Origin of the sequence: Actinomadura kijaniata (genome assembly GCF_014138665.1) — a bacterium.
In the GTDB taxonomy this organism is placed as follows: domain Bacteria; phylum Actinomycetota; class Actinomycetes; order Streptosporangiales; family Streptosporangiaceae; genus Spirillospora; species Spirillospora kijaniata.
In genome coordinates, this window is the sequence record NZ_JACJIA010000001.1 from 1 (window position 1) to 227,660 (window position 227,660).

Below are 227,660 nucleotides of genomic sequence, written 5' to 3' on the forward strand. Positions count from 1 at the left end.
CTGCATGGGAGACTGTGTGGGAGAGTAGGACGCCGCCGGACTCATATTAGGAAAGGCCCCGCCGTTACCGGCGGGGCCTTTTCTCATTTCTGGGGTCTCTTCGTCGCCTGGCCTGCGCTCCGTCGCGTTGCGGTGGTCGAACCGTTGGTGGGCGTGGAGCCGCTGCTGCCCGACGAGCCCGCGTTCGCCGTGGTCAAGAACACCGACGGCACGGTCACCGTGGAGATCAACGAGTTCGTCCGGCCCAAGGAGCTGGAGAAGAAGCCGGGCCGGACCGGGTGCGGGCCGTGATCGACTACGTTCCCCGCGGCCGGAGCGGATGCCGCTGAGGCGCGACGGGGACTCGATGGGCTTCCGGGTCGACCCGAAGGACTTCGCGCCGGACGAGACCCTCGTCGTGCAGACGCACTCCGCCCGCGGCAACCCCCGCGAGGGGTACGGAGGCAGTGTCGGGGTCATCCGCGGACGTGTCGCGCCGTGTGTGCTGGTCCCGGTGGGTCTTCCCCTGCCGTAGCCGCATGGTTCCCGTCGCGGGAGCGGCCGGTCAGGGTGGGGGACGGTGGTTGTCCCAGGCCCAGGTGGCGATGCCCACGCGGTTGCGCACGTCCAGTTTCCGCTGGATGGCGGCGATGTGGTTCTTGACGGTGCCGGGGGCGAGGTGGAGGTCGGCGGCGATCTCGGCGTTGGTCCCGCCGTCGGCGACGCGTCGTGCGATCTCGATCTCGCGTGGTGTCAGGGGGGCGGCCGGGACACGGGTCGTCGTCGTGGGGCGGTGGGCGAGCCGGCGCAGGAGGCGGACGGTGACCTGGGGGCTGATGAGCGCGTCGCCCGCGACGGCGGCGCGCACGGCCTCGACCAGCAGGGCGGGGCCGGAGCGTTTGAGGAGGAAGCCGCACGCGCCGTCGCGCAGCGCCGCGTCGACGTACTCGTCCAGGTCGAAGGTGGTGACCACGACGACGCGGAGCGGGTCGGCGACGCCGGGTCCGGCCAGCGCGCGTGTCACCGCCAGGCCGTCGAGCACCGGCATCCGGATGTCGGCGAGAACGACGTCGGGCCGGTGCCGCCGGGCCAGCGCGACGGCGGCGGCTCCGTCCCCGGCCTCGGCCACCACCCGCATGTCCGGCTGGGCCTCCAGGATGAGCCGGAAGGCGCCGCGGACCTCCGCCTGGTCGTCGGCGAGCAGGATGTCGATCACGGGTTCGCCGTCCGGCCCGGCAGTACGGCGTGGACCCGCCAGCCGGGGCCGTGCGGTCCCGCGCTGAACGTTCCGCCCAGGGCCCGGACGCGTTCGGCGAGGCCGTGCAGGCCCAGTCCGCCCGCGCGCCGCGTGGAACGCCCCGGGGGCCCGGCGAGGTCGTTGGTGACGATGACCTCCAGCGCGGTGTCGGCCGTGCGGCGCACCGTCACGGTGACCGCGGTGGCGGCGGGCGCGTGCCGCCGGATGTTGGTGAGGGCCTCCACGACCACACGGTAGGCGGTGGTGGCGGCCTCGCGGGAGACCTCCAGGCCGGGATCGAGGACCAGGTCCACGTGGGCCGGTCCCGCCGCCGCGTACCGGGCGGTGAGCGAGGGCAGGTCGGCGAGGCCGGGCGGCGGCGCGAGGCCGTCCCGGCCGTCGGGGTGCAGGGCGTCGACGGCCTGGTCCATCGACGCCAGGGCGCGGAGACCGGCCTGCTCGATCCGGGCGAACAGGGCGGAGACCCGCTGTGGGTCACCGGCGACCACCTGTCCGGCCTGCGCCTGGGCGACGATGGCGCCGACGTCGTGGGCGACGAAGTCGTGCAGGTCGTGGGCGAGTGCCAGCCGCTGGTCGCGCCGTGCCATGGCGACCGCGCGCCGCCGCCGCGCCTCCAGCAGGCGCAGGTACGTTCCGCACCCCGCCGCCCCGGCCGGCCCGGCAGAGAAGATCGCGCAGGCGATCGCCGCCGTCGTCGGCGTGACGTCCAGGTCGGCCGCGATGAGCCTCAGCACCAGTGCCACGACCGCGACCCCGGCCGCCGCGCCCACCGCGGCCGCGATCCGCGGCGGCGCCCACCGGGCCGCTCCGCCGGCCAGGAACGTCAGGCCCGCCATCTCCGCGTAGCCGAGCGCGGGCACCGGCTCCGGCTGGCCGAACGCCAGGAACGCCAGGCTCACGCCCAGGGAGACGGCCGTCGCGACGCCCGCGCTCCACCGGGCTCCGGCGCCGTGGGCGGGGCGGGCCGACAGCATCGCGGCGGCCGCCGCCGTCGCGGTGGCGACGGCCGCCGGACCGTGGAACGGGGTGGCCGCGAGACCGGCCAGCGCCGTTCCCGTGGCCGGGGCGAGGAGTCCCGGGCGGCGCGGTCCGACTCGCATGGGCCCGATCCTAGGTGTCGCCGTACGCCGGGGACCCGTGCCGAACGGCACCTGTTGTGGAACGAGGCGAGGCCGAACGCCATCTGGTGGCGGGGCGCGCGCGCCGCCGAGCATCGATGCCATGCAGACGACGACGAAGCGGATCACGCCGGGCTGGGCCGTGTGGACGGCGCACGCGGCGGCACTGGCGCCCCTGCCCGCGGGGCTGTGGCGGATCGCCATGGCGGTGGGGATACCCGTGGGGTTCGACCGGGCCTGGCTCGACCGGGCGGGCATTCCGGGGCCGGGGTCGGTCTGGCCCATCGTGCTGAGCCTGGTGGCCGAGGGCTGCGCGCTCCTGGCGCTGGGGCTCATCCGGCCCTGGGGGGAGCGGGCGCCCCGGTGGCTCCCGCTCGTCGGGGGCAGGACGGTGCGGCCGTCCGCGGCCGTCGTCCCGGCGGCGGTCGCCGCGGCGCTGCTGACCGCGTTCGGCGTCGCCTTCGGTGTGAAGATCGTGCGGGTGCTCGCCGGTGCGGAGTCCGATCCGGCCTTCCCCGACGGCGCGGCGGCCGTGGTGATGAGCCTCGCCTACGTGCCCATACTGCTGTGGGGGCCGTTCCTCGCCGCGACGACGCTCGCCTACCACCGCCGGAGGCGCGCCGGCTCCGTCTGAACGCGCGCCGGGGCGGCGCGGCCCGGACTCCGTCCGACCCCGCGGGGCCCCGGGGGCGAGCCCGTCGGGTCCCCGCGGGCGGGGACCGGAGCGCCCGTCGCGCCGTCAGGTGATGTTGAAATGCAGGAGCCGGTGTCCCGCGATGACGTGGACCTCGGCGGCGAATCCCGAATCGTAGCTGGCCATCCACACCAGGAGCTCCTCCTGGATCGGGCCGGGGTCGCCCCACAGGCCGTAGAACCGCCGCTTGGTGGTGCAGATGGGGCGCAGGGTCCCGGTCAGCACCGCGTTCCAGACGGCCGCGGCGGATCCGGGGTTGTTCCCCTTCTGGTAGTCGCTGAGGGCGATGATGCCGTGCGGCCGCAGCAGGGTGCGCGACGCCTCGATGGCCGCCAGCAGGTCCTCGTAGGGCAGGATCCCGTTGAGGTGGACGAACCGGAAGCACTTGGCGTGCTGCTTGCGGAGCACCGCCCAGTCCGCCTCGTCGAACTCCGCGGTCACGCAGTTCTCGTTCTCCCGGCAGAAGCGTGTGGCGCCCATGTGGTCGGAGCCCAGCTCCATGATGTCGCCCTCACCGCAGCAGCTGTGGGACTCCCCCAGGAACCAGGCGGACAGCGCCTCATCGGTGGCCGCGCCCCTCGCTTCATCGACAGCTTGCATGGTTCCCACTCTCATTCACCTGCAGGGGTCGGGGCCGCCACCATCTCGGTCAGAGGTTTCGGCAGTTTCCTCGGGGGCTTGGTCCAGGGACCGTACAGGTAGCGCGCGGTTCCCACGAGCACCGTGTCCTCCGGGTCGTCGTTCACCTGCACGGGGAGGTTCAGTTTCCGGCACAGCCGCGCGGGCAGCCCCGGCAGCAGCGCGCCGCCCCCGGACAGGGTCAGCCCGTGGACCATCAGCTGGCTGATCAGGTCGGGCTTGCAGGAGTCGCGCAGGTCGACCAGCGCCTCGGTGATCTGGTCGGTGACCCGATCGGTCGCGGCGGTGACCTCCGCGGCGGCGACCGTGTAGATCGTCGGCCGTCCGGTGGCGACGTCCTGCCCGCAGATGTCGAACGGCGCGTACTTCCCCGCCTCGACCGCCAGGGCCTCCGCGCGCACCTTGACCGCCTCCGCGGTCTGCTCGCTCAGCACGAGCTGGTACTCCCGCAGGGCCCAGGCGACGATCGCCTGGTCGAAGCGCTGGCCGCCGACCGGGAAGGTCCGCTGGGCCCAGACCCTGCCCTTGGCGACGATCGCCATCTCGGTGGTGTGGCCGCCGAGGTTGGCCACCATCCGGGCCGCGATGCCGGCGTCGTCGCTGTGGTGGCCGAGCCCGGCCGCCAGGCTCTGGTCGACCAGCACGACCTTCCTGGCCCCGGCCTCGGCGACGACCTCCTCCATGACGCGCCGGTCCATCTGCGCCGCGCCCGAGGGGACGGCCACCGCCACGCACGGCTTGAACCGGAACGCGCGGCCGTGCGCGGCGTTCAGCAGCCACCGCACCAGCGCCACGGCGGGCTCGTACTCGGAGACCACGCCGTTCCAGAGCGGACGGACGAGCTCGGCGTCGCGCCACCCCATCTCGTAGCCGTGCAGCGCGTCGTCCCCGACCGCCAGGACCCGCCCGCTCCGCCGACTGACCATGACCACCGAAGGCGTGTTCACCTGCACACCGAGATCGGGCACGAAAACACGCGAATTAACGGCTCCCAGATCCAGGGCCGTGTCCGCGCGGGCGAACGCCGAAAGAAATTTCATATAAGATCCTCGGGTGATCTATTCATTTACATGCGGCAAAGTACCCGGCCCGGTATTCCACCGAACTCTGGTACCGGCAAAGAGATCGCTAATTCCCGGGGGTCGTTGGGCTAACGGTTTCTTCGGTGACGGTCAAGCGGTCGGCCGTCGCGGTCGCCGGACGGTCGGCGGGAAGCGCCGATCGCCCGTGTCCGCAGGCCCCGTCGTGTCCCGCTCCAAGTCTGCACAGAGATCGTCGAGAGGCAAGCGGCGCGCCGATCCCGCCGTGTCGCGCGTTCGTGGCGGCCGCCTCGGTGAAAAGTGCGGAGAAATCCGACCGGCTCCGGCGAACGCGGAGATGGCGACGCTTCCGGAATTTCCCGCCGAGTCGCACATCCGCCCGGCGCCGGTGCGCTGACGCGATTTTCGGTCCCGCCGAAACCGCGTCACGGGGTGAAGGGGGTGACAATCGCCATTGCGAGAACCGCAATCCATTAACGCCGACATGTTGTCGACTCGCGATGGCCGTGCCTTTTCGCATGGCGTTGTAACGGGCCGCGGCGGTCAGGATTGCGGCGACGGGAAACCGGCGACCGCCATTCCCGGGCGCACCGGGCCGGCCCTTCGGGGCGATCCGCGCTCCAACGGCGAGATGGCCGCCCTTGACCTCAACCGGAGTTGGGGTTGCACGCTGTTCTGACTGGTGGGGAGAGCGGAGGAGCGTGCGATGCGGGTGGTTCAGGCGGTCCGGTTCGGAGGTCCCGAGGTGCTGGAGCTGGCCGAGGCGCCGGATCCGGTGGCCGGGCCGGGGCAGGTGACGGTCGATGTCGAGGTCGCCGGAATGTCGTTCGTCGAAACACAGATGCGGCGCGGCACCGACCCCTGGCACCCCCGGCCGGAACTCCCGTACGTGCCGGGCAGCCTGGTGGCCGGTCGGGTGGCCTCGGTCGGGCCGGGGGTGGACCCGGCCTGGCTGGGACGGCGCGTCATCGCCGGAACGGGGGAGCACGGCGGTTTCGCCGAACGCGCGGTGGCCGCCGTCGAGGAGCTGTTCCCGGTCCCGGACGGGCTGGGGCTGCCGGAGGCGGTCGCGCTGCACAGCGACGGCAGCACCGCGCAGGGGCTGGTCGAAGGGGCGGGGATCCGTTCCGGGGAGTGGGTGCTGGTCGAGGCGGCGGCCGGTGGCGTCGGGAGCCTGCTGGTGCAGCTGGCGCGGGCGGCGGGCGCGCGGGTCGTCGGGGCCGCCCGCGGGACGCGCAAGCTCGACCTGGTCCGCGCGCTGGGCGCCGACGCCGTCGTGGACTACTCGGAGCCGGGGTGGACCGGCCGGGTGCTCGACGCGACCGGCGGGGCAGGGGTCGATGTGGTGTTCGACGGGGTCGGCGAGCCGATCGGGCCGGCCGCGTTCGAGGTGACCGCGCGCGGCGGGCGGTTCTCGGTGCACGGCGCCGCCGGCGGCCGGGCGACGGTGATCGACCCGGCGGAGGCGCGGCGCCGGGGCGTGGAGGTGATCGGCATCGAGCAGCTGTTCGGCTTCGGGGAGCACGCGGTGCGGTGGGCGGAGCGGATGATGGCGCGGGCGGAGGCGGGGGCCGTGCGGCCGGTCATCGGGCAGACGTTCCCCCTGGAACGCGCCGCCGACGCCCATGCCGCGATCGAGGACCGCACCGCCCTGGGCAAGACCCTCCTGCTGCTCTGAGGGCGCCCGTGCCTCATCCGGCCCCGTGCCTCATCCGGGCCCGTCCAGGGCCGGGGCGATCGTGGCGAAGGCGCGGTCGGTCAGCGCCATCCCGGCGGCGAGCGGCGGGTACAGGTCGGTCGCGGGGTCGAGTCCCAGGCGGCGCGCCAGTTCCGCCGCCAGGTCGTCGCGCCACTGCGCCTGGCGTTCCACGAAGCGCGCGCGCAGGGCGGGGGTCCGCAGGATCAGCCGGACCACCCCCAGCGCCTGGCCGGACCGGTCGACGCAGGTGGCCATGGAACTCCAGACGGCGTGCCGCAGCGCCACCGAGGGCGGTTCGGCGGCGGGACGGGCCGCCGGCTCCGCGCGGAGCGGGGAGTTCATCGGGCCCGGCGGCCTCGCCGAACTCCGCGGCGAACCCACCCGGGTGCGGCCGTCCGCCGCGGTGACCGACCCCGGGATCGGCCGGCGCCTGTGGGAGGTTTCAGAACGGCTGACCGACGTGCGCTTCGTCCTCCCCGCCCCCGTGTGAGCGCCCGTCGAGCAGGCCGAACTCGTGGGCGCGCAGGCCCGCCTGGAAGCGGGAGCCGGCGTCCAGCAGGGTCAGGATCTCGGCGACGCGGCGGCGGTAGGTGCGCAGCGACATGTCGAGGCGGCGGGCGGCCGTCTCGTCCTTGAGGCCCTCGGCGAGCAGGCGCAGGATGGCGCGGCTCTCCGCGGACAGTGCGGGCGGGCGGGTACGGCGGTGGTCGGCGAGGTCGGCGGCGGTGTCCCAGGCGGCCTCGTAGAGGGACGCGATGTTGCGGACCACGCCGGGGGAGCGGACGACCGTGTAGTCGCGCACGCCCCGCACGGGCGGTCCGGCGAGGACGGCCAGCCGCCGGTCGATGATGATCGTTTCGTGCGGGAGCGGGGCCTGGGTGATGCGGATGCGGGCGCCGCGCGCCAGGCCCTGGAGCAGCAGGCGTTCGGACTCCTCGTCGGCCAGCGCCCGCGGGGTGTAGAGCTTGCGGACGGTGATCCGGGCGGGGGTGGGCCGCGCCGCGAGCAGGCACGCGCGGAGGCTCGGCAGCGTCCAGGTGGCCGGGTCGGCGGCGGCGCAGGAGAACTCCCGGCGCGCGCCGGTGAGCAGGTGCCCCGCGCGTTCGGCGAGTTCCTCCTCGCCGCGCAGGACGACGTTCTCGTCGAGGCTCATGGCAGCAAGATGCCACGCCCTACTGCCCGGCGGACCCCGTCGGCAGGGTGGAGGCCATGACGACGAACGACGTGTACGGCGAATGGAAGCTCGGTGACCTGCGGGTCCGGCGGATGGGGTTCGGGGCGATGCGGCTGTTCGGGGCCGGGAGCCCCGAGGGCGCGGTGGAGGTCGTGCGGCGGGCCGTGGAGCTCGGCGCCGACCACATCGACACGGCCGCGTTCTACCACCAGGGGACGGTCTCGGCCAACGAGGCGATCCGCGCGGCGGGCCTCGGCGAGGACGTGGTGGTCGCGACGAAGGTCGGACCGTACCGGGGGCCGCGGGACGCGTTCCCGACCGGGGAGTTGGCGGCCGGGGACCTGCGCGGCGAGGTCGAACGCAACCTGCGCGAGCTGGGACGGGACCACCTGGACCTGGTGTACCTGCGGACGGGCGGCCTGGAGGAGCCGGACGGGCGGTCGATCGGGGAACGGTTCGCGGCGCTGGCGCGGATGCGGGAGGAGGGGCTCATCCGGAACCTGGGGGTGAGCCATGTGAGCGCCGCGCAGCTCGCCGAGGCGCGGGGGATCGCGCCGGTGGTGGCGGTGCAGAACCGGTTCGACATCACGATGGAGCGGGACGCGGCGCTGCTGGGGACGTGCGAGCGGGAGGGCGTCGCGTACGTGCCGTTCTTCCCGCTGGGCGGGTTCGGGCTGCCCGGCGACGCCCGCCTGCGCGAGGTGGCCGGACGGCACCGCGCGACGGTGGCGCAGGTGATGCTGGCGGCGCTGCTGGCGCTGTCCCCAGCGCTGCTGGCGATCCCGGGAACGGGGTCGCTCGCCCACCTGGAGGAGAACATGGGCGCGGCGTCGCTGCGCCTCGGCGCGGACGACCTGGCGCTGCTGCGCCGCTGAACCCGCCGCCTCCGATAACCCGTTGAGCGGCCCCGCCGGGCCGGGCCATGCTGTGCCGCACCCCAGCCGAACGGAGCCGCGCCATGGACGCCCCCGCACCCCTGACCGACGAGGAACTCGACGAGATCGAGGAGGCGGCCGCGGCCGCGACACCGGGCCCCTGGCACGTCCGCCAGCTCGACGACGCCCACGCCATGGGCCTGGTCGCGGTCGGCACCGTCCCCGACACCGGACGCGGCGAGCGCTGGCCGGACTTCGACCACGGGGAGATCGTGGCCGCCACCCTCGTCCAGGAGCCGCGCTACGTGGACGTGGCCGACGAGCGCTGGGACGAGAACGCCCGTTTCATCGCCAGGGCCCGCCGGGACGTCCCCCGCCTGGTCGCGGAGATCCGGCGCCTGCGCGGGCGGCCGGACGCGACCGGCCCGGCGCGCTAACCCGCCGGGTCCTCGCCCGCCGGGCCGGAGGATCCTGCCTCCTCCGCGCGGGGCAGTGCCAGGACGAAGCGCGCCCCGGGGCGACCGTCGCGGCGTTCGGTGACGTACAGCTCGCCGCCGTGGGCCTCGGCGATGTCGCGGGAGATCGCCAGGCCCAGGCCGGTGCCGCCGGCGTCGCGGTGGCGGCCCTCGGCCAGCCGCGCGAACCGTTCGAAGATCCGGTCGCGGTCCTCGGGCCGGACGCCGGTGCCGTCGTCGACGACCTCGACGAACGCGCGGTCGCCCTCGGCCAGGACGCGGACCGTGACCGCCGCGTCGGCGTGCCGGTCGGCGTTGTCGATCAGGTTGGTCAGCACCCGGGCCAGCTCGACCCGGGTGCCGCACGCCAGGACCGGGCCGGTCGCCTCGATCGTCACCCGGGCGCGGCGGGGGCGGCGCAGCACCTCCTGGTCGGTCAGCTCGTTCAGGTCCACCGGCTCGGCCGGGGGCCGGTGGTCGGACTCCAGCCGGGCCAGCGCCAGCAGATCGTCCATGATCGCCTGGAGGCGGTCGGCGTTCCGCAGCATCGCGGCCAGGGCGTCGGGCACGTCGGCGGCGCGCGGGTCGGCCAGCGCCAGTTCCAGCTCCATCCGCAGGCCGGTCAGCGGGCTGCGCAGCTCGTGGGAGACGTCGGAGACGAACGCGCGCTGCCGGGCGACCGCCTTCTCCAGCCGGTCCAGGGTGGCGTTGACGCTGCGGGCCAGCAGGTGGACCTCGTCGCGGCGGGGCGGCTCGGGCACCCGGCGCCGCAGGTCGGTGGCGGTGATCTCGTCCAGCTCGCGGCGGATCGCGGCCACCGGTTCCAGGGCGCGGCCCGCCGACCGCCAGGCGCCCAGCCCGACCAGCCCCGCGATCAGCGGGACGCCCAGCGCGAGCGCCAGCGCCAGCCCCGGGCGCGGCAGCCAGCCGGGCTCGTCCGCCACGGCGTAGACGACGCGCCGGTCCGCGCCGCCGCCGACGCGCAGGGCCACCACGCGGAAGCAGGGGCCGCCGGGCGCGTCGATGGCGCAGCCGGTGCCGTCGCGGCGGTCGTCGTCCGGGTCGGGCTCGGGGAAGTTCACCGCGGGACGCCCGCGCATCGCCGGAACGGCGGCGACCGCCCGGCGGCCCGGGTCCACCACCTGGAGCAGGTGCGACTCACCGGAGATGTCGCTGTCGAGCCGGCCCTCGCGGACCATCACCCCGACCCGGCGGCCCTCCCGCGCCAGGTCCCTCTCCAGGCCGTCGGCCTCGGACCGCCACACCAGCGCCAGCAGCGCCAGGTACAGCGGCACCAGCAGCACCAGGGTGATCAGCACGGCCCGGACGGTGATCCGCGCCCGGAGCCTCGGATCGCACAGCAGCCGACGCCGCGGACCATGCTGGTCGGCGGACCGGAGAGCCGCCGCGTCGATGACCACCTCGTCGAGTCCCTTCTGGGGGCCTTTGTCTGGAGAGTCTTGCCTGACCTGGGCAAACGGATCCGGAGGTGATCGGTAAAAGCTCGTCCACAGGCGGCCGGAACGGCGCCGCCGGACGGGTGTCGGCCAGGGAGGGTCGCCAAGGGTGGTCGAGCGGTTACGATGCGGTTGTCTCCCCGGGCGAGTGACGCGAGGTTGCCGGTGACGGACACGGCGGTGGTGCGGACGGCCGGGCGGCTGCCCGCCGAGGTGACCAGCTTCGTGGGACGGCGGCGCGAGCTGGCCGAGACCCGGCGGCTGCTGGAGGGCGCGCGGCTGGTGACGCTGCTGGGGCCCGGCGGCGTCGGCAAGACCCGGCTGGCGCGGGAGGCGCGGCGGTCGTTCCCCGGCGGCGTGTGCTTCGTGGACCTGGCCGCCGTGCGCGGCCCCGGCGTGCTCGCCCAGGCCGTCGCCGACGCCCTCGACCTGCGCGACCAGTCCACCCGGCCGCCGGTGGAGGTGCTGACCGGGCACGTCGCCGACCGGCGGCTGCTGCTGGTGTTCGACACCTGCGAGCACATGCTCGACGAGTGCGCGATCCTCGTGGAGGTGCTGCTGCGCGCCGGACCGGGGGTGCGGGTGCTGGCCACCAGCCGCCAGGCCCTGGACGTCCCCGGCGAGCACACCCTGCCGGTCGCGCCGCTGGGCGGCGAGGGCGGGACCGGGGAGGCGGTGACGCTGTTCGCCGAGCGCGCCGCCGCCGCGCTGCCCGGCTTCGCGGTCACCCCCCGACAACCGCCCCGACGTCGAGCGCCTGTGCCGCCGCCTGGACGGCATCCCCCTGGCCATCGAGCTGGCGGCGGTGCGGCTGCGGGCGCTGCCGCTGGACCACATCGTCGCGCGGCTCGGCGACCGGTTCCTGCTGACCGGCGAACGCCGCACCGGCCAGTCACGCCACCAGACGCTGCGCGACGCGATCGACTGGAGCCACGGGCTGTGCGCGCCCGCCGAACGCACGGCGTGGGCGCGGCTGTCGGTGTTCCCCGACGGCTGCGGCCTGGCCGCCGCCGAGGCGGTGTGCGCCGGGGACGACCTGCCCGCCGGACGGGTGGCCGACATCGTCGCCGGGCTGGTGGACAAGTCGGTCCTCACCCGCGCCGACAGGCGTTACCGGATGCTGGACACGCTGCGCGAGTACGGCGCGGGGCTGCTGGCGGAACGCGGCGAGACCGGGACGGCGCGGGCCCGGTTCCGCGACCACTACCTGGCCGCCGCCGGCCGGCTCGCCGCCGGCCTGTCCACCGCCGCGCAGCCGGAGTGGTTCGCCTGGACGGTCCGGGAGAGCCCCACGCTGCGCGTCCTGCTCGACCGGATGATCGACGAGGGGGACGCCGACGGGGCGCTGCGGCTGGTGGCGCGCCTGACACCGGTGTGGTTCGCGCTCGGGCGGCTGCGCGAGGCGCGGCTGTGGGGCGACCGGGCGCTGGCGACGGCCGGCGGCGACCCCGGCGCGCGCTTCCAGGTGCTGGTCCTCAACGCGCTCGTGGCGCTGCACCAGGACGACCGCGACGCCGAGCGCGCCCTGCTGGACCGCGCCGCCGCGGTCGCCTCCGGGCCCGCCGACGCCGCCTACCTCACCCAGCTGCGCGGCACCGACGAGCTGCTCGGCGGCGACGTCGTCGCGGCGGCCCGGCTGCTGGAGGAGGCCGTCGCGGGGCACCACGAGCACGGCAACCGCGACGTCATGGCGTTGAGCATCCGGCTGTACCTGGCGGGGGCGCGGCTGGTCGGCGGCGACCTGGCCGGGGCGCTGGCCACCGTCCAGGAGCTGGTGGACCTCTGCCGGGCGGCGGGGGAGCGGTGGTGCCTGTCCCACGCGCTGTGGACGCGCGGCGGCGTGCGGATGTTCCTGGGGGAGACGGCCGAGGCGGAGGCGGACCTGGCCGAGGGCCTGCGGCTGGCGGTGCCCCTGGACGCCCGCGTCGCCGTCATCTCCAACCTGGAGGCCCTCGCCATGGTCGCGGTCCGGACGGCGGAGTTCGGGCGCGCGGCCCGGCTGTTCGCCGCCGCCCATGTGCTGCGCGAGGCGCAGGGGCTGTCGGTGATGGCCGGGGCGTTCGAGGCCCTGCTGGAGGCGGACCTGGCGCAGGTGCGGCAGGAGCTCGGCGAGCGGGCGTTCGCCGACGCCTGGGCGGCCGGGCTCGCGATGACGGACGCCGAACGCGTCGCCTGCGCGCTGCGGGAGACCGCGCCGCGCGCGTCCGGGCCCACCCCCGCCGGACGCCTCACCCGCCGCGAACGGGAGATCGCCGAACTGGTCGCCGAGGGCCTGTCCAACCGGGAGATCGCCGCCCGCCTGGTGATCTCCAAGCGGACGGTCGACTCCCATCTGGAGCACATCCTGGGCAAGCTCGGTTTCACCTCCCGCACCCAGGTCGCCGCCTGGGTGATCCGGGACGGCTAGTCGAGGCCCCAGCGGGTGCGGATGGCCCGGTCCACGACGCCGAACAGCTGGTCGATCATGATGCCGATCACCAGGATCACGATCATGTAGGAGATCATGTCGGCGGTGTTGTTGAGCTCGCGGGCGTGCGACAGCAGCACGCCGAGCGAGGTGGTGTCGCCGATGATGACCAGCAGCTCGCCGGCCATCAGCGAGCGCCACGCGAACGCCCAGCCCTGCTTGAGGCCCGCCACGAACGACGGCAGCGACGCGGGCATGATCAGGTGCCGGTACAGGTTGATCCCGCGCAGGCCCATCACCTTGCCCGCGCGCAGCAGGATCGGCGGGGTGTAGTCGACGCCCGCGATCAGGCCGTTGGCGATCGACGGGGCCGCGCCCAGCACCACCACGAACAGGATCGCCTTCTCGCTGAGCTGGAACAGCAGGATCGCGAGGGGGAACCAGGCGATCGACGGCATCGTCTGCAGCCCGGTGATCAGCGAGCCGAACGCCCGCCGCAGCACCATGAACCGCGACACCAGCGCCCCGACCAGCACGCCGATCGCCACCGACACCGCGAACCCGACCAGGGCGCGCTGCATGGTCAGCCCGACCGCCGCCCAGAACGATCCGCTGGTGATCTGGTCGAAGAAGATCGGCAGGGTCTCGGCGGGGCCGGGCAGCACCCACGGGTCCTTCCACCCGCTCCACACCACCGCCTGCCAGAACAGCAGCGCGATCCCGATCGCGGCGAGCATCGGCCACGCCGCCGACCACACCCGCGTCAGCGGGGACGGTCGGGCGGTCGCCCCGGCCAGTTCCAGGGCGTCCAGGCCCGCCAGGGTGTCGGTGGGCTCGTTCTTGCGGACGTCAAGCGCCATGGCGGCCGACCTCCTCGCGCAGCCGGTCGGTGATCGTCGCCGCGAGCCGCGCGACCTCGGTCGAGTCGATGCGCCGGGGGCGCTCCATCGGCACGGGGAACTCCTCCACCACGCGGCCGGGACGGCTGGACAGCAGCACCACCCGGTCGCCGAGGCGCACCGCCTCGCGGACGTTGTGGGTCACGAACAGCACGGTCAGCCCGCGCTCCCGCCAGATCCGTTCGATCTCGTCGTGCAGCAGGTCGCGGGTCATCGCGTCGAGGGCGCCGAACGGCTCGTCCATCAGCAGGACGGTGCCGCGCTCGTCGCCCCCCTCGGCCACCGTCAGCGCCAGCGCGCGGGCCAGCGCCACGCGCTGCCGCATGCCGCCCGACAGCTGGTGGGGCCGCTTCTTGGCGAAGCCGCCCAGGTGGACCGACTCCAGCAGCTCGGCGGCGCGGGCGCGGCGCTCGGACCGGGGGACGCCGCGCGTCTTGAGGGCGAGCTCGATGTTGGCGGTGACGTTCAGCCAGGGGAACAGCGCCGGTTCCTGGAACATCAGCGCCACCCGCGAGCCGCCGACGTCGATCGTCCCGGCCGACGGCGCGTCTAGGTCGGCCACCAGGTTGAGCAGGGTGGACTTGCCGCAGCCGGACGCGCCGAGCAGGCAGACGAACTCGCCGGGCGCGACGTCGAGGGACACCTGGTCCAGGGCGAGCAGCGCGCCGCCCCCGGACCCGAACGCCTTGGAGACGCCCGCGAGCCGGACCGCGGCGGCGGTCCGGCCGGGGGCGGCCGTCCCCGTGGGGAGAGCCTGTGTCATTTGTCGCTGACCTGTGCCTTTCCGCTGGCTTTCAGCACCTCGTTGAGGGGGGAGAGGTCATAGATCCCGTTCAGGTCGGTCCTGGGCAGCAGGCCCACCTCCTCGGCGTGCCGGGCGCCCTCGGTCAGCGACGAGGCGACCGGGTCGGTGGTGAACTCGATCTCCCGGAACGCCGCGTCGAGGATCTCCGGCTTGAGCGGCTTGCCGGACAGGGCGGACAGCTGCTCGTTGACGGCCTTCTTCGCCTCGGGCTGGTTGGCGTTGATGAACTCGGTGGTCTCCACGACCGCCTGGAGCAGCTTCTTCACCTGCTCGGGGTTCCTCTTGGCGTAGTCCTGCCGCACGATCAGGTTGGTGATCACGAACTTGCCGTTCGGCCACAGCGACTTCTCGTTCAGCAGCCGCACGCCCTTGCTCTCCAGGATCAGCCGGGACGCGAACGGCTCGGGGACCCACGCGCCGTCGACGCTGCCCTGCGCGAACGTCTGGAGCGTCTGCGAGTTCTCCTGGGGGACGACCTTGACGTCGCCGGAGCCGTCCTTGTTGGCGGTCAGGCCGTTCTTCTTCAGCCAGTACCGCAGCGCCACGTCCTGGGTGTTGCCGAGCTGCGGGGTGGCGATCCGCCTGCCCTTCAGGTCCTGCGGCCCCTTGATGCCGGGCTTGACGATCAGGGAGACGCCGCCGGAGGCCGCGCCGGAGATGATGTGGACCGCCTTGCCGTGCGACTTGGACCAGGCGTTGATCGCCGGGTTGGGGCCGACGAACGTGGCGTCGACCGCGCCGGAGAACACCGCCTCGACGGCCGCCGGGCCAGCGTTGAACGACGACGCCTTCGGCGCCGCCCCCAGGTGCTTGGCGAAGATGCCCTTCTGGAGGCCGACCAGCGCGGTCGCGTGGGTGATGTTGGGGAAGTACCCGAGCCGCAGGGGCTGGGCGGCGCCGCCCTTCTCCCCGGAGCCGCCGCCACAGGCGCCGAGCGTCCCCGTCGCGGCCAGAACGGTCAGGGCGGCGGCGAGCATCCGCAGGTGAGGCCTTCGGCGCATTGTCGGTATTCCCTACTAATCAAGTCGTATTGATGTGACGAGTAGACAATGTAGGTAATTCGTTCGTCAAGTCGCTTGCCGGGAACGGGTTCGTAACGGCGGTCACACCGGCCGCGGGGCGGGGCGGCGTGCCCGCCCGGCGGCGGGCGCGCGGCCTTGGATAGGCTCAGGTGTCACCAGGCACTGAGCTGTGAGGAGATGCTGTGTCGTCCATCGAGGCCGTACTCGCCCGGGAGATCCTCGACTCCCGCGGTAACCCGACCGTCGAGGTCGAGGTGCTGCTCTCCGACGGAACCGAGGCGCGCGCCGCCGTTCCGTCCGGTGCCTCCACCGGCCAGTTCGAGGCCGTCGAGCTGCGCGACGGCGGGGATCGCTACAACGGCAAGGGTGTCACCGGGGCCGTCCGGGCCGTCAACGACACCGTCGACGAGAAGCTCGTCGGCTACCCCGCCTCCGAGCAGCGCCTGATCGACCAGCTGCTCATCGACCTGGACGGCACCCCCAACAAGGCCGAGCTCGGCGCCAACGCGATCCTCGGCGTCTCGCTGGCCGTCGCCAAGGCCGCCGCCGTCTCCGCCGACCTGCCGCTGTTCCGCTACGTGGGCGGGCCGAACGCGCACCTGCTGCCCGTCCCGCTGATGAACATCCTGAACGGCGGCGCGCACGCCGACACCAACGTCGACATCCAGGAGTTCATGATCGCGCCGATCGGCGCGGGCACGTTCTCCGAGGCGCTGCGCTGGGGCACCGAGGTCTACCACGCCCTCAAGTCGGTGCTGAAGGCCAAGGGCCTGGCCACCGGCCTGGGCGACGAGGGCGGCTTCGCCCCCGAGCTGCCCAGCAACCGCGACGCCCTCGACCTGATCCTGGAGGCCGTCCGCAAGGCGGGCTTCGCCCCCGGCCGCGACATCGCGCTGGCCATGGACGTGGCCGCGTCCGAGTTCCACGAGAGCGGCGTCTACGCGTTCGAGGGCGCCAAGAAGACCGCCGACGAGATGGCCGCCTACTACGGCGAGCTGCTCGCCAACTACCCGCTGGTCTCCATCGAGGACCCCCTCGACGAGGAGGACTGGGACGGCTGGAAGAGCCTGACCTCCGCCGTCGGGGACCGCGTCCAGCTCGTCGGCGACGACCTGTTCGTCACCAACCCCGAGCGGCTGGACCGCGGCGTCCGCGAGGGCATCGCCAACGCCCTGCTGGTCAAGGTGAACCAGATCGGCTCGCTCACCGAGACCCTCGACGCCGTCTCCCTCGCCCAGACCAACGGCTTCAAGTGCGTGATGAGCCACCGGTCCGGCGAGACCGAGGACACCACGATCGCCGACCTCGCCGTGGCGACCAACTGCGGCCAGATCAAGACCGGCGCCCCCGCGCGCAGCGACCGCGTCGCCAAGTACAACCAGCTGCTGCGCATCGAGGAGCAGCTCGACGACGCCGCCCGTTACGCCGGCGCGGCCGCGTTCCCCCGCTTCACCTGGGAGGGCTGAGCCGCCCGTGGCCCGGGACTCCGAGAACGCCGCCGCCCGCGACACCGCGGGCGGCGGCGAGCGCCGCGCCAACCCCGCGCTGACCAGCCGCGCCGCCATCCTGGCCGTGGTGGTCTGCGCCATCGCGCTGAGTCTGGCCTACCCCGTCCGGGAGTACATCGCCCAGCGCCAGGAGATCGCCGAGTTGCAGGCCGAGGAGCGCGAAGCCAGAAAACAGGTGGAACAACTCGCCCAACGCAAGCAGCAGTTGGGGGACAAGTCGTACATTGAGCGTGAGGCGAAACGGCGGCTCCACTACTGCATGCCCGGGGAGAAGTGCTACATCGTCCTGGACGGCGGCGGCGGCAACGGCCAGCAGGCCTCACCGGGCGGGCCGGCGAGCAGGCCGCCGTGGTACGAGACCCTGTGGCGGTCGGTGGAGACCGCCGACCGACCGCGCTGATCGCCCGTCCCGCCGCTCGCCGGGACGGCGGCGTTCAGGGGGCCCGGCGCCCGGCGGCGCGGAGCACGAGAACATTCAGGCGGCGCGCGGACCCGCGCCGCGAGTGGGGACGAACACATGATCAGCGAACGTGACCGGGCCGCCGTCGCGGCCCAGCTCGACCGCGAGCCGCGCGGCGTCCGCCGGGTGGCCCACCGCTGCCCGTGCGGCCTGCCCGCCGTGATCGAGACGGCGCCGCGGCTGCCCGACGGCACGCCCTTCCCGACGCTGTTCTACCTGACCTGCCCGAAGGCCGCCTCGGCGATCGGGACGCTGGAGGGCGGCGGGATCATGCGCGAGATGCAGGAGCGCCTCGCCGGCGACCCGGAGCTGCGGGCGGCCTACGAGGCGGCGCACGCCGACTACCTGGCCCGCCGCGACAAGGCCGCGGTCGAGGAGGGGATCGAACCGCTGCCCGCCGGGATGCAGAGCGCGGGCGGCATGCCCGAACGCGTCAAGTGCCTGCACGCCCTGGTCGGCCACGAGCTGGCGGTGCCGGGCGTGAACCCGTTCGGCCGGGAGGCCCTCGACCTGCTTCCCGAGTGGTGGCGGTCGGGCCCGTGCGTGTGCGTCCCCGACGACCCCGAGGAGACCCCGTGACCCGCGTAGCCGCCATCGACTGCGGAACCAACTCGGTCCGCCTCCTGATCGCCGACATCGAGGGCACGACCCTCACCGACGTCGAACGCCGCATGGAGATCGTCCGGCTGGGCCAGGACGTCGACAAGACCGGCCGCCTGGCCCCGGAGGCGCTGGACCGCACGTTCACCGCCATGCGCGGCTACGCGAGCCTGATCCGGGAGCACGACGCCGGGAAGGTCCGCGTCGTGGCGACCAGCGCGACCCGCGACGCGGCGAACCGCTCCGACTTCGTCAACGGCGTGGTGGACATCTTCGGCGTGGTGCCCGAGGTGGTCAGCGGTGACGAGGAGGCGCACCTGTCGTTCCTCGGCGCGACCCGCGAGCTGGCGTCGCTGCGCCCGGCCCGCCCCTACCTGGTGGTGGACATCGGCGGCGGCTCCACCGAGTTCGTCCTCGGCTCCTCCGACGTCGAGGCCGCGATCTCGGTCGACATCGGCTGCGTCCGCATGACCGAACGCCACCTCACCGACGGCGACCCGCCCACCCCCGACCAGATCACCGCCGCGGCCGCCGACATCGACGAGGCCCTGGCGCGGGTCCGCGCGAGGGTCCCGGTCGACGAGGCCCGGACCCTGGTGGGCCTGGCCGGGTCGGTCACGACCGTCGCCGGGATCGCCCTGGACCTGCCGGAGTACGACTCGACCCGGATCCACCTGTCGCGCATCACCGCGACCCAGGTCCACGAGGCGACCCGCGACCTCCTGCACGCGACCCGCGCGGAACGCGCCGCGATCGGCGTGATGCATCCGGGCCGGGTGGACGTGATCGGGGCGGGCGCGCTGATCCTGGACCGCGTCATGCGCGAGTACGGCTTCGGCGCGGTGGTGGTAAGCGAGCACGACATTCTGGACGGAATCGCCTGGTCCCTGGCCTAGTCGCCCCCCGGCGCGCGCGCCGTCCGTTCTTTTTCTCGCTGGTGGAGGCAACGGACCGGGAAAGCGTCGGTTGCTGAAGGGGCGGGTGGGAAACGTCTCCCGGCGGTCGAACCGATCGGGGGGAACGATGAGAGGTCTCGCGCTCGCCGCCGTCGCGGCGATGCTGCCGATGACGCTGATATCCGGAAACGCTCGCGCGGCCGACAGGGTCCGCGAGGAGACCATCGGCCCGGGCGCCTCCGCCGTCGAAGGCGGGGTGGTCGTCCTGGACAACGTCATCCGCGGGACGAGGCCGTGGAAACGGATGACCTTCCCGTTCGTCGTGCACGAGGCGCCCGATGCCAAGGGCTACTTCTTCGCCCGGCAGTTCGGCTTCGCCGGGGCGCGGCACGGCGGGCACGCCGGACTCCGGCCGCGGCCGGGCGGGAAGATGGCGGCGGTGTTCGCCGCGTCCGGCCCGGGGGTCACCGCCGTCGACACCAAGAACTGCAAGGCCGCCGCGGCCAGACCGGACACCGCCAAGAGCGACGCCACGCAGCCGGACGCCACGCAGCCGGACGCCACGCGGCCGGAGACCACCGAGACGGACGCCACCAAGACGGACGCCGCGCAGACCGAGGTCACCAAGACGGACGCCACCGAGAGCGGCGCGACCAAGACCGAGGTCACCAAGAGCGAAGGCACCCAGACGGAGACCACCCCGACCGAGACCGCCCAGACGGAGACCGCCCAGACCGACGCCGAGGCCGACTCCCGGCCGATCGACACCGACAAGGTCGTGGTCCCCGAGGACGGCGCCATCAAGGTGGGGCTGGGCAAGCACGGTCTCGTCGAGGTGCACCCCGGCGTCGTCCAGATCACCGAGGACGGCGCCATCAAGGTGGACCTGGCCGGTCTCGGTCTCGTCGAGGTGGACCCCGGCAAGGAGGAGGTCGTCACGGCGGGTCCCGTCCGGGTGGACCTGGGCGGGCTCCTGCGTTCCCTCCGGATGGACCCCGGCGGGGCGGACGCCGTCCGGGCGGGCCTCGCCGCGGCCGACGAGAGCGCCGGCCAGAGCGCCGACCAGGACGGCGTCACCTGCACCCTGGAGGGGCTCGAACTGAAGCGCGGGCACCGGTACGAGATCACCGTGGCCAGGGACGACGCGGCGGCGCCGGCCGCGCCGACGGAGCGGGCGGACCGGGCGGTCTGGCGCGCGACCGTGCGGGACGCCGACGAGCCCGCGGCGCAGGCCCGGGAGATCGGGGCGTGGAGCGTTCCGGCGTCCCACGGGGACCTGCGGGGGCGGATCGGCGGGTTCATCGCCTACGACGAGGGCGCCTCCCGGTGCGGGAGGCTCCCCTACGCCGACGTGACCTTCAGGGCGCCCAAGGTCGACGGGGGCACCGCCATCGCCGCCTCCAGCCGTTCCCACGGCGCCTGCGCGGACCGGGGCGGGTACTCCAGCTTCATCATCGGCGGCGACCACCGGCTCAAGGTCGGCGACCGGAAGCCGGCCGAGCGCCCGCGGTGGTTCGACGCCCGCCCGTCAGCGCTTGAGGAGCGAGAGCAGGGCCGGGATCAGAACGGCGTTGGGGTTCTGCTGCGGGACATACAGAACTGGATTGGCGTTGCTGAACTGCTGGATCCAGACACGGCCGTTCTCGAGGACCGCGCCGGAGATGGTGGACCAGCTGAGTGAGACGCGGTTGCCCCTGACCCCGCCCGGATGGACCGTGAGCCCCTGGGCGACGTCCACCGACTCGCCCGCCCGCACCCGGCTCGCCAGCTCGGCGACCAGGCGCTGTTCCGCGTGGTGGTGGCACAGGTCCACCAGCCGCTGCCACAGGCGTTCGGGGTCGGTGGTGTGGCCCGAGTCGTCGAGCACCACCTCGACCCTCGGGCCCCCGTGGAACGGATGGCGGCCCGCCTGGAAGATCCACTGGACGCCGGGCGGGCGGCCGTGGCCGCCGGGGACGTGGGCGGCCCAGTAGGCCACCCACTCCACGTGGGTCCAGGCCAGCGACGTGTGGCCGTAGGCGACCACCTGGTCGTCGGCGTGCAGGAGCAGGCCGCGGACCGACGCGTCGACGGCTCCGGGGAACGGCTGGCGGCGCTGGCCCCAGCCGTGGCCGTAGGGGGAGGGGCCGGGCTGCCGGCGCGGCGCGGACTCGGGGACGCGGGGCGGGGGGTTGAGGTGCTGGGTCCAGCCCTGGCCGTCCCACCAGCGCAGGCTGCCGCTGCCGTAGGGGTCGGGATACCAGCCGGGACGAGCCAAGGCGTGCCTCCGCAACACACGGTGGAGCCGGTCTTCCCACCCCCCGACCACCGGCCAGGGGCATGGTACCGAGGACGGGCGTCGGCTTCCGGACCTTGCCCGGTGCCCCGGGGGCCCGCGGTGCCCGCCGTCCCGGAACGCGGTGGCGGCCGCGTCCGCGACGTGGCGCGGCGGCCGCGGCGGGCCGGGCAGGCGCGGTCGGCCGAGGTCCGGGCTTTCCTCGCCCGCACCGGGAACGAGCCGCCGGAGGCGGTGGAGAGGGCGCGCGGCGCACCTCGGCGGCCGCCCGGACGAACAGGGACCTCTACCCCGGCCGATCCGGTGTTCCATCGGGCGGGTGACAGGATCGAGGCATGACGAACGCTCCCTTCGTGCCGCCCGGAACGGGGTGGCCGGGCGATCCGGCGGCCCCGGACACGCCCGTCGCGACCACGGCCGAGGAGGTCGCCGGGCTCGCCGCGTCCGCCCCCGGCCTGTCCGGGCTGTGCGCCCGCCAGTCGGTGTGCCGGGCCTGCGACCGGCTGGTCGCCTGGCGGGAGAAGGTGGCGGTGGAGCGCCGCCGCGCGTTCCTCGACGAGGAGTACTGGGGACGGCCCGTCGCCGGGTGGGGCGACCCCGAACCGAAGATCATGATCGTGGGGCTGGCCCCGGCCGCGCACGGCGGGAACCGCACCGGGCGGATCTTCACCGGGGACCGGTCGGGGGACTGGCTGTTCGCCTCGCTGCACCGGGTGGGCCTGGCCGCGCTGCCGACCAGCGTCCGGGCCGGGGACGGACAGCGGCTCATCGGCACCCGCATGGCCGCGACCGTGCGGTGCGCGCCGCCCGACAACAAGCCGACCCCCGGCGAACGCGACACCTGCCTGCCCTGGCTCGCCCGGGAGATCGCCGAGGTCGTCCCCAGCGTGCGGTGCTATGTGATGCTCGGCGGGTTCGCCTGGCAGGGGGTGTGGCCCGCGCTGCGGCGGGCGGGGTACGCGCTGCCCCGGCCCCGGCCGAAGTTCGGGCACGGCGTTGAGATCGAGATCACGCCGCCGGAACCGGTCACCGGTCCGGTCACGTTGCTGGGCTGCTACCACCCGAGCCAGCAGAACACCTTCACCGGCCGCGTGACCGAGGAGATGCTGGACGCCGTGTTCGCCCGCGCCCGGACGATCGCCGGGGCGGGCTGATCCGCACCCGGACCGGCGGCGGGCCAGGGCCAGGTCAAGCGGCCGGGCCGGGGCGGCCCGCCCCCGTGCCGGCCGCCCCGTCGCCCCGGCCGCTTGACGCCCCCGTCGGGCCCTGTCCCGCCGCCGTCTTCCGGTGTGCACTGGGTGAGATGCCGGAGAGGACCGAGTTGTTCGCGGGAAAGTGAGATTCTCCGTGGGCCGTCCGCCGCCCCCCTGCCGGGTGAGGGTCGCCGCTATGGGGGTAACGGTCCCGTTATGCCTCCTGAGCGAACCCCTGAGAACGCCAAGCACATCGTGATCGTGGGTGGTGGGTACGTCGGCATGTACACCGCCCTCCGCCTGCAGAAGAAGCTGCGCGGCGAGCTGAAGCGCGGCGAGGTCGCGATCACCGTCATCGACCCGCAGTCCTACATGACCTACCAGCCGTTCCTGCCGGAGGCCGCCGCCGGGAACCTGGAGCCCCGGCACGTGGTCGCGCCGCTGCGCAAGGTCCTGCACCGCTGCCGGATCCGCAACGGCTTCGTCACCCGCATCGACGACGCCCGCCGGTGCGTCACCTACTGCCCCGCCGGATCGGACGGCCAGATCCAGCAGGAGATCCACTACGACTTCCTGGTGGTCGCCGCCGGATCGGTGTCGCGGCTGCTGCCGATCCCCGGCCTCAGCGAGTGCGGCATCGGCTTCAAGACCGTCGAGGAGGCGATCTACCTGCGCAACCACGTGCTGCGCCAGCTCGACATCGCCGCCTCCAACGAGGACGAGAAGGTCCGCCGCCGCTCGCTGACGTTCGTGTTCGTCGGCGCGGGCTTCGCCGGGGTCGAGGCCCTGGCCGAGCTGGAGGACATGGCCCGCGACGCGCTGAAGTGGTACCCGACGCTCCGCGCCGAGGACATGCGCTGGGTGATGGTCGAGGCCACCGACCGGATCCTGCCCGAGGTCGGGCCGGAGATGGGCACCTGGACCGCCGAGGCGCTGCGCCGCCGCGGCATCGAGATCCGGACCGGGACGCTGCTGAAGTCCGCCGAGAACCACCGCGTCGTGCTCAGCGACGGCGAGGAGTTCGACACCGGGACGCTGGTGTGGACCGCGGGCGTCAAGGCCCACCCGGTCGTGCGCCGCAGCGACCTGCCCATCGACGACAAGGGACGCGTCATCGCCACCGCCGAGCTCACCGTCGAGGGGAGGGAACGCGTCTACGCCGCCGGCGACAACGCCCGCGTCCCCGACCTCACCGACACCGGCGACTACTGCGCCCCCAACGCCCAGCACGCCGTCCGCCAGGCCAAGCGGCTCGCCGACAACATCGTGGCCGACTACCGGGGCAAGCCCCGCAAGCCCTACGTGCACGCCTACGTCGGGTCGGTCGCCGGGCTCGGACTGCACAAGGGCGTGGCGAACGTCTACGGCGTGAAGTTGCGCGGGCTTCTCGCGTGGTTCATGCACCGCACCTACCATCTGTCCCGGATGCCGACGACGAACCGCAAGATGCGCGTCACGGCGGACTGGACGCTGGCGTTCCTGTTCCGCCGTGAGATCGTGTCGCTGGGGGAACTCGAACACCCCCGCGAGGAGTTCGAACTGGCAAGCAAGGGGGACTAGCGGAGCGTCGCCGCCGCCCCCGGACCGACCATGAAGGGGGTGTCCGCGCCCGGTGCACGATGGTGTCGCCTCCCGGCTCGCGCCGCTGCTCACCCGCGTCCTGCTCGGTGAGGAGAACGCCGCTCCGGCCGCCGCCGACGAGCTGCCGGTCCAGGTCCGCGCCTGGGACGGCAGCGTGGTCGGCCCCGCCGGGGCGCCCGCGTTCGTCATCCGGCACCGCCGCGCCCTGCGCCGCCTGCTGTGGAAGCCGGGCGAGATGGGCCTGGTCCGCGCCTACGTCGCGGGCGAGCTGGACATCGAGGGCGACATGTTCGCCGCGCTCGACGCGGTGCAGCGGATGATGCGCAGCGGCGACGAGCCGATCCGGCTGTCCAGCGACGACAAGCGCGAGATCGTCCGGACGGCCGTCATGCTCGGTGCGGTCGGCCCCGAGCCGAGGCCCCCGGCCGAGGAGTTCCCGACCGGCCGGGCCGACGGCGAGGTCACCGGCCCGCTCGACGCGTCGCCGGAGTTCTTCACCCGGATGCTGGGCCCGTCGATGGCGCACGGCACCGGCCTGTGGGACCAGGCCGTCGACCTGACGGACGCGCAGCGCGCCGCGCTGGAGGCCGCCGCCGAGCGCCTCGGCCTGTTCCCCGGCGCGCGGCTGCTGGACCTGAACGCCGGATGGGGCGCGTTCGCCCTGCACGCCGCGCGCGCCTGCGACGTGCGCGTCGTCGCCCTCACCCGCACCCACCGCCAGGCCGAGCACCTGCGCGAACGCGCCGCCGCCGCGGGCCTGGCCGACCGGATCGACCCGCGCGCCTGGGACCTGGACGCCGCGGGCGACGGCCCCTACGACGCCATTGTGGACCTGGCCGGGGTCGAGACCGCCGACCGCGACACCGCCCGCCTGTACGGGCTGCTGGCCCCGACCGGCCGGCTGCTGCTGCGGTTCCAGGCCCGCCGCCCCGGCCCCCACCAGATCAGGCGCACCTTCACCACCAGCTACATGTTCCCCGAGGACGGCGGGCTGCGGCCCCTCGGCGAGATCGTCTCCGACGTGGAGGCGGCCGGGCTGGAGGTCCGCACCGTCGGCGCGCTGCGCGAGCACCACGCCCGCACCCTGCGCTCCTGGGCCGCGAACCTGCAACGCCACTGGGCCGAGGCCGCCGAGCTCTCCGGGCCCGGCCACGCCCGGGTGTGGCTGCTGTACCTGGCGGCGTCGGCGCTGGCGTGCGAGAGTGGCCGGGTCGGCGTCCACGAGATCTGCGCCGTCCGCCGCGACCATGACGGCCGGGCGGGCGCGACGCTGGTCGAAGGGCGCGCGGTCGTCAGCCGTTGAACCGGCGTTCTTCCGGTTTCCGGAGGGAAAGGCCGGAAAAACGTCGACCGCGGGGGCCCGCGCGGTCCGGGAACCGCGGGCGGGCCGTGGCACGGGGCGGCACAAATGCGGTCTCAGTCGAATATCCGCTGCTTGAAGGGTCAATCGCTCCCGGTATGCTGTCGCCGCCCCTGTAGCCCAACGGCAGAGGCGAGCTCCCTAAAAGAGCTACGGGTGTCGGTTCGAATCCGACCAGGGGCACCGATCCGGCTGCGCGGCCGGAAGGTTCCGGCCGCGCAGCCGTTATCGAACGATCACATCGGGGAACGACCGCCGATCTCGGGTCGTCATAAACTTGACGCAGGTCCGGCCCTACGGAGGGAACCGATGGAGAGCAGGAACCCCGCGTTCCGGGGGAAGAACCTCGGGCAGCAGCAGCCCCCGCCCTACTCTGGGTACGGCACGCCCGAGATGTTGAACGAGACGTACCAGGCGCCCGCGTACGCGCCACCCGCGACCCGCCCGATGACCTATGACGACGTCGTCGTGCGCGGTTTCCTCAGCCTCGGCATGCTGGTCCTCACCGGCGCGCTGACCTGGCTCCTCGTCCCGACGCCGACGGCGCTGGTGATCGGCGGGGTGGCCTTCCTGCTGCAGCTCGGCCTCGGCCTCTACATCAGCTTCTCCGGCAAGGCCAACGCGCCGCTGGTGCTGACGTTCTCGGCCGTGTACGGCGTGGGCGTCGGCGCGATCAGCCACTACTTCAACGACCTCTACAACGGGGTCGTGTTCCAGGCGGTCATCGGCACCGCGCTGGCGTTCGGCGGCATGCTCGCGGTGTACGCGCTGCGGATCGTGCGGGTGCGGCCGAAGTTCGTGAAGTTCGTGGTCGCGGCGGGCTGGGCGCTGCTCGGCCTGATGCTGGTCAACCTGCTGGTGCAGGCCTTCGGCCCGGACACCGGCATCGGCATCCGCGACGCCTCCAACCCGCTGGCCTACGTGTTCAGCGTCGTCGCGATCCTCGTCGGATGCTTCTTCCTGCTGCTGGACTTCGACGAGATCGAGCGCGGCGTGAACGCGGGCGCGCCGGAGAAGTTCGCCTGGTACAGCGCCTTCGGGCTCACCCTGAGCCTGGTGTGGATCTACCTGGAGCTGCTGCGCTTCCTGTCGTACTTCAACCGGGAGTAGCGGCGCCCCGCCCATGGATCAGCCCCCTGCCGGCGGACCGGCAGGGGGCTGATCGCATGCGGGATCTCTTCGCCGGGGTCGCCAACGCGTAGCGGGGCGACGAGCGGGGACTGCCCTTGGCGGGATCCCGCGGGGAGTCTGGTGGGGAGCCTTCCGCGTGCCCGCGTCGGGGCGAGGGGGCTCCGGGTCGTTCAGTAGTGGCGGGCGCGGCGGGTGCGCTCGTGTTCGCGGACCAGCGCCGCCGCGTAGCCGTGCGACAGGCCGTGTTCGTCGGCCAGCCAGTTGCAGCGCTCCTCGCAGCGGAGGAACGACGGGCCGTTCTCGATGGTGGTGAACCACTCGGGGATGTCACGTCCTGTGACTTGTGGGATGCGAGCGAGCAACTTGTTGTGCGTGTCCGGCGAGTGGTTCAGGGACAAGGTGCACCTCCAGGTCGGCGGGGCTCTTGTGCCGACTCTGCAACACCTCCTCGGATGTGACAAGCCCCTAACGGGTACCTATCTATTACGTTACGTAGATCATTCCGAGCGGATCGATCGTTCTACCCCTCCGCGGACGGTTCGATGGAAAGGGAAATGGCCCGGTTCGTAGCGCATTGTCGCGCCAGTTCGCCGGGCCATTCGCGATGACGTTAAGTGATCAATGATTGATCGACTTTCCGGAGGTCAGCTCAGGCGCTCCAGCACCATCGCCATGCCCTGGCCGCCGCCGACGCACATGGTCTCCAGGCCGAACTGCTTGTCGTGGAACCGCAGGCTGTTGACCAGCGTGGAGGTGATGCGGGCGCCGGTCATGCCGAACGGGTGGCCGACCGCGATCGCGCCGCCGTTGACGTTCAGCCTGTCCAGGTCCACGCCCAGCTCCTCGGCCGAGGGGAGCACCTGCGCGGCGAACGCCTCGTTGATCTCGACCAGGTCGATGTCGTCGATGGTCATCCCGGCGCGGGCCAGGGCCTGCCGGGACGCCTCCACCGGGCCCAGCCCCATGATCTCGGGGGACAGGCCGGTGACGCCGGTGGACACGATCCGCGCCAGCGGGGTGATGCCCAGCTCGGCGGCCTTGGTGTCGCTCATGACGACCACGGCGGCGGCGCCGTCGTTCAGCGGGCAGCAGTTGCCCGCGGTGACGGTGCCGTCGGGCCGGAACACCGGCTGGAGCTGGGACACCTTCTCGTAGGTGGTGCCGGCGCGCGGGCCGTCGTCCTTGCTGACCACGGTGCCGTCGGGCAGCGTGACCGGGGTGATGTCCTTCTCCCAGAAGCCGTTGGCCAGGGCCTTCTCGGCGAGGTTCTGGGAGCGGACGCCGAACTCGTCCTGGGCCTGCCGGGAGACGCCCTTGATCTGGGCGACGTTCTCGGCGGTCTGGCCCATCGCGATGTAGATGTCGGGCAGCTTGCCGTCCTGGCGCGGGTCGTGCCAGGTGCTGCCGCCCTTGGCGGTCTCCTCGGTGCGGGCCTGCGCCTCGGCGAACCTGGGGTTCTGGGTGTCGGGCAGCCCGTCGCTGGACCCCTTGGCGAACCGGCTGACCATCTCCACGCCGGCCGAGACGATCACGTCGGCCTCGCCGGCCTTGATCGCGTGGAACGCCATCCGGGTGGTCTGCAGCGAGGACGAGCAGTACCGGGTGATCGTGGCGCCGGGAACGCCGTCCCAGCCGAGCAGCGTCGCCACGACGCGGCCCATGTTGTAGCCCTGCTCGCCGCCGGGCAGGCCACAGCCGAGCAGCAGGTCCTCGACCTGGCTCGGGTCGAGCTGCGGCACCTTGGCCATCGCGGCCTCGACCATCGTCGCGGTGAGGTCGTCGGGCCGCAGGTCCTTCAGCGAACCCTTGAAGGCGCGGCCGATCGGCGAACGCGCGGTGGCGACAATCACTGCCTCGGGCATTGCGGGTCTCCTGTCGTGCGACCTGATGCTGGGGCCTGCGGTGTTACCCGCCGGTCACTCGCAATCTAACGGGTGCCGCCCCCGCGCGTACACGCCGCCCCGGCAATGGGTTGACATCGCGTCCAATAGAGTGGTCCCGCTCCCGGGATGACCCTCGCCCCATGCGCCCGGGACACCGTCCGCACGATCATGGGATCCACGTCGTCCGGCCGAACGGGGGCCCGGACGGCACGCCCCGCCCCGCCCCGAACGACACGCCTACCCTCCCGGCCGGACGTCCCCCCGATCGAACGTCCTTCCGACCGGACGTCCGCGTGATGACGTCCGCGTCACGGCGTCCGCGTTGACGTCCGGGTCACGGCGTCCGCGTCACGGCGTCCGCGTCCTTGGGCCATGGCGTCGGCGGCATCGCGGTGCGGTGTCTGTGGGTGGCCTTCATCGTGCGGTTTCGTGGGGGGTTTCTTGTGGGGTGGGTCACTGGCCGTACATGCCGGGGGTCGTTCCCCGGGCGTCCCGGACCGCGTGCAGGACGCCGTCCTCGCCGCGCCAGACCCGCCAGCCGTCGGTGGAGCCGGTGTACCAGCCGGGCGGCGCGCCCGCGGAGCCGAGCCTGCGGCCGGTGGCCAGGTCGTAGGCGCACAGCGGGGCGACCGGGAAGAACCCGCGGTGCCCGTTGATCCTCAGCTCGGACGGGGTCACCGTGCAGAACGACCAGACGCGCAGCCCCTGCGGCCCGACCGGGGACGCGTCGGCCAGCCGGTAGGCGGCGCCCCGCCTGCCCTGGGACAGGAAGGCCAGGCTCGACAGGTCCGCCGGGAACGCCAGCAGCCAGGACGACGCGGGGGCCCTGTCGGCGGTGACGGTGGCGGTGGTGCGGCCGGTGCGGGGGTCGAGCTGCTCGAAGCCGCCGTAGGAGCCGCCGGGGGTGACCTGCCGGGTGACCAGCGCGACGGCGGGGCTGGCGCCGGGGTAGACGCGCAGCAGCCGCTTGCGGGTCCACACCAGCCTGCCGGTGGCGGGGTTCAGGCCGAAGAAGCCGAACGCCGACAGCGAGTCGCGGCCCTTGCCGCGCTGGTAGGGCGCGACGTACCCGACCAGCGGCCCGCCCGGCAGCGCGCCGAACGCCCAGCCGCCCGACAGGTTCACGCCGGAGCCGACGGCCCTCTCCACCGGGAACGTCCACAGCGTCCTTCCCGTCCGCAGGTCGCGGGCCTCCAGCGCCGGGTGCCGCGCCATCCGGAACGCCACCACGCGGGTCGGGTCGGACCACTCCACCTCGGCGATGCCGGGCATCCGCCACAGCTGCCTGCCGGTCGCGGCGTCCAGGACCGCGAACCGGGCGCTGCGGCGCGCGGTGAACTCCGACAGGCACACCTGCGTCCCGCAGCGGACCGGGCCGAACGTCGTGTCGACCGGGCGGGTCCAGCGTTCCGTGCCGGTGCGGGCGTCGCGCGCGACCAGGGTGGCCTTCCACCTGCCGGTCCGCCGCGGCTCCAGCGCGACCACGACCGGGCTGCCCGGCGTCCCGGCGACCGCCGGGGGCTGCACGCCCATGCCGGACAGCCGGCCCACCATCGTGGCGGGCCTGCTCCACAGGCGGCGGCCCTTGGCCAGGTCGAACACCGCCGTCTCCAGGTCGCCGTCCGGGCGCAGGCCGGTGACGGCGGTGACGCCCGACCCGGTGACGGGGCGGCTGACGGCGTTCACCCCGGTGCCCGTCCAGCCCTGGGCCGCCTCCGCGCCCCGGCCCGGCGCGCCCCCGGAGCAGCCCGCCGCGCCGAGCAGGACGGCGGACGCGGCCAGTGCCGGAACGGACGCGGAGAGTGATCGTCGGAGGGTGTGCGAGACCATGCGGGACTCCCGGGGAGGCGACGGGGACTGGTGACCGCTTGGAAGGACGTCGTGGCAGAACGTAACAGAGGAATCACGCAAACGGCGGGGGATCGCCGAAATCCCGCCCAGCCGGGTGGGGCCGGGCGGGACGGCTCAGGCGGCGGTCAGGTCGGGAGGGCCTTCCAGCGCGGTCTCCGGGGCGGCGACGCGGCGGCGGCGCAGCAACGCCGCCCACCGGCCGCGCGGGCCGCGTTCGCGCCCGGCGACGCGGGTGCCGACGACCTGGGTGCCCGGCTCCTCGGCGGCCTCGGCGGCGGCCAGGTACACCGGGAGGACGCCGGTGCCCCGGCCCCGGCGCGGCGCGGGCACCAGCTCGTCCATGTCGGGCTCCAGGCCCAGCGCCGCGGCCATCGCGGGCAGCACGGCCGCGGCGGCGGAGGCGTAGCCCCGCCCGGAGGGGTGGTAGCGGTCGGCGCTGAACATCTCGCGCGGGTCGGCCGCGAACTCGTGGCCCAGCAGGTCGCCCAGCGACACCGTCCGGCCGCCCCGCTCCACCACCGCGATCGTCTGCGCGGCGGCGAGCTGGCGGCTGGCCCGGCGGGCGATCCAGCGCAGCGGCTGCATCAGCGGCTTGACCGAGCCTAGGTCGGGGCAGGTGCCGACGACGACCTCGCAGCCCGCCGCGCGCAGCCGCGCCACGGCCTCGGCCAGGTGCCGCACCGACTCGGCGGGCGGGACCCGCGCGGTGACGTCGTTGCCCCCGATCATGATCACGGCGACGTCGGGCTCGGCCAGCAGCGCCCGCTCCACCTGCCAGGCCAGCGCCTCGGAGCGGGAGCCGGACTTGGCGACGTTGGTCAGCCACACCGGCCGGTCGGCCAGCGAGGACAGCCCCGCCGCCAGCAGCGCGGCCGGGGTCTCGTCGGCGGAGTGCACGCCCAGCCCGGCGGCCGTGGAGTCGCCCAGCATCGCGAACGCGAGCGGATCGCCGGGCAGGGACAGGCCGTAGAAGCCGTCGGCCACCGGGGGATCGCCGTTCGGCGTCGCCAGGATGATCTTCCGGGCGAGCCTGGCCTCCGCCAGCACCAGACCGAAGGTGAGTCCCCCCAGCGCGGTGATCCCGCCGCCCCCGTACGCCGCGGCCGTCGCGATGCGCCGCGCCGTGAAAGCTCTCAGCATCGTGCGTTGCCCCTTCGTGGCAGTGAGGTGCGGAACCCCGGGTTGCGACCCCCGTCCCCCTGTAGATGCCCGTGGGCACCGATCTCGGCTACCGTCAGGGACAAGAATCTATCCGAATCCGCATCCCCTCCCATGGGCGCACACCCCGCTGACACTGTGGTGAACGGCACGTCGCCCCGGGATCGACACCGGGATGCAGGACGCTGAAATCAGACAGCGCTGATATTCGACAAGGACGTCGCAGTGCAGGTACACGACTCGCTCGTCGAACTGATGGGCAACACCCCGCTGCTCCGGTTGCGCAAGGTGACCGGCGGCACGGGCGGGGCCCAGGTTCTGGCGAAGGTGGAGTACTTCAACCCGGGCGGTTCGGTGAAGGACCGCATCGCGGTCAGGATGGTCGACGCCGCCGAACGCGAGGGGTTGCTCAGGCCGGGTGGGACGATCGTGGAGCCGACCTCGGGCAACACGGGCGTCGGCCTGGCCATCGTGGCGCAGGAACGCGGCTACCGCTGCGTGTTCGTCTGCCCCGACAAGGTCGCCAAGGACAAGACCGACGTGCTGAAGGCCTACGGCGCGGAGGTGGTGATCTGCCCGACGGCCGTCGCGCCCGACCATCCCGAGTCCTACTACTCGGTGTCGGACCGGCTGGCCGCCGAGATCCCCGGCGCGTGGAAGCCCAACCAGTACGTCAACCCGAACAACCCGCTCTCCCACTACGAGACGACCGGCCCGGAGATCTGGGAGCAGACCGAGGGGAAGATCACGCACTTCGTGGCGGGGATCGGCACCGGCGGCACGATCAGCGGCACCGGCCGCTACCTCAAGGAGGTCTCCGGCGGCCGGGTGCAGATCGTCGGGGCCGACCCGGAGGGCTCGGTGTACTCGGGCGGCACCGGGCGGCCGTACCTGACCGAGGGCGTGGGCGAGGACATCTGGCCCGAGACCTACGACCGGGAGATCTGCGACCGCGTGATCGCGGTGTCGGACAAGGACTCGTTCACGATGACGCGGCGGCTGGCCCGCGAGGAGGCGCTGCTGGTCGGCGGGTCCTGCGGGATGGCGGTCGTGGCGGCGCTGCGGGTGGCGGCCGAGGCCCCCGACGACGCGGTGATCGTCGTGCTGCTGCCGGACGGCGGCCGCGGCTACCTGTCGAAGATCTTCAACGACGAGTGGATGCAGTCCTACGGCTTCCTGTCGGCCGCCGGCCAGGAGGAGCCCACCGTCGGCGAGGTGCTGACCCGCAAGGGCGGCACGCTGCCGGAGTTCGTGCACGCCCACCCGCACGAGAGCGTCGAGACCGCCATCTCGATCATGCGGGAGTACGAGGTGTCGCAGCTTCCGGTGATGAAGGAGGAGCCGCCGGTCATGGCGGCCGAGGTCGTCGGGTCCGTCGCCGAGCGCGACCTGCTGGAGATCCTGGTCAAGGACCGGGCGCTGCTGGGCGAGCCGCTGGAGCGGCACATGGCCCCGCCGCTGCCGACCGTCGGGTCCGGCGAGCCGGTCGGCAAGGCGGTGTCGGTGCTGGAGAAGTCCGGCGCGGCCGTGGTGCTGGTGGACGGCAAGCCCAAGGGCCTGATCACGCGGCAGGACGTGATCGCCTTCCTGGCGGGTGGGACGAACGCCTCCTGACCCCCGGCGGCCGCCGCCCCCGGACGACCGAGGCCCCGGAGACCCCCATGCGGGTCTCCGGGGCCTGGTCTTCCCCTGGGAACCGGATCGCGGCCCCGGCCAGGTGGGCGGCGTTTACCGGCCGGGCGGCCGCGATCCGGCGTCGGTCAGGAGCCGGTCTTGGCGAACCGGTCCTGGACGGGGTCGGCGCCACCCTGCGGCGGCACCTGGCGCGGCGCGTCGCTGTGGCCGGGCCACCAGGCCTTGTGGCCGAGCAGCGCGGTGATCGCCGGGACGAAGAACGTGGACATCACGAACGTCGACAGCAGGATCCCGATCGCCACGCCGAAGCCCATCTGGGCGAGCATCGACTGCGGCGACAGCACCAGCACCGCGAACGTCCCGGCCAGGATCACGCCCGCCGCGGCCACCGTGGGACCGGCGTGCATGATGCCGAGCGCCGCGCCGCGCCGCGGGTCGTGGCCCTCGCGGGCCTCCTCCCGCAGCCGGGCGATCATCAGGATGTTGTAGTCGGTGCCGATGGCCAGCACGAACAGGTACAGGATGATCGGTAGCTGGAACATCAGGCCGGGCCGGCCCTCGATGCCCTGGAACAGCAGCACCGTGGCGCCCAGCGTCGCGGCGAAGCCGAGCAGCACCGCCACCACCAGGTAGATCGGGGCGACCAGGGCGCGCAGCAGCAGCGCCAGGATGAGCCCGATCAGCGCCACCGCGACCGGCAGGATGACCGACAGGTCACGGTTGTTGACCTCGTTGATGTCGGCCCAGATCGCCGTCATGCCGCCGACCAGCACCTGGGTGCCCTGCGGGGCCTCCTTCTTGACGTAGTCGCGCAGCGGGCCCTTCACCAGCGAGATGGACTCGTTGGAGCTGGGGTTCTCCTTCAGCGCGACCTTGTACATCGCGACGGTGCCGGACTTGCTCACCTGCGGCGGCTGGACCTGGCCGATGCCGGGGGCCTGCTGGAGCTTCTGCCCGTAGGAGGCCAGCGTGCCCTTGTCGAGCGGCTGCCCGGACTTGACGTAGACCTCGGTCGGGGTGAGCGCGCCGGCCGGGAAGGAGCCGCGGAAGTCCTTCATGGCCTGGGCGGCCTCGGTGTTCTGGGGGGCGCTGGCGTTGAAGTCGTAGTCGGCCTTGAAGCCGAGCGCGGCTCCGGCCAGGCCGACCAGCACCACGCCCGAGGCGAGGGCGGCGACGGCGGGACGGCGGCCCACCCCGTTGCCGATCTTGGCCCAGAGGCCGGGCTTGGGCTCCTTCTTCCACGCCTTGGACGGCCAGAAGATCGCCGGGCCGAGCAGCGAGACCAGCGCCGGCACCAGGGTCAGGGAGGTGATCAGCATCACGCCGACCGCGATGGCCAGCTGCGGGCCCAGCCCGCCGAACGCCTTGAACGCCGCCAGCAGCAGCACCAGGAACGCCACGATGACCGCGCCCGCGGCGGAGGCGATGGCCTCGCCCACCCGCTCCACGCTGGTGATCATCGCGGTCTTCTTGTCCTCGCCCATCCGCAGCCGCTCGCGGTAGCGGAACAGCAGGAACAGGATGTAGTCGGTGCCGATGCCGTACAGCACCACGACGATGATCTCGTTGAAGCTCTCGTCGAAGCTGAGGCCGAAGGCGTTACCGATGATCGCGGTCACCGCGCCCGACACCATCGACACCAGCGAGACCACGAGGATCGGCAGCAGCGCGGCCAGCGGCGCGCGGAAGATGATGCCCAGCAGCACCACGATCAGCACGATGGTGGCGATGCCGATCATCGCCATGGTCTTCTTGTCGGACTCCTCGTTGTCCACGTTGGAGGCCATGTCACCGCCGACCTTGGCGGCCAGCGGGCTGCCGCGGAGCTGCGCGGTGGACTCGGTGCGCATGGTCTTGACGGCCTTCTTGGCCTGCTCCATGGCCTTGGCGTCGCGGAAGTCGGAGGGCAGCCCCGCCACCACCAGGCCGACCTTGGCGCCCGGCTGCGGCGGCATCGCCTGCACGCCCTTGACCCCCGGGATCTGCTTGGCCTGCAACGCCTGCGCGAGCTGCTGGATCTTCTGCCCGTCGGCCGGCTGGAGGGCCCCGCCGTCGGTGCGTTTGATCACGACCATCGCGGGGCTGGTCTCCTTGTCCGCGCTGGGGAACTCCCGCTCGGACAACTTGGCAGCCTGGACGGCCTCGTACTTGTCGGGCAGGAACTCCGCCTGGTCCGACTTCGTTTTGAGTTCAGGTGCGAGAGCGACCAGGGCGACGGCTGCCAGCAGCCACAACCCGATCGTGATCAACGGGTGTCTGACGACGCCCCGCCCAAGGCGTGCGAACATGCGCAACCCTTCGGTCAGTGTGCAAAGGGGGATTGATTACCCCTCAAACGCTAGAGATCGAAGGGACGGATCGGGTCAATCCGCGTACCGAAATGTCCCCTGCTACCTGCGGGGGAAGGGCTCCTCCTCCAGGAGGGTCGGCGGGTGGATAGCCTCATCCTCATGGACAACGAGGTTCACCAGGGCTTCGAGACCCTGGCCATCCACGCGGGACAGGAACCGGACCCCACCACGGGCGCGGTCGTCCCGCCGATCTACCAGGTCTCGACGTATAAGCAGGACGGAATCGGCGGCCTGCGCGGCGGCTACGAGTACTCGCGGTCGGCCAACCCGACGCGTACCGCGTTGGAGGTATGCCTGGCCGAGGTCGAGGGCGGCGTGCGGGGCCTGGCGTTCGCCTCCGGCCTGGCCGCCGAGGACACGCTGCTGCGCACCGTCTGCAAGCCCGGCGACCACGTCATCATCCCCAACGACGCCTACGGCGGCACCTACCGGCTGTTCGCGAAGGTCGCCGAGCCGTGGGGGGTGGCGTTCGACCCGGTGCCGCTCGGCGACGTCGACGCCGTGCGCGCGGCGGTCCGGCCCGAGACGAAGCTGATCTGGGTGGAGACGCCCACCAACCCGCTGCTGGGCGTCGCCGACATCGCCGCCCTGGCCGCCGTCGCGCACGACGCGGGCGCGCTGCTGGTGGTGGACAACACCTTCGCCTCGCCCTACCTCCAGCGTCCGCTGACGCTGGGCGCCGACGTGGTCGTGCACTCCACCACCAAGTACATCGGCGGGCACTCCGACGTGGTCGGCGGCGCGCTGATCGTCGCCGACGCCGACCTGGGCGAGCGGCTGACCTACCACCAGAACGCCATGGGCGCGGTCGCCGGGCCGTTCGACGCGTGGCTGACGCTGCGCGGCATCAAGACGCTCGGCGTGCGCATGGACCGGCACTGCTCCAACGCCGAGAAGGTCGTGGAGATGCTGACCCGGCACCCGGCCGTGCGCGAGGTGCTGTACCCCGGGCTGCCCGAGCACCCCGGGCACGAGGTCGCGGCCAAGCAGATGAGGAAGTTCGGCGGGATGGTGTCGTTCCGGATGGGGAGCGAGGAGGCCGCCGTCGCCGTCTGCGAGCGGACGCGGCTGTTCATCCTGGGCGAGTCGCTGGGCGGCGTCGAGTCGCTGATCGAGCACCCGGGGCGGATGACGCACGCGTCGGCCGCCGGGTCGCCGCTGGAGGTCCCGGCGGACCTGGTGCGGCTGTCGGTCGGCATCGAGGACATCGACGACCTGCTGCGCGACCTGGAGCAGGCACTGGCCTGACCTGCGGAAACGTGAGGACGGGCGCGCCGGGCGCCCGTCCTTGCCGATCTGCCGGAAGCGCCTGAGGTCGTGCCGTTCCCGGCGTTTACGTGATCAAACATCTATGATGTGCGCGCCAGGTCCCGCCAAGAAAGGGTTCGGAGTGCGCAAAGTACTTCTGTGCGGTGCGGCGTTCGCCGCCACGTGTATCTCCGCCGTGGCCGTCCCCACCGGAGCCCTGGCGACGACGACCGAGCCGACGCCGACCCCGACCGGCACGGTCACCGTGGAGCCGTCGCCGACCGTTCCCTCCGCCGACCCGCGGCCGACCGGCCCCACCGGGGCCCCGTCGTCCCCGACCCCCTCGCCCGGGGACTCCGGGACGCCGGACGCCGCGCCGACGCCCACGCCGCCGTCCGCCGGATCCGGCTCGGTCGTGTCCGCGCAGGGCGTCATGGTCACGCCGCGGCCGCCCCGCCAGGCCACCTATGCCTACGGGCCGGGCCCGCGCCAGCGCATCGACGCCTACTGGCGCCCCGTCACCGCCCCGAAGAAGCAGCGGGCGCCGAAGACCGGCGCGGAGCAGCGGGACCGCGACGGCGGGCCGTCCGCGACACCGTCCACGACGCCCTCGGCGACGCCGTCCACCGCGCCCGGGGACCGCCGCCGGGACGCCCCCGCGCCCAAGGCCCGTCCCGCCGTGCTGATGCTGCACGGCGGCTACTGGCTGCGCGGCGACAAGTCCTCCTGGAAGTACTTCGCGCGCCGCCTCACCAACCAGGGCTTCGTCGTCTTCGCCGCCAACTACCGGCTCGCCGAGACCGCCGAGTGGCCCGCGCAGCGCAACGACGCCGGGAACGCCCTCGCGTTCGTCAAGAAGAACGCCAAGCGCTGGAACGTCGACCCCGAACGCGTCGTCGTCCTCGGCTCCTCGGCGGGCGGCATGCTCGCCACCCAGCTCGGCGCGTACGGCGAGGGGGGCGAGCGGGTGCGCGGCGTGATCGCGCTGTCCCCGGTGAACACCCCCTACCTGGCCTACCAGGACGGCGCCAGGCCCACCGCCTCGCCCGCCCAGCGCCGGCTGCGCGGCGCGGTCACCGAGCTCATCCGGTGCGCGGCCGGGTCCACCGGGCGGACGGCGGACCCTTCCTGCTGGCGGCGGATCGAGGACGCCGACAGCGCCAGCCACGCCTCGGCGGACGACGCCCCGATGCTGCTGATGCACAGCGTCGGCGACTTCGTGCCGCCCGCGCAGAGCACGGCGCTGGCGAGCGCGCTGCGGGCGGTGAACGTCCCGGTCACGGTGCGCACGATCCCGGGCGACGCGCACGGCAGCTCGCTGCTGAACGACCCGAACGTCTACCCGACGATCCTGTCCTGGCTGAAGGCCCGCACCCGCTGAGCGCCCGGTCCGACGCGAACGGGGCTCCCCCTCGGTGGGGGAGCCCCGTTCGCGCGTTCCGCGGCCGGGTCAGCCGTACCAGACCATCAGGAACAGGATGACCAGCCAGATGAGGGCGACCACGCCGGACATGGCGGCGATGCGGCCGCGCTCCACCTGGGCGACGTCGGCGCGGGGGGCGGGCCTCTCCTCGGGGGCGCCGGCCTTCGCGGCCTTCGCGGTCTCCTCGCCCTTCTCGTCTCCGGCGGGGGACTCCGCGGGGGCGGCGGGGCGCGGGGGAGCCTCGGCGGCGGCGACCTCCAGCAGGTGGATGGCCTTGCGCTGGTCGCGTTCCACCAGGAACAGCAGCACCAGCGCGACGAGGAACAGCGTCATCGACGCCGACAGCCACACCTTGGCGAACTGGCCCTTGGCCAGGAACATCCCGAACAGGAAGATGCCCAGCGACCCCAGCGCGTAGATCCGCGTCGTCCGGGTCAGGTAGCGCACGACCGTGACGTCCTGCTTGCGGATGTACCTCGGGGTGGACATGGTCGCGGCCGTCAGCGGTCCCAGCGTGAAGATCGCGAAGCCGACGTGCAGGACCAGCAGCAGACGATCAGAAGTCGACATGCCGCCGACCCTAGCCCGCACGGCCCCGGAATGGGCGGAGGCCGCCCGGCGGACGCCGGGCGGCCTTCCTCCCCTCGGACCGGGTCCGTCAGCCGGTGGGAGCCTGCTGGGACGCCGCGGGAGCCTGCTGTGACGCGGCCGGTGCCACGACGGGCGCCGCGGACTTGGCGGCCGTGGTGGACTTGCCGGGCCTGGTGCTCTTGGCGGGCTTGGTGTTCTTGGCGGGCTTGGCCGGCTTCCCGGACTTGGTCGGCTTGGCTGGCTTTCCGGACTTGGTCGGCTTCCCGGGCTTGGCGGCCGCGGGCTTGCCGGACGAGGGCTTGGTGGTCGCGGGCTTGGCCGGCGCGGACTGGGCCGGTGCCGCGGTCTGGGCCGGTGCGGACTGAGCGGGCGCCGCGGTCTGGGCGGGCGGCGCGGAGTCGGCGTGGGGCGTGGCCCCTTCGGGCTTCGCGGACTGGTCGGGCTTGGTGGGTTCGGCGGGCTTGGTGGAGTCAGCCGGCTTCGTGGAGTCGGCGGGCGCCGCGGATTCGGCGGGCGCCGCGGAGTCCGCGGGCTTGGTGGAGTCCGCGGGCTTGGCGGTCGGCGGCGGGCACTGGGGCGCGGCCTTCCCGGGCCGGACGGGCTTGGCGGCGGGATCGGCGGCCGTGTCGGCGGCCGTGTCGGCGGCCGTGTCGGCGGCCGTGTCGGCGGCCGCGTCGGCGGCCGCGTCGGCGGCCGCGTCGGTGGCCGTGTCGGCCTCGGCGGCCGGTGGGCACTGGGGTACGGCGGCGGTCCGGTGGTCGGATCGGTGGTCGGCCATGGCGAGGCCCGAGCCGAACGCGACGACCGCCGCGGTGCCGAGGCCGACCGTCAGGAGTCCCAGGGACGTGCGTGGTTTCATCGTCTCTCCCCCAGAGAGGCGTTGAGCGACCTTCGATTACTCTCCGTAGCCGCGGTGCGGCGGAGGTCACCCTCCCCGGGCGCGTTCGGGGATAACCGTCAAGCTCGGTAAAGGAAGATCATCGGCGGCGGCCGCGCCGCACCCGCAGGTAGTCGGAGACGACGTACTCGCCGAGCCGCTGCGCGTCGGGGGCGAAGACCCGCCCGCCGTTGCGCCGGGCGACCTCCTCCACGAACGACACCAGCCGCCGGTCGTCGGCCAGCATGAAGAAGTTCAGGCCCGCGCCGCGCCGGGTCATCCGGTCCACCTCGGCCATGGTCAGCACCAGCGTGTCGGCCGACGGCGGGTAGTCGAACCAGGACCGCCCGTCGGGCCGCAGGTGCGCGGTCGGCTCGCCGTCGGTGACCACCAGCACGATCGGCTCGAAGTCGGGGTGCCGGTCCAGATGGCGGCCCGCGATCATCAGGGCGTGGTGCAGGTTGGTGCCCTGGACCATGTCCCACTCCAGCCCGGCCATCTCGGTGGGGTGGAGTTCGCGGGCGTAGTTGGAGAACCCGATGATCTTGATGGCGTCCTGCGGGAACCTGCTGGTCACCAGGGTGTGCAGGGCGAGGGTCGTCTGCTTGGCGACCGCCCACGCGCCGCGCAGCACCATCGAGTACGACAGGTCCACCAGCAGGCACACGGCGGCGGCGGTGCGGCGCTCGGTCTCGTGGACCTCGAAGTCGTCCACGTGCAGCCGCACCACCGGGGCCGTCGCTCCGGAGGGCCCGGCGGGCCCGGCGGCGGGGACGGCCTCCATGGCGCTGCGGGTGATCGCGTTGCCGACGGTGCGGACGACGTCCAGGGGCTGCTCGTCGCCGAACCGCCAGGGGCGGCTGGAGCCGGTGAGCTCCCCGGCCTGCCCGGCGTCGCGCTGGTCGTGGTCGCCCTGCCGGCCGGCGGCGAGCTGGGAGAACACGCGGCGCAGCGCGGTCTCGCCGAGGCGCCGCACGGCCTTGGGGGTGAGCTCCAGCCTGCCGCGGTCGCGCTCCAGGTAGCCCTGGCGTTCCAGCTCGGCCTCGATGCGGCGCAGCTCGGCCAGGTCGTCCACGGCGCGGCGGCCGAGGGCGCGGCGGACGGCCTCCTCGTCGATGTCGTCCAGGCGCGCGCCGGGGTAGTCCTGGCCGAGGGCGCTCTCCAGGTCGGCGAGGTCGGCCAGCTCGGCGAGCGCGGTGGTGGCGTCGCCCATGCCGAGGGGGTCGTCGCCGGTCATCTGCTCGGGGCGGCCCCAGCCGAGGTCGGGGCGGCGGGCGCGCAGCGCGTCGCCGAGCCGGGTCATCTCCATCGCCAGGCCCGCGTCCTGCATGGCCTGCCCCATGAGGTCGGCCAGCTCGGCGCGCTGCTCGGGCGACAGCGACGCCAGCAGCCGGTCGGTCGCGGCGGCGCGGCGGGCCAGGGAGTCGACGAGCTCCTCCAGGTCGCGCGGGCCGTCGGGGAAGAAGTCCCCGTACTCGCGCATGAACTCCTCGAAGTCCCGCTGGGTGTGCTCGCCGCGCGCGTCCCGGTCGAGCATCCCGTTGAGCGCGGCCATCATGTCCTTGACCCGCCGCATCGCCTGCGGGTCCTGGCCCTGGAGCGCCTGCTTCATGCCCTGGAACTGCGCGTCCAGGACGTCGTCGCGCAGCAGGTCCCTGAGCTTCTGGAACGTCTCGCGCGCCGCGCCCGACCGCCAGTCGTAGTCCGACAGCCGCCGCACCGCCTGCGCGGTGTCGTCCGGCAGCGTGTCCAGCTCCGCCTCGCGCAGCCGGGCCTCGTCGCCCGGGTCCGGGAACAGCTCGGCGCGCTCCTGCCCGATCGCGGTGTCCAGCAGGCGGCGCACCTCCTCCAGCGTGCCGTCGAGCCGGCCGCGCTCGCGCAGGGCGCGGCGGCGCTCGCGGACCTGCCGCAGCAGGTCGTCCAGCCCGCGGCGGCCCCGCGCGCCCGGCAGGCCGCGCCGCAGCATCTCGCGCAGCGCGTCCTCGGGCCGGGTGCCCTCCAGGACCGAGTCGCCCAGCGCGTCCAGCGTGTCGCGGACGTCGTAGGGCGGGGCGAGCGGATCGGGCCCGTCCTCGTACGCCCCGTACCGGTAGCGGCTCATCGAGCCCCCTCAGGAAGAAAGGTCAGGTGCGATACGTGGCGGTCCCGTCGCCGCCCTCGGTGACGTCCTTGGACAGCCGCCGGGTCAGGAACAGCCCCTCCAGCGCGAACTCCAGCGCGGCGGCGGCCTGGCCGGGCGAGTCGCCGGTCAGCCCCAGCCGTTCCATGATCTTGGCGAGGCCGGGCACCGGGCCGATGCGGCGCAGCAGCGCCGTGGCGCTCACCAGCTCGCCCGACTCCACGGTCTCCCCGGCGTCGAACCGGTCCAGCAGCCCCGACAGGTCGGCCGCGCCGAGGGTCCGGCGGTAGGTCTCGGCGGTGGCGCGGCGCAGCAGGTGCTCCAGCACCTCCTGCTCGCGGCCCTCCTCGCTGACCTCGAACTCCACCTTCCCCATCAGCGTCGGGACGATCGCGGGCAGGTCGCACACGCGCGCCACGGCGTGGTCCTCGCCGGCGATCGCGGCGCGCCGCACCGCCCCGGCCGCGACGGTCTCGACCCCGGCCAGCGCGAACCGCGCCGACACGCCGGAGCGGGCGTCCACCGCGTTGGACTCCCGGACCAGGCGGGTGAAGCGGGCGATGACCTCCAGGACGTGGTCGGGGACCTCGGCCGGCACGCCGTTCAGGTCGGCGAGGTCGGCCTCCTGGCGGATCAGGTCGAGCTCGGTGTCCAGGTCGACCGGGTAGTGGGTGCGGATCTCCGCGCCGAAGCGGTCCTTGAGGGGGGTGATGATGCGGCCCCGGTTGGTGTAGTCCTCGGGGTTGGCGGAGGCGACCAGCAGCACGTCCAGCGGGAGCCGCAGGGCGTAGCCGCGGATCTGGACGTCGCGCTCCTCCAGCACGTTGAGCAGCGCGACCTGGATGCGCTCGGCGAGGTCGGGCAGCTCGTTGATGGAGAAGATCCCCCGGTTGAAGCGGGGGACCAGGCCGTAGTGGACGGTCTCGGGGTCGCCCAGCGTGCGGCCCTCGGCGACCTTGATGGGGTCCACGTCGCCGATCAGGTCGCCGACGCTGGTGTCGGGGGTGGCGAGCTTCTCGCCGTACCGCCCGTCGCGGTGCCGCCAGCCCACCGGCAGGTCGTCGCCGAGCTCGGCGGCCAGCCTCCGGCAGCGCACGCAGACCGGCGCGTACGGGTGGTCGCCGATCTCGCAGCCGTCGACCACGGGCGTCCACTCGTCCAGCAGCCCGGCCAGCGTGCGGATCAGCCGGGTCTTGCCCTGGCCGCGCTCGCCGAGCAGGACCAGGTCGTGCCCGGCGAGCAGGGCGCGTTCCAGATGGGGCAGGACGGTGTCGTCGAAACCGACGATGCCGGGGAAGCGCGGCTCGCCGGATCTCAGCCGCGTCAGCAGGTTGTGCCGGATCTCGGCCTTCACCGAGCGTCGCACGTGGCCGCTGGTGCGCAGCCCGCCCAGAGTGGTCTCGCGAGGTATGGATGGACGCACGCGAACGACACTACGTCGCCGATCCGCCGAATCGCACCGTTCTCCGGCTTCGAATCTCCGTCACCGGGAATGCGGAGCGGAGGTTTGGGCCACGGGCCCCCAGCGGGGAGACTGGTGGTGTGGACCGACCCGGTGAACCGTTCGAGGGAGGCGGCGCCGATGGCGCGATTCGGTGACGGCCTGGCCCTCGGCCCCGACCTGGCCAGCGCCGCGAGGTCGGCGGTCGAGCAGGCGCTGGCGCCGTTGGACGCCGCGCCCGACCTGGTGTGCGTGTTCGTGGCGGGGGACGACCCGGACGAGCTGGAGGACGCCGCCCGCGTCGCCGCGCAGGCCGCGGGACCGGCCGTGCTGCTGGGATGCAGCGCCGGCGGCGTCATCGGCGCGGGCCGGGGCGTGGAGGAGTCCAGCGCGGTCAGCGCGTGGGCGGCGGTGCTGCCGGGGGCGCGGCTGGAGCCGTTCCGGCTGGAGACGCTGCGCGCCGAGGACCGGCTGATCGTCGTCGGGATGCCCGAGGGGCAGGAGGACGACGTGGTCGGCGTGCTGCTGGCCGACCCCTACAGCTTCCCGGTGGACGCGTTCGTCGAGCGGTCCGGCGAGGCGATGCCCGGCCTGCCGCTGGTCGGCGGGATGGCCGACGGGCCGGTGCGGGGCTCGGTGCGGCTGTTCCTGAACGGGGAGATCCACGACTCCGGCGCGGTCGGCGTCGTGCTGGGCGGCGAGGTGACGGCCGCGACGGTCGTCAGCCAGGGCGCGCGCCCGATCGGTCCCGACATGGTGGTCACCCGCGCCGAGGACAACGTGCTGTACGAGCTGGCGGGCACCCCGGCCCTGGACAAGCTGGAGCAGATCGTCCTGGGCCTGCCCGAGGAGGAGCAGGAGCTCGCCGCGCGCGGCCTGCTGATCGGCGTGGCGATGGACGAGTACGCCGAGGAGCACGAGCACGGCGACTTCCTGGTGCGCGGGGTGGTCGGCGCCGACACCGACTCCGGCGCGATCGCGATCGGCGACGTGGTGGAGATCGGCCGCACGGTCCGCTTCCAGGTCCGCGACTCCGGCGCGGCCGAGCACGACCTGGCGGCCCTGCTGGAGCGCTTCGACCTGCACGTCGAGGGGGCGCTGCTGTTCTCCTGCAACGGCCGGGGCCGGGCGATGTTCCCCGACTCCGACCACGACGCGAAGATCCTCCAGCAGGCGTTCGGCGCGGCCGGGGTCGGCGGCTTCTTCGCGGCCGGGGAGATCGGCCCGGTCGCGGGCCGCAACCACGTGCACGGCTTCACGGCGTCGATCCTGGCGTTCGGGGCGACGCGGTGACCGTCCTGGCCGTGGACATCGGCGGCACGAAGCTGGCGTCCGCCGTGGTCGCCCCCGACGGGGCGCTGCTGTCGCGGGCCCGCACGCCCACCCCCGTCACCCGCGACGGGGAGGAGATCTGGCAGGCCCTCACCTCCCTGCTGGACAAGGTGCTGGCGGAGGCGGGCGAACCGGACCTGGCGGGCGTCGGCGTGGGCTGCGGCGGCCCGATGACCTGGCCGGGGGCGGAGGTGTCCCCGCTGAACATGCCCGCCTGGCGGGGCTTCCCGCTCCGGGCGCGCCTGGCCGACCGCCACCCGGGCCTGCCGGTCCGCGTCCACAACGACGCGGTCTGCGTGGCGATCGGCGAGCACCGCGCGGGAGCGGGCCGGGGTCGCGCCAACGTGCTGGGCATGGTCGTCTCCACCGGGGTGGGCGGCGGCCTGATCCTGAACGGCCGCCTGATCGACGGGGCGAGCGGCAACGCGGGCCACATCGGCCACGTGGTGGTGGACCCCGACGGCCCGCCCTGCGCCTGCGGCGGCCGGGGCTGCCTGGAGGCCGTCGCGCGCGGTCCGGGCCTGGTGGCCTGGGCCCAGTCGCAGGGCTGGCGCCCCGGCGAGCGGGTGACGGGCGTGGAGCTGGCGGACGACGCCCGCGCGGGCCACCCGGTGGCCCTCCGGGCGCTGACCCGGGCGGGCCGCGCCCTGGGCGTCGCCATCGCCTCGGCGACGCACCTGTGCGACCTGGAGGTGGTGGCGGTCGGCGGCGGCCTGTCCCAGACCGGGGACCTGCTGTTCGCGCCGCTGAACGAGGCCCTGCGCGCCCACGCCCGCCTGGACTTCGCCCGCCGGGTCGAGGCGGTCCCCGCCACGCTGGGCCAGACCGCGGGCCTGGTCGGCGCCGCCGCCCTGATCCACGACCCCGACTCCTACTGGCACGCCGACTGACGGCCCTGCCGGGCCGGGACGGGCCGGGCCACCGGGGCGGACGTGGCAGGATGCGGGGGTGGCTCTGAAGCTTGATGACGTGCGCGCGGCGCGGGAGATGCTGCGTGAGGTGGTCGTTCCCACGCCGTTGGTGCACTCGCGCGTGCTCAGCGAGGCCATCGGCGGGCCGGTGTTCCTCAAGTGCGAGAACCTCCAGCGGACCGGGTCGTTCAAGATCCGGGGCGCGTACGTGCGGATCGCGCGGCTGAGCGAGGAGGAGCGCGCCGGGGGCGTGGTCGCCGCCAGCGCGGGCAACCACGCGCAGGGCGTCGCGCTCGCCGCGTCCATGCTGGGCTGCAAGGCCACCGTGTTCATGCCGCAGGGCGCCCCGCTGCCCAAGGTCGCGGCGACCCGGGGGTACGGGGCCGAGGTGCGGTTCCCCGGCCCCACGGTCGACCACTGCCTGGAGGCCGCGCGCAAGTACGCCGACAAGTGCGGGGCCGTCTTCATCCACCCGTTCGACCACCCGGACGTGGTGGCCGGGCAGGGGACCATCGGGCTGGAGATCCTGGAGCAGCGCCCGGACGTGCGGACCATCGTCGGGGCCGTCGGCGGCGGCGGGCTGATGTCCGGGATCGCCGGGGCGGTGAAGGCCGCCCTGGAGGAGGCCGGCCGGCCCACGGTGAAGGTCCTCGGGGTGCAGGCCAAGCGGGCGGCGGCGTTCCCGCCGTCGCTGGCCGCCGGACGGCCCGCGAAGATCGAGATCCAGCCGACCATGGCCGACGGGATCGCGGTGGGACGGCCCGGCGACCTCACCTACGACCTGGTGTCGGAGCTGCTGGACGCCGTGGTCACGGTGACCGAGGAGTCGATCTCGCAGGCGCTGCTGCTGTGCCTGGAGCGGGCCAAGCAGGTCGTCGAGCCCGCCGGCGCGGCGGGCGTCGCGGCCCTGCTGGAGCACTCCTACGCCGTGCGGACGCCGGTGGTCGCGGTCCTGTCGGGCGGGAACATCGACCCGCTGCTGCTGTCCAAGGTGCTGCGGCACGGGCTGGCGGGCGCGGGCCGCTACCTGGTGGTGCGGTGCCGTCTGAACGACCGCCCCGGCGCGCTGGTGACGCTGCTCAGCGAGCTGGCCGGGATGGGCGTCAACGTCCTCGACGTCATGCACGAGCGCGTCGCCGCCCGCCTGCACGTGGAGGAGGCCGAGGTGCTCATGCACCTGGAGACGCGCGGCTCCGACCACAGCGAGGAAGTGCTCGGACGTCTCAGGGAGAAGGGCTACACCCTCACCCTGAGCTAGCGCGTCCCGGAACGGGACGCGGCGCGCCCCCCGCCGGAGCGGGAGACGCGCCGCGGCCAGCGGAGGGCCGTCACAGGGCCGTCACAGGGACGGCTTGCCGGAGGTGTAGAGCCACTTCTGGTACAGGTCGTCGAGCTGCTTGCCCGACACCTTCTCGGTGAAGCGGATGAAGTCGGCCGTGGAGGCGTTCCGGTACCTGTAGGCGGCCGGCCACTGCTTGGCGATCTTGAAGAACGTCTTGTCGCCCACCCGCTTGCGCAGCACGTGCAGGGTCATCGCGCCCCGGTCGTACACGGTCGGGTGGAAGATGTTGTCGCGGCCCGGGTCGGCGGTCCTCGGCTTCCACAGGTCGTTGTCGGCCGGGGTGGCGTAGACCTCGTCGAAGCTCTGCTGGACGGGCTTGTTCTCGTACTTCTCCGAGTACAGCCACTCGGAGTAGGTGGCGAAGCCCTCGTTCATCCAGATGTCGGCCCAGCGCTTCGGCGTGACGCTGTCGCCGAACCACTGGTGGCCGAGCTCGTGCGCCAGCAGGGTGGGCCGCGGGATGGTGCCGGGACGGCGGGACAGGTCGTAGATCGGGCGGCCCTGGGTCTCCAGCGCGTACCCGATGTTGCCCTTGAGGGCGATGCCTCCGGTGGAGGAGAACGGGTACTTGCCGAAGTAGCCCGCCAGGAAGTCCTGCACGTCCCCGGTCTGGGTGTTGAACTGCTTGGCCAGCTCCGGCTTGATGCCGAGGCGCTGGTCGGTGGCGGTGATGTTCGGGACGCCGCTCCTGGTCCGCCCGTTGATCACGTCGTACTTCCCGATCGCGATCATCGCGAGCTCGCTGGCCATGACCTGGCGCATCTTCCACCGCGAGACCGTCAGGCCCCCCTTGGTCCACTTGCCCGCGAAGTCGCCGTTGGCCAGGGTGGTGAGGTCCTTGGGCGCGGCGAGCGTGAACGTGTAGGTGGCCTTGTCGGTCGGGTGGTCGTTGACCGGGTAGAGGGTGGCGGCCCCGATCGGCTGGTTGACGAAGATCGCGCCGTCCTCGGTGGCGACCCAGCCCGACACGCCCAGCGCCGGGTCGTCGACCTTCTGCGGAACGCCGGAGTAGGCGACCCGCACCGTGAAGCGGCTGTTCTTGCGCAGCCCCTTCGGCGGGGTGATCTCCAGTTCCTGCGCGCCGGTCCGCTTGTGGGCGGCCTTGCGGCCGTTCACGGTCAGCGCCGAGATCTGGAGCGGGCCGAGGAAGTCCAGGTTGAAGCGCGACAGGTTCTGCGTGGCGCGGGCCTTGACCTGGGTGACGGCCTGCACGCCCTTGGTCGCCGGGTCGTACCGCAGGGCGATGTCGTAGTGCTGGGCGTCGTAGCCGCCGTTGCCCATGTCGGGGAAGTAGGGGTCGCCCGCGCCCGGCGCGCCGGGGGTGAAGCGGGCGGGGGCGGCGGCGTTCACGGGCGCCGCCGCCCCGAGGAGTCCGGCCGTGACGAGGATCGTCACGGCGGTGAGAGTGTGAGGCGTTCTGCTCATCGGCCCCGTCCTTGAGGTGTGTCACACGTGCCCCAAGACTCGCGAGCCGACTCGTTCGGATCAAGCGCGATTTGGTATCGAAACGGCCGGTTCAGGACGTGGATCGCGGATGGTTCGGCTTTCCGGGCCGGTAGAGCCACTTCCGGAACAGACCATCGAGCCGGCGGCCCGCGATCCTCTCGGAGTGCGCGACGAAGTCGGCCGTGGTGACGCCGGCGTCGGCGTTGCGGCGCAGCCAGGTGCGCAGGATCGTGAAGAACGTCCGGTCGCCCACGGCGGTGCGCAGCGCGTGCACCGTCATCGCGCCGCGCGTGTAGACCGGGAAGAAGTCGAACAGCCCGTCGCGGCCCGGCGCGCCGGTGGGCCGCCGCCAGACCTTGTCGGTCGCGGGGCGGCGGTAGTGCTGCCGGAAGGTCCTCTCGGCGCTGGCCCCGCCGTGCCTCTCCGCCCACAGCCACTCGGCGTAGGTGGCGAAGCCCTCGTTGAGCCAGATGTCCTGCCAGCGGCGGACGCTGACGCTGTTGCCGAACCACTGGTGCGCCAGCTCGTGCACCACCAGCGGCGTGTCGGTCTGGCCGGGGTAGGCCGGGCGGGTCTGCGTCTCCAGCGCGTACCCCACCGGGATGTCGTCGACGATCCCGCCGGTCGAGGCGAACGGGTAGGGCCCGAACCACCGTGCCAGCCGGTCGGTGACCTCGCCGGTGACGCGCGCCAGCTCGTCGTGGTCGGCGGTCGTCAGCGTCGGGTCCACGGCTGTGATCATCGGGATGCCGCCCGGCGTGCGCTCCGTGCGCACCGCGAACCTGCCGATCGCCAGCAGCGTCAGGTAGCCCGCCATGGGCCGGTCGGAGCGCCAGCGGAACGTCGTGGTCCCGCCCCGCCGCGTCGTCCTGCCCGGCTCGCCGTTGGCGATCACCGTCAGCCCGTCCGGGACGGTGATCGTGAACGCGTGGGTCGCCTTGTCGGACGGGTGGTCGTTGAGCGGGTACCAGGTCGCCGAGCCCCGCGGCTGCGACAGCGTGACCGCGCCGTCGGGCGTCGGGATCCAGCCGGTGCGGCCCAGGTTGGCGTTGCCGAGGGTGCGCGGCGACCCGGCGTGGGAGACCGCGACGGTGAAGGTGTGGCCCTTGGCGATCCCGCGCGGCGGGGTGACCGTGAGCTCCTGGCCCCGGCGGCTGTGGCGCGCGGCGGCGCGGTCGACGGTGACCGAGCGGACCCGGTTGCCCACGAAGTCGAGGTTGAACCGGGACAGGTCCCGCGTCGCGGTCGCGGTGATCGTCGTGGTGCCGGCGACGCGCCTGCCCTCCGGCCGGTAGGTCAGCGCGATGTCGTAGTGCCGGACGTCGTAGCCGCCGTTGCCCGCCAGCGGGAAGTACGGGTCGCCGGCGCCCGCCGCGCCCGGACCGTGGTTCCGGCGGTCGGCCGGCCGGGCGGCCGTCGGCGCGGCGGTCGCGGCGGCCATCGTGGGGACGAGCAGCAGCACGGCCGTACGCCGCGCCAGGGGCGGGACCTGCACGGTCGTCGCCTCCCTTCCTCGGGCCCGGAGGTCAGAGCCTCGGTTTGCCCTTGTCGTAGAGCCAGGCGTTGAGCAGGGGGCCGACCTTCTTGCCGGAGACCCGCTCGGCGTGGGCGATGAAGTCGCGGGTGGTGACGTTGCGGTGCGGCCGGCCGCTCGCCCAGGTCCGCAGGATCCGGAAGAACCGCGCGTCGCCGACCTTCTGCCGGAGCGCCTGCAACGCCATCGCGCCGCGCACGTACACCGAGAACCCGAACAGGTCCCGGTGGCCGGGCCGGCCCGGCGGCGGGGAGAAGATCGGGGAGTCGGCGGGCTGCCGGTAGTACCGGTCGAAGATCTTCTTGGCGGTGTCGGGGCCGGTCCGCTCCGCCCACAGCCACTCGGCGTAGGTGGCGAAGCCCTCGTTGAGCCAGATGTCGGACCAGTCGCTCAGGGTGACGCTGTTGCCGAACCACTGGTGCGCCAGCTCGTGCACGACGAAGTCCTCGTCGGGCACGAACCCGGCGTAGGTCGGCCGTCCCTGCGTCTCCAGCGCGTAGTCGAGCGCCGGGTCGTCCACGATGCCGCCGGAGGAGGCGAACGGGTACCTGCCGAACAGCTTCGTCTCCCACCGCAGCGCCTTGACGGTCAGGTCGTGGACCTTGCGCGCGGACTTGCGGAACTTGGGGTCGACGGCGGTGATGACCGGGACCTTCCCGACCTTCCCCTTCCGGACCTCGAACCTGCCGATCGCGACCGTCGCCAGGTAGCTGGCCATCGGGGACCTCTCGGCCCACTCGTAGGTGGTCTCGCCGCCGCGCCGGACGACCCTGCCGGGGACGCCGTTGGCGAACGCCCGGAGCTTCGACGGCACGGTGATCCGGTAGGCGTAGGTGGCCTTGTCGGTCGGGTGGTCGTTGACCGGCAGCCAGGTCGGCGCGCCGTCGGGCTCGGCGAGCACGATGGCGCCGTCGCGGCTGGCCACCCAGCCGTAGGTGCCCAGGGACTTGTTGTGGACGGGGCGGGGCTTGCCGTCGTAGCGCACCTCGACGGTGAACGTCGTCCCCGAGCGGACCGGTGTCGCCGGGGTGATGACGAGCTCCTGCCCGGAACGCCGGTACCGCGCCGTCCTCCCCTGCACGGCGACGCCGCGCAGGCTCGGCCCGCGGAAGTCGAGGTTGAACCGGGACAGGGGGTGGAGCGCGGTGGCGGTGATGACCGACGTCAGGGTGACCCGGCCGCCGGAGCGGTAGCGCAGGTCGATGTCGTAGTGGCGGACGTCGTAGCCGCCGTTCCCGGCCTGCCGGAGGTAGGAGTCCCCGCGCCCGGCGGCCCCGGGCCTGCCCTCGACCGGCTGGGGGGCCGGGGTGGAGGGGGCGGTGCCGGGTTCGGGGGAGGGCGCGCCGCCGTTCGGGTCGGGCGGGCCGGGCGGGGCGCCGTTCGGGCCCGGAGGCATGCCGGGGTCTTCGCCCGGAGGCGTGCCGGGGGCGCCGGGGGCGGGCGCCGTGGCCAGGGGCTCCGGATGGGGGTCGTCCGCGCGGGCCGCTCCCGAGGCCGCCGCGGCGCCGCTCGCCGTCACCAGCAGGGCCGCGGCGGTCGCCGCGGCGGTCACACGTGCGTTCGCACGTCCATGGGGCCCGCTCACCCGCTCCACCCTGCCGGGCGGGCCCGCCCGGCGCCGCCCCACCCGCCCGGCCTTTTCCGTCCCCTTGCCCGCCGTTCACCCCCGCACGACCAGCGGCGTCGACGCCGGGCCGGGGTCAGAGCGCCGGGCGACCCCGGTCGAACAGCCACGCCTTGAAGAACGCGTCGAGCCGCTGCCCGGAGACCCGCTCGGCGACCTCGACGAACTGCGGCGTGGTGCCGGTGCCGTGGCGGCGCTCCCGCGCCCAGGTCCGCAGGATGTCGAAGAACTTCGCGTCGCCGACCTTCTTGCGCAGCATGTGCAGCGTCATGCCGCCGCGCTCGTAGACCGAGGAGCCGAACATCTCGTTCCGGCCGGGGTTGCCCGGCGGGACGTTCCACAGGTCGGTGTTGCCCGGGTCCTGGTAGCGCTCGTCGAACTGCTGCTGCACGGTCCGCAGGCCGATCCGCTCGCCCCAGATCCACTCGGCGTAGGTGGCGAAGCCCTCGTTGAGCCAGATGTCCTGCCAGCGGCTCACGCTCACGCTGTCGCCGAACCACTGGTGCGCCAGCTCGTGCGCGATGATCGTCTGGTCCGCGCCGAACGCCCCGTAGACCGGGCGGGTCTGGGTCTCCAGCGCGAAGTTGACGGCGGCGTTGTCGACCAGCCCGCCGGTGGAGCCGAACGGGTAGGGCCCGAACAGCTTGGCCAGCTCCTCGGTGACCCGGGTGTTCCGGTCGTGGAACTCCGCCAGCGACACGCTCGGGAGCGTGGGGTCGACGGCGCTCAGCACCGGGACGCCGCTGGGCGTGCGGCCGGTGCGGATCGCGAACCTGCCGACGTTCACGGTCGCCAGGTACGTCGCCATCGGCTCCCGGACGCGCCAGGTCGTCGTGGTGGACCTCCGGTGGGAGGCGGGGACGACACCGGGCGTGCCCGTCGTCGGCGCCGGTGTCGTCGGTGTCGTCGTCGGTGTCGGACGTCCCGGCTCCTGGCCCTGCGGCATCCGGTCGGGCAGCCCGTTGGCGATGGCGGTCAGCCCGTCCGGAACGGTGATCTCGAAGTCGAAGGTGGCCTTGTCGCTGGGGTGGTCGTTGCTCGGGAACCAGGTGTGCGCCCCGCTGGGCTGGCACGCCACGAACACCCCGTCGGAGGTGCGGACCCAGCCGTAGGTGCCCAGCTGGGGGTCGTTGATGGTCTTGGGCCTGCCGGAATAGCGGACGACGGTGGTGAACGTCGCGCCCCGCTCCAGCGGCCGCTCGGGCGTGACGACGAGCTCCTCGCCGTCGTGCCGCTGCCGCGCCGCCCGGCCGTTCACGGTCACGGAGGAGACGTTCAGGTCGGCCAGGTCGAGGTCGAACCGGGACAGCGGCTGGGTGGCCCGGGCGGTGATCTCGGCGGTGCCGTCGAGCTCCCGGGCGTCCCGGGGGGTGATGGCCAGCTTCAGCCGGTAGTGCTGGACGTCGTAGCCGCCGTTGCCGTCGCCGGGGACGTAGGGGTCGCCGGCGCTGTCGGCCCCGGTGGGGCCCGGTGTGGGCCCGCCGTCGCCGTCACCGGAGAGGGCCTGGCAGGCGCCCAGCGCCCCCACGAGGGAGAACGCCGCCAGGGCGCGGCTCAGCGGGAACGGGGAACGAGGGGACTTTCCGGCCATATGCACATGACCAGCCTGCCCGTCACGGGCAGGCCGGACAACTCCGATCCGACGTAGTGGTGTCTACGAGAGGTTGCGGGGGTCAGCGGTTCCGATAGGGATCGGGCCGGCCCGGGACCGCGTCCACCACGACGGTGTGCGCGACCTTGTCGTGCAGGGTCTGCTTGCGCGGGTCCCACAGGATCCACAGGGCGTCCAGCAGGGAGCCGATGCCGCACGGCAGGGACAGCAGGATCTGGACGCCGTACCGCCAGGCGGACGTTCCGGAAGAGATCGCCCCGCCGTCCGCCTCCCGCACCACCCGGGTCTTCAGCAGCATCTTGCCGAGCGTCTGCCCGAACCTGGCGTGCATCAGCCAGTAGTAGAGGAAGCCGAACGCGATGGTGAGCAGGTTGACCAGCACGCCGGTGCCGTTCCAGATGTAGCGGACCTGGCTGCCGGCCGTCTCGAACCGGACGGGGTCGGGGAACGGCACCAGGAGGATGTTGTAGAGGACGCCGAGGAGGAGCGAGTCGACGATCGCCGCGCCGAGCCGCCGCCACCGGCTGGCGAGCGCCGGTCCCGGATGCGGCTGGCCGTGGCCGGGACCGCCGGGGGCGGGCATGCCCCATCCGGGGTCCTGGGCTCCGTAGGGGGACTGGCCCCCGTAGGGTTCCTGGCCGCCGTAGGTCCCCTGGTAGGGCGGCGGCTGCTGCTGCTTGTCGAACGAGGGGCCCGCGCCACCGGGCGGCTGCCATGACTGGTTCTCGGACTGCTCTCCGGGGCCGGGTCCCTGCGGCGGTTGCGTCATGCCGTCAGAGTGGACCTTCGGGGGCCCCGCCAAACATGATCTGCGGAACAGAGATCGTTTCTTTGCCACAACCGGCCAGCGGCGGATCCGGGGCGGCTACGGCGTGTAGGAGGGGTCGTAGTCGTTGGAGGCGCCGATCACGCCCGCGACGAACAGCAGGATGAGCAGGACCCAGGCGACGATGCCCAGGTATCCCGTCACCAGCCCGGCGATGGCCAGACCCCGCCCGCCCTCGCCGGTCCGCCTGATGCGGCCGAGCGACATGTGCCCCGTCACGACGGCCACGAACGAGAGCAGGCCGCACATCACCAGCCCGATGATCCCGGTGGCGATGCTGGCGATGGCCAGGCCGTTGGTCCGCCCGGGGCCTCCCAGGGGCTGCTGCCCGTATCCGCCGTAGTCCCCGGCGTACTGGCCGTAGGGCTGCTCCTTGTAGACGGGTTGCTCGTAGGGCGGCGGCTGCCCGTAGGGGGACTGTCCGTACGGCGGCTGCCAGGGCGTGTTCGGCGGCTGGTTCTGCGGGTCGTCCGGCCCGTGGGCGGGGCCCGACGGAGGTTGCGTCATACCGACAGGATCGGCCCGCCGCCCCGGTCGCGAACCCCGCGCGCCACCGTTTTGACCAGGATTTTCACCATCTCCGGAGCGGGGTTGCCGGAGGGCGCGGGGGAGGTGGCCGCGCCCTCCGGCACCGGACTCACGGCAGCCTGGTCACAGGTTGCCGCGGCGGGCCTGCTCGCGCTCGATGGCCTCGAACAGCGCCTTGAAGTTGCCCTTGCCGAAGCCCAGCGAACCGTGCCGCTCGATCAGCTCGAAGAACACGGTGGGACGGTCCTGCACCGGCTTGGTGAAGATCTGGAGCAGGTAGCCGTCCTCGTCCCGGTCGACCAGGATGCGGCGCTTCTGGAGCTCCTCGATCGGGGCGCGGACCTCGCCGATCCGGGCGCGCAGCTCGGGGTCCTCGTAGTAGGAGTCGGGGGTGTCCAGGAACTCCACGCCCGCGGCGCGCATCCGGTCCACCGCGGACAGGATGTCGTTGGTGGCCAGCGCGACGTGCTGCACGCCGGGGCCGCCGTAGAACTCCAGGTACTCCTCGATCTGCGACTTGTGCCTGCTCTCGGCGGGCTCGTTCAGCGGGAACTTCACCTTGCGGGTCCCGTCGGCGACGACCTTGGACATCAGCGCCGAGTACTCGGTGGCGATGTCGTCGCCGATGAACTCCGCCATGTCGGTGAAGCCCATGACGCGGTGGTAGAACTCGACCCACTCGTCCATGCGCTCCACGTTGCCGACGCAGTGGTCGATCGCCTGGAAGAACCGCTTCTCCGGCGGCGCCACCATCGGGTCGGCCGCCTCGAAGCCCGGCAGGTAGGGCCCGTCGTAGTTGGAGCGGTCGATCAGCGAGTGGCGGGTCTCGCCGTAGGTGGCGATCGCGGCGATCACGACCTTGCCGTGCTCGTCCTCCAGCACGTGCGGCTCCTCAAGGCCCTTGGCGCCCTTGGCCAGCGCGTGCTTGTAGGCGGCCTCCACGTCCGGCACCTGGATGGCCAGGTCGACGACCCCGTCGCCGTGCTCGGCGACGTGCCGGCCGAGGTCGGTCCCCGCCCGCACCGGGCCGCGGAACACGAAGCGGGCGCCGCCCGACTCCAGCACGTGCACGGCCTCGTCGGGGGAGCCGTTCTCCGGCCCGCGGTAGGCCACCCGGCGCATCCCGAAAGCGGTCGAGTAGTAGTGCGCTGCCTGCTTGGCGTTGCCGACGACGAAGACGACGGCGTCCATGCCCTTGACCGGAAACTCATCCATGTCCCCCATCTCGACATGCGGACGCCAGGTTGTGCAAGAGTGGTCCAAATCACTGGGCAATCTGCATAGTCAATGCCCGGACGTAACCGTCTTTCTGTACAGGATGACCACGGTGCGAGGTGGGTCACAGTGATCGACGTTCTGGACGGCCGGCTGATCGAGCTGTTCACCGCCGAGCCCCGCATCGGCGTGCTGGAGGCGTCCCGCCGCCTGGGGGTGGCGCGCGGCACGGTCCAGGCCCGGCTGGACCGGCTGACCAGGCAGGGGGTGATCCGGGGGTTCGGCCCGGAGATCGACCCGGCGGCCCTGGGTTACGCGGTGACGGCGTTCGTCACCCTCCAGATCCGCCAGGTGGGCGGCCACGACCCGGTCGCCGAGCGGCTGGCGGCGGTCCCCGAGGTCCTGGAGGCCCACACGATCACGGGCACCGGCGACCTGTTCCTGCGCGTGGTGGCCCGCAGCAACCAGGACCTGCAACGCGTGATCGACATGATCGTGGAGGTGCGCGGGGTGGAACGGGCCTCCTCGGTGATCGCCCTGGCCACCCCGATCCCGACCCGTACCCTGCCCCTGGTCCGGGCGACCGCCGCGCTCTCCCGCACCGAACCCGCCCCCTGATCCCCCCGGGCACGCCGAAGGCCCGCCGTTCCGGGGAACGACGGGCCCTGAGATCACCACGGGCGCAGATGGAGCAGACGGATGTCTGTTGTTCTCGGCCTTTTCAGCGGCCCCGGCCACGCACGCGAGCGCGTCCGGAGGCTGAGGCAGGGGGCTGAAGCCGGAGGCGAGGCCCCCTGCGGAAGATCGCGAAGCGATGCGGCGCTCGCCTGCTTTTCGGTCGGTTCCCGAGCCGCCAGGCGAGGGGTTCGGGCCGAAAGGCCGTTAACTCAGCCGCCGACGTAGGGGGTGGCGTCGAGGATCTCGACGGTCATGCTGCGGCCGTTGGGCAGCGAGTAGGTGGCCTTCTCGCCGACCTTCTTGCCGTTGATGGCCGCGCCCAGCGGCGACTTGGGGGAGTAGACGTCGATGGGGGCGCCGCTCTCCTCGCGGGAGGCGAGCAGGAACGTGACCTCCTCGTCGTCACCCTCGAACGCGATGGTGACGGTCATGCCGGGACCGACGACGCCCTCGGTGCGGGGAGCCTCGCCGACGCGGGCGTTCTCGAGGATGCTCTGGAGCTGGATGATCCGGCCCTCGATCTTGCCCTGCTCCTCCTTGGCCGCGTGGTAGCCGCCGTTCTCCCGCAGGTCACCCTCTTCCCGGGCAGCCTCGATCTTCGCGGCGATCTCGCGGCGGCCCCGGTCCGACAGGTAGTCCAGCTCGTTCTTGAGCCGGTCGTACGCCTCCTGGGTCAGCCAGGTGACGTTGTCAGCGCGGGTCTCGGTCACGGGTACTCCTCATCCACATGGTGCGATCATCGTCCACCCGGGCGGGTGAACTACACATCGACATGAAGTGCGGCCGGGTGAAACCTCTAGCCTATCCGGTGTGTGCGGGTAAAGGTTCCCTGAACCGGCGCCCCGCAATCGGCCAATTGGATCCCGGCTTCACCAGGGGTTTCGCGCTCCGCGGACAGTGGGGATCACCCACGGGCCGCCACCCGGCAGTCCTTGACCCGGGCCCCGGTGGCGCGCCGGGGGGTCGTCAGGGTCTCGGTCGCGCTCAGTCCCGTGCGGCCCGCCGGAACGGTGACGTCGTGCGACGCCAGGATCACGAACCTCTCGTCGTAGGCGTCCACGACGCACCGCACCGTCTCGTCCTTGGGCTTGGCGATCTGGTAGGTGATCGTCACGGTACGGTCGTCCCGGACGTCCCAGGCGATGGTCTGCGACTGGATCCCCGGCGTCTGGCCGACGTTCGCCATGATGACCGCCCAGCCGCCGGCCAGCACGGCGGCGAAGCCACCGATGACGATCCAGCCGAGCACGCCCAGCCCGCGCGCGGGGCGGTGGTCGGTGGCCGGGGCTTCCGGGGCGCTCGTGTCCATGCGGGAATCTCCGTGCGGGGTGCGACGTTGTCAGGGACAATTCTCGTCTGTCCTGGCGGGTGCTCCGCACCGGGGTGCCCCGCCCGGGACCAGAGCGTGCCAGCAGTCCACTGCCGAGAGGGAGATCCGCACCGTGTCCGACCTCGTGTCCGACCACGTCGACGCGCCCGAATCCGTTGACCCGACCGGGCCGCGACTGCGGCTGATGGCGGTGCACGCCCACCCCGACGACGAGTCCAGCAAGGGCGCGGCGACCATGGCCCGGTACGTGGCCGAGGGCGTCGAGGTGCTGGTCGTCACCTGCACCGGCGGGGAGCGCGGCGACATCCTCAACCCGGCGATGGACCGTCCGGAGGTCAAGGCCGACATCGGCAAGGTCCGCGAGCAGGAGATGGCGCGGGCCCGGGCGATCCTGGGCGTCCAGCAGCGCTGGCTGGGGTTCGTGGACTCGGGGTTCCCCGAGGGCGACCCGCTGCCGCCGCTGCCGGAGGGCTGCTTCGCGCTGGAGCCGCTGGAGAGGGCCGCCGAGCCGCTGGTGGCGGCGGTCCGCGAGTTCCGCCCGCACGTGATGCTGACCTACGACGAGAACGGCGGCTACCCGCACCCCGACCACATCAAGTGCCACGAGGTGTCGGTGGAGGCGTTCGAGGCGGCCGGCGACCCGGACCGATACCCGGGCACGGGCGAGCCCTGGCAGCCGCTGAAGCTCTACTACCACATGACGTTCACCAAGGACCGCATCGTGGCGCTGGACGCGGCGATGAAGGCCGCGGGCCTGGAGTCGCCGTACGCCGACTGGCTCAAGCGGTTCGACGACCAGCCGCCGAGGTGGGAGGTCACCACGCGCGTCCCGTGCGCCGACCACTTCGAGACCCGCGACCAGGCGTTGCTGGCGCACGCGACCCAGATCGACCCCAACGGGTTCTGGTTCGCGGTCCCGCTGGACGTCCAGCGAGAGGCATGGCCGACCGAGGACTACCATTTGGCCAGGTCCCTGGTCGACACCGAGTTGCCGGAGGACGACCTGTTCGCCGGTGTCCGGGAGAAGGTGTCTCTGTAGTGCTTCCGCTCAACGTTCCGCTCGCCGACTATCCGCTCAACAACGACACGGTCTCGCCCGGCTTCCTCGGCTTCGGGGTGTTCCTGGCGCTCGCCGCGGCGACGTACCTCCTCATCCGCTCGATGAACAAGCAGATGCGGAAGATCCAGGCGCCGCACGAGGCCGACCTGAAGCAGCAGGAGTGGGAGGCGGCCCAGACGAGGAGGTCCGCCCCCGCCGGGAAGGCCGCCGCCACCGGGAAGACCTCCTCCGCCGACAAGCCCGACGGCGCCTGAGAGCCCGACCCTGCGCTGACTCCCCTCTCCGCGGGCCCCCGGCTCGTCCCTGCTGCGCGTGCGCGGCGGGGCGGGCGCCCGGGTGGGCTTCTTCGAGCTGTTCTTCGACCTGGTCTTCGTCTTCGCCGTGACCCAGCTGTCGCACCGGCTGCTGGAGCACCTCACCGTCCGCGGCGCCGCCGAGGCCCTGCTGCTCCTGCTGGCGCTGTGGTTCGTGGCCGGCTACCTTGACCGTCCAGCTCGGCCGGACGCCGTTCGTGGTCGCCGCGACGCGGCACGAGCTGGCCCGCAACTTCCAGCGCGTGCTGTTCTGGACGCTGGTGGCGGCCGTGCCGTGGATCGCCGGGCCGCCCGGGGCGGGTTCCGAGCCGGGCGCTCGGGACGCTACGCCTTGCGGTGGTCCCAGCTCACCACCCGGTCCGGCTCCATCACGATGAGCACGCGCTTGGCCATGGCCTGCCGCACGCCCTCGGCGAACCCGGGATCGACGGGTTCGCCGAGGGCGGGCACCGGCAGGCCCGCCATCCGCGACCCGACGACCACGCCGACCTTCAGCAGCTCGTCGGGGTCCTCGATCACCGCGCCCTTGCCGTACAGGGACACCCCGCGCAGCTCGCCGTACTCGACGCCGTCCTCGACCAGGCACGTCATGGCGGGGTTGCGGCGCAGGTTCAGCACCTTCTGCGACGACCGGTACGTCGTGAACGCGATCCTCCCGTCGTACAGCGCGTAGAACATCGTCACCAGGTGGGGCTCGCCGCCGGGGTTCACCGTGGCGACCTGGACCTTGAAGCCCTCCGCCAGGAAGGCGTCGACCTCCTCCGGCGTCATCTGGATCCTGTCGCGCTTGCCGCCTGCCATGCCTGCTCCTCGCGGGCCGGGGGTCCGGGACGCGGCCAGGATAATCAATCCCTTATTCGGGTCACCGGGCGGCACCATGGGAACCATGTCCGCACGCGATCTGCTCGTCCTCGGGTCCGCCAGCGCCGTCCCGACCCGGAACCGCAACCACAACGGTTACCTCCTCCGGTTCGACGGCCACGGCCTGCTGTTCGACCCGGGCGAGGGGACGCAGCGGCAGATGGCGCTGGCCGGGGCCGCCGCCCACGACCTCACCTGGATCTGCGTGACGCACTTCCACGGCGACCACTGCCTCGGCGTCCCCGGGATCGTGCAGCGCATCGCCCGCGACGGCGTCGCGCACCGGGTGGACGCGGCGTTCCCCGCGAGCGGCCGGGTCTACTGGGAGCGGCTGCGGCACGCCACCGCGTTCCACGACACCTCCGTCATCCGCGAGCAGCCGGTCGCGGGCGAGGCGGCGGAGCTGGACACCGGGGACGCGCCGTTCACCCTGACCGCGCGGCGGCTGTCGCACCCGGTGGAGGCGTACGGGTACCGGCTGGCCGAGCCGGACGGGGTGACGATGCTGCCGCGCGAGCTGGCCGCGCGCGGCGTGCGCGGACCGCTGGTGCGGAGGTTGCAGGTCGAGGGGCGGGTCACCGCCCCGGACGGCCGCACGGTCACCCTCGCCGAGTGCAGCGTGCGGCGGCCGGGGCAGAAGGTCGCGTTCGTCATGGACACGCGGCTGTGCGACGGCGTGTACGCGCTGGCCGACGGGGTGGACATGCTGGTGATCGAGTCGACGTTCCTGGACGAGGACGCCGCGCTGGCCCGCGACTACGGCCACCTGACCGCCGGGCAGGCCGGGAAGGTCGCGGCCGAATGCGGGGTGCGGCTGCTGGTGCTGACGCACTTCTCCGAGCGTTACCGCGTCGAGGACGAGCCGCGGTTCGTGGAGCAGGCGGCGGCCGCCTACGACGGGGAGATCACGCTGGTCCACGATCTGGACCGGATCCCGCTGCCGCGCCGCCGCGCCACCTGACCGTCTTTAGGTCCGCCTTCGGCCGGGGTCGCTGTCATGGGGGCATGGGGCGATCCGGCGTCCCCGCGGGCGCGGCGGCGCTCGTCCCCGCGCTCACCCCCGCGTTCTGGGGGGAACCGGTGCTGGAGGACGGCTTCGACGGCGAACGCGTCGACACCTCCAAGTGGCTCGTCCACCACTTCCCCGACGCCCCGGTGAACCCGCGTACCAGGACCGCCACCAGCGTTACCGACGGCACGCTGAAGCTGCCCAACGCGCTGACGTTCTGGATCGACGGCCGGAAGGTGTGGTCCTACTGGGGACCGCTCACGCCCGAACGCTCCCAGATGGGCCTGGCGCTACAGAACGATCAGGTGTGTGACCGAGGACCCTCGTTCTGCCGTAACCGTTCCACACCGAAATGGGTGACGATGTACGTGGACCGGGTGCGCGTTTACCGGGCGCCCCGGTGAAACCGCGCTTACCTGGGCAGGAGTCCGTTGTGGCTGTAGAGGAAACAGACGTCGTCGTCATCGGACTCGGCGCCGGAGGGGAGAACGCCGCGGGGCTGCTCGCCGACGGCGGGCTGTCGGTGGTCGCCGTCGAGGAGCGGCTGGTCGGCGGGGAGTGCCCCTACTACGCGTGCGTCCCGACCAAGATGATGGTGCGCGCCGCCGGGCTGCTCGCCGAGGCGCGGCGTGTGCCAGGCATGGCGGGCGACACCGACGTGCGCCCCGCCTGGGAGCCGGTCGCCGCCCGGATCCGGGACGAGGCCACCGACTCCTGGGACGACGCGGTCGCCGTGGAGCGGCTCACCGCGCGCGGGATCGGGTTCGTCCGCGGCCGGGGGCTGCTCACCGCGCCGCGCGAGGTCACCGTGGGCGACCGGGTGTTCCGCGCCCGCCGCGGCGTGCTGCTCAACACCGGCACCGCGCCCGCCGTCCCGCCGATCGACGGCCTGGCGGGCACCCCCTACTGGACCAACCGCGAGGCGGTGCAGGCCAAGGAGGCGCCCGCGTCCCTGCTGGTGCTCGGCGGGGGCGTCGTGGGCGTGGAGTTCGCGCAGATCTTCGCGCGGTTCGGCACGCGGGTCACGATCGTGCAGGGCGGGGACCGGCTGCTGGAGCGCGAGGAGCCCGAGGCGAGCGCGCTGCTGGAGAAGGTGTTCGCGACCGAGGGCATCGAGGTGCGGACCGGCGCGAAGGTCACCCGCGTCGGCCACGACGACGACGCGTTCACCCTGCACACCCCCGACGGGACGCTGACCGCCGAGCGGCTGCTGGTCGCCACCGGCCGCCGCCCGAACCTCAGGGGCCTGGGGCTGGACGCGGTCGGCCTGGACGAGAACGCCCGCGCCCTGGAGGTGGACGACCGGCTGCGCGTCACCGACGGCCTGTGGGCGATCGGCGACATCACGGGCAAGGGCGCGTTCACGCACGTGTCGATGTACCAGTCCGCCATCGCGGCCCGGTCGATCCTCGGCGCGGACGGCCCGGCCGCCTCCTACCACGCCGTTCCGCGCGTGACGTTCACCGACCCGGAGATCGGCGTGGTCGGCCTCACCGAGGCCGAGGCCCGCGACCGGGGCCTGGCGGTCGCCACCGGCCACGCCGAACTGGCCGACTCGTCGCGCGGCTGGATCCACAAGGTCGGCAACGAGGGCTTCGTCAAGCTGGTCGAGGACACCGGCCGGGGCGTGCTGGTCGGCGCGACCGTCGCGGGCCCGTCCGGCGGCGAGATCGTCGCGGCGCTGTCGGTGGCCGTGCACGCGGAGGTGCCCACCGCGACGCTCCGCACGATGATCACGGCCTATCCGACGTTCCACCGCGCCCTGGAGTCGGCCCTCGCCGACCTCGGCTCATAACCCGGGCCGTATCGGGCAGGATCGGTGACATGAACCGCCTCAAGGACGCGACCAGCCCCTACCTGCTCCAGCACGCCGACAACCCGGTGGACTGGTGGGAGTGGGGTGAGGGGGCCTTCGCCGAGGCGCGGCGGCGCGACGTGCCGATCCTGCTGTCGGTCGGGTACGCGGCGTGCCACTGGTGCCACGTGATGGCCCACGAGTCGTTCGAGGACGGCGCGACGGCGGCGCTGATGAACGAGCTGTTCGTCAACGTCAAGGTCGACCGGGAGGAACGCCCCGACATCGACGCGGTCTACATGGAGGCCACCCAGGCGATGACCGGGCAGGGCGGCTGGCCCATGACCGTGTTCATGACGCCGGAGGGGCACCCGTTCTACTGCGGGACCTACTTCCCGCGCGAGCACTTCCAGGCGCTGCTGCGGGCCGTGGACAAGGCGTGGCGGGAGCAGCGCGACGACGTCGTCGGGCAGGGGCAGCAGGTCGTGGCGGCGCTGGGCGGGCGTTCGGCGCCGCTGGGCGGCCGGGCCGCGCCGGAGGCCGAGGCGCTCGACCAGGCGGTGCGGACGCTGGCGGGCTCCTACGACGTCGCGCGGGGCGGGTTCGGGGGAGCGCCCAAGTTCCCGCCGTCGATGGCGCTGGAGTTCCTGCTGCGGCACCACGCGCGGACCGGTGACGCCGAGGCGCTCGCCATGGCCTCCCACACCCTGGAGGCCATGGCCCGGGGCGGGATGTACGACCAGCTCGGCGGCGGGTTCGCGCGGTACTCGGTGGACGACGGGTGGGTCGTGCCGCACTTCGAGAAGATGCTGTACGACAACGCCCTGCTCGCCCGCGTCTACGCCCACTGGTGGCGGCTGACGGGGACGCCGTTCGCGCGGCGGATCGCCCTGGAGACCTGCGACTGGATGCTGCGGGACCTGCTGACCGCGCAGGGCGGGCTGGCGTCGGCGCTGGACGCCGACAGCGAGGGCGTCGAGGGCAGGTTCTACGTGTGGACGCCCGACCAGCTCAAGGCGGTGCTCGGCGACGAGGACGGCGGGTACGCCGCCGGGCTGTTCGAGGTGACGGGCACGTTCGAGCACGGCACGTCGGTGCTGCAACTGCTGCGCGACCCCGACGATCTGGAACGCTACGCGCGCGTCCGCGACGCGCTGCTGGCGGCGCGGGAGGAACGCGTCCCGCCCGCCCGGGACGACAAGGTCGTCGCGGCCTGGAACGGGCTCGCCGTCGCCGCGCTGGCCGAGTGCGGCGCGCTGTTCGGGCGGCCGGATCTGGTCGCGGCCGCCGAGGGCGTGGCGCGGCTGCTGATCGACCTGCACGTCACCGGCGGGCGCGTCGCGCGGACCTCGCGGGACGGGACCGTGGGCGCCAACTCCGGCGTCCTGGAGGACTACGCCGACGTCGCCGAGGGACTGCTCGCCCTGTACGGGGTGACCGGGAACGCCGAGTACGCGCGGGTCGCGGGCGCGCTGCTGGACACCGTCCTGGACCGCTTCGAGGACGGCGAGGGCGGCTTCTACGACACCGCCGACGACGCCGAGCGGCTGTTCCGGCGGCCCCAGGACCCCACCGACAACGCCACCCCGTCCGGGCAGTTCGCGGCGGCCGGGGCGCTGCTGTCGCACGCGGCGCTGACCGGCTCGCACCGGCACCGGGAGGCGGCCGAGGCCGCGCTGTCGCCGGTCGCGGCGCTGGCCGGCAAGCACGCCCGGTTCGTCGGCTGGGGCCTGGCCGTCGCCGAGGCGCGGCTGGCCGGACCCGTCGAGATCGCCGTCGTGGGCGACCGGGACGACGAGCGCACCCGCGCCCTCCACCAGACGGCGCTGATGGCGGTGTCGCCCGGCGCGGTGGTCGGCGCCGGCGCGCCCGGCACGGACACCGTGCCCCTGCTGGAGGGCCGCACGCTGGTGGACGGCGCCCCGGCGGCCTACGTGTGCCGGAACTTCACCTGCCGCCTGCCCGTCACCACTCCCGCGGAGCTGACCCGCGAACTCCACGGAAACTGACGGAACTGGATGAGCGGTCCAATTTATGGCAACGTGACCTTGATCTCCTCGGCGCTTGGTGTTACCACTTGGTAGCGGAGACGAGGCTGACTGAACGCGGCCATCGGGACCAGGGTGTCGTCATACGATCCGGGTATCTGGACGGTGGGCGGCGTCCGGGACGAACAACGTAGGGAGTGCTGCGGTGCGAAAGCCGAACCGCCGGGTTCTGCCAGCGATCATCGGCGTTTCGGCGGCGACCACCCTGGCCGTCAACGGCGCGGTGCTGGTCGCCCACGGCCAGCGCGACGCCCACCGCGCCCCCGCCGAGCCGCAGGCGCAGCGGTTCGTGGCCGCTTCCGGCAATTCGACGATCACACCCGGCGCGGTCGCGCCGATGGGCCGGCGCCTCACCCCGCACGTGCTGGTCGCCGCGCCGACCACGCTGCCCGCCGACGTCGTGGCGAAGGTCCGCGAGCTGAAGGGCGTCAGGGGCGTGGAGGTCGTCGACGCCGCCCAGGCGATGATCGCGGGCAAGCGGGTCGGGCTGCTGGGCGTGGACCCGTCCACGTTCCGCAACTACACGCCCGAGCCGACCGCCAAGTCCGACGCCCTGTGGCGCAACATCGCGGGCGGCGACGTCGCGATCTCGTTCACGATGGGCAGCGACGGCGGCGTGCAGCTCGGCAGCCAGGTCCCGGTCGGCGGCAAGGACGGAAAGCAGAGCCAGTTGCGGATCGGCGCGTACGCGACGATGGGCATCGGCGACGTCGACGCGGTCGTCTCGCGCGGCAACGCCCAGGCCCTCGGCATGCCCACCGGCAACGCCCTGCTGGTCAGCGCGCCCAAGCAGAGGCTCGACAGGTTCCTCAAGGGGCTGCGCAAGGTCCTGCCCAAGCAGGCCGAGGCCGTCGAGATCAACCCGAAGGTCGACGTCCCCAAGGCCGGGCAGCTGCCGAAGGCCAACAACCGGGTCATGACCGCCGAGCAGGTCCAGACGGTGATCCGCGCGGCCCACACGCGGCTGGGCTGGCCGTACGTGTGGGGCGGCGAGTCGGAGGCCGAGGGCGGCTACGACTGCTCGGGCCTGATGCAGTTCGCGTTCGCCAAGGCGGGCATCCGGCTGCCGCGCGTGGCCGCCGACCAGGCCCGCACCGGCTGGGTGATCCCCTACGGCAAGGCCCAGCCGGGCGACATGCTCATCTGGGCCAACGACCCCACCGCGCCCGGCTACATCTCGCACATCGCGCTCTACCTCGGCAACGGCAAGATGATCGCCGCGCCGCGCCGGGGCACGGTCGTGCAGGTCCAGAACGTCTACACCCGCAACATGAAGGGCGCGGTCCGCGTCAACCCGCACCAGGCCGCCCGCACCCCCGGCTAGACCCCGGCTAGAGCGGCAGGCCCTCGGCCAGGAACTCCAGGTTCGCGTCCACCAGGGCGGCCAGGTCCAGGGTGGCGTCGCTGTCCAGCCAGGCGTACATCGCCGCCTGGAGCACCCCCATCACCGCCCAGGCGAACGCCTGCACGCGCCGGTCGTCGGGGGCGCGCCCGGTGCGTTCCCCGACCAGCTCGGCGACCACGCCGAGGGTCCCGCTGCGCATCGAGTCGATCATCCGGGCGCGCAGCGCGGGCACCTCCAGCATCATCCGGGTCCGGGCCACCATGGTGGCCCGGTCCTGCGCGTCCAGATAGGGGAAGACCTGGCGGAACGTGGCGCGCAGCGCCTCCAGGGGCGTCAGGTCCGCGGGCTGGGAACGGAAGAACTCGGTCATGACCGGGTCGTACTCGTCGGTGACGACCAGGTCCTCCTTGGTGGGGAAGTAGCGGAAGACCGTGCTGGGCGACACCTCCGCCGCCGCCGCGACCTGCTCGACGGTCGTGGCGTCGTAGCCCTGGTCGAGGAAGAGCCGCAGGGCGTGCTCCTGGATCGCCCGGCGGGTCCGCAGCTTCTTGCGCTCCCGGAGCGGCAGCCGGTCGAGAGGGTCGCCCGGGGGCGAGGTCTGCTCAGGAAGCGAGGTGCTCATGGCTCGATTCTGATGCATCCTCCGGGGAGCCGCCGGGCGGGCGCGGCCCCCGCGGGGGCGGGCCGGGCATGAACGTCCACAGCAGCGCCCCCGTCAGGAACGTCGCCGCCGCGCACACCGCCAGCGCCGCGTCCATGCCCGACACGTAGGCGTCCCGCGCCGACGCCAGCAGCGCCGGGTCCCCCAGCCGCTCCGCCACGGCGGCGGCCCGTCCCACCGAGTCGCGGGCCGCCTCGGCGACGTCGGGGGGCAGGCCGGTCAGGCGCAGGTCGTCCCGGTAGACCGAGGACACCAGGCTGCCCAGCACGGCGACGCCGAGCGCGCCGCCGGTCTGCCGCAGCGTCTGCACCAGGCCCGAGCCGCGCCCGGCGCCCTCGTCGGGGAGCCGTGCCAGCACCGCGTCCATCGCCGGGATCATCGCCAGGCCGATGCCCAGGCCCGTCACGGTCAGCCAGGTCGCGGTGAACCCGTAGCCGTCGCCGGGCGCGGTCAGCGCGCCGAGCCCGAGCCCGGCCGCCAGCACGGCCAGCCCCGCCACCATGACCGGCTTGGCGCCGGCGCGCGGCACGATCCGGTCGGTGGCGATCCCGCCCGCCAGCAGGCCCGCCAGCATGGGGACCAGACGCAGGCCGGTGCCGAACACCCCGTTGCCCCGCACGACCTGGAGGTACTGCGGCAGCACGAACAGGACGCCCGCCATCACCAGCGTCCCGACGATCCCCGCGCCCAGCGCCCACACGAAGATCCGGTCGCGGAACAGCGACACGTCCATCAGCGGGGCCGCCACGCGCCGCTCCCACAGCGTGAACGCCGCCAGCAGCGCCAGGCCGCCGCAGAGCGCGCCCAGGGTGAGCGGGTCGCCCCAGCCGCGCACCGGCCCCTCGATCACCCCGTACACGAACGCGACCAGCCCCGCCGTCGACAGCAGCGCCCCGAACCCGTCCAGCCGCGGCGCGTCCGCGGCGCGCGACTCGGGCAGCAGGAACGCCACCGCCAGCCCGGCGGCCGCGACGACCGGCACGTTCAGCAGGAAGATCGAGCCCCACCAGAAGTTCTCCAGCAGCCAGCCGCCCAGCAGCGGCCCCAGCGGCAGGCCGAGCGCGGTGGCCGCCGACCAGACGGCGACGGCGCGGGTGCGCTCGTGCGGCGGGAAGATCGTCGGCAGGATCGACATCGACAGCGGCATCATCACCGCCGCGCCGGCCCCCATGAAGACGCGCGCCACGATCACGCCGGTGACGCCGTCCGCGAGCGCCCCGGCCAGCGACGCGGCGCCGAACACCGCCATGCCCGCCAGCAGCAGCCGCCTGCGGCCGAACCGGTCGCCGAGCAGCCCGGCGGGCAGCAGCAGGGCCGCGAACACCAGCACGTAGGAGTCCACGATCCACTGCAGCGCGCTGGTGCCCGCGGGCAGCTCCTCCGAGAGGGTGGCCAGGGCCACGTTCAGGATCGTCAGGTCGAACCCCAGCGTCAGCAGGGCGAGCGCGAGCGCGCCCAGTCCCCACCAGCGCCGCGGGTCGGGCCGCGCCTCCGGCATCGTCATGAGAGTTACCCCCAATTGATTCTCTCTACTAAATGACAGTGACTCTCAAAATTTGGCCGGTGTCAATGGCCATGGAGGCTCGACCAGGCCCGGATGGACTTGTAATTTTGATTACATGACTACGAGCGAAGCGGTCGAGGAGGTGCGGGGCTGGTTCACCGGCCGCCTCCCCGACGGCTGGTTCACCGGTCCGCCGGAGATCGTGCTGGACCGCGAGGAGATCAGCGTGATCGGGCGGCTGCCCGAGCCGGCCACCGCCTCCGGCGGCGCCGAGGAGGTCTCCGAGACCGAGCGCGCGGCGCGGATCGCCGGCCATGTCGGCCGGTTCCGCGAGTCGACCCGCGACCAGCGGATCGCCATCGCCCGCGAGGCCGAGCACCGCTTCGGCCAGAAGGTGTCGTGGGGGGTGGCCTGCGGCGGCCACCGGGAGATGTTCACCACCCTGTCGGTGCCGGTGATGACCCGGCTCCGCCAGCCCGAGCGCCGCGTGCTGGACACCCTGGTCGAGGCCGGGGTGGCGCGCAGCCGCAGCGACGCCTTGGCCTGGTGCGTCCGCCTGGTCGGCAAGAACACCGACGAGTGGCTGGCCCGCCTGCGCACCGCCCTGGAGCACGTCGAGCGCGCCCGCGCCGAGGGGCCGCGGGCCTGAGGACGCCGGGACGGGCCGATCCTTACCCGATCCCGGGGTCCGTTAGGTGTGATCATGGGGATGACCTGGCCTAACGTTCCTCGTGGGGGATCGGACGAGGGGGTCGGGCGTGGGCTGGATCCGGTGTCTGGACGGAACGTCGCTGGGAGTGCTCCCGGTCCCGTCGCGCGACCGGGGCGGCACGCCCTTCGAGGTCACCCTGGAGCTGCGGCGCGACGGGGACCCGTTCGGCGCGGTGGGGGAGCGCTGCGGGTACTTCCTGGCCGCGCTCGCCGAGCAGGTGGCCGCCGCGCGGTCCGACGGGTCGCCGCAGGCCGCCCGCTGGCCCGACCCCGACGACCGGTTCCCCGAGCCCGCGGGGGCGGGCCGGGAACCCGAGCTGTTCGCCTTCCGCTACCGGGACCGCGGGGACGTCGCCAGCACCGGCGAGCTGCGCTGCGCGCTGCGCACCTCCTCGATGTGGGTGGGGCCCCGCGATCCGCGCCGGGCGGTGGAGGGCCGCTGGCGGCTGGCCCGCCGGGCCGTGCTCGACGCCTGGGGCGCGGGCGGGCACGGCGTCCGCGCGGTGCTCACCTCCGCCGCGCTGGCCCGCTTCCTGGACGATCTGCTCGTCGAGGCCGAACGCGCCGGCGTGGGCTACCGGGCGGTGCACCGGGGCTCGTCGCCGGGACGTTCCCCGGGGTTCACCTCCGCGCCCGACCGATCCTGGACGGTATTCAGGAGGGGCCGTTCCGGTGGGACGACCCCGCGGCGGGGGCCATAATTGGGAGGCGTTCCAACGGGGGACGCGCGCTCGAAGGAGAAGATCCGATGGGGGACAGGGTGCGCCGGGACCCGTCCGGCGGTGCGACGGTCTTCGCGGCGATCCGGCGCAGCAAACCCTACGGGGTGGTGCGCGACGTCGCCTACCGGATGTACGAACGGCGGGTCGAGCAGTCGCTGCCCACCGACGTCGTCCCCCGCCATGTCGGCGTGATCCTGGACGGCAACCGCCGCTGGGCCCGCGAGATGGGACTGCCCGACGTCAACCGCGGCCACCAGCGCGGCGCCGACAAGATCTCCGACCTGCTCCAGTGGAGCGTCGAGGCGGGCGTGGAGGTGGTCACGCTGTGGCTGCTGTCCACCGACAACCTCAACCGGCCCGCCCGGGAACTGGAGCCCCTGCTCCAGATCATCGAGAACACCGTCCGGAAGCTGGCCGCCGACGGCTGGCACGTCAAGCCCGTCGGCGCCCTCGACCTCCTGCCCGACAAAACCGCACGTGTCCTTAAAGATGCGGGCGAAGCGACATCTGACGCCCCCGGCCTGATTGTGAACGTCGCGGTTGGGTATGGAGGTAGACGTGAGATCGCTGATGCGGTGCGCTCACTGCTCCTGGAGCAGGCGGGCAGGGGCACCAGCATCGAGGAGCTCGCCGAGGTCCTCGACGTCGAGCACATCGCCGAGCATCTCTACACGCGCGGCCAGCCGGACCCCGACCTGGTCATCCGGACCTCGGGGGAACAGCGTCTGTCCGGCTTCATGCTCTGGCAGAGCGCGCATTCGGAGTTCTACTTCTGCGAGGTCCACTGGCCGGACTTCCGGAAGGTCGACTTCCTGCGGGCTCTGCGGTCGTATGCCGCGCGCCACCGGCGCTTCGGTTCCTGAGGGACCCTCCTCGCTGGCGGAGTCCTCCCCAGCCTTGGAACGTCCCACGCTGACCGCCTCCGGCCGCGTCCGCCCGCCGGCGCGTGCCCTTCGAGAGGCGGACCGGTGCGCCACCGGTAGTTCCCCCATTCCCAGGGAGATCGAGTGGCCACAACCCCTCCGCGCCGTCCCGCGTCCGGCCCGTCCGGGCAGTCCGCCTCCTCGGGGGCGGTGGACCGGCGCACGTACGTCCTCGACACCAGTGTCCTGCTGGCCGACCCGGGAGCGATGACCCGGTTCGCCGAGCACGAGGTCGTACTCCCCATCGTCGTCATCACCGAACTCGAGGCCAAGCGTCACCACCCCGAGCTCGGCTACTTCGCCCGTCAGGCGCTCCGCACCCTGGACGACCTGCGGCTGGAGCACGGCCGGCTCGACGAGGCCCTGCCGATCGGCGACCAGGGCGGAACGCTGCGGGTGGAGCTCAACCACTCCGACCCCAGCGTGCTGCCCGACGGGTTCCGGCTCGGCGACAACGACACCCGCATCCTGTCGGTGGCCGGCTGGCTGGCGCGGGAGGGCCGCGACGTCGTCCTGGTCTCCAAGGACCTGCCGATGCGCGTCAAGGCGTCGGCGGTGGGCCTGGCCGCCGAGGAGTACCGGGCCGAGATGGTGGTGGAGTCCGGGTGGACCGGCATGCGCGAGCTGGAGGTCGGCGCCGCGCAGGTCGAGGAGCTGTACGAGACCGGCGGCACGGACCTGGAGGAGGCGCGGGGCCTGCCGTGCCACACCGGGCTGCGGCTGCTGTCGGAACGCGGCTCCGCGCTCGCCCGGGTCCAGCCCGACAAGTCGGTGCGGCTGGTGCGCGGCGACCGGGAGGCGTTCGGGCTGCGCGGCCGGTCCGCCGAGCAGCGCATCGCCCTGGACCTGCTGATGGACGAGGACATCGGCATCGTCTCCCTGGGCGGGCGCGCCGGGACCGGCAAGTCGGCGCTGGCGCTGTGCGCGGGCCTGGAGGCCGTGCTGGAGCGGGGCCGGCACCGCAAGGTCGTGGTGTTCCGGCCGCTGTACGCGGTCGGCGGCCAGGAGCTGGGCTACCTGCCGGGCACCGAGGGCGACAAGATGTCGCCGTGGGCCCAGGCGGTCTACGACACGCTCTCGGCCGTGACGACGCCCGAGGTCATCGAGGAGGTGCTGGACCGGGGGATGCTGGAGGTGCTGCCGCTCACCCACATCCGGGGCCGGTCGCTGCACGACTCGTTCGTGATCGTGGACGAGGCGCAGTCGCTGGAGCGCGGCGTGCTGCTGACGGTGCTGTCGCGGATCGGCGCGGGCTCGCGGGTGGTGCTCACCCACGACGTCGCCCAGCGCGACAACCTGCGGGTCGGACGGCACGACGGCGTCGCGGCGGTCGTGGAGCGGCTCAAGGGCCACCCGCTGTTCGCGCACGTGACGCTGACGCGTTCGGAGCGCTCGCCGATCGCGGCGCTGGTCACCGACATGCTCGGCGACGTCACCGGATAAAAGTCGACAAATAGTTATACGAGGGGCGTTTCGGGGTCTTTTCGGCCGTCGGGACGCCCCTTGGCGCGTGTGGCGGGGGCCGTCGATTCCGTCGCGGAGAGTGATCATTAAACATCACCCCGTGTACTTGTGATGAAGGTCACATGAACTAAGGCGGAAGTAAAGAAACCCAGTACTGGCTGGGGTTTTGCCATTTCTTGGGGCGAGTTGACAACCGTCCCGCCCAGAGCATCTGTCTCGATTTGGTTGCGGAGCATCCCTCGGCTTCGGGCATTGTGTGTCCCCGTAAGCACCCCGAGTGGGGCGAACCCGGCCACCGCGGACCCTGATCCCGGCCGGAGCGCGCCGCTCAGGACCGGGGCCGTCCGGGACACGGGCGGCGGCCGGGCCAGGGGTGAAGGCACTCGCCCGCGTGTCCATGCGCGTGCGACCGTCGGAAGGACCGCCTTGCTCGGAGACTCGTTCGGGTCCCCCAGGCGCGACGATCGACACAACCCCCGGGGCGCGGAGTCCGAACCCCCGCAGGGGGCGGCCCACCCGCTCGCCGAGCACCCCGAGGACCGCAAGGTCGCGGGCGCGGCCTTCACCGGCCCGTCCGGGGGCGGCGACAGCCGCTCCGGCGACACCGCCGGGCTGCCGCCGGTCGGCGGCAGCGGACCCGCCCCGCTGGTCGTGGTCGACCCGCTGGCCGGCCGGCCCGCCAAGGGCGCGCGCTCCGGCCGCACCGGACTGAAGATCGCCGCGGTGGCCGCCGGCGTGGCCGTGGTGGTGGGCGGCGGCTCGGTCGCCGCGTTCGCGCTCACCGGCGACTCCAAGCCGCAGGCCGCACCCGGCGCCAAGCCGTCCGACGCCCAGCCGCTGGCCGACGCCGCCGCGCCGGTCGACCCGATGCTGGAGCAGCAGATGCGCCGCAAGGCCGCGTTCGAGCGCGCCTCCCGCGCGATCCGCGGCTCCTCCGGCAAGAACCCCAAGCTGCTGCCCAAGGGCGAGCCGATCCCCACCGAGAAGCCCAAGTCCGCGAGCAAGGGCGACAACGACAACGACGGCGGCGGTGGCGGCGCGGGTCCCGACCCGATGCCCGCCGGCCAGGCGCAGCAGGTCGCCAAGGCGATGCTCCCGTCCTACGGCATGGGCGGCAGCGGCCAGTTCGCCTGCCTGGTGAAGCTGTGGAACAAGGAGAGCGGCTGGCGCGTCACCGCCAAGAACCCGTCCTCCGGCGCCTACGGCATCCCGCAGGCGCTGCCCGGCCCCAAGATGGCCAGCGCGGGCGCCGACTGGCGCACCAACGCCCGGACCCAGATCAAGTGGGGCCTCGGCTACATCAAGAACCGCTACAAGACGCCCTGCGGCGCCTGGGCGCACTCCCAGCGCGTCGGCTGGTACTGAGCGCCGGCGTCGACGGTACCGAGCGGCCGGAGCGCCGGCCGGTACCGGGACGCACACCCTGACTCCGGGCGGCCGGTCACCACGGCCGCGACCGCCCGGTGGGGCGCACCGCTCATGACGGTGCCACCCCGACCGAAGACGCACGGAGCCCTCCGTGCGAGCACGATGCCGCGATGACGCGGCCGGCCTCCTCGACAGGCCCACAAACGGCGCGAACGCATCCGGCGTTCGGCGCCCAGATCCCCTGAGCGGGGACGCCGCCTCCCGCGCGTCCGCCGCCACTCACCTCGGATCGCGCGCAGCCACCCCCCACGGGTGCCGCTGCCCGCGTGCCCTCCCGCGCAGCCGCCACCGGCGCGCCGCGCCCAGCCCCCGGTCGTCCCCCCGTTCCCGGGTGGGTCCGGGCTGCCCCGAGGTGGTCACCCGCTGGACCGACCGGTCCGTCCAGCACGATGAAAGGTCTGCTTTGTCCCGTAAGTCGTCGCGTCGTTCCACCGCCCGCCGTTCCGCCACCCTGCTGGCCGCCGCCACCCTGTCCTTCGGCGTCGTCGCCGAGACCGTTCCCGCCCAGGCGGCCGCCCCCACCTCGGTGTCGGCCTCGGCGCCGTCCTCGGCCCGGACCGCCCAGGTTGCCGCCGTCACGGCCAAGGCCAAGAAGAAGCTCTCCCGCGCCGCGCGCAACAAGGCCATCGCCAAGAAGATGGTCGCCAAGCGCGGCTGGTCCAACCGCCAGTACAAGTGCCTGGTGAAGCTGTGGCAGAGGGAGAGCGGCTGGAACCACAAGGCGCGCAACCGCTCGTCCGGCGCCTACGGCGTCCCGCAGGCGATGCCCGGCCGCAAGATGCGCAGCGCGGGCAAGGACTGGCGCACCAACCCCGCGACCCAGATCAAGTGGGGACTGAGGTACATCAAGGGCCGGTACAAGACGCCCTGCCGCGCGCTGGGTCACTCCCACTCGCGCGGCTGGTACTAAACGGGGCATAGCGCACGGGTGCTCCGCGCATCCGGCCCGGAAATCGGGTGGTGCGCGACGTTCGTCCGTTCACCGTGACGGAGGGGCGGGCTCCGGCCCGCCCCTTTTGTCCGCCCGCTCGGGCACCGCACGCCAACGGTTCGGCAAAGGCCCGGTCCGGGAGCACGGAATCTGTCGCCCGCCGTGTCGCGGACCGCTGCACGCTACTCCGCGTGTCCTCTCTCACACGCACCGTAGTGCGGATCGTCTCGCTCGGGTCCGCGACCGCGCTGGTCTGCGCGCCGCTGGCGACCTCCCCCGTGGGGAACGCCGCCGCCGACCGCGGCGCGGCGCACACCGCGACGGCGAACCAGCAGCAGGTCCACGAACGCCGGGAACTGAAGCTGCGCGGCCGGATGGGACGCGCGGAGCGCAACAAGCTGATCGCGCACACCATGATGGCGCGGTACGGCTGGCGCAACTCCCGCCAGTTCCGCTGCCTGGAGCGCCTGTGGGCGCGCGAGAGCCGCTGGAACGAACGGGCCCACAACGCGTCCACCGGCGCCTACGGCATCCCGCAGGCGCTGCCCGGCACCAAGATGGCCAGCGCCGGCTCCGACTGGCGCACCGACCCCCGCACGCAGGTCCGCTGGGGGTTGCGCTACATCAAGAACCGGTACGGGTCCCCTTGCTCTGCCTGGAATCACCTTCAGGCTTCTGGGTGGTACTGAGCGGGGGTTGGGGTTTCCGGTTGGGTGTAGACCCCCGATATTGCTGGGGGTCTGCGCGGTTCTGCGGCGAAAGCGGCTGTGTTGGCCTTGGGGGGACCGTCCCCCCAAACCCCCACATCGGGCCCGCGCACGCCGAAAGACTTCGCTGGCGCTTCGCTTTCGTCGTGCTGCGAACCCTGGCAAGGGGGCCAGCCCCCTTGGACCCCCGGCGAGGGACTCCGTCCCCCACACCCCCTGGCAGGGCTCCGCCCCACACCCCGGCAGGGGCTCCGCCCCCACACCCCTCGTGGGGCTTCGCCCCACACCCCTCGTGGGGCTTCGCCCCTCCCCCCATTCCCCTCGGGGGTTCGGTTCCTGTGGTCAGGTTCGGTCGTGGTTCGTCATCGCCAGGACGTCCAGGGCCGCGTCCAGCTGCTCCTCGGTGAGCTTGCCCTCCTTGACGTAGCCGCGTTCCAGGACCACCTGGCGGATCGTCTTGCGCTCCGCCAGGGCCTGCTTGGCGACCTTGGCGGCCTCCTCGTAGCCGATGTAGCGGTTCAGCGGCGTCACGATGGACGGGGACGACTCGGCGTACTCGCGGGCCCGCTCCTCGTCGGCCTCGACGCCGTCGATCGTGCGGTCGGCCAGCAGGCGGGAGGCGTTGGCCAGCAGGGTGATCGACTCCAGGACGTTGCGGGCGAGCATCGGGAGCATCACGTTGAGTTCGAAGTTGCCCGACGCGCCGCCGAACGTGATCGCCGCGTCGTTGCCGATGACCTGCGCGGCGACCTGGGCGACCGCCTCGGGCACCACCGGGTTCACCTTGCCCGGCATGATCGAGGAGCCGGGCTGCAGGTCGGGCAGGCGGATCTCGGCCAGCCCCGCGCGCGGGCCCGAGCCCATCCATCGCAGGTCGTTGGCGATCTTGGTGAGGGAGACGGCGATCGTCTTGAGCGCGCCGGAGACCTCCACCAGGCCGTCCCGGGCGCCCTGCGCCTCGAAGTGGTCGCGGGCCTCGGTGAGGGGCAGGCCGGTGGCGCGGGCGATCTCCTCGATGACGCGCGAGGAGAAGCCCACGGGGGTGTTGATGCCGGTGCCGACCGCCGTGCCGCCCAACGGGAGCTCGGCGAGCCGGGGCAGCGCCGCCTCCACGCGTTCCACGCCGTACCGGATCTGCGCCGCGTAGCCGCCGAACTCCTGGCCCAGCGTCACCGGCGTCGCGTCCATCAGGTGCGTGCGCCCGGACTTCACCACGCGGGCGAACTCGACCGCCTTGCGGCCCAGCGACGCCTCCAGGTGCCGCAGCGCCGGGATCAGGTCGTTGACGACCGCGCCGGTCGCCGCGATGTGGATCGAGGACGGGAACACGTCGTTGGACGACTGGGACGCGTTGACGTGGTCGTTGGGGTGGACCGGGCGGCCCAGGCGCTCCTGGGCGAGAGTGGCGATGACCTCGTTGGCGTTCATGTTCGAGGAGGTGCCGGAGCCGGTCTGGAAGACGTCGATGGGGAACTGGTCGTTCCAGCGGCCCGCGGCCACCTCCTGGGCGGCCTCCCGGATCGCGGCGGCCAGATCCTCCTGGACGACGCCGAGCTCGGCGTTCACGGTCGCCGCGGCGGCCTTGATCTGGCCGAGCGCCGCGATGTGCGCGGGCTCCAGCCCCCGGCCGGAGATCGGGAAGTTCTCCACGGCCCGCTGCGTCTGCGCGCGCCACTTCGCCGTCGCGGGAACCCGCACCTCTCCCATCGAGTCGTGCTCGATCCGGAACTCCCCGGCCTGCTCGGTCATCGTCGACCACCTCACTCAGCGAACGTGCGTGCCCTGCACCATGCATAGCTTCTGATCGACATGGGCCATTCCCCGTTCGGGCGGTCGCATCCGGGCGCAGCCGCCGGCTCCTTTCCGGACATCTCCCCCGGAGGGAGAGCCGATGACCCCGCATGACGAGAACGCCGTGCGCCGCCTGGCGTGGATCGGAGCGGCGGTGGAGGGGTACCGGGTGGGATCGCGGATCTCAGGGCGCGTCCGCGCCGTGAGGTGTGGACGGCCCCCGACGGCTCCGGCCGGGAGATCGTGGCGCCCGAGGGCCGCATGGCCGAGATCCGTGACGGCCACGGACGGGGCCCGGCGGTCGGCGTCGGTCTCGGCCCGGTTCAGGTGACCCTCATCTTCGATGAGCGCGACGGAGATCTCCTCGGGGAGGAGGAGGTCCTGTCGGGGCCCGCCGCCGTGCTCAGGACTTCTTGGTGATCGTGTAGGACTTGCGCTGCCCCGGCTTGCCGGGCGGCTGCTGCTCGCCCTTCACCCACACGTCGCAGGCCGACGGGTCGTAGACCACCACGTTCAGGCGGGGCTGGTCGTACTGGCGGACCGCGCCGCGCGGGAGCGTCTCGTTGGCGAGCACCTGGAGGGTCCGGGCCGGCTCCGCCACGAAGATCTTGCAGGTGTCGCCGGTGGCGCGGATCACCAGCGTCGTGTCGCCGGCCGGGGCGGGCGGCGCGCTCCGCGTGGCGTCGGGCTGCTGCCGGCCGGTGGGCGAGGGGCCGGGGCTCTCCCGCATCATCCCCACGACCAGGGCGGTCGCGCCGATGCCGCAGGACGCGACGATCGCGCTCACCAGCGCCACCACCAGCAGCAGCCGGTAGCGCGGGTCGGGGGCGCCGCGGCGGCGCGCCGACCGCGGCCCGGCGATGGCGCGATCCAGCTTGTCCACCGCGCGCTCGTGGCTGAGCCGCCGGGTCGGGTTCTTCTCCAGCAGGCCGGACACCACCGGCGCCAGCGGGCCCGCGTTGGGCATGGGCGGGGTGGACTCGTTGGCCAGGGCGCTGAGGGTGGCGATGACGTTCTCGCGCTCGAACGGCGGGCGGCCCTCCAGCGCGGCGTACAGGGTCGCGCCCAGCGACCACAGGTCCGACTGCGGGGTCGCCTTGCGCCCGGCGGCCACCTCGGGCGCGACGTAGGCGGGCGAGCCCATGAAGTGGCCGGTCTTGGTGAGGCTGGTCGAACCGTCGGAAAACGCCAGCCCGAAGTCGGTGAGCACGACCCGGTCGCCGTCCAGCATGACGTTGGACGGCTTGAGGTCGCGGTGCACGATCCCGGCCTTGTGCGCGATGGCCAGCGCGTCCAGCAGACGGCGGCCGATGTGCGCGACCCGTTCGGGCGGCAGCGGCCCGGAGCGCTCGATGAGCTCCTCCAGGCTGGGCGCCTCGATCAGCTCCATCACGATCCAGGGCCGCCCGGCCTCGATGACGACGTCGTAGACCTCGATGATGGAGTCCGCGCGCAGCTGGGCGGGCGCGCGCGCCTCGCGCAGGGTGCGGCGGTAGAAGAGCACCCGGTCGTTCTCGGAGAGGTCGTCGGGCAGCCGCAACTCCTTGATCGCCACCGCGCGATCGAGGAGGTCGTCGTGGCCGCGCCAGACGGTGCCGTTGGCACCCTGACCGATTTCCGAGACCAGCCGGTAGCGCGTCGCGAGCACGAGGCGCTCTGACTGAGACATGGCCGAAAAGATACCGGAGCGGCCTGGTGGTCATCGCTGAGACCTCAGGACCAACAGGTATCAGTTTCCAATAATGTGACCTATCGCCCGCCCGGAAGTCACCTTCACTGGCCGTGTAAGCCTTTTGCAAGGTTTCATCCCATGGGCAGCGGGGATCGGGGACGCTGGAGCGGTGAGCCGTCCCGCGTCAGGCGGCGGACGGGAAACCGGAGCAAGGCGAGGATTCCCGTCGGCCCCCGTGGGGCTCGCGGTCGTCCCTGAGGAAGGAACTGACGTGAGAACGACGGCGCGACCGGCCCCACCGGGCGTTCCCCCGCTCCTTCCAGGAGATCCGCCGACGGTGGGCGGGCACACGCTGCTGGGGCGGCTGGGAACCGGCGGCATGGGCACCGTCTACCTCGGCCGCGCCTCCGACGGGGCCCTGGTCGCCGTCAAGACGCTGCCGGCGGGGAAGGCCACCGACCCCGAGACGCGGCGGCGGTTCCGCGCCGAGGCCGCCTACGCGCGGCGGGTGGCGACGTTCTGCACCGCGCGGGTGCTGGAGGACGGCAGCGACCGCACCCACCCCTACATCGTCACCGAGTACATCGACGGCCCGCCGCTGTCGCAGGTCGTGGAGCACCGCGGCGCGCTGTCGCCGGACGCGGCCGTCGCCGTCGGGATCGGCGTGGCGGTCGCGCTGGCCGCCATCCACAACGCGGGCCTGATCCACCGCGACCTCAAACCCGCCAACGTCCTGCTGTCCCGCTCCGGCCCACGCGTGATCGACTTCGGGATCGCGGTGGAACCGGACCTGATCGACGGCCCCACCCAGGCCGGCACCGTCATGGGCAGCCCCGGCTGGATCGCCCCCGAACGCCTCACCGGCCGCCCCGTCACGCCCGCCGCCGACGTGTTCTGCTGGGGGTGCCTGGTCGCCTACGCGGCGACGGGACGGCACCCGTTCGGCTCCGGCCCCGCGGACCGGGTCGGGCAGCGCATCATCCACCTGCCGCCCGACCTGAGCGACCTGCCCGAGCCGCTGCGCGCGCCCGTGCTGGCCGCCCTGGCCAAGGACCCGCGCGAGCGCCCCTCGGCCGTGGAACTGCTGCACGACCTGCTGCCGCTGCGCGCCGGCGGAGACCCCGCCCGTGCCATCGCGGCGCTGTGGGAGCCCCGCGAGTTCGGCGCGCCGTCCGGGCGTTCCCACTGGCGGATGGCGCGGCGGGTCGGGTTCGCGGCGGCCTGGGCGGCGGGCGGGGCGGCGTTCGCGTTCTGGGCGGCGGGCAACGAGCCCGCCGCCGAGGCCGGGCCCCGGCCCGGCCGCACCGAGATCGTCACCGTGACCCCCGGCGGGGGCCCCGGCACCGGGACGTCCCGCCCGCCGCAGGCTCCGCAGTCGTCGGGCTCCGCCCCGGCCACCCAGGGCGATCCCACCCCGAGCCCGTCGAGCACGACGCCTCGTCCCCGCCGCGCCGGAACACGGCCGCCGGTCACCACGCCGACCACCACGCCCGAGCCCGCGCCCACGTCCAAGCCCGCCAAGGAGCGCAAGAGGAACAAGCCCCCGCGCTCCGACGGGAAACGGCCGGGGTCCGGCGGCTCCGGCCACCCGCGCGACTCCTCCGTCAGCGGCGGCCGATGGTGAGCACCGGGCCGGTGTCGCCCTCGGTGAAGAAGTCGTTGCCCTTGTCGTCGACCACGATGAACGCCGGGAAGTCCTCGACCTCGATCTTCCAGACGGCCTCCATGCCGAGCTCGGGGTACTCCAGCACCTCGACCTTCCTGATGCAGTCCTGCGCCAGCCGCGCCGCCGGACCGCCGATCGAGCCCAGGTAGAACCCGCCGTGCGCGCGGCACGCGTCGGTGACCTGCTGGGAGCGGTTGCCCTTGGCCAGCATCACCATCGAGCCGCCCGCCGCCTGGAACTGCTCGACGTAGGAGTCCATCCGCCCCGCGGTGGTCGGGCCGAACGATCCGGACGCGTACCCCTCGGGCGTCTTGGCCGGACCCGCGTAGTACACGGCGTGGTCGCGCAGGTACCGCGGCATCGGCTCGCCCGCGTCGAGGCGCTCCTTGATCTTGGCGTGCGCGATGTCGCGGGCCACCACCAGCGGGCCGGTCAGCGACAGCCGGGTCTTGACCGGGTAGCGGCTCAGCTCGGCGCGGATCTCGTCCATCGGCCGGTTGAGGTCGATGCGCACGACGTCGCCGTCCAGGTCGGCGGGCGTGGTGTCCGGCAGGTACTTCGCGGGGTCGGTCTCCAGCCGCTCCAGGAACACGCCCTCCGCCGTGATCTTGCCGAGGGCCTGCCGGTCGGCCGAGCACGACACGGCGATCGCGACCGGGCAGGACGCGCCGTGCCGGGGCAGCCGGACCACGCGCACGTCGTGGCAGAAGTACTTGCCGCCGAACTGCGCGCCGATGCCCAGCCGCTGGGTCAGCTCGAAGACCTGCCGCTCCATCTCCAGGTCGCGGAAGCCGTGCCCGAGCGGCGAGCCCTCGGTCGGCATCGCGTCCAGGTAGTGCGCCGAGGCGTACTTGGCGGTCTTCAGCGCGTACTCGGCGGAGGTGCCGCCCACCACGATCGCCAGGTGGTACGGCGGGCACGCGGCGGTGCCCAGCGAGCGGATCTTCTCCTCCAGGAAGGCGAGCATCCGCTTGGGGTTCAGGACGGCCTTGGTCTCCTGGTACAGGAACGACTTGTTGGCGCTGCCGCCGCCCTTGGCCATGAACAGGAACTTGTAGGCGTCCCCGTCGGCGGCGTACAGCTCGACCTGCGCCGGGAGGTTGTCGCCGGTGTTCTTCTCGTCCCACATGGTCAGCGGGGCCATCTGGGAGTAGCGCAGGTTGAGCTTCGTGTAGGCGTCGTACACGCCGCGCGAGATCGCCTCCTCGTCCCGGCCGGACGTCAGGACGTTCTGCCCGCGCTTGCCCATCACGATCGCGGTGCCGGTGTCCTGGCACATCGGCAGGATGCCGCCGGAGGCGATGCCCGCGTTCTTCAGCAGGTCCAGCGCCACGAACCGGTCGTTGGGCGAGGCCTCCGGGTCGTCGAGGATCCGGCGGAGCTGGGCCAGGTGCGCCGGCCGCAGCAGGTGCGCGATGTCGCGCATGGCCGTCTCGGTGAGCAGCCGCAGCGCCTCCGGCTCGACCTGCAGGAACGTGCGCCCGCCCGCCTCGATCGTCGAGACGCCCTCGGTGGTGAGCAGTCGGTACTCGGTGTCGTCGGCACCGAGCGGCAGCAGGTCGGTATAGGAGAACTCAGGCATCCTCAAGTTCCTCGCACGTCATCCGGATGGGGGCCGCCCCCAGGGTAAGGGCTGTTGTTTCGGATCGGCCTTGCGACCCGGCCTTGTCGCCCGTGGGCTCGGTGCCCGAACGCTGTGTTGACCGGCCTTTCGGCCCGAACCCCTCGCCCGGGGGCTCGGGAACCGACCGAAAAGCAGGCGAGCGCTGCATCGCTTCGCGATCTTCGGCAGGGGGCCTCGCCTCCGGCTTCCGCCCCCTGCCTCAGCCTCCGGACGCGCTCGCGTGCGTGGCCGGGCTCGGTGGCCTTCGGATTCTCTGGCCTCAGCGGCATCCATGCGCCTGAGCGCATCATGCCCGCCCTTGTCTGGGGCGGGCATGGCGTGGGTGTGGCCTCGGCTTTCCGGGTGTGCTTGCGTGTGTGGTCGGGTTTGGGGGTCTTCGGATGTCCCGCTGCGCGGCATGTCCTTCCCTTGGCTCGGGGCGGGCAGGGCTTGGGAGGTGGCCTTAGCCTCCGGAGGTGCTTGCGTGGGCGGTCGGGAGTGGGGTTCCCCGTCCTTGCCGCGCGGCGGGGGCTTGGTTCGGGGCGGGGCGGCGGGCGCGGCGTTTCGGGGGGCGTATCCCTACCACGACTCCGGCGGCGACCAGGGCTGCGCCCGCCAGGTCGGCCGGGGTGGGGGAGGCCAGGCCCAGTACGACGGTGGTGGCCACCGCGCTCACCGGGATCAGCCCGGCGAACAGGCCCGCGCGGTCCGCGCCGAGCCGCCCCAGCGCGTCGTACCACAGCAGGAACGCCCCCACCGTGATGATCACCGACAGGTAGAACAGCGCCGCGAACTCCGCCCCCGTGGGAGCCCGCAGCAGCCCGCGCCCGTCCACGGCCAGCCCGACGGCCAGCAGCATCGGTACCGCCAGCGCCGCCGAGTACGCCGACACCCGCACCGGCCCGAGCCGGGGCAGCAGCGGGACGGCCAGCAGCGAGAAGCACACCTCCCCGGCCAGCGCGCCCAGCGCCAGCAGCAGCCCGCGCAGGGTGCCGCCGCCCAGGCCGTTGGCCAGCGCCGCGCCCGCCGTGACCACCAGCGCGGCGGCGACGACGCGGGGCGCGGGGCGGCGGCGTTCCAGCAGCGGCCCGACCAGCGCCAGCGCGACCGGCACCGTGGCGATCACCGTGCCGATCGTGGCGGGGGAGGTGTCGGCGGTGGCGGCGACGATGAACACGTTGAACGCCGCCAGCCCCGTCGCCGCCAGCGCGGTCAGCAGCAGCCAGTCCCGCGCCGTCGGCCGCACCCGGCGGCGCGGCCCGACGAACCGGGCGACCAGGAACAGGATGGCGGCGGCCACGGTGTACCGGACGGCCTGGCCGCCGAAGACGGGGTAGTCGGCGAGCACGGCCGACACGGCGGTGAGCGAGCCCACGCCGGTCATCGCGACGGCCGCGCCGGTCATGCCCCGGGGACTGGTTGAGGAGGTCATGACAGGAACGCTAGAAGCGGCATGGACTCGAACCCAGGGCCAATTCCGGTCGCGTTCCGTGGACCAAGCCTTCAGGTGTGACGGGAACGGCACGAAGGACGCTGAGCCGGATGTGACCGATCTGCATCTACCCCTCGACCGGTCGGCGGGCCGGCTGGCCGCGCAGATCGCGGCCGGTTTCCGCGCGGCCGTGCGGGCCGGGCGGCTGACCGCCGGCACCCGGCTTCCCTCCAGCCGCGACCTGGCCCGCGACCTGGAGGTCTCGCGCGGCGTCGTCGTCACGGCCTACGAGCAGCTGATCGCCGAGGGCTTCCTGACCGCGCGGCGCGGCGACGGCACCCGGGTGGCACCGCTGGCCCGTCCCGACGAGCCCGCGCCGCCGCGGCCGGCCATGGCGTCCGGCCCGCCGCCCGCGGCGCCCGTCGCCGACCTCGTGATCAGCCATGACCTGCGGCCGGGCCGTCCCGACCTGGCGGCGTTCCCCCGGGAACGCTGGCTGGCGGCGCTGCGCGCGGTGCTGCGCACCGCCCCCCACGACGAGCTGCTGACCTACCCCGACCCCGGCGGCGAGCCGGTGCTGCGCGCCGAGCTGGCGGGCTACCTGGGCCGGGTGCGCGCCGCCGCGACGACCGCCGACCAGGTCGTGATCATGGGTGGGGTGGCGCACGGCCTGTCCACCCTGACCCGGCTGCTGGCCGACGACGGGCACACCCGGCTGGCCGTGGAGGACCCGACCAGCGACCGGCAGATCCCGATGCTGCGGGCGACCGGGATCGCGCTGGACCGCGTCCCGGTGGACGGCGAGGGCCTGGACGTCGCCGCGCTGGAGCGCACCGGGGCGCGCGCCGTGCTGGTCACCCCCGCCCACCAGTACCCGACCGGGGTGGTGCTGTCGCCGCGCCGCCGCGCCGAGCTGGTCGCCTGGGCCCGCCGCGTGGACGGTCTGATCATCGAGGACGACTACGACGCCGAGTTCCGCTACGACCGCGACCCGGTCGGGTGCCTCCAGGGCATCGACCCCGACCGCGTCGCGCTGCTCGGGTCGGTCAGCAAGGCCCTGGCCCCCGCGCTGCGGCTCGGCTGGGTCGTCGCGCCGCCGGAGTGGGCCGAACGGCTGCGCCACCACCGCCTGCTCAACGACCTGGGCGCGCCCGCCCTCGACCAGCACGCGCTGGCGCACCTGCTGGCGTCCGGGGGCTACGACCGGCACCTGCGCGCGATGCGCCGCCGCTACCGCGCCCGCCGCGACGCGCTGGTCGGCGCGCTGCGGACGCGGCTGCCCGGCGCGGTCGTGCGCGGCGTGTCCGCCGGGATCCACGTGTACGTGGAGCTGCCCGACGGCTGCGAGGAGTCCGCGGTGGTCGCGGCGGCGGCCGAGGCGGGCGTCGCGGTGGAGGGCGCGGCGGGCATGTGGGGGCCGGACCGGGGCCGCAAGGCGCCGCCCGCGCTGGTCCTCGGCTATGCCGGGCTCGGTGAGAGCCGCCTCACAGAGGCCGTCGATCTGCTGGCCGGCGCGATTACCGACCGTGCTCGCGGGTAGGTACGCGACCCGAGGCGAGGGAGGGAACGATGAGTCTTGACGAGGCCGTGCGGCAGCTGAAGATGGCCACGCACGACGCCCAGGTGGCCTTCGACCTGGTGGGGCTCGGTGATCTCGAACGCGCCCAGGAGAACGCCGTCACCGCCCGCACCGCGGTGGACGCGGCGCTGCTGGCGCTGGAGCAGGCGGCCAAGGACCTGACGCCCGAGCAGGCGCAGGACGCGGGCGAGCGCGCCGTGGCGGCGCTGGAGGAGCACGACAGCCCCGTTCACGAACCCACGCAGGAGCACGTCTAGACCTTCCGAGAACGCGGAACGGCCGCCCGGTGGTTGCCCGGACGGCCGTTTCGCTTTCCGCGGAGGTCACACCGTGGGGCGTTCGGCGACCGGCGCGCCCGGCCGCGCCCCCGGCGCCGGCGCCGGGTCGAACGACCTGGCCACCGCCAGGATCACCAGCACCAGCACGGTCGGCACGACGAACGCGATCCGCAGCCCGTGCCGGTCGTCCAGCGGGGCGATCGCGCCGACGACGGCCGCGCCGAGCACGAAGCCGACGTAGTTGAAGATGTTCACGCGGGCGACCGCGACGCCGAGCCCGGTCGGGTCCACCCGTGAGGCGGCGGTGTAGGACACCGGCGCGACGACGCTGAGCCCCAGGCCGACCAGCGCGAACGCGGGGATCGCCACCAGCACGTTCGGCGCGGCGACCACCGCGGCCATGCCGGCCAGGCCGACCAGCCCGCCGACGCGCACCACCCACACCGCGCCCCGGCGGCGCACCAGCAGGTCCGCGCCGACCCGGCTGACCACCATGGCGACCTGGTAGAAGACGTAGCCGAGCGGCGCGACGGCGGCGGAGCCGCCCAGCTCGTCGTCCAGGTACTTGGCGCCGTAGCTCGACAGCGCCGCGTCGGCCAGGTAGAACGCCGCCATCGCCGCGCCGACCAGCAGGATCGGCCGCCACGGCACGCGCTGCCCGGCGGCCTTCAGCTCCTGCGGCGACGGCTGCCCGGCGGCCTCCTCGGCCTTGGTCATCAGCCGCCGCCCGGTGACCAGCGCCACCGCCAGGCCGACGGCCGTGACGATCCCGAACCCGGCCGGCAGCGCCAGGTCCAGCCTGTTGGACAGCGCGGCCCACAGGCCGCCCGCGATGCCCGCCATGCTCCACACCGCGTAGAAGCCGGTGATCAGGCTGACGCCGTAGCGGCGCTCGACCGCGACGGCCTGGGCGTTCATGGAGGCGTCCACCGCGCCGACCAGCAGGCCGAACAGCGCGACCGCGACGTACAGCGCCAGGTCGTTGTCGCCGGTGCAGCCCACCAGCAGGATCATTAGGCACTCCAGGGGTTGCGCGACCCGCAGCACCAGCCCGCTGCCGACCCTCCGGAACAGGAACTCCGACAGCACGCTGCCCACGCCCGCGACGAGCGGCACCATCAGCAGCACCAGCGACAGCACGGCGTCGCTGAGGTGGTGGGACTTCTGGATCTGCGGGACCTGGGTCACCAGCGTGGCGAAGCAGAGCCCCTGGACACCGAACGCGGCGTAGGCGGCGAACCTCGCCTGCCTGTCGCGGGGGGTGACGCCGTCCGACGTCATCGGCCGCCCCTTTCGTGAACCGTGGCGATCGACCGGGGGACGATCAAAGGCGAGAAAGTTTCACGAAGGCTAGGCCCCCGGTGTCACCCGGGTCAACGATCGCTTACCGGCGGGCGGAGGGGTCAGTCGACGAGCCGTTTCCGCATGCCCCGCACCGCGATCACCCACATCAGGGCCGCGAACACCAGCAGCGCCGCCAGATGCCCCAGATCGGCCAGCGGGCGCAGCCCGAACACCGCGTGCCGCACCAGCTCCACGCAGTGGTACAGCGGGTTCAGCAGGCCGACCCCGCGCACCCACTCCGGCAGCGCCTCCACCGGGAAGAACGTGCCCGCCACCAGCATCAGCGGCGTCACCACCCCGGTGATCACGTAGTCGAACGAGTTGAGCGACGGCACCACCGAGGAGGTCCACATCCCGAACAGCCCGAACCCCAGCGCCGTGCAGAACACGATCACCGGGACCAGCAGCATCCCGGCCGACGGGTCGAGCCCGAACAGCATCCCCACCAGCAGCGGCGTGCACGAGTACACCGACGACTTGGCGGCGATCCACAGCGCCTCGCCGGTCACCAGCTCGTGCACGTCCACCGGCGCGGCCAGCATCGCGTCGTAGAAGTGCTGGTAGGTGCGCCGGATGTAGGTGTTGAACATCGCCGGGAACACCGACGTGAACAGCGCCGCCGTCCCCACCACGCCGGTCGCCACGAAGTCCAGGTAGGAGAACCCCCGCACGGCCGCGACCAGCGCCCCGAAGCCGTAGCCGAACGCCAGCAGCATGAACGTCGGCTCCACCATCGACGCGAACGACTGCGACCGCCAGTACCGCTTGTACAGCGCGAACTCGTGCCGCCAGATCCCCTTCACCGGCGCGGGCTCGAACCACCGCACCCGCGCCTCGCCCGTGTCCACGGTCCCGTCCCCGCCCGCGGCGGTCATGGCCTCGCCTCCGCTCGACGGCGCGCGTTCATTCGACCCGCTCCCCGGTCAGCACCACGAACACGTCCTCCAGGCTGGCCGCGCGCCGCACCCCGTCCGGGCCGAGCTCGTCGTCCAGCGACGGCGGGATGGTCTCGGCCTTCAGCACCGACACCGAGGGCCCGGTCCGCCGCGTGGGCAGCCCGGCGGCGCGCGCGACGCCCTCGACCTCGGCCAGCCGCTCGGGAGGCCCGTAGTGCTCGACGACGACCTCCCCGGCGTACTCGGCGACGAGCGCGCCGGGCGCGCCGCGGGCGATCACCTTCCCGCGCGACATCAGCGCGCACTGGTCGGCGAGCCGTTCGGCCTCCTCGATGTAGTGCGTGGACATCAGCACGGTCGTCCCGCGCGACCGCAGCCCGTCGATGAGCCCCCACAGCTCGGCCCGCACCTGCGGGTCCAGCCCCACGGTCGGCTCGTCCAGCAGCACCAGCCGGGGCCGGTGCACGAGCCCCCGGGCGATCAGCAGCCGCCGCCGCATCCCGCCCGACAGCCCGTCGACGCGGGTGTGCCGCCGCCCGGTCAGGTGCGCGATCTCCAGGGCCTCGTCGACGGCCCGCCGCCGCTCCCCGCGCGGGACCCGGTACAGGTGCGCGAAGACCTCCAGGTTCTCCTGGGCGGTCAGCTCCTCGTCGAGGTTGTCCTGCTGCGGGACGACCCCCATCAGCGCCCGCGCCCGCTTGGACCGGCGCGGCACCGGGAACCCCAGCACCTCGATGCGGCCCTCGTCGGCCAGCGCCTGGGCGGTCAGCAGCCGCATGGTGGTCGACTTGCCCGCGCCGTTCGGTCCGAGCAGTCCCAGGCAGATCCCGGACGGGACCTCCAGGTCGAGCCCGTCCACGGCGGTCAGCTCCCCGAACCGCTTGACCACGCCGCGCAGGCTGATGGCCGCCTGAGCGGCGGCGACGGGCTCGGCGGGCGGACGTTGGAGCGTCATGCGTCCGACGATAGGTGTGAGGGACGACATTCCCCCACCCGTTTTCCGGGGCCGCCGCCCGTTAACCTGAACCCGTGGACAATTCCGACCGCCGCCCCGTCGAGCGGGTGACGCGCGTGCGCGACCTGCGCGCCTCCGACGCCGACCGGGAACGCGTGGCCGCCGCCCTCGGCGACGCGCTGGCCGACGGCCGGCTCACCATGGAGGAGCACTCCGAGCGCGTCTCCCGCGCCTACGCCGCCCGCACGCTGGGCGAGCTGACCGGCCTGACCGGCGACCTGAGCCCCGCCGAGACCCAGCCGATCAAGGTGGACGACCGCCCGGTGTCGGCGTTCTTCGGCCGCGTCCACCGCGAGGGCCGCTGGGTGGTCCCGGTGAAGCTGCCGCTGCTGGCCCTGTTCGGCACGGTGGAGCTGGACCTGCGCGAGGCGGTCCTGCAACGCCGCCACATCGTCCTGGACTCCACCGCCCTCGGCGGCCGCATCCGCCTGCTGGTCCCCGAGGGCGTCCAGGTCCACGTGACGGGCCGCTCGGTGCTGTCCACCCGCGACGTGCGCACGCGCCCGGCGGCCGACGGCCCGACCATCGAGGTGAACGGCACCATGATCTTCACCTCGATCAGGGCCCAGGCGCCGAAGCGCTCCCTGCGCGACCGCGTGCGGGGACGCCTGGGCCGCCGCTGACCGGCCGCGCCGACGGGGGTCAGTGGTAGAAGCAGACCAGATCGAGTTCGTACTCACGGCAGTCGCGCAGCCAGGACCGGATCTCCTCGACGGCCTCGGCGACCTCCGGGTCGGCCCCGGTGCCGTCGAAACGGTCGAGCTTCTCCAGCAGGGCGGGCATCTCGGCGTTGGTCACGTGGCCGACGTTGGGGAAGCCGCTGGGGTGCGGCAGCGGCACCGGGGGCCCGCTGAAGACCAGATCGGTGGGGTCGAAGTCGACGCCCTGGGCCTTCAGCTCGGCGGCCACGGTCTCGAACCAGCCGAACCGCATGCCGGACCAGCGCTGGTTGGGCAGCATGTCGTAGTCGGTCGAGTACTGGCACAGCAGCTTGAAGCAGTAGGCGTAGAGGGCGCCCTGCCTCTCGTCCAGCTCCGTCTCGATGATCAACTGCCGGAAGGCGTCGCGCGCCGGGAGCGACGGCTCGTCATCCTCGAACTCGCGGTCGAGGTAGGCCAGCGAGGCCGCGAAGTAGTTCGCCAGGCTGTCGGCCAGCCGGACGTCGCCGGAGCCGATCCACTTCCGGAGCACTCGCAGGTCGGCGGGGTACGCCATGATCCCGTAACTCATCGGGGGAGCCTTTCGGTGGAGGGGGTGGTCGTTCCCGGATGCGACGCGCGTCCCGCCGGGCGCGTTCCCGCCCACCGTCGTTGATCTAACGTTGAACCGCGGCGCGCTGGGCGCTTGGACACGGCGGACATCCCAGCGCGCCGCGGCTCAACGGGCTCTCAGACCGCCGCGTCGAAGTTGATCGCGCTGTAGGCGCGGAGCTTGTCGAGGCGGTGCTCGCTGGAGACCGAGCGGATCGTGCCGCTGCGGGAGCGCATGACCAGCGAGTGGGTGTGGGCGAGGCCCTTGCGGTAGCGGACGCCGTCGACCAGCTCGCCGTCGGTGATGCCGGTCGCGGCGAAGAACACGTCGTCGGAGGAGACCAGGTCGTCGGTGGTCAGGATGCGGTCCAGGTCGTGCCCGGCGTCCAGGGCCTTGCGGCGCTCGGCGTCGTCCTGCGGCCACAGCCGGCCCTGGATCACGCCGCCCAGCGCCTTGATCGCGCAGGCCGCGATGATGCCCTCGGGGGTGCCGCCGATGCCCAGCAGCAGGTCCACGCCGGTGCCCTCGCGCGCCGCCATGATCGCACCGGCGACGTCGCCGTCCAGGATGAACTTGATCCGCGCCCCCGCCTCGCGGACCTCCTTGACGATGCCCTCGTGGCGCGGCCGGTCCAGGATGACGACCGTCACGTCCTCCGGCCGCGAGCCCTTGGCCTTGGCGATGGCGCGGATGTTCTCGCCGATCGGCCTGTCGATGCCGACGACGTCGGCCGCCTCCGGCCCGGTGACCAGCTTCTCCATGTAGAACACCGCCGACGGGTCGTACATCGACCCGCGCGGCGCGACCGCCAGCACCGCGATGGCGTTGTTCATGCCGAGCGCGGTGAGCCGGGTCCCGTCCACCGGGTCGACGGCCACGTCGCACTCGGCGCCGCTGCCGTCGCCGACCTCCTCGCCGTTGTAGAGCATCGGGGCGTTGTCCTTCTCGCCCTCCCCGATGACGACGACACCGCGCATGGAGACCGTGTTGATCAGCTGGCGCATGGCGTTGACCGCCGCGCCGTCGGCGCCGTTCTTGTCGCCGCGGCCGACCCACCGGGCCGCGGCCATGGCGGCGGCCTCGGTGACGCGCACCAGTTCCATCGCCAGGTTGCGGTCCGGGGCGGCGGGCTCGGTCGTGAGCGGGGAGTGAACGGAGAAGTCGTCGGACATGACCAGGCAGCCCTTTCGGTCGGTAGCTGACACGGATTCTCTGTGTGCCGGATACCGGGCCACAAATTGGACCAGACCAGAGGCCGGCGGGGAGTCCGTGACACCCGCGGGGGACAGGGTTTTGGAGACCACGCGGGCACAGGGATCGTTTCCCCGGGGACGAGGGCGTAATCTCGCCTTCCATGAGCAGCGACATCGACGTCCCGTCCGGCGGGGCCGTGGACGGAGTCTCCTCCCCCCGTACCTCGGACCGTGGGGCCGCCACCCGCAGCGCCCTGCTGCGTTCGGCCCGGGACGTGTTCTGCGAGGCGGGCTTCGCGCAGGCCGCCGTCACCGACATCGTGGCCAAGGCCGGGGCCAGCGTGGGCAGCCTCTACCACCACTTCAACGGCAAGGCCGACCTGTACCTGACGCTGTTCGAGGAGTTCCAGGCCCGCCAGCAGGAACGCACCCGGGAGGCGATCAACGCGGTGCGGGAGGCGGGCGAGACCGACCCGATGCGGCTGTTCGTCGCGGGCGCGGGCGCCTACCTCAACGGCTGTCTGGAGGAGCGCGACGTCTCCCGGCTGTTCATCTCCGGCGACGGCCCGCCCGGCTTCGACCGCGTGATGCGCCAGCGGCTCAACAAGTGGGCCCGCCGCAACGCCGCGCTGTTCCACACCGCCGACGGGGGCGTGGACGAGGCCCTGGTCGTCGTGCTGACCGGGGCCATGGCGGGCGCGGTGTCGGAGGTCTCGCTGATGGACGACGAGACCGCCGCCCGGCGGCTGGCCGACGAGGTCATGGAGATCGTCGGCACGATCCGCAACCCGCGCACCCACCCCGGTTCGGAGCAGCGCTGACCGTACGGGATCCTGGAGGGGTGAGCGAGAAGACCCCAGCCCCCACCCCGGAGAGCACGCCCGCCGAGCCGGAGGCCGCGCCTACCGGGCCGGAGGCGGCGCCCACCGGGCCGGAGGCGGCGTCCGCCGAACCGGAGGCCGCGCGTGCCGAGCCGGCCGCCGCGTCCGCCGGGCCGGAGGCCGCGCCCCGGCCGGGCGGGCCGATCCCGGTCAGCCCCGCCGTGCACAAGCGGCTGACCACGGGCCTGGGCGGGTTCACGCTGGCGATCGCGGCGTGCCTGCTGCTCGTGGCGGTGATCTACGCGATCACGCCGCGCAGCACCACGGAGATCCTGCCGGTCGTCGACTACCGCTCCCAGCTGTGGGCGATGAGCAACGACGCCCCCTACCGGGTGTGGGCCCCCGAGGGCCTGCCGGACCGGTGGCGGCCGACCTCCAGCCGGGTCAGCGGCCTGAACGAGAAGGGCAAGCCGGTCGCCTGGCACCTGGGCTTCGTCACGCCGAGCGACGAGCACGCGGCGCTGGAGCAGAGCGACGAGAAGGCCGAGCCGTTCATCCGCCGGATGACCAACGACCGGATCCCCGACGGTGCCCAGCAGGTCGCCGGGGCGCAGTGGACCAGGTACGTGGCCGAGTCCCGCAAGCAGAACTCCCTGGTCCGCACGCTGCCCAACGGCGTCAGCGTCGTGGTGACGGGCACGGCGTCGTTCGAGGAGCTGGCGGCGCTGGCGTCCTCCCTGAAGGAGCAGCGCAAGGGCGAGGTCCCGCTGCCGACCTCCCCGGCGTCGCCCGGAACGCCGCGCTCGTAGTCGTCAGAGCTTGGCGCGAGGTTCGGTAACTTTTCCTTTTTGGGCCTTCCGTCCGCTTTGTGGTGCCGCCAGGATCGCCAGTTGCGCATGAGCGATCAGTGAAGGGTGGTGCGCATGGGCGGACGGAGGAGGATCGCGGTCCTGGCCGCGGCCGGAATCGCGGTGGTCACGGCCGGAACGGCGGCGGCGGTGGCCGTCGCGGACTCCCCGGAACCGGTGAGGACCGCGCCCGCCGGGGCGCGGGCGGCCGCGGCGGGCGCGGCGGGCGCGGCGGCGAAGGCGATGCCCCGCTTCCGGCTGCCGTTCCCCTGCGGGCAGGTCTGGACGGGCAACTCCAGCAGGTCCAGCGTCCACACCGGCTACGAGATCGACTTCAACCGGGGCCGCACCGCCGAGGCCGACAACGGCGACACCGTCGTGGCCGCCGCCGCGGGCAAGGTGATCCGCTCCACCCGGCACACCACCCAGAGCGGCTTCGGCCACCACGTCGTGATCCAGCACTCCGGCGGCTACACCACCTGGTACGCGCACCTGAAGTACCGCTCGGTCACGACCGGCCAGCAGGTCGCGGCCGGGACGAAGATCGGCGCGGTGGGCCGCTCCACCCGCCCCGGCAACGGCGGCATGTCCTCCCACCTGCACTACGAGGTGCGGTACAACGGCGGATACCCGCCGGTCGAGGCCTACTTCGAGGGCCGCCGCTTCGGCTACCCCCAGCAGGCGCTGGAGGCGTGCTCCGCCGGCGCGCCCGCCCCGGCCGACCCGGTCGCGCAGATCTGCGGCCCCGGCTACCGGAAGATCGACGAGGCCGTGCTGCGCAAGGGCGGCCGGACCTACGGCCGCGTGTACCTGGGCTACCGGAACGGCTCCAACTGCGTCGCCACGGTCAAACCGAAGGGCGCCCGGGCCGCGATGACGGCCTTCCTCCAGGTGAAGGGCGCCGCCACGAAGACCGACAGGGGCTCCTACCAGTGGTACGCGGGCCCGGTGAGGGCTGCGGCGGCCGGTAAGTGCGTCCGCTGGGGCGGCGGCATCTCGGGCGTGTCCTACGCCAGCGGCTTCGAGCACTGCCGCTAGGACCGCCCCTAGAACGGGGCGGGCGCGTTCTCCCCGCCCTCGTCGGAGGCGGAGATCGCGGCGGTCAGCCGGGCACGGGCCCCCTCCAGCCACTCCTCGCAGACCGCCGCGAGCCGCTCACCGCGCTCCCACAGCTTCAACGACTCCTCCAGGGTGAGGCCCCCGGCCTCCAGCCGCTTCACGACCTCGGTCAGTTCGTCGCGGGCCTGCTCGTAGGACAGCGCCTCGTTGTCGGTCTTCGCGTTCGCCACGTCAGCCACCCTACGGCTCGACGATCTCGGACACGGACACCTTGAGCCGGCCCGCGGCGAGCCGGACCGTCAGCGGCTCGCCCTCGGCGACGTCCTCGGCCGAGCGCAGCACCGACGCGTCCGCGCGCTGCACGATCGCGTAGCCGCGGTCCAGCGTCGCCGCCGGCGACAGCGCCAGCAGCCGCGCCCGCGTGTGCGACAGCTGGTCCCCGGCGCGGTCCAGCGACCCCGACACGCAGCGCCGGGCCCGGTCCCGCAGCGCCGCGACCTGCTCGGCCTGCCGCTCGACCTCGCGGACGGGGTCGGCCAGCGCGGGCCGGGAACGGACCGCGTTCAACCAGGTCAGCTCGCGCTCGACGCCGCCGACCAGCACCCGGCGCGCCCGGTCCCGAAGCTGCCGCACGTACTGGAGCTGCTCGCGCACGTCCGGAACGGTCTTCTTCGCCGCGTCGGTCGGCGTGGAGGCGCGCAGGTCGGCGACCAGGTCCAGCAGGGGGGAGTCCTGCTCGTGCCCGATCGCGCTGACGACCGGGGTGCGCGCCGCCGCGACCGCCCGCACCAGGGCCTCGTCGGAGAACGGCAGCAGGTCCTCCATCGACCCGCCGCCCCGCGCGATGATGACCACGTCGATCCCGGGGTCGGCGTCCAGCTCCCGCAGCGCCTCCAGGATCTGCGGCACGGCCTGCTGCCCCTGCACCGCCGTGTTGACGACCTTGAACTCCACCGCGGGCCAGCGCCGCCGCGCGTTCTGCAGCACGTCGTGCTCGGCGTCGGACTCCCGCCCGGTGATCAGCCCGATCCGGCCGGGCAGGAACGGCAGCGGCCGCTTGCGCTCGGGCCGGAACAGCCCCTCGTTGGCCAGCAGCTGCTTGAGGCGCTCCAGCCGGGCCAGCAGCTCCCCGATGCCGACCGGCTTCACCTCCAGCGCGGCCAGCGAGAACGTGCCGCGCGTCTGCCAGAAGTCGGGCTTGGCGTGGACCACGACGCGCGCCCCGTCGGTGACCGCCGGGCCCGCCGCCTCGAACACCGAACGCGGCCCGACGACCCGCACCGACATGTTCGCCACGGGGTCGCGCAGCGTGAGGTAGACGGTGCCGCCGCGCGCGTTCAGCTCGGTGATCTGCCCCTCGACCCAGATCCGCCCGAGCCGCCCGATCCAGCCGCCCACCGCCTGCAACACGGTCCGCACCGGAACCGGGGACTCCGCCGAGGTCTCCATCGCCATGTCCGCCAGCCTAGGGGCCCCCACGGACACCCACCGCCCAAGCACGCCCGTGTCCGCCGTGCCGTGTCCGCCGTGCCGTGTCCGCCGTGCCGTGTCCGCCGTGCCGTGTCCGCCGTGCCGTGTCCGCCGCGCTGGAGCGTGTTCACCGCGTCGTGCCGTGTTCAGCGTGCCGGGTCGTGTCGTGTTCGTTGTGTTGTCACAGGTCGTCGAGCCAGCGGTGTAGGCGGTCGCCCTCGCGGTCCACCACCGACGGGTCGCGCAACGCGTTGGCCAGCAGCGACATGCCCTGGTACGCGCCGACCAGGGTGATCGCCAGCCCGTCCGGGTCGGGCAGTCCCAGGGCGCGGAACTGCGCCGCCGCCCAGTCCAGCAGCAGCCGGACGACCCGTCCCGCCTCGGCGTCGAGCCCGTCGTCGCGCTTGTCCAGCTCGACGGCGAGGGTCCCGGTGGGGCAGCCGTAGCGCGCGGCGACCTCGCGCTGCCCCACCCAGGAGGCGACGAGCGCCTTGAGGCGCTCGCGCGGGTCGGGGAGGGCGTCGAGCTCGGCGGTGAGCGCCGCCAGGTGCGCGGCGTGCTCGCCGAGAGCGGCCCGGACCAGGTCGTCCTTGGTCTTGAAGTAGTAGTACACGTTCCCGGTCGGGACCCCGGCGGCCTCGGCGATGTCGGCGATCGTCGTGCGTTCGACGCCCTGCTCGTGCAGGACGCGCGCGGCGGCGGCCATGAGCAGGCGCCGCTTCTGCTCGCCCCGCACCCGGGTCCGTGGTGAGTCGGTCACCTGACTGACTATAGACAGCCACCCTCCGGGCCCGGTACGGTCCATCAAGTAAGTCAGTCAGCTAACTAACTAGGAGATCTCATGATCGTGGTGACCGGAGCGACCGGGAACGTCGGCCGGACGCTGGTCCGGCTGCTGGCCGGGGCGGGGGAGGAGGTGACGGCGACGTCCCGCGGGATCACGGACGCCGACGTGCCGCAGGGCGTGCGGGCCCGGCGGTCGGACCTGACCGACGCGGGGAGCCTGCGGCCCCTGCTGGACGGCGCCGACGCGCTGTTCTTCCAGAGCGGCGGGGCCGCCGCGCACCTGCTGGACCCCCAGGGCATCCTGGACGCGGCCAAGGCCGGTGGCGTCCGCCGGGTGGTGCTGCTGTCCTCCCAGGGCGTCGCCACCCGCCCGGACTCGGTGTCCCACGGGCAGGTCGCCCGGACCATCGAGGACGCCGTCCGGGGTTCGGGCCTGGACTGGACGATCCTGCGGCCCGGCGGCTTCGCCTCCAACACCTACGCCTGGGCCGGGTCGGTCCGCGCCGCCCGGACGGTCGCCGCGCCGTTCGGCGACGTCGGCCTGCCGGTCATCGATCCGGACGACATCGCCGCGGTCGCCGCCGCGACCCTGCGCGAGGACGGCCACGCCGGACGGGTCTACGAGCTGACCGGGCCCGTCCTCGTCACGCCGCGCCAGCAGGCCGCCGCGATCGGCGAGGCGCTGGGCGAGCCGGTCCGGTTCGCCGAGTGGACCCGCGACGAGGCCCGGGAGCGGATGCTGGCGTTCATGCCCGAGGACGTGGTCGAGACGACCCTGGAGATCCTCGGCGAGCCCACCGAGCGGGAGCGGACGGTCAGCCCGGACGTGGAACGCGTCCTGGGCCGCCCGGCGGCGCCGTTCGCGGCCTGGGCGCACCGCAACGCCGCCGCGTTCCGCTGACGGCCCGGCGGCGCTCGCCGTCCGGTCCCGGCGTGGGCGGATGACGCGAAGGGCCTCCCCGCCGGGGAGGCCCTTCGCGTCGCCGTCAGGACAGCAGGTCGGCCATCCACGTCTCGATCTCGTCGGCCCGGCGCGGCAGGCCGCCGGACAGCACCTCCGCGCCGTCCTCGGTCACGACCAGGTCGTCCTCGATGCGGACGCCGATGCCGCGCAGTTCCTCCGGCAGCGTCAGGTCGTCCGGCTGGAGGTACAGGCCGGGCTCGACGGTCAGCACGTGGCCGGGCTCCAGCACGCCGTCGAGGTACTGCTCGGCGCGGGCCCTGGCGCAGTCGTGCACGTCCATCCCCAGCATGTGGCCGCTGCTGCACAGGGTGTACCGCCGGTAGATGCCCGACTCGGGGTCGAGGGCCGCCGCGGCGTCGGGGATGACCCCCCACTCCTCCAGCCCTTCGGCGATCACGCGCATGGCGGCCTGGTGGAAGTCGCGGAACCGCGCCCCCGGCCGCACCGCCGCGATCCCCGCCTCCTGCGCGGCGTACACCAGGTCGTACACGCGGCGCTGGACGTCGGTGAAGCGGCCGTTGACCGGCAGGGTGCGGGTGACGTCGGCGGTGTAGAGGGTGTCGGTCTCCACGCCCGCGTCCAGCAGCAGCAGGTCGCCGTCGCGCAGCGGGCCGTCGTTGCGGATCCAGTGCAGGACGCAGGCGTGCGCGCCGCCGGCCGCGATGGTCTCGTAGCCGACGCCGTTGCCCTCCAGCCGGGCGCGGGTGTTGAACACGCCCTCGACCAGGCGCTCGCCGCGCGGGTGCCGCATCGCCCTCGGCAGCGCGCCCACCACGTCGGTGAACCCGGCGACCGTGTGGTCCACGGCGGCGGTGAGCTGAGCGATCTCCCATCCGTCCTTGACCAGGCGCAGCTCCGACAGGAACGCGGCCAGCTCGCGGTCGGCGGCGGCGTTCGCGTGCCCGCCGACCAGGCGGTCCACCCCGGCGTCCACGCCCCGCACCACGCGGGTCGGGGCGACGTCGCCCAGGATCTTCGGCAGCTCCTCCAGGGAGGCGGCGGCGAGCTGGAGGGCGCGTTCGGTCTCGGCGAGGCTGCGGCGGCGGCCCACCCAGAACTCGCCGTGCTTGCGGTCCCGGTAGAACTGCCCGGTGTCGCGCGGGGAACGCGGATGCGTGAACAGGATCGCCTCGTGCCCGGCGGCGCCCGGCTCCAGCACCAGCACCGCGTCCGGCACCGCGTCGGCGCCCGACTCGGCCGTGAGGTACGCGAACGCGGTGTGCGGCCTAAACGGGTAGTCGAAGTCGTTGCTGCGGACCTTCAGCCCGCCCGCCGGGATCACCAGGCGCTCGCCGGGGAACCGGGCCGACAGCGCGGCGCGGCGGCGGGCGGCGTGCGGGGCGGCCTCCACCGGGGCGGGGGTGTGGGAGGTGTCGGCCCACGAGTGGCCGAAGTACTCCGCCAGCGCGGCGGAGACGGGCAGATCGTGGCTGCCGGTCGCGTACCGGTCGGCGTTCTCGGCGGGCTGGGAAGAGGACAACGCTGGCCTCCGGATGACGATCAGTCGGGGTGTGCGATGTCACCGTACCGGCCGTTTCCCGTGGTCGCGGCGCTGCGGAACGCCCGCTGCGGACACCCGCCACGGCGATCCGGTCTGTCCGGTAACGGTCTTGTCTCACGTCCGTTCGCGTATTGACGGCGGATGCCCGACCAAGGTCATGTGACAGCAGGCGGCCGTACGGCCGGCGCTCGGGGGACCGGCACCTTTCGGGAGACGAGGACTTCCATGAGGACGCGCAGGGTCATACTCACGTTCGCACTGGTGACAACGGTCTCGACGGCGTGCGGCCAAGGACTGCTCGGCGGCGGCTCGAAGGAGGAGGACAAGGGCCCGATCCTGGTCGGGATGGACATCCCGCTGTCCGGCGACAGCGCCGAGATCGGCCCCTACATGCGCAACGGCGCGCAGCTGGCCGTCGACGAGATCAACGGTAGGGGCGGCGTGCTCGGCCGCAAGCTCCAGCTACGGACCGAGGACGACGCCTGCGATCCCCGGACCGCCGTCGCCGCCGCGAACAAGCTGGTCTCGGCGGGCGTGAAGGTCTCGGTCAGCGGCTACTGCTCGGGCGCGACGCTGCCCACCCTGCCGATCTTCGACCGCGCCCGGATCCCGATGATCATCCCGGTGGCCAACTCCGCCGAGCTGCCCGCGCAGAAGCTCAAGCACGTCTTCCTCATCAACGGCACCGGCGACCAGCAGGCCGCGGCCGCGTTCCGCTGGCTGGCCAAGGAGGGCGCGAAGAAGGTCGCCGTCATGCACGACAACACCTCCTACTCCAAGGACATCGCCGTCCGCACGGCCGCCGAGCTGGACAGGTCCGGCGCCCCCGACAAGTCGGTGCTGGAGGCGGTCACCCCGAAGGAGAGCGACTACTCGGCCGCCGTCACCTCGGTGCTGAAGGGGAACCCCGACTACATCTACTGGACCGGCTACTACGCCGAGGGCGGGCTGCTGATCCGGCAGTTCAAGCAGGCCGGGTACAAGGGGAGGTTCCTGGTCGGCGACGGGTCGGTGGCGACGAAGCTCGCCGAGATCGCGGGCGGGAAGAACGCCGAGGGCGTGTACGCGACGATGACGCCGACGCCGGAGACGTTGCAGGGCGCGGAGTCGTGGAAGGCGGCCTACAAGCAGAAGTTCAACGCCGACCCCGGCCCGTACTCCACCCAGGCCTACGACGGCGTCCGCCTGGCGGCCGAGGCGATCAAGAAGGCCGGGAGCACCGACGGCGGGAAGATCGTCACGGCCCTGGAGACCATGGAGGGGTTCACCCTCTTCTCCGGCCCGCTGAAGTTCACCCCCCAGCACACCATCACCGGCGGCTTCGAGATCCAGGTCGTGAAGGACGGCAGGTTCGTCCTCAAGGAGAAGATCTGACCGGTGAGCCAACTCGTCTGGAACGGGCTCTTCGTCGGCAGCTTCTACGCCCTCGTCGCGCTCGGCTACAGCATGGTCTACGGCGTCATCAAGCTGCTGAACTTCGCCCACGGCGACCTGTACATGCTCGGCGCGTTCTCCGGGTTCGCGATGCTGGGCGCGCTCGGCGGGCTGGTGCGGTCGCAGTCGCTGCTGGCGCTGCTGCTGGTGCTGGTCGCGACGATGCTGGTCACCGGCCTCGCCGGGATGGCGCTGGAACGCGTCGCCTACCGGCCGCTGCGCGGCGCGCCCCGGCTGTCACTGCTGATCACGGCGGTGGGGGCGTCGTTCGCGCTGGAGTACGGAACGCGCGCCGCCGCCGGCGCCGACCCCCGCGTCTACCAGGTGCGGCTCGGCGGCACCACGCTGCACGTCCTCGGCGCCCGCGTCACCGTGCAGCAGCTCGTGCTCGTCGCCATCGCGGTCGCGCTCATGGTCGCGCTGCACCGCCTGGTGACCGGCAGCCGCCAGGGGCGCGCCATGCGGGCCATCGCGCTCGACCCGGTCGCCGCCCGGCTGATGGGCATCGACGTCGACGCCGTCATCGCCCGCACGTTCTTCCTCGGCTCGGCCCTGGCGGGCGCGGCCGGGGTCATGGCGGGCGGCTACTACGGGAAGATCGACTTCCTGATGGGATTCATCATCGGGCTCAAGGCGTTCACCGCCGCGGTGATCGGCGGCATCGGCAACATCCCCGGCACGATGCTCGGCGGGCTGCTGCTGGGGCTGCTGGAGTCGTTCGGCACCGACCTGCTGGGCGGGGAGTGGCGGGACGTGTTCGCGTTCGGCTGCCTGATCCTGTTCCTGACCGTGCGGCCGACGGGCCTGCTCGGCGAGCGCGTGACGGAACGCGTATGAGGCACACCAAGGACACCGGGCCGCCGGTCAAGCCGGTGCGCGGACGCGGCGACCCCGCCCTCACCCGCCTGCTGGAGAGCCGGTGGCTCGGCTGGCTCGGACTCGCGCTCGCGCTCGCCGCCCCGCTCGTCATCGCGACGCCGTACGCGCTGAACGTCATGACCAGCGCCGCCATCTTCGTCATGCTCGCCGTCGGCCTGAACATCGTCGTCGGCTACTGCGGCCTGCTCGACCTGGGCTACGCGGCGTTCTTCGCGGTCGGCGCGTACACCAGCGGCGTGCTGGCCACCCGCCTGGACGTCCCGCTGCTGGCGACGCTGCCCGCCGTGCTGGCGGTGACGGTCGTCGCGGGCGTCGTGATCGGCGCGCCGACCCTGCGGCTGCGCAGCGACTACCTGGCGATCGTCACGCTCGGCTTCGGCGAGATCATCCGGATCGTCGCGACCAACCTGACGGTCACCGGCGGCCCCTCGGGGATCTACGGCATCCCCGGGCTGTTCGGCGAGGCGACCTCCGGCGCGGCGGTGTTCTACTACGTCACCGTGCTGATCGTCGCGGTGGCGGTGCTGCTGGCGGCGCGGCTGGGCCGCTCCCGGATCGGCCGGGCGTGGCGGTTCATCCGGGAGGACGAGGACGCCGCCGAGGCGATGGGCGTGCACACCTACCGCACCAAGCTCGCCGCCTACATCGCGGGCGCGGTGTGGGGCGGGATGGCCGGGGTGCTGTTCGGCGCGCACCTGTCGGCGATCTCCCCGGCGAGCTTCACCTTCCTCCAGTCGGCGCTGGTCGTGATGGCGGTGGTGCTGGGCGGGATGGGCTCCACCCCCGGCGTGGTGATCGGCGCGGTGGTCATCAGCGTCGTGCCGGAGCTGCTGCGCGACCTGGCCGACTACCGGTTCTTCGCGTTCGGCGTGCTGCTGATCGTCGTGATGATCCTGCGGCCCCAGGGCCTGTGGCCGCACCGCTCCCGCGAGACCCCGCACACCGCCGCGCGTTCGAAGGGGACAGACCATGCTCCGGGTTGAGGACCTGAGGTTGTCGTTCGGCGGGGTGCGCGCGCTGGACGGGCTGGGCTTCGAGGCCGCGCCCGGCGAGATCGTGTCGCTGATCGGGCCGAACGGGGCGGGCAAGACCTCGGCGTTCAACTGCGTCACCGGCTTCTACCGGCCGACCGGCGGGCGCGTCCTCGTCGACGGCACCGACGTCACCGGCCGCCGCCCCTCCGCGATCGCCGCGCTGGGGGTGTCGCGGACGTTCCAGAGCCCGCGGCTGTTCAGGGAGCTGTCGGTGCTGGACAACGTGCGTTCCGGCACCCACCTGTGGCTGCGCCAGAACGTCTTCGACGCCCTCCTGCACACGCCCCGCTTCAAGCGCGGCGAGCGGGAGGCCACCGACGAGGCGCACCGGTGGCTGGACTTCGTGGGCCTGCGCGGCGACCGCGCCGGGCTCGTCCGCCAGCTCCCCTACGGCGAGCAGCGCCGCGTCGAGATCGCCCGCGCCCTGGCCCGCCGCCCCCGGCTGCTCCTGCTGGACGAGCCCGCCGCCGGGCTCAACCACGGCGAGAAGGCCGAACTGCTCGACCTGCTGCGCCGCATCCGCGACCTCGGCGCCGCCGTCGCGCTGATCGAGCACGACATGGGCCTGGTCATGGAGGTGTCCCAGCGCGTCGTCGTGCTCAACTTCGGGCGCGGGATCGCCGACGGGCCGCCCGGGGCGGTGCGCCGCGACCCGGCCGTCATCGAGGCCTACCTGGGCCGCGACGCCGACGAGGCGGAGCTGGCCGCGGCCCGCGAGGAGGTGCGCGGTGCTGGAACTGACTGACCTCGACGTCCGCTACGGCGCGGTGCGGGCGCTGCGGGGCCTGTCGCTGACCGTCGCCGAGGGCGAGATCGTCGCGCTGCTCGGCAACAACGGCGCGGGCAAGTCCACCGCCCTCGCCGCGATCTCCGGGCTGGTGCGGCCGTCCGCCGGGCGGATCGTGCTGGACGGGCGCGAGGTGACCGGCGCGTCCCCGCCCGCGATGGTCGCCGCCGGGGTGGTCCACGTCCCCGAGGGCCGCCGGATCTTCAGCACCCTCACCGTCCGCGAGAACCTCCAGCTCGGCGGCTACCTGGTCCGGGACGGCGCCGAGCTGGAACGCCGCATCGCCCGCGTCTACGACCTGCTGCCCCGGCTCGCCGAACGCCGCGACCAGCAGGGCGGCACCCTGTCGGGCGGCGAGCAGCAGATGCTCGCCATCGGCCGCGGCCTGGTCGCCGGACCCCGCCTGCTGATGCTCGACGAGCCGTCCATGGGCCTCGCGCCGCTGATCGTCACGGCCGTCATGGACGTCATCCGCGACATCAACGCGGCGGGCACCACCGTGCTGCTGGTGGAGCAGAACGCCAAGGCCGCGCTGCGGATCGCCCACCGCGGCCACGTCCTCGACCAGGGCGCCGTCACCCTGCACGCCCCGGCCGCCGAACTGGCCGCCGATCCTCGCGTCATCGAGGCGTACTTGGGAGCCTGAACCCCTCCGGCGACCGTCGCCGGGCCTGACCGTCTTGCAATGGTTAGCCAAGCTAACTTAGTCTGGCTAAGTAATCGAGGAGGACCCACCGTGAGCGACGCCGCGACCCGCGCCCTGGCCGAGCACTTCAACGCCCGGCTCCGGGACGTCGTGCTGCTGCTGCGCCGGGTGAACGCCGACCAGCCCGTCACCTCCCAGCAGCTGGCGGTGCTCGGCTCGCTGGACGGCGGACCGCGCCGGATGACCGAGCTCGCCGAGGAGCAGGGCGTCCGGCTGCCGACCATGACCGCCCAGATCAACCGGCTGGAACGCGACGGGCTGGTGCGGCGCGGCCGCGACGCCGCCGACGCCCGCGTGGTCACCGTCGAGCTGACCGGGGCCGGGGCCGAGCACCTGCGCACCGGCCGCGCCCGCCGGGTGGACTTCCTCGCCGACCGCCTGGCGGCGCTCAGCCCGGACGACCGGGAGGCCATCGCCGCCGCGCTACCGGCCCTGGACCGGCTCTTCGCCCCGGAAAGGAAGACCCCCTATGCGCGCACGACCACCTGATGTCCCCAGAAGCGGCGGCATACTGCGGCAGCCGACGTCCGTATGGGCGACGGCGTTCGCCGCGGTGGTCGCGTTCATGGGCATCGGGCTGGTCGACCCCATCCTCCCGGCCATCGCCGAGCACCTGCGCGCCACGCCGAGCCAGGTCTCGCTGCTGTTCACCAGCTACTTCCTGATCACCGCCGTGGCCATGCTCGTCACCGGCTGGGTGTCCAGCCGGATCGGCGGGAGGAGGACCCTGCTGGTCGGCCTGGCCCTCGTCGTGGTGTTCGCGGCGCTGTCGGGAACGTCCGGCACCGTCGGCCAGCTCATCGGCTTCCGCGCCGGATGGGGCCTCGGCAACGCGCTGTTCGTCGCGACCGCCCTGGCCGTCATCGTCGGCGCGGCCAGCGGCGGCGCCGAATCGGCGATCATCCTCTACGAGGCCGCGCTCGGCCTCGGCATCTCCATGGGGCCGCTGGTCGGCGCCCTGCTGGGCGACATGAACTGGCGCTACCCGTTCTTCGGCACCGCCGTGCTGATGGCCGTCGGCTTCCTGCTGATCGCCACCCTGCTCCGGCCGACGCCGAGGCCCGCGACCCCGACCGGCCTGACCGCGCCGCTACGGGCGCTGCGGCACGGCGGGCTGGCCACCACGGCGTTCACCGCGCTGTTCTACAACTACGCGTTCTTCACGGTGCTGGCGTTCACGCCGTTCGTCCTGCGCATGGACGCGCACGGCATCGGCCTGGTGTTCTTCGGCTGGGGCGTGCTGGTGGCGCTGTCGTCGGTGTTCGCCGCGCCCGTTCTCCAGCGTCGTCTTGGAACGGTCCAGGTCATGCACCTGTCCCTGGCCCTGCTGATCCTGTTCCAGCTCGGCCTGGCGGTCCTCGGCCACACCGGGACCATCGTCTGCACGATCCTGTGCGGCATCCCGATCGGCATGAACAACACCGCGTTCACCGAGGCCGCCATGGAGGTCTCCGACCACCCCCGCCCCGTCGCCTCCGCCGGCTACAACTTCGTCCGCTGGCTGGGCGGCGCGCCGGCCCCGTACCTGGCCTCCCGGCTGGCCGAGACGTTCGACCCGTCGGCGCCGTACTACGCGGGCGCGCTCTGCTGCGCGGCCGCGACACTGACCCTCCTGGCCCGCCGCCACCACCTGAAGCCCCTGAACCGAGTGGACACAGACCACACCTTCCAGGACACCCCACTCCCCGCCCGCCCCTGACGACAACCGACCACCCCACCGACGGAGACTCGGCAGGGTGCCGGCACGTTCAGCGCAAGAACGCGCCTTCGCTGCTAACCACCCAACGGCACCTTGGCGACCGGCTCCCATCGATAGAGCCGATCTGTTCGCTCCTGCGCCACCAGATGAACCGCCCGCACCGTGAACGAACAAGCCGACGGGGGAACCGCGAACACCTCGATCACCGGGGCCGCCGGACCGTCCCCATGGCTGTAGGCGACAGAGACATGCGGCGTCCAGTCGGGTTCGTCTGCGAGCTGGTGAACCCGAACGGTCTCGCCGGCCGCCGCACGGACTGCGGCGCGTACCGGGTCAAGCGCGCGGGCCGGGCGGATGCCGAGCATGACCGCCTCGCTGTGGAACCACAGCTTGCCGATATCGGCGGTGACCGGGGCGAGCAGCCGTAGCCGCTTGGCCGCCGCGTCCGTCATGGCTTCGACCTCGGCCCCGGAGATCTCATCAGCGAATCCGATGATCTGCGTGGTCATGTGCAGCCACCGCGTCGGAACGAGATCCAGGCCGTCCAGACCGGCCAGCCGACTTTGGCACTCCCGGACCAGCGTGCGGGCTTGCGGTTGGTCGTCGAGCAGGATGTGCCACACCAGCAGGCGACGGCCAGGCCGTACGCCCGGCCTCCACCACCAGTGATCGGACATGCGGGTCGGCAGCGGGCTCACGAGACCTCCGGGGCGGTGACGGCTTTGCGCTCCAGCGACCCGGCCTGGAAGGCGCGGATCCTGTCGCGTAGCTCAGCGGCCCTGGGGTCTCTTCCGTATCGGCTGTGCTTGAGACGCTGACCGACTTCGCTCATCCTGCCGATGATCGTCACGACCCGGTAGTCGTCACCCAGGGCGAACACGGGCTCCAGTTCTGCGGTGGCGCCTTCGGGGTCGCCGGTCATCACGTGGGCCAGCGCGGCCCCGATGCGGACCTGCGCCCAGGTCCCGTACACCCACTGGTCGCCGTCGGCCCATGCGTCATCGGCTGCCTGGACGGAGCGCAGCATGGCGGCCGGGTCCCGCGCGCCCAATCCCACCTGCAGGGCGTAGGTCTCCTGGCGGGCTCGTGGGCAGCTCCAGGCGTCGGCGCTCTGGTCGGCCGCCCCGGGTGCGTCGGCGGCGGCCTGAGCGCGCGCGAGCGCCTCACGGGCGGCCGCGACGTCACCGCTCGACTGGAGGGCGGTGGCCTCCGACACCGCCAGCAGCACCCGACCGCGCGCCGTGGCAGGGGCCAGCTCGAAGCCGCGGCGGGCAAGGGCCGCGGCGTCGCGGAACCGGCCCTCCCAGCGGGCGGTCTTGGACTGGGCGCACAGCACCAGCGCGCGAGCGGTGTCAGAGTCGGTCTCGTCGGCGCACATCCAGGCGGCGTACCCGTAGACGTCAGCGAGACGGCACCGGCCGACGTCCCCGGCGAGCAGGCTGATCACGGCGAGCAGTTCGGCGGAGATGGTCAACAACGCCTGTGTCTGGGCGATGCGCTGGCGGCCACTTCGCAGGATCCTCGTCACCTTTGCCTGGAGGGCGGTCGCCTCCTCCAGCACCGTCAGCGGCGGCTGCCGGGCGTAGTCGAACGTGAGTCGGCGGGTGGCGGTCTCCAGATAGCCGATGACCCCGTCTCCGACGTTGGACTGCTCCAGCCACGCGGCCAGCTCGACGACGTCCTCCGCCGGGGACGACTGGACGGGACGCGCGCCCTGTTCCAAGGACCGGGACACGTCGAAAAGGAGATCCTCGGGCAGGCCGTAGATCTCCGCATACGCGGCGCGGTACCGCTCGGAGATCCCGGAACGTCCGGCCTCCCACCGTTTGATGTAGGAGACCAGAGTGTCCAGGTCAGGGCGTTGGGAGCCGGTGAGCACATCGCGAAGTCGCTGGGCGGTCTCCGGCTTCAACCAGCCATGCCGCCGGCGCTCGGTTCGCAGCCGTTCGCCGATCGCGCGCCGTCGTTCCTCGGGCGTGCGTTTCTCGTCGGGCGTCATCGTGGGCACCTCACGTGTCGCCGTGCTCTGGATTGCTCCGAAGTGCTCCCCAGTGTGCCCCTGCCGTCACCTGTTGTGCAGAGGCTTCACTCGGAGACGTGGGCACGGACCGACCACGATCTCCACCGGGCCCGTGCCCGTCCAGGACCAAGATGGCCCCGGTCCGGTGCACACCAGGGGAACCCGGGGCCTCGGCCGGAGGTGAGGCCATCCATGATCACGGCATCCGATGACGGCAGGGCGGCGCTGGAGCGGTTGCGTGCCGACTTCCCTCGCTGGTGGATCGAGGTCTCCACCGGCCTCTGCCCGTGGGAGGCCCGGCGGGGCGGGCCGGTCGGCGGGCGCGACGAGCGTGGTGGCGTCGTGTTCCTGCAAGGGGAGACCCCGGGGATCCTGCGGTACCTGATCGGGGAGGCGGAGGCGTTGGACCGGCGGGTCGCCGAGCGGTACGGCACGCATCTGTGCCCGCGCGAGGGGGCGGCGTGACCGGGACTGCGATCGACCGGGATGACGAGGAACGGCGTCGTGACGTCGCTCGCCGGCTCGACCGGAAACATCCGGCATGGACGGTCTGGTACGGGCCGCGGACCGGGCGCTACTGGGCGATGCCCGCGCGTGGTGTCGCCTCGCCGTTGCTGGAGGCCGACCGGCCGGAGGCGTTGGAGGCGGCGATGCGTGAGGTCGAGACCTGGTACGGCATCGGCCGGGAGCCCTTGAACGGGGCGGCTCCTACCGCCCCGCGTCCATCCGTCCGTCGTGCGGTTCGTCTCTGACCCGCAAGTGGGCCACACAGATACGACGAGGAGCGATCCTGTGGAGTCGAGAGACCATCTCGCGGCGCTGGCGGAGAAGTTGGCGGCTGAGGGCCTGGGCGTCGAGGCCGACGGGGACCGCCTGCGGGTGTCCAACCCGGCCGTGCGGGGATGCTGTGCCCCGCATCCCGCGATGACGATCATGTGCCGCCGGCGGGAGGGCTTCACGGACGCCTGGTTCTACACCGGCTGGCAGGAACCGTTGGCTCCGGTCGCGTGCCGTGACGTGGCGGTCGAGGCCGTTCAGGGCTGGCTGTCGCGTCACCCGGGTGAAGCCGGTCGCCGCTCTCGCTGGTCAATGGCGGATCGTGATTTTCCGGACGCAATGGGAACGGCCCCCGGAACTCTCCGGGGGCCGTTCCCATTGGCCGATTGTGGATGGCCGTTATCAGTTGAGGCCGTTGAGCTTGGTGATGCGGTTCTCGTACATCTTCAACACGTCCGGGCGGGCGGCGTGCTTGCTCTCGTACTCGCGCAGCAGCTTCACCTGGTCCGCCGACAGGCCGCGCAGCCGGGCGCGCAACTGCGGCAGCGTCGCGCTGTCGTAGTCCGGCACCGGGAGGTCCTTGACGACCTTCTCGGCCTCGGCCTGCGCGGCGGGCTTCAGCTCCGGCTTCGGCTCGAACTCCGGCTTGCTCTCGACCTTCGGCTCCGGCTTGGCGGTCGCCTTGGCGGCGGGCTCGGCAGCGGGCTTGGCCTCGGGCTTCGGCGTGGCGGCGGGCTTGCCGACGGCGATCTCCCGCTCGGCGGGCTCGGCGGCGGGCTTGGGAGCGGGCTTGACGGGCTCGGCGGGCCTGGTGGCGGGCTCGACCCGGGTCCGCGCCGCCGGCTCCGGCTCCGGCTCGTCGTCCTCGCCGCGCACCCGCTCCACGACCGCACCGACCACCTTGAACGCGGTGGTCTGCACGTCCCCGGCCAGCCGGCCGATGACCGGCTTCACCCCGCCGCCCTCGGTGATCTCCTTGTAGTCACGGGTGACCCGGTCGCTGAGCAGCAGGGCCCGGCCGACGCCGAACATGGCCAGCCGGACGGCGTGCAGCGGAAGGTCGCGGACCTGCTCGCCCACCGTTTCCTGTACGTGCTGTTTGAGGCGGCGCGGCGATTTCGTCATCGTCTTCCCTCTCCCTGCCGTCCGATCATCGGACTGGGTCGATACGGCACCGTCTGTCAATCTTCACTTTGCCGCATGGCGGGGGAGTGGTCACCTCCGGTAACTGGATTTCTGTCCAAGAAGGGCGTGGAGTGGGTCACATTGCGGGCTTCATCAGAGCTTTGTCCCTGGCCGGGCCGTGACAGAGGCGTCGCCTCGGGCCGGGAGTGACCGGGGACACCCGGGACGGCTCGTACGATAGGGGGCATGACCTCCACCCAGCGCCGTGTCCTGCTCGCCAAGCCGCGTGGTTACTGCGCGGGCGTCGACCGTGCCGTCCAGGCGGTCGAGATCGCCCTCGAGAAGTACGGGGCGCCGATCTACGTCCGCAAGCAGATCGTGCACAACGTGCACGTGGTGAAGACCCTGGAGGAGCGCGGCGCGATCTTCGTGGACGAGACCGAGGAGGTGCCGGAGGGCTCCATCGTGGTCTTCTCGGCCCACGGCGTCGCGCCGGTCGTCCACGACGAGGCGAAGCGGCGGAGCCTGGCCACCATCGACGCGACCTGCCCGCTGGTGACCAAGGTGCACAAGGAGGCCGTCCGGTTCGCCAAGGACGACTACGACATCCTCCTGATCGGGCACGAGGGCCACGAGGAGGTCATCGGCACCTCCGGCGAGGCCCCCGACCACATCCACCTGGTGGACGGCCCCGACGACGTCGCCAACGTGAAGGTCCGCGACCCCGAGAAGGTCGCCTGGCTGTCGCAGACCACCCTGTCGGTGGACGAGACCCTGGCCACCGTCGCCAAGCTCCGCGAGCGGTTCCCCAAGCTCCAGGACCCGCCGTCGGACGACATCTGCTACGCCACCCAGAACCGCCAGACCGCCGTCAAGCAGATGGCCGCCGGGTCCCAGCTGGTGATCGTGGTCGGCTCCACCAACTCCTCCAACTCGGTCCGCCTGGTCGAGGTCGCCAAGGAGCACGGCGCCGCCAACGCCTACCTGGTCGACTACGCCGACCAGATCGACGAGTCCTGGCTGGAGGGCGTCACCACGGTCGGCGTCACCTCCGGCGCGTCGGTCCCCGACGAGCTGGTCCAGGGCGTGCTGGCGTGGCTGGCCGAGCGCGGCTTCGCCGACGTCCAGGAGGTCGAGTCGGTGAAGGAGTCCATGCGCTTCGCCCTCCCGCACGAGCTCCGCAAGGACCTCAGGGCCGCCGCCGTCTGACCCCGGCCGCCGGGCGGGATCCGGTCCAGGGCCCGCAGCGCCAGCCGCAGCCGCAGCTGGCTTTCGGGGTCGTCCAGGTCGGCGTCCAGCAGCGCGGCGATCCGGGAGAGCCGGTCGTGGAGCGTCTGCCGGTTGACGCGCAGGGCGCGCGCCGCCTCGGTCTTGCGGCCCGTGCGGTGCGCGCCGTGCCCCAGGTAGGCCGCCAGCGTCGGCAGCAGCGGCTGCGGGCGGACCCGGTCGTGCTCCAGCAGCGGGCCGAGGGCGCGGCCGACGAACGCCGCCAGCTCGGGACCGCCGTCGAGCCGCCACAGCAGCACGTCCACCTCCAGCCGCCGCGCGTCGTGCCAGCGGCGCGTACGCCAGCTCGCCGCCCACCGCCTCCCACGGCAGGGCGTCACCGACCACCGTCACCGGGCCGGCGTCGGTGAGCCGGTCGGCGATCCGGTCGGCGAGCGCGGCGACGGCCGCCGCCGGGCTCGGGCTGACCGCCGCCGCCCGTCCGGCCCGCGCGGGTGGCCGTCGTCGGCGCGGGCATCGCCGGGCTCACCCTGCGGGACGCCGGGGTGGCCTGCACCGTCTACGAGGCCGACCCCGACCGGGTCGGCGGCCGGATGTACTCCCAGGCCGGGCTGTGGGGCGACGGCCAGGTCTCCGAGATCGGCGGGGAGCTGATCGACCAGGAGCACAAGAAGATGCTGGAGCTGTGCCGCTGGTTCGACCTGCCGCCGGTGAACTTCGCGGGCGCGGGCCCGAACGGGGCCGAGGAGATCCTCCACTTCGACGGCGCCTACTGGGGTGCTCGTCCAGTACCACGGCGGGGACCGGGCGGCCGCGTTGAAGCCGTCGAGCCCGTTCCCGACCCACACCGACCCCTACCCGCGCCCTGGTGCCCCGGACGCTCACCGAGGTCGACAAGGTGTTCCCCGGCACCGGGGCGCGGTGGAACGGCCGCGCGCAGCTGTCGGCCTGGCGCCGCAGCCCCAACGCGCTCGGCGCCTACTCCTACTGGCCGGCCGGCTACCTGCACCGGTACGCCGGATACGAGGGACGGCGCCAGGGCAACATCCACATCGCGGGCGAGCACACGTCCTACGACTTCCAGGGCTTCATGAACGGCGGCGCCACCGAGGGCGAGCGCGCGGCCAGGGAGGTCATCGGGGACCTGACCTGAGCCGCGGGACACCCGGCGGGGGGGGGGGGGGGGGGCCCCCCCCCCCGGGGCCCGCCGCCCCGCCCCCCCGCCCCCCGCCCCCCCGCCCCCCCCCCCCGGCCCCCCCCGGCCCGCGGGGGCGCGCGGGGGGCGCGGGGGGCCCGGGGGGCCCTCCCCGGCGCCGGGGCCCCCGGGGGGGGGGGGGCCCCGGGCGGGGGGGGGGGGGGCCCCCCCCCCGCCGGGTCAGTCCACGTCGGCGTGGTTGGGACGCTCGCGACGGCGGCGGCGGGAACGGGAGGTCGCGCGGCGCGGGGTGTCGTCCCAGCGGACCGGGTCCTCGTTCTCCTCCTCCATGAACAGGCGCATCCCGGCCAGCTTCTCGCGCAGCTCGCGGACCTGGGCGAGCATGCCGCGCGGGGCGGTGACCGCGAGGACCAGCACCGTTCCGGCGAACAGCCACGGCGCCGTCGTCGACAGCGCGGTCAGCAGGCCCACCAGCGAGCCGGTCAGCAGGTTCCCGTCGCCGAGCGAGGTGAGCACCACCGCGGCGAGCGTCGCCAGCAGGAACACCAGCGGCGGGCTCACCGCGAGCGTCAGCAGGTCCACCGGCCGGGTCAGCAGCGCCGCCGCCGCGCAGCCCGCCACGAACCCCGACCCGGCCAGCAGGGGAAGGTCCGTCCAGCGGGCCAGCAGCGCGCCCAGCAGCGTCAACGCGAACATCACGACGATCCCGCCGCGCCCGGTCAGGGTGACCGCCCCGCCGGTCCGCGGGGCGGCGGCACCGCGCTGACGTCGCACAGGACCCCCAGAGGGCGGCGAGGCGCCACCGGGCGCGTCGCGTACCGTCGATGTACTCATGGGCACCCTTTCTCCCGATCATTGTGACCAGGGACCGCCCGTCCGCCGAATCCCCAGGGTTCGGCGCCGGTGTCCGGTTGTGGTCGTGCGCCGCGCGGGGGAACGCCGCCGCGCGGCCGGGGGACCTCGGCGGTGAACCCCTCGGAGAGTTCCGCCGCCGACAGCGAGCGCGGGCTCTCCTCCACCGGCTCGGGCCCGGCGAGGTCGGCCTCGGTGACGCCGAGCTCGTTGAGGCGGCGGGCCGTGACCAGCACGCGGGTCTCCAGCGAGCCCACGGTGCGGTTGTAGGACTTGATCGCGCTGGTCAGGGAGCGGCCCAGCTCGTCCATGTGGCCGCCCATCGTGCCGAGCCGCTCGTACAGCTCCCGGCCCAGCTCGAACACCGCGCGGGCGTTGCGGGACAGCGCGGCCTGCTGCCAGGCGTAGGCGGCGGTCCGCAGCATCGTCACCAGCGTCGTGGGGGTCGCGATGTGGACGCGGCGGCGCATCGCGTACTCCAGCAGGTGCGGGTCGCGGTCCAGCGCCGGGGCCAGGAACGCCTCGCCCGGCACGAACAGCACCACGAACTCCGGGGTCGGCTGGAACGCCTGCCAGTACGCCTTGGCCGCCAGCCGGTCCACGTGGTCGCGCAGGTGGCGGGCGTGGGCGTCGAGGCGGTCGCGCTCGGCGGCCGGGTCGTCGGCCCCGGCGGCGTCCAGGTAGGCGGCCAGGGAGACCTTGGAGTCCACGACGATGTTCTTCCCGTCCGCCAGCCGGACGATCATGTCGGGGCGGATCGCGCCGTCCACGGTGCGGGCGCTCGCCTGCTCGTCGAAGTCGCAGTGGGGCGCCATCCCCGCCAGCTCGACGACGCGGCGGAGCTGGAGCTCGCCCCACCGGCCGCGCGCCTCGGGGCGCTGCAGGGCGCGGACGAGCGTGCGGGTCTCGGCGCGGAGCTGCTCGCCGCTCTGGCGGACGAAGTCGACCTGCTTGGCGAGCATCGCGTGCGACTCGCGGCGGCCGATCTCGACCTCGCGCAGTTGCTCCTCGACCTTGGCGAGGGTCTCGCGCAGCGGGGCGACCAGGTTCTCGACGGCCTGCTGCCGCCGCTCCAGCTCGCCCGCCGCCTCGACCCCGGCGGACCTCAGCCGGGCGTCGGCCAGTTCGAGGAAGCGCTGGTTGCTGGCGTCCAGGGCCTTGGCCGAGAGGTTCTCGAAGTGCTCGGCCATCCGCTCCTCGGCGTAGGCGAGCTTCTCCTCGGCGGCCCGGGCGCGGGCGATCAGCGCGCCCTGGCGGCCGGTCGCCACCGCGTACCCGACCACGACGCCGAACACGGCCCCCACGAGCAGGGCGGTGAACAGCGCGAGATCCATCCGTTCATCGTGACAGCGCGGACGCGCCGCGCTCACGCGACGCGCCGGAACGACCCCGCTCCGCGCCAATTAGACTCATCGTTCACTAAGACCCCCCAAGCGGGGCGAAGGCCCCACGGTCGAGGAGCGCGCATGACCCTCGGTACCCGTCCGCAGCACGCCCTGCGGCCCGTCGCCACCACCCGCGCCGAACGCCGCGTCGTCCGCGTCCTGGCGATGGAGCCGGGAAGCCCGCCGAGCCTCCAGGCCCGGATCGCCCACCGCGTGATCCGCGCGGTGGGGCGGTCGTTCTGGGAGCGCCTGCCCGACACCGACGCCGGGCTGGTCCGCCTCCAGCGCGCCACCGACCTGCTGGCCCGCTACGTCCAGAGCGCGCCGCGCGGGGTCGCGTTCGCCCCGCAGCCGCTGCCGCACTGCTCGGCCGAGTGGGTCCGCGCGGGCGCGCCCGACGAGGACAGGGCCCTGCTCTACCTGCACGGTGGCGGCTACTTCTTCGGCAGCCCCCGCCTGTACCGGCCGTTCACCTGGCGGCTGTCGGCGGCCACCGCGCGTCCCGTGCTGGCCCTGGACTACCGCCTGGTGCCCGAGCACACCCCGGCCGACGCCCTGCAGGACGCCCTGGACGCCTACGACCTGCTGCTGGAACGCGGCCACGACCCGTCGCGGATCGTCGTCGGCGGCGACTCGGCGGGCGGCCACCTCACCCTCGCCCTGCTGCTCACGCTCAAGCGGCGGGAGCGGCCGCTGCCCGGCGCCGCGTTCTGCCTGTCGCCGTGGGTGGACCTGATGTGCTCCTCCGAGTCGCACAGCGGCAACGCCCGCACCGACCACCTCATCCCGGCCGACAAGCTCGCCTGGCTGGGCCGCCGCTACTGCGAGGGAAGGGCCGAGGACGACGCGCTGTTCGCGCCGCTGAGGGGCGACCTGTCCGGCCTGCCGCCGCTGATGTTCGTGGCCAGCGGCACCGAGATCCTGCGCGACGAGACCCGCGACGCCGCCGAACGCGCCCGCGCCGCCGGGGTCGAGACCGTCTACCAGGAGTGGGACGACCTCGTCCACGTCTTCCCGGTCTTCTGTGACTTCATCCCCGAGGGCAAGGCGGCGTTCCGGCACATCGCGGAGTTCCTGCGGCGTTTCGGGGCCTGACGGCGGGGGCCACCGCGTGTTCCCCCGGGCGACGGCCACCGCCGCTCCGGGGGGACCATAAACTTGACGGCCGTGAGCCTCTCCATCGGAATCGTCGGGCTGCCCAACGTCGGCAAGTCCACCCTGTTCAACGCGCTGACCAAGAACGACGCGCTGGCCGCCAACTACCCGTTCGCGACCATCGAGCCCAACGTCGGCGTGGTCGGGGTGCCCGATCCACGCCTGGAGGGCCTGGCGAAGATCTACGGCTCGGCCAAGATCATCCCGGCGACGATGGAGTTCGTGGACATCGCGGGCATCGTCAAGGGCGCCTCCGAGGGGCAGGGCCTGGGCAACAAGTTCCTGGCCAACATCCGCGAGACCAACGCGATCTGCCAGGTCATCCGCGCGTTCGAGGACCCCGACGTCACCCATGTCGACGGCGACGTCGCCCCGTCCCGCGACATCGAGACGATCAACACCGAGCTGATCCTGGCCGACCTGCAGACCATCGAGAAGGCCCTGCCGCGCCTGGAGAAGGAGGCGCGCACCAAGAAGGACAAGGACCAGCTCGCCGTCCTGGACGCCGTGCAGAACGCGCAGAAGATCCTCGACGAGGGCGTCACGCTGTTCGCCGGGGCCGCCAAGGCCGGGATCGACCTGGCGCTGCTGCGCGAGCTGCACCTGCTGACGGCCAAGCCGTTCCTGTACGTGTTCAACCTCGACGAGGACGAGCTGACCGACGAGGGCCTCAAGGGCCGGCTGCGCGAGCTGGTCGCCCCCGCCGAGGCGATCTTCCTGGACGCCAAGATCGAGGCCGAGCTGATCGAGCTGCCCGACGACGAGGCCCTGGAGCTGCTGCAGGGCATGGGCCAGGAGGAGTCGGGCCTGTCGCAGCTGGTCCGCATCGGCTTCGACACCCTCGGCCTGCAGACGTACCTGACCGCCGGGCCGAAGGAGACCCGCGCCTGGACGATCCGCAAGGGCGCGACCGCCCCCGAGGCCGCCGGGGTCATCCACACCGACTTCCAGCGCGGCTTCATCAAGGCCGAGATCGTCTCCTATGACGACCTGATCGCGACGGGCTCCCTCGCCGAGGCCCGCAACCAGGGCAAGGTCCGCATGGAGGGCAAGGACTACGTCATGCAGGACGGCGACGTGGTCGAGTTCCGCTTCAACGTCTGATCCCCGGCGGCGGAGGGACGGCGGGCCGGGTGGTCGTACGGCTCGCCGGCGATGGCGCGCCCTCGTGCCGTGGGCGCGCGAACGGCGCGGAAACGCCCGTATGTTGCGGTGTATGTAACAGAATGTAACGAATGGGGCAGAGTGTCGGGTTCTTGGGCAAGAAATTCCGTGCCACCCCGTGAGACGGTGACCAAACACCGCCCACTCCGCCGCGCTTGTGGTGGGACACCCCGCGCGCACCCTTCGGCGGCTCGGGTACTGGATCGTCACCGTTTGGCAATCTTCCCTGTTCCCACCGAGGTGGATTGCATTATCCACAACCGCGTGCCGGGACTGTGCTTGGGCGCGATGCGCTGGAACAATTGACGCTCGTGGTTACGCTGGGCCCGAGATGGGTTCGGAAGGACCACAGGTAGGCAGCAGACAGCACACCGGACATCACCGCGCCGACCGGGGGCGGAGGCGCGAGCGGAGGCAGGATGGCTCGCAGGTCGGCCGTGGAGCACGGCCGTGACACCGCCGTGGTCGAGGAGGCGGCGGGCGACCGCGCCCTCGACCCGTGGGACGCGCCCGACCAGGGCCGCCGGTGGGACGAGCCCGAGCAGGGACGCCGCCGGGGCCGGGGCGGCGGCCGCTGGGGCGGCTCCGGGGGCCGCGTGTGGGTGTGGATCGGCCGCGCCATCCTCTGGTCGGTGCTGCTGGTCATCCTCGTCAACGGCATCCGCGCCCCGTTCGAACGCTTCACCGCCGACTCCGGGCCGTCCTCCGGCGGCACCACCGCCACCGCCGCGGCGGCCTTCCCCACCGGCGAGGCCGGAGCGTTCGCGACGCGGTTCGCGCACGTCTACCTCAACTACGACCAGAAGAACGCCGGAGCCCGCGAGAACCAGCTCCGGCAGTTCCTGCCCGAGGGCGCCGACGGACAGTTCGGCTGGAACGGCGCCGGGCAGCTCTCGGTCCAGTCCGTCCAGATGGCGGGCGTCCAGGTCCACGACGCGCACAACGCGACCGTCACCGTCCTGGCGCACGGCGGCGACAAGTGGTACCGCCTCGCCGTCCCGGTGTACGCCGACAAGGGCGCGCTCGTCGTCTCCGGCAAGCCCGCCCTGCTTCCCCAGCCCGCCCGGGCGACCCTCCCGCAGCCGGGTGTCCGCGAGCGCGACGAGGCCCTGGAGAACGAGCTCAAGACGGCGCTCGGCTCGTTCTTCGAGGCCTACGCCCAGGGCAACCAGGAGACGCTCGCCCGGTTCTCCGCCGGACCCGCGATCCAGGGTCTCGGCGGAGCGGTGACCTACACCCCCACGTCGGTCCAGCAGGTCGTCGCCCCCCGGGGCGCGGCGGACCAGCGGACCGTCACCGTCACCGTCGCCTGGCAGATCCCGGGCGGCGCCGCCGGTGGCACCCTGGAGCAGGACTACCGGCTGGACATGGTCAGGAAGGGCGGCACCTGGTACGTGAAGGACATCCGCGGCACCACCGAGCCCAACGCAACATGAGAGGTCGCGACGTGACAGCACACCGGGGCGCACCCCCCGCACCACCCCGCGACCCAGGAAGGTAACCGTCGATGCTGCACCACATCATGGCGTCGATTCCCCACGAGGTTCTGGCGGCGCCGAACGACGACCTGAAGACCGACCAGCTGGCCGACTGGCTGCGCGGCATCTTCGGGCCGCTGTTCCTGGTGATCGTCTCCATCGTGGCGATCTTCTTTCTCTTCACCCGCGAGATCACCCGCTTCGTGCAGTTCATCCTGCTGGCGGTCGGTATCGGGGTGGTGTTCTACGTGCCCAACATCATCGAGACCACGGCCAAGGCGATCGCCAAGGCGCTCGGAGTGGAACTGAGCTGACCGGCGGACGCGGCGGTTCCCGAGGCGACACTGTGCTCGCACGGTTAGGGGAGTAGGGGCGTGGATCTACCCACGTACACGAACATCTGGCGCATCGAGAAGCGGCTGTACAAGCTGTACGACCTGCGACTCCCGATGCCCTTGCCGCTCGTGCAGATCGGCGTGTTCGCGGGTGTGTTCGTGCCGTGGATCGTGCTGCTGAGGGTGGTGGGCATCCCGTTCGCCACCCCGTGGCACGTGCTGTACATCGTTCCGCCGGGCATCCTGACCTGGCTGGCCACCCGCCCGGTCATCGAGGGCAAACGCCTGACCGAGCTGCTGCTCTCCCAGTACCGCTACCTCGCCGAACCGCGCACCTGGTGCCGCCTGACCCCGATCCGGGAGCCCCGCGAGGTCGTGGTGGTGGCCCGGGTCTGGCGCCGCGCCGAGCCGGTGGCCGTTCCCAAGGCGGAGAAAGCGGAGAAGGCGGAGAAGAAGGCCCGCCGCAAGAAGAAGGCCGCCGCGCTGGTGGAGGAGACCCCCGTCCCGCAGGGAGCGGGCCGTCTCGCCCCGTCCCCGGCGACGGCGTCGGCCCCCCGCCCGCTGACGGAGTACGCGGCCGAGCACGTGGCGTTCGAGGGCACGAGCACGAACGTCCACGTCGCCCGCGAGCGCACCGCCCCCGCACCCCAGACCGCGCACGCCGAGGTGACGCCGGAGCACGAGGACAAGCGGCGCGGCATGCCGTGGCGACGCGGCGCGCGCCTCGCCGAGCCCGAGGCGGCCGGCTCCTTCACCGCGGAGAGCCCGTACGGCCCCACCCCCGATCCGGCGGTTCCCGCCGCGCGGCCGGAGGCCGACCTCCAGCACCCGCCCGCGACGCCGCGGTTCGAGCAGCCCGCGCAGGGCGGTTCCACGGGCACGGGCAAGCGGGCGTTCGCATCGGGCGTGCGTCGCCCCGGAGGCTCGGTGGACTTCTGGAAGGCCGTCGCCCCGTCCGGGCAGGAACCCGCCCCCGAGGCGCCGGCGACCACCCCGCCCCCGGTCACCCGCCCGGACATCCCGCAGCAACCGTCCGACACCGCGCCCGACGCCCCGGAGCCGGAGTTCAACGGCGAACCCGGCGACGTGAAGGTGGCGGGCCACCGCAACCCGCAGCCGAGCGATCCGCCGGAGAAGAGCGCCCAGCCGACCGGACCGAACACCGCACGCCCCGAACTCCCGCGGCCCGCCGCGCCCGAGAGCACCGAGCAGGACGCCCCGCAGACGACCGGAACCCCGGCGGACGCCACGAGCCCCGAGATCCCGCAGCCCACCGCGCAGGGCGAGTCGCAGCCCGGCGGCCCGCAGGCGGCAGGGGTTCCGGCGGACGCCACGCCTTCCGACGTTCCGCAACGTTCCGAGCAGTCTGCTGCGCCGTCGCAGGAGCAGCGCGTGGCTGGTGCCCCGGCGGATGTGGCGCGTGCGGAGGTTCCGCAGCCTACGCAGCGGCCTGCTGCACAAGGCGAGCCGCAGCCGGCGGGAGCGGATGCCACGCGGTTCGACATCCCGCAGCGTTCCGAGCAGCCTGCTGCGCCGTCGCAGGAGGACCAGCGCGTGGCCGGAGCTCCGGCGGATGTCGCGCGTTCCGAGGTCCCGCAGCCCATGCAGCCCGCCGCACGGGAGCGCTTCGCGCAGGGCGAGTCGCAGCCGACCGGAGCGGACGCCACGCGTCCCGACGTTCCGCAGCGTTCCGAGCAGCCCGCCGCGCCGTCGGCGGCGGATGTGGCGCGTTCCGAGGGTCCGCAGTCCGCCGAGCGTGAGGGCGCCGCGCAGGGTGAGTCGCAGCCGGGTGACTCGCAGGTGGCCGGGGTTCCGGCCGACGCCGCGAGTCCTGGTGCGTCGCAGCCCGGTGGATCCAGCGCCACGCGTCCCGACGCTCCGCGATCTGCTCAGCAGCCCGCCGCGCAGGCCGGTGTCCCGGCGGATGCCGCGGGTTCCGATGTTCCGGAGCGTTCCGGGCAGCCTGCCGCGCCGTCGGTGGGGGACCGGCGGGTGGCCGGAGCTTCGGCGGATGCCGCGCGTTCCGAGGTGCCGCAGCCGGGCGGTCGGCCGGAGGAGGGTGCGCAGCGGAGTGATGTGAACGCCACGCGGTTCGACATCCCGCAGCGCTCTGAGCAGCCCGCCGCGCCTCCGCCCGCTGCCGCGCAGGGGGACGGCGTGCAGGAGGGGGACGCCCAGGGGCGGGTGCCCCCGGCCGGGGACCGGCGGGTCGCCGGAGGCGGACGGCCGCCCGCGTCCACGCGGCCCGACATCCCGCAGCGGCCTCAGCAGGGCGGCGACGTCCGGCCGCCCGCGCCCACCCGGCCCGACATCCCCATGGTCCCCGGGGCCTTCGGGAAGCAGGGCGGGGGCGAGCCCACCCGGCCCGAGATCCCGCGACCGGAGCAGCCCGCGGCCGGAGGGCTGCCGCCCGCCGCGCCGCCGCCTCCCGGGCAGAACGCCACCGGCCGGCCCATCGGGCGGCACCCCGCCGGACGCAAGCGCGGCGCCGACCCGAACACCGACCCGAACGCCGGGCAGCAGGGCCAGCAGCAGGACCAGCAGCCCAAGGCCCCCAAGCCCTGGTCCGAGGGGCTGGCCAAGCCGCCCAAGCCCGCCCGCACCGACGCCATGGTGTGGCCGCCCGTCCCCGAGCCGCGCGCCGAGGGCGACAGCGGCGGGCACCGGCTGCCCACCCAGCCGGAGCACCACCACCCCTCCATGGAGCCGCCCGAGTCCGGCGACCAGGCGGAGGTTCCGCCGCGGGAGGGGCGCTCCGGGCCCGCGCAGCCGGTGAAGCAGCCGCCGCGGCCCCGGCCGCTGCCGCCGCCCCCGTCCCCGCCGCCGTCCGAGCCCGCGATCACGCCGCCCGACCCCGAGCACGAGGTCACCGGCGGCGGGCTGCGCCGGCTCATCCACGCGGTCGGCGGGCACAGCGAGGCCGACGCCGAGTACGAGATGCGGCTCCAGCAGCCCTTCCACGGCACCCGGCACATCGTGGTGCTCGGATGCACCGGCGGCGCGGGCCAGACCGTGACCACGCTGATGCTCGGGCACACGTTCGCCCAGCACAACGGGGAGCCGGTCGTCGCCGTGGACGTCAACCCCGGGCCGGGCGCCCTGGCCCGGCGCACCAGGAGCGAGACCAACGAGACCCTCACCGGGCTCATCACCCGCGCCGACCAGATCAACAGCCTGACGGCCATGCGCCGCTACACCTCGCAGGCCAAGTCCGGGCTCGACGTCATCGCGGCCGGGAAGAACCCGCTCCAGGCGCTCGACGACCGCGACTACGCCCTGGCCGTCCGCACGCTCGACCGGTTCTACTCGGTGACGCTGCTGGACACGGCGGCGGCGATCGTCGCGCGGGTGCTGCCGTACGCCGACCACCTCGTCCTCGTCGCACCGGCCAGCGGGGACGCGCCCCGCGCGGTGGCGATGACGTTCGAGTGGCTCGACGGGCACGGGTACGCCGACCTGCGGTCGCGCGCGGTGACCGTGATCAACGGTGTCAGCCGCCGCAGCATGGATGATGTTGAACAAGCCGAGGCGGTCGCACGGGGCCGTTGCCGCGCGCTGGTGCGCATCCCGTGGGACGATCATCTCAGCATGGACCGCGCGCCGCGCAACGAGCTGAAGTCGTTGCGGGCGCCGACGCGGCGTGCCTATCTTGCCCTCGCCGGTGTGGTCGCCGGCGGGTTCACCGTCGTGCCCGAGCGTTACCAGGAGCTTCAGCAGGAGCAGGAGGCCACTCGATGATCGCCAGCGGACGCGCGCCGGCTGGACCGACCCGCGAGCGGAGCGATCCCGGCGAGCGGAGAGGGCGCTCGCGGCCGGGGCGACGAGCGGCGGCGCGTGCGGCCGCCGGTCGCCGGGTGGAGGCGGGGCGATGAGCGCCGTACCGGGGAACGCGGGGGGCCCGCGACCGGAGGCGGGCCGATGAGCAGGGGCAGGACGAGGTCCAGCCGCCTCGCGGTGCGGTACTTCGACGACCGGGTGCTGCTCACCGACAACGCCGCCTGGGCCTACTTCCGGCTGCCGACCGTGTCGTACGAGTTCACCACCGGCGAGGAGCGCGAGGCCCTCGCCACCAACATCACCATCGCGCTCGCCGGCATCCGCATGCAGGACGCCGAGATCCACCTGCGGATCGCGCACCGCACCTACCCCGCCGCCGACTGGGCGCTGGCGCTCGACAAGACCTCCGACGGCGGCTCCGGCTGGCGCGAGTACCTGGAGGAGAGCTACGCGCACGTCTGGGCCAAGGACTTCTGGACCAAGGAGGTCTACCTCGGCGTGCGGCTCGGCCCGCGCGGCATGGGCGCGCAGCTTTCGGGCGGCGCGATCGCGCAGTTGCTCGGCTTCTACAAGCGCAGCGAGCAGGCCCTCGGCATCGACGACGACGCGATCGACAAACGGGAGATCGCCCGCTGGACCGAGCAGGCCGAACGCGTCGGGCGGGCACTGGGCGGATCGGCCCTGTACGCCCGGCACGCCACCTCGACCGAGGTGGCGTGGCTGTTCCAGCACGCGGTGACCGCGTCGCTGGCCGACCCGCCGCCGTCGGCGGTGGCGCGCCGCACCTGGGGCAAGGGCGAGATCGAGGCGCTGGTCGAGGGGGCGATCCACAACGGCCGGTCCTACCTGCACGTCGAGCAGCCCAACTTCACCGGCGCGGGCGGCGGCGCCACCGCGCAGTCGTACGTGGCGTACCTGTCGTTCGCGCGGTTCCCCGACATGATGCCGTTCCCCGACGGGGAGCCGTGGTTCCACTACGCCGACGCGCTGCCGTTCCCCGTCGAGATCAGCTCCCGGATGAAGCTGATCCCGCCCGCGAAGGCGTCCAAGGACGTCTCCCGCAAGCTCGCCCACGCCCGCGACATGGACCAGCACATCCGCGAGGCGGGCGCGGAGGCGCCGCTGGCGCTGGCCGAGCAGATCGACGCGGCGCGGATGCTGGAGCACGGCATCACCAAGGAGCGCCTCCCGTTCGTGTACGGCTGGCACCGCCTGATCGTCGCCGCGCCCACCGCCGAGCTGCTGGCCCAGCGCGTGGACGCCGTCGTCGAGCACTACCGCGACATCGGCATCGACGTGGTGAACTCCACCGGCGACCAGTTCTCCCTGTTCTGCGAGTCGCTGCCCGGCGACCGCATCAGGCTGAACGCCTACGCCCAGCGCCAGCCGCTCCGCACGATCGCGGGCGGCATGCCCGTCGCGACCGTCGACCTCGGCGACCGGCCCGACGAGAACGGCGAGGGCTGGGTCGGCCCCTACATCGGCGAGACCCTGGGCCGCGCCCGCTCCATCGTCCACTTCGACCCGCTGGTCGCCGCCGCCCGCAACCGCCCCACCGCCGTCGCCATCACCGGCGAGCCCGGCGGCGGCAAGACCACGCTCGCGCTGCTGCTGATCTACCAGATGGCGCTGCGTGGCGTGACGATCGCGGCGATCGACCCCAAGGGCGACGCCGAGTCGCTGGTCGAGCTGCTGCGGGCGCGCGGCCGCAAGGCCCGCATCCTGCCGCTGGGTTCGGCCGCGCCGGGCCTGCTGGACCCGTTCTCGTTCGGCGACGACCTGGCCGCCAAGAAGACGATGGCGACCGAGACGCTGCGGCTGCTGCTGCCGCGCATGTCGGAGGAGCGCGAGTCGGCGATGATCCAGGCGGTCGGCGCGGTCGCCAACGCCGACAAGCCCTCCCTGGGCAAGGTCGTCGACCATCTGGAGGCGTCCGAGGACCCGGCCTCCAAGAACCTCGGCGCGGTGCTGCGGTCGATGTCGGAGATGCGCCTGGCGCGGCTGTGCTTCGACCCCTCCGGCGGCGAGCGCATCGACTCGGCGGGCTGGACCACCGTGTTCACCCTCGGCGGCCTCACCCTCCCCGACGTGTCGATCAACCGGGAGGACTACTCCTACGAGCAGCGCCTGTCGGTGGCGTTGATGTACCTGGTGTCGCAGTTCGCGCGGCGGCTCATGCACGGCCTGGACCGGCGGCTGCCCAAGGCGATCTTCCTGGACGAGGCGTGGGCGATCACCTCCACGCCCGAGGGGGCGAAGCTGGTCCCCGAGGTCTCCCGGATGGGGCGTTCCCGCAACACCGCGCTGATCCTGGTGTCGCAGAACGCCGGGGACCTCCTGAACGAGCAGGTGACCAACTGCCTGTCGTCGGTGTTCTCCTTCCGCTCCTCCGAGCGGGTCGAGGTCGGCAACGTGCTGTCGCTGCTGGGCGTCGAGGCGTCCGACGAGCACAAGGCGGTGCTGCGCAACCTCGGCAACGGAGAGTGCATCTTCCGCGACCTGGACGGCCGCGCGGGCCGGATCGGCGTGGATCTCATCTCGGAGGAGCTGCGGCGTTGGCTGGACACCAACCCGACCCGGTCCCGCCCGGAGTCGGCCGAACTGACCGCGGGGGCCGAGGTCGAGGAGGTCCGTCGATGAAAGGTCCCCGTCGTTCTCCCAGGCTGGACGTCCAGCGTTCGCCGGGGGAGGGGTTGAACCTGCGGCGGCGGCGCGGCCGCCGGCGAGGGCTGCGCGCGACGCTGGTCACGCTCGTCGCGGCGCTGCTGTTCGTGGGCCTGTCCCCGATGGCGGGGGCCGGGCCGTTCGGCGGCGACCCGTGCCGCCCCGCCGACAACCCCGCGCCCGAGCAGTACGGGTCGGGCACCGACGGCCTGATCAAGCCGCCGGACCACCCCGACGACAAGCTCAAGGCCACCCCGGCCGACAAGCTCACCTACTACGACCGGTACGGCACCGCCGGGCAGTCGTGGTACGCGGTCGACATGGGCTGCTCCGACGCCATGGCGATGATGGGCAACGCCCTGGCCAACACCACGTTCACGCTGGTGCGCGCCATCGACCGCACGACGATCAGCGTGTACCAGGCGGCGGCGTCCGAATCGCTGCTGGGCTGGCTGAAGACGACCGTCGACGACGTCATCACCGGCATCGGCAAGACGTTCAACGCCCGCTACTGGTCGTGGGTGGTGATCCTCGGCGCGCTGTGGCTGGCCTGGTGGGGCCTGGTCCGCAAACGCGCCAGCAAGGTCACCGAGGGCGTGATCTGGATGGTCGCGGCGATGGTCGCGCTGATCTGGCTGATCGCCCGGCCCGCCGACTTCACCACGCTCGGCACGAAGGTGTCGAGCGCGACCAGCGCCGCGTTCAACGCCGCGCTGCCGCAGAGCGACGCCAAGGGCGGCACGTGCATCCCGCGCGCCGACGGCAAACCCGATCCGTCGACCGCGCCGGAGGTGGACCCGACCACCCGCAACGCCAACGGCCTGTGGGTCGCGCTGGTCTGCAAGCCGTGGCTGATGGGCGAGTTCGGCACCACCGACCCCAACGCCAAGGTCGTGCGCGACAACGCCGACAAGCTGCTGTGGTCGCAGGCGGTGGACCTGCCCGAGACCTACGGCGGCCAGAAGGTCGACCTGGCCAAGAAGGCCGACGCCTACAAGGCGGTCGCCGCCGACATCAAGGAGAACCACGCCGGGGTCTACCCGCTGTTCCAGGGCAAGAACTGGACGTCGCGGCTGGCGGTGGCGTTCGGCGGGCTGTTCGCGGCGCTGGTCGCGGGCCTGCTCATCATGGTGATCGCGATCGCGCTGATCGTCGTGAAGATCGCGTTCCTGCTGCTGCTGGTGGCCGGGCCGATCTTCCTGGGCATCGGCATCCACCCCGGCATCGGCCGCGTCATCGCGGTGCGGTGGCTGGAGCTGCTGCTGTCGATGCTGCTCAAACAGGCCGCGCTGATCGGCGTGCTGTCGCTGCTGCTGTGGGCGTACGGGCTGATCCTCGGCGAGACGCTGCCGTGGGGCCTGCAGATCCTGCTGATCGCGCTGGTGACGTTCGCGGCGTTCATCTACCGCAAGCCGTTCCAGCACCTGTTCTCGGCCGTCGGGTACTCGGCGGTCGGCGCGCGCGACAAGAGCGAGACGCAGCTGGAGAAGTCGATCGTCGAGGCCCGCAAGAGCACCACGACGGTCGGCGCGGCGGCGCTCACGCCGGGCGCGGCCGTGGCGCAGCGGCTCGGACGCCGCGGCGCGTCCGCCGAGTCCGACACCACCGGCCGCGCCGACGTCACGGCGGCCGGGGCGGGCGTGGAGCGGCGCGGCGCCGTCGGCGCGGACAAGGGCGCCTCGCCGGACGCCGCCCCGGTGCTGGCGGCCAGGCCGCGTTCGGCGGGCACGGCGCAGAGCCGTCCGCGCCGCGGCGCGCCCCCGCTGAACCTGCCGTCGCGGGCCGGGACGCCCGCCGAGGCGGCGCGTTCGGGCGGCGGCAACGGCGTCACGGCCGGCGCGGTGACGGGCGGCGCGGGCCGGACGGGCGGCTCCACCGGCGGGACGCCGCGTCCCACGAGCTGGACGGGCAAGGGCGGCGGCGGTGTCACCGGCGGCAACGGCTCCTCCGGCGGCTCCTCGCAGCCCGCCGGCCGGACCGGGCGCGGCGGCGCGGAGGGCGCCCCCTCCGGCGGGTCCGGCGGCCGGCTGTCCGGCGGCCGCTCGCCGGGGACGTCCGGCAGGGCCCCCGCGCCCAAGCCGGCCGCGCCCAGGCCGACGCCCGCCAAGCCCGCCAAGCCCGCCGAGCCCAGGCCCAAGGACCCGAGCGGCGGCGTTCCCCGGCCCCGGGGCGGCGCCGGCGCCGCCCCGTCGTCCCGTCCCGCGCCCCCGCCGCTGTGGGGCAAGCGGGGGGGCGACGAGGGCCCGCCGATCCCGTTCTGGCTGCGGCCCGCGGACGAGACCTCGGGTGAGCGAGAGCGCGGCGAGTAATGAACCCGACCGATCGCCAGCGCAAACTCCTGTTCGGCGGGCTGGTGGTGGCGCTGACCGGCCTCGGCGTCTACCTGACCGTCGCCGCGCCCTCCGGTGAGGCCGACCGCCCGTCACCGAGTCCCACGGCGTCCGCGCCCGGCGCCGCGACCGGCCCCACCGGGCCGGTGTCGCCGCCGCCGGGCATCACCAGCACGATCAGCCCCGAGGCGTTCGACATCTACCGGCTGCTGCCGTTCACGCAGCGGGAGTTCGGCACCGCCGCCGACGTGGCGCAGCGGTTCGTCGCCGCCTACGGCACGCGCCGCTTCGACGAGGACCCCAAGGTCTACGTCGGGCGGCTCGCGCCGCTGGTCACCGACGAGATGCGCACCGAGCTGGAACGCGGCGAGGCCGCCCCCGGCGTGCAGGACGAACGCCGCCGGCAGCAGCTGGTCTCGGTGGGATCGGCGACCCTGGACCGGGTCCGCACCATCGAGAACAACTCGATCGTCTTCCTGGTGACCGGCAAGACCCGCGTCACCAAGGGCGGCGGGCAGAGCGACGAGAGCGAGCAGTACGCCGTCACGGTCGCCCGCAACGGCGGGGCGCTGCGGGTGTACGCGTTCGAACCGGCCGACGCGGGACAGGAGGGCGACACGGGATGAACCGCCGTCACCTTCTGGCGGTGATCGCCCTGGGCGGGGCCGCCGCGCTGTTCGTGGCGCTGCTGGTCGTGCCGGTGCTGTTCGGGGCCAGCCAGTTCATGTTCGGCGGGGGAGGGGCGGGCAGCGGCGGCTGCGTGGACACCTCCAAGGCGGGCGCGCAGCCCGGCGAGGCCGCCGACGCGCGGTCGATCCCCGCCAACTACCTGGAGCTGTACAAGAAGGCGGGCGAGGACTACGGCATCCCGTGGAACGTGCTGGCCGGGATCGGGAAGGTCGAGACCAGCCACGGCACCTCCAAGCTGCCCGGCGTGTCCAGCGGCGAGAACTACGCGGGCGCGGGCGGGCCGATGCAGTTCCTGGAGGCGACGTTCAAGGCGTTCGCCGTGGACGGCAACAACGACAAGAAGAAGGACCGCTACAACCCCGAGGACGCGATCCCCTCGGCCGCCCGCTACCTCAAGCACAACGGCGCCCCGCAGCGGATGCGGACCGCGCTGTTCATGTACAACCACTCGTGGGACTACGTGAACCTGGTGCTGTCGTGGGCCAAGCGGTACGCCGCCGGGGAGTTCAACGTCGTGCAGTCCAACGGCGTCGAGTGCTCCGACGACGAGCTGCCCGCCAACGTCGGCGGCGTCGTGCAGCGGATCATCTCGTTCGCGATGGCGCAGCGCGGCAAGCCGTACGTGTTCGGCGCCAACGGGCCCGACGCCTGGGACTGCTCCAGCCTGATCCAGGCGGCCTACCGGACCGTGGGGCTGGGCATCCCGCGCACGACGTTCGAGCAGTGGCCGTTCGGCAAGAAGATCCCCAAGGGCCAGGAGCAGGCCGGCGACCTGGTGTTCTTCAACTCCGGCCCGGGAACGCGGGCCGACAGTCCCGGCCATGTCGGCATGGTCATCGCCGACAACAAGATGATCGTCGCGCGGTGCAGCCGGTGCCGTCCGGCGATCACCGTGACCCCCTACAAGCGGTCCGACTGGATCGGCGTGACCCGGCCGCTGGCCAACCCGGCGCTGAAGAAGCGCCTGGAGCAGCTGACGGCCCAGCAGCCCGCCGGCTGATCTCAGCCCGCCGGCCGGTCCCGGCGCGGCGGGCCCAGCAGCCGTTCGACGAGGCGCGTCTCGCCCGGCCAGGCCGCCAGCAGCACCTCGCGCGGCACCTGCCGGGCGGCGTAGCGCAGCGCCAGCGCGACCACGACCACGTCGTCCAGCGGCCCGATGACCGGCAGGAACTCGGGGATCAGGTCGATCGGCGACGCCACCCACAGCCCCGCGACGACCACCGCCACCTTGGCGCGGCGGGGCACCCGCGGGTCCTTGCGGAGCCGCCGCACGGCCGTCGCGCAGTCGGGCAGAAACGCCGCCAGATCGCGCGCCAGCCCCGGCGGGAGCCGTCGCGCCAGCAGCACCAGGACGCCCCACGACGCCACCACCACGGCCGCCGCCGTGCCGATCCAGACCAGCCAGTCGCGCACTCCTCCAGGGTCGCACGGCCGTAAATGGGCGGAGACCGCCGGACCGGGCATGGCATGCTGGCGGCGTGGACGACTCGGACCTTCACCTCGAAATCGCCCCCGAACTGCTGCTGTTCCTGCCCGCCTCGCGGCGGCGCCCCGAGCAGCGGGTCGCGTGGGACGGGACCTCGACGCTGGGACACGTCATCGAGTCGCTCGGCATCCCGCTGCCGGAGGTCGGGCCAGTGACGGTGGACGGCGCGCCCGCCGAGCCGTCGCACCAGCCCGCCGCCGGGGAACGGGTCCGGGTGGAGCCGATGCCGCGGCCGCAGCCCGTTCCGCTGGAGCCGGGCCAGACCGCGCCGCGGTTCCTGCTGGACGTCCACCTGGGCACGCTCGCGCGGCGGATGCGGCTGCTCGGCCTGGACACCGCCTACCACAACGACATGGACGACCCGTCGCTGGTCGTGCAGGCCAACGCCGAACGCCGGGTCCTGCTCACCCAGGACCGGGGGCTGCTGCGGCGGCGGGCGCTGTGGCTGGGCGCGCACGTGCGCAGCTCCCGCCCCGACGACCAGCTGCGGGACCTGCTGGAGCGGTTCGCGCCGGAGCTGTCGCCGTGGACGCGCTGCACCGCCTGCAACGGGGTGCTGGCGAGCGTGGACAAGACCGCCGTCGCGGCCGAGCTGGAGCACGGCACCCGCGACAACTACGACGTCTACGGCAGGTGCGCCGACTGCGGCCAGGTGTACTGGCGCGGCGCGCACGGCGACCGCCTGGAGGGGATCGTCCAGGAGGCGCTGCGGACCGTGGCCGCCGCGCGGAACGGTTCGGCCGCGGGCGGCGTCCCAACCTCCACGGGCGCGTCCGGAACGCCGTAGACCGCGACCATCCGGTGCGCGCCGGACGCCCCGCCCGGCATCATGGCGGGAAGAAAGGGGCTGGTTGCGATCACCATCGTTGTAGGGGCTGCGATCATTTCGGACGGGCGGCTGCTGGCCGCCCAGCGGGCCGAGCCGCCGGAGCTGGCCGGGGGCTGGGAGTTCCCCGGCGGCAAGGTCGATCCGGGCGAGCGCGACGAGGACGCGCTGGTCCGCGAGTGCGCCGAGGAACTGGGCGTGAAGATCGAGCTGGGCGACCGGGTCGGCGGGGACTGGCCGCTGGCGCTCAGCGGCGTGCTGCGCGTGTGGACGGCGCGCCTGGTGGAGGGCGAGCCGAAGGCGCTGGAGCACATCGCGCTGCGGTGGCTGGGCGCGGACGAGCTGTACGACGTGGAGTGGCTGCCCGGGGACCTGCCGGTGGTCGAGGCGATCGCGTCCTATCTGAGCTGAGCGGCCTCCTACCCGGGCTGAGCGGCCGTCGCCTCCCCGGGGCACGGCCTTCCGGCCAGGTGCTCCACGAACCTCACGGCCAGCGGATGCGGCTGCGCGCGCGGGACGGCGACCACGAGCGGGACCGGCGGCGCGTTCCTCAACCGCACGTACCGCACGTCCGGGTGCGAGTAGCGGCGCACCGCCTCCGTCGCGACGCCGACGCCGTGCCCCGCCGCGATGGCCTCGATCCACTCGTCCATGTTGTCGGCGGTGCAGCGCACGCGCGGGCGGCGTCCGGCGGGCCACAGCCCGGGGCCGGTGGAGCCGGTGAGGGTGTTGACGACCAGCGGGTGGTCGGCGAGCTCGGCCCAGTCCAGGACGCGGCGGCGGGTCAGGTCGCTCCCCGGGAGGGCGCGGCGGGGAACGGCGGCGACGCGCTCCTCGGCGCGCAGGACGCGTACGTCCAGGCCGGGCGCGCGGGCGGCGTGCTCGCCGCGCAGCACGGCCACGTCGCAGTCGCCGGTGTCGAGCCCGGCCAGCGGCGCGTCCCGGCGGACCAGGCGGACCCCCGCGCCGGTCCCGTCCCGGAACGCGGTGACGATCTCGGCCCACCCGTCGGGCAGCGTCCAGGTGAACCCGAGCCGCAGCACCGTTCCCCGGCACGGCGCGCGCAGGGCCTCGCCGAGGCGGGGCAGCAGCGCGGCCAGGTCGTCGCGCAGCCGCCGTCCCGCGCCGGTGAGCCCGACCCTCCGCGTGGTGCGGTCGAACAGCCGCGCGCCCAGGGCATCCTCCAGCGCCCGGACCGACCGGGTCAGCGTCGGCTGCCCGGTCCGCAGCCGCGCCGCCGCGTGGCTGAACCCGCCCTCCTCCGCGACCGCCAGGAACGCCCGCAGATGGCGCAGTTCGACGCCGTCGGGGAGCACGTCGAGATCCATGTCTCCCGAGCATAAATCCCCTTCCCTGGACATTTCTCTTCGGGTCCGGCCGCCGCCTACGCTCCCGGCCTGATCTCGATGAGGAGGTGGCATGCGGAAGGTGCTGGTGCTGGCGTCGGGCACGTTCGTGCTGGGCCTGGACGCCTACGTGATGGCCGGGCTGCTGGGGCCGATCGCCGCCGACACGGGGGTGTCGGTGTCGGCGGCGGGGCAGATGGTGACGGCGTTCACCCTGGCCTACGCGGTGTCCACGCCGCTGTTCGCGACGGTGCTGGGGGCGGCGCGGACCCGGACGGCGCTGGCCGCGTCGCAGGCGCTCCTGGCGCCGCTGGCCCACTTGGCGGCCCCGCTGGCGGCGCTGCCGCTGGTGGTCTGGGGCGCGGTCGGCTGGGCGACGCAGGTGCCGCAGCAGCAGCGCCTGCTGGACCTGGGCGGCGACCGCCGCGGCGGGGTGGCCGTGGCGATGAACAACTCGGCCCTGTACCTGGGCGGCGCCGCCGGGTCGGCGCTGGGCGGGACGGCCCTGTCGGCGGGGCTCGCGGCGGACGTCCTTCCCCCGGCGGCCGCCGCCGTGGCCGCGCTGGGGCTGCTGCTCCAGCTCCTCACCGCCCGCGCCGGCCGGGCGTCGGGCGACGCCCGCGTCGCGTCCGGCGCTCCGCTCACGTCCTGCCGTTGACGGCCGGGCGCCGTTGCCGGACGTCCGGCGACGGCGCTCCCGGCGTCAGCGGGACGCCAGGACGATCTGAAGGGCCTCGTTCCTGGTGAGGCCCTTCTTGAGCTGCGCGCGCAGCTTGGCCTGCTGCGGCTTGGGCAGCTGGTCGAGGATGCCCAGCAGCTTGGTGGCGATCTCCTTGAGCTGCTCGGGGGTGAGCTTGCTCACGTCGGTGAGCAGCCGGGTCGCGCCGTTGACGTAGTCGCCCGCCAGGATCAGCGCGACGTCGGCCTGGATGTTCGCCGGGAAGCAGGCCAGCACCAGCTTGACCAGCTCCTCCTGGGAGGGCTGCTGGGCGGCGGCGCGCGGCGCGGGGCGCCAGGCGGCCTCGGCCGGGGCGGTCAGCGCGGTCACGGGCAGCAGGGCGGCCGCCAGGGTGGCCGCGAGCAGCGCGGGCTTGTGCGTCCTCACTGGACTCCTTCGGTCGTGGGGGCGAACGCCGGGGAGCGGCGGGGCGACGTTCGCGGTCTGGGGCCGGAGGGTACTGAGGTTCGGCGGTGACGGACGGGAATTGACCAAACCAGGCCAATGAGAGATTCCGGGCATGCGGCCGTCCCGCCGCGTGGCATCGCGGCGGGACCTCGGAGGCACCGGGAAGGGGCGGCGTCAGGGGATGCGGTTGGCGCCCGCGTAGTCGGAGCGGTCCGACAGTTTTGAGATCTTCACCACATCGCCGGTCTGCGGGGCGTGCAGGTACTTGCCGTCGCTGAGGTAGATCCCCATGTGGTGCAGGCTGGAGCCGAAGTACACCAGGTCGCCCGAGCGGAGCCCGCCCCGGTCCACCTTGTGGCCGAGCTGGTAGAGGTCGCCGGTGTAGTGCGGCAGGCCCTTCTTGCCGACCTGCGCGTACGCCCACACCACCAGGCCCGAGCAGTCGAACGTGTTCGGCCCCGCCGCCGCCCACACGTACGAGCTGCCGATCTTCGTCAGCGCCTTGCGGGCCATCCTGGCGGGCAGGTCCGTGCCCTTCACCGTCGCCTTCAGGCCGGTCTTGGGATCGGTGATCCGGGTGATCGACAGCTTGTCCAGCTGCTTGACGACCTCGTCGACCTTCGTCTTGGCGGCGTCGCGGGCCTGCTTGGCCCGGTCGTAGGCCTGCTGCACCTGGCGGGCCCGGTTCTGCGCGTCGGTGCGGGCCCTGTCGGCCTCGCTGATCCGCGCCTGGAGGCCCTGGATCACCGACGCCTGGTTCTGGATCAGGTAGGCCGAGGTGGACAGCCCCTCGGTGCCGCCGGTCACGGCGAACACCGTGTCGGGGCTGCCGCCGATGTAGTTGGCGGCGGCCAGGCGGCCCAGCTCCTCGCGGGCGGGCGCGGCCTGCTGCTCCAGGCGCTCGGCGTTCAGCCGGGCCTGCTTCTCGGCCTCCCTGGCGCGGCCGAGGTCGACGCGCGCCTTGTTGAACTGCTCGGTGAGCTTCTCGGCCTCGTCGTTCAGCTCCCTGAGCCGCTTCTTCAGCTCCGCCTCGGAGGGCTTGGGCTCCTGGGGAACGGTCTGCGGCCGCGCGGGCGCGGCGTGCGCCGTTCCGGTCAACGCGCTGGTCAGCGCGGTGGGGGCGGTCATGCCGAGGCCGACCAGCAGGGTGGCGGCGGGCAGGGCGAAGCGGCGTCGCCGGGGATCCAGAACCAAGCCGGTGTTCTCCTCTCCTCCGTCGCCTACCGGGTTAGCTGACGGGTTCGGGCCAGGAGGAGCCCTACGGCGCACGGAGAATGTGCGCCGATTCACCCCAGGGAACGCGATGCGGGGTCCCCGGCTCCCCACCAGGGGATTCGGCGGCCCGGGCGCAGCCCCGGGAGCGGGGCTCGGCACGTCCGGACGGGCAGGAGACTACAAAGGATGTTCAAGAAGGGCCAAATGCCCGGTTATGACACCCGTGTGATCCGTGAGGGTCCGGGGCCGTTCACACCGCCAAGTAGAATGGTGTAGGCCGCGGGTCTGCGGCGATCCCCGAAAACTCACGCAAGGCGAAACCGCATGCCCTTCTCCACCCGTGACGACCTCCGTAACGTCGCGATCGTCGCCCACGTCGACCACGGCAAGACGACGCTCGTCGACGCCATGCTCTGGCAGTCCGGGGCCTTCCGCGAGAACCAGGACGTGGACGACCGCGTCATGGACTCCAACGACCTGGAGCGCGAGAAGGGCATCACCATCCTCGCGAAGAACACCGCGGTCCGGCACAACGGGATGACGATCAACATCATCGACACCCCGGGCCACGCGGACTTCGGCGGCGAGGTCGAGCGCGGCCTGTCCATGGTGGACGGCGTCGTGCTGCTCGTGGACGCCTCCGAGGGCCCGCTGCCGCAGACCCGGTTCGTGCTGCGCAAGGCGCTGGCCGCCAAGCTCCCGGTGATCCTGGTCATCAACAAGACCGACCGCCCGGACGCGCGCATCGACGAGGTCGTGGACGAGACCTACGAGCTGTTCATGGACCTCGACGCCGCCGAGGACCAGATCGACTTCCCGATCGTCTACGCCTCCGGCCGCGCGGGCCGCGCCTCGCTGAACAAGCCCGGCGACGGCGAGCTGCCCGACTCCGAGGACCTGGAGCCGCTGTTCCAGGTGATCACCGAGACGATCCCGGCGCCGTCCTACGACCCGTCGGCCCCGCTCCAGGCGCACGTCACGAACCTGGACGCCTCCAACTTCCTCGGCCGTATCGCGCTGTGCCGCGTGCACGCCGGGAACATCAAGAAGGGCCAGCAGGTCGCCTGGTGCCGCCACGACGGCACGATGGAGCGCGTCAAGATCACCGAGCTGCTGATGACCGAGGCGCTCACCCGCAAGCCCGCCGAGTCCGCGGGCCCGGGCGACATCATCGCCATCGCCGGCATCCCGGAGATCATGATCGGCGACACCATCGCCGACCCCGAGGACCCGCGCCCGCTGCCGCTGATCACGGTGGACGAGCCCGCCATCTCGATGACCATCGGCACCAACACCTCGCCGCTGGCCGGCCGCGAGAAGGGCACCAAGGTCACCGCCCGCATGGTCAAGGACCGCCTGGACCGCGAGCTGGTCGGCAACGTCTCCATCCGCGTCCTGCCGACCGAGCGCCCCGACGCCTGGGAGGTCCAGGGCCGCGGCGAGCTCGCGCTGGCGATCCTGGTCGAGAACATGCGCCGTGAGGGCTACGAGCTGACCGTCGGCAAGCCGCAGGTGGTCACCCGCGAGATCGACGGCAAGAAGCACGAGCCCGTCGAGCGCCTCACCGTCGACATCCCCGAGGAGTACCTCGGCGCGGTCACCCAGCTCATGGCGGTCCGCAAGGGCCGGATGGAGCAGATGACCAACCACGGCACCGGCTGGATCCGCATGGAGTTCCTGGTCCCGGCGCGCGGCCTGATCGGCTTCCGCACCGAGTTCATGACCGAGACCCGCGGCACCGGCATGGCCCACCACGTGTTCGAGCGCTACGAGCCGTGGTTCGGCGAGCTGCGCACCCGCCCGTCGGGCTCCCTGGTCGCCGACCGCACGGGCCAGGCCAGCGCCTACGCCATCATCAACCTGCAGGAGCGCGGCACGTTCTTCGTCGGCCCGGGCACCGAGGTCTACGAAGGCATGATCGTCGGCGAGAACTCCCGGTCCGACGACATGGACGTGAACATCACCAAGGAGAAGCAGAAGACCAACGTCCGCTCCTCCACGGCCGAGGCGACCGAGACCCTGACCCCGCCGAGGATCCTCACCCTGGAGGAGTCGCTGGAGTTCATCCGCGACGACGAGTGCGTGGAGGTCACCCCGGCCGCGGTCCGCATCCGCAAGATCGTCCTGGACGCCAAGGAGCGCGAGCGCACCCGCGCCCGCGCCAAGCGCGCCGCCAACTGACGCGAACGCCGACGGCCCCGCCGCCCCCTCGGGGAACGGCGGGGCCGTCGGCGTTCACCCGCTCGGGCTCCGGGGCCGCTTCCGCGCCTCAGCGCACGCCGACGAAGACGTTCTTCGGCGGGGCGTCCATGTAGCGGGTCGCGTCACCCTTGCAGCGGTAGGCGAAGCAGAAGTCCCTGGTGACGCGCGGCCGCGCCGAGAACTCCGCACATGATGATCTTTCAGGGGGAACGCCGCCCGCTCCGGACGGTGAACGGTAGACCTGCCACCTGAGCTGCGGATCCACCCTGAAATGATCATGAAAGGGCAACGGCGGCCCGGGGTGTCCGGGCCGCCGTCCGCGGTGGTCGGGGCGGTCAGTTGAGCTGGACGGTTCCCGTCACGTCGGCGGCCAGGCGGAGCTGGTCGCCGTCGCGGAGGGGAGCGTCCACACCGCGGGGGAGGCGCTCGCCGTTGACGAAGGTGCCGTTGGTGGAGCCCTCGTCGCGGACCCACGCCGTGCCCGACGGGTCGAGCCACAACGTCGAGTGGCGGCGCGACACGTTGTCGTACTGCGTGAACGTCGACGCCACCGGCGACTGGCCCGCGTCCCGGCCCAGCACCAGGTGCTGGCCGACCGAGATCTTCAGCTCACCGGTCGGGAACGTGACCCGCAGCACCGGCGTGCCCTTCTGCGGCAGCGGGCGCAGGCACGCGTCGCACTGGGCGGCGTTCGGGTTGCTCAGCACCGCCTCGCAGTACGGGCACATGAACGCCGTGTTGTCGGGCCGCCCGCCGTGGGCCTCCGGCGGCAGCAGCGTCGCCTCGCGGCCGTGCGGCGGCCCCATCGGCGGCTGCGCCCCGCCGGGCGGCGGGGGGAACCCGTGGTCGGCGCCGCCGTACGGGTTCTGGCCCTGCGGAGGCTGCCCGTGCTGGGGCTGCCCGAGCGGAGGCTGGGCGTGCTGCGGAGCGCCCTGCTGGGGCTGCCCCCAGGGGTCGTTGCCCGGCTGCGCGCCGCCGTGCTGCGGCTGGCCCCACGGGTCGCCGCCCGGCGGCTGCCCGTGCTGGGGAGCGCCGTGCTGGGGAGCGCCGTGCTGGGGCTGCCCGTGCTGCGGCTGGCCCTGCTGCGGACCGCCCTGCTGGGGCTGGCCCCAGGGGTCGTTGCCCTGCTGCGGGCCGCCCAGCGGCGGCTGCTGGCCTTGCTGGCCGGGAGGCTGCTGGTGCTGGGGCTGCCCCCACGGGTCCTGCTGGCCCGGAGGCTGGTGCTGCTGGCCCCACGGGTCCTGCTGCTGTCCGTGCTGCGGGGCGCCGTGCCCATGCTGCGGAGCGCCGTGCTGGGGCTGCGCATGCTGCGGCTGGCCCTGCTGGGGCTGCCCCCAGGGGTCGTTGCCGGGGGGCTGCTGGCCCCACGGGTCGCCGCCCGGCTGCTGTCCGTGCTGCGGGCCGCCGTGCTGGGGCTGTCCGTGCTGGGGCTGCCCGTGCTGCTGGTAGGGCTGGCCGCCGGGCTGTCCCTGCGGCCCTCCGGGGGGATGCGGAGGGGGAATCCGTGGTGGCTGCTGGTCCTCGTACCCGCCGGGACGACGCGCGCCGCCCCCGGCGCGGGCCAGGTTGGCGCCGCAGCTCAGGCAGAGCAGGTCGCCCGGCTGGAACGGCTCGTCACAGACAGGACATCTCAAGGTCGCCATGACACATCCCCCGCACGCACACCGGCGCGTTCGAGTGTCGTCACGAGGTGATCCATGTCACCCCTTCGCGGGATTCCGATGTAGTACACCCGCCTTCCCTCCGGCCCCTCGTCCACGGACACCTGCATTCGGGGCCCTGCGTCTTCGTTCTCGGCTCCTCGACCGGTCTCGACCGGTCCGTACCGTTCCCGTCCCAGAGGGCTCAGGGGCACGATCCGCTGGTTGGCCGACCCCTTCCAGAGTAGAGAGCCACTCCGGGTGTGTCGCCCCTCCGGGTTGAGCCGGTCGACGTACGGCCCCGCTATCACGGCGTCGCACATGTCCAGGATCTCGCGTGTCTCGGCCGAACGCGAGAGCCGAGAGTAGACATATCCGCTGTAGACCAGAATGTCCAACGGAGCGGCGTTCTCCGGCCGGCCCGCCCGCCAGTCCCGGATCCCGCGCACCAGAGCCGCCAGCGCCGCGGGCTGCTGGAACGGCTCCCCACCGGAGATCGTCACCCCGTCCACGGGCCCGGGCAGCGACGCCAGCCACCCCAGCACCGCGTCCACCGGGACGGCCTTGGCGGGGTCGGCGTCCCAGGTGTCGCGGGACAGGCAGCCGTGGCAGTGCAGCGTGCAGCCCTGCGTCCAGACGCCCGCCCGCGTCCCGGGCCCGAGCGTGGTCACCGGGTAGTGGGCCTTGGCCAGCAGCAGACCGGTCACCGCAGGTCCAGATGGACGATGGACCCCTCGCGGCGGACACCGGTGACGGTGATCTTCTCCTCGGGGACCAGCTCGCGGTCGAACAGCGCGCGGGCCAGCGGGTTCACGAACGTCGACTCCAGCGCCATCCCGATCCCGCGCCCGCCCTTGTCCAGCTCGGCGGTGCACCACTCGCGCAGCGTCTGCAGCGCCTCGCTCTTGACCGTCAGCACCAGCCGGTGCTCCTCGGCGACCCGGCGGCAGATGTTCGCGAACTGGAGATCGAAGATCTTGTCGGCGGCCTCGCGGCCGATGAAGTCGAACACCACGATGTTGTCGCCGAACCGGTTGAGCAGCTCCGGCCGGTTCAGCACGGCGGTGAAGTGGTCGGCGATCGCCGTCTTCACCCGGACCTCGATCTCCTCGTAGTCCATGTCGGCGTGGATGTTCTGCACCCGGCCGGGGACGGCCGGGGCCAGGACGTCGCCGCGCACCGCCAGGTCGGGGTGGCCGGGCACGAACATGCCCAGGTTCGACGTGAAGATCAGGATGGACTCGCTGAAGTGGACGGTGTTGCCGCGCCCGTCGGTGAGCCGCCCGTCCTCCAGGATCTGGAGGAACTTGTCCAGGATCCGCGGGTGCGCCTTCTCGATCTCGTCGAACAGGATCACCCGGAACGGGTCCTCGCGCACCGCGTTGGTGAGCTCGCCGCCCTCCTGGTAGCCGATGTAGCCGGGCGGCGCGCCGATCAGCCGGTCCCCGGAGCCCTCGCCGGAGAACTCGCTCATGTCGAACCGTAGATAGGCCGACTCGTCGCCGAACACCAGCTCGGTGATCGACTTGGCCAGCTCGGTCTTGCCGGTGCCGGTCGGGCCCGCGAAGAACAGCACGCCGCGCGGGCGGCTGCCCGACCGCGTCGCCTGCGCGCCCGACAGCCCCAGCACGGCCCGCTTGAGGATGTCCAGGGTCTTGGTGACGGCCTGCGGCTGCCCGATGACGCGTTCGGGGACCTTCTTCTCGCCCTCCAGCACGCGGCGGCGCAGGTGGCCCCGGCTCCACGGGTTGTCCAGCACGCCGAGCTTGTAGGTGCGGACCGCGTCGGGCAGGTCGTGCAGCGTGACGCTGCGCTCCTTCGCCAGCCGCGTCACCTCGATCATCGACTGGAGGGTGAGGCCGTCGGCCTGCTCGGCGAACGCGTCGATCGCCGCCGCCGCGGCCTTGTCGGCGTCGGCGTCGGCCACCCCGAACGCCCGCGCCAGCAGCCTCGCGGTCTCCTGCCGGTCGCCCAGGTGCGGGCGCGGGATGGTGATCTCGCGGACGTTCTCGTTGTCGGCGGTGAGCCAGGGCGGCAGGTCGCCGGGGCGCTCCACCATCCACAGGATCGGGTTGTACAGCGGCTTGGGGCGGGGGCCGACGACCCGGACGGGGCGGGCGGTGCGCGACAGCTTGGCGCAGAAGCGGAAGAAGTCGCGTTCGGCGGGCTCCATCTCGGTGGGCGTGCGGGCGATCCGCGACGCCGACTCGATGATCACTGCGGCGCGCACGTCGTCGCCGGGCCGGGCGATCCCCGCCAGGTACTTGGTGGCGCCCTCCAGCGAGGGCCGCTCGTCGCTCTTGAGCTTGCCGAGCAGCCGCTGGGCGGCCTCGGCGGCCGCGTCGCCGTCCTCGTCGCCCGCCGGGGGATGGACCTGCAGGCCGTCGACCGGATCGTAGATCAACAGGAACGAGAACCCGCTGGACCGCAGCGTCTCCCACAGCAGCTCGCGCAACGGCAGCAGCCGCGCGGGCCCGTCGCCGCCCATGGACGGGGCGAGGAAGCTGTCGTACAGGTTGCCCGACAGGACGTACTGCGAGTGCACCGAGAGGGTGGCGTCGAGTTCCCTGATGAACGGAGGCCACCCCGGAAGCCGTCCGCCCAGCGTCGGTGATTCGGTCATGTCTCCTACTGTTCCCGTTCCCGGCCGCGTTCGCGTCGTCCGGTCCGGGACCCAGTCTGCCGTGCCTCGGCGGCGACCGGCAGCTCACGCACGCCGGGGTCCAGACGCCAGGTGACCTGGGAACGGATCCCCGCCCGCGCCAGCCGCTCCCGGGCGGACTCGAACGCCTCGCACCACTCGCGTTCGCGCTCCACGTCCACCCGGCGGTCGTCCTCGCTCTCGGCCCGGCCGTTGCGGACCATCGCGGCGCGGACCTGCCGGGCGTCGTCGACCCGCATCTTGACGCTGTGGTCGGGCCAGGAGCCCCGGGTGAGCAGCAGCGTCCCGTCGTCACCGGGGGTGAGCGTCTCGAACCCCGGCTGCACGTCGTACCCCAGATCCGCGAACGCGGTGGTGATCGACTCCAGCACGTACCGCCGCTCGGCCTCGGCCTGCTCGGCGGCCTCGCGTTCGGCGGCCCGCCGGCGCTCGGCCTCGCGCAGCTCGCGGGTGCGGCCGTTGGCGTCCTGGATGCGCAGCCGGACCTCGGTGAGCGCGGCCTCGGCCTCGTCCTCGGTGGCGGCGCCGGCGACCAGCCGGGCGGCCTCGGCGACGGCACGCCGCTCCCGCTCGGGCGTGTCGGGCAGCAGCCGGGCCAGCACCCGGTGCAGGGCCTCCTCCGCCGCCGCGGGCGCGGCGGGGGCCGGCCCGGTCCCGGCCCGCAGCCCCTCCGCCGGAACGGCGAAGATCTGCCCGGTGACCTCGGCGGCGACCTGCTCGGAGAGGCGCCGTTCGGCCGCGTCCAGGGCCTGGTCGGCGGCCGAGCACCAGGCGGTCAGCTCCTCGGGGGCCTGCCCCTCGGCGGGCCGGAGCGGCGCGGGCAGCTCCACCCGCGCGCCGATCTTGTCGCGGGCGTCGGCGAGCGCGGCGATACGGGCGTTGCGCTCCAGCACCTCGCGCAGGGCGCGCTCGTAGGTCTCGGCCTCGGCCAGCGCCGCCGCCCGGGCCTCGGCCCGCCCCGCCGCGAGCGCGGCCAGGGCCTCGGCCCCCTTTCCGGCGACCCCCCCGGCCCTGCCGAGCACGCGGTTCATCCCCAAGCTAAGGACAACAGCCGCATCCAGGGCGATATCGGCCTCAACCCCGCTGCTCATCCTGCCCACCCCGCTCTCCGCCGCACCCGAAGGCACGATCCTCCACCACACGCCTCACGAACACCCGCTCGCGACGCCCACGCCCCCATGGCGTCCGCCCGGCCACGCGGAGCCCGGAAGCCCCCACCACCTTGACCGAGAACGTCCGCACCGCTCGCAGCCCCTGCGGGTATGCATCGCATGCCTGCACCGCCCCGGGACCGCTCCGCTGGAGAGCCCTCGGGAGCGGACCCGAGGGCGATCGCCGTCGTCCCGGGGGCAGCGCCCGCGTTGCTTGGGACCTGCGCGAGGGGACACCGGGCGCGCGTGCCGTGCCGGTGGGGTTCGGCGTCGCTCCGGCGTGCCCGAGGCCGCCCGCCGCCGTCCTGATCATGGGCGTGCGCTCCGTTCGCCGGGCGTCTGGGCGCAGGTCACGCCGGTGGGTCATGCCAGGGCCTTCCGCTCGGCCTCTTCGTGGGCGCGGCGCCAGCGGTGCAGGCGGACGCCCGCGCCCGCCGCGTGGGCGGCCGGGGTCGCGACCAGGAGCAGCAGCCACAGCAGGCCCGCCACCGCGGTCATCATCGACACGAGGAGCAGGACCAGCAGCAGCGGGACGACGCCCAGCAGCAGGAACACGCCGCAGCCACGCCGTCCCGTCCGCCGGGCCGCGCCCGACATCGTGCGGGACGCCTTGGACAGGCTCTGGCCGGTGGCGCCCAGCAGCCGCGACAGCCACGACCACGGCCCGTAGGGCAGGTAGTCGCGGCCCTGGACGCGGGCCACCAGCACCTCGGCGCCGCACTGCACCGCCCACGCCAGCGCCGAGAACGCCGCCAGCGTCACGAACGGCACGCCCCCGCTGCGCTGGAAGCCGCCGACCCTGCTGGTGCCGTCGCCGCTCGGGCTGAACATCGCGTCGACCATCCAGCTTCCGGCCAGCCAGAACGCCAGGATCGGCAGCGACCAGGCGGCGGCGCGGACGACGGCGGCGCGGCGTCCGGCGAGGCGGGCGCGTTCACGCTCGGCCCAGCGGGCACGGAGGGCCTCCGAACGCCGGGCGGCGGCCTGCCGGTCGCGGTGGCGCGCCTCGACCTCCAGCACGGCCTCCGGCGCGGCGCGCGTCAACGCCAGCTGCCGCAGCGGGTCGTCGCCCGCGCCCTCGGCCAGCCACGCGAACCACGCGACCGGCTCGGTCACCGACGCGCGGGCCCGTTCGGCGGCCGCGGCGATCCGCTGCCGCGTGCGGGCGGGCTCGGCGGCCAGGGCGAGCAGCGTCAGCAGCAGCACCGGCGGGTCGTCCGACGGCCCGGCGACCCTCACCTCGTCGCCGCCGGCGCTGGGCAGCCGCGCGGCCAGGCCGGGCGGGACCGCGTCCTGGGAACGCAGCCAGGACACCAGCTCGTTCCAGGCCGTGACGTGGGACCGCCACTGGTCGTCGATCCGTGCGAGCTGCTCGCCGCCCTCGAAACCGGCGAGCACCTTCAGCAGGCGGTCGTCCCACAACGCCCGCCCCAGCAGGCACGCCGTCCGGTGGTCGGCGTGCCCCGGCTCACCGGCCAACGCCGCCAGCCCCGGAAGGTCCTCGGGCAGCACCCGCCGCCCCAGATGGTGCGGCGGCAGCGTCGGATCCAGCCACCGCACCAGGTGCAGCAGCTTCACGTCGGGCCGCAGTTTCGCCGTCAGGTGGCCGTCGACCAGCGCGATGCGGCTGTCGTCGGGCTGCTCGGCGAGCCAGTCGCGCAGGCTGCGCCACGCCTCGCCGGACTCGCCGCGCCCGAAGAAGTACAGCGCGGCGTGGTCCCACTCCTCGACGAGCGCCCGCGCCAGCTCGGCCCGGTCCTGGTAGCGGCGGCCCCGGAACGGCAGCCCCGCCCCGGGCGGCGCCTCGGGCCGCGCGGCGTCCCGTGCGACGGCGGGCGAGCCGCCGTCCAGCCACTGCCCGACCTGCTCGGCCGACCAGCGCCGCCGCGGGTCGCGGGCGAGCAGCCCCTGCGCCAGCAGCCGCACCCGGGGGTCGGGAACGTCGTCGGCGCCCACCGGCCGCGTCGCCAGGTGGTCCACCACGGCGGTCTCGCTCAGCCCGGCGAACGGCGGCCGTCCCGTCGCCAGCTCCCGCACGATCATCCCGAGCGACCACCAGTCGCGCGCCGGGGACACCTGCCCCGACAGCGACTCGGGCGCGGCGTAGGCCAGCGTGCGCGACGCCGAGGCGAACACCACGCTCTGCTCCAGCACCCGGCTCAGCCCGAAGTCGGCGATGACCAGCCGCAGCGGGTCGGCGGACAGCACCAGGACGTTCTCGGGCTTGAGATCGCGGTGCACGATCCCGGCCCCGTGCAGCGCGCGCAGCCCCGCCGCGAGCTGCGCGGCGGCCTCCGTCACCGTCTCGGCGGGCAGCGGCCCGGCCATCAGCGACCGCAGGTTCCCCTCGGGCGCGTACTCGGCGATCTCGTAGTCGCGGCCGTCGGCGTGCCCGGTCTCCACGATCCGCAGCACGTGCGGCGAGTCGAGGGCGGGCAGCTTCTCCCACACCTCCCGGTCGGCGTGGTAGCCGCGCCGGAACAGCTTGACGACGAACTCCCCGCCGCGTTCGTCGCGCACCAGCAGCAGGTCGGACTCGGCCCCCTGCACGGGCAGCTCGGCGACCAGCCCGAACCGCCCGGCCAGGGCGTCCGGCAGCCGCAGCAGCGCCCCGCCGGGCGCGGCCCCGGCGTCCCGGCGCGTCGCGCGCGGGTCGCGCGGCGGGGGAACGTTCGCGTCGCGGCGCGTGACACCGGGGTCCCGCCGCGTGGGGGCGCCGCCGTTCCCGGGCTCCTCAACCTCGGCCACTCACACTGCCCCGTCCGTGTCGCCGTCCCTGCCGCGTCGCGAGCCTAACGCCCGCCTTCAGATCTTGTCCCTGATGACCCGGAGATGCTCGACGCCCTTGAACCGGACCACCACGGCCTCCATGACGATCCGCACCAGCAGCGCCTCGAACAGCCACACCAGCGGGCTCGCGATGATCATGATGACACCCCAGGCCCAGAAGTCGTCCCAGGTGGCGATCCACAGCCCGAACCCCAGGAACACCAGGCACTGGAGGCTGACCAGCAGCAGCGCGACGACGTACCAGAGCCTGACGAGCTTGGGCGTGACCAGATGGTCGAAGCTGGTGTCGAGCAGCGCGCCCAGCAGCCCCTTGTCGGCGCGGCCGGGGCGTTCGGCGGGGGCCCACTCCTGACCGCCGTGCTGCGGGTGCGGCCCGCTCTGCCGCGTCTGCTGCTGGTAGTGCGGCCCGCCCTGCTGCCGCGGGATCTGCTGCGGCCCGCTCTGCCCGGGGTCGCCCTGGTAGGCGGGCCCGGGCTGCACGACCGGCTGCGGCCCGCTGTGGTGCGGCGACGCCTGCTGCGGCCCCGGCCCGGCCTGCCGCGGCCCCGGAACGTGCCCCGGATGCGGCTGGGGCGGCGGCCCGTACGGCTGTCCGGGCGACTGCCCGGGCGACGGCGGCTGGTGGGGCGGACCGTGCTCGGAAGGATTAGTCATCGCCGACTCCTGGGCTGTCACATGGCCGATGCCCCCGACTTTAGAGCGTCTTGAGCCGATACACCCGCCGTAGACACTCCGGCCGTGGCGATGGCGCGCCGGAGGCGACGCGTGTTCCCCGAGCGGACGCTCGGCGACGCCTCACCGGCCGACGCCACGGGCGTGGGGGATCCGCGAACGGCCGGCGTCACGCCAATGGCTCTCTGCGATCTTCCGGCCTTTTCCGCCGCCCGGCGTCCGCACCACCGCCGCAGGAGGCCGTTCTCAAAGAGGGCTTCCCCCTCGGCCAGAGGCACCGGAACGTGGCTGCGCCCGATTCCGCTCTGGAGAGTTCGACCGTGCTCGCCTCAAAGCTCAGCGCAAGTCCAGCGAGACGCCATTGAACCTGGAGGAGATGTCGAGGTGGCCCGCGCCGGTCAACGTGAGTCGCGCATGCGGTCGTACACCTTCACCAGCTTGTCGCCGGTACGTTTCAGCGCCGCAAGCCGGATCGCGCGAAGCGGCACGCTCTCCTCGGGCGCCTCCTCGGTCTTCGCGACGAGGAAGAGCGACATGAGCGGCGGCGTCGCGTCGCCACCGTTCGCCTCCTCCTTGTTCCAACGCCATTCGGCGAATCCGCCGCGCACGATCGTCTCGCCGAAGTACCGGACGGCGCCCTCGGTGAAGCCGAGGTTCGCGGGGAGCTCCACCTCGTCACGGCCGGCGAACCGCGTCAGGACCTCCTGTTCGAGGACGGCCAGGGAGTCCCGTGAGAAGTCGAAGGGGAAGTCCCGGGCCAGGTGCTCGTCGCGCCAGGCGGTGAGCTTGCCGTCCATGTCGGCCAGCCACTCGCGCAGCGGAGCGTCCGGACCGGATGCGGAGACCCGAGGGGTCTCCCGCGCGGCCGGGGCGTCCTGCGCCTCGGCGGACCGCCGCTCGCGGCAGCGTTCGTCCAGCGTGTCGTACAGCGAGGTCAGCTCGGTCTTGGTGCGCCGGTCGACCAGCGCGGTGATCTCGTAGAACGGGGCGATGGGGATGCCGACGCCGTCGTCGACCCGAACGTAGGGAACCCCTGCGAACAGGTCCTTCGATTCGGTGCCGTACTCCCAGGAGCCGCCGAAGCCGCGGATCAGGGTCTCACCGATATAGCGGACACAGCGATCGACGAAGTCGCCCGCCTCGTCCCGGTGAACCGCCGCGATGTCGGGGAACGCCTGGAGGAGAACGTCCTCGAGCCAGGCGAGCGACGCCCGGGAGAAATCATTCGGGAAATCGTCGGCCAGCAACGCTCCGAAGCCCGCCAGTTTCGGATCCATGACCTCCAGCCACTCATCGAAATCCGTGGCCGACGGCACCGTGCCCTGTTCGCTGTTGTCGTTCATCGTCCGATGTCCCGGGTGGTGAAGGCTGGGGAGTCGTCGCCATACGTCCACTAGGGGGCGACAGACCCTTCAGCGTACCAGATCTTGACCTTGATGCCTGCGGCCTCGAGTTTTTTGATCACATTGGCGCTCGGAGGCACGGCGAACACGTAGACCCTGGTCCACCCCTGCTTGATGAGTTCGATCTCCTTGTCGATGTCCTTCTGGCTGTATTTGAACTTTCCGGACTTCAGCTCGTACCCGATCTTCTTCGCGGGGTTGGCGAGATCCAGGTCGCGATCGCCGGAATTGGTGTTGGCCTTGTGGTTCTGAACCCACCCGTCTTCCGCCTTGAATCCGTTCCTCTTGAAGAACTCGTCTTCGAAGACCTTGCCCTTGTGGCGGTTGGCCTGGTTGGCGATGTAGTTGTTGCGCCACTTCTCCCACGAGAGCTTGCCCTTGTAGTGCTTCCAGCGGGCCAGCATGTGCTCTTCGGAACCGGAGGGGTAGTTCTTGTAGTGCTGGAGTTCTTCCAGCTCGTCGGCGTCGGGCTTGGCGCGGCCGGCGAGGTCCTTGGCGGGACTCTCGTAGGTGAACTTGACGGGGTCGTCCTTGGTGCCCCCGGTGAGCGGCGTGTCGCCCACGCCCGGCGGGTCGTCGCCCTTGGGCGTTCCGACCTGGCAGGCGTTCGGGTCGGGGTTCTCGTTGTGGACCAGGACCGGGACGGAGCGGGCGGTGACGTAGTAGGTGTGCAGGCCCTCGACGGTGAGGTTGTGGACCCGCGTGGTCCGCTTGCGGTGTTCGGTCCTCAGGACGAGGGTGCGGCGGCCGTCGGGGGTGTGGAGCCGGTCGGTGGGGACCAGGCCCCGCGCGTGGATCCAGGCGTCGGCGTCCGGGACCCAGAAGGGGTGTTCGGCGGTGGCGGTGATGCGCGCGTTCGGTCCGCCCAGTTCGCCGTCGAGGTCGATGGTGAGGTCGACCAGGTGCTTGCGGCCCTCACCGGTGATGAGGTGAGTGACCTTGCGGGAACCGGCGTGTCCGGTGACGGGGTCGGTGGCCCACACCAGGTCGCCGACGCGGACGCGTTCGATGGGTTTTCGCGTGCCGTCGGCCATCAGGACCGGTGTTCCGGCGACGAAGCTGTTGGGAGCCTTCTTCTTGCAGGCGTCCAGTGCGTCGTCGAGGCGTTTCTGGGCGTTCTTGCGGGCGTTGCGGGCCTTGTCCAGGCGGCGTTTGAGGTCCAGGAACCGGTCGATGAGTTTGACGATCTTGGGGATGGACTTCAGCAGTTTGCCGATCTTGCCCCACGGGATGATGCCCACCAGGGCCCACAGGCAGTCGCTGAAGTTGGGCTTCTCGACGCATTTGATGATGTCGCCGGCCAGGAAGTCCAGCCCCAGCTTGCCGATCTCCTTCAGAAGATCGAACTCGTTCCACTCCTTTTCGAGCTGCTTCAGGTCCAGGTCGGCCTTGTTCAGCGCGTCCAGGGCCTCGCGGTACTCGCGCTGCTCGGGGGCCTCCTGGCCGGGCGGTACCGAGGCCTGCTGGTTGGTCGGGCTGGCGCCCGGGTTCGGTGAGCCGGGCTTGCTTCCCGGCTTGTCGCAGTTCTTGTCGCCGGTGACCCGGCAGATGCCCGCGCGGATGCCCGCCGAGATCTGCTCGGGAATCGCCACCACCGTCACCGCGGCCAGCACCGCCCCGACCAACAAGATCACCGTCAGATACGACAGCGACCCCTCACCACGGTCCCCCGGACGCGGCCGCATCCCTCCACCCCGTTTCACATCGCCCAAAGGCGATCAAAACGGTGGAGCAATATCCCGGCACGGGCCCACGGGCCCAAAAACAGGCCCAAATCGGACACCCGACGGTGATGGCGGGGCGATCACCCCTTTAAGCTCCGCCCATGAGGCGTGTCACGGCGGTTCTCGGTGCGTTGTTCCTCACTGCCGGGGTGGCGGGTTGCACCGGCGAGGAGAAGCCCCAGCAGCAGGGCGGCCCGGCGGCCAAGGCGGAGAGGACGGCCGTCGCGCCGCAGCGTCCCGCTCCGACACCCGCGGCGCGGCTGGGGGCGGTCTCCCTGCCCGCGCAGCCCGGACCGCTCGTCGACCTGGTCGCCCGGCAGGTGAAGGCCGCCGGGACCGTCCGCGCCCAGCTCACCACCAACGGCGGCCAGGGCTCCGACGGCGTCCAGGAACAGACCGTCGTGCAGTTGCGGACCAACGCCTCCCCGCCCGAGGCCCAGTTGATGATCGTCGACAAGGATCCCGACGAGCCGAGCACCACCGAGGCGGTCGTCAGCGGCGGCGTCATCTACACCCGTGTCGACGGGCAGGAGCAGCGTCCCGGAAAGCCCTGGGTGCGGCTGTCCCGGCAGGACGCGAGCAACCCCGAGCTCGGGCCGTTCGCCAAGCTGCTGACCAGCCTGGTCGACCAGGTGGAGAGGACGCTCGGCGAACTGTCCGCCGACACCGGGCTGACCGTCGTGCGCCACGGGACGTTCAAGGGCGAGCCGACGAGCGAGACCGTCGACGGGACGCCGACACGCCGTTACCAGGGCACCACCAAGACCGCCGACCTGAAGGGCGGCGACAAGGGCGTCGAGGCGCTGACCGGGCTCGGGCTCAAGGAGATCGGCTGGACGCTGTGGGTGGACGACAAGGGGCTGCCCCGCAAGTTCGAGGCGGGACTGGCCACGCCGCAGGGCATGAACGTCCGCCAGTCGGTGACCTACCGGCAGTGGGGCGACCCGGTGTCCATCACGGTGCCCCCTGCCGACAAGGTGCACCTCATAGGTTCCTGACCGGCGTCAGGAAACCTTGAACGAGGCCAGGACCTGCTCGGTCTGCGCGGGCAGCGAGCCCTGCTCGGCGGCGAGGTCCACGAAGCAGAACCGGTTGTCGCCCATGGGGACGCGCACGGTCACCTCGTCGGTGGTGACACCGTCCCTGCCCGCGCTGGTGTAGGCCGCCTTGAACGCGGGACGCCCGCCGACCGTCAGGTCGGTGATCCGCGCGCCCTTGTGCATGGCCTGCGTCTTGGCCTTCAGCTGCTCCATCGACGCGCCGATCGTCCCGCCCCGGTCGCATCCGGCGGACAGGTGGGGCGCGAGCCCGGAGGTGACCGAGGAGTCGATCGCGAAGACGATGCCCTGCTTCTTCTGCTGGCCCATGAGCTGCTTGGTCAGCTCGCCCAGGTCCCCGGTGAGCCGGAACGTGGTCCGCACGACCTCGGAGGTGTCGGTCGTCGGATCGACCTCCTTCCATCCGGCGGGCAACTGCAACGTGACCCCCGCGGCGGCCCCGCCGAGCCGGGAGCCTCCGAGGGCCTGTTCGGACGGAGTGGTGGCGGGCGGGACGGCGGTGCCGCCGGCCGCGCTCCCGGTGGGCTTCGTCCCCGGGGCCTTGGCGTCATCGCCGCACCCTGTCAGCACCGCCGAGGCGACACCGCCCATCACGCAGAACGCGGCCACACGACGAAGCATCCTGACTCCTCACCAATCACGATCAATGCGGACGGGACACGCTAGCAGCGCACATCGGCGAACTTCACGGCTTGTGCGGCAAATAACAACTCATGGAGCTGAAAGCTGTTTTCAGGGCTCCATGCTCTGTTCCGGAGCACATCACGGTCAGTGACTCGCCAGGGCGAAGCGTAGGACGTGCGGAAGAAAGGCGACCAGAACCTACGGCGGTTCGAGCGGTTTCATCGTGCCGGAGGCGCGCTCCGACGTGGTCGGATCTTTCCGGCGAACGGCTGACGGCTTCCTGTGCGCGGGAGGGCTGATGAGCTATATACCGCACGGTGGCCGTTGAGTGACAATGCGGATAAGGGCCGCCTTTGGGTCTTCGGGCCCTGTTCCGAAGGCGCCGCAGCCGCTTGACTGCCCGTTCGGGGTGCCGACCGAGCGGAGCTGACGGGTGTTGCGGCGTCTGGGGGAGCGGGGCGAGGGATCACTGTCGTATCTGGCGGTGATCGTGCTGATCGGCGCCGTGCTGGCCGCGGTGACCGTGGTGGCGATCCCCGAGAAGATCACCGCTGGGATCAACGCCGGCATCTGCCGGGTCACCGGCGACAAGAACTGCGACAAACCCACTGGCCAGGGCCCCCGATCCCAGGAGGCGGTCCCCTCGGGGCAGCCGACCTCGGTACCGCCCGGCCAGGAAACCCCCCAGCAGCGCGAGTACCGCGAGGCGCTGGAGGGGCTGAAGAAGGCCAACCAGGACGCCGAGGCCCTGGAGAACGAGTGGAACAACTTCGATCTTCTGAAGGAGATCGGCAAGCTGGGGTTGGACTTCCTGGCCGGCGACATCATCAAATGCGTCGAGAAGCCCAACTTCAGCGACTGCCTGTGGGCCCTGGTGGGCATCGTCCCGTGGGGCAAGATCGGCAAACTGCTGAAGTCCATCCCCAAGATCGTTAAACTCATCGACCGGTTCCTGGACCTCAAACGCCGCCTGGAAAAGGCTCGCGACGCCCGGAAGAACGCCAGGAAACGCGCTTCCACGGCCTGCACGGTCCCGCAGCCCGGCAACAGCTTCGTCGCCGGAACGCCGGTGCTGATGGCCGACGGGACACGAAGGCCCATCGAACGCGTCCGCGTCGGCGACGCGGTCCTGGCCGCGGACCCCGCCACCGGCCGGGCAGGAGCCCGGACGGTCACCCGCCTCATCGCCGGTCAGGGCCACAAACACCTGGTCGGCCTCATCATCGACCTGGACGGCGTGCCCGGCGGACCGAACGCGCGTGTCACCGCCACCTCTGGCCACCCCTTCTGGGTGAACGGGGCCGCCGCCTGGATCGACGCGGACGACCTCCTCCCCGGCGACGCGCTGAGCGGCACGGATGGCGGTCGCGCGCTGGTGCTGGCCAAGCACCGCCGGGAACGCGTCGCACGCGTCTACAACCTGACCGTCGCCGACCTGCACACCTATTACGTGCTCGCGGGTGGCACGCCGGTATTGGTGCACAACTCCGGAAACGGTTGCTTCTCGACGCGTACGGAGAAGGCCAGCGATCTGGTCGACAAGTACACTGAGGGCCAGTCGACCCGGGACCCGGCGTCCCAGTGGTATCACGAGGAATTGAGCAACGAGGAACTCCTGGACTCGATCAACAACGCTGAAGAGGGCGACGGGATCCTCGTCTCGCGAGACGGTCAGATCCTCGGAGGGCATCACCGGATGGATGAGCTCCTCAGGAGGATCAGGGACGGGCGCATCGACCCGAACACGGAAGTCCGTATCGAGGTCTATGGCGGGGAGTGACGCTGCGTGGCCATCATTCACCCAACCGATCCCGACTTCCGCGTGTGCCGGATCGGTTTCGATGCGCTCCTTGAGATCCAGGCCGAGGCGGAGAGCCGGGGCTGGGCCACTCGGTGGTCGTCTGTGGCCGCGCTCCGCAGCCAGGTCAAGGAGGATTCCGTCCTCCTCCAGTCGCTGATGAGGGAGGAGCGCGAAGGGGAGGTACGGGCCTACCGGTGCCTCGTGCTGTTTGCCAGCGCGGCCGGCGGAACCGCCGGTGGAATCACCACGATCGACCTTGATCCGGCGAGGTTCCGTTCACTGGAACGGCTCGATCGGGATCCTGATGTTCGGAAGGCGCTTGCTCGGCTTTTCACCCTTGCGCTGGGCGGAATTTCCGCTCTATCGAAAACGTAGGCCGCCGGTTTCCGGGCTCCCGGTGCCGACCGCCGAGGCCCTGCCACCTGCCAGATCGACAAGCCGGAGCTGACGTCGATGCAAGGCCGAGCGCTTCGGCGTGTCGCAGGCGAGAACCTGGCCGAACGCCTTGAGAAGGGGGTGTCGGGCTTTCCGGGTCCCCGTCCGAGGGGCGAACGGCGGTGGGCTCGCGTCGCGCGACCGGATCGATCGCCTCACGACTGATCGCACGGTCCTGGCCCTCGGCGGGCGTTGGTGCCACCGCCCCGAGCAAGCCGCCTGGCCGTGCCGCCGGACTGTGGCGGTTCCGGTCGCGTGCGGACGACGGATCCCGTGGGAACCCGGCGTCGCCGGTGACCGTCTGAACGGTGCTCGGCTCGATGGTGCGCGCGGTCGGGTTCATGGACCGCGGGTGGCAGGGGGCGGCGGGCCTTGGCTGGTCGATGGGTGAGATGGTGATCCTGGGTGATTGGTCCAACTTTGGGCCCTAGGGCCCTGTTCTTCCGGTGTTGCGGATGGTGCAATGCCCTCACGGGGGTTGGCTGCGTGCGTGATGGGAGCTGTGACGAGCGCGGCGCGGTGTCGTCGACGGGGAGGCGGGCCGTGACCGCACGGTGCCGGCGGAATGTCGTCCGATATATTCCCTTATGGGCGTTTTGATGCTCATGGGATAAGGGCTTGATCCGGGGCGTGGAAGGCCGTTATCGTCTTCGCGCCCTGCAGGGCTTATTGGATGCTTGGCGCTGTTTTGACGTCACAGTGAAAAACGGGGAAGGACATGCACGTGAGGCCAGTACCGGCCCAGGAGTGCGCATGACCGCCATTGTGATCGTTGGGGACTTCCCCGGGACCGGCATCATCTCCAAGTCGCTCGCGCCGCGGATCGGGGAGACGGCGGACGCCGCCTCGTCGCTGGCCTTCCTGGACCAGATGACGTACGCGTTGCAGCAGCGAGGAGCCGTGCTGGTCCTGCACCCGAGCTGGCGGTCCGACGCGGCGGTGAAGCTGGTGCGGCAGGCTCGCTTCCTGCTCGGCACCGACCGCATCGCCCGCGTTCCGCTGGATCTGCCACCGCTCGCCTTCTCTGTGGTGGCGGACCAGATGACGTTCCTGGCGCCTTACGTCAGGGCAGGGGTGCTGGCCAGTATCGCGCCGACGTTGGCCATGCGCGTCCGCGCGGGTGCCTGGCTCAACAGCGTCGCCAAGCTGGAACACGGCAGGACCGGACTGGGCCAGCACATGCTCTCCTACATGCCGGGGAGCGGCTTCATGGTGTTGGCCGGCATGGGCACCACCGTGCATCGGATCACCTCGGCGCAGCCGGTGGCCGATATCGGTCACCTCCCCCTCGATCCCGTTCTCGTTCTCGCCTCCGACCAGAACGGCGACAGGGACTGGCTGCAGAACAAGCTCGGACCCGCGGCGCGCGCCACGTCCCTGACCCTCGTCAACGAGCAGCCGCTCAGCACCCAGTACTGGGGCACCAAGAAGTACACCGAGTTCGTCGCTTTCAGCGGTCACCGGAATGATCTCCAGCAGGTGATCCAGATGACGCGCTGCAGGCCCTGCTCCTGGTGCGAGGAGCCGACCGCCCTGGCGATCTGTGCCTTCTGCGGCTGCGTCCAGCCCGGGACCGACACCGCGCACCCCCGACCGGCCGCGCCTGCCACACCCGCGGCTCCGGCAGGGCTTGCGAACCCGACGGGACACGCCCAGCCCGCGCCGGCGCCCGGACCGACGTCCGCGCCCGCGCCGCCCCAGCCCGCGGTCCCGCCCCGGCCGGCGCCCACACCCGCGGTCGCGCCTCAACCCATGGCCCCTCCGCAGGGGCCTCCCGCCCCCCAGCAGGCTCCGCAGCCTCACCCCGGGAACGCGCCGGTCTGGCCTCCGGCTGAGCCCGCACGCCCGCCCGAGGCCGGGTTCCGACCTCCTGCTCCCGCTCCCGCCGCGCCGGAGCCTGTGCCGCTGTCCGCGCCCACGCCCCTGTCGGCGCCGGTGCCCGAGCCGCAACCCGTCGTCCCTCCCCGAGGAGACCCGCCCCGGCCCGCTCCGGCGGCCCCGCGGAACCCCCAGGAGGGGACACGGTTTCCGGAGGCACCGGTGACCAGGCCCCAGCCCGCCCCGCAGACCTCCGAAGGCGGCAACGGCCCCCAACCGGCGCGGCCCTCACTCGTCAAACCTTCGGCCGCGCCCGCGCGTCCTCCTCATCAGGAGCCGCGACCTCCCTCCGAACCGGAGGGAACCGAGGGCGCGGAACCGCCGTCCGACCCCACAGACCCTCCCGCCCCTGACAGCCACGAGGAGCTTCGCACCGGGACGATCGAGTTCCGGGCGATACGGCCTCGATGACCTGACGCCCTTGTAGGAACGGAGCAAGATGAACCCCCGCCAACGACGTGGTGTGCTCTTGATGGTCGTGGCGGCCCTTGGGGCCGTGTTCGTTTTCGTCTCGGTCATCGGCTACGTCGGCAGGGTCCAGGCCGACGCGAACGCGGCCGTCGGCGAGATGACCACCGTCTTGCAGATCCAGACGGACGTGGAGGCGTTCCAGCCGATCGCCGCCGCGGCGGTGCGCGAGGTGCAGATCCCCAAGAAGTGGGCCACCAACGCGTTCGTCACCCAGCTGGCCGACCTCCAGAACAAGGTGGCCGCGGGTCGCATCCCCACCGGCGCCTACCTGCAGCAGGGCATGCTCCAGGACAGGCCCGCGCTGCGCCCCGGGCAGCGGGAGATCGCCGTGATGATCGACGCTGAGACCGGTGTGGCCGGCAAGGTCGTCAACGGATCGATCGTCGACGTCTACAGCACCTTCGAGTCGGTCGCCGGTTCCCGGAGCGGACCCTGTGCGGTCCGCATCCTCAGCCGTGTCCAGGTGATCAATGTTGGACCGGAGCGGCAGGTGACCAACGACAGGGCGCAGCAGCAGAGCGGCGGTGGCGGGGTGACCAGCGGCGCGCTGCCGGTGACGTTCGCGCTGACCGGTGACGAGACGCTGCGGCTGACCTACGCCGAGGCGTTCTCCCGCAAGCTGCGCCTCGCCCTGGTCGGCGGCCAGCAGGACCCCAGGCCTCCGGCGAACCAGCTCTGCCAGACTCCCACGGTGGGCAAATGAACGACATCAAGATCCTGCTGGCCAGTGACGACCAGGAACTCTTCTCGGCCTTCCGCGCCGTCATGGGTGAGATGCCGGACTTCGAGCTGGTCGGGGTCGGAAGGAACTCCAACGAGGCGCTGGGACTGGTCGCCACCGAGCACGATCTCGACATCGTTCTGATCGACGAGAACATCGGGCCGACGCCCGCGCACGACCTGGTCCGCGAGATCTCGATGCGCCGTCCCAACTGCGCGGCGGTGCTGCTCAGCACGTCGGTGGACGAGAACGTCCTCACCCGTGCCCTCGAAGCGGGCGCGCGCGGTGTGCTGTCACGGCAGCCGAGCCTGGAGGAACTGCAGACCCGGCTGTCCACGGCGGCGGAGTGGGCGCGCGGCATCAGCCGGTGGATCGGCGGCGGGCAGGCCGAGACCGTCGGTGGACGGCGCGGCCGCATCGTCGTGGTCGCCGGATCCAAGGGCGGAACCGGAACGACCACCCTCGCGGTGCAGCTCGCGTTGACCGCGGCGGCCAAGAAGAACCGCTCGGTCTGCCTGGTGGACATGGACCTGCAGTCGGGGGACGTCCCCAGCTACCTCGACATGGTGCACCGGCGCACCATCGCCGACCTGGTCGAGGTCGCCGGTGAGATCACCGGGTCGATGCTGGCCGACACGCTGTTCGTCCACCCCGACGGGCCGCACGTGCTGCTGGCCCCGGTGGAGGCGGAGCAGGCCGAGGACGTGACCGCGCTCGCCGCCCGGCAGATCCTCGGCGCACTGCGTTCTCGCTACGACACGGTGATCGTGGACTGCGGGACGTTCATGACCGAGGGCACCGTCACCGCCGTCGAACTGGCGGACAAGGTCGCCCTCACGGTGACGCCGGACCTGCCGAGCCTGCGCTCGGCCAAACGCATGGTCCGGCTGTGGGCACGGCTTGAAGCACGCAAAGGCGAGGAGGTCGTCGCGGTGCTGACCCGGCAGACCCGGAAGAACGAGATCCAGCCCGACTTCGCCGCCCGGATCCTCGGGCTCCCCCTGGCCAAGACCACCATTCCCCCGGCGTTCCGCGCGCTGGAGAAGGCGATCAACAACGCGTCGCTGAGCAAGGTGGAGGACGACGCCTTCCGCAAGGCGGTCCTGCAACTCGCCGGTGAACTCGGCATTGTCGACGGAGAGCCGGCCGACGGGGGCGGCAAACGGATCAAGGCGGGGGCGCGATGAGTCGAGGCGCCCGTCAACGTCCCCGGCGCCGCTGGGGTTTCTGGCCCGAACTGCCGAGGTCGGAACGCGACCGCGGCCAGGTCGTCGAGTTCACCGGCATGCTCCCGTTCATCCTGCTCGTGTTCGTCGCGGTCTGGGAGGCGTTCCTGATCGGGTGGTCGATGAGCTACACGACCCACTCCGCGAACGAGGGCGCACGGGTCGCCGCCGTCGGCGGCGACCAGGAGGAAGTGCGGGAAGCCGCGCGGAAGCGGGTCGTCGGCAGCTTCGCCGACGACGAGAACTTCAAGGTGAAATATCCCGTGGGCGCGCAGTGTGACGGCGCTGGCCCGCGTGACCCCGACTGCGGCTACGTCCGTGTGTCGATCAAACCACCGCTGGTCTTCGAGGGCCTCAACCTGCCGATCACCGTCAGCCACCGGGCCAGGGTCGTCTACGAGGGGAAGGGGTGAGACGCCGGATGCGCAGTGACGAGGGGGCTGCCGCGGTCGAGTTCATGGCCTGGATCGGGTTCGTCCTGGGCGCGATCTTCTGTTCCTACGAGGCCTACACCGCTTTCGCCACCGTCGAACAGGTCGAGAACGCCACCCGCACGGGCGCCCGGGTCGCCTCGATGCACGGTGTCGCGCTGAACGAGCCGACCACCAAGAACGGTCCTGGAACCCGCGCCGCCCAGGCCGCGCTGCCCGATGTGATCACCGACTCCGAGGTCACCGTCGAGGCGCTGACCGGCGACGCGGTCCGCTGCACGGTCCGGGCCAAGGTGCCACTGATCGCCGACGGACTGCACCTGAACATCACCGTTCGGCGGCGTGTAGAGATGCCGGTGGGATGACATGGGACTGAAGAACCGCAGAGAGAGCGGTACCGAGCAGCAGCAGGTGGGTCCGAGTATCGGGCACTGGCGGCAGCGGCTGCTGGAGGAGGTCAACCTCGACGATCTCGCACGGCTGGACATGGCGCAGCGCCGCGCCCGCCTGGAGAAGGTCATCGGGCACATCCTCACGCGCGAGGGCCCGGTGCTGTCGGCCAGGGAACGGTCCCTGCTCGTCCGTCGCATCGTGGACGAGGCCCTCGGCCTGGGGGTGCTGGAACCGCTGCTCGCCGACCCGTCCGTCACCGAGATCATGGTCAACGGCCCGGACAGCGTCTACATCGAGCGTCTGGGCAGGCTGACCCGCCTCGACATGGGCTTCGCCAGCGAGGCCCAGCTCTACCAGACCATCGACCGGATCGTGGCGCAGGTCAACCGCCGCGTGGACGAGTCCAGCCCGATGGTGGACGCGCGACTGCCGACGGGCGAGCGCGTCAACGTCATCGTCCCGCCGCTGTCGCTGGTCGGCCCCGTGCTGACGATCCGGCGTTTCCCCCGGGCATTCCGGATGGACGAGCTGGTGAGCATGGGCGCCCTGGACCACTACACGGCGATGCTGCTGGCCGCGTTCGTCAGGGCCCGGCTCAACATCGTCATCGCGGGCGGTACCGGTACCGGTAAAACGACGTTCCTCAACGCGTTGTCGGGGTTCGTTCCGGGCAGCGAACGCATCGTGACGATCGAGGACTCCGCCGAACTCCAGCTCCAGCAGGACCACGTCATCCGGCTGGAGTCGCGCCCGGCCAACATCGAGGGTGAGGGCGCCATCACGATCCGCGACCTGGTCCGCAACGCGCTGCGCATGCGCCCCGACCGGGTGATCGTCGGTGAGGTCCGTGGCCCGGAGACCCTCGACATGCTCCAGGCGATGAACACCGGTCACGACGGCTCGATGGTGACCGTGCACGCCAACTCGGCCGAGGACACCATCTACCGCATCGAGACACTGGCCTCGATGAGCGAGGTGAAGATCCCCTACGACGCGATCCGGGACCAGATCAACAACGCCGTGCACGCGGTGGTCTTCCTGGACCGTGCGCTGGACGGATCCCGCCGGGTCGGCGAGGTCGCGGTGGTGGCCTCCGGACGACGCGAGGCCATCAGGCTCACGTCGATCGTGCGTTTCGAGCCCGAGCCCATCGGCCTGGACCGGGTGGTGCGGGGCCGTTACGTCTACCAGGAGCTGCCCCGGGATCTCATCCACAAGCTGGTGTTCTCGGGCGAGGCGGTGCCGCAGGTGTTCGGCGGCGACGCGGCTCCACCCGCGCCGCCCGGCCAGCCACCCGCACCCCAGGGGCCGCCGCCCAGGGCGCCCGGGCCGTTCCCGAACGGCACGGCCTCCCCGGGCCGGCCGACGGCGCCGCCTCCCTCGCTGGGCGGTTCGTCGACGAACGGCACGGGTCCGGCAGGAGGAACCTCATGAGCTATCCGATCGTCCTGTTGTCGCTGTTCGTCACCCTGGTCATCGCCATCCTCGGCATCTGGCAGTTCGGCATGGGCCTCGACCAGCAGCGCGAGCAGGCCGCCCGAGGCTCCCGCGGCTTCAACGAGCGGAAGATGGCGACGCGGCTCGACCGGTGGGACGCGCGCCTGCGCCGGACCACCATCGGGCGGCAGATCAACCGGCGGATCGCCGCGTCGGGTCTGCGCGTGCGGCTGTCGATCTTCGTGCTGACGATGACCGGTGCGGCCGTGGCCATCGCGCTGTTGCTCAGCCAGGTGCTGTCGCTGTTCCTCGGCATCGTCACCGCCGTCGGCGTCGGCCTGGCGTTCTTCGGCTTCCTGCGCCAGCAGGAGAGCCGGCGGGTGGAGGAGTTCATCGGGCAGCTGCCCGAGCTCGCCCGCGTCCTGTCCAACGCGGCGGCGGCCGGGCTGTCCATCCGCACCGCACTGGAAATGGCGGCGGAGGAACTCGACGATCCCGCGCGCACCGAACTGACGCGCACCGCCGAGGCGCTGCGTCTCGGCCAGGCGTTCGACGACGCGATGACCGAACTGCGGGACCGGCTGCCGTCCCGGGAACTGGGCGTCCTGGTGAGCACCCTGGCCGTGGCCTCCCGTTCCGGTGGTTCGCTGATCACCTCCCTGCGCAACATCTCCGACACGCTCGAACAGCGCAAGGAGACCCGGCGCGAGGTCAAGACCATCGTCGGTGAGTCGGTGGCCGCCGGGTGGGCGATCTTCACCATGGGCATGGCGACGCTGTTCGGCATCGCCTTCCTCAGCCCGGGCGCGGTGGACCGGATGACCGGCTCCCTGATCGGGCAGCTCGTCCTGCTCATCTCCATGAGCCTGTTCGCCGGGGCTCTGCTCATCATCCGCCGGATGACAAGGATCGACCTGTGATCGCCCTCGCGCTCTCCGCCGCCGCCGCGCTGTTCTTCCTGCTGTTCGTCTGGGGTTTCCATCTGCGGGCCACCGGAGCGCAGGTGGGCAGCGAGGAACTGGTGGGGCTCGTCAAGAAGCCCAAGAGCAAGGGTTTCGGGCCGCTGGGCGGGGTCGCCGAGCCGTTCGCCGGACCGTTCACCTCGATACTGCTGCGCACGATGAGCCCGGCGGCGCGCGGCAAGCTGAACCGCCGCATCGAGCGTGCGGGCCGCCCCTACGGCCTGACGGTGGAGGGGTATGCCCGCAACAAGGCCGGCACCTTCGTGCTGCTCGGCTCGGTCGGCGTGGTCATGCTGCTGTCCGACCAGCTGTTCATCGCCGTGGCGCTGTTCGCGATGGGCTGGTTCCAGACCGACATCGTGCTGTGGAACCTGTCCCAGGAGCGTCAGCAGGAGATCCAGAAGAGTCTGCCCGACTTCCTGGACGTGCTGGCGGTGACGGTCACGGCGGGCCTCAGCTTCCGGCAGGCGCTCAGCCGGGTGGCCGAGAGCATGCCGGGCGCCCTCGCCCAGGAGATGATGACCACGCTGCGGCAGATGGACATGGGAACTCCGTTCAGGCAGGCTTTCGAGGATCTGCGGGCCCGCAACAACAGTGATCAGTTGTCGAGCTTCGTGACGGCGATCCTCCAGGCGGAGGAACTCGGCGCGCCGCTGGCCAACGCCCTGGCGGATATCAGCATCGACATGCGCCGTGAGGCCGCGCAGCTGGCGCGCCGGAGGGCGCAGCGCGCCGAGCCCAAGATCACGATGATCACCACGTTCATGATGGTCCCCGGCATGCTGATGCTGATCCTGGCGGCGCTGTACTTCGGCATGAACGCGGGGGGCAGCGGTGTCCTCGGCCCGTGATCCGCTGAGCGGACTCTCCGGGGCCCGGCTGGGCGGCACCTTCCGGCTGCTCATGCAGGTGCGGGTGCTCGCCTCGGCGGTCGCTCTGCTGCTGATCCCCGAGGAGAGGCGGACCCCCGCGGCCCTGATCATGCTCGCCTGCGTCGGGGTGCTGTCCGCGCTGGCGCTGTTCGGATGGCGGGAGATCGTACCCAGGCTCCTGGAGTATCCCATCCTGCTGGCCCTGGATTCGCTGGTGGCGTACGCCGCGCTCGAAGTGGGCGGGGTGCTCGGTCCCTTCTTCCTGGTCACCGTCATCACCTCGACCCTGGCGGGTCTGCTCTACCAGTGGACGGGCACGCTGCTCATCTGCCCGCTTCAGGTGCTGCTCTACTACACCGCCGCGGCTGACTCGGAGTGGGTCACCACCTTCCAGACCGCGGTCGGCATGCCGCTGTTCTACTTCGTCGGCGGATTCGTGGGAACGGCGTTGCGTCGCCTCTTCGACGAGTTCACCATCGCCGACGAGGCCCGCCACCGGGCGGAGGTCGCCGCGGCCGCGGCCGAGGAACGCACCCGCCTCGCCCGGGAGATGCACGACTCGCTGGCCAAGACCCTGCGGGGGATCTCGATGGCGGCGACGGCGCTGCCGACCTGGGTGACCAACTCGCCCGAGCGCGCCTGCGAGGAGGCCAGGAGGATCGTCGCGGCGGCCGAGATCGCCGCTCGGGAGGTCCGGGAGCTGATCGCCGAGCTGCGGACCGACATCGTGCGGTTGTCGCTCGCCGACGTGCTGACGCAGACCGTGTCCACCTGGGCGGACGACACGGGAACGACGGCCGAGGTGGACGCGGACCCGGAGATCGACCTGCCTGTCCGCGACCGGCACGAGGTCGTGTCGATCCTCAGGGAGGCGCTGGAGAACGTGAAGCGGCATGCGGACGCCTCCATGGTCCGGGTGCGGCTGGCACGGGAAGGGGAGTCGGTGACCCTGACAGTCGCCGACGACGGCCGTGGCTTCACGATGCCTGAAGATGTGGACGTCCTCGCCCAGGCGGGCCATTACGGGGTCATCGGCATGCAGGAACGCGCGCTTCACGCGGGAGCCGTGCTCAGCGTGAGATCACAGCCCGGCGAAGGGACCACCGTCACGGTGACCATTCCGGCATCCACCGGTGCCGAGGTGCCGACGTCATATCTGGAGATGGCATGAGTCTGGTTAAGGTCGTGGTGGCCGACGACAATCCGGTGGTCCGTTCGGGCCTGGTCTCGTTGCTGGAGGCGACCGGCGTCGCGCGGGTCCTGGCCGAGGCGGCGGACGGCAGGCGGGCCATCGAACTCACGGAACTGCACCGGCCGGACTTGGTCCTGCTGGACGTGCGCATGCCGTTGCTGGACGGGGTGACCGCCGTGCAGACCCTGAGCAAGATCACAAAGGTGCTCATGCTCACCTACACCGACGACCCTGAGGTCATCCGCGCGGCCGTGCGCGGCGGTGCCAGCGGCTATCTGGTGCACGGCACCTTCGGCGTCGACGAGCTGGCCGCGGCGGTGCGCGACGCCGCCGCCGGTACCGGCAACCCGCTCTCCCAGGTCGCCATCACCGCCCTGATGGACGCGGTGAAGGAACCGGCCAAGCCCGGTCCGCGCAACGGTGACCGCGACAAGTACGGCCTGTCCGCCCGGGAGGTCGAGGTGATGGACCTGATCGCCCAGGGACGGGCCAACCGGGAGATCGCCGGCGCTCTGTTCCTCACGGAGAAGACCGTGAAGAACCACGTCAACCGGATCTTCGCCAAACTCGCCGTGGAGAACCGCGCGGCGGCCATAGCGCGGTGGCTGGGCACGGCGGTGGGGGACCGGTGATGGGTCTTGAAGGTGGGTCCATCTTGGGCCTTCGGGCCCTGGGGGGGTGCTCCCCGATTCCGTACCTTGAATGGCGTGAGGATGAGCCGAAAAGGGGAGTGCGGAGAAATGGACCTCGAAATTCGTACCCGTCGCGAGATGGCGAAGTCGGACCGGGGAGAGGGCGCGGTTTCCTACATCGCGGTCATCATCCTCATCGCCGCCATTCTGGGCGCGATTGCGGTGTCGGGCATCGGCCAGAAGATCGCGAACGGCATCGGCACCGGCATCGACAGGGTGACCAGCACCCAGCCGAAGGCCTCCTGACCTGCTTGAACGGCCGAGAGGCCGGACGGCGCCGGGACGCAAAGCACGGCGACAAGGGGGAACCGGATCCGGTTCCCCCTTGTCGCCGTGCTTTGCGCATTGTACGGTGCCCTGTCGAAAAGATCGCAAAGAAGTCGGTTCAGTGCGTGGAGGGTCGTTGACGTGACTTCCGCTCGGAAGCTTGGAACCATCACCGCTGCCACGGTTCTCATCTTGGCCGGGTGCAGTGACGATGGCGGCGGGAAGAAGGGTACGGAGTCGAGGCCCCCGACGAGTGCGTCGGCCGGTACGGGTAAGTCGTTCGATCCCAACCAGCCTCCCCTGCGGTCGCGGTCGATGGGTCTGCCGGGGACCAAGCTCGATCTGATGGCTCTGGATCGGGTGACGCCCACCGTGGTGGTGGCGCGCTGGCGCCTGCACAACACCACCGCCGCCGAGTACAAGGTGGACACGATGCTGAAGGCGCCGGCGCTGGACAACCTGCTGGACCAGAACGCCGCCTCGGCGCTGTCGCTGGTCGACTCGGTCAACGGCAACCGGCACTTCCCGCTGTCGGACCCCTATGCGGGCTGCCTGTGCACCCGGGGGGCGATGCCCATCGCGCCGGGCGGCACGTTGGATGTGGTGGCGGCCTTCCCCGCGCCCCCGGCCCAGGTGACCACCATGGACGTGGTGTTCCCCACCGCGCCGGTGTTCCTGGACGTGCCGCTCGGCAGCCGCCCTGCCGAGATGCTTCCGGTGACGGCCACCGCCAAGGCCGATGTGAACGCCCCCACCTGGAAGTCCCGGATCCGCCCGCTGGTCAACACGGTGGACGATCCGGTCAAGTCCCAGGACGACGACGGCAAGCAGCTCAGCGTGCGGCTGTCCTCGGATGTGGTGTTCGCGGTGAACAAGGCCGATCTGAACGACAAGGCCCAGGCGGTGCTGAAGGAGGTGGCGGCCAAGATCGACCAGTCGCCGGGCTCGACCGTCAAGATCGACGGTCACACCGACAACAGCGGCACCGACGCCATCAACCAGCCGCTGTCGCAGCGGCGGGCCGACAGCGTCAAGGCGGCGCTGGAGAAGCTGGTCACCCGCACCGGCGTCACCTACCAGACCCAGGGCCATGGTTCTGGCAAGCCCATCGCCACCAACGACAACGCCGCCGGGCGCCAGACCAACCGGCGGGTCACCATCTCCTTCGACCGTCCCAAGCCCCCCGCCCCGGCCACCCCGTCCCCCGGTGCCGCGCCGGCGGCCTCGGGTCGGCCGTTGGGGACCGCGCCGGTCGGCGCGCCGCCCGTTGCCCACGAGAACTCCTGGCCGGCCAAGGGACAGGTGCGCATCGATGAGCTCAAGCGTGATGCCGATGGGTATGTGTCACTGGTCTGGACGGTCCGCAACGACGATCCGGCCAAGAAGATGAACATCTGGACCGCCTTTGAGGACTATCGGGGGACGTATCTGAAGTCCAGTACCGAAGGGGTCGTGCTGTCCACGCCGGCCGCCCGGTACCGGCTGGTGCGCGACACCGACCGGCTGGCGGTCGGCCCCCTGATGGTCGGCATGCCGCTGGGCGACTACGAGGTGGTCAAGGACGAGGAGTACACCTTGTGGGGGATGTTCAAGGTGCCCGCCGAGGTCACCAGCCTCACCGTCGAGGTCCCCGGCTTCAAACCGATCACCAACCTCCCCATCGGCTGACCGGCGCCTCCCCGTGAGTTCGACTGCCACCGATGACGCGGCGCGGAAGGAGCCGGACCAGAGCGACTTCGCGGAGCCACGGTCGCGCCCGGGACGCGTCCCGGGCGCGACCGTGCTCGTGGGCGCGGCCCTCGTCGCGGTGACCTTCGGTGTGGGTCTCCGGCCGCTCCAGGACAACTCCTTCCTGTGGCATCTGCGGACCGGGCACTGGATCCTCCAGAACGGCGTGCCCCGGGAGGACCCCTTCTCCTTCAGCGCGCAGGGTGAACGCTGGGTGGCCCAGTCCTGGCTCGCCGAGGTCCTGTACGCGGGCCTCGACGAGCTGGCGGGGCCGATGGGCATCCGGCTGTCGCAGGCGGCCCTCGGAGCCCTGATCGCGCTGTCCGCTCTGGGGCTGGCGCTCCGGCTGACCCGTGCTCCGGTGCGCGCCGCGCTCCTGGCCACGGTGGCCGTGGGGGTCTCGTTCACGCTGTGGTCGAGCAGGCCCCTGCTCCTGGGGCTCGCCGCCGCGGTCGCGCTGCTGTGGACGGTCGAGGTTCCGGACTCACGGCCAGGACGCCGTCCGTTGCTGGTCATCCCACTCGTGATGTGGCTGTGGGCGAATCTGCACGGCAGTTTCGCGCTCGGCTTCGTCTATCTCGGCCTGTGTCTGGCGGGTTCCTGGCTGGACGGACGGCCGCCCGTACAAGGGCGGGAACGCGCCCTGGCATTGGGCGGCCTCATCGGCTTCGCGGCGTGCTTCCTCAACCCGTACGGCGTCAGCCTGGTCACGTTCCCGGTGGAACTGCTCGCCCGGGGCGACGCGATGGAGAACATCGTCGAGTGGGGCTCTCCGGACTTCCGTTCCATGCAGGGGGTGGCGTTCGCCGCCTTCCTCGCGGTCTTCGTCGTGGTGGTCGCTTCGGCCCGCCGCCGCCCTGACCGCCGTGATCTGTTGGTGGCCGTGCCGTTCCTCCTGCTGGGGTTGTGGGCGCAGCGCAACATCCTGCTGGCTCCGCTGATCGCCCTGCCCGTGCTCGCCCGGCTGGTGGCGGTGACGGAGCCGCGGGTCGCGCGCCGCGGACCGGCCAATCTTCTGCTGCTCGGGGCGATCGTCCTGCTGGGAGCGCAGATGGTCGGCCAGGGGCTGCGTGCGCCGGACTTCGCGCTCGACCAGCGCTACCCCGTACGGGCGATGGCGGCCGTGGAGCGGCAGGGGCTGCTGGGGCGGCGGCTGCTGACCACCGACGAGTGGGGCGGTTATGTCATCCACGCGTACTGGCCCCGGCAGCGCGTCTTCCTCGACGACCGCTACGACATGTACCCGACCGGCCTGGTCCACGACTACACGCGGCTGTCGAAGGGCAAACCCTCCTGGTCGCGGATCCTCGACAAGTACGCTCTCGACGTCGTGGTATGGCCGAGGGACACGCCACTCGTGTCGCTGCTGGAAGGGACGTCCGGCTGGCGGGCCGTCCACCGGGACGACCAGGCCGTCGTCTTCGCCCGTTCCTGACCCGGTCCGGCTCAGGGACGGCGGACGGCGACGGTGGTGTCGGCGGCCAGCTCGGTGACGACGAAGGACCCGGAAGCGAACTGCTCCTTGCGGAACCTCAGGGTGTCGGGCACCATCAGCCCCTTCCAGACCAGGTCGGAGCCCTCGCGGCGGAGCACGAACACGTCGATCGAGCCGAACGCGGTGCGCGCCGAGGTCCGGGCGAAAGCCGCCGGGTCGGTGGTCCCGGCGAGCGTCCGCAACGTGCGGTGCCGGTCGTCCCAGCGCAGCGGCCCGTTCGCGCCGATCCGGTCGACTCCCAGGTAGCCCCGCCATGGCAGGAAGGCGAAGACCTGCTCGTCGAAGGAAACGGTGCGCGGTAGCGCGTCGTCGGGCCGGGTCCGCCGTACGGCCCGTTCGATGTCGGCGACGGGAAGGTACCGCCATTCGCCGACTGGAACGGTCACGCCCTGCGGGACGGGGACACCGACACCGTACCTGGGCAGCCTTCCGTCAGGGAGCGGCTGAACGTGCGCCTGAACGGCCAGTTCGTTCCTGGCCGCCCAGGTTTCCGTGCCGTTGGCGGCTCTGGACCAGGGACCTGCGGGCATCCAGTACAGCCAGAAGGTGAACCCGGCGAACAACACGGCCACGGTCGCCGCCGTGACGCCGAGGACGGGCCGGATCCGGGGTCGGGACCGGGGGAGCACCGTCGCGGCGCTCAGGACCAGACCGGCCGTCAGGACCGCTTTGATCAGCGGCAGCGTGTAGTAGTAGAGCCCGCTGTGCCCGGTCAACGTCCACCGCAGCATGCCCACCGCCTGGTAGGCGTAGGCGCCGGCGACGAGGGCCAGCAGCGGCCGGGCCCACCACGCGGACCTGCTGTACCACAGCAGGCCGAGGAGTCCGCCCGCCTGAAGCGCCCCGTCCAGGCCCGGTTCCAGGAAGGGGAAGGGGTTCTGCGACAGGCGGTCACTGTCGTACATGTCGCCGACCTGCTGCCCGCCGTGGGCCATCGCCCACAGGTAGGGGATCGTGTACCAGGAGGTCAGGACGGCCAGCGTGACGGTGACACGGGCCAGGTAGCGCAGGTGGCCACGACGGTCGGGTGCCGTTCGCCAGGTCCACCAGACCAGCGGGACGAGGCCCGCCGCGGTGAAGACCAGGTAGGCGTGGTAGCTGAGGCACATCACCGACGCCAGCAGTCCGGCGGGGAGCCAGCCCAGCCGGTCACGCGGCGGAGCGGCGATCGTCAACAGCACCAGCGGCACGAAGATCGCCAGCGCGAGGATCTCGTGGGCCTTGCTCGGGATGCCCAGGGCCAGCGGGGCCAACGCGCTGATCACCAGTGCCGTGGGCGGTGCCGTCACCCGCGACCACAGCACGAACGCGACGACGACGGCGGTCGAGACGGTCAGGCACTGGGCGGGGCCGAGCAACCGCCAGGCGGGCGTGTCGAGCAGCAGCGCGGCCTTGCCGAGGAGGTAAGGGAAGAGCGGCGGGTACTCGGAGGGCACTTCGCCGGAGATGCCGTCGCTGCTCGCCCAGGTCGCGGTGTAGCGGGTCGCCATCGCGGTGATCCGGCCGGCGTCGCCCTGGGCGCCCCCGTAGCCGAAGGGCGTTCCCGACAGCGCTGCACGCAGCACCAGGGCGGCGAAGGACGCGAGCAGCCCCGCGACGGCTCCCACCAGGGCCGGACCGCGCCATCGGGTCGCGACCGCCAGCAGCGGCAACGCGGTGAAGACCAGGACGGTCAGCGGGAGCTGGGCGTCCTGGCTCCGGAACGGGTCGAGCGCCAGCCGGTCCGGTAGCACGAAGGCCACCGGGACGGTGACCAGCCATGTCAGCAGGGCGGCTCGTGCGGCTGTGGGCCACTGTGCCCGACCGCCGGGTGGATCAGCTGGGAGCGGGCCTGTCTCGACGGCCATCAGGTCAGTCCGGGGTGGCCTGGATATCGAGGGTGAGCGCGTGGACCAGCATGTTGATCCCCACCAGCAGCGGGCCCACGGCGAGCAGGACACTGCCGGCGCTCGCGGTGGCCGTGCCCAGGCTGTGCAGGGACACCCAGATCCCCACGACCGTTCCCACAGCGCACAGGAACAGGCCGGTGAAGAGCATCAGGGCGATGGGGGAGAAGGAGGGCACCACGTACCTGCGCAGTATCCGCCGCCAGAAACCGAACACCAGAAGCCTGCTGATCTGCGGTACCACGCGGTGGAGGCGCATTCCGGAGACCTCCTGGCCGTAGACGGCGGGGATCGGGACGTCCTTGGCCCGGACACCGGCGATGTTCAGCCAGATCAACAGGTCGTTCTCGAACGCGTAGCCGGTGGCGAGCCGGTCGAGGGGGATCCGCGACAGCGACTCCCGAGTGATCGCGGTGTAGCCGTTCTGCGGATCGAAAAGGTTCCAGTAGCCGCTGGCCAGCTTGGTGGCGAACGACAGCACAGTGCTGCCCAGCAGCCGGTTCAACGGCATCCCGGTCAGCCCCGAGCGGGCGAAGAAGCGGTTGGCCTTGGTGAACCCGTAGCCGTCGTCGGCGATGGGGTCCAGCAGAGCCGGCAGGTAGTCGGGGTCCATCTGGGCGTCACCCGCCATGACCACGTTGACGTCGGAGTCCGACTCCAGCGTCACCCGGTGGCCGGTCACGATGGCGCCGCCCACCCCGGTGTTGGCGTCGTGCCGGACCAGGGTGACCCGGGGATCTCCGACCTCCGCGACGCGTTTGGCGGTCTCGTCGGTGGAGGCGTCGTCCACCACCACGATGTGGTCGACGATCTCGGGCATGGTCGAGATCGTCTTGGCGATGAGCACTTCCTCGTTGTACGCCGGAACCACGGCGGTGACGGTCAGCCCCTTATACACCGAGTTCCTCCCGCAGGGATTCGTCACGGACACGCAGCGCCAGTTCGAGCGCGGCCAGACCGTCGGCCCCTGACACCAGGGGGGCGGTCCGCTCCCGGACGCACCTGACGAAGTGGCGTTGTTCGCGGGCCAGCGGCTCGCCGGAACCGTCGAGATAGGGGATCTCGATCACGCTGTTCTGCCGGTAGCGCGGGCCGTCCTCGTCCACGAACTCGGCGTGTTCCACGCGGTGCACCGTCACCTGTCGGTGGAGCAGGTCGGCGACGACGACGTTCCCGCGCTGGGTGAGTTCGATCTGCCGCTGCTTGGTCTGGCTGGCCTGGCTGGCGGTGAGGGTGGCCGAGACTCCGTTGGCGAAACGCAGCAGCACCGCGGCGAAGTCCTGGGTACTGGAGTGCACGCGGCGCGACAGCGCGTGCACCCGGACGAGATCGGCGTCGACCAGGGTCCGGACCAGATCCAGATCATGGATCATGAGGTCGAGGACCACGTCGGAGTCGACCCGGGGACTGAACGGACCCACCCGGCGGATGTCGATGTGGATGAGGTCGTCGACCAGCCTCGGCAGTTCCGCGACCGCGGGGTTGAACCGCTCCACATGGCCGATCATGAGGATGCGCCGCCGCTCGTCCGCTGCGGCGACCAGGCGTTTGGCGTCCTCCAGGGTGGTGGCGATGGGCTTCTCGACCAGCAGGTCGATGTCACCCCTGAGCAACTCCACCCCGATGTCCGCGTGGTGCTCGCTGGGGGCGGCGACGATCGCCGCCTGGACGGTGCCGAACAGCGCCTCGATCGTCGGGGCGTACACGGCTCCCACATGGTCGGCGAGGGCCCGGCCGCGGTGGGGGTCGGGATCCACGACGGCGGCGACCTCCACGTCGGGTAGCGCGGTGGCGATGCGGCAGTGGTGAGCCCCCATGATCCCGGCTCCGACGATCCCGAGCTTAAGCACCAAGGGCCCTCCGTACGCTCATGCCGACCTGGTCGAGATCGCGCTCGTCGAGGCCGGGGTGCACCGGCAGCGACAGCACCTGTGCACAGGCTGCGGCGGCGTGGGGCGCGGGGTCGGGACGGACGCCCGGGTGCTGCCGGTAGCACTCGTGGTCGTACATCAGCCGTGGGTAGTAGACGCCGTGCCCCACTCCGGCCTCGGTCAGCCGGGCGCCGAGTTCGTCGCGTCCGACCCCGGCCTCGGCTGTGACGCGCACGGTGTACTGGTGCCAGGCGTGGACGCCGTCATGGGGTTCGGTCGGCAACACGAGTCCGGGAACGTCGGCCAGGGCACGGTTCAGGGTGCGGGCATGCGCGGTCCTGCGTTCGAGGATCGTCGCGATCCGGTCGACCTGCGGCACCGCGACGGCGGCCTGCAGATCGGTCAGCCGCCAGTTGTAGCCGACGGCCTCGTACTCGTAGCGGCGTCGCATCCCCTGGTTGCGCAGCAGCCGGAGCCGGTCGGCCAGCGCGGCGTCGTCGGTGGTGACCAGGCCGCCCTCGCCGCAGGTGATGTTCTTGGTGCCGTAGAGGGAGAAGGCTCCCACCCCGAACGATCCCACGGCCCGGCCCCGGTGGCAGGCCCCGTGCGCCTGCGCGGCGTCCTCGATGACGGCCAGTCCGTGCCGCCGGGCCAGTTCGGTCAGCGCTGTCATGTCGGCGGGTGCCCCGTAGAGGTGCACCGGCATGAGGGCGGCGGTGCGGGGGTTGACCAGCGCGGCGGCGGAGTCGGGGTCGATCGTGCAGTCCGGCCCTATGTCGGCGAACCGCGCGACCGCGCCGACCTCCAGGATCGCGTTGAGGGTGGCGTTGAAGCTGAAGGCCGTGGTGATGACCTCGTCGCCGGGACCGATGCCCGCCGCCCGGAGCGCGGCGGTCAGCGCGACGGTGCCGTTGCTGACGGCCACGACGTGCTCGACTCCGATGACCTGGGCGAAGGCATCCTCCAGCCGGGCGACCATCGTTCCCTGGGCGAGCATTCCCGAGCGCATGACCTCGAGGACGAGCCGTTCCGCGTCCTCGCCCACCTCGACCGAGGTGAGGGGAACGGTCCGGGTTCCGGTCGCGCCCGGATTCATGCGCCGTCCGCCCGGCAGTCGGCGCAGACGAGATCGGCGGGCGGGTCGGGGGTGCGCGCGACGGTCCGCGCGCAGTGGCAGACCCAGCCGAGAGGCCGGGCCGGATTCCCCGCCACGAGTTGGTGCGCCGCCACGCTCCGGGTCACGACCGCGCCCGCCGCCACCAGCGCGTACTCATCGATCTCGACGCCGCACACGATGGTGGCGTTGGCGCCGATCGAGGCGCCGCGGCGCACGTACGTCGGGGTCACCGTCCAGTCCTGGGAGAAGGCGCGGGGCCGGAGGTCGTTGGTGAAGACGGCGCTCGGCCCGACGAAGACGTCGTCGGCGATCTCCACGCCCCGGTAGACCGAGACGTTGTTCTGGATCTTCACACCGGAGCCGATGCGGACGCCGCTGTCGACGAACACGTTCTTACCGAGCACGCAGTTCTCGCCGATGCTGGCCCCCGCGCGGACGTGGGCCTGGTGCCAGACCCTTGTGCCGGCGCCCAGGCGAGCGCCGCTCTCGACGATCGCCGTGGGGTGGATGAATTCTGTCATTTGGGTACATATCTAGCAGTCAAGAGAAGATCAAGGACGACTCATCAGGCAGGTGGGGTCTGCCTTGGGTCCCGTTTGGGCCCTCGGACCCAAGTTCTGGATCATGGTCGCCGAACGGCTACGAAGGTCGTGGAGTCCAGCTCCCGCACGGTGAAGACGGCCGGATCGAACTGCGTTCGCCGGAAGGCCAGCCTGGACGGCGACTGCTCGGCCTTCCAGACCAGTTCGTCGCCCTCACGGCGCAGCACGAAGACGTCGATCGGCCCGAAACGCGTCCGCGACGAGGCACGGCCGAACGCACCGGGGTCGGTGATCCGGGACAGGCCACGGATCTGCTCGTGCCGGTCGTCCCATCGCACCGGGCCGTTGGTGCCGGTCCGGTCGACGCCGACGTAGCCGCGCCACGGCAGGAAGGCGAACAGCTGTTCGTCGTAGGACAGCGTGCGGGGCCGCGCGTCGTGCGGCCTGACCTCCCCGACGGCCCGCTGGATCGCCGTCACCGGTAGATAGGGCATTCGTGCCGCGGACTCGACCTCCCGCGCGTGGCGGGGCCGGGTGCCGTCGGGAAGCGGCTGAAGATGCGCGCTCGCCGCTCGCTGGTTGGTGTCCCCGGCGTTGCTCCAGTCCACGTCCGAGCCGCCGTTCTTGTTGGGCTTCCAGAGGTTGGCCGGCATCCACAGGCTCCAGTAGGAGAAGGCCACGAAGAGGGTCAGGAGCGTCATGACGGTGGGGCCGGCGCCCACCGCGAACGTGCGCCCCTTGCGTCGGGCCAACGCCGGGACGGCCACTCCCGCGCCGAGCACGGCCCCCGCGAGGAGGCACACGCTGATCAGCGGCATCGTGTAGTAGAACAACCCGGTGTGCCCGGTGGTCACCCAGCGGACCACGCCGAGCGCCCGGTAGGCGTAGGCACCGATGACGATGAGCAGCAGCGGCCTCGCCCACCACTGGGAGCGGCTGTACCAGAGCAGGGCGACGAGGCCGAGCAACTGCACCAGACGCAGCAGACTCGGCTCCAGGAACGGGAAGGGCGGCTCCGAGATCTGCTGCGCCTGGTACAGATCGCCGACCTGCTGGAATCCATGGAGGGCAGCCCACAGGTAGGGGAGCGTGTACCAGGACGTCAGCACCGCCACCACGGCGGCGAGCCGCGCCAGGTACAGGGCGTAGGCCCGGCGGTCGGCCGCCTCCCGCCAGGAGAGCACGGCCAGCACCACCAGTCCGAGCGCGCTGTACACCACGTAGGCGTGGTAGGTCAGGCACATGACGGCCGTGACCAGTCCCGCGGGCAGCCAGTGCATCCGCTTTTCCGGGGACGCGCCGACCGTGCCCAGGACCAGCGGAACGAAGGCCGCCAGGGCGAGGACCTCATAGGCCTTGCCGGGATTGCCGAGCGGCAGCAGCGTGAGCACGCTGATGGCGAGGGCGGCCGCGGGACGCGTCAGCCGGGACCACAGCGCGAAGGAAACGACGATCGACGCCGAGACCACCAGAGCCTGCGCGGGGCCGACCAGTTCCCAGGCGGGCCGGTCGAGGAGCAGGGACAGTTTCCCGATGATGTAGGGGTACAGCGGCGGGTACTCGGCCGGAACCCCGGCGACGATGCCGTCGCTGGTGGCCCACGACACCGAGTAGCGCACCGCCATCGCGGAGATCCGCCCGCTGTCCCCGAAGACGCCCTCGTAGCCGAAGGGCGTCCCCGACAGCGCGGTGCGCAGCGTCAGCGCCAGAGAAGACCCGAACAGCCCGGCCGCGACCCCGAGGACGACGGGGCCGCGCCATCGCACCCCCACGACGGCCAGGACGGCCGCCAACCCGAAACAGACGGAGAGCGGCAGGTCGGCGTCGCGTTGCTCGAAGGGGTTCAGGTCGGCGGCGCCCGGGAGCGCGAAGGCCACCGGCACGGTGACCAGCCAGGTCGCGATGGCGACCAGCCCCGGCTGCCGAAGGGCGCGCGCCCGCGGTGAACGGCGCGGCCCGTCCGCCGCGGCCTTCGGCTCCGCCGCGGTCTCCGGCTCCGACGTGGCCGGCGTGTCGGTGGTCGGGTCGGTGGTCACGGGCTCCGGCTCAGGGAATGCCGGGGAGGTCTGCTCGGCGGACATGCGGTCTCTTTCACTCAGGGGGCTGCCGGGGGCAGGACGGGTCGGTCCAGACGGCCCAGCCCAACGGGCCGATCCGGGCCGTGGCCACCCGCCAGCCCCGAGGGCCACGCGGCCAGGAGGACGCGGGAGGGGATCTGTGGTCCCACGCGACCACGGCTGTGCAGACACCGGGGCGAGGCGGGCCGTGGCGCGGGTCGAAGCGTTCGATCTCGGTCCACCACGCGTACAGCGCGACGCGGGTCCGGACGAGGGAGTCGTCGTCGGCGTTGCCGTACAGCGGGTCGGCGACGGCGACTCCTCCGGTGGGGGCGCCCGCCAGCGCGGGGACGTGATGGCCCGTTCTCGTGATCAGCATGGTGAGGAGCAGCAGGGCGACCAGGCCGACCGTCAGCAGCGCCGCCGCCAGGGCCGGAACCCCGAGCCTCGCCGCGCCGGACAGGGCGGCGAGCAGCACCACGGCGACGACGGAGGCTCTGGTGAGGTGGAGTTCCGTCCAGTCCAGACTGAGGAGACCGATCTCCGGGAAGTCGATGGGCATGTACTCGTAGGTGCGCAGTCGCTCTCCGCCGTGGACGGCGACCCAGACCGCCGAGACGGCGAACAGGGCGATCGCCGCCGACACGGCTGGTACCACGCGTCCGCGGCGAACGAGCACGGCGATGCCGACGAGGGTGTAGACGAGAGCGACGCAGGCGAGGTAGCGGCCGTAGGCGAAGTTGCCGACCCGATGCTCGTCGGGGAGGGCGGCCGACGACGCGTAGGCGATGCCCGAGGTCACCGTCAGCAGGACCACGGCCATGACACGGTCCTCGGGGGACGCCCCGGAACGACGGGGCAGCCGGGAGACCACCGCGACCGTGCCCACCGCGGCCAGCAGCCAGGTACCCGCGAACATCGCCCAAAGCTGGCCCACCGCGCCCGACAGCGCCCAGCCGTGGCCGTCCAGGGAGGTGAGCCGCTTCAGCAGGTCTCCGGCGGTGTCGAGCGAGCCACCCGGATACAGCGACCGGTACAGCCGGTCGTTCAGGAACAGGGCCGCCGAGGCGGCCACGACCGTGACCGCCAGCGCGACCAGTGCCGGACGCCGCCGTTCCCGGCGAGACAGGCACCCGGCCAGCACAAGAACGTGCACGGCGAGCACGACCCGGCCGCGCGCGTGCGCGGCCTCGGCGAACGCGGCCGTCAGGCTCGCCACGCATCCGGCCGCGACACCGCCCCGGCACACGAGACGGTCGACGGCGAGCAACCAGCCGAGCAGAACGACGGGGAGCACGGTGTCGGCCAGGGCCATCGTTCCCCACAGCGTGGCGGCCGGGACCAGCGCCGCGCACCAGGAGAGGAGCAGCGCGTGCCGCCGGGCGATCCCGCACCGCCGGAGCAGGAGGTGACCGAGCGGGAACGCCAACGCGCCGAACACGGCGTTGATGACGATCACCAGCCGGTACATCGATGTCGGGTCCTCGCCCAACGCCTGGGCCGGGGCGACCAGCAGGGCATAGCCGCCCTGGTAGAAGCGGCTGCCGGACAGGTCGGCCCCCGGACCGCCCAGAAGCCAGCGCGCGGCCAGCAGGTACCCCGCCTCGTCCGGATAGAGACGCGGGCGCGGACGGCCGCTCGTCAGGAGGACGCGGACCGCCACCTGGGCGAGCCAGCCGATCAGAAGCGCCCACGACAGACGGTCGCGAGCGCGTCGGCGCAGCTCTGGAGGCGCTTCGGGCAGGGCGGAGGGAGGGGCGTCAGCCACGAACCGTACCCCCGGGGTGGACAGGGCAGCCGGGAGAGGACCAGACGGCCCACCTGAGCTTGCGCGACCGCATTTCAGCGCCCCGTGCCCGCCACCCCTGGGGATGCGAGGGCCAGGTCGCGTCGAGAGCCGTTCCGCCCGGCCAGTTCACGACGACGGAGCACACGCCCGGTCGGGGCGGCCCCTGCCGGGGGTCGAAGAACTCCAGTTCGGTCCACCAGACGGAGAAGGCCGTTCGGGCGCGGACGATGAGGAAGAGGTTCGGGTGCCCGCCGAACGGACGGGCGATGGCGACGCCTCCGGACGGCGCGCCCGGGGGAACCACGTCGGCGGTGGTGCCCGGTCGCGCGAGGACGGCCGTGATGACCAGCATGGCCAGGGCGTTCACGACCAGGAGACCGGTGGCGAGCGCGCGCGGCCCGAGCCGTCGCAGCCCCAGGAAGAGCAGGAGCAGCAGGGACGCGGTGAGGCTCGTCCACAAGGGGCGCAGCCCGCCCCAGAAACCGCCCAGCAGACCGACCTCCGGGAAGTCGTGGCCGAGATAGCCGTAGTCCTCGGGCAGACGGCTGACGCGCGCCCAGACCAGAAGCCCCGAGCACGCGAAAACCGCCGTCGCGACCAGCGCGGGCCGGGCCACCCGGGCCGTCCGGACGAGCGCCGCCAGCCCGGCGAGCGTGTACACGAGCGCGAAGCACGACAGGTAGCGGACGTAGGCGTGGTTGCCGAACCGCTGTTCGTCGGGCAGGGCCGCCGCCGTCAGATAGGCGACGCCCGACGTCGCGGCCAGCAGCACCGCGGCCAGCAGCCGGTCCTCGTAGGCGGTGTCCCTGCGCGCCAGGCGCGCGACCACCACGACGGCGCCGACACCGCCGATCATCCAGGTGGCCGTGAGGAGCGCCCAGACCTGCCCGGCCCCGGTCCCCAGCGCCCACATCTGACCAGACCAGGAGGTCAGCCTGTTCCACAACTCGCCTTCGAGGCCGAGGGCGCCGCCCGGATAGAGGCCGTCGCGGACCAGGGAGTTGAACGCCAGCGCCGCGCCGACGCCGGGGACCAGCATGCCGAGCGCCACCACCGAACGCCGACGCTCCCCGCGGAGCGCGTGCCACGCCATCGCCGCCGCGTGCACGGCGAGGATCACCGCGCCCCGTCCGTGCAGGGCGTAGGCGTAGCAGGCCAGCAGGTTCGCCGCGGCGGCCGCTGGAAGCGCGGCGGTGCGGACGAACCGGTCGAGGCAGAGCAGCCAGGCCAGGACGACCACGGTGAACACGCTGTCGGCCATGGCCATGTGCCCCCAGAAGGAGGCGGCCGGAAGCAGCGCCGCGGACCAGGCCAGCGGCGCTGCGGACGCCCGGTCCAGGCCCAGCCGCAGCAGGGCCAGGAAGGCGAGCGGAAACGCCGCGGCCCCGACCAGCGCGTTGGTCACCAGGGCCAGCCGGTAGACGGTGCCGGGATCGTCGGCGAGCAGGTGCGCCGGTACCAGGAGCAGGGAGTAACCAGGTTGGTAGAAGGTGCTGCCGGAGAGGTCGGCTCCCGGCCCGCCGGTGAGCCAGCGGGCGGCCACCAGGTAGCCGGACTCGTCCGGCTGGACGAACGGCGCGACCTGCCCCCTCGCCGACGCGATCCGCACCAGCACCTGGGCGGCCCACCCCACCACCAGGAGCCAGAACCATCGTGACCTGGTCCGCGACCGCGCGGGTGCCTCTGGCGAGGGTGACGTGGGGGGCGCGAGAGGCTCGGTCACCTGCGTCACCCTAGAGCGGGCTTGCGTCGATATCAGTCATCGATGGCTGTTTCCTGTGCCTTTGGGTCTGAAATTGGGCCTAAGGGCCCTGACCTCCTTCCGGCGCCCCTGCGGGCGAAGGTCACCCGGTCCAACCACAGGTAGCGGGCGAGGAAGATGAGGACCTGCCCGGTCAGCCCCGACACGACGATCAGTACGGGATCCCCGCCGAACAGCACATCCCCGAGGCCGATGAAGACCCCCGCCGCCAGGGCACCGAGCATGACCGTCTGCCAGAACCCGAACAGCTCCCGGAGCAGACCGCGGCCGCTGCCCTCCCGCCATACCAGCGTGCGGTACAGCAGGAAGGACGGAGGGGTGAGAACCGTGCCGACGGCGAGGTTGAGCAGCCCGGCGTTCACGTCCCACCAGTGCCGGGCGAGCAGCAGCAACCCGTAGCCGCAGGGCACGGTGACCAACGACAGGGAGGAGTAGCGCAGGAAACGGGCCGCTCCCCGCCGCTCGGCCACCGGCCCCGCCGTGGTTCCGGCGGACGGCGACGTCCGTGCCCGCTCCCCGGTCATCCGGCGCGCTCCGCCCGGCCGGCGCTCCGGCCCCTATCATGATCGGCGTGCGCAACGCCCCCCGGCGCGACCTCGCGACCGAACCGATCCCGCTGACCCGCCCGTCGACGGACGGCGCCGAACTGGCGGCCGTGGCCGAAGTGCTCGACTCCGGCTGGCTCGCCGGTCAGGGGCCGCGATGCGCGGCCCTGGAAGCGGACTTCGCGGCGTTGAGCCACCGCGCCCACGCCGTCGCGCTCAACAACTGCACCGCCGGCCTGCATCTGGCGCTGAAGGCGCTCGACGTGCGGCCTGGCGACGAGGTCCTGGTGGCCGACTACAGTTTCCCGGCGACCGGTCACGCCGTTCTGTACTGCGGCGGGACACCGGTCTTCGTGGACGTCCGTCCCGGCACCGGGACCATCGCCCCCGACCTGGTCGAGGCGGCCATCACTTCGCGCACCCGGGGCATCGTGGCCGTCGACGCGCTGGGAGTGCCCGCCGACTGGGGGCCGCTGACGGAGATCGCGCGGCGGCACGGTCTCTTCCTCGTCGAGGACGCGGCCTGTTCGGCGGGCGGCTCCTACTCGGGCCGCCCCTGCGGGAGCTTCGGCGACGTGGCGGTCTTCTCGCTGCACGCCCGCAAAGGGGTGACCTCCGGTGAGGGCGGTGTGCTCGTCACCGACGACGACGCGCTCGCCGAGCGGGTGCGGAGCGAAGCGTGCTTCGGGATGCGCAGCGCCTTCGACCGTCAGGCCGCCCATGCCCTGGCGACGCCCGCGTTCACGGATCTCGGCTACAACTACAAGCTCTCCGACGTGCTGGCGGCCATCGCGTCCGTGCAGCTCACCAAGCTCGACGGTTTCATGCGGGACCGCGCGGCCATCGCGGCGCGTTACGCGGCGCTGCTCGCGGACGTTCCGGGCGTGCGCGCCCCCGAGATCCCGGCCGACCGGGTGCCGACCTGGCAGACCTACGCGGTGACGGTGGAGGAACCTCTCGACCGTGACGTTCTTGCCGGGGAGCTGCGGGCGCGGGGCATCGGCTGCAACATCGGCACCTACGCCCTGCACATGCAGGAGGTCTACGCGACCGACGCGCGGTGCCCGGAGTCGCGGCGGCTCGCCGAGCGCCATCTGGCGCTGCCGATGTACTCCGGGCTGACCGGCGCTGAGCAGGAGCTCGTCGTCGCGACGCTCAACGAGATCATCGGCGGCTGAGCAGATCATGGACTGTCGTCTCCGTATCGGCGTGTCTCGCCGGTCGCCGGGTCCACCTCGCCCACGACGCGGGCCGGAACCCCGACGGCCAGACTGCGGTCGGGGATGTCGGAGGTCACCACCGCACCGGCGCCGATCACGCAGTGGCTGCCGACGGTGACCCCCATGAGGATCACCGCTCCGGCCCCGACGAACGTGCAGTCCCCGATGCGGACCGGCCGGTACTCGACCTCGACGGCCCGATCGCTGACGCAGCGCCGGGCGCTGGAGTGGGTGTACACCTGGGCGCCGGCCGCCAGGTCGCAGCCTCTCCCGATCACCAGACCGCCGGAACCGTCGATGAGGCAGAACGGGCCGATCCAGGTGCCCTCACCGATGACCGGGTCGCCGACGAACCACGCCAGCGGGTTGTAGGGGTTGGAGGGAAGGCCGGTCATCGCTCAGTTCAGCTCACCGGTGACCTTGAGGTGTTCGATGACCGAGGCGAGCCCCTCCTCCAGCCCGATCGTGGGTTCCCAGCCCAGGGTCTCCCGGATGCGCCCGATGTCCGCCGCCCGCCGTGTCACCAGCACCTCGCGGGGCCGGAAGATCGGCTGCACGTCCATCCCGAGCGCCCGGATCAGATGGGCGGCCAGGTCGGCGATCGTCGTCTGGCAACCGGTCCCGACGTTGAGCGCCATGCCGGACGCCGTGGAGTCCAGCGCCATGCCGACGGCCCGGGCGATGTCGGTCACGTGGACGAAGTCCATCGACTGCTCTCCCCGGCCGTCGATGACCGGTGCCTCTCCCGCCGCGAGCCTCCGCAGGAAGGTCAGCACGACCGAGGTGTAGTAGGCGTCGGTCTGCTGTCCGGGGCCGTAGACGTTGAAGAACCGCAGCGCCAGCCACGACAGCTTCGACCGCTTGGCGTAGAACGAGAGCAGGTGCTCGCCCGCGAGCTTGGCGGTGCAGTAAGGGGTGAGAGGGGAGGGCGGAGTGTCCTCATGCGTCGGCAGCGACGTCGCGTTGCCGTAGATCGAGGCGGAGGACGCGTGGATGACGCGCCGGACGCCGCCGCGCGCCGCGGCGTCCAGCACGTTCTGGGTGCCCAGGAGGTTGACGTCCAGACTCTCCGTGGGGTCGGAGATCGACTTGTTCAGGCAGACGGCGGCCAGATGCACCACCGCCTCCACACCGCGCATCGCGCCTTCGACCGCGTTGGCGTAGCGGACGTCACCCTCGACGACCTCGACGCCGTCCAACGCCGCGAGCGCCGCCGCGGCCTTGGGATCGCACCGGTACCGGTTGTCGAGGATCCGCACGCGCCATCCGCGTGCGAGCAGTTCCGGTACGACGTGGGAACCGATGTATCCCAGACCACCGGTGACAAGGACCGTGCTGTTCTGTGCCTTCACGCGTCTCTCACTCACTGTCTGTCGCCTGACGCCGCTTCCGCGGCCGGGACCGGCGTCGTCGCGCGCCGCGGAACCCGCGGGCGGGAACGCCGACCCGTGGACCGGACGTCCCGGACCACGTAGAGGGGGCGGCTCCGGGTCTCCTCCACCGCACGCCACAGATACTCGCCCATGATCCCGATCACGATGAGCTGGGTTCCGCCGAGGACGAGCAGCACGACCAGGACCGTCGGCCAGCCGGAGGGGGTGTCGGCGCCCAGCAGTTCCCGGATCACCAGGACGGCCGCGTACACCAGTCCCGCCGCCGCCACCCCCACGCCGGTGAAGCTGCACAGCCGCAGCGGAGCGGAGGAGAACTGGATCAGGGAGTCGACCGCCAGCTTGATCATCTTGCGGCGGGTCCACCGGCTCTCACCATGGCGACGGGCCTGCTGGTCGTACTCGACGCGGGTCTGGGTGAACCCCAGCCAGGCGATGAGGGCGAGCACGTTGCGGTTGCGTTCGGGGAGCCGCGCCAACTCGTCGATCACACAGCGGTCCACCAGTACGCCGGACGGTCCTTCCGGAGGGTACCCGGCGAGGTCGGCATACCTGGTGAAGATCTTGGAGAAGCCACGGGAGGCCAGTTCCTGGGACGCCGACCGGCCGGTGCGGCTCCGCCGGATACCCCACACGACCTCCGAGCCGTCGCGCCAGCGGGCGAGGAAGTCGGTGAGCAGCGACGGCGGCTCCTGGAGGTCGGCGCCGAACACCACGGCCGCGTCCCCCGCGCATCGGGCCAGGCCCGCTGAGATCGCGTAGTGCGAGCCGAAACTGCGGGTGAGCCGGACGACCGTGATCGCGGCGTCCGGGCCCGCGAGATCCAGAACCAGGTCGGCGGTTCCGTCCGACGATCCGTCGTCCACGACGATCAGCTCGAACTCGTAGCCGGGATGCGCGCCCTCGAAGTCACCGAACCGGGACAGCAGGCCGGGAACGTTCTCCGCCTCGTTGAGCGCCGGAACCACGACGGAGACGAGCGGCCGGTCCACCGCGGCCCGGCCGTCAGGCGTGTCCGCGCGGACATCTGCGTCCATGGATGGCTCCTAGGGGGTCTCGGCGGCCGGGACGTAGACCCGGATGCCGGTGGTCGTCGTGGCGGTGGCGAGCTGCCGGTAGTGGGTGGCGAAGTCCAGCCCGCAGGACCGCAGCGCGTCGACCTCGGTAGGCGACACGGGGCGCCGGAAGAGCAGGACGGGGGAACGCTCCCTCCACCAGCCCTGCCCGCCCGCGCATCGGGCACGGATTCCGGCGGCCGTGCGGGCGGGGTCGAGCGCCGAGTACCACGCCTCGCCGACCGAACGGCCGTCGAGGGCCAGCACGACCCCGGCCATCTCGTCGAAGGCCATGACGGCGCGGCCCGGGGGCTCCAGATACGGCCGCAGCGCGCGGCGGAGGCCGCTCAGTTCGTCGGCCGTACGCCGGTCGAGGGACAGCGAGGCCAGCGCCGGAACGCCGGTGGCGGTGACGGTGGAGGCGTCCCGGCCCGCGGTGCGATAGGGATGGTTCCGGACTCCGTCGGTCGCGACGACCGTCGCGAGTACGACCGAACCGCCGACGGCGGTCCCCGTTAGCCGGCGTGCGGGCCAGGGAGCGGTGTCGACGCCGGTCAGCACGGCGATGCCGAGGGCCCCCCAGGCGGCGAAGGCATTGATCGCCATGACGTGCAGCGGATTGCCCGTTCCAGCGGCCTGGAACACCGGCAGCAGGACGAGCATGGCCAGGCACGCCCAGCCTCGTCGGCTCTCGTCCGCCAGGGCGGGACGGTGACGGTCGGCGCGCCGGCGGAACAGGACGACGCCGCCGATCAGGACGGCCAGCAGCAGCGTGGCCAGGACGTGGGCGGGGAACCGGTGCAGGTTGGCAGAGCCTCCGCTCAGTCCGCCGCCGGCCACGATCCGCCAGCCCGAGACACCGAGTCCCACCCCGGCCAGCACGGCGGCGCCGCGACGTCCGGCGGGCGTCCGGGACACCGCGGCGAACACCGCCGCCGCCAGCAAAAGGGCGTGGTTGACGACGGTCGACGCCAGGAGCAGGAGCCCGGTGCGGGTGTACATCCCCAACAAGGCCAGGGGAGAGTTGGTCTTGCCGGCGATGAGCCGGTTGGTCGCGACCATCTCCGGCAGCGCCGCCGTCCAGGGGACGACGAACAGGTGTACCGCCACGGCGGCGGCCGCCGCGCCGCCGAGAGCCCACGCGGCGCACCGGGCGACCGCGCGGAGCCCCTGGGGGGCCAGCGCCACGCCGGCGACGGTCGCGATCAGGGCGAGGACCAGGGCCGAGGAGGTCCACTTGGCCAGCAGCGTGGCGACGGCGACCGGACCGAGGGCGGCGGGCGTCCAGGCGGGCACGGCCGTCCCGCGATCGACGGCCGTGGCGATCCGCAGGACCAGGGCCGCCGCGAGCAGTCCACCAAGGATGGACACGTCGTTGTATCCCGGACTCAGTGGGAGCCAGCTGTAGACCAGCCCTCCGCAGGCGACCACGGCGGCGGTGCCGGCGGCCTCCCAGAGCCGGGTGCCCGGCGCGTGCGGGCGCCGCGGGCGCAGCCACCGCATGAAGGACCATCCGAAGACGAGGTGGACGCCGACGACGGTGCACAGCCGGAACAGGCGCAGGGCCGCGATGTCGTGGCCCAGCAGATCGAACACGGGGCCGTAGAGATACTGCGCGCCGGTGAAGGAGCGCAGGTCGGTGTCCCACCAGCGATAGGAGAGCAGGTAGAAGCCCTCGTCGGTGACGTCGAAGCCGTGGCCCGCCGACAGGGCGACCGCGCCGATCCAGACACCGGCGGCCGCCGTGGCGGCGAACGCCGCGACGGCCGTCCGGAGGACGCGCGTGGGCACGGCGGTGGCGCCGTCCGCGCCGGGGGCGTCGGCGCGCCGCGGCTCGGCGCTCAGGCTTGGCGGCTCCACGGGCCGAGACGATACAGGGCAAAACGGATGATGAGCTGGGCCCCGAGCCCCAACCTCCGGGCCCAGCTCGACGGTCGCGTCCGCACCCGCGTCCCCGGCGTCGCCGTGGACCCCACGATTGGGCCCGAGCGGACGGGAGACGGGGCTTGGGGCCCATCCCTTTCTGTCAGATGATCAGTAAGGTCCGTGGGAGCGAACGCCCTGGGGCCAAGGCCACGGGCGCTATTCACCGGGAGCGGCGGGATGGCGGGACTGGTAGGCATCATTGTCGGAACAGTCACGCTCGTGATGCAGCTGGGAGCGATCCGGGCGTTCGGCCTGGAGCAGGCCCAGCAGGCGGAGCTCGTCGTCCGGTCCTGTGTGCTGTCCGCCGTGTCGGCCGCCTGGATCGCGATCGACCGGGCCGACCTGCGGGCGGGCAAGGCCTCGCCGCGCACCCTTGTCGCCGTGCCGGTGGTCGTCCTTCTGATCGCGCTGGTCATGGTGCGGATCGGGCCACGGATCCTTGGCGAGAGCGCGCTACTGGTGAAGGGCTGCGGGGGCCTCGCGGCCCTCGCCGGCGGGGTGGTGGGGCTGCTTCCCGTGCTCGGACGTGGTTATGTCGCGCCGCCGGTCGGCGTCCTGCTCGTCACGGCGGGGGAACAGCTGGCCTCGCTGATGGGAGCGGTGGCGTGGACCGCGCTGCCGATCGGGACGCTGGCGGTCCTGGCGGTGGCCCGCGTCGCCAGGCGGTCAAATCCGTGGGCGATGGCGCTGGCGGCGGGCGCGCCGCTGGTCGTCGCCGCCCTGGCGGCGGGTGTCGAGCGGGGAGTCGTCGGCGCTTCGGGTCCTGCCCAGCACCGGTTGTGGTGGCTTGCCGCAGGGTGTGTTCTCGCCGGGCTGTTGGGTCTGACCACGTTCCTTCGCCCGGCTCCTCCAGAGGAGGCGGACGGCCCTCGTGCGCGGACGCGGAGACCTTGACGGCGGTAGGATCCCGAGCCGACGTGACCTGTGATGGCCGGGTCCGGGGGGCTGATTGGGCCCTGGGACCCTGTGCTGTTCGGGCGGTTTTCCCTAGCCTTGACGCGATCATGCTCGCCCGCGGATCCGGTGGTGACTTGGTGTTTCTCGCGCGTTATCGGGGGCGTCTCGGCGACGAGGGATCGACGCAGCTGGTCATGCTGATGGCCTGCGTGTGCACGGTGGCTCTCACCGTGATGCTCATTCCGCTCGCACAGGCCAACGACATGCGCACCCGGACACAGACCGGCGCCGACGCGGCCGCGATCGGCGCGGTGGTCCCGATGCGGGACGAGGCCATCCGCGTCGCCATGCACGGCTTCCTGCCGACCGATGTCGGGCTCTGGGCGGTCGCGCCGGATATCAAGGAACCCGCCGCCAAGCTCCCCTACCACCGGTCTGCCGAGGAGTACGCCCGTCGTAACGGCACCGTGGTGACGGAGAAGGTCAAGCCGTCCGGTCCCATGGGCCACACCATGAAGGTCTCGGTGCGCAGCGGCGACTGCATGATCAAAGACGAGAAGGAACTCACCGCCAAGGACAGGCAGGACCTCGCCGAGAACAAGAACGTCTGCACCGACTCCAGCGGGAAGAAGGGCATCGCCAAGCGATGGGGCGTCGCGACCGCCATCGCCGAGCTCCAGTTGCCGAAGTGCGAGAGGACGCCTTCGGGCCCCGGGAACGACGGCCTCCCGGACACCGATCTGTACTGCGACAAGGTCCGGATCTGGACGAGTGATGGCGGCGTCCTGGTCTCCCGCACGTTCCTGCTGCGGATGTTCAAGATCCGGCTGGTCTCCAAGGAGGGCGGGGAGTACAAGGGCCGACCCGTCATCTTCGGCGGTGACGGGTTCAGCAAGCAGCTTCCCGACGCCAGCATGTGCAGTGAGGGCGGTCCCCAGGGCGCGGAGAACATCACTCCCCGGATGCGCTGCGTCCGTGACCTGATCAAGGAGAAGTTCAAGGTGCCCAAGGGCATCGGCTGCTGGCGCGCCAACGGCGGTATCACCGGTGGCGGCGAGCACCCGCTCGGCCGGGCCTGCGACTTCATGATCAGTGGTCCGGCCGGGCCGAGCAAGGAGGAGGCCGACCTCGGCTTCGCGATCTCCAACTGGGCGCACGCCAACGCCAACAACCTGGGGATCTACTACATCATCTACCGCCAGCACATCTACAACCCCCAGCGGCACTCGGAGGGCTGGCGGCCGATGGAGGACCGCGGCAGCATCACCCAGAACCACTTCGACCACGTGCACATCTCCGTGCTGTAGCCGGAGCCCGCGGGCCTGGGACCGGACGCCGGGCCAGGTCGGGGTCGCGGGCTCAGGTGCGAAGGCCTCCCCGAACGCTTGGCTGACCGAGACGCCCGAGGGGATCGCCAACACGTTCGTGCACGAGGTCAACCACGCCAAAGCGCAACGAGGCCAAGCACCGCAACGAGCCCGACCCGAAGAAGATGGGCAAGCAGGAACTGCGGGACGCCCGGAGTCCGAAGTACACCGACCAGACCGTGATGCGGTCGAGTACGAGGACGCCTACAAGAAGGCCGTCGACGCCGAGACCGCGGTGCGGGCGCACTACGGTCGTCCTCCGCTGACTCCCGAGGAGAGCGCCAGGTGAGGGGAGGCTGGCCGGAAACGGGGTATCGCCGCAGGGTTGGGGCAGGCGGGGGACGCCGAGCAGGCGGCGGTCGTCACGCGTGGCGGCAGCCAGCTCACACCGGTGCCCGCCCTGTTCCTGAAGACCTGGAAGATCTTCCAGGTGGACTACCGGCAGGGCGCGCACCCGGTGCGGTTCTTCGTGGCGTCGTCCGGCTCGAAGGCGACGCTGCTGACGGGCAGGCCGAAGGCGTTCACCCTGATGACGGCCGAGGACGGGGCGAACGTGGCCGGCCCGGCCACCGCCACCACCCTGGCCCGCCTGTACGTGGAGACGACCCGCCCGGCCGAGGAGCCCGCTTATGTGGTCGAGAGCGTGGATGAGATCCGGTTCCGGCCGGGGCTCAGCGGCGACGACGCGGCCCGCAAGGGCGCGATCGTCAAGCGCTACCGTCCGGTCGTGAGAACCCCCGAAGGGGTGGCTCAGGGGGCCGGGTTCGCCGTGACCGCCTTCACCGTCTCCAAGCGGGGCTCGGTGAAGGAGAACACCACGACGTTGGTCAAGGACCTGCCGGTGCCGATCACGCTCTGACCGGCGCCGAGCCGGAAGCGGGGCTCGGGATCCAAGCGTTCGGGGCAGCAGGACGGCTTGGATGGGACTCCTCCCCTGCCTGCGGCGACGCGGTGTCGAACTTGAGCGCGGCGACCGAGCTTCCGGTGACGGAACGACCGGGTCCCGTGATCGGGTTTCGGTGTTGCTGGCCGTCGTACTGACGTGCTGACGGCCGCGACCCTGCTGTTCGCGGTGCGGTCGCCGGTGGCGCCGGCCGGTCCCGTTTGGACCGGCTCCCCTCCTCGCTGCGGGGCATACTGCGGGTGCGGCACTGGCCGGGTCCACTAGATAGGTCCAGAATGGGTCCGGAGGCTCACCACAGGACGTGTCCAGGGCACCTAGGTTTTCTGGCGTGTTCGGGTTTGTTCGTTTGGCTTTGCCCGTTTCGTTGGTCATGGCGGTGTCCGCCTGCGGGGCCGCGGGGGCGGGTGACCGCCCATCAGGGTTCGAGGAGTACAAGGGCGACCTGTACCGGGTGGACTACCCGGCGGGATGGCTTGTGCGCGAGACGGACGAACGCGCGACGGTGGAGTTCAACGGCCCGGACCGGAAGGACGGCACGCGTGACGGTGAGGTCCGGATCACCGACTGGGGCGACTGGAACACCGCCTTGCGCGACAAGGCGATGCAGTTCCGTACGGCCGCGCCGCGCTCCGGCTACCGGATCGAGGAGGACGTCCCCGTCATCGTGAACGGCGCGCAGGAGGCGCATCGTTTCGTGGTGTCCTATGACGCCAGGACGGTCACCGGCGCGAAGGTCCGGATGCGCATGACCGACACGTTCGTCCTGACCGGTGAGCGGGTGCTTCTCGAACTCGTCGTCCGCGCCCCCAAGGAGAGCGCCGACCTGGAACGCACCAAGAAGATCGTCGACTCGTTCCAGGTCAAGGAGGAGAAGGCTTGGTTCGGCTTCGAGTGGCTCGACCTCGACTGAACCGGTCGGAGGCGCGGGGCCGGGCCCGCGGCGAGAACTTCTGATCTACCGGAACACCAAGCAGGCCGGTGTCGCGGCTCCATCGCGACGCCGGCCTGTTCGCGCGTGGGTGCGGTGCCGCTCTTCCGGGCCCGTGACCGCTCCGGGACCGCTCGCGTGAATTCCCGATTAATTTTTCAGAAAAAATGGATGGACAATTGATTCCCAATTGCTGTTGATTTGAAATTGGGTCTTGTCGTGGGCCTACGGGCCTATTCTGTTAATGGATTTCGCTGGCACTGTTCTCGCTGTGCTGAGCAGAATCGGTGAGGCGGTGAAGAGGCGGTCCGGCGCCGACCGCGGTGAGGGTGCGGTCGGGTATCTGGCCGTTCTGCTGCTGATCGCGGCGGTCCTGGCCACCCTTGTGCTCGCCGGCCTCGGCGGGCGGGTCGGAGCGAGCCTTGAGTACGCCATCTGCCGTGTCATGCAGGCCGGTGGCCTGGTCGGGCACTGCGAGCCGCCGAAGCCGTCCGACGGCAGGAAGGCCGTTCCCGACCCGGACGCCCCGCAGCAGCCCTGCCTGGCGCACAGTGAGAGCACGTACCTGGAAGAGACGCTCACCATTCCCACCAAACGCGTGGACGTGCGGTCCAACAGCCGGGGCACCCTCCAACTCAACAAACGCGTGGGGCCGGACGGAAAGCCGCAGTGGGAGGTCGTCGACTTCACCTGGGGCGAGGGCGGTATCGCGACACCGGAGGCAGGGGCCGGACCGGTGAAGGGGGGTGTCTGGGGAGGGGCGACGGTGACGAACGGAAAGGTCTACGGAGGTTTCCGGGACGAGCGGGAGGCGCGGAAGTTCTTCGAGGACCTGAAGGAGCACCGCATCGGCAGCGACGTGAAGTTCACGCTCCGCACCAACCCGATCTCGGGGGGTTTCGTCTGGCTGGGGACGAAGCTTCCGTGGGTGGGTGACGACGTCGACCGTTACATGGGAGGCAGCGAGCCCGACCGCAAGCCCGTCGGCGAGTACATGGAGGGCGGTCTGACCGGCGGCGCCAAGGCCGACATCGAGCTCGGCCGGCTGAAGATCCCGCTGAAGGGGCGCGGCTGGCTGGTCTCCGGCAGCCAGACCGATCTGCGCAACGGGGAGAAGACGACGTACTACACCCAGCGCGGCGAGTTCGAGGCCGGGATCCAGATCGACGTGGGCGACGTCATCCAGAAACTGCCCGCGCCGGTGCGCAAACGCGCGCAGCAGGGGCTGGAGGACGGGCTGGACGCCGTCATGGACGTCATCGAGTCGCGGCTCAGGAGCGAGCTGGGGAACGGCTTCGTCATGCTTCCCGAGCAGCGGTCGCAGATCAGGGCCCAGGTCAGGCTGAATCCCAGCGGAGGTCTCAACTACAAGCACCGCGCCGGCACGACCTGGGGCGTCACCCACGACAAGGACGGCAAGGTCGTCCGGGTCACCCAGGTCAAGAACGGGCAGGACATCGTCTACTTCCGGGCGGACGGCAAACTGAGGTCGACGGGCGGCTCCGGGGGCAGGGCCGACGGGACCGCCGGGAAGCAGTGGATCATCTACGCGCAGCGGACGCTGACGGAGAAGGCGCTGGACTACTCCAGGACCGAGGACCGCCCGGTCATCGACCGCTACCTCCGCGACGGCGACACCGACGCCGTCGAACGCGCCTGGGACGACGGCGCGGGCACCATGGGCACGGTGACCTACGACAACACCGGTGACACCGGCAAGTTGGAGGGCAAGGGCGCGTCGGGGAAGAAGCCGAAGTCCTGGCTGGGCATCTTCGAGGTCGGCCGGGAGAACGAGAAGCACACGATGCAGAGCGCGCGGTACTTCAAGCCGGGAGTGGGGTGGGTGCCGTGGTCTTCGTGCCGCTGAGACTGCCGGCCGTCGTCGCGGTACTCCTCGTGGCGGGATGCGGCGCCCGGGGCGACGTCCGCGTGTCCGCCCCGCCGGGGTACCGGGTGGAGCGGGTCGTGGATTTCGGTTTCGCGGTCCCGCCGGACTGGCGACGCGCCGAGGAGAAGGACGAGCAGGGCCGTCCGCTGACGACCGTCCGGGGACCGGCGCTGCCCTCCGGGGTACCGGACGGTGTCGCGCACGCCCAGCGGTACGCCGACTATCCGCAGGGGTTCGGCACGGCCCTCGACCAGTTCCGCGACCTGTCGCGGTTGAACGGCTACCGGCTGACGGTCGACCGCGAGGTCAGGGTCGGGGGAGCGGCCCGGGCCCACCGGTTCGAGGCGTCCTACGAACTGTCCACCGACCGGGGCGTCCCGACCGCGTTCCGGCTGAGCGGCGTGTACGCGCTGACCGGGGACGGGACGCTGGTGGAGTTCGTGCTGCGGGCGCCGCAGCAGGGCGCGGCGGCGGCCCGGCTGCCGCTGATCCTCGACTCCCTGCGACTGGCGGAGAAGTGAGGGGACCGCGATGACCTCGAAGATCGTGTTCTGGGGGCTCTCCCTCCTGGGGATGCTGCTGCTGTTCACCGTGGTGGAGAACGTCCCGTCCGGGCCGGTCAAAGCGCTGGCGCTGAACGTGGGCGGCCCGGCCCTGCTCGTCGCCGCGCCGCTGTACCTGGTGGCGCGGATGCGGTTCCGGAGCGGAGCCGTCCGGACGACCGGGACGGTCGAGCGCTGCGAGGAGGACGGACCCGGCGAGGTCACGTGCGTGCTGGTGATCGGTTTCGTCGACCTGGCGGGAGACCGGCACGTCTTCACCGAGGAACACGCCCCGAAGCGCGAGGTGGGCGAGGAGGTGCCGGTCCTCTACGACCCGGCCGCGCCCGCCAGGGCCAGGCTCCACCGGCATCCCGCCGTCGACCTGCTCACGGCGGCGGCGATGCTTCTGGTCGGCGTCGTGCTGACGTCCGCCGGATGGGGACCCCACCTGGTGCGTTAGAAGACGTGGCCCGGCCTTCACGCGGAGTTCACCGGGGTGCTCGCCGCCGGACGCCGCGAAGGGCGATCTTGGGATCGCGCGCGGCACACGGGGCGAAGGGGGCGGCATGCGCATCGGTCTCACGGCGCTCGGCCTTGGTTTCCTCCTCTCCCTGGGCGGAAGCGCCGTGGCCGCCCTTCTCCTGGTTCCGCTGGTGGCGGCCGATCCGGCGTCCGCGCGGTCGGCGGCGTTCGGTTGGGGAACGACGGCGGTGGCGGCGTTGCTGCACGCGGTCCTCGGCTGGCTGGGGGCCCGCGTCGCGGCCCGTCGGCTGGCGGGCGCCGACCTGTCCGCCGGCGCCGCCGCGTGCCTCGCCTGCGCGGGCCCGGTCCTGGCGGCCCTGGTGACGCAGGTGGGCGTGGCGTCCCAGGGAGGGCTGGGAGCGTCGCTGCTGGTGGAGTCCGGCGCGGTCGTGGGAGCGGTGACGGGGTTCTGCACGCTCTGGTTCGGGCGGCGGCGCGCCGGTCTCTCGGCGTCGGGCGGATAAGGGGCCGACGGGCCGTTCCCATGTCTCTGGTGACTGGCTGACGCGCCCTTTTCCCGCGAACACGCCAGGTCCGCGCCGGGCACGGGTCTCAGTGCCGTCGGGCCATCACGCCGTTGCCGAAGGCTCGTCGGTAGCCCCGTGGAGGGATCAAATCCCCGTTTGGGACCGTTTCTTGGGCCCCAGGGCTCAGGCGCGGGGCGGTGCCGAAAGGTTTTGATGTTCGCCAGGTGAGGAGTTGGTGAACATCGAACGGCTGCGGCGTGACAGTGGGGAAGGCTCGGTCAGCTACATCACGGTCATCCTGTTGATCGCTCTCGTGACGGGCGCCGTGGTGGTCGCCGGGATCGGCGGGCTGATCGGGGAGTCCATCAGGGACGCGCTCTGCCGTGTGATCAACGCCGGCGACCTGAGCAAGTGCGAAACCCGTCACGACCGCGCGTTCAAACCGGGCTGCACCACCCAGCTCGCGGTCGACGGCTACAGCGGCACCATCGACGTGCTCATCTTCCGCGTCGGACGTGACTACCAGTTCATGCGCACGACCTCCATCAACCCCGCCACCGGTCAGCGCACGGTGAGGATCACCGCGATCAAGGGGGGCACGGCCGGTGTCGGCACCGGCGTCGGCGTCGGCTTCAACGCCAAGAACCTCAACGTGGGCGCGGACGCCTCCGCCGACGCCTCCCTCCGGCTCGGCGTCGGCGACGCCTGGGAGTTCACCGGCCCGAACGCCGACAAGGACGCCGACAAGTTCGAAAGCGACATCCGCGAGCAGTTCTCGATCGACGCGGTCAAGGAGAACGGCGGCCTGCTCGGCCAGGTCGGCGGCGGCATCTACGACGCGTTCGCCGGGCCTGACATCCGCTCCCCCGACGTCAGGCGCTACGAGGGCGAGCTCAACCTCAACGGCACCCTGGCCGTCGGCCTCGGCCTCGGTCCCAAGGACCCCAAGGACCCGCCCAAGGGCAGTCGGCACTACGAGTACGAGGGACGGCACCGCAAGCCCACCTGGCGGGACAAGGCGGGTGAGTACGACACGCGGGGCAGCGACGGCTTCAGCCCCAACGCCCGCGCGTGGGTGAGCATCGACGGCACCGAGAAGATCATCTACGAGGAGAACAAGAAAACGGGTGACACCACCCTCACCATGCTGCTGGCCGGTGCCGCCAGTTACGGTGAGCAGCATGTGGTCGACGGGAACCAGGGACAGCGCACCGCCGTGGGCGCGATGTCCTTCACCAAGGACCGTGACGGCAAGCTCAAGTCGGTCACGTTCACCCAGACCCACATCGTCGACGGGCGCACGACGATCATCACCACGGAGGTGCCCCTGAAGACCGACGCCGACCGCCAGGCCGTCCTCGACCACCTGTCCAACCCCTTCGGGGGCGGGCCTGCTGGCAGAATGCTCACGCTGACCTGGGACGACATGGCGCCCACCGAGGCTCCGGGGCCGAACGCCGACCCGCTCAAGCAACTGATCCACCGGGAGGGGAAGACCTCCCGCGTCGATTACGCCAGCTCACAGAACAACGAGGAATACGGCGCGAGCATCAAACTCGGTCTCAAACTGGGCGGCAACTTCGGGATCTCCAACACCAACCGGGACGTCCAGAGCGCGCAGTATCTGGGCGCGCCCCAGGCGAACGGGCAGCGTCCCTACAAGCGGTTCCCCGAATGTCGCCAGTGACCTGGTCAGGGAGGTCGGAAGAGGGTGAACGCGCACTGGATCGGAGTGGCGTTCGGAGCGTTCGTCGTCGTCCAGGGCGTGCGGGCGATGGTGGAGTACCTGCGGCTGCATCTCCGGGGAGAGCGCGTCCCCGGCGTCATCGTCGGCTCGCGGGACGCGCCGGGGTCGCCGGGGGTGCGGCGGCGCGCCGGGGTGTTCCGCTTCACCACCCGGCAGGGGCAGACGATCGAGCGGCGCAGCGCGACGTACTCCCCGCGCGGCCCCCGTCCCGGGACGGCCGTCACGGTCGTGTACGACCCGGCCCGGCCGGAGAAGCGCGCCGAACGCGCGGGGATCACCCTCCTGATGGTCACCGCGCTGACCCCGCTGATGATCGCTGTGGGGATCGCCATCATCCTGCTCAACCTGGCGGACATGTGACCGGAGGGTCCCACTGATGGACATCGCCAGATCATGGCTGGTCGCGGTAGTGGTCTACCTGGTCGGCGCGACGGTCACGGCGACCCTCGGCATCGGCGCGCGGGTCACCGAGGAGGACCTCACCGGCGGCGGCGCGATCACGTGGAACGCGCTGCCGACGGCGCTGACGTTCCTCCTCATGACGCTGCTGGCCCGCGCCGTCCACCCCGACCCCGCCCGGCGCCGCCCCCTACGCCACGCGATCGCGTCCCTGGGGGCCCCGGTCGTGCTGACGCTGCTCGGCGTCGTCCTCGGAGCCGTGCAGCAGGACTGGAACGAGATGGCGGTGAGCACCGCCGCCGCACTCGTCGGGACCGGCGTGGGCTGGGCCCTGGGCCTGCTCCTCCGCCGTCCGTCACGGTCGTACTGACCGCCGGCGCGCCGGCCGGGTGCGCGTGGGCGTCAGCCGGGGAGCCGGTGGGGGTTGGGGACGAGTTCGATGGTGCGGAGGAGTTGCCAGCGGGCCTCTTCCCAGCGCGCGTGCCAGGTGAGGGCCTTGGCGGCCGGGTCCTGGGGGTCGAGCCCGGCCTGGAGGGCGGCGTGGTCGCCCACGGCCTTCTGCATCTCCTTGGCGACGTCCACCGCGGTGGAGAGGACGGGGAACTCCGTGGAGCCGGGTTCCTCGAAGGCGCGGTGGGCACTGACGAGAACGGCGGCGCGCACGCTCCAGGCGAGCTGCCCGCCGAAGCCGTCGTCGGCGAACATCTCGTGTGAGCGGTCGAAGTTCTCCACGACCTCCTGGTAGGAACCCTCGCCGTCCACGTACCGGCGGGCGCTGTCGAGACAGGCGTCCAGGATGTCGGCGTTCTGGACGCTGTCGCGGCAGACGTCCAGGCCGTGCCGGGCGGAGTCGAGCGCGAGGCGCTCGCGCAGCGCCTCGTCGGTCGCCTGCACCTGTTCCGCGAGCAGCCGCGGAATGACGATCATTCTCGGCTCCTGGATCCGTCTTCCGCCGCCTATCCGGCGATCTCCTCGATGAGGTCCTCGGGGCCACCCGACCTGCGGTGGATCGTAGCGTTGCGGAGCATGGGGATCCGGCGGGCCAGCTGGTCGGCGTTCCGGAACTGGTGCCCCTTGAAGGCGCCGCTCTTGGACTTGAGCTCGGTCGCCCAGGCGGTCATCTTCCTGGGGTTCGAGAAGTCGACGACCAGGAAGTCGCCGGCTCCCGCGGTGTCGTCCGGGCGCAGGATGAGGTGGCCGGGCTTCCGCTGGGCGAGATCCTTGACGAACCGCATCTCGTGCGGCGCCAAGCCGAAGGGGGCCGGGACGGAAGTCCTCCCCCCGGCGGAGCGGTAGAGGAGCGGCTGGAGCCGGAGGGACGGGGGCCCGGCGGGGGCGCGGGGACGAAGGCGGACAGGGGACCCTTCGTCGAAGCCGTTGCGAGCCCGGAGTGCCTGGGCCCCAGGGCCCAAAGCCGGGCCCAACGATCCTCCCCGTCCTTCAGCGCACCGCCCGTGATCGGCGAAGCTCGGACCATGAAGCGGACCGTGGCTGTCGTTCTCACCCTCGTCGCGGCGGGCGGAGGCACCGGCTGCCAGGACGGTTCGGGAGGCGAACGCCCGAAGTCCGGGCCGAGGACGAGCGCCGCCGCGGCGTCGCCGGAGGTCCCCCTGCCCGGTGGCCCGAAGCGCTGGCCACGATGGTGAACGAGAAGGTCGGCGCGCTGCCGTCGGTGCGGGTCTCGGTGAACACCACCAGCGTCACCGACCAGGGCAAGGCGTCGGTCGCTCTCTGGGGGACCGTCCGCGACCCGTCGGGGCAGCGGGCGGCGGCCTCGTTCCAGGTGGTGGAGACCGGAGGTCCCGAGCCGGGCACCAGCGAGACCGTGGTCCTGGACGGTGCCGTCCACCTGAAGAACGACGGCGGTGAGTACGAACCGGGGAGGCCGTGGCTCCGCGTCACCCGCGAGGACCTGACCCGTCCGGGAATCGACGAGACCACCCGGAGGACGTTCGCGTCGGCCTTCGAGGAGGCCCAGCAGGGGCTGCGCGAGGCCGCCGCGACCAAGGGGCTGACCACCCTGCGACACGGCACCCTGATCCAGGAACCGGTGTGGGAACGGCTGGAGGGAACGCAGGTCCGCCGCCACTCCGGGAAGACCGGGGCCGCGAGCCTGCGCCAGGGCACGGACCAGGGCCTCCGCGCCCTGGCGGAGGCGGGGGTGACCTCGGTCCCCTGGGTCGTCTGGGTGGACGGGCGCGGCCTGCTCCGCCGGTTCTCGGCGACGGTAGCCTCGGGGCCGACGAGCATGGACATCAAGGCTGTCTACTCCGGCTGGGGGGAACCCGTGAACGTGACCCCGCCGCCGGAGCGGCAGACCGCGACCCTGGGATGACGGCGGGATGACGACGGTGTGCGCGGCGACCTCGTGGGGGCCTTCTGATGCCGGATAGCGCGGAGCTCACGGCCGAGGACGGCCGGGGGCCGGTGTGGTCGTGGCGGGCCGACTGGACGGGGCCGATCCGGGAGCGTCCGGTGCCGGTCGCGGTCGGGGCCGTGGTGGTCGCGGCGCTGCTGGTCTGGCGGATGGGGGCGCGGCCGGAGCTGGCGGCCTTCGCGTATCTGGCGGTCGTGGGCGCGGCGCTGGCCGCCGTCGACGTCCGCCTGCACCGGCTGCCCGACCCGCTGACGCTGCCGTCGTACCCGGTCATGCTCGTGCTGCTGGGGGCGGCGGTGCCGTTCACCGGGAACGGGGGCGGGCGGTTCGTCGCCGCGCTGGTCGGGATGGCCGCCCTGTGGGGGTTGTTCTTCGTGCAGTGGCTCGTCGTTCCCCGCGCGCTGGGGTTCGGCGATGTGAAGCTCTCCGGCGCCCTCGGGATCGGCCTCGGGTGGCTGGGGCGGGACGCGTGGGTGACCGGGGTGTTCGCGATGTTCCTGTTCGGGGGCGTGTACTCGGTCGCTCTGCTGGTCACCCGCCGGGCGGACCGCCGGACCGCGATCCCGTTCGGGCCGTTCATGTTGGCCGGGACGCTCGCGGGCGTGCTGGCGCATGCCTGAGCGTCCCGGGACTTCCGTACGATCGGTGCCGTGAGCGCGGGGTGGGTGATCGGGGATCGGTTCACCATGCTCGACCGGATCGGGGAGGGGGCGACCAGTCGGGTCTGGCGGGCCTATGACCGGGTGGTCGGGAAGTACTGCGCGGCCAAGCTGGTCCGGCAGCGGGACACCACCGCGATCCTGCGCGTGGTGCGGGAACGCGCGATCCGCATGGCGCACCCGCACGTCCTGACGCCCTACGCCTGGTATCCGGCGGGCGACGACGTCCTGCTGGCGATGGACCTGATGTGCGGCGGGTCGCTGGAGTCCCTGATCGGCGACTACGGGCGGCTGCCTCCGGCGTACGCGGCCGAGGTGCTGGACCAGATGCTCGCGGCGTTGAGCCACATCCACGCGGCGGGCGTGGTGCACCGGGACGTGAAGCCCGCGAACGTGCTGCTGGAGCCGAGCGCGGCGGGGGCCCCGCACGTCCGGCTGGCGGACTTCGGCATCGCGCTCGGGCCCGACGGGATGCGGTTGACGACGACGGGGTTCGTGGTCGGGACGCCCGGCTACCTGGCCCCGGAGGTGCTGGACTGGGCGCGGCCCAGTCCCGGGCAGGACCTGTACGCGGCCGGGATGGTGTGCTGGCGGATGCTGACCGGGGCGGGCGATCCCGAACCCCGCCAGTGGGTGGGACCGGTTCCGGAGGGGGTCCCGTCCCGGCTGTGGGCGCTGGTGGCGCACCTGTGCGCCCCCGACCCGGCCCACCGGCCCGCGACCGCCGACGCGGCGCGGCGGGAGCTGGCCGCCTGCGGCCTGGCCCTGGGCCTCCCGGCCCGGACGGTGGACGGCGAGCCGTTGCAGATCTTCGACCATCTGGGTCCGCCGCCCGCCGCCGTCCCGTGACCTTCAGAGCGTGATGTCCTCGCCCTGCCTGAGCGCCGCGACCTCGTAGCCTTCGGTGGCCGTGGCCTCCAGGAAGCGGGAGAGCTCGTCGGGCCGGGTCTCGTAGAACCCGTCGATGTGGAAGCCGTCGTAGTGGATCGGCACCGCGACCTTGGCGCCGAGCAGGCGCGTCGCCACGGCCGCCTGCCCGGCGTCGAGGGAGGCCGGGTAGGGGCTGGGGGGCTGGCAGTGCGGGAAGCACACCGTCGGCCCGTTGACGGGGGTGAGCACCGCGTCGAACGGCCCGAACCGGTGGGCGGCGCGCCACCAGTAGCCGTGGAACATGCTGTCGCCCAGGTGCAGCACGCGTTTGCCGCCCGCCTCGACGGCCCAGGACACCTGCGGATCGCCCAGCGCGTCCACGGCGGGGACCGCCGCGACGGTGAACGGCCCGACCGTGGTGGTCTCCCACGGCTGCATCGGGTGCCGGGGCAGGCCGTGCTCGTCGAGTTCGCGGTCGGCCGTGAGCGTCCACAGGTTCTCGTGGTCGTCGCCGCCGAAGGACGCGGGGTGCAGGACCCGGCCGCCGGGCGCGAGCGCCCCGGCCAGCGCGGTGGCGTCGGTGTGGTCCCGGTGCAGGTGCGTGCACAGGCCGGCGATCACGTCCCCGGCGGTGCGCGGCGGGACGACCGCCGGCAGGGGCGCCGACAGCGGGGTGCCCGCGAGCACCCCCTCCGGACGGCCGAGCAGGTCGATCACCACGCTGTGTCCCCGGGCCTCCAGCTCCACGCCCGCCCAGCCCAGCCATCGGATGCGCATGTCCCGCCCTCTTTGGCAGACGATCGTTCGCTATATGGGGCTAGCGTACGGTCGTTCGCTAAACTCGTCAATCATGAGACACTCCGCCGAGGAGGCCCGCCGGACGCGGGACCGCATCGTCGCCGCCGGGGTCGCCAGGGCCTCCACCGACGGCCTCCACGGGCTGACCATCGGCTCGCTGGCCGAGGAGCTCGGCATGAGCAAGGCGGGCGTCGTCGGCCCCTTCGGCTCCCGCGTCGACCTGCAGTCCGCCGTCCTGTCCAGGGCGGTCGACCTGTTCACCCGGGCGGTGGCGGCCCCGAGCCTGAACGCGGAGGCGGGACTGCCGCGCCTGCGCGTGGTGATCGACCTGTGGTGCCGCTACCTGGACGGCGGACCGTTCCCCAACGGCTGCTTCGTCACCGCCGCGTCCTGCGAGCTGGACGGGCGTCCGGGCGAACTGCGCGAGTCGATCCACGATGCCGTGACCCGCTGGCGCGCGTTCCTGCGCGACCAGGTGACGGCCGCGCAGGCCGCGGGCGACGTCCCCGCCGACCGGGACGCGGACGACCTCGTCACCGTCCTGACGGGGATCGCGATGGCGGCGAACCAGGAGCTGCAACTGCTCGACGACGGGCGGGCCCCCGCCCGCGCACGCCGCCTCATGCTCGCCGCCGTCGCGGGCGGGCGTGGCGGCGAGGCGTCCTGAGCGCCGTCAGAGCTCGGCGGAGATGACGACGCGGCGGTTCTTGGCGCGCCCCTCGGGGTCGTCGGAGCCGTCCTTGCCGGTGTTGGGGGCGGCCGGTTTCGTCTCGCCGTAGCCGGTGGCCCTCAGCCGGGAACGCTCGATGCCGCCCTTGGCCGCCAGCCAGTCGACGATGGCCTGGGCGCGTTGCTCGGAGAGGCGCCTGTTGGTGGCCGGATCGCCCTTGGCGTCGGTGTGGCCGTCGATCCGGATGGTCGCTCCGGCGGGGATCTCCTTCCTGACGGACGCGGCGATCCTGGTGAGCTCGGCGGAGGCGTTCGGCTTGACGGCGGCGCTGTCGAAGTCGAACAGGACGTCGGCCTTGAGGTTGTAGGCGATCTGGCCCTCTCCCTTCAGCATCTCGCTGTCGGAGCTGATCTCGCGGCGTTCGATCTCCGCGCGGGGGAGCTCCACACGCGGCAGCTCGACGCGGGGGACCTCGACCCGGGGAAGCTCGGCACGGGGGACGCACTCGCCCTTGTCGTTGCACTTCTCCCAGCGGGTCTTCTCCCAGCGCGTGATCTCCCACCGGGTCTGCTCCCAGCGCGTCTGCTCCCAGCGGGTCACCTCCCAGGCGGTGCCGCCGTTCTTCGGAACGCTCTGGCAGACCTCCGGGGCCGTGACGCCCGGCGCGATGACCGGCTGCACGGTCACCGCCTCGGCGCGGACCGCGGGGATCCTGAGGCCGGGGATGTCGATGCCGGGGATCTCGGCGGCCGGGATGGTGACGCCCGGGATCGTCGCCCTGGGAACGCTCATTCCGCTCAGGCAGCCGCCGGGCGCGGGCTTGACCTCCACGCACTGGGCCGGGACGCGCTGGGCGGGGATGTCGACGGCCGGGATGGTGACCGGCGGGATCCGGTGGCCGTTGTAGGTCGCTCCGGGCACGTGGACGGCGTCGACGTGGACGGCCGGGATCTCCACCGCCTTGATGAGGCGGCCGCCGTTCGGGCAGGAGGTGGGCTCCGGGGTGGGCGAGGGCGAGGGGGCCGCGCTCTTGGCGGCGCCTCCGCCGGATGCCGTGCGTCGCGGGGAGGGGCTGCCGCCGCAGGCGGCGAGCAGCGCGGCGGCCAGCGACAGCGACGCCGCCTTCAGGAGGGCCGCCTTCACCGGCGCGGTCCTCGCGGGTGCGGTTCTCATGGATGTCCTCCTCGCGGGCCTGCCGCGTCGTGCCGGGGTCAGGAGCGGTCGTAGGTGATGTCCACGCGGCGGTTCTTCGCCCGGCCCTGGGGGTTGTCCTTCTCGCCGATCTGGTTGGGGGCCACCGGCTTCCCCTCGCCGAATCCCTTGGCCTCGACCTCGGCGGGGGACCTCAGGACCCGCAGCAGGGCCGCCCTGACCGCCTCGGCGCGCTTCTGGGAGAGGGTCAGGTTGTAGGAGTCGGAGCCGACCGAGTCGGAGTGGCCCGTGACCTGGATCGTGCCCCGGACGGTCCGGAGGCGGGGCGCGAGCCTGGCGATGGTGTCGCGGGCCGACCTGGTCAGGTCGGCCTTGTTGAAGTCGAACAGGACGTCCGCCGAGATCCGCACGGTCACCTTCGAGCCCTCGGCGCTCTCCTCCTCCAGCGGGAGCACGAACGGCGTCAGGTCCAGCCCGCGGACCGCGACGTCGGCGCCGACGTCCAGGGTGGCGCGGTTCGGGTCGAGGGTGCGGGTCGCCTCGGCCAGCCTGGCGTCGGGGACCCGCGGGTCGGGGGCCGCGGCGGCGGCCGTCCCGGCGGCCGTCAGGACGGCGGCCGCGGCGGTGAGGGCCAGGGTCGCCCGGAGCATGGCGCTCACCTTTCGACGGGCACGTTGCGGAACGTCGTGAGGCGGCCGAACTGGACGTCCACCGCCTGCACGTTCTCCGGCGGGGCCGGGAACGTGTAGGAGAGGGCGGTCGGCTTGGCCGCGCGGACATAGGCGTTGCCCGCGCCCAGCTCGGTGCCCGCCGAGTCCTTGACCACGACGTAGCGCTTGAGGTTCACCGGGTCGAGGAGGGAGACCGCCGGGACCTCGCCGCCGTTCAGGGTGTACAGCGAGTCGCCGACGCCGGTGGCGTTCGCGGTGTTGATCATCATGGTCAGGTGGGCCAGGCGGCCGCGGGCGTTCAGGCCCACCACGGCCAGTTCGGTGGGGCCGTCCGAGGTGTTGACCGTGGTCTTGACGACCGGCTTGCCGGGGTCGGGGGCCTTGGGCCCGTCGCCCTTGTCCACGGCGGTGGCCGCCTTGCCGGGGCCGCCGGAGCCGCCCGAGCCGCCGGAGGAGCCGTCCGACGGGAGGCAGGTGGTCAGGGCCGTGGTGAGCAGCGCCGTGGCGGTCGCCAGTGCGAGGATGCGCATCGATCCGTCCTCCGGGGGCAGAGGTGATGGCGGGACCGCGACATCGCATGTGCAAAGTCGCGGTGGCGTGGCACCATGAGGTATGGGTGAACACCTCGCGTGCGTTCGCAAATCTAGTGTTTGCAGTCGTTAATCGTCAAGGGGGGGTCGCAGTGATCGTTTCCGAGGTGGCGCGGAGGTCGGTGTGAGCGTGTCGGAGGACACCGTCGTCCGGAACCGTGCCCTGCAGGCCGAGTGGTACGGCGAGCCCCTGGGGGACCGCTTCCGGCGGCTGCTGGACCGGCTCGGGCTGTCGCAGTCGGGGCTGGCCGGGGTGCTGGGGCTGTCGGCGCCCATGCTGTCGCAGCTCATGTCGGGACAGCGCGCCAAGATCAGCAATCCGGTCGTGCTGAACCGGCTGCTCGCCGTGGAGGAGCTGGCCGCCGACCCCGCGTTCGACTCCCTGTCGGTCGCCGAGGTCCGCGAACGGCTCGGGGTCATCCGCGCCCGGACCACCGCGACCACGTCCGGCCTGCGCGAGTCGCCCGTCGAGGCCGAGCTGCGGGAGCGGCTGGAGGCCGCCTCGCCCGCCCGGGTCCTCCAGGCGCTGCTGCGGGAGGTGGCCTCCGCGAACGAGATCGAGGCCGCCGCCGACCTCGTGGACGTGCAGTTCCCCGAGATCGCCACCCTGCTGCGCGTGTACGGCAACGGCCGCGCGAGCGAGGCCGAGGCGCACCTGGAGGCCCACCTGTCGCGGACGCTCGGGCGGTAGCTCCCCCTATCGCACCGGCCGGGCGATTCGATCATGGCCTGGCGATCTGGTGTCGATGCCCTCAGACCATAAGGGCAGGCTATGCCCCACGGACGATGTAACGGACGTTGCGGAGTGTCATAATCTGTGGTCAGGGTCACACCACCGAGGGGGTGTTGTGTATGTCACAGCGCCGGAGAGGTGGCGTAGGGTCGCCTCGCTGGTAGCGCACACGAGGCGTCACCGCCTGACCGCGGTGCCGTCCGGGCCGGGGCGCGACGGCCGCGTGTGCTCCCGCCGTACCGGGGAAGTCCCTGAGATCCCGAGCTCTGGAGAGCGTCTATGAGCACTGTGGAGGCGCCGGACAAAGCGCGCGCCCGGATTAGAGAACGTACGCTCCGCACCGACAACTGGCGCGTCTATCCGATCACCACGCTAGTGATCTTCACTGCGTGGGTGGTCTACGCGACCGTCCGGGCCTTCTGGGGCGCGGCCTTCTACGTTCCCGAGTACCACTACCTGACGCCGTTCTACTCGCCCTGCCTGAACGAGATCTGCAACAACGTCACCGTCAACGGGGTCACCGGCGACGCCGGGGAGTTCGGCACGTTCCTGCCGTCCTGGACGCGCGGCTGGATCCCGTTCGCGGCGCTGTCGCTGCCGTTCCTGCTGCTGTTCCGCCTGACCTGCTACTACTACCGGAAGGCGTACTACCGCTCGTACTGGGCGTCGCCCCCCGCCTGCGCGGTCGCCGAACCGCACAAGAAGTACACCGGCGAGCGCCGGTTCCCCCTCATCGGGCAGAACCTGCACCGCTACTTCTGGATGGCCGCGTTCGTCATCTCGCTGATCAACACCTACGACGCCGTCCGCGCGTTCCACGGCAAGGACGGCGGGTTCGGGATCGGGCTCGGCAGCATCATCCTGCTGGCCAACGTCATCCTGCTGTGGGGCTACACCCTGTCGTGCCACTCCTGCCGCCACATCGTCGGCGGACGGTTGAAGAACTTCTCCAAGCATCCGTTCCGGTACCGGATGTGGGGCTGGGTCTCCAAGCTCAACGAACGGCACGGGCAGTACGCGCTCATCACCCTCGGCTCGCTGGTCGTCGCCGACCTGTACGTGGCGCTCGTGGCCAGCGAGACCATCTCCGACCTGCGATTCTTCAACTAGGCGGCGGACATCATGACTGAGATCGAACGGCACTCCTACGACGTCGTGGTGATCGGCGCGGGCGGTGCCGGGCTGCGGGCCGCGATCGAGGCCCGCCTCCAGGGCAAGAAGACCGCGGTCATCTCCAAGTCGCTGTTCGGCAAGGCGCACACCGTCATGGCCGAGGGCGGTGCGGCGGCGGCGATGGGCAACGTCAACCCCAACGACAACTGGCAGGTCCACTTCCGCGACACCATGCGCGGCGGCAAGTTCCTCAACAACTGGCGCATGGCCGAGCTGCACGCCAAGGAGGCCCCCGACCGCGTCTGGGAGCTGGAGCACTGGGGCGCGCTGTTCGACCGCACCAAGGACGGCAAGATCTCCCAGCGGAACTTCGGCGGCCACGAGTACCCGCGCCTGGCGCACGTCGGCGACCGCACCGGCCTGGAGCTCATCCGCACCGCGCAGCAGAAGATCGTCGCCCTCCAGCAGGAGGACCACCGGGAGCTCGGCGACTACGAGGCCCGCCTCAAGGTGTGGGCCGAGACCACCGTGACCCGGCTGCTGCTGGACGGGGACCGCGTCGCGGGCGCGTTCGCCTACGTCCGCGAGACCGGGAAGTTCGTCGTGTTCGAGGCCCCGGCCGTGGTGCTGGCGACCGGCGGGATCGGCAAGGCGTTCAAGGTCACCTCCAACTCGTGGGAGTACACCGGCGACGGCCACGCCCTGGCGCTGCTGGCCGGGGCGACCCTGCTGAACATGGAGTTCGTCCAGTTCCACCCGACCGGGATGGTCTGGCCGCCCTCGGTCAAGGGCATCCTCGTCACCGAGTCGGTGCGCGGCGACCGGGGCGTCCTGAAGAACTCCGACGGCAAGCGGTTCATGTTCGACTACATCCCCGAGGTGTTCAAGGACAAGTACGCCACCTCCGAGGAGGAGGCCGACCGCTGGTACGACGACCCCGACAACAACCGGCGGCCCCCCGAGCTGCTGCCGCGCGACGAGGTCGCCCGCGCCATCAACGCCGAGGTCAAGGCCGGACGCGGCTCACCGCACGGCGGCGTCTTCCTGACCGTCGTGGACCGCATGCCCGGCGGCGCGGAGGAGATCAAACGGCGGCTCCCGGCGATGCACCACCAGTTCAAGGAGCTGGCCGACGTCGACATCACCAAGGAGCCCATGGAGGTCGGCCCGACCTGCCACTACGTGATGGGCGGCGTCGAGGTCGACCCCGACAGCGGGGCGGCCCTCGTGCCCGGCCTGTTCGCGGCCGGGGAGTGCTCCGGCGGCATGCACGGCTCCAACCGCCTCGGCGGCAACTCCCTCACCGACCTGCTCGTGTTCGGGCGGCGCGCCGGGCTGGGGGCCGCCGAGTACGTCGACGCGCTGGCCGAGCGCCCCGCCGTCCCCGAGGACGAGATCGACAAGGCCGCCACCGAGGCGCTGGTCCCGCTGGCCCGCGAGGGCGGCGAGAGCCCCTACGCCGTCCACTCCGAACTCCAGCAGACCATGAACGACCTGGTCGGCATCATCCGCAAGGAGGAGGAGCTCCAGCAGGCCCTGGAGGCGCTGGAGAAGCTCCGCGAACGCGTCGCCCGGGTCGGCGTCGAGCCCGTCGCCGCCCACGGCGGACGCGGCTACCACCCCGGCTGGCACCTCGCCCTCGACCTGCGGAACATGCTGCTGGTCTCCGAGTGCATCGCCCGGGCGGCGCTGGAGCGCGCCGAGAGCCGCGGCGGCCACACCCGCGACGACCACCCGCAGATGTCCGCCGAATGGCGCAAGGTCAACCTCGTGTGCCGCCTCACCGGCGACCCCGGCGACCCCCGCGTCGAGCTCCGCCGCCAGCCCATGGACCCCATGCGCGACGACCTGCTCGCCCTCTTCGAGACCGACGAGCTCAAGAAGTACCTGACCGGCGAGGAACTGCCCGCCCACGTGAAGGAAGTCATCGCCGAGACCGAGGAGGGCGACCGATGAGCTACCTGGCCAAGTTCCGGGTCTGGCGCGGTGACGCCGGCGACGGTGAGCTGGTCGACTACAAGGTCGAGGTCAACGAGGGCGAGGTCGTCCTCGACATCATCCACCGGCTCCAGGCCACCCAGGCGCCCGACCTGGCCGTCCGGTGGAACTGCAAGGCCGGCAAGTGCGGCTCCTGCTCCGCCGAGATCAACGGCATGCCGCGGCTGCTGTGCATGACGCGGATGTCCACGTTCACCCAGGACGAGACCATCACCGTCACGCCGGTCCGCACGTTCCCCGTCATCCGCGACCTGGTGACGGACGTGTCGTTCAACTACGAGAAGGCGCGGCAGATCCCGTCGTTCGACCCCGGCGACACCAAGCCGGGCGAGTTCCGGATGCAGCAGGTCGACGTCGAGCGCTCGCAGGAGTTCCGCAAGTGCATCGAGTGCTTCCTGTGCAACAACGTCTGCCACGTCATCCGCGACCACGAGGAGAACAAGCCCGGCTTCGCCGGGCCGCGCTTCCTGATGCGGATCGCGGAGCTGGAGATGCACCCGGCCGACGAGGCCGACCGGCGCAACATCGCGCAAGACGACCACGGCCTGGGCTTCTGCAACATCACCAAGTGCTGCACCGAGGTCTGCCCCGAGCACATCAAGATCACTGACAACGCGCTGATCCCGATGAAGGAACGGGTCGTCGGCCGCAGGTACGACCCGGTGGTCTGGCTGGGCAGCAAGCTCGGCATCGTGAAGAAGGGCAAGGACACGCCCTCGGCGTGACGCACGACGAGAAGGGGCGGGGCCGCGGTGCGGGGCCCCGCCCCTTTCTCCGGCCGGAGGATCAGCCCTTCTTCACGTTCTTGGTCTTGCCGTCCTTCCTGACGGACATGGGGCTTCCCTTCCGGCCACATGACCTGCTCGGTGGAGCCGGTGGCATTCCGCCGCATGGTGCGAAGGCCGGAACACCGAGGACCGTCCGGGAGGGACCCGGTCAGGATCAGGGAAGCCGTGGCGCCCGGTTCTCCGGCGATCGGTGCCATGCACCTGGTGAGCGCGTTGGATCCCGGGCGCGGGAACGCGGCACGTCGGCGGGCGGCGTGCCCCCGTCACCGCCGCCCGCCGTACCGCCGTTCCCCGCGAACGTTCGCCGCCTGCACCGGGCCGGGCGCGGGCGGCGCGTCCACCCTCTCCCGGTGGGCACCGGGCGAACAGGCATTAGTACACACAACGCGTGACGCATTCGTGATCGTCTGACCCGTTGCGGGGTGCGGCGGGAAACCTAGCGTGGAACCATGACCCCCTTTGAGCCTGGATCGTTCCTCGCCGAGATCACCCCGGAGGAGCGCGCCGATCTGGAGTCGCGGGGCCGGGTGCGGGAGTTCGCCCGCGGTGAGGTGCTGTTCTGGGAGGGGGAGGAGGCCACCTGGGTGGCGGTGCTGCTCGCCGGGAAGGTCAAGGCCTACTCCGACCGCGAGCAGGGCGGCGAGGCGCTGCTGGCGGTGCGCGGGCCCGGCGCGCTGCTGGGAGAGGTCGCCGCGATCGACGGGCTGCCCCGGTCGGCGACCGTGGCGGCGCTGGAGGACGGGCGGGCGCTCGCCGTCACCGTGCCGGACTTCACGGCGTTCCTGCGGGACAACGGCGGGGCCGCGATCGTCATCATGCGGACGCTGTGCGAGCGGTGGCGCGACTCCGACAGCAAGCGCATCGAGTTCGGGATGTTCGACGCCACCGGGCGGGTCGCGCAGCGGCTGGTGGAGCTGGCCGACCGGTTCGGCGTCCCGGCCGGGGCGGGCGGGCAGAGCGTCCGGATCACCCTCAGCCTGTCGCAGGAGGAGCTGGCCGGCTGGGTGGGGGCGTCGCGGGAGGCGGTCAGCAAGGCGCTGCGGACGCTGCGGCGGCACGGGTGGATCGAGACCGGCCGCCGCGTGGTGATCGTGCACGACCTGCAGGCGCTGCGCCGCCACGCCCGCTGACCGGACGCCCGCTGCGACAGGCGGCCCGCGGTGTCTCGCTCCGGGCACCCTTCGCCCGGAACGCCGGAACCGGCCACGTAACTTGGCAGGATGCAGTTGCAGCAGCTCGCCTATTTCGTCGCCGTCGCCGAGATGCGGCACTTCACCCAGGCGGCGGAGGTCCTGCACGTCGCGCAGCCGTCGCTGTCCAAGCAGATCCGCGCGCTGGAGGCCGAACTCGGCGCGTCGCTGTTCAGCCGGGCGCGGGGGAACATCACCCTGACCCCGGCCGGGGAGGCGCTGCTGCCGCTCGCCAAGCGCATCCTCGCCGACGTCGACACCGCCCGCCTGGAGGTGCAGGAACTCGCGGGGCTGCGGCGGGGACGGGTGCGGCTCGGGGCGACGCCGTCGCTGTGCGCGGGGCTGCTCGGCGACGTGCTGCGGCGGTTCCACGACGCCTACCCCGGCATCCAGATCATCGTGGAGGAGGGCGGGTCGCGGGACCTGGTGCGGGAGCTGACGCGGGGGTCGCTGGACCTGGCGCTGGTGATCCTGCCGCTGCACGGCGACCCGCCGCTGGAGACGAAGCCGATCCTGCGGGAGCACCTGGTCGTCGCCTCCCCCGCGGGGAACGCCGGAGGCGAGCGGGGGCGGACCTCCTCGCGGGAGCCCGCCCAGGTGCCGCGCCGCTCCTACCTGCGGATCGAGGACCTGCGCAACCGCCCGATGGTGATGTTCCGGTCCGGCTACGACCTGCGGGAGGCGACGATCACCGCGTGCCGGGACGCCGGGTTCGAGCCGAGGTTCGCCGTCGAGGGCGGCGAGATGGACGCGGTGCTGCGGTTCGTGGAGGCGGGGCTGGGCGTCGCGGTGGTGCCGAGCATGGTGCTGGCCGGGCGGCCGGGGCTGCGCGGGACGCCGCTGGTGCTGGGCGACGGGCCGCGCCGGGGGCACCATCCGGAGCTGCAACGCACGATCGCGCTGGCGCACCGCAAGGACGTGGAGCCCACGCACGCGGCGCGCGCGTTCCAGGACGCGCTGGAGACGTTCCTGGTGGAGGCGGCGCTCGCGGGCAGCCTCCCGGCGGGCGTGGAGGCGCTGGTCACGCACGCCTGACCGGACGTCAACGACAAGATCCATCGATTTCGCGGGTGCACGTTGGCGATCTTGGACGTCCCCGGCCCGGCGGAGTCGATCTAGGGTCCGGGGCACAAGGAGCTCTCGTCCCCCGGAGACCGCATGCGCCCCCGCCGTACCGTGCCCCTGCTGCTCGTCCCGCTCGCGCTGGCGCTGACCGCGCCGCCCGCCCTCGCCGCCCCCGCTCCCGCGCGCCCGGCCGCGCCGCCGCCGGGGGAGTGCAGCGACGAACCGCGCGACCTGCCCATCTGGAGGTTCGTCGACTACCGCGAGATGCGCCGCGAGCTGACCCGGATCGAGCGGGCGAGCCGGGGACGGGTGGACGTCGATGTCGTCGGCCGCTCCAACCGGGGGCGCGCCATCCACACCGCCACCGTCGGGCACGGGCCCAAGGTCTTCCTGGTCACCAGCGAGATCCACGGGAACGAGAAGACCGGCACCACCGCCCTGCTGCGCATCCTGAAGTGGCTGGGGACCTCGGACTCGCCCGAGGCGCGGCGGGTGCGGCGCGAGATCACGTTCGTCGCCGTCCCGAAGATCAACCCGGACGGGGCCGAGCTGGACCGGCGCGGCAACGACAACGCCTGGGCCGAGGTGCAGAAGGACTTCCCGCAGCTCGCGGGGAGGCCTCCGGCGTGGAACTACCTCGACGGGCGGTTGCAGGGTGACGACTACACCAAGCGCCCCGGCTTCGACCTGAACCGCGACTTCAACCCGGACCTGGACTACCGGCCGAAGGCCGAGGACGTTCCGGGGTCGCCGGACCGGCCCGGGTGGTTCCTGAACCCCGAGTCGCAGGTCCTGCGGGACGTCTACAAGCGGCTGCGGGCGCGCAAGGGGAAGGTCGACGTGTACGTCGACCTGCACCACCAGGGCGCGTGCGTGCGGGAGGACGTGAAGAACCGGCTGCTGGACGTCGCGGTGGACTACCCGCCGCTGCCGGACAAGTTCTTCGAGCCCGGAGGCAAGTACGTGCCGTACGCCCGGACGTACGCCAAGACGTACTCCAAGCAGCTCGCCATCAGCGCGTTCCGGGGGATCGAGGACCGCGGGTACATCGGGGCGCGCTACCCGCACGCGCCGACGCGTGACCTGCCGGGGCAGGCGCGCTCGTCGATGGCGCTGATCGGGACCGGGACGGTGCTGTTCGAGGTGCGGGGCCAGACCCAGACCATGGGGCACCGGCAGGCGGAACGGTTCACCCGGGCGGTGACGGCGGGACTGGTGCGGATGCTGGGCGACGTGTCCACCGGACGGGTGCGGACGATCGACCCGGACTCGTTCGAGAGCCTGCCGGGGACGAGGGAGGACGCGGCGGCGCGGGCGTTCCGGCACGAGCACGACCTGGAGTAGCGGCGGAGGCCGCCGCTCGGGGCGAGGACGGAAAAGCGTGGTGCCCCGGCCGTCAGGCCCGGGGCACCACGCTGCGTTCCGGCGGCGGTTACTTCTTCTTGCTGCCGACCGTGGCCTTGAAGTAGTCCCGGTTCAGCGTGCTGATCACGTCGAGGGGGATGCCCTTCGGGCAGGCCACCGTGCACTCGCCGGTGTTGGTGCAGCCGCCGAAGCCCTCCGCGTCGTGGGTCTCCAGCATGTTGACCACCCGGTCCCAGCGCTCGGGCTGGCCCTGGGGCATCAGGCCCAGGTGGGTGATCTTGGCGCCGAGGAACAGGGCGGCCGAGCCGTTGGGGCAGGCCGCGACGCAGGCGCCGCAGCCGATGCACTCGGCGGCCTCGAACGCCCTGTCGGCGGCCGGCTTGGGCACCGGGACCGAGTGCGCCTCGGGGGCGGTGCCGGTCGGGGCGGTGATGTAACCGCCCGACTGGATCATCCGGTCCAGCGGGGAGCGGTCGACGACCAGGTCCTTGACGACCGGGAACGCCCTGGCGCGCCACGGCTCGACGTCGATGACCTCGCCGTCCTTGAACTTGCGCATGTGCAGCTGGCACGTGGTGGTGTTGCGCTCGGGACCGTGCGGGGTCCCGTTGATGACCAGCGAGCACATGCCGCAGATGCCCTCGCGGCAGTCGTGGTCGAACGCGACGGGCTCCTCGCCCCTGGTGATCAGTTCCTCGTTGAGGACGTCGAGCATCTCCAGGAAGGAGGCGTCGGGGGAGATGTCGTCGAGCGGGTACTCGACCATCTTGCCCGCGTCCTGAGGACCCTTCTGGCGCCAGATGCGCAGTGTGACCTTCATGATTACTTGTACGACCTCTGTGCGGGCTTGACGTATTCGAACTCGAGGGCTTCCTGGTGGAGCACGGGCGTGCCCTGGCCGCCCCACTCCCAGGCGGCGACGTAGGAGAAGTTCTCGTCGTCGCGCTTGGCCTCGCCGTCCTCGTCCTGGGACTCGGCGCGGAAGTGGCCGCCGCAGGACTCGGCGCGGTGGAGGGCGTCGACGCACATCAGTTCGGCGAGTTCGAGGAAGTCGGCGACGCGGCCGGCCTTCTCCAGCTCCTTGTTGAGCTCCTCGCCGACGCCGGTGACCTTCACCCGGGTCCAGAACTCCTCGCGCAGCGCGGGGATGAGCTCCAGCGCCTTGCGCAGGCCCTCCTCGGTGCGCTCCATGCCGCAGTACTCCCACATGACGCGGCCGAGCTCGCGGTGGAACGAGTCGACGGTGCGGTCGCCGTCGATCGACAGGAGCCGGTCGATCTGGGAGCGGACGCGCTCCTGGGCCTCGCTGACGGCCGTGTCGGAGACCTCGTCGAGGCCGGTGTTGCGGGCCAGGTAGTCGCCGAGGCCGGTGGGCAGGACGAAGTAGCCGTCGGCCAGGCCCTGCATCAGGGCCGAGGCGCCGAGGCGGTTGGCGCCGTGGTCGGAGAAGTTGGCCTCGCCGATCACGAACAGGCCGGGGATGTTGGACTGCAGGTCGTAGTCCACCCACAGGCCGCCCATGGTGTAGTGGACGGCGGGGTAGATGCGCATCGGAACCTCGTAGGGGTTCTCGCCGGTGATGCGCTCGTACATCTCGAACAGGTTGCCGTACTTGGCCTCGACGGTCTTGCGGCCGAGGCGCTTGATGGCGTCGGCGAAGTCGAGGTAGACGCCCTGGCCGCCGGGGCCGACGCCGCGGCCCTCGTCGCAGACGTTCTTGGCGGCGCGGGAGGCGATGTCGCGCGGCACCAGGTTGCCGAACGAGGGGTAGATGCGCTCCAGGTAGTAGTCGCGCTCGCCCTCGGGGATGTCGTTGGGGTCGCGCTTGTCGCCGACCGCCTTGGGCACCCAGACGCGGCCGTCGTTGCGCAGCGACTCCGACATCAGCGTCAGCTTGGACTGGTGCTCGCCGGAGTAGGGGATGCAGGTCGGGTGGATCTGCGTGTAGCAGGGGTTGGCGAAGTAGGCGCCGTGCTTGTGGGCCCGCCAGGTGGCGGTGACGTTGGAGCCCATGGCGTTGGTGGACAGGAAGTAGACGTTCCCGTAGCCGCCGGAGGCCAGCACGACGGCGTCGGCGGTGTAGCTCTTGACCTCGCCGGTCATCAGGTCGCGGACGATGACGCCGCGGGCCCGCCCGTCCTGCATGATCAGGTCGAGCATCTCGTGGCGGGCGTGCAGCTCGACGTTGCCGGCGTCGACCTGGCGCATGAGGGCCTGGTAGGCGCCGAGCAGGAGCTGCTGGCCCGTCTGGCCGCGGGCGTAGAAGGTGCGGGACACCTGGGTGCCGCCGAACGAGCGGTTGTCGAGCAGGCCGCCGTACTCGCGGGCGAACGGGACGCCCTGCGCCACGCACTGGTCGATGATCTGCGTGGAGATCTCGGCGAGGCGGTGGACGTTGGACTCGCGGGCGCGGAAGTCGCCGCCCTTGACGGTGTCGTAGAACAGGCGGTGCACGCTGTCGCCGTCGTTGCGGTAGTTCTTGGCGGCGTTGATGCCGCCCTGCGCGGCGATGGAGTGGGCGCGGCGCGGCGAGTCCTGGAAGCAGAACTGGATGACGTGGTAGCCGGCCTCGCCCAGGGTCGCGCCGGCGGAGCCGCCGGCGAGCCCGGTGCCGATGATGATGATCTTCTTCTTGCGCTTGTTGGCCGGGTTGACGAGCTTGGCCTCGAACTTGCGCGTGGTCCAGCGGTCCTCGACCGGGCCCCGCGGGGCCTTCTCGTCGGCGATCGGGTCGCCGAGGGTGAAGAGGGTGTCGGTGGTCATGGTCAGCTCACCAGTCCGAAGGTGACAGAGAGGGGCACGATGAGGAAGCCGATGGTCAGCACGAGGGCCAGGCCCCCGGCCAGCAGGCGCAGCGCGCGGTCGTTGCGGGGGCTGCGCAGGCCGAGGGTCTGGAAGGCGCTCCAGACGCCGTGGCGCAGGTGGAGGCCGACCATGACGACACCGACGATGTAGATCGCGGTGACCCAGAACCGCTCGGGGGCGAAGTCGGCGACGACGCGCTCGTAGGGCGTCGCGGCGGAGCCCTTGGGGTTGACCACGAAGAACGTCAGGTCCAGCAGGTGCCAAATGATGAAGAGCAGCAGGGTGATGCCGCCGTACCGCATGATGTGGGTGGCGTAGCCCTGCGCGTGGGACTTCTTCTTGCCGTGGTACTTCACGGGCCGGGCGGCGGAGGCGCGCCGGGCCAGCGACCACGCGGACCACATGTGCAGGACCACCGAGAGCACCAGCACGACCTCAAGGAGGGTCAGCAGGGTGCGGTAGGGCACCACGGGCTCGCCCATCGTGCGCAGCCAGTGCGCGTAGTGGTTGAAGCTCTCGGCGCCAAAGAAGATCTTCCAGTTCCCGATCATGTGCAGGACGAGGAACGTCACCATGACGGCGCCGCTCACCGCCATCACGGCCTTCTTGCCGACGGTCGATCGGTAAATCGCAGGTATCGCTATAGCCACGCCCGAACCGTACGACTGCCTGGGGAAAGAGATCCAAGTCATGGCGGCACTCGTTTCGATAGCCGCTGGCTATGAACGGTGCCGGTCCGGGCTTTTCCGACGCGACGTCGGTGACGTGAAGTGAGCGACTTCACAGCGCGAGACGGGAACTACAAGCTGTAGTACATCAGTGGGTCTCGGCCCGCCCCGCGTCGGCGGCGGCAGGCCCGGTGACCAGGACCGGAGCGGTGTGGCCCGCCTCGTCGGAGGGCGCGGACGGGGCGGTGCGCGGCCGGTGCGACAGCATCAGCACCGCCAGGTCGTCGGCGAGCGCGTCGCCGTTCAGCTCCTCGACCTCGGCGACCAGCCGGTCGATCAGGCCGCGGCCGGAGGCGCCGTCGGCGCGCGCGGCGCGGGCCAGCGCGGTCAGGCCCTCGGTGCCCAGCCGGGTGGAGGTGCCGTCGCCGGTGCGGCCCTCGATCAGGCCGTCGGTGTAGAGCAGCAGGCTCCACTCGGGGGCGTCCCGCCCGCCGAGCTCCACCTCGGTGGTCGGCCAGTCCGCGCCGGGGAACAGCCCCAGCGCGGGGCCGTGCGCGTACTCGGGCAGCGCCGTGACCTCGTCGGGCCCGCCGTCGGCGGCGGGCCGGAACAGCAGCGGCGCGGGGTGCCCGGCCAGGTGCAGGCGGGCGGTGCGGCGCGACGGCGCGATGGTGACGTTGCACAGCGTCGTGAAGATCTCCTCGCTGCGGCGTTCGTGGCCCAGCACGGTGTCCAGGATGCGCAGCAGGTCCTCGCCCGAGTGCCCGGCCAGCACCAGGGTGCGCCAGGCCATGCGGAGCTGGACGCCGAGGGCGGCCTCGTCGGGGCCGTGCCCGCACACGTCGCCGATCATCAGGTGGACCGCGCCGTCGGCGGTCTGCACGGTGTCGTAGAAGTCGCCGCCGAGCAGGGCGCGGCGGCGGCCGGGCCGGTACCGGGTGCAGTGCGTCAGGGCCGGGTCGTCGATCAGTGGGACGGGCAGCAGGCCGCGTTCCAGCCGGGCGTTCTCGCGGCCCAGGATGCGGGCCTCGACCAGGCGGCGCTCGGTCTCCTCGGCGCGCTTGCGCTCGATGGCGTAGCGGACCGCGCGGGCCAGCAGCGGCCCGTCGACCTCCTGCTTGACCAGGTAGTCCTCGGCTCCGGCGGCGACGGCGCGCACGCCGAGCGCGTCGTCGTCGAGGGCGGTGAGCACGACGACGGCGGCGTTGCCGGACATCTCCAGGACCTGCCGCAGGCCCGCCAGGCGGTCGATGCCGGGGGCCGACAGGTCGACGATGATGCACTGGACGTGCCGGCCCATCCGGGCGCGGGCCTGCTCCAGGGTGGTGGCGGTGGTGATCCGCGCGTCCACGCCGCTGTCGGCGAGCATCCGGTCGACCAGCACCATGTCGGAGGGGTCGGCGTCGATCAGGAGCAGGTCGACCCGCTCCTCGGCCCCGGCGGGCAGGAGGTGCGGCTGGTGACTGAGTGTGCTCACGAAAAGGGTTTCCGGACGGTAGGCGGCGGCTGGACTCACCGGCGGGGCGCGCGGGCGGCGGACCGTTCCGCGCGTCGCCGACGCACGGTCATGGGCGGGGGGCGGTCCGCGCCGGGCGGTGGCGGGGCGTCCCGGCCACCGGGGTCCCGGCTCATGGAGCGCAGGAACATCGGCCCCGACGATATCCGCTCTGATCGCGTGCGCGCATCCCCGCGACCGTGCATGGTCTTCAACGGAATGTGACGCCGGGACGTTCCCGCTGGTGGGAACCCCCCGAAAAATCAGTGGTTCCGCGCGGGGCCGCCTGCTTACGCTGCGTCGCGTGAGAACGTTGCCGGTCGACGATCCCGGAACGCCCGACCATCGCTCCCCGACGCGCTACCTCACCTGGCTGGTGCGGATCCAGGCGCCCACGGTCATCGCCGGGGCCCTCCTCGGGGTGGTGTGGATGCTCGCCCAGGCGGTCATGCCCGCCGTGGTGGGCCGCGCCATCGACCAGGGGGTGGCCGCCCGCGACCCCGCGGCGCTGGCGCTGTGGGCCGGAGCGCTGCTCGGGCTCGGCGTCGTGCAGGCCGCGGCGGGCGTCACCCGGCACCGCAACTCGGTGTTCAACTGGCTGGCCGCCGCCTTCCGCACGGTCCAGGTGACGACCCGGCAGGCCGCCCGGCTCGGCGCGACGCTGCCCAGGCGGCTGAGCGCCGGGGAGGTCGTGAGCGTCGGGGTGTCGGACGTGGCGCACATCGGCGACGCCATCGACATCCTGTCGCGCGGCACGGGCGCGGTCGTGGCGATCGTCGCCGTCGCGGTGATCATGCTGGTGACGTCGCCGCCGCTGGGGCTGGTCGTGCTGGTCGGCGTGCCGGTGATCCTGCTGCTGGCCGCGCCGCTGCTGCGGCCGTACCGGCGCCGCGAGGACGCGCACCGGGAGCTGGTCGGGGAGCTGAACACCCACGCCACCGACCTGGTGGGCGGCCTGCGGGTGCTGCGCGGGATCGGCGGCGAGACGCTGTTCGCCGAGCGGTACCGCGGCGAGTCGCAGCGGGTGCGGCGGGCCGGGGTGCGGGTCGCGGTGGCCGAGTCGCGGCTGAGCGGCGCGGAGGTGCTGCTGCCGGGCCTGCTGGTCGCGCTGGTGACCTGGGCGGGGGCCCGGTACGCCGCCGACGGGCGGCTCAGCGTGGGGCAGCTGGTGTCGTTCTACGGCTACGCGGTGTTCCTGATCCACCCGCTCAAGACGCTCGGCGAGCTGGCCGGGAAGCTCACCAAGGGGCATGTGGCGGCGGGCCGCGTGGTGCGGCTGCTGGAGCTGGAGCCCGAGGTCCCGCTCGCCGGGACGGTCCGCCCCGACGGCCCCGGCGACCTCGTGGACGCCGGGTCCGGGCTGGTGGCGCGGCCCGGCGAGCTGACGATGGTGGCCGCCGCCGACCCGCGCGACGCCCAGGCCGTCGCCGACCGGCTCGGCCGCCACGCGCCCGGCGAGGTCACCTACGCCGGGGTGCCGCTGGCGGACCTGGCCGACCTGCGCGACCGCGTCCTGGTGGCCGTCAACGAGGACCGGCTGTTCTCCGGCCCCCTCGCCGAGTCCCTGACCACCACCGGGTGCGGCGACCTGGACGCGGCGCTGGTCACCGCCAACGCCGAGGACATCGTGGCCGCCGTGGGGCGCGACGCGCACGTGGCCGAGGCGGGCCGGGAGTTCTCCGGTGGCCAGCAGCAGCGGCTGCGGCTGGCCCGCGCCCTGGCCGCCGACCCGGAGGTGCTGGTCCTGGTGGAGCCGACCAGCGCCGTCGACGCCCACACCGAGGCCCGCGTCGCCGACCGGCTGCGCGCGGCCCGGCCCGACCGGATCACGGTGGTGTGCACGACCAGCCCGCTGCTGCTGGACCGCGCCGACCGTGTCGCCTACGTCGAGGACGGCCGCGTGGTCGCCGAGGGCACCCACCGCGAACTACTCGACACCGCGTCGCGCTACGCGGCCGTCGTGACCAGGGGAATGTGATGAGTACCGCCCGGAAACTGCCGGTCGCGTCGGCGGCGCAGGTGCGGGCCTACGCCCGGCGGCTGACGCTACGGCACCCCCGCGCGCTGGCCGGGGCGCTGGCGCTGCACGCCCTGGCCGCGGTGTGCGGGCTGGTCGCGCCGCGCCTGCTGGGCGAGCTGGTCGACGGCGTGTCGCGGGAGCGGGCGGCGATCGACCGGATCGGCCTGGCCATCGCCGCGTTCGTGGTCGCGCAGGGCGTGCTGACCTGGCTGGCCCACTACGCCTCGGCGCGGCTCGGCGAACGCGTGCTGGCCGACCTGCGCGAGGAGTTCGTGGACCGGGTGCTGGCGCTGCCGCTGTCCACCGTGGAACGCGCCGGGACCGGCGACCTGGTCAGCCGCACCTCCCGCGACGTGGACGCGCTGGCGACCAGCGTGCGGTACGCGGTGCCCGAGACGCTGATCGGGGCCATGGCGGTGGTGTTCACCGCCGGGGCGCTGGTGCTGACCGGCCCGCTGCTGGCGCTGCCGTGCCTGGTCGCGGTGCCGCTGCTGTGGGGCGTGATGCGCTGGTACCTGCCGCGCGCCCGCGAGGGCTACCTGCGGGAGAACGCCGCCTGGGCCGAGATGACCGACGGCCTGGCCGAGACCGTGCACGGGGCGCGGACGGTGGAGGCGTTCGGGCTGGCGGCGGCGCGGCGGCGGCGCGGCGACGCCGACATCGCGCGGACCTGGCGGGCCGAGCGGTACACGCTGCGCCTGCGGACGGTGCTGTACCCGGTGATCGAGATCAGCTTCGTGCTGCCGGTGGCGGCGACGCTGCTGGTCGGCGGGCTGCTGCACGCCCACGGGCTGGCGTCGCTGGGGCAGGTGACGGCCGCGACCCTGTACGTGGTGCAGATCAACGGCCCCATCGAGATGCTGCTGAGCTGGCTGGACGAGCTCCAGGTCGGCGGCGCGTCCCTGGCCCGGCTGCTGGGCGTGGGCAACGTCCCCCCAGACCGCGTGGCGGGCGGGGCCCGGCCCGACGGGGAACGCCTCACCGCCCGCGGCGTCCACTACGCCTACCGGCCCGGCCACGACGTGCTGCACGGCGTGGACCTGGCGCTGCGGCCGGGGGAGCGGCTGGCGATGGTCGGGCCGAGCGGGGCGGGCAAGTCCACGCTGGGCCGGCTGGTGGCCGGGGTGGACGGGCCCCGCGCGGGCACGGTCACCGTCGGCGAGGGCGCGGCCGTCCCGCTGGTGGAGCTGCCGCTGGAGGAGCTGCGCGGCCACGTCGCGCTGGTCACCCAGGAGCACCACGTGTTCCGGGGGACGCTGCGCGACAACCTGGTCATGGCCCGGCCCGGCGCGACCGACGAGGAGGCCGCCGCCGCGCTGGCCGCCGTCGACTGGGACGGCCCCGGCCTGGACGCCCGCGTCGGGTCGGGCGGCGAGACGCTGTCCCCGGCGCAGGCCCAGCAGCTCGCGCTGGCCCGCCTGGTGCTGGCCGACCCGCACACGCTGGTGCTGGACGAGGCCACGTCGCTGCTGGACCCGCGCGCGGCGCGGCGGCTGGAACGCTCGCTGGCCGCCGTCCTGGACGGCCGCACCGTCGTGGCGATCGCCCACCGCCTGCACACCGCCCACGACGCCGACCGCGTGGCGGTGGTGGAGGACGGCCGGATCACGGAGCTGGGCACCCACGACGCGCTGCTGGAGGCGAACGGCTCCTACGCGGCGCTGTGGGCGAGCTGGCACGGCGACCACCAGCCGGACCGCACGGGCCGTTAGGAACCGGGCCGCCGGAACGGGGCCGTCAGGAGCGGCGGGTGTGCAGCATCCACAGCGCCACGGCGGAGGCGATGGTCACCACGCCGGTGCCGACGCTGACGGCGATCTGCGTCGCGCCCTCGAACGCGAAGCTGGTGGAGACGTTCACGGAGATCGCGATGGCGAGGACGAGCCAGAGCAGGGGCTTCATGACGGACCTTTCGGGTTGATCGACTGGTTTCGATCCTGCCGGTCCGGCCGCCGCGCCCCCAGCGGGCGCGCTCCCGGATCCGGGGTGTAGCCCGCTACACCCCGGGCCCGGGGAACGCCGGTGGGGCGGGCCGTGCGGTCCCGCCCCACCGGGTGGCCGTCGAACCCCCGGCTCGTCCCGCTACGCGAGGTTCTCCTTGAGGAAGGCCACCTGCAGGGTCAGCAGGTTCTCGGCGATCTCCTCCTGCGGGGTCATGTGGGTGACGCCCGACAGCGGCAGGACCGTGTGCGGGCGGCCCGCCGCCAGCAGGGCCGAGGACAGGCGGAGGGTGTGGGCGGCCACCACGTTGTCGTCGGCCAGGCCGTGGATGAGCATGAGGGGCCGTTCGAGCTTGCCCGCCATCGCGATCAGCGAGTTGGCGGTGTAGTTCTCCGGCTCCTCGTCGGGGTGGCCCAGGTAGCGCTCGGTGTAGTGGGTGTCGTACAGGCGCCAGTCGGTGACCGGCGCGCCCGACACCGCCGCGTGGAACACGTCCGGGCGGGCCAGCACCGCCAGCGCCGCCAGCCAGCCGCCGAACGACCAGCCGCGGATGCCGACGCGGTCCAGGTCGAGGGCTCCGGGGTGCCGCCGGGCCGCCTCGGTCAGCGCGGTGACCTGGTCCTCCAGCACCGGGCCGACGAAGTCGCCGCGGACGGCGCGTTCGAACACCGGGCCTCGGCCGGGGGTGCCGCGCCCGTCGGCGATCACGACGGCGAAGCCCTGGTCGGCGAGCCACTGCGCCTCGTTGTAGGCGCGGCGGACCGCCAGGACGCGCTGGGCGTGCGGGCCGCCGTAGGGGTCCATCAGCACCGGCAGGCGGCCGTCGGCGGGGGTCCAGCCGGTGGGCAGGACCACGGCGGTGCGGATCTCGCGGTCCCCGGCGCGCAGCAGCTCGACCTTCGGGGTGATCGCCGGGGTCTCGGCGCGGGAGGCGATGGCGTGGACGCCGCCGGGGGCGCGGACCTCGACGGTGGTGCCGTCGGCGTCCAGCCGGCTGCCGCTGACCAGCGTGACGTCCCCGGAGCGCAGCCCGGTGAACACGCCCTGGCCGTCGGTGAGGCGGGTGACGCCGCCGGCGGCCGACCAGGTGTGGACGTGGACCTCGGTGGGCTCCTCGGAGGCGGTGAAGAGGATCTCGTCGCCGTCCACGCCGAGGACGGAGCGGACCTGGAGGCCGGGCGGGGTGACCGGCCGGCCCGCGACCGTGACGCGGCGGGTGCCGGCGCCGTGGTCCTCGGTGATCCAGACCAGCTCGCCGCCCAGCCGCGCCGGGATGCCCGGAACGACCTCGGTCCACACCGGGTCGTGCTCGGTGTGGACGAGGGCGGTCTCCCCGTTGGTCGGGTCGACCTTCAGCACCCGCTGGGTGCGCTGGTCGCGGGACTGGGTGACGATCAGCAGGCCGTGCCGGTCCCAGGAGGCGGTCACCACGTAGGGGAACTCGCCCCGGTCCCAGGCCACGCCGGTCCGCCCGCCGTCGACCTTCAGCAGGACCAGGCCGACGATCGCGTTGGGCGTCCCGGCGGCCGGGTAGGCCGTCTCGGCGGCGGGCCGCTCGGGGTTGGCGGGGTCGGCGATGGTCCAGCGGGTGACGGGGGTCTCGTCCACGCGGGCGGCCAGGACGGTCCCGCCGTCGGGCGACCACCAGTAGCCGCGCATCCGGCCCATCTCCTCGGCCGCGATGAACTCGGCCAGGCCGTAGGAGATCTGGTCGGTCTCGGGCTGCACGAGGGCGCGGTCGTCGGAGCCGTCCACGCCGATCACGCGCAGGGTGCGGTCGGCGACGTAGGCGACGTTCCGCCCGGCGGGGTCCAGGCGCGGGTCGAACACCGGGGTCCGCGCGGGGAGCCGCCGGACGTCCCCGGACGCCAGGTCGGCCAGGAACAGCTGGCCGCCCAGCGTGAACACGGCCTGCCGGCAGTCGCGGTCGACGGCGTAGCCGACGATGCCCCCGGCGGCCTCGCGGGCGCGTTCGCGCCGGGCGCGCTCCTCGGCGGGGAGGTCCTCCTCGCCGGTGACGTTCAACGCGGTGGGGTCGGCGAGCAGGCGTTCCTCGCCGGTCGCGGTGTCCAGCGTCCACAGGCAGGTGACCGGGTCGTCGCCCGCCTTGGTGCGCAGGAAGGTGACCAGCGACCCGTCCGGGGCGATCTGGAAGGCCCGCGGCACGCCGAGGGTGAACCTCCGGGTGCGGGCGCTCTGCCGTGGATAGCTGATGCTCATGACAAGAGTCTGCCAGCCGGGCGGCGGCGCCTCCCACGGGCATGGCGGGCGCCGTCGGGACATTCGGTGTATATCGGTTGCGCGACTTGATCGCCGGGGAACGGGCAACACGCCTTGTCGGGCGGCCCGCTCGCGTAAGCTCAAGGCTTCGCCAAGCTCTCACCGCGCGTTGAAGGAGTTGTCCATGCCGGAGCTGCAGCCGGGTGATCCGCGACGGCTGGGGTCCTACGAGGTGCTCGAACGCCTGGGTGAGGGCGGCCAGGGCGTCGTCTACCTCGGCGTGGACGCCAACGGCTCCCAGGCGGCGATCAAGCTGTTGCGGGCCGACCTGGCCGGGGACGCCTCGGCCCGGAACCGGTTCGTCCGCGAGGCGCAGGCCGCCAAGCAGGTCGCGCGCTTCTGCACCGCGCAGGTGCTGGAGGCCGACGTCGCGGGCGACCGGCCCTACATCGCCAGCGAGTACGTCCAGGGCCCGTCCCTCCACAAGCAGATCACCGAGCAGGGTCCGCTGGTCGGGGCGGCGCTGGAGCGGCTCGCGATCGGCACCGCGACGGCGCTGGTGGCGATCCACCAGGCCGGGATCGTGCACCGCGACTTCAAGCCGCACAACGTGATCATGGCGCCGGACGGCCCCCGCGTGATCGACTTCGGGATCGCGCGGGCCCTGGACACCGGCCAGACCGCGGCCACCAAGGCGATCGGGACCCCCTCCTACATGGCGCCCGAGCAGGTGGCCGGGGAGCGGCTGACCGAGGCCGTGGACGTGTGGGCCTGGGCGGCGACGATGGTGTACGCCGCGACCGGACGGCCGCCGTTCGGCGACGACACCGTGGTCGCGGTGATCAACCGGGTGATGCACGAGCCGCCGACGCTGGCCGGCGTCCCCGAGGACCTGCACCCGCTGCTGGCGGCGTGCCTGGTCAAGGAGCCGCACCGGCGGCCCACCGCGCAGCAGATCATGATGACGATGATCGGCAGCGGTCCGGCGGCGCAGACCCGGATGGAGGACGCGGCGCAGGCCACCTCGATGCTGGCGGCCGGCGAGACGATGGCGGCGGGCATCGCCCCGCTGCCGCACGCCGACCCCGCCGGCGGCACCCGCCGGGTGACGCCCGCCGAGTTCACCGGCACGCTGCCCCCGGCCCCCGGCTACGAGACCCAGCCCGCCGGGTACGGCGGCGGGCGCGGCGCCACGCGCGGCGGCGGCTACGTCGACCGCGGCTACGACGACCGCTACGCGCCCGAGCGCAAGTCCCGGTGGCCGATCTTCGCGGCCGTCGCGGCGATCGCCGTGCTGGCGCTGGTGGTGGGCCTGGCGATGGCCGCGACCAACGACCGGCCCGGCAACACCGAGGACCCGAGCCCCTCCGACTCCACCAGCAGCCAGCGGGAGACCCGGACCGAGGAGACGCGGGACCCGGTCGTCCCGCAGTCCCCGCGCACCACCCGCTCCACCACGCCGCGGGAGACCCGGACCATCCCCACCCGGACGCCGACGACGCGCCCGACGCAGCCGACGACGACCGAGCAGCCGCCCACCTCCGAGGACCCGACCGACACCGGCCCGCCGACCGGCGGCGGGAACAACGGCGGCGGTGGCGACAACGGCGGGGGCGGCAACGGCGGCCAGAACGACGGCAACGTGCGCGACAACTCCGCCGACGGGTCCTGAACCGGGCGACGCGGCCACGAAGCGGACACGGCGCGGCCCCGGTGCGGGACACGGGGCCGCGGATCACGGGGTCGGGCGACGTCACCGCCCGGCCCGCTGAGTACGCTCGGAGACTATGACCTGCTCATCGCCACGCCTTCGGCACGGCGGGCCATGGTGCTGGAACTCCTGGTCTTCCCTCGTCGCCTGCAAGATCGCTAGCACGCTCCCGATCTTGACGCTCCCCAGTCCAGACCAGGAGGCACCATGACCGGCCAGCGCATCCTGTTCGTCCACGCCCATCCGGACGACGAGTCCATCGGGACCGGGGCGACCATGGCCAGGTACGCGACCGAGGGCGCCCACGTGTGCCTGGTCACCTGCACGCTCGGCGAGGAGGGCGAGGTCATCCCGCCCGAGCTCGCCCACCTGGCCTCCGACAAGGAGGACCGGCTCGGCGAGTACCGGATCGGCGAGCTGGACGCCGCCTGCGCGGCGCTCGGCGTCGCCGACCACCGCTTCCTGGGCGGCGCGGGCCGCTGGCGTGACTCGGGCATGATGGGCGCCCCCACCAACGACGACCCGCGCTGCTTCTGGCAGGCCGACCCGGCCGAGGCCGCCGGGGCGCTCGTCGAGGTCATCCGCGAGGTCCGTCCGCAGGTGATCGTCACCTACGACGAGCGCGGCAACTACGGCCACCCCGACCACATCCAGGCCCACCGGGTGGCGCGGCGCGCGTTCGAGCTGGCGGCCGACCCCGGCCACCGGGACGGCCGGGAGCCGTGGCGGGCCGCCAAGTTCTACGCCTACGCCACCCCCCGCACCGTGCTGGCCCGCGCGGTCGCGGTGATGCGGGAGGCGGCGAAGCTGCCGTTCCCGCGCGTGGCGGGCCTGGAGGAGCTCGGCTCGGCGGTCCCCGACGACCTGGTCACCACGGCGATCGACGCCCGCCCCTACCTGCCCGCCAAGATCGCCGCGCTGCGCGCCCACCGCACCCAGATCACCGTCGCGCCCGACGAGGTCGGCCCCTACTTCGCGCTGTCGAACAACCTGGGGCAGCAGGCGTTCGGCACCGAGTACTACATCCTGCTGGAGGGCGAGCGCGGCGCGGGCACCGGTCCCAACGGCCGAGAGAACGACCTGTTCGCCGTCCCCGCCCGCTGATCGGCTGGATACCCTGACGGACGTGGACCCCAACGACGACGCCCGCGTCACCCTGGAGAAGGGCGCCGCGCCTCCGGACGATCCGCCGCCCGCCGCCCCGGCCGAGACCCCCGTGGCGGCCGTGCTGGCCGGCGCGTCCCACGGCGCGTTCGCGCTGCTGGGCGTGGTGGTGGCGGTGCTGGGGTCGTTCGCCCAGAACTGGACGGCCGGGGCGCTGCCGATCCCCGCCGTCGCGCTGGCGCTGCTGAACTTCGCCCTGGTCCGCGGCGCGGGCTGGGCGACCGGGAGCCGGCTGGGCGCGTTCGTCCCGGCGGCCGCCTGGGTCGTGGTGACGCTGGTGCTGTCGCTGAAGCGCCCGGAGGGCGATCTGGTGATCGGCGGCACGGTGAGCGGTTACGTCTACATCATCGGCGGGATCCTGGCGGCGGTCGGCGGCTGGCTGGCGACCCCGCCCGCCCGGCCGGCCGGCGACTGGCTGACCCGCGGGGCCACGCACGTCGACGGGTAGGCGGCCGGGTGGACGGCCGGGCGGGCCCGCGCCGCACGCGTTCGTCGGGGGGAATGCGCGGTTTCTGAGAGTGGTCGCGTTCGTGAGTGTCACCGGGACGGGTGATGTCCCCCTCGTCCCGGTGCCGGGCGGGTGCCCTGGCCGGGTGGGCGCGATGTACCGGCGGGTACAGTCGGAATCATTGTGAGCGATGACCCCCACCTCCCCGCCCCGGCCGCCCCGGCGGTCGATCCGGTGCTGTTCCGGCAGGTGGTCGGGCGGTTCGCGACGGGGGTGGCCGTGGTGTCCACCGTCGTGGACGGCGCCGACCACGCCATGACCGTCAACGCGTTCACGTCCGTGTCGCTGGAACCGCTGCTGGTACTGGTCTGCCTGGAGAAGACCTCCCGGCTGCACGACATGGTGCTGGGCGGCGGGACCTGGGCGGTCTCGGTGCTCGGGGAGCGGCAGCGGGAGGCGTCGCAGTGGTTCGCCACGCGGGGGCGGCCCCTCGACGGGCAGCTCGACGGGTTCGCCGTGGAGCGCGGGGCCGTCACCGGGGCCGTGATCCTGTCCGGGGCGCTGGCGGCGATCGAGTGCCGCACCCACGCCGTGCACGACGGCGGGGACCACAGCATCGTGGTGGGGGAGGTCCTCTCGCTGGACCTCCCCGATCCCGACGGCCGTCCGCTGGTCTTCCACGAGGGGCGTTACCGGGCCATCGCCTGATCCGGGACGGGGTCCCGCCGGGGCCCGCCCCGGTAGGCGCGCACGCCGAGGCAGGCCACCGCGCCGCACAGGACCACGGCCAGCGCGACCCCCACCGTCGGCTTCATCGCGTCGACGAAGCCGTGGGCGAACACCTGGGCGGCGAGGTCCTGGACCTGGTGGGCGACCTCGGGGGAGGTGCCGGGCGGCGGGGTCGCGCCGTGGTGGGCCGCGCCGACCTCCAGGCCGCCCTCGGCGGCGTTGGAGAAGCCGTCGACGAAGCCCTCGCGGGCCTGCGGCGGCAGGGCGGCGGCGCGTTCGGCCGCCTCGGTCCGCAGCGCGGCGGCGAGCTGGTGCTGGAGCACCGCGCCGACCACCGCGCCGCCGAGCACCGAGCCGACCTGGCGCATGGTGTTGTTGACGCCGGAGGCGGCGCCGGCCAGGTGGCGCGGGACGTTGCGGGTGGCCTCGGTGCCCATCGGCGCGAACACGCCGCCGACGCCGATCCCGCTGATGATCATCCCGGGCAGGAGCGCGGGCCAGGGGGTGTCGGGGCCCGCGGCCGCGAGGAACCACGCGTTGCCCGCCACGTACAGCAGCAGACCGCCCATCAGCAGGAACCGGCCGCCGATCCGGTCGGCCAGCCGGCCCGAGACCGGGGCGAGCAGCATCGACATCAGCGAGGAGGGGGCCATCACGAGGCCCGCCTTCAGGGCGCTGTAGCCCAGCACCGACTGCAGGTAGAGGGTCATCGGCAGGAACACCCCGACCATGCCGACCGACACGGTCGCGGCGACGAAGTTGAGGATCGCGAAGTTGCGGTCCTTGAACAGCGCGAACGGCACCAGCGGCTCGCGGTCCTGCTTGCCGCGCTGGTGCAGCACGAACGCGGCCAGCAGCACCGCCGACAGCCCGAGCAGGCCCCAGATCCAGGCGGCCCAGTCGTACTTCTGGCCCTCGGTGAGCGCGAACGTCAGGCACAGCAGCGCCGCCGACGCCAGCAGCACGCCGGTCAGGTCGAAGCGGTGCCGCACGGTGCGGGTGCGGTCGGGCAGGATCGGGAACGCCAGCGCCACCACGGCGATCCCGATCGGCAGGTTCACCAGGAAGATCCAGCGCCAGTCCAGCGAGGTGACCAGCACTCCGCCGACGGTGGGCCCGGCGATGGTGGACACGCCCGCGACCGCGCCCCACACGCCGAGGGCCGCGCCCCGGCGCTGCGGCGGGAACGTCTCGATGATGATCGACATGGTCTGCGGCATCAGCAGCGCCGCGCCCAGGCCCTGCACGGCCCGCGCCGCGATCAGCTGGGCGGGGTCCCGCGCCAGCCCGCAGGCCAGGCTGGCCAGGGTGAACACGACGACCCCGGCGACGAACAGGTTCTTCTTGCCCCACAGGTCGCCGAGCCGCCCGGCGGTGATCAGCAGGACGGCCAGGGTCAGGACGTAGGCCGAGGTGATCCACAGGGCCTGGTCCAGCGAGGCCCCCAGCTTGTCGATGATGCTGGGGATCGCGATGTTGACGATGGTCAGGTCGAGCAGCGTCATGAAGAACCCGAGGGACAGGGTGAGCAGCACCGCCCAGGGGTGTCCGCGCAGCCTGGTCATGAGGTCCTCTTCCGGGGGGTCTCGGGCCGGTCGATGCAGCTGGAGGAGTCGCCGGGGGTCCAGTCGAGGCGTCCGGAGGCCAGGTCCTCGATCAGGCCGGTGATGTAGTCCAGCTCGGTCCGCAGCTGCGCGATCTTGAGTTCCTGGTCGAGCATCTTGGGGCGTTCCAGCCCGCGCTTGATCAGCGCGTCGTAGGCGGTCTGCTCGCCGGCCACCTGCGCCTGCAGCACGACCGCGCGGGTCCGCAGATGGACCAGCGCCGCGCCGGGCTCCATCATGATGATCAGCGCGAGCGCCGTGCCGAACAGCGGGAACTCGGCCTCGGGCCGGGCCAGCAGCTCGGCCAGGCGGTCCTGGGCGGCGTCGCGGCCCCGCTCGGTGATCGCGTAGACGGTGCGTTCGGGACGGCGCCCCTCCCGGCTGGTCTCCAGCGGCTCGATCAGCCCGTTCCCGGCGAGCCGGTCCACGGTGCTGTAGAGCGCGCCGTGGGTGAGCTTGACCGCCTGGTCGTAGGCGCGGACCCGGATCTGCTGCTGCATCTCGTAGGGGTGCATCGGGCCTTCGAACAGCATCCGCAGCACGGTGAGCGCCAGGGGCGTGAGGGGACGGGCCATCTCCACCTTCTTAGTCCGGCTAGATTGGTCTAACTAGACTAATCCAGTCGGATGGCAAAGGCGAGCGGGTCACGTCGTTCCCAAGAAGTGCCCAGGTCGGCCGAGGTCGAGGGCGCGCCCCCGGGCCGCGCGGGGCGGGCGGGCCTACGGTCGCCACGACGTCCGGAGCGGAGGTGGCCATGCGGGTCGGGGTGCCGGGGAAGGTGTGGGAACGCCGCGTGGGCGGCGACACCGCCCATGCCCGCGCGCTGTACGAACGGCTGCGCCCGCTCGGGGTGAACGTGGGCCCGCTGGCCGAGGGGCTGCTGTGGCCGCGCGGGACGGGCGTCGACCTGCTGCACTATCCGGCCGGCACGGGCGCGCCGGTCCTGGCGCCGGTCCCGGGGCGGGTGCCGGTCTGCGCGACCCTCCACGGGCTGCCGCCGCACCGGCCCGCCGGGACGCGCCGCACCCTGGCCGAACGGATCCGGTACCGCCGCGTCGGCGGCATGGCGCGCGCCGCCGACGCGGTCGTGACGGCGTCGGAGTTCTCGGCCGGGCGGATCCGCCGCGCGTTCGGGGTGCCGGCGCGGCGGCTGCACGTCATCCCGCCCGGCGTGGACACCGGGCGGTTCCACCCCGGCGCCGACGGCGACGCCGCGCTGCTGGGGCCGGTGCGGCTGCCCGAGCGGTTCGTGCTGTCCCTCGGCCCGCCCTCGCCGCGCGCGAACGTCCCCCTGCTGGTCGAGGCCACCGCCCGGCTCGGCGTCCCGCTCGTGGTCGCCGGGGGGCCCGGCGGCGGGGACGCGCGCACCGTCCGCGTCCTGGACGCCGCCCCGCACGCGCGGCGGCTCGGCGCGGTGCCCGGCCCGATGGTCGCGCCGCTGCTGCGGGCGGCGGCGGTGCTGGCGGTCCCGTCCCCGCACGGCGGGTGCGGGCTGCCGGTGCTGGAGGCGATGGCCTGCGGCACCCCCGTGGTGATCTCCGACCGGGGCGCGCTGCCCGAGACCGCCGGGGGCGCGGCGCGGATCGCGCGCGGGCTGACGGTGGCGGGGCTGGCCGCCGCGCTCGCCGAGGTGCTGGACGACGAGTCCGCCGCGGTCGGGCTGCGCGAGCTGGGCCTCGGCCGGGCCCGCGCGTTCACCTGGGACGCCACCGCCCGGCGCCATCTGGAGGTCTTCCAGACCCTGGTGGGCTGACGCCGGGCTCGCGGATCAGCCCTGTGACGCGGGTGGCGCGGGTGGCGCGGGTGGCGCGGGTGGCGGGGGAGCGGGGAGCAGCGCCCCGGTCAGCCCCTCCAGGTGCCCCACCGACCGGTGCAGGTGCCAGGCCGCCTCCGGCCTCCGGCGCCGCAGGAACGCCAGCGCCGCCGCTCCCAGCGGGCGCGCGACGGCGCGGGCGCACGCGTACCCGCCGTAGTGCCGCCGGTGGACGCGCCCGGTGCCGCGCGCCGCGTGCCGGGCCCCGGCGCCGTGCTCGGGCGTTCCGGCCGGAGGGGCGTCGGGGTCGTGCTCGAACACCCGGATGTCGGGCGCGTGGTTGAGGACGCTTCCGGCGCGCAGGCCGCGCAGCAGCAGGTCGGCCGTCGCGCCCGACTGCCAGGGGGTGTCGCAGCCCGCGCCCAGCCCCTCGTCGAACCCGCCGTTCGCGCGCAGGAAGGACGCGCGGAAGAAGCAGGACCCGGCGGGGGCGAGCGTCCAGACGCTGCGGTCGTCGATGCGCGCGGGGCGCTCGTCGAGCGGCGGTCGAGCCCCGTCGCCGCCGACCATGCGGCCGGACACCACGTCGGCCCCGGCTTCGAGGGCGCGGGCGCCGCGTTCCAGCGCGTCCGGCGGGTACCAGGTGTGGTCGCCGGGGAACAGCACGACGTCGAAGCCGTCCGGCTCGGCGAGGGCGACCGGGCCCCGGGCCGGACCGGCGGCGACGAGCGCGCGGGCGGTCCGCTCGGCCGGCGGCCGCGGCGCGGGCGCGCCGAGCATCGCGTCGAGCGTGCCGATCGCGGACGGCCGCTCGACGGCGGCGGCCTCCAGGACGCCGAGCGCGACCAGGCCCGCGTTGCGCCCGGCGGACGTGCCGCCCGGCGAGGTGAGGTGGTGGACGGCGAGCCGGTCGGAGCGGTGCTCGACGACGGCGGCGGTGCCGGGCCGGCGGCCCCGGTCCACGACGACCACCCGCGCCGGGGGCAGCGTCTGCCCGGCCAGCGACAGCAGCAGGCGGTCCAGCAGCCGCGGCCTTCCGACGGTGGTGACGATGACCGCGATTCGCGGTGCGGGCGACATGGTGATCATTGTCGGAGCCGGGGACGCGCGGGCCGCGCAGCCCGGAACGCGTGTGTCGCCGGAGTTCCGCCGATGGTGCGGGCGGCCGCCGGACTCCGTTGTCCGGGGGCCGCCCGGGTCTTCGCGCGGGGCCGGTGATCAGCCCTTCAGCGCGGTCTCCAGCTGGTCCAGCGCCCAGTCGAGGTCCTCCCGCTCGATCACCAGCGGCGGGGCGAGCCGCAGCGTGGTCTCGTGGGTCTCCTTGGCCAGCACGCCCAGCTCCATGAGCCGCTCGCTGACCGGCCGGGCCCTGCCGTGCAGCTCGACGCCCGCCCACAGGCCGCGCCCGCGCACCTCCTGCACCAGGTCGCTGGACAGCTCGCCGAGCCGCCGGTGCAGGTGCGCACCGAGCTCGCGGGAGCGCTCCTGGAACTCGCCGGTCCGCAGCAT

Annotated in this window: 208 protein-coding genes, 1 tRNA gene, 2 pseudogenes and 1 riboswitch (1 of these 212 running past the window's edge); of the genes and pseudogenes, 117 read left to right on the forward strand and 94 right to left on the reverse strand. The window is 72.6% G+C overall.

Features of this window, described 5'->3' with window-relative positions:
- The first annotated feature begins 132 nt into the window (after positions 1-132).
- A complete protein-coding gene (locus tag HNR61_RS00005; protein WP_182841055.1) occupies positions 133-291 on the forward strand; it encodes a hypothetical protein in 159 nt (52 codons plus the stop codon).
- Positions 292-319: 28 nt separating this feature from the next.
- Positions 320-514: a hypothetical protein gene (locus HNR61_RS00010; RefSeq protein ID WP_182841056.1), complete on the forward strand. Its 195-nt coding sequence runs from the start codon at positions 320-322 to the stop codon at positions 512-514.
- Positions 515-544: 30 nt separating this feature from the next.
- On the opposite strand, the gene HNR61_RS00015 is transcribed toward HNR61_RS00010, so the two are convergent.
- The gene (locus HNR61_RS00015) at positions 545-1,195 is read right to left on the reverse strand and encodes a response regulator (RefSeq protein ID WP_312897688.1); all 651 of its coding nucleotides are present in this window, start codon (positions 1,193-1,195) and stop codon (positions 545-547) included.
- Positions 1,192-2,337: a sensor histidine kinase gene (locus tag HNR61_RS00020; protein ID WP_182841057.1), complete on the reverse strand. Its 1,146-nt coding sequence runs from the start codon at positions 2,335-2,337 to the stop codon at positions 1,192-1,194. Before HNR61_RS00020 ends, HNR61_RS00015 begins: the two co-directional genes overlap by 4 nt.
- A 121-nt stretch (positions 2,338-2,458) precedes the next feature.
- Between HNR61_RS00020 and HNR61_RS00025 the strand changes: the two genes are divergently transcribed.
- Positions 2,459-2,989, forward strand: coding sequence for a hypothetical protein (locus HNR61_RS00025; protein WP_182841058.1), 531 nt, complete (start codon positions 2,459-2,461; stop codon positions 2,987-2,989).
- Positions 2,990-3,094: 105 nt separating this feature from the next.
- Here the strand turns inward: HNR61_RS00025 and HNR61_RS00030 are convergent, their stop codons facing one another.
- On the reverse strand, positions 3,095-3,649 hold the full coding sequence (locus HNR61_RS00030; RefSeq protein WP_182841059.1) for a hypothetical protein: 555 nt from the start codon (positions 3,647-3,649) through the stop codon (positions 3,095-3,097).
- An 11-nt stretch (positions 3,650-3,660) separates the two neighbouring features.
- Complete coding sequence (locus HNR61_RS00035; RefSeq protein ID WP_182841060.1) at positions 3,661-4,728, reverse strand: rod shape-determining protein; 1,068 nt, start codon at positions 4,726-4,728, stop codon at positions 3,661-3,663.
- A gap of 706 nt (positions 4,729-5,434) precedes the next feature.
- On the opposite strand from HNR61_RS00035, the gene HNR61_RS00040 reads away from it, so the two are divergent.
- Positions 5,435-6,406, forward strand: coding sequence for a zinc-binding dehydrogenase (locus HNR61_RS00040; RefSeq protein WP_182841061.1), 972 nt, complete (start codon positions 5,435-5,437; stop codon positions 6,404-6,406).
- Between the two features lie 30 nt (positions 6,407-6,436).
- Here the strand turns inward: HNR61_RS00040 and HNR61_RS00045 are convergent, their stop codons facing one another.
- Together HNR61_RS00045 and HNR61_RS00050 are read right to left on the reverse strand one after the other, a co-directional pair.
- Positions 6,437-6,769 carry an acyl-CoA-like ligand-binding transcription factor gene (locus tag HNR61_RS00045; protein WP_182841062.1) on the reverse strand — a complete coding sequence of 111 codons (333 nt, stop codon included), beginning with the start codon at positions 6,767-6,769 and terminating at the stop codon, positions 6,437-6,439.
- A 100-nt stretch (positions 6,770-6,869) separates the two neighbouring features.
- Complete coding sequence (locus HNR61_RS00050; RefSeq protein ID WP_182841063.1) at positions 6,870-7,580, reverse strand: helix-turn-helix domain-containing protein; 711 nt, start codon at positions 7,578-7,580, stop codon at positions 6,870-6,872.
- A 56-nt stretch (positions 7,581-7,636) separates the two neighbouring features.
- Between HNR61_RS00050 and HNR61_RS00055 the strand changes: the two genes are divergently transcribed.
- The gene (locus HNR61_RS00055; protein WP_182841064.1) at positions 7,637-8,476 is read left to right on the forward strand and encodes an aldo/keto reductase; all 840 of its coding nucleotides are present in this window, start codon (positions 7,637-7,639) and stop codon (positions 8,474-8,476) included.
- Between the two features lie 83 nt (positions 8,477-8,559).
- On the forward strand, positions 8,560-8,913 hold the full coding sequence (locus HNR61_RS00060; RefSeq protein WP_182841065.1) for a hypothetical protein: 354 nt from the start codon (positions 8,560-8,562) through the stop codon (positions 8,911-8,913).
- Here the strand turns inward: HNR61_RS00060 and HNR61_RS47185 are convergent.
- Positions 8,910-10,250, reverse strand: a complete 1,341-nt coding sequence (locus tag HNR61_RS47185; protein ID WP_312897689.1) for a sensor histidine kinase — start codon at positions 10,248-10,250, stop codon at positions 8,910-8,912. The genes HNR61_RS00060 and HNR61_RS47185 overlap by 4 nt on opposite strands.
- Positions 10,251-11,193: 943 nt before the next feature.
- Between HNR61_RS47185 and HNR61_RS00070 the strand changes: the two genes are divergently transcribed.
- A complete protein-coding gene (locus tag HNR61_RS00070; protein WP_182841066.1) occupies positions 11,194-12,795 on the forward strand; it encodes a helix-turn-helix transcriptional regulator in 1,602 nt (533 codons plus the stop codon).
- On the opposite strand, the gene HNR61_RS00075 is transcribed toward HNR61_RS00070, so the two are convergent.
- Genes HNR61_RS00075 through HNR61_RS00085 form a run of 3 tightly spaced genes read right to left on the reverse strand, consistent with a single transcriptional unit; the run spans position 12,792 to position 15,500 of the window.
- Positions 12,792-13,655, reverse strand: coding sequence for an ABC transporter permease (locus HNR61_RS00075; protein ID WP_182841067.1), 864 nt, complete (start codon positions 13,653-13,655; stop codon positions 12,792-12,794). The two genes, HNR61_RS00070 and HNR61_RS00075, sit on opposite strands and share 4 nt — an antisense overlap.
- On the reverse strand, positions 13,645-14,457 hold the full coding sequence (locus HNR61_RS00080; protein ID WP_182841068.1) for an ABC transporter ATP-binding protein: 813 nt from the start codon (positions 14,455-14,457) through the stop codon (positions 13,645-13,647). The genes HNR61_RS00075 and HNR61_RS00080 overlap by 11 nt, the downstream gene beginning before the upstream one ends.
- Positions 14,454-15,500: an ABC transporter substrate-binding protein gene (locus HNR61_RS00085; RefSeq protein ID WP_182841069.1), complete on the reverse strand. Its 1,047-nt coding sequence runs from the start codon at positions 15,498-15,500 to the stop codon at positions 14,454-14,456. The genes HNR61_RS00080 and HNR61_RS00085 overlap by 4 nt, the downstream gene beginning before the upstream one ends.
- Before the next feature lie 203 nt (positions 15,501-15,703).
- Here HNR61_RS00085 and eno point away from each other — a divergent pair, with 203 nt between their 5' ends.
- The 4 genes from eno (at position 15,704) to HNR61_RS00105 (ending at position 18,985) form a co-directional block, all read left to right on the forward strand.
- Positions 15,704-16,987 (forward strand): phosphopyruvate hydratase, encoded by a 1,284-nt coding sequence (gene eno, locus HNR61_RS00090; protein WP_182841070.1) that lies wholly within the window; start codon positions 15,704-15,706, stop codon positions 16,985-16,987.
- A 7-nt stretch (positions 16,988-16,994) separates the two neighbouring features.
- Positions 16,995-17,429 (forward strand): FtsB family cell division protein, encoded by a 435-nt coding sequence (locus tag HNR61_RS00095; RefSeq protein WP_182841071.1) that lies wholly within the window; start codon positions 16,995-16,997, stop codon positions 17,427-17,429.
- A gap of 117 nt (positions 17,430-17,546) precedes the next feature.
- Complete coding sequence (locus HNR61_RS00100) at positions 17,547-18,068, forward strand: DUF501 domain-containing protein (RefSeq protein WP_182841072.1); 522 nt, start codon at positions 17,547-17,549, stop codon at positions 18,066-18,068.
- Entirely contained in the window at positions 18,065-18,985 is a 921-nt protein-coding gene (locus HNR61_RS00105; protein ID WP_182841073.1) for a Ppx/GppA phosphatase family protein, read from the forward strand. The genes HNR61_RS00100 and HNR61_RS00105 overlap by 4 nt, the downstream gene beginning before the upstream one ends.
- 1,528 nt (positions 18,986-20,513) lie before the next feature.
- Here HNR61_RS00105 and HNR61_RS00110 read toward each other — a convergent pair.
- Positions 20,514-21,242 carry a DUF2510 domain-containing protein gene (locus HNR61_RS00110; RefSeq protein WP_182841074.1) on the reverse strand — a complete coding sequence of 243 codons (729 nt, stop codon included), beginning with the start codon at positions 21,240-21,242 and terminating at the stop codon, positions 20,514-20,516.
- Positions 21,243-21,595: 353 nt separating this feature from the next.
- On the opposite strand from HNR61_RS00110, the gene HNR61_RS00115 reads away from it, so the two are divergent.
- From HNR61_RS00115 to HNR61_RS00135, 5 genes are all read left to right on the forward strand, one after another.
- Positions 21,596-22,414, forward strand: a complete 819-nt coding sequence (locus tag HNR61_RS00115) for a uracil-DNA glycosylase (RefSeq protein ID WP_182841075.1) — start codon at positions 21,596-21,598, stop codon at positions 22,412-22,414.
- A gap of 255 nt (positions 22,415-22,669) precedes the next feature.
- Complete coding sequence (locus HNR61_RS00120; RefSeq protein ID WP_182841076.1) at positions 22,670-24,013, forward strand: NAD(P)/FAD-dependent oxidoreductase; 1,344 nt, start codon at positions 22,670-22,672, stop codon at positions 24,011-24,013.
- A gap of 52 nt (positions 24,014-24,065) precedes the next feature.
- Positions 24,066-25,337, forward strand: a complete 1,272-nt coding sequence (locus HNR61_RS00125) for a class I SAM-dependent methyltransferase (RefSeq protein WP_182841077.1) — start codon at positions 24,066-24,068, stop codon at positions 25,335-25,337.
- Between the two features lie 166 nt (positions 25,338-25,503).
- Positions 25,504-25,577 (forward strand) — tRNA-Leu (locus tag HNR61_RS00130).
- A gap of 126 nt (positions 25,578-25,703) precedes the next feature.
- The gene (locus HNR61_RS00135; protein ID WP_182841078.1) at positions 25,704-26,504 is read left to right on the forward strand and encodes a Bax inhibitor-1/YccA family protein; all 801 of its coding nucleotides are present in this window, start codon (positions 25,704-25,706) and stop codon (positions 26,502-26,504) included.
- 191 nt (positions 26,505-26,695) lie between these two features.
- On the opposite strand, the gene HNR61_RS00140 is transcribed toward HNR61_RS00135, so the two are convergent.
- From HNR61_RS00140 to HNR61_RS00155, 4 genes are all read right to left on the reverse strand, one after another.
- Positions 26,696-26,923 (reverse strand): DUF4287 domain-containing protein, encoded by a 228-nt coding sequence (locus tag HNR61_RS00140; RefSeq protein WP_067822181.1) that lies wholly within the window; start codon positions 26,921-26,923, stop codon positions 26,696-26,698.
- A 246-nt stretch (positions 26,924-27,169) separates the two neighbouring features.
- Positions 27,170-28,387, reverse strand: coding sequence for an acetyl-CoA C-acetyltransferase (locus HNR61_RS00145; protein ID WP_182841079.1), 1,218 nt, complete (start codon positions 28,385-28,387; stop codon positions 27,170-27,172).
- 474 nt (positions 28,388-28,861) lie between these two features.
- Positions 28,862-30,238: an outer membrane protein assembly factor BamB family protein gene (locus HNR61_RS00150; protein ID WP_182841080.1), complete on the reverse strand. Its 1,377-nt coding sequence runs from the start codon at positions 30,236-30,238 to the stop codon at positions 28,862-28,864.
- A 135-nt stretch (positions 30,239-30,373) separates the two neighbouring features.
- Entirely contained in the window at positions 30,374-31,399 is a 1,026-nt protein-coding gene (locus tag HNR61_RS00155; protein ID WP_182841081.1) for an SGNH/GDSL hydrolase family protein, read from the reverse strand.
- Positions 31,400-31,642: 243 nt separating this feature from the next.
- On the opposite strand from HNR61_RS00155, the gene HNR61_RS00160 reads away from it, so the two are divergent.
- Positions 31,643-33,031 carry a cystathionine beta-synthase gene (locus tag HNR61_RS00160; protein WP_182841082.1) on the forward strand — a complete coding sequence of 463 codons (1,389 nt, stop codon included), beginning with the start codon at positions 31,643-31,645 and terminating at the stop codon, positions 33,029-33,031.
- 146 nt (positions 33,032-33,177) lie between these two features.
- Here the strand turns inward: HNR61_RS00160 and HNR61_RS00165 are convergent, their stop codons facing one another.
- Complete coding sequence (locus HNR61_RS00165; protein WP_182841083.1) at positions 33,178-35,340, reverse strand: MMPL family transporter; 2,163 nt, start codon at positions 35,338-35,340, stop codon at positions 33,178-33,180.
- A 162-nt stretch (positions 35,341-35,502) separates the two neighbouring features.
- On the opposite strand from HNR61_RS00165, the gene HNR61_RS00170 reads away from it, so the two are divergent.
- Together HNR61_RS00170 and HNR61_RS00175 are read left to right on the forward strand one after the other, a co-directional pair.
- On the forward strand, positions 35,503-36,651 hold the full coding sequence (locus HNR61_RS00170) for a cystathionine gamma-synthase (RefSeq protein WP_182841084.1): 1,149 nt from the start codon (positions 35,503-35,505) through the stop codon (positions 36,649-36,651).
- Positions 36,652-36,793: 142 nt separating this feature from the next.
- Entirely contained in the window at positions 36,794-38,032 is a 1,239-nt protein-coding gene (locus HNR61_RS00175) for an alpha/beta fold hydrolase (protein WP_312897690.1), read from the forward strand.
- A 69-nt stretch (positions 38,033-38,101) separates the two neighbouring features.
- Here the strand turns inward: HNR61_RS00175 and HNR61_RS00180 are convergent, their stop codons facing one another.
- The 4 genes from HNR61_RS00180 to HNR61_RS00195 all read right to left on the reverse strand — a co-directional run bounded on the left by HNR61_RS00180 (position 38,102) and on the right by HNR61_RS00195 (position 43,084).
- A complete protein-coding gene (locus HNR61_RS00180; RefSeq protein ID WP_182841085.1) occupies positions 38,102-38,644 on the reverse strand; it encodes a hypothetical protein in 543 nt (180 codons plus the stop codon).
- A gap of 88 nt (positions 38,645-38,732) precedes the next feature.
- On the reverse strand, positions 38,733-39,524 hold the full coding sequence (locus HNR61_RS00185) for a hypothetical protein (RefSeq protein ID WP_182841086.1): 792 nt from the start codon (positions 39,522-39,524) through the stop codon (positions 38,733-38,735).
- 118 nt (positions 39,525-39,642) lie between these two features.
- Positions 39,643-41,643 carry a vWA domain-containing protein gene (locus HNR61_RS00190; protein ID WP_182841087.1) on the reverse strand — a complete coding sequence of 667 codons (2,001 nt, stop codon included), beginning with the start codon at positions 41,641-41,643 and terminating at the stop codon, positions 39,643-39,645.
- A gap of 22 nt (positions 41,644-41,665) precedes the next feature.
- Entirely contained in the window at positions 41,666-43,084 is a 1,419-nt protein-coding gene (locus HNR61_RS00195; RefSeq protein ID WP_182841088.1) for a sigma 54-interacting transcriptional regulator, read from the reverse strand.
- Positions 43,085-43,243: 159 nt separating this feature from the next.
- Here HNR61_RS00195 and HNR61_RS00200 point away from each other — a divergent pair, with 159 nt between their 5' ends.
- Genes HNR61_RS00200 through ilvA form a run of 3 tightly spaced genes read left to right on the forward strand, consistent with a single transcriptional unit; the run spans position 43,244 to position 46,603 of the window.
- Positions 43,244-44,395 carry an FIST signal transduction protein gene (locus tag HNR61_RS00200; protein WP_182841089.1) on the forward strand — a complete coding sequence of 384 codons (1,152 nt, stop codon included), beginning with the start codon at positions 43,244-43,246 and terminating at the stop codon, positions 44,393-44,395.
- Complete coding sequence (locus tag HNR61_RS00205) at positions 44,392-45,324, forward strand: ROK family protein (RefSeq protein ID WP_182841090.1); 933 nt, start codon at positions 44,392-44,394, stop codon at positions 45,322-45,324. The genes HNR61_RS00200 and HNR61_RS00205 overlap by 4 nt, the downstream gene beginning before the upstream one ends.
- A 58-nt stretch (positions 45,325-45,382) precedes the next feature.
- Positions 45,383-46,603 carry a threonine ammonia-lyase gene (gene ilvA / locus HNR61_RS00210; RefSeq protein ID WP_312897691.1) on the forward strand — a complete coding sequence of 407 codons (1,221 nt, stop codon included), beginning with the start codon at positions 45,383-45,385 and terminating at the stop codon, positions 46,601-46,603.
- 81 nt (positions 46,604-46,684) lie between these two features.
- On the opposite strand, the gene HNR61_RS00215 is transcribed toward ilvA, so the two are convergent.
- The 7 genes from HNR61_RS00215 to hppD all read right to left on the reverse strand — a co-directional run bounded on the left by HNR61_RS00215 (position 46,685) and on the right by hppD (position 55,472).
- Complete coding sequence (locus tag HNR61_RS00215; RefSeq protein ID WP_182841091.1) at positions 46,685-48,112, reverse strand: M1 family metallopeptidase; 1,428 nt, start codon at positions 48,110-48,112, stop codon at positions 46,685-46,687.
- Positions 48,113-48,203: 91 nt separating this feature from the next.
- Entirely contained in the window at positions 48,204-49,628 is a 1,425-nt protein-coding gene (locus HNR61_RS00220) for a M1 family metallopeptidase (protein WP_312897692.1), read from the reverse strand.
- 31 nt (positions 49,629-49,659) lie between these two features.
- Positions 49,660-51,219 carry a M1 family metallopeptidase gene (locus HNR61_RS00225; protein ID WP_312897693.1) on the reverse strand — a complete coding sequence of 520 codons (1,560 nt, stop codon included), beginning with the start codon at positions 51,217-51,219 and terminating at the stop codon, positions 49,660-49,662.
- Between the two features lie 148 nt (positions 51,220-51,367).
- Entirely contained in the window at positions 51,368-52,882 is a 1,515-nt protein-coding gene (locus HNR61_RS00230; RefSeq protein ID WP_182841092.1) for a M1 family metallopeptidase, read from the reverse strand.
- An 82-nt stretch (positions 52,883-52,964) separates the two neighbouring features.
- Positions 52,965-53,672, reverse strand: a complete 708-nt coding sequence (locus HNR61_RS00235) for an RDD family protein (RefSeq protein ID WP_182841093.1) — start codon at positions 53,670-53,672, stop codon at positions 52,965-52,967.
- A 96-nt stretch (positions 53,673-53,768) separates the two neighbouring features.
- Positions 53,769-54,236 (reverse strand): DUF4190 domain-containing protein, encoded by a 468-nt coding sequence (locus tag HNR61_RS00240; protein ID WP_182841094.1) that lies wholly within the window; start codon positions 54,234-54,236, stop codon positions 53,769-53,771.
- A 144-nt stretch (positions 54,237-54,380) separates the two neighbouring features.
- Complete coding sequence (gene hppD, locus HNR61_RS00245) at positions 54,381-55,472, reverse strand: 4-hydroxyphenylpyruvate dioxygenase (protein ID WP_182841095.1); 1,092 nt, start codon at positions 55,470-55,472, stop codon at positions 54,381-54,383.
- 72 nt (positions 55,473-55,544) lie between these two features.
- On the opposite strand from hppD, the gene HNR61_RS00250 reads away from it, so the two are divergent.
- Positions 55,545-56,090 carry an Lrp/AsnC family transcriptional regulator gene (locus HNR61_RS00250; protein ID WP_182841096.1) on the forward strand — a complete coding sequence of 182 codons (546 nt, stop codon included), beginning with the start codon at positions 55,545-55,547 and terminating at the stop codon, positions 56,088-56,090.
- 269 nt (positions 56,091-56,359) lie between these two features.
- Here the strand turns inward: HNR61_RS00250 and greA are convergent, their stop codons facing one another.
- Both greA and HNR61_RS00260 read right to left on the reverse strand, forming a co-directional pair.
- A complete protein-coding gene (gene greA / locus HNR61_RS00255; protein WP_182841097.1) occupies positions 56,360-56,860 on the reverse strand; it encodes a transcription elongation factor GreA in 501 nt (166 codons plus the stop codon).
- Positions 56,861-57,054: 194 nt separating this feature from the next.
- Entirely contained in the window at positions 57,055-57,459 is a 405-nt protein-coding gene (locus tag HNR61_RS00260; RefSeq protein WP_182841098.1) for a DUF4307 domain-containing protein, read from the reverse strand.
- A 205-nt stretch (positions 57,460-57,664) separates the two neighbouring features.
- Here HNR61_RS00260 and mca point away from each other — a divergent pair, with 205 nt between their 5' ends.
- Positions 57,665-58,519, forward strand: coding sequence for a mycothiol conjugate amidase Mca (mca, locus tag HNR61_RS00265; protein ID WP_182842195.1), 855 nt, complete (start codon positions 57,665-57,667; stop codon positions 58,517-58,519).
- Positions 58,519-58,794: a hypothetical protein gene (locus HNR61_RS00270; RefSeq protein WP_182841099.1), complete on the forward strand. Its 276-nt coding sequence runs from the start codon at positions 58,519-58,521 to the stop codon at positions 58,792-58,794. Before mca ends, HNR61_RS00270 begins: the two co-directional genes overlap by 1 nt.
- Before the next feature lie 384 nt (positions 58,795-59,178).
- Here HNR61_RS00270 and HNR61_RS00280 read toward each other — a convergent pair whose 3' ends face one another.
- Entirely contained in the window at positions 59,179-59,655 is a 477-nt protein-coding gene (locus HNR61_RS00280) for a pyridoxamine 5'-phosphate oxidase family protein (protein ID WP_182841100.1), read from the reverse strand.
- A gap of 85 nt (positions 59,656-59,740) precedes the next feature.
- Between HNR61_RS00280 and HNR61_RS00285 the strand changes: the two genes are divergently transcribed.
- From HNR61_RS00285 to HNR61_RS00305, 5 genes are all read left to right on the forward strand, one after another.
- The gene (locus HNR61_RS00285) at positions 59,741-60,676 is read left to right on the forward strand and encodes a ribonuclease Z (RefSeq protein WP_182841101.1); all 936 of its coding nucleotides are present in this window, start codon (positions 59,741-59,743) and stop codon (positions 60,674-60,676) included.
- 44 nt (positions 60,677-60,720) lie between these two features.
- Positions 60,721-61,128 carry a hypothetical protein gene (locus HNR61_RS00290; protein WP_182841102.1) on the forward strand — a complete coding sequence of 136 codons (408 nt, stop codon included), beginning with the start codon at positions 60,721-60,723 and terminating at the stop codon, positions 61,126-61,128.
- Positions 61,129-61,157: 29 nt separating this feature from the next.
- Positions 61,158-62,519, forward strand: a complete 1,362-nt coding sequence (locus tag HNR61_RS00295; protein WP_312897694.1) for a dihydrolipoyl dehydrogenase family protein — start codon at positions 61,158-61,160, stop codon at positions 62,517-62,519.
- Positions 62,520-62,548: 29 nt separating this feature from the next.
- On the forward strand, positions 62,549-64,528 hold the full coding sequence (locus tag HNR61_RS00300) for a thioredoxin domain-containing protein (protein WP_182841104.1): 1,980 nt from the start codon (positions 62,549-62,551) through the stop codon (positions 64,526-64,528).
- A 184-nt stretch (positions 64,529-64,712) separates the two neighbouring features.
- A complete protein-coding gene (locus HNR61_RS00305) occupies positions 64,713-65,891 on the forward strand; it encodes a C40 family peptidase (protein WP_182841105.1) in 1,179 nt (392 codons plus the stop codon).
- Between the two features lie 7 nt (positions 65,892-65,898).
- On the opposite strand, the gene HNR61_RS00310 is transcribed toward HNR61_RS00305, so the two are convergent.
- The gene (locus HNR61_RS00310) at positions 65,899-66,534 is read right to left on the reverse strand and encodes a TetR/AcrR family transcriptional regulator (protein ID WP_182841106.1); all 636 of its coding nucleotides are present in this window, start codon (positions 66,532-66,534) and stop codon (positions 65,899-65,901) included.
- Positions 66,515-68,077: a DHA2 family efflux MFS transporter permease subunit gene (locus HNR61_RS00315; protein WP_246441896.1), complete on the reverse strand. Its 1,563-nt coding sequence runs from the start codon at positions 68,075-68,077 to the stop codon at positions 66,515-66,517. The genes HNR61_RS00310 and HNR61_RS00315 overlap by 20 nt, the downstream gene beginning before the upstream one ends.
- A 115-nt stretch (positions 68,078-68,192) precedes the next feature.
- Between HNR61_RS00315 and abmR the strand changes: the two genes are divergently transcribed.
- The 7 genes from abmR (at position 68,193) to HNR61_RS00350 (ending at position 74,945) form a co-directional block, all read left to right on the forward strand.
- Positions 68,193-68,726, forward strand: coding sequence for an ATP-binding transcription factor AbmR (gene abmR / locus HNR61_RS00320; RefSeq protein ID WP_067818060.1), 534 nt, complete (start codon positions 68,193-68,195; stop codon positions 68,724-68,726).
- A gap of 109 nt (positions 68,727-68,835) precedes the next feature.
- Positions 68,836-69,489: a hypothetical protein gene (locus HNR61_RS00325; RefSeq protein ID WP_312897695.1), complete on the forward strand. Its 654-nt coding sequence runs from the start codon at positions 68,836-68,838 to the stop codon at positions 69,487-69,489.
- Positions 69,490-69,536: 47 nt separating this feature from the next.
- Positions 69,537-70,373: an isoprenyl transferase gene (locus HNR61_RS00330; RefSeq protein ID WP_182841107.1), complete on the forward strand. Its 837-nt coding sequence runs from the start codon at positions 69,537-69,539 to the stop codon at positions 70,371-70,373.
- A gap of 210 nt (positions 70,374-70,583) precedes the next feature.
- On the forward strand, positions 70,584-71,876 hold the full coding sequence (phoH2, locus tag HNR61_RS00335) for an RNA 5'-3' helicase PhoH2 (protein WP_182842197.1): 1,293 nt from the start codon (positions 70,584-70,586) through the stop codon (positions 71,874-71,876).
- Positions 71,877-72,323: 447 nt separating this feature from the next.
- Positions 72,324-73,262, forward strand: a complete 939-nt coding sequence (locus tag HNR61_RS00340) for an aggregation-promoting factor C-terminal-like domain-containing protein (protein ID WP_246441898.1) — start codon at positions 72,324-72,326, stop codon at positions 73,260-73,262.
- A gap of 466 nt (positions 73,263-73,728) precedes the next feature.
- Positions 73,729-74,235 (forward strand): aggregation-promoting factor C-terminal-like domain-containing protein, encoded by a 507-nt coding sequence (locus tag HNR61_RS49775; protein ID WP_312897696.1) that lies wholly within the window; start codon positions 73,729-73,731, stop codon positions 74,233-74,235.
- A 212-nt stretch (positions 74,236-74,447) separates the two neighbouring features.
- Positions 74,448-74,945 (forward strand): aggregation-promoting factor C-terminal-like domain-containing protein, encoded by a 498-nt coding sequence (locus HNR61_RS00350; RefSeq protein ID WP_312897697.1) that lies wholly within the window; start codon positions 74,448-74,450, stop codon positions 74,943-74,945.
- A gap of 360 nt (positions 74,946-75,305) precedes the next feature.
- On the opposite strand, the gene HNR61_RS00355 is transcribed toward HNR61_RS00350, so the two are convergent.
- Together HNR61_RS00355 and HNR61_RS00360 are read right to left on the reverse strand one after the other, a co-directional pair.
- Positions 75,306-76,712, reverse strand: a complete 1,407-nt coding sequence (locus tag HNR61_RS00355; protein ID WP_182841108.1) for a class II fumarate hydratase — start codon at positions 76,710-76,712, stop codon at positions 75,306-75,308.
- Positions 76,713-77,157: 445 nt separating this feature from the next.
- Positions 77,158-78,423, reverse strand: coding sequence for a serine/threonine-protein kinase (locus HNR61_RS00360; protein ID WP_083999714.1), 1,266 nt, complete (start codon positions 78,421-78,423; stop codon positions 77,158-77,160).
- 340 nt (positions 78,424-78,763) lie between these two features.
- On the opposite strand from HNR61_RS00360, the gene HNR61_RS00365 reads away from it, so the two are divergent.
- Complete coding sequence (locus HNR61_RS00365; RefSeq protein WP_182841109.1) at positions 78,764-80,050, forward strand: serine/threonine-protein kinase; 1,287 nt, start codon at positions 78,764-78,766, stop codon at positions 80,048-80,050.
- On the opposite strand, the gene HNR61_RS00370 is transcribed toward HNR61_RS00365, so the two are convergent.
- Positions 80,031-81,674 (reverse strand): fumarate hydratase, encoded by a 1,644-nt coding sequence (locus tag HNR61_RS00370; protein WP_182841110.1) that lies wholly within the window; start codon positions 81,672-81,674, stop codon positions 80,031-80,033. The two genes, HNR61_RS00365 and HNR61_RS00370, sit on opposite strands and share 20 nt — an antisense overlap.
- Positions 81,675-82,158: 484 nt before the next feature.
- Positions 82,159-83,127, reverse strand: coding sequence for an EamA family transporter (locus HNR61_RS00375; RefSeq protein ID WP_182841111.1), 969 nt, complete (start codon positions 83,125-83,127; stop codon positions 82,159-82,161).
- A gap of 112 nt (positions 83,128-83,239) precedes the next feature.
- On the opposite strand from HNR61_RS00375, the gene pdxR reads away from it, so the two are divergent.
- The gene (pdxR, locus tag HNR61_RS00380; RefSeq protein WP_182841112.1) at positions 83,240-84,667 is read left to right on the forward strand and encodes a MocR-like pyridoxine biosynthesis transcription factor PdxR; all 1,428 of its coding nucleotides are present in this window, start codon (positions 83,240-83,242) and stop codon (positions 84,665-84,667) included.
- Positions 84,668-84,696: 29 nt separating this feature from the next.
- Complete coding sequence (locus tag HNR61_RS00385; protein WP_067818101.1) at positions 84,697-84,963, forward strand: hypothetical protein; 267 nt, start codon at positions 84,697-84,699, stop codon at positions 84,961-84,963.
- A 66-nt stretch (positions 84,964-85,029) separates the two neighbouring features.
- Here the strand turns inward: HNR61_RS00385 and HNR61_RS00390 are convergent, their stop codons facing one another.
- The 3 genes from HNR61_RS00390 to HNR61_RS00400 form a co-directional block, all read right to left on the reverse strand.
- Entirely contained in the window at positions 85,030-86,265 is a 1,236-nt protein-coding gene (locus tag HNR61_RS00390) for an MFS transporter (protein WP_182841113.1), read from the reverse strand.
- Between the two features lie 122 nt (positions 86,266-86,387).
- Positions 86,388-87,203: an ABC transporter permease gene (locus tag HNR61_RS00395; protein WP_182841114.1), complete on the reverse strand. Its 816-nt coding sequence runs from the start codon at positions 87,201-87,203 to the stop codon at positions 86,388-86,390.
- A gap of 28 nt (positions 87,204-87,231) precedes the next feature.
- Positions 87,232-88,179, reverse strand: coding sequence for an ABC transporter ATP-binding protein (locus HNR61_RS00400; RefSeq protein WP_182841115.1), 948 nt, complete (start codon positions 88,177-88,179; stop codon positions 87,232-87,234).
- Between the two features lie 74 nt (positions 88,180-88,253).
- Between HNR61_RS00400 and HNR61_RS00405 the strand changes: the two genes are divergently transcribed.
- A complete protein-coding gene (locus HNR61_RS00405) occupies positions 88,254-88,862 on the forward strand; it encodes a DUF1707 SHOCT-like domain-containing protein (RefSeq protein WP_182841116.1) in 609 nt (202 codons plus the stop codon).
- A 19-nt stretch (positions 88,863-88,881) separates the two neighbouring features.
- Here HNR61_RS00405 and HNR61_RS00410 read toward each other — a convergent pair whose 3' ends face one another.
- Both HNR61_RS00410 and glpX read right to left on the reverse strand, forming a co-directional pair.
- On the reverse strand, positions 88,882-89,469 hold the full coding sequence (locus HNR61_RS00410; RefSeq protein WP_182841117.1) for a DUF7691 family protein: 588 nt from the start codon (positions 89,467-89,469) through the stop codon (positions 88,882-88,884).
- Positions 89,470-89,627: 158 nt separating this feature from the next.
- Complete coding sequence (gene glpX / locus HNR61_RS00415; protein ID WP_182842201.1) at positions 89,628-90,662, reverse strand: class II fructose-bisphosphatase; 1,035 nt, start codon at positions 90,660-90,662, stop codon at positions 89,628-89,630.
- A 182-nt stretch (positions 90,663-90,844) separates the two neighbouring features.
- Here glpX and HNR61_RS00420 point away from each other — a divergent pair, with 182 nt between their 5' ends.
- From HNR61_RS00420 to HNR61_RS00430, 3 genes are all read left to right on the forward strand, one after another.
- Entirely contained in the window at positions 90,845-91,504 is a 660-nt protein-coding gene (locus HNR61_RS00420) for a TetR/AcrR family transcriptional regulator (RefSeq protein ID WP_067818119.1), read from the forward strand.
- A gap of 20 nt (positions 91,505-91,524) precedes the next feature.
- Entirely contained in the window at positions 91,525-92,313 is a 789-nt protein-coding gene (locus tag HNR61_RS47190) for a DUF4245 domain-containing protein (protein ID WP_182841118.1), read from the forward strand.
- A gap of 114 nt (positions 92,314-92,427) precedes the next feature.
- Positions 92,428-93,390 (forward strand): M23 family metallopeptidase, encoded by a 963-nt coding sequence (locus tag HNR61_RS00430; RefSeq protein WP_182841119.1) that lies wholly within the window; start codon positions 92,428-92,430, stop codon positions 93,388-93,390.
- Between the two features lie 8 nt (positions 93,391-93,398).
- Here the strand turns inward: HNR61_RS00430 and HNR61_RS00435 are convergent, their stop codons facing one another.
- The 3 genes from HNR61_RS00435 to HNR61_RS00445 form a co-directional block, all read right to left on the reverse strand.
- Positions 93,399-93,641, reverse strand: a complete 243-nt coding sequence (locus tag HNR61_RS00435; protein WP_157419891.1) for an exodeoxyribonuclease VII small subunit — start codon at positions 93,639-93,641, stop codon at positions 93,399-93,401.
- 10 nt (positions 93,642-93,651) lie between these two features.
- Positions 93,652-94,866: an exodeoxyribonuclease VII large subunit gene (xseA, locus tag HNR61_RS00440; protein ID WP_067818127.1), complete on the reverse strand. Its 1,215-nt coding sequence runs from the start codon at positions 94,864-94,866 to the stop codon at positions 93,652-93,654.
- Between the two features lie 196 nt (positions 94,867-95,062).
- Positions 95,063-95,641, reverse strand: a complete 579-nt coding sequence (locus HNR61_RS00445; protein ID WP_312897698.1) for a TetR/AcrR family transcriptional regulator — start codon at positions 95,639-95,641, stop codon at positions 95,063-95,065.
- Between the two features lie 81 nt (positions 95,642-95,722).
- Between HNR61_RS00445 and HNR61_RS00450 the strand changes: the two genes are divergently transcribed.
- Entirely contained in the window at positions 95,723-96,568 is an 846-nt protein-coding gene (locus HNR61_RS00450) for an NAD(P)H-binding protein (RefSeq protein WP_182841120.1), read from the forward strand.
- Positions 96,569-96,653: 85 nt separating this feature from the next.
- Here HNR61_RS00450 and HNR61_RS00455 read toward each other — a convergent pair whose 3' ends face one another.
- Positions 96,654-98,111, reverse strand: a complete 1,458-nt coding sequence (locus HNR61_RS00455; RefSeq protein WP_220508837.1) for an aminopeptidase P family protein — start codon at positions 98,109-98,111, stop codon at positions 96,654-96,656.
- 282 nt (positions 98,112-98,393) lie between these two features.
- On the opposite strand from HNR61_RS00455, the gene HNR61_RS00460 reads away from it, so the two are divergent.
- The 7 genes from HNR61_RS00460 to HNR61_RS00490 all read left to right on the forward strand — a co-directional run bounded on the left by HNR61_RS00460 (position 98,394) and on the right by HNR61_RS00490 (position 104,671).
- Positions 98,394-99,506, forward strand: a complete 1,113-nt coding sequence (locus HNR61_RS00460) for a branched-chain amino acid ABC transporter substrate-binding protein (protein ID WP_312897699.1) — start codon at positions 98,394-98,396, stop codon at positions 99,504-99,506.
- 3 nt (positions 99,507-99,509) lie between these two features.
- Positions 99,510-100,403, forward strand: coding sequence for a branched-chain amino acid ABC transporter permease (locus tag HNR61_RS00465; RefSeq protein WP_182841122.1), 894 nt, complete (start codon positions 99,510-99,512; stop codon positions 100,401-100,403).
- Positions 100,400-101,428, forward strand: a complete 1,029-nt coding sequence (locus tag HNR61_RS00470; RefSeq protein WP_182841123.1) for a branched-chain amino acid ABC transporter permease — start codon at positions 100,400-100,402, stop codon at positions 101,426-101,428. Before HNR61_RS00465 ends, HNR61_RS00470 begins: the two co-directional genes overlap by 4 nt.
- Complete coding sequence (locus tag HNR61_RS00475; RefSeq protein ID WP_182841124.1) at positions 101,415-102,224, forward strand: ABC transporter ATP-binding protein; 810 nt, start codon at positions 101,415-101,417, stop codon at positions 102,222-102,224. Before HNR61_RS00470 ends, HNR61_RS00475 begins: the two co-directional genes overlap by 14 nt.
- Complete coding sequence (locus HNR61_RS00480; protein ID WP_182841125.1) at positions 102,208-102,912, forward strand: ABC transporter ATP-binding protein; 705 nt, start codon at positions 102,208-102,210, stop codon at positions 102,910-102,912. Before HNR61_RS00475 ends, HNR61_RS00480 begins: the two co-directional genes overlap by 17 nt.
- A gap of 90 nt (positions 102,913-103,002) precedes the next feature.
- Positions 103,003-103,461: a MarR family winged helix-turn-helix transcriptional regulator gene (locus tag HNR61_RS00485; RefSeq protein ID WP_312897700.1), complete on the forward strand. Its 459-nt coding sequence runs from the start codon at positions 103,003-103,005 to the stop codon at positions 103,459-103,461.
- Positions 103,442-104,671 carry an MFS transporter gene (locus HNR61_RS00490; RefSeq protein ID WP_182841127.1) on the forward strand — a complete coding sequence of 410 codons (1,230 nt, stop codon included), beginning with the start codon at positions 103,442-103,444 and terminating at the stop codon, positions 104,669-104,671. The genes HNR61_RS00485 and HNR61_RS00490 overlap by 20 nt, the downstream gene beginning before the upstream one ends.
- A 74-nt stretch (positions 104,672-104,745) precedes the next feature.
- On the opposite strand, the gene HNR61_RS00495 is transcribed toward HNR61_RS00490, so the two are convergent.
- Both HNR61_RS00495 and HNR61_RS00500 read right to left on the reverse strand, forming a co-directional pair.
- Positions 104,746-105,369, reverse strand: a complete 624-nt coding sequence (locus HNR61_RS00495; protein WP_182841128.1) for a 2'-5' RNA ligase family protein — start codon at positions 105,367-105,369, stop codon at positions 104,746-104,748.
- A complete protein-coding gene (locus tag HNR61_RS00500; protein ID WP_182841129.1) occupies positions 105,366-106,670 on the reverse strand; it encodes an NsdA family TPR-like regulatory protein in 1,305 nt (434 codons plus the stop codon). Before HNR61_RS00500 ends, HNR61_RS00495 begins: the two co-directional genes overlap by 4 nt.
- A 213-nt stretch (positions 106,671-106,883) precedes the next feature.
- Here HNR61_RS00500 and HNR61_RS00505 point away from each other — a divergent pair, with 213 nt between their 5' ends.
- Both HNR61_RS00505 and HNR61_RS00510 read left to right on the forward strand, forming a co-directional pair.
- Positions 106,884-107,156, forward strand: coding sequence for a BPTI domain-containing protein (locus tag HNR61_RS00505; protein ID WP_182841130.1), 273 nt, complete (start codon positions 106,884-106,886; stop codon positions 107,154-107,156).
- Complete coding sequence (locus tag HNR61_RS00510) at positions 107,153-107,443, forward strand: hypothetical protein (RefSeq protein WP_182841131.1); 291 nt, start codon at positions 107,153-107,155, stop codon at positions 107,441-107,443. The genes HNR61_RS00505 and HNR61_RS00510 overlap by 4 nt, the downstream gene beginning before the upstream one ends.
- 427 nt (positions 107,444-107,870) lie before the next feature.
- On the opposite strand, the gene HNR61_RS00515 is transcribed toward HNR61_RS00510, so the two are convergent.
- On the reverse strand, positions 107,871-108,593 hold the full coding sequence (locus HNR61_RS00515) for a DUF8129 domain-containing protein (RefSeq protein ID WP_182841132.1): 723 nt from the start codon (positions 108,591-108,593) through the stop codon (positions 107,871-107,873).
- A gap of 246 nt (positions 108,594-108,839) precedes the next feature.
- Between HNR61_RS00515 and HNR61_RS00520 the strand changes: the two genes are divergently transcribed.
- Positions 108,840-109,802 carry a 4-hydroxy-3-methylbut-2-enyl diphosphate reductase gene (locus tag HNR61_RS00520; protein WP_182841133.1) on the forward strand — a complete coding sequence of 321 codons (963 nt, stop codon included), beginning with the start codon at positions 108,840-108,842 and terminating at the stop codon, positions 109,800-109,802.
- 41 nt (positions 109,803-109,843) lie between these two features.
- On the opposite strand, the pseudogene HNR61_RS49780 reads toward HNR61_RS00520, so the two are convergent.
- Positions 109,844-110,200 (reverse strand): annotated as a pseudogene (locus HNR61_RS49780) (helix-turn-helix domain-containing protein); the annotation flags it as partial.
- Between the two features lie 114 nt (positions 110,201-110,314).
- Here HNR61_RS49780 and HNR61_RS50390 point away from each other — a divergent pair.
- Positions 110,315-110,578: pseudogene (locus tag HNR61_RS50390) on the forward strand (FAD-dependent oxidoreductase); the annotation flags it as partial.
- 107 nt (positions 110,579-110,685) lie between these two features.
- Entirely contained in the window at positions 110,686-110,973 is a 288-nt protein-coding gene (locus HNR61_RS46580; protein ID WP_246442024.1) for an FAD-dependent oxidoreductase, read from the forward strand.
- A 222-nt stretch (positions 110,974-111,195) separates the two neighbouring features.
- On the opposite strand, the gene HNR61_RS00535 is transcribed toward HNR61_RS46580, so the two are convergent.
- Both HNR61_RS00535 and HNR61_RS00540 read right to left on the reverse strand, forming a co-directional pair.
- A complete protein-coding gene (locus HNR61_RS00535) occupies positions 111,196-111,750 on the reverse strand; it encodes a DUF6542 domain-containing protein (RefSeq protein ID WP_182841134.1) in 555 nt (184 codons plus the stop codon).
- A 56-nt stretch (positions 111,751-111,806) separates the two neighbouring features.
- Positions 111,807-113,162, reverse strand: a complete 1,356-nt coding sequence (locus HNR61_RS00540) for a DNA recombination protein RmuC (RefSeq protein ID WP_182841135.1) — start codon at positions 113,160-113,162, stop codon at positions 111,807-111,809.
- Between the two features lie 132 nt (positions 113,163-113,294).
- Here HNR61_RS00540 and HNR61_RS00545 point away from each other — a divergent pair, with 132 nt between their 5' ends.
- The 9 genes from HNR61_RS00545 to HNR61_RS00585 all read left to right on the forward strand — a co-directional run bounded on the left by HNR61_RS00545 (position 113,295) and on the right by HNR61_RS00585 (position 127,806).
- Positions 113,295-114,308 (forward strand): alpha/beta hydrolase, encoded by a 1,014-nt coding sequence (locus HNR61_RS00545; protein ID WP_182841136.1) that lies wholly within the window; start codon positions 113,295-113,297, stop codon positions 114,306-114,308.
- Positions 114,309-114,380: 72 nt separating this feature from the next.
- Complete coding sequence (gene ychF, locus HNR61_RS00550; RefSeq protein WP_067818181.1) at positions 114,381-115,472, forward strand: redox-regulated ATPase YchF; 1,092 nt, start codon at positions 114,381-114,383, stop codon at positions 115,470-115,472.
- A 479-nt stretch (positions 115,473-115,951) separates the two neighbouring features.
- Entirely contained in the window at positions 115,952-116,968 is a 1,017-nt protein-coding gene (locus HNR61_RS00555; RefSeq protein WP_182841137.1) for a conjugal transfer protein, read from the forward strand.
- Positions 116,969-117,039: 71 nt separating this feature from the next.
- Positions 117,040-117,324 (forward strand): hypothetical protein, encoded by a 285-nt coding sequence (locus HNR61_RS00560; RefSeq protein ID WP_067818187.1) that lies wholly within the window; start codon positions 117,040-117,042, stop codon positions 117,322-117,324.
- A 60-nt stretch (positions 117,325-117,384) separates the two neighbouring features.
- Positions 117,385-121,083, forward strand: a complete 3,699-nt coding sequence (locus tag HNR61_RS48990; protein WP_182841138.1) for a TcpE family conjugal transfer membrane protein — start codon at positions 117,385-117,387, stop codon at positions 121,081-121,083.
- A gap of 180 nt (positions 121,084-121,263) precedes the next feature.
- A complete protein-coding gene (locus HNR61_RS00570; RefSeq protein ID WP_182841139.1) occupies positions 121,264-123,762 on the forward strand; it encodes an ATP-binding protein in 2,499 nt (832 codons plus the stop codon).
- Positions 123,759-126,095 carry a type IV secretion system protein gene (locus HNR61_RS00575; protein ID WP_182841140.1) on the forward strand — a complete coding sequence of 779 codons (2,337 nt, stop codon included), beginning with the start codon at positions 123,759-123,761 and terminating at the stop codon, positions 126,093-126,095. Before HNR61_RS00570 ends, HNR61_RS00575 begins: the two co-directional genes overlap by 4 nt.
- The gene (locus HNR61_RS00580) at positions 126,095-126,742 is read left to right on the forward strand and encodes a hypothetical protein (protein WP_182841141.1); all 648 of its coding nucleotides are present in this window, start codon (positions 126,095-126,097) and stop codon (positions 126,740-126,742) included. The genes HNR61_RS00575 and HNR61_RS00580 overlap by 1 nt, the downstream gene beginning before the upstream one ends.
- The gene (locus HNR61_RS00585; protein ID WP_182841142.1) at positions 126,739-127,806 is read left to right on the forward strand and encodes a C40 family peptidase; all 1,068 of its coding nucleotides are present in this window, start codon (positions 126,739-126,741) and stop codon (positions 127,804-127,806) included. Before HNR61_RS00580 ends, HNR61_RS00585 begins: the two co-directional genes overlap by 4 nt.
- Before the next feature lie 2 nt (positions 127,807-127,808).
- On the opposite strand, the gene HNR61_RS00590 is transcribed toward HNR61_RS00585, so the two are convergent.
- Positions 127,809-128,219, reverse strand: coding sequence for a YkvA family protein (locus HNR61_RS00590; RefSeq protein ID WP_220508840.1), 411 nt, complete (start codon positions 128,217-128,219; stop codon positions 127,809-127,811).
- Positions 128,220-128,284: 65 nt separating this feature from the next.
- Here HNR61_RS00590 and HNR61_RS00595 point away from each other — a divergent pair, with 65 nt between their 5' ends.
- Together HNR61_RS00595 and HNR61_RS00600 are read left to right on the forward strand one after the other, a co-directional pair.
- On the forward strand, positions 128,285-129,079 hold the full coding sequence (locus HNR61_RS00595) for a Mut7-C RNAse domain-containing protein (protein WP_182841144.1): 795 nt from the start codon (positions 128,285-128,287) through the stop codon (positions 129,077-129,079).
- Between the two features lie 42 nt (positions 129,080-129,121).
- Positions 129,122-129,529, forward strand: coding sequence for a (deoxy)nucleoside triphosphate pyrophosphohydrolase (locus HNR61_RS00600; RefSeq protein WP_182841145.1), 408 nt, complete (start codon positions 129,122-129,124; stop codon positions 129,527-129,529).
- A gap of 8 nt (positions 129,530-129,537) precedes the next feature.
- On the opposite strand, the gene HNR61_RS00605 is transcribed toward HNR61_RS00600, so the two are convergent.
- A complete protein-coding gene (locus tag HNR61_RS00605) occupies positions 129,538-130,446 on the reverse strand; it encodes a LysR family transcriptional regulator (RefSeq protein ID WP_182841146.1) in 909 nt (302 codons plus the stop codon).
- A 91-nt stretch (positions 130,447-130,537) separates the two neighbouring features.
- Here HNR61_RS00605 and HNR61_RS00610 point away from each other — a divergent pair, with 91 nt between their 5' ends.
- Positions 130,538-131,122, forward strand: a complete 585-nt coding sequence (locus HNR61_RS00610; protein ID WP_182841147.1) for an MFS transporter — start codon at positions 130,538-130,540, stop codon at positions 131,120-131,122.
- A 45-nt stretch (positions 131,123-131,167) separates the two neighbouring features.
- On the opposite strand, the gene HNR61_RS00615 is transcribed toward HNR61_RS00610, so the two are convergent.
- Together HNR61_RS00615 and HNR61_RS00620 are read right to left on the reverse strand one after the other, a co-directional pair.
- Positions 131,168-131,569 carry a hypothetical protein gene (locus tag HNR61_RS00615; protein WP_182841148.1) on the reverse strand — a complete coding sequence of 134 codons (402 nt, stop codon included), beginning with the start codon at positions 131,567-131,569 and terminating at the stop codon, positions 131,168-131,170.
- Positions 131,570-131,764: 195 nt separating this feature from the next.
- On the reverse strand, positions 131,765-132,784 hold the full coding sequence (locus tag HNR61_RS00620; protein WP_182841149.1) for a C40 family peptidase: 1,020 nt from the start codon (positions 132,782-132,784) through the stop codon (positions 131,765-131,767).
- 7 nt (positions 132,785-132,791) lie between these two features.
- Positions 132,792-132,940: riboswitch (cyclic di-AMP (ydaO/yuaA leader) on the reverse strand.
- Positions 132,941-133,129: 189 nt separating this feature from the next.
- Between HNR61_RS00620 and typA the strand changes: the two genes are divergently transcribed.
- On the forward strand, positions 133,130-134,986 hold the full coding sequence (gene typA, locus HNR61_RS00625) for a translational GTPase TypA (RefSeq protein WP_182841150.1): 1,857 nt from the start codon (positions 133,130-133,132) through the stop codon (positions 134,984-134,986).
- Between the two features lie 88 nt (positions 134,987-135,074).
- Here typA and HNR61_RS00630 read toward each other — a convergent pair whose 3' ends face one another.
- Both HNR61_RS00630 and HNR61_RS00635 read right to left on the reverse strand, forming a co-directional pair.
- Complete coding sequence (locus tag HNR61_RS00630) at positions 135,075-135,272, reverse strand: hypothetical protein (protein WP_182841151.1); 198 nt, start codon at positions 135,270-135,272, stop codon at positions 135,075-135,077.
- 70 nt (positions 135,273-135,342) lie between these two features.
- Entirely contained in the window at positions 135,343-135,813 is a 471-nt protein-coding gene (locus tag HNR61_RS00635; protein WP_067831926.1) for an FHA domain-containing protein, read from the reverse strand.
- On the opposite strand from HNR61_RS00635, the gene HNR61_RS00640 reads away from it, so the two are divergent.
- Positions 135,799-136,701 (forward strand): hypothetical protein, encoded by a 903-nt coding sequence (locus tag HNR61_RS00640; RefSeq protein WP_182841152.1) that lies wholly within the window; start codon positions 135,799-135,801, stop codon positions 136,699-136,701. The genes HNR61_RS00635 and HNR61_RS00640 overlap by 15 nt on opposite strands.
- Here HNR61_RS00640 and HNR61_RS00645 read toward each other — a convergent pair.
- The 7 genes from HNR61_RS00645 to HNR61_RS00675 form a co-directional block, all read right to left on the reverse strand.
- Entirely contained in the window at positions 136,638-137,354 is a 717-nt protein-coding gene (locus HNR61_RS00645; RefSeq protein WP_182841153.1) for a 4Fe-4S single cluster domain-containing protein, read from the reverse strand. The genes HNR61_RS00640 and HNR61_RS00645 overlap by 64 nt on opposite strands.
- On the reverse strand, positions 137,351-139,270 hold the full coding sequence (locus HNR61_RS00650) for an AAA family ATPase (RefSeq protein WP_182841154.1): 1,920 nt from the start codon (positions 139,268-139,270) through the stop codon (positions 137,351-137,353). The genes HNR61_RS00645 and HNR61_RS00650 overlap by 4 nt, the downstream gene beginning before the upstream one ends.
- Before the next feature lie 5 nt (positions 139,271-139,275).
- Positions 139,276-140,340, reverse strand: a complete 1,065-nt coding sequence (locus HNR61_RS00655; protein ID WP_246441902.1) for a response regulator receiver protein — start codon at positions 140,338-140,340, stop codon at positions 139,276-139,278.
- Positions 140,341-140,823: 483 nt separating this feature from the next.
- Positions 140,824-143,208, reverse strand: coding sequence for a protein kinase domain-containing protein (locus tag HNR61_RS00660; RefSeq protein ID WP_182841156.1), 2,385 nt, complete (start codon positions 143,206-143,208; stop codon positions 140,824-140,826).
- A 57-nt stretch (positions 143,209-143,265) separates the two neighbouring features.
- Positions 143,266-143,904: a DUF4282 domain-containing protein gene (locus tag HNR61_RS47210; protein WP_246441904.1), complete on the reverse strand. Its 639-nt coding sequence runs from the start codon at positions 143,902-143,904 to the stop codon at positions 143,266-143,268.
- Positions 143,905-144,320: 416 nt separating this feature from the next.
- Complete coding sequence (locus HNR61_RS00670; RefSeq protein ID WP_182841157.1) at positions 144,321-145,265, reverse strand: hypothetical protein; 945 nt, start codon at positions 145,263-145,265, stop codon at positions 144,321-144,323.
- Between the two features lie 50 nt (positions 145,266-145,315).
- Positions 145,316-146,959, reverse strand: coding sequence for a polymorphic toxin-type HINT domain-containing protein (locus HNR61_RS00675; RefSeq protein WP_182841158.1), 1,644 nt, complete (start codon positions 146,957-146,959; stop codon positions 145,316-145,318).
- Between the two features lie 191 nt (positions 146,960-147,150).
- On the opposite strand from HNR61_RS00675, the gene HNR61_RS00680 reads away from it, so the two are divergent.
- Positions 147,151-148,047 carry an SCO4651 family lipoprotein gene (locus HNR61_RS00680; protein ID WP_182841159.1) on the forward strand — a complete coding sequence of 299 codons (897 nt, stop codon included), beginning with the start codon at positions 147,151-147,153 and terminating at the stop codon, positions 148,045-148,047.
- Positions 148,048-148,053: 6 nt separating this feature from the next.
- Here the strand turns inward: HNR61_RS00680 and HNR61_RS00685 are convergent, their stop codons facing one another.
- Positions 148,054-148,728 carry a hypothetical protein gene (locus HNR61_RS00685; protein ID WP_182841160.1) on the reverse strand — a complete coding sequence of 225 codons (675 nt, stop codon included), beginning with the start codon at positions 148,726-148,728 and terminating at the stop codon, positions 148,054-148,056.
- A 487-nt stretch (positions 148,729-149,215) separates the two neighbouring features.
- Between HNR61_RS00685 and HNR61_RS00690 the strand changes: the two genes are divergently transcribed.
- From HNR61_RS00690 to HNR61_RS00760, 15 genes are all read left to right on the forward strand, one after another.
- Positions 149,216-150,511, forward strand: a complete 1,296-nt coding sequence (locus tag HNR61_RS00690; protein WP_182841161.1) for a polymorphic toxin-type HINT domain-containing protein — start codon at positions 149,216-149,218, stop codon at positions 150,509-150,511.
- A gap of 6 nt (positions 150,512-150,517) precedes the next feature.
- Positions 150,518-150,907, forward strand: coding sequence for a hypothetical protein (locus tag HNR61_RS00695; protein WP_182841162.1), 390 nt, complete (start codon positions 150,518-150,520; stop codon positions 150,905-150,907).
- An 813-nt stretch (positions 150,908-151,720) separates the two neighbouring features.
- Complete coding sequence (locus HNR61_RS00700; RefSeq protein WP_182841163.1) at positions 151,721-153,256, forward strand: hypothetical protein; 1,536 nt, start codon at positions 151,721-151,723, stop codon at positions 153,254-153,256.
- Between the two features lie 61 nt (positions 153,257-153,317).
- Positions 153,318-154,019, forward strand: coding sequence for a Flp pilus assembly protein CpaB (cpaB, locus tag HNR61_RS00705; protein ID WP_067830966.1), 702 nt, complete (start codon positions 153,318-153,320; stop codon positions 154,017-154,019).
- Entirely contained in the window at positions 154,016-155,224 is a 1,209-nt protein-coding gene (locus HNR61_RS00710; protein WP_182841164.1) for a CpaE/TadZ family protein, read from the forward strand. The genes cpaB and HNR61_RS00710 overlap by 4 nt, the downstream gene beginning before the upstream one ends.
- Positions 155,221-155,676 carry a TadE/TadG family type IV pilus assembly protein gene (locus tag HNR61_RS00715; RefSeq protein ID WP_182841165.1) on the forward strand — a complete coding sequence of 152 codons (456 nt, stop codon included), beginning with the start codon at positions 155,221-155,223 and terminating at the stop codon, positions 155,674-155,676. The genes HNR61_RS00710 and HNR61_RS00715 overlap by 4 nt, the downstream gene beginning before the upstream one ends.
- A gap of 8 nt (positions 155,677-155,684) precedes the next feature.
- On the forward strand, positions 155,685-156,059 hold the full coding sequence (locus HNR61_RS00720; protein WP_067830973.1) for a TadE/TadG family type IV pilus assembly protein: 375 nt from the start codon (positions 155,685-155,687) through the stop codon (positions 156,057-156,059).
- 1 nt (position 156,060) lies between these two features.
- The gene (locus HNR61_RS00725) at positions 156,061-157,521 is read left to right on the forward strand and encodes a TadA family conjugal transfer-associated ATPase (protein WP_182841166.1); all 1,461 of its coding nucleotides are present in this window, start codon (positions 156,061-156,063) and stop codon (positions 157,519-157,521) included.
- Positions 157,518-158,444, forward strand: coding sequence for a type II secretion system F family protein (locus HNR61_RS00730; protein WP_182841167.1), 927 nt, complete (start codon positions 157,518-157,520; stop codon positions 158,442-158,444). The genes HNR61_RS00725 and HNR61_RS00730 overlap by 4 nt, the downstream gene beginning before the upstream one ends.
- On the forward strand, positions 158,441-159,337 hold the full coding sequence (locus HNR61_RS49785; RefSeq protein ID WP_182841168.1) for a type II secretion system F family protein: 897 nt from the start codon (positions 158,441-158,443) through the stop codon (positions 159,335-159,337). Before HNR61_RS00730 ends, HNR61_RS49785 begins: the two co-directional genes overlap by 4 nt.
- Before the next feature lie 52 nt (positions 159,338-159,389).
- Positions 159,390-160,529 carry a sensor histidine kinase gene (locus tag HNR61_RS00740; protein WP_182841169.1) on the forward strand — a complete coding sequence of 380 codons (1,140 nt, stop codon included), beginning with the start codon at positions 159,390-159,392 and terminating at the stop codon, positions 160,527-160,529.
- A complete protein-coding gene (locus HNR61_RS00745; RefSeq protein ID WP_182841170.1) occupies positions 160,526-161,182 on the forward strand; it encodes a response regulator transcription factor in 657 nt (218 codons plus the stop codon). Before HNR61_RS00740 ends, HNR61_RS00745 begins: the two co-directional genes overlap by 4 nt.
- Positions 161,183-161,290: 108 nt before the next feature.
- Positions 161,291-161,488 carry a hypothetical protein gene (locus HNR61_RS00750; RefSeq protein ID WP_182841171.1) on the forward strand — a complete coding sequence of 66 codons (198 nt, stop codon included), beginning with the start codon at positions 161,291-161,293 and terminating at the stop codon, positions 161,486-161,488.
- Between the two features lie 366 nt (positions 161,489-161,854).
- Positions 161,855-163,177, forward strand: coding sequence for an OmpA family protein (locus HNR61_RS00755; protein ID WP_182841172.1), 1,323 nt, complete (start codon positions 161,855-161,857; stop codon positions 163,175-163,177).
- Positions 163,178-163,190: 13 nt separating this feature from the next.
- A complete protein-coding gene (locus tag HNR61_RS00760; RefSeq protein ID WP_182841173.1) occupies positions 163,191-164,672 on the forward strand; it encodes a hypothetical protein in 1,482 nt (493 codons plus the stop codon).
- An 11-nt stretch (positions 164,673-164,683) separates the two neighbouring features.
- Here the strand turns inward: HNR61_RS00760 and HNR61_RS00765 are convergent, their stop codons facing one another.
- The 9 genes from HNR61_RS00765 to HNR61_RS00805 form a co-directional block, all read right to left on the reverse strand.
- A complete protein-coding gene (locus tag HNR61_RS00765) occupies positions 164,684-166,474 on the reverse strand; it encodes an arabinofuranosyltransferase (protein ID WP_182841174.1) in 1,791 nt (596 codons plus the stop codon).
- Between the two features lie 109 nt (positions 166,475-166,583).
- Complete coding sequence (locus tag HNR61_RS00770) at positions 166,584-167,516, reverse strand: glycosyltransferase family 2 protein (RefSeq protein ID WP_067824755.1); 933 nt, start codon at positions 167,514-167,516, stop codon at positions 166,584-166,586.
- Positions 167,509-168,468 carry a Gfo/Idh/MocA family protein gene (locus HNR61_RS00775; protein ID WP_182841175.1) on the reverse strand — a complete coding sequence of 320 codons (960 nt, stop codon included), beginning with the start codon at positions 168,466-168,468 and terminating at the stop codon, positions 167,509-167,511. The genes HNR61_RS00770 and HNR61_RS00775 overlap by 8 nt, the downstream gene beginning before the upstream one ends.
- Positions 168,461-169,585, reverse strand: coding sequence for a DegT/DnrJ/EryC1/StrS family aminotransferase (locus HNR61_RS00780; protein WP_182841176.1), 1,125 nt, complete (start codon positions 169,583-169,585; stop codon positions 168,461-168,463). The genes HNR61_RS00775 and HNR61_RS00780 overlap by 8 nt, the downstream gene beginning before the upstream one ends.
- On the reverse strand, positions 169,582-170,127 hold the full coding sequence (locus HNR61_RS00785; protein WP_182841177.1) for an acyltransferase: 546 nt from the start codon (positions 170,125-170,127) through the stop codon (positions 169,582-169,584). The genes HNR61_RS00780 and HNR61_RS00785 overlap by 4 nt, the downstream gene beginning before the upstream one ends.
- 101 nt (positions 170,128-170,228) lie before the next feature.
- A complete protein-coding gene (locus HNR61_RS00790; protein ID WP_182841178.1) occupies positions 170,229-172,229 on the reverse strand; it encodes an arabinofuranosyltransferase in 2,001 nt (666 codons plus the stop codon).
- Between the two features lie 10 nt (positions 172,230-172,239).
- A complete protein-coding gene (locus tag HNR61_RS00795) occupies positions 172,240-173,973 on the reverse strand; it encodes a hypothetical protein (RefSeq protein WP_182841179.1) in 1,734 nt (577 codons plus the stop codon).
- Complete coding sequence (locus HNR61_RS00800; protein WP_220508841.1) at positions 173,966-175,717, reverse strand: hypothetical protein; 1,752 nt, start codon at positions 175,715-175,717, stop codon at positions 173,966-173,968. Before HNR61_RS00800 ends, HNR61_RS00795 begins: the two co-directional genes overlap by 8 nt.
- A gap of 32 nt (positions 175,718-175,749) precedes the next feature.
- On the reverse strand, positions 175,750-176,280 hold the full coding sequence (locus tag HNR61_RS00805) for a GtrA domain-containing protein (RefSeq protein WP_182841181.1): 531 nt from the start codon (positions 176,278-176,280) through the stop codon (positions 175,750-175,752).
- A gap of 47 nt (positions 176,281-176,327) precedes the next feature.
- Between HNR61_RS00805 and HNR61_RS00810 the strand changes: the two genes are divergently transcribed.
- Positions 176,328-177,479, forward strand: a complete 1,152-nt coding sequence (locus HNR61_RS00810) for a DegT/DnrJ/EryC1/StrS family aminotransferase (protein ID WP_220508842.1) — start codon at positions 176,328-176,330, stop codon at positions 177,477-177,479.
- A gap of 5 nt (positions 177,480-177,484) precedes the next feature.
- On the opposite strand, the gene HNR61_RS00815 is transcribed toward HNR61_RS00810, so the two are convergent.
- From HNR61_RS00815 to HNR61_RS00830, 4 genes are read right to left on the reverse strand one after another with little or no spacing between them, the layout of a single operon-like run.
- Positions 177,485-177,916 carry an acyltransferase gene (locus HNR61_RS00815; protein WP_182841183.1) on the reverse strand — a complete coding sequence of 144 codons (432 nt, stop codon included), beginning with the start codon at positions 177,914-177,916 and terminating at the stop codon, positions 177,485-177,487.
- A 3-nt stretch (positions 177,917-177,919) separates the two neighbouring features.
- Positions 177,920-178,888 (reverse strand): NAD-dependent epimerase/dehydratase family protein, encoded by a 969-nt coding sequence (locus HNR61_RS00820; RefSeq protein WP_312897701.1) that lies wholly within the window; start codon positions 178,886-178,888, stop codon positions 177,920-177,922.
- Complete coding sequence (locus HNR61_RS00825) at positions 178,885-179,949, reverse strand: glycosyltransferase family 2 protein (protein WP_182841185.1); 1,065 nt, start codon at positions 179,947-179,949, stop codon at positions 178,885-178,887. Before HNR61_RS00825 ends, HNR61_RS00820 begins: the two co-directional genes overlap by 4 nt.
- A 9-nt stretch (positions 179,950-179,958) precedes the next feature.
- Positions 179,959-181,827, reverse strand: coding sequence for a hypothetical protein (locus HNR61_RS00830; protein ID WP_182841186.1), 1,869 nt, complete (start codon positions 181,825-181,827; stop codon positions 179,959-179,961).
- Positions 181,828-182,070: 243 nt separating this feature from the next.
- Between HNR61_RS00830 and HNR61_RS00835 the strand changes: the two genes are divergently transcribed.
- The 11 genes from HNR61_RS00835 (at position 182,071) to HNR61_RS00885 (ending at position 191,924) form a co-directional block, all read left to right on the forward strand.
- Positions 182,071-182,787, forward strand: coding sequence for a hypothetical protein (locus tag HNR61_RS00835; protein WP_182841187.1), 717 nt, complete (start codon positions 182,071-182,073; stop codon positions 182,785-182,787).
- 140 nt (positions 182,788-182,927) lie between these two features.
- Positions 182,928-184,097, forward strand: coding sequence for a VldE C-terminal domain-containing protein (locus tag HNR61_RS00840; RefSeq protein WP_312897792.1), 1,170 nt, complete (start codon positions 182,928-182,930; stop codon positions 184,095-184,097).
- Between the two features lie 385 nt (positions 184,098-184,482).
- Positions 184,483-185,016 (forward strand): hypothetical protein, encoded by a 534-nt coding sequence (locus HNR61_RS00845; protein WP_182841189.1) that lies wholly within the window; start codon positions 184,483-184,485, stop codon positions 185,014-185,016.
- 397 nt (positions 185,017-185,413) lie between these two features.
- On the forward strand, positions 185,414-185,971 hold the full coding sequence (locus HNR61_RS00850; RefSeq protein ID WP_220508843.1) for a hypothetical protein: 558 nt from the start codon (positions 185,414-185,416) through the stop codon (positions 185,969-185,971).
- A 289-nt stretch (positions 185,972-186,260) separates the two neighbouring features.
- Positions 186,261-187,856, forward strand: coding sequence for a hypothetical protein (locus HNR61_RS00855; RefSeq protein ID WP_220508844.1), 1,596 nt, complete (start codon positions 186,261-186,263; stop codon positions 187,854-187,856).
- Positions 187,847-188,398 (forward strand): hypothetical protein, encoded by a 552-nt coding sequence (locus HNR61_RS00860; protein WP_182841192.1) that lies wholly within the window; start codon positions 187,847-187,849, stop codon positions 188,396-188,398. The genes HNR61_RS00855 and HNR61_RS00860 overlap by 10 nt, the downstream gene beginning before the upstream one ends.
- 10 nt (positions 188,399-188,408) lie before the next feature.
- Positions 188,409-188,879 (forward strand): DUF3592 domain-containing protein, encoded by a 471-nt coding sequence (locus tag HNR61_RS00865; RefSeq protein WP_182841193.1) that lies wholly within the window; start codon positions 188,409-188,411, stop codon positions 188,877-188,879.
- 106 nt (positions 188,880-188,985) lie between these two features.
- On the forward strand, positions 188,986-189,405 hold the full coding sequence (locus HNR61_RS00870; RefSeq protein ID WP_182841194.1) for a hypothetical protein: 420 nt from the start codon (positions 188,986-188,988) through the stop codon (positions 189,403-189,405).
- A 304-nt stretch (positions 189,406-189,709) separates the two neighbouring features.
- Entirely contained in the window at positions 189,710-191,095 is a 1,386-nt protein-coding gene (locus tag HNR61_RS00875; protein ID WP_182841195.1) for a hypothetical protein, read from the forward strand.
- Positions 191,096-191,119: 24 nt separating this feature from the next.
- Positions 191,120-191,515, forward strand: coding sequence for a DUF3592 domain-containing protein (locus HNR61_RS00880; protein ID WP_182841196.1), 396 nt, complete (start codon positions 191,120-191,122; stop codon positions 191,513-191,515).
- Between the two features lie 16 nt (positions 191,516-191,531).
- Complete coding sequence (locus HNR61_RS00885) at positions 191,532-191,924, forward strand: hypothetical protein (protein WP_182841197.1); 393 nt, start codon at positions 191,532-191,534, stop codon at positions 191,922-191,924.
- Positions 191,925-191,956: 32 nt separating this feature from the next.
- Here HNR61_RS00885 and HNR61_RS00890 read toward each other — a convergent pair whose 3' ends face one another.
- Positions 191,957-192,481, reverse strand: coding sequence for a hypothetical protein (locus HNR61_RS00890; RefSeq protein WP_182841198.1), 525 nt, complete (start codon positions 192,479-192,481; stop codon positions 191,957-191,959).
- A 29-nt stretch (positions 192,482-192,510) separates the two neighbouring features.
- Complete coding sequence (locus HNR61_RS00895) at positions 192,511-192,789, reverse strand: hypothetical protein (protein WP_182841199.1); 279 nt, start codon at positions 192,787-192,789, stop codon at positions 192,511-192,513.
- 404 nt (positions 192,790-193,193) lie between these two features.
- Here HNR61_RS00895 and HNR61_RS00900 point away from each other — a divergent pair, with 404 nt between their 5' ends.
- The 3 genes from HNR61_RS00900 to HNR61_RS00910 are packed head-to-tail and all read left to right on the forward strand — an operon-like array spanning position 193,194 to position 195,439.
- Positions 193,194-193,889 (forward strand): hypothetical protein, encoded by a 696-nt coding sequence (locus HNR61_RS00900; protein WP_182841200.1) that lies wholly within the window; start codon positions 193,194-193,196, stop codon positions 193,887-193,889.
- Between the two features lie 47 nt (positions 193,890-193,936).
- Positions 193,937-194,551 (forward strand): prepilin peptidase, encoded by a 615-nt coding sequence (locus tag HNR61_RS00905; protein WP_182841201.1) that lies wholly within the window; start codon positions 193,937-193,939, stop codon positions 194,549-194,551.
- Positions 194,552-194,581: 30 nt separating this feature from the next.
- On the forward strand, positions 194,582-195,439 hold the full coding sequence (locus HNR61_RS00910) for a serine/threonine-protein kinase (protein ID WP_182841202.1): 858 nt from the start codon (positions 194,582-194,584) through the stop codon (positions 195,437-195,439).
- A 3-nt stretch (positions 195,440-195,442) separates the two neighbouring features.
- Here the strand turns inward: HNR61_RS00910 and HNR61_RS00915 are convergent, their stop codons facing one another.
- Positions 195,443-196,237: an MBL fold metallo-hydrolase gene (locus tag HNR61_RS00915; RefSeq protein ID WP_182841203.1), complete on the reverse strand. Its 795-nt coding sequence runs from the start codon at positions 196,235-196,237 to the stop codon at positions 195,443-195,445.
- 73 nt (positions 196,238-196,310) lie between these two features.
- On the opposite strand from HNR61_RS00915, the gene HNR61_RS00920 reads away from it, so the two are divergent.
- A complete protein-coding gene (locus HNR61_RS00920) occupies positions 196,311-196,925 on the forward strand; it encodes a TetR/AcrR family transcriptional regulator (RefSeq protein ID WP_182841204.1) in 615 nt (204 codons plus the stop codon).
- Positions 196,926-196,931: 6 nt separating this feature from the next.
- Here HNR61_RS00920 and HNR61_RS00925 read toward each other — a convergent pair whose 3' ends face one another.
- From HNR61_RS00925 to HNR61_RS00935, 3 genes are read right to left on the reverse strand one after another with little or no spacing between them, the layout of a single operon-like run.
- A complete protein-coding gene (locus HNR61_RS00925; protein WP_182841205.1) occupies positions 196,932-198,101 on the reverse strand; it encodes an OmpA family protein in 1,170 nt (389 codons plus the stop codon).
- 38 nt (positions 198,102-198,139) lie between these two features.
- The gene (locus tag HNR61_RS00930; RefSeq protein WP_182841206.1) at positions 198,140-198,730 is read right to left on the reverse strand and encodes an OmpA family protein; all 591 of its coding nucleotides are present in this window, start codon (positions 198,728-198,730) and stop codon (positions 198,140-198,142) included.
- Positions 198,731-198,735: 5 nt separating this feature from the next.
- On the reverse strand, positions 198,736-199,281 hold the full coding sequence (locus HNR61_RS00935) for a hypothetical protein (protein ID WP_182841207.1): 546 nt from the start codon (positions 199,279-199,281) through the stop codon (positions 198,736-198,738).
- A gap of 184 nt (positions 199,282-199,465) precedes the next feature.
- Between HNR61_RS00935 and HNR61_RS00940 the strand changes: the two genes are divergently transcribed.
- From HNR61_RS00940 to HNR61_RS00970, 7 genes are all read left to right on the forward strand, one after another.
- Complete coding sequence (locus HNR61_RS00940; RefSeq protein WP_182841208.1) at positions 199,466-200,032, forward strand: helix-turn-helix domain-containing protein; 567 nt, start codon at positions 199,466-199,468, stop codon at positions 200,030-200,032.
- Between the two features lie 321 nt (positions 200,033-200,353).
- On the forward strand, positions 200,354-201,184 hold the full coding sequence (sdhC, locus tag HNR61_RS00945) for a succinate dehydrogenase subunit SdhC (RefSeq protein WP_067824685.1): 831 nt from the start codon (positions 200,354-200,356) through the stop codon (positions 201,182-201,184).
- Between the two features lie 12 nt (positions 201,185-201,196).
- Complete coding sequence (locus HNR61_RS00950; protein ID WP_182841209.1) at positions 201,197-203,143, forward strand: fumarate reductase/succinate dehydrogenase flavoprotein subunit; 1,947 nt, start codon at positions 201,197-201,199, stop codon at positions 203,141-203,143.
- The gene (locus HNR61_RS00955; protein WP_067824681.1) at positions 203,140-203,910 is read left to right on the forward strand and encodes a succinate dehydrogenase/fumarate reductase iron-sulfur subunit; all 771 of its coding nucleotides are present in this window, start codon (positions 203,140-203,142) and stop codon (positions 203,908-203,910) included. Before HNR61_RS00950 ends, HNR61_RS00955 begins: the two co-directional genes overlap by 4 nt.
- 512 nt (positions 203,911-204,422) lie before the next feature.
- Positions 204,423-205,103 carry a Crp/Fnr family transcriptional regulator gene (locus tag HNR61_RS00960; RefSeq protein WP_067824676.1) on the forward strand — a complete coding sequence of 227 codons (681 nt, stop codon included), beginning with the start codon at positions 204,423-204,425 and terminating at the stop codon, positions 205,101-205,103.
- A 90-nt stretch (positions 205,104-205,193) separates the two neighbouring features.
- A complete protein-coding gene (locus tag HNR61_RS00965; RefSeq protein ID WP_182841210.1) occupies positions 205,194-206,198 on the forward strand; it encodes a LysR family transcriptional regulator in 1,005 nt (334 codons plus the stop codon).
- Between the two features lie 123 nt (positions 206,199-206,321).
- Positions 206,322-207,572, forward strand: a complete 1,251-nt coding sequence (locus HNR61_RS00970; RefSeq protein WP_182841211.1) for a M14 family zinc carboxypeptidase — start codon at positions 206,322-206,324, stop codon at positions 207,570-207,572.
- 88 nt (positions 207,573-207,660) lie between these two features.
- On the opposite strand, the gene HNR61_RS00975 is transcribed toward HNR61_RS00970, so the two are convergent.
- The 4 genes from HNR61_RS00975 to HNR61_RS00990 form a co-directional block, all read right to left on the reverse strand.
- Positions 207,661-208,413, reverse strand: a complete 753-nt coding sequence (locus HNR61_RS00975; protein ID WP_182841212.1) for a succinate dehydrogenase/fumarate reductase iron-sulfur subunit — start codon at positions 208,411-208,413, stop codon at positions 207,661-207,663.
- A 2-nt stretch (positions 208,414-208,415) separates the two neighbouring features.
- A complete protein-coding gene (locus tag HNR61_RS00980) occupies positions 208,416-210,356 on the reverse strand; it encodes a fumarate reductase/succinate dehydrogenase flavoprotein subunit (protein ID WP_182841213.1) in 1,941 nt (646 codons plus the stop codon).
- Positions 210,357-210,358: 2 nt separating this feature from the next.
- A complete protein-coding gene (locus tag HNR61_RS00985) occupies positions 210,359-211,090 on the reverse strand; it encodes a succinate dehydrogenase cytochrome b subunit (protein WP_182841214.1) in 732 nt (243 codons plus the stop codon).
- Positions 211,091-211,214: 124 nt separating this feature from the next.
- Positions 211,215-212,543 (reverse strand): PP2C family protein-serine/threonine phosphatase, encoded by a 1,329-nt coding sequence (locus tag HNR61_RS00990; RefSeq protein ID WP_312897703.1) that lies wholly within the window; start codon positions 212,541-212,543, stop codon positions 211,215-211,217.
- Positions 212,544-212,865: 322 nt separating this feature from the next.
- Here HNR61_RS00990 and HNR61_RS00995 point away from each other — a divergent pair, with 322 nt between their 5' ends.
- Complete coding sequence (locus tag HNR61_RS00995; protein WP_182841215.1) at positions 212,866-214,539, forward strand: ABC transporter transmembrane domain-containing protein; 1,674 nt, start codon at positions 212,866-212,868, stop codon at positions 214,537-214,539.
- Positions 214,539-216,293 carry an ABC transporter ATP-binding protein gene (locus HNR61_RS01000; protein WP_182841216.1) on the forward strand — a complete coding sequence of 585 codons (1,755 nt, stop codon included), beginning with the start codon at positions 214,539-214,541 and terminating at the stop codon, positions 216,291-216,293. Before HNR61_RS00995 ends, HNR61_RS01000 begins: the two co-directional genes overlap by 1 nt.
- Positions 216,294-216,318: 25 nt before the next feature.
- Here the strand turns inward: HNR61_RS01000 and HNR61_RS01005 are convergent, their stop codons facing one another.
- Together HNR61_RS01005 and HNR61_RS01010 are read right to left on the reverse strand one after the other, a co-directional pair.
- Positions 216,319-216,483 (reverse strand): hypothetical protein, encoded by a 165-nt coding sequence (locus tag HNR61_RS01005; RefSeq protein ID WP_182841217.1) that lies wholly within the window; start codon positions 216,481-216,483, stop codon positions 216,319-216,321.
- 180 nt (positions 216,484-216,663) lie between these two features.
- A complete protein-coding gene (locus HNR61_RS01010) occupies positions 216,664-218,742 on the reverse strand; it encodes a S9 family peptidase (protein ID WP_182841218.1) in 2,079 nt (692 codons plus the stop codon).
- A 184-nt stretch (positions 218,743-218,926) separates the two neighbouring features.
- Between HNR61_RS01010 and HNR61_RS01015 the strand changes: the two genes are divergently transcribed.
- From HNR61_RS01015 to HNR61_RS01030, 4 genes are all read left to right on the forward strand, one after another.
- On the forward strand, positions 218,927-220,414 hold the full coding sequence (locus tag HNR61_RS01015; protein WP_182841219.1) for a serine/threonine-protein kinase: 1,488 nt from the start codon (positions 218,927-218,929) through the stop codon (positions 220,412-220,414).
- Between the two features lie 246 nt (positions 220,415-220,660).
- A complete protein-coding gene (gene mshB, locus HNR61_RS01020) occupies positions 220,661-221,557 on the forward strand; it encodes an N-acetyl-1-D-myo-inositol-2-amino-2-deoxy-alpha-D-glucopyranoside deacetylase (RefSeq protein WP_182841220.1) in 897 nt (298 codons plus the stop codon).
- 22 nt (positions 221,558-221,579) lie between these two features.
- Positions 221,580-222,065 carry a DUF6113 family protein gene (locus HNR61_RS01025; protein WP_182841221.1) on the forward strand — a complete coding sequence of 162 codons (486 nt, stop codon included), beginning with the start codon at positions 221,580-221,582 and terminating at the stop codon, positions 222,063-222,065.
- 183 nt (positions 222,066-222,248) lie between these two features.
- Positions 222,249-222,773, forward strand: a complete 525-nt coding sequence (locus HNR61_RS01030) for a flavin reductase family protein (protein WP_182841222.1) — start codon at positions 222,249-222,251, stop codon at positions 222,771-222,773.
- Here HNR61_RS01030 and HNR61_RS01035 read toward each other — a convergent pair.
- Both HNR61_RS01035 and HNR61_RS01040 read right to left on the reverse strand, forming a co-directional pair.
- The gene (locus HNR61_RS01035; RefSeq protein WP_182841223.1) at positions 222,755-224,359 is read right to left on the reverse strand and encodes a DHA2 family efflux MFS transporter permease subunit; all 1,605 of its coding nucleotides are present in this window, start codon (positions 224,357-224,359) and stop codon (positions 222,755-222,757) included. The genes HNR61_RS01030 and HNR61_RS01035 overlap by 19 nt on opposite strands.
- A complete protein-coding gene (locus HNR61_RS01040; RefSeq protein WP_182841224.1) occupies positions 224,356-224,973 on the reverse strand; it encodes a PadR family transcriptional regulator in 618 nt (205 codons plus the stop codon). Before HNR61_RS01040 ends, HNR61_RS01035 begins: the two co-directional genes overlap by 4 nt.
- Before the next feature lie 179 nt (positions 224,974-225,152).
- Between HNR61_RS01040 and HNR61_RS01045 the strand changes: the two genes are divergently transcribed.
- Positions 225,153-226,151 carry a glycosyltransferase family 4 protein gene (locus tag HNR61_RS01045; protein WP_182841225.1) on the forward strand — a complete coding sequence of 333 codons (999 nt, stop codon included), beginning with the start codon at positions 225,153-225,155 and terminating at the stop codon, positions 226,149-226,151.
- Positions 226,152-226,166: 15 nt separating this feature from the next.
- Here the strand turns inward: HNR61_RS01045 and HNR61_RS01050 are convergent, their stop codons facing one another.
- Both HNR61_RS01050 and rocD read right to left on the reverse strand, forming a co-directional pair.
- Positions 226,167-227,231, reverse strand: a complete 1,065-nt coding sequence (locus tag HNR61_RS01050) for a glycosyltransferase family 2 protein (protein WP_182841226.1) — start codon at positions 227,229-227,231, stop codon at positions 226,167-226,169.
- Between the two features lie 138 nt (positions 227,232-227,369).
- Positions 227,370-227,660, reverse strand: the 3' portion of a protein-coding gene (gene rocD / locus HNR61_RS01055) for an ornithine--oxo-acid transaminase (RefSeq protein WP_312897704.1). The gene runs 903 nt beyond the window's last position; the window shows 291 of its 1,194 coding nt (coding positions 904-1,194); its start codon lies beyond the right edge, outside the window — the gene reads right to left on this strand; the stop codon is at positions 227,370-227,372.

Excerpts from the sequence above, each read along its gene's own strand:
- HNR61_RS00330 (WP_182841107.1), top strand. The coding sequence starts at position 69,537 with ATGGGGGACAGGGTGCGCCGGGACCCGTCCGGCGGTGCGACGGTCTTC.
- HNR61_RS00560 (WP_067818187.1), top strand. The coding sequence starts at position 117,040 with ATGCTGCACCACATCATGGCGTCGATTCCCCACGAGGTTCTGGCGGCG.
- HNR61_RS00785 (WP_182841177.1), bottom strand. The coding sequence starts at position 170,127 with ATGACAGAATTCATCCACCCCACGGCGATCGTCGAGAGCGGCGCTCGC.
- HNR61_RS00165 (WP_182841083.1), bottom strand. The coding sequence starts at position 35,340 with ATGTTCGCACGCCTTGGGCGGGGCGTCGTCAGACACCCGTTGATCACG.
- HNR61_RS00360 (WP_083999714.1), bottom strand. The coding sequence starts at position 78,423 with ATGTCTCAGTCAGAGCGCCTCGTGCTCGCGACGCGCTACCGGCTGGTC.
- HNR61_RS00715 (WP_182841165.1), top strand. The coding sequence starts at position 155,221 with ATGAGTCGAGGCGCCCGTCAACGTCCCCGGCGCCGCTGGGGTTTCTGG.
- HNR61_RS00250 (WP_182841096.1), top strand. The coding sequence starts at position 55,545 with ATGCCCGGACGTAACCGTCTTTCTGTACAGGATGACCACGGTGCGAGG.
- HNR61_RS00700 (WP_182841163.1), top strand. The coding sequence starts at position 151,721 with ATGACCGCCATTGTGATCGTTGGGGACTTCCCCGGGACCGGCATCATC.
- HNR61_RS00025 (WP_182841058.1), top strand. The coding sequence starts at position 2,459 with ATGCAGACGACGACGAAGCGGATCACGCCGGGCTGGGCCGTGTGGACG.
- HNR61_RS00650 (WP_182841154.1), bottom strand. The coding sequence starts at position 139,270 with ATGACCGAATCACCGACGCTGGGCGGACGGCTTCCGGGGTGGCCTCCG.
- HNR61_RS01045 (WP_182841225.1), top strand. The coding sequence starts at position 225,153 with ATGCGGGTCGGGGTGCCGGGGAAGGTGTGGGAACGCCGCGTGGGCGGC.
- mshB (WP_182841220.1), top strand. The coding sequence starts at position 220,661 with ATGACCGGCCAGCGCATCCTGTTCGTCCACGCCCATCCGGACGACGAG.
- HNR61_RS00680 (WP_182841159.1), top strand. The coding sequence starts at position 147,151 with ATGAGGCGTGTCACGGCGGTTCTCGGTGCGTTGTTCCTCACTGCCGGG.
- HNR61_RS00030 (WP_182841059.1), bottom strand. The coding sequence starts at position 3,649 with ATGCAAGCTGTCGATGAAGCGAGGGGCGCGGCCACCGATGAGGCGCTG.
- HNR61_RS01035 (WP_182841223.1), bottom strand. The coding sequence starts at position 224,359 with ATGACCAGGCTGCGCGGACACCCCTGGGCGGTGCTGCTCACCCTGTCC.
- HNR61_RS00685 (WP_182841160.1), bottom strand. The coding sequence starts at position 148,728 with ATGCTTCGTCGTGTGGCCGCGTTCTGCGTGATGGGCGGTGTCGCCTCG.
- HNR61_RS00500 (WP_182841129.1), bottom strand. The coding sequence starts at position 106,670 with ATGACGCCCGACGAGAAACGCACGCCCGAGGAACGACGGCGCGCGATC.
- abmR (WP_067818060.1), top strand. The coding sequence starts at position 68,193 with ATGACTACGAGCGAAGCGGTCGAGGAGGTGCGGGGCTGGTTCACCGGC.
- HNR61_RS00050 (WP_182841063.1), bottom strand. The coding sequence starts at position 7,580 with ATGAGCCTCGACGAGAACGTCGTCCTGCGCGGCGAGGAGGAACTCGCC.
- HNR61_RS00600 (WP_182841145.1), top strand. The coding sequence starts at position 129,122 with ATGGCGGGAAGAAAGGGGCTGGTTGCGATCACCATCGTTGTAGGGGCT.
- HNR61_RS00895 (WP_182841199.1), bottom strand. The coding sequence starts at position 192,789 with ATGCGGTTCGTCAAGGATCTCGCCCAGCGGAAGCCCGGCCACCTCATC.
- HNR61_RS00235 (WP_182841093.1), bottom strand. The coding sequence starts at position 53,672 with ATGACGCAACCGCCGCAGGGACCCGGCCCCGGAGAGCAGTCCGAGAAC.
- HNR61_RS00290 (WP_182841102.1), top strand. The coding sequence starts at position 60,721 with ATGGGGCGATCCGGCGTCCCCGCGGGCGCGGCGGCGCTCGTCCCCGCG.
- HNR61_RS00420 (WP_067818119.1), top strand. The coding sequence starts at position 90,845 with ATGAGCAGCGACATCGACGTCCCGTCCGGCGGGGCCGTGGACGGAGTC.
- HNR61_RS01015 (WP_182841219.1), top strand. The coding sequence starts at position 218,927 with ATGCCGGAGCTGCAGCCGGGTGATCCGCGACGGCTGGGGTCCTACGAG.
- HNR61_RS00975 (WP_182841212.1), bottom strand. The coding sequence starts at position 208,413 with ATGAAGGTCACACTGCGCATCTGGCGCCAGAAGGGTCCTCAGGACGCG.
- HNR61_RS00520 (WP_182841133.1), top strand. The coding sequence starts at position 108,840 with ATGACCTCCACCCAGCGCCGTGTCCTGCTCGCCAAGCCGCGTGGTTAC.
- HNR61_RS00970 (WP_182841211.1), top strand. The coding sequence starts at position 206,322 with ATGCGCCCCCGCCGTACCGTGCCCCTGCTGCTCGTCCCGCTCGCGCTG.
- sdhC (WP_067824685.1), top strand. The coding sequence starts at position 200,354 with ATGAGCACTGTGGAGGCGCCGGACAAAGCGCGCGCCCGGATTAGAGAA.
- HNR61_RS00135 (WP_182841078.1), top strand. The coding sequence starts at position 25,704 with ATGGAGAGCAGGAACCCCGCGTTCCGGGGGAAGAACCTCGGGCAGCAG.
- HNR61_RS00885 (WP_182841197.1), top strand. The coding sequence starts at position 191,532 with ATGGACATCGCCAGATCATGGCTGGTCGCGGTAGTGGTCTACCTGGTC.
- HNR61_RS00200 (WP_182841089.1), top strand. The coding sequence starts at position 43,244 with ATGGCGCGATTCGGTGACGGCCTGGCCCTCGGCCCCGACCTGGCCAGC.
- HNR61_RS00610 (WP_182841147.1), top strand. The coding sequence starts at position 130,538 with ATGCGGAAGGTGCTGGTGCTGGCGTCGGGCACGTTCGTGCTGGGCCTG.
- typA (WP_182841150.1), top strand. The coding sequence starts at position 133,130 with ATGCCCTTCTCCACCCGTGACGACCTCCGTAACGTCGCGATCGTCGCC.
- HNR61_RS00805 (WP_182841181.1), bottom strand. The coding sequence starts at position 176,280 with ATGACCGGGGAGCGGGCACGGACGTCGCCGTCCGCCGGAACCACGGCG.
- HNR61_RS00730 (WP_182841167.1), top strand. The coding sequence starts at position 157,518 with ATGAGCTATCCGATCGTCCTGTTGTCGCTGTTCGTCACCCTGGTCATC.
- HNR61_RS00710 (WP_182841164.1), top strand. The coding sequence starts at position 154,016 with ATGAACGACATCAAGATCCTGCTGGCCAGTGACGACCAGGAACTCTTC.
- HNR61_RS00375 (WP_182841111.1), bottom strand. The coding sequence starts at position 83,127 with ATGACCTCCTCAACCAGTCCCCGGGGCATGACCGGCGCGGCCGTCGCG.
- HNR61_RS00920 (WP_182841204.1), top strand. The coding sequence starts at position 196,311 with ATGAGACACTCCGCCGAGGAGGCCCGCCGGACGCGGGACCGCATCGTC.
- HNR61_RS00230 (WP_182841092.1), bottom strand. The coding sequence starts at position 52,882 with ATGGCCGGAAAGTCCCCTCGTTCCCCGTTCCCGCTGAGCCGCGCCCTG.
- HNR61_RS00890 (WP_182841198.1), bottom strand. The coding sequence starts at position 192,481 with ATGATCGTCATTCCGCGGCTGCTCGCGGAACAGGTGCAGGCGACCGAC.
- HNR61_RS00605 (WP_182841146.1), bottom strand. The coding sequence starts at position 130,446 with ATGGATCTCGACGTGCTCCCCGACGGCGTCGAACTGCGCCATCTGCGG.
- HNR61_RS00410 (WP_182841117.1), bottom strand. The coding sequence starts at position 89,469 with ATGAGTTACGGGATCATGGCGTACCCCGCCGACCTGCGAGTGCTCCGG.
- HNR61_RS00580 (WP_182841141.1), top strand. The coding sequence starts at position 126,095 with ATGAACCCGACCGATCGCCAGCGCAAACTCCTGTTCGGCGGGCTGGTG.
- HNR61_RS00430 (WP_182841119.1), top strand. The coding sequence starts at position 92,428 with ATGGGCGGACGGAGGAGGATCGCGGTCCTGGCCGCGGCCGGAATCGCG.
- HNR61_RS00865 (WP_182841193.1), top strand. The coding sequence starts at position 188,409 with ATGACCTCGAAGATCGTGTTCTGGGGGCTCTCCCTCCTGGGGATGCTG.
- HNR61_RS00905 (WP_182841201.1), top strand. The coding sequence starts at position 193,937 with ATGCCGGATAGCGCGGAGCTCACGGCCGAGGACGGCCGGGGGCCGGTG.
- HNR61_RS01005 (WP_182841217.1), bottom strand. The coding sequence starts at position 216,483 with ATGAAGCCCCTGCTCTGGCTCGTCCTCGCCATCGCGATCTCCGTGAAC.
- HNR61_RS00055 (WP_182841064.1), top strand. The coding sequence starts at position 7,637 with ATGACGACGAACGACGTGTACGGCGAATGGAAGCTCGGTGACCTGCGG.
- HNR61_RS00655 (WP_246441902.1), bottom strand. The coding sequence starts at position 140,340 with ATGAACCGCGTGCTCGGCAGGGCCGGGGGGGTCGCCGGAAAGGGGGCC.
- HNR61_RS00470 (WP_182841123.1), top strand. The coding sequence starts at position 100,400 with ATGAGGCACACCAAGGACACCGGGCCGCCGGTCAAGCCGGTGCGCGGA.
- HNR61_RS00965 (WP_182841210.1), top strand. The coding sequence starts at position 205,194 with ATGCAGTTGCAGCAGCTCGCCTATTTCGTCGCCGTCGCCGAGATGCGG.
- HNR61_RS00960 (WP_067824676.1), top strand. The coding sequence starts at position 204,423 with ATGACCCCCTTTGAGCCTGGATCGTTCCTCGCCGAGATCACCCCGGAG.
- HNR61_RS00635 (WP_067831926.1), bottom strand. The coding sequence starts at position 135,813 with ATGGGGCCGCCGCACGGCCGCGAGGCGACGCTGCTGCCGCCGGAGGCC.
- HNR61_RS00475 (WP_182841124.1), top strand. The coding sequence starts at position 101,415 with ATGCTCCGGGTTGAGGACCTGAGGTTGTCGTTCGGCGGGGTGCGCGCG.
- HNR61_RS00355 (WP_182841108.1), bottom strand. The coding sequence starts at position 76,712 with ATGACCGAGCAGGCCGGGGAGTTCCGGATCGAGCACGACTCGATGGGA.
- HNR61_RS00400 (WP_182841115.1), bottom strand. The coding sequence starts at position 88,179 with ATGACGCTCCAACGTCCGCCCGCCGAGCCCGTCGCCGCCGCTCAGGCG.
- HNR61_RS00915 (WP_182841203.1), bottom strand. The coding sequence starts at position 196,237 with ATGCGCATCCGATGGCTGGGCTGGGCGGGCGTGGAGCTGGAGGCCCGG.
- HNR61_RS00835 (WP_182841187.1), top strand. The coding sequence starts at position 182,071 with ATGGCGGGACTGGTAGGCATCATTGTCGGAACAGTCACGCTCGTGATG.
- HNR61_RS00035 (WP_182841060.1), bottom strand. The coding sequence starts at position 4,728 with ATGAAATTTCTTTCGGCGTTCGCCCGCGCGGACACGGCCCTGGATCTG.
- HNR61_RS00900 (WP_182841200.1), top strand. The coding sequence starts at position 193,194 with ATGGTGAACGAGAAGGTCGGCGCGCTGCCGTCGGTGCGGGTCTCGGTG.
- HNR61_RS00280 (WP_182841100.1), bottom strand. The coding sequence starts at position 59,655 with ATGGCAGGCGGCAAGCGCGACAGGATCCAGATGACGCCGGAGGAGGTC.
- HNR61_RS00180 (WP_182841085.1), bottom strand. The coding sequence starts at position 38,644 with ATGTCGACTTCTGATCGTCTGCTGCTGGTCCTGCACGTCGGCTTCGCG.
- xseA (WP_067818127.1), bottom strand. The coding sequence starts at position 94,866 with ATGGCGATGGAGACCTCGGCGGAGTCCCCGGTTCCGGTGCGGACCGTG.
- HNR61_RS00740 (WP_182841169.1), top strand. The coding sequence starts at position 159,390 with ATGCAGGTGCGGGTGCTCGCCTCGGCGGTCGCTCTGCTGCTGATCCCC.
- HNR61_RS00045 (WP_182841062.1), bottom strand. The coding sequence starts at position 6,769 with ATGAACTCCCCGCTCCGCGCGGAGCCGGCGGCCCGTCCCGCCGCCGAA.
- HNR61_RS00020 (WP_182841057.1), bottom strand. The coding sequence starts at position 2,337 with ATGCGAGTCGGACCGCGCCGCCCGGGACTCCTCGCCCCGGCCACGGGA.
- HNR61_RS00515 (WP_182841132.1), bottom strand. The coding sequence starts at position 108,593 with ATGACGAAATCGCCGCGCCGCCTCAAACAGCACGTACAGGAAACGGTG.
- HNR61_RS00545 (WP_182841136.1), top strand. The coding sequence starts at position 113,295 with ATGACCCTCGGTACCCGTCCGCAGCACGCCCTGCGGCCCGTCGCCACC.
- HNR61_RS00010 (WP_182841056.1), top strand. The coding sequence starts at position 320 with ATGCCGCTGAGGCGCGACGGGGACTCGATGGGCTTCCGGGTCGACCCG.
- HNR61_RS00780 (WP_182841176.1), bottom strand. The coding sequence starts at position 169,585 with ATGAATCCGGGCGCGACCGGAACCCGGACCGTTCCCCTCACCTCGGTC.
- HNR61_RS00285 (WP_182841101.1), top strand. The coding sequence starts at position 59,741 with ATGTCCGCACGCGATCTGCTCGTCCTCGGGTCCGCCAGCGCCGTCCCG.
- HNR61_RS01010 (WP_182841218.1), bottom strand. The coding sequence starts at position 218,742 with ATGAGCATCAGCTATCCACGGCAGAGCGCCCGCACCCGGAGGTTCACC.
- HNR61_RS00825 (WP_182841185.1), bottom strand. The coding sequence starts at position 179,949 with ATGGACGCAGATGTCCGCGCGGACACGCCTGACGGCCGGGCCGCGGTG.
- HNR61_RS00170 (WP_182841084.1), top strand. The coding sequence starts at position 35,503 with ATGGACAACGAGGTTCACCAGGGCTTCGAGACCCTGGCCATCCACGCG.
- HNR61_RS00215 (WP_182841091.1), bottom strand. The coding sequence starts at position 48,112 with ATGAGCAGAACGCCTCACACTCTCACCGCCGTGACGATCCTCGTCACG.
- HNR61_RS00315 (WP_246441896.1), bottom strand. The coding sequence starts at position 68,077 with ATGACGATGCCGGAGGCGCGGCCCGACCCGCGGCGCTGGTGGGGACTG.
- HNR61_RS00750 (WP_182841171.1), top strand. The coding sequence starts at position 161,291 with ATGGACCTCGAAATTCGTACCCGTCGCGAGATGGCGAAGTCGGACCGG.
- HNR61_RS01040 (WP_182841224.1), bottom strand. The coding sequence starts at position 224,973 with ATGGCCCGTCCCCTCACGCCCCTGGCGCTCACCGTGCTGCGGATGCTG.
- hppD (WP_182841095.1), bottom strand. The coding sequence starts at position 55,472 with ATGGATGAGTTTCCGGTCAAGGGCATGGACGCCGTCGTCTTCGTCGTC.
- HNR61_RS00930 (WP_182841206.1), bottom strand. The coding sequence starts at position 198,730 with ATGCTCCGGGCGACCCTGGCCCTCACCGCCGCGGCCGCCGTCCTGACG.
- HNR61_RS00260 (WP_182841098.1), bottom strand. The coding sequence starts at position 57,459 with ATGGACACGAGCGCCCCGGAAGCCCCGGCCACCGACCACCGCCCCGCG.
- HNR61_RS00040 (WP_182841061.1), top strand. The coding sequence starts at position 5,435 with ATGCGGGTGGTTCAGGCGGTCCGGTTCGGAGGTCCCGAGGTGCTGGAG.
- mca (WP_182842195.1), top strand. The coding sequence starts at position 57,665 with ATGGCGGTGCACGCCCACCCCGACGACGAGTCCAGCAAGGGCGCGGCG.
- HNR61_RS00745 (WP_182841170.1), top strand. The coding sequence starts at position 160,526 with ATGAGTCTGGTTAAGGTCGTGGTGGCCGACGACAATCCGGTGGTCCGT.
- HNR61_RS47210 (WP_246441904.1), bottom strand. The coding sequence starts at position 143,904 with ATGACTAATCCTTCCGAGCACGGTCCGCCCCACCAGCCGCCGTCGCCC.
- HNR61_RS01000 (WP_182841216.1), top strand. The coding sequence starts at position 214,539 with ATGAGTACCGCCCGGAAACTGCCGGTCGCGTCGGCGGCGCAGGTGCGG.
- HNR61_RS00145 (WP_182841079.1), bottom strand. The coding sequence starts at position 28,387 with ATGCCCGAGGCAGTGATTGTCGCCACCGCGCGTTCGCCGATCGGCCGC.
- HNR61_RS00755 (WP_182841172.1), top strand. The coding sequence starts at position 161,855 with ATGGCTCTGGATCGGGTGACGCCCACCGTGGTGGTGGCGCGCTGGCGC.
- HNR61_RS00720 (WP_067830973.1), top strand. The coding sequence starts at position 155,685 with ATGCGCAGTGACGAGGGGGCTGCCGCGGTCGAGTTCATGGCCTGGATC.
- HNR61_RS00115 (WP_182841075.1), top strand. The coding sequence starts at position 21,596 with ATGACGAACGCTCCCTTCGTGCCGCCCGGAACGGGGTGGCCGGGCGAT.
- HNR61_RS00490 (WP_182841127.1), top strand. The coding sequence starts at position 103,442 with ATGCGCGCACGACCACCTGATGTCCCCAGAAGCGGCGGCATACTGCGG.
- HNR61_RS00950 (WP_182841209.1), top strand. The coding sequence starts at position 201,197 with ATGACTGAGATCGAACGGCACTCCTACGACGTCGTGGTGATCGGCGCG.
- HNR61_RS00310 (WP_182841106.1), bottom strand. The coding sequence starts at position 66,534 with ATGAGCACCTCGCTTCCTGAGCAGACCTCGCCCCCGGGCGACCCTCTC.
- HNR61_RS00370 (WP_182841110.1), bottom strand. The coding sequence starts at position 81,674 with ATGCCTGAGTTCTCCTATACCGACCTGCTGCCGCTCGGTGCCGACGAC.
- HNR61_RS00870 (WP_182841194.1), top strand. The coding sequence starts at position 188,986 with ATGCGCATCGGTCTCACGGCGCTCGGCCTTGGTTTCCTCCTCTCCCTG.
- HNR61_RS00670 (WP_182841157.1), bottom strand. The coding sequence starts at position 145,265 with ATGAACGACAACAGCGAACAGGGCACGGTGCCGTCGGCCACGGATTTC.
- cpaB (WP_067830966.1), top strand. The coding sequence starts at position 153,318 with ATGGTCGTGGCGGCCCTTGGGGCCGTGTTCGTTTTCGTCTCGGTCATC.
- HNR61_RS00555 (WP_182841137.1), top strand. The coding sequence starts at position 115,952 with ATGGCTCGCAGGTCGGCCGTGGAGCACGGCCGTGACACCGCCGTGGTC.
- HNR61_RS00955 (WP_067824681.1), top strand. The coding sequence starts at position 203,140 with ATGAGCTACCTGGCCAAGTTCCGGGTCTGGCGCGGTGACGCCGGCGAC.
- HNR61_RS00395 (WP_182841114.1), bottom strand. The coding sequence starts at position 87,203 with ATGACCGCCGCGGGCGGGGACGGGACCGTGGACACGGGCGAGGCGCGG.
- HNR61_RS00155 (WP_182841081.1), bottom strand. The coding sequence starts at position 31,399 with ATGCTGAGAGCTTTCACGGCGCGGCGCATCGCGACGGCCGCGGCGTAC.
- HNR61_RS00575 (WP_182841140.1), top strand. The coding sequence starts at position 123,759 with ATGAAAGGTCCCCGTCGTTCTCCCAGGCTGGACGTCCAGCGTTCGCCG.
- HNR61_RS00120 (WP_182841076.1), top strand. The coding sequence starts at position 22,670 with ATGCCTCCTGAGCGAACCCCTGAGAACGCCAAGCACATCGTGATCGTG.
- HNR61_RS00190 (WP_182841087.1), bottom strand. The coding sequence starts at position 41,643 with ATGAGCCGCTACCGGTACGGGGCGTACGAGGACGGGCCCGATCCGCTC.
- HNR61_RS00385 (WP_067818101.1), top strand. The coding sequence starts at position 84,697 with ATGAGTCTTGACGAGGCCGTGCGGCAGCTGAAGATGGCCACGCACGAC.
- HNR61_RS00390 (WP_182841113.1), bottom strand. The coding sequence starts at position 86,265 with ATGACGTCGGACGGCGTCACCCCCCGCGACAGGCAGGCGAGGTTCGCC.
- HNR61_RS00985 (WP_182841214.1), bottom strand. The coding sequence starts at position 211,090 with ATGACTTGGATCTCTTTCCCCAGGCAGTCGTACGGTTCGGGCGTGGCT.
- HNR61_RS00085 (WP_182841069.1), bottom strand. The coding sequence starts at position 15,500 with ATGCGCCGAAGGCCTCACCTGCGGATGCTCGCCGCCGCCCTGACCGTT.
- HNR61_RS00790 (WP_182841178.1), bottom strand. The coding sequence starts at position 172,229 with ATGTCCGCCGAGCAGACCTCCCCGGCATTCCCTGAGCCGGAGCCCGTG.
- HNR61_RS00100 (WP_182841072.1), top strand. The coding sequence starts at position 17,547 with ATGATCAGCGAACGTGACCGGGCCGCCGTCGCGGCCCAGCTCGACCGC.
- HNR61_RS00450 (WP_182841120.1), top strand. The coding sequence starts at position 95,723 with ATGATCGTGGTGACCGGAGCGACCGGGAACGTCGGCCGGACGCTGGTC.
- HNR61_RS00980 (WP_182841213.1), bottom strand. The coding sequence starts at position 210,356 with ATGACCACCGACACCCTCTTCACCCTCGGCGACCCGATCGCCGACGAG.
- HNR61_RS00585 (WP_182841142.1), top strand. The coding sequence starts at position 126,739 with ATGAACCGCCGTCACCTTCTGGCGGTGATCGCCCTGGGCGGGGCCGCC.
- HNR61_RS00300 (WP_182841104.1), top strand. The coding sequence starts at position 62,549 with ATGAACCGCCTCAAGGACGCGACCAGCCCCTACCTGCTCCAGCACGCC.
- HNR61_RS00570 (WP_182841139.1), top strand. The coding sequence starts at position 121,264 with ATGAGCAGGGGCAGGACGAGGTCCAGCCGCCTCGCGGTGCGGTACTTC.
- HNR61_RS00725 (WP_182841166.1), top strand. The coding sequence starts at position 156,061 with ATGGGACTGAAGAACCGCAGAGAGAGCGGTACCGAGCAGCAGCAGGTG.
- HNR61_RS00935 (WP_182841207.1), bottom strand. The coding sequence starts at position 199,281 with ATGCGCATCCTCGCACTGGCGACCGCCACGGCGCTGCTCACCACGGCC.
- HNR61_RS01050 (WP_182841226.1), bottom strand. The coding sequence starts at position 227,231 with ATGTCGCCCGCACCGCGAATCGCGGTCATCGTCACCACCGTCGGAAGG.
- HNR61_RS00150 (WP_182841080.1), bottom strand. The coding sequence starts at position 30,238 with ATGGTCTCGCACACCCTCCGACGATCACTCTCCGCGTCCGTTCCGGCA.
- HNR61_RS00060 (WP_182841065.1), top strand. The coding sequence starts at position 8,560 with ATGGACGCCCCCGCACCCCTGACCGACGAGGAACTCGACGAGATCGAG.
- HNR61_RS00540 (WP_182841135.1), bottom strand. The coding sequence starts at position 113,162 with ATGGATCTCGCGCTGTTCACCGCCCTGCTCGTGGGGGCCGTGTTCGGC.
- HNR61_RS00185 (WP_182841086.1), bottom strand. The coding sequence starts at position 39,524 with ATGAAACCACGCACGTCCCTGGGACTCCTGACGGTCGGCCTCGGCACC.
- HNR61_RS00815 (WP_182841183.1), bottom strand. The coding sequence starts at position 177,916 with ATGACCGGCCTTCCCTCCAACCCCTACAACCCGCTGGCGTGGTTCGTC.
- HNR61_RS00505 (WP_182841130.1), top strand. The coding sequence starts at position 106,884 with ATGATCACGGCATCCGATGACGGCAGGGCGGCGCTGGAGCGGTTGCGT.
- HNR61_RS00240 (WP_182841094.1), bottom strand. The coding sequence starts at position 54,236 with ATGACGCAACCTCCGTCGGGCCCCGCCCACGGGCCGGACGACCCGCAG.
- glpX (WP_182842201.1), bottom strand. The coding sequence starts at position 90,662 with ATGTCCGACGACTTCTCCGTTCACTCCCCGCTCACGACCGAGCCCGCC.
- HNR61_RS00080 (WP_182841068.1), bottom strand. The coding sequence starts at position 14,457 with ATGACACAGGCTCTCCCCACGGGGACGGCCGCCCCCGGCCGGACCGCC.
- HNR61_RS00925 (WP_182841205.1), bottom strand. The coding sequence starts at position 198,101 with ATGAGAACCGCACCCGCGAGGACCGCGCCGGTGAAGGCGGCCCTCCTG.
- HNR61_RS00075 (WP_182841067.1), bottom strand. The coding sequence starts at position 13,655 with ATGGCGCTTGACGTCCGCAAGAACGAGCCCACCGACACCCTGGCGGGC.